Source organism: Halobacillus rhizosphaerae (assembly GCF_046719735.1).
GTDB classification, from domain to species: Bacteria; Bacillota; Bacilli; order Bacillales; family Halobacillaceae; genus Halobacillus_B; species Halobacillus_B rhizosphaerae.
Map to the genome: position 1 here is coordinate 57,672 of NZ_JAUTWQ010000003.1, position 206,183 is coordinate 263,854.

Here is a 206,183-nt window from a genome sequence, read left to right on the forward strand (position 1 = left end):
GATGAAAAGAAATCATGGTTAGTCGTAGATGTAGATAGCCCATTCATGACAATCGGATTTACGTCTTCTGATGTATCTGGAAATAATGGAGATAACCCTAAATTCATTAGTGCCTTATTAGCGTTATATCTAAGAAATAACTTTACATCTTCTGTCCAACCAACTTCATCATATAGATATTCAGTGTATTTACACTCATTTTCATAAAGCTGATAAAGTAACTGGTAAGTCCAAATCTTTATTTCTTCCTGTTCATACTCATTCAATTTAGAAAATCCAACTTTGAATTTATATCCAATATAACTTCCATGTGCGCTCTCATCACGTATAATGAGTTTTATAACTTCTGCAACATTAATAAGTTTTGACTTACCTAAGTAATTTAATGGTGTGTAGAATCCAGAATAAAATAAGAATGATTCTAAAAATACACTTGCTACTTTTTTCTGCAACGGTGTTCCATTTTCATATATTCCTACAATAATTTTCACCTTTTGTTGAAGTGCTTCATGTGTTTCAGCCCAATCGAATATCTCTCGAATTTCTTTATTGGTATTCAATGTGCTAAAAATTGAAGAGTAACTACGTGCATGTTCAGATTCCATAAATGCTATGTTATTGTAGACTGCTACTTCGTGCTTTGTAATTGCATCTGGTTTAAGGGCATCCACACCAACCTCTGATTGAAGAGTGTCTAGCATAGTCAGTCCAACAAATACTCTTTCTACCAATTTCTTTTCTTTGTCTGGAAGATTTGTCCAATCTGATTTATCTTTAGATACTGGCATTCTAGTGGATAGCCAAAACTGTTCTGTAAGTTTTTCATAAGTCAGTTTGTCAATTTTATCTTCAATAGCATTCCAGTTTATTGCTTTATAATTATGTATGTTCATCTATTGCTACCTCTCTTAAATACTGCAACTTTCGCATTCATTTGCACCAATGGTATCTCCGTCATCAGTGTGAGTTCTGATATAGTACACACTTTTGATTCCTTTTTTCCAAGCATAATTTCTAAGAATTGTTAAATCTCTAGTGGTTTTTTTTGTTGGATATTTACTATTTACTTTCCACTCATACATACCTTCTGGAAGTTCTGACCTCATAAACATTGTCATACTTAGACCTTGATCTACATGAATCTGTGCTACAGCATAAGTATCAATTATTTTTCTTTGGTCAATATCATAAGCAGAAACATAGTATGGCAAAGTTTCTTCTGAAAGATAAGGTGCAGGATAATAAACTTTTCCACGCTTACCTTCTGTTCTTTCTTCAATACGGTGAGTTATTGGATGTAGAGAAGCAGTTGCCTCATTTACATAAGAAATTGAACCAGTTGGTGCAGTTGCTAATCTATGTGAGTTATATAACCCATAAGTTTTAACATCATTTTCTAAGTAGTACCAATCTTGTAAAGAAGGAATATAGATATCTTTAAATAAATTTTTAACCTTATCATTGCTAAAAATAAATTCACCTGTTTCATGAGATAAATGGTTATGATATCCTTCAACTTTACTTAGATAATTAGAAAAATATGAACCATCTGCATAACCAGACTTCTCAAAGTCTTTAAATGTTGTGTTTCTCTCTCTAGATATATTGTTACTTTCCACCAGAGTCCAATAGTTGAGTAGCATATAATACACACTGATTGTCTCCAATGCTTCTGGTGAACCATATTCGATCTTACTTTTAGCAAGAAAACCATGTGCATTCATTACACCCAAACCTACAGCGTGGTTTTCATCATTACCATTCTTGACTGTTGGAACTACATCAATTGATGAATTATCTGTCACATATGTCAAAGCTCTTAACATTGTTCTTACCGATTTTCCAAAGTCTTTTGACTCCATCAGATTGACCATGTTTGTTGAGGCTAGATTACAACTTACATCTGTTCCCAATACTTCATAAGATTGATCATTATTGATGATTGAATTTTTATGTGGTTGAAAAATCTCAGTGCAAAGATTACTCATTACTATCACACCATCAATAGGATTATTCTTATTAACAGTGTCAATGTTTATGATGTATGGGTATCCACTTTCATTTTGTAGGTTACTGATTTCTGTCTCTAGTTCACGTGCTTTAATTTTTGTCTTACGAATATTGGGGTTGTTTACCATGTTGTCATATTCTTTTGTAATATCTACATATGAAAAAGGAACACCATAAAACTTCTCAACATCATGAGGACTAAACAAGTACATATTCGCATTGTTTTTTGCTAATTCGTAAAATTTGTCTGGAACAGTCAACCCAAGTGATAGTGTTTTTATTCTAACTTTTTCATCTGCATTTTCCTTTCGGACAGATAAAAAATCTACAATATCTGGATGAAATACATTCAAATATACAACTCCTGCCCCATCCCTTGCTCCACCTTGGTTAGCATAAGAAAAAGCATCTTCAAATAATTTCATTACAGGAATTACACCATCAGCTAATCCATATACTCCTTTAATTGGATCGTTATTGGCACGAATATTTGATAAGTTGATTCCTACCCCTCCACCCAATTTTGATAATTGTAGGGCAGAGTTTATAGTTCTTCCAATTGAGTTCATATCATCTGAGATAGTTAATAAGAAGCAAGAAACCATCTCTCCTGCACGTTTCTTTCCAATATTGAGAAATGTTGGAGTTGCAGGTTGATAACGTTGATTGATAAGTTCGTCTGCTAAATCCATTGCAAATGTAGTGTCTCCACCTGCTAATGCCAATGCATTAAATGCTACTCGATCTTCATAACGTTCAAGTATCCATTCTTTATCATCTGTTTTCATTGCATATTGAGAATAAAACTTATAAGCTCCCATAAAAGAACGAAATCTAAATTTAAAACTATAAATAAATTTAAATAACTGTTTTACAAATTCTCTATCATATTTATCTAAAAAATCTTTTTTTATGTAATTATTTTCAATTAAATAATCTAATTTTTCCTCAAGTGTATGGAAAAACATAGTTTTTGGGTTTACAAATTCTAAAAAGTAAGATTTAACTGCCTCTTTATCTTTATGTAATTGTATTTTCCCATCTTTAGGAATATTAAGCAGATTGTTTAATTTAAAATATGTTTCTTCTTGTCTTTTCCCACTTAGTTTTGGTGATTCCATTCTTCAACTTCCTTTTTAAATTTCACAACATCGTCATTTGTTCCACTAAATTCAAACGTGAAAAGTAGAGGTTTGTCATATTTATTAGATAAATCTTTTGCATTAAAACAATAATCTTTATCAAAGTTTAAACTTCCACTTCCAACAAAACCGATAAGGTGCTTGATATTGTCTTTATATTCTATCAACTCACTGATGATATCAGTGATTTCACTATCATATGTAGGTACTATGATGATAAAATCCTCATTAATTTCTATTAAAGGATTCGAGAAATCTACTTCCAAATTTCTCATTTCAACTGATTTGACAAAATTCCTTACATTCCCGGTAAGAGAAATAAAGGTGATTAACATTATTCACTTAACTCTGCCAATTTATCTGGTTGAAAACCTGTGAATGGCTTTTCACCTTCAACTACTACTACTGGCATTTGACTCAATTTAAGCACTTCTACAACATAGTTAAATGCTTCTTGGTCTTCTTCAACGTTGATAGCTGTAAATTCTACACCTTCACCTTTTAAAACATTTTTAGTCATTTCGCATTGTACACAACCATTTTTTGTGTAAACTGTAACCTTTTTCATCTGTAAACTCTCCTAATTTAAGTTATTATTCATGTCATAAAATATAGAAGACACTATATGTTGTGTCTTCTATCATGACATACTACTAATTATAGCATTATATGTTGCACTTGTCAAAAATCATGCTATCTAATAGTTCTTTTATTATCTAATCTTTCCATGACTTCAAGAATAACATCAAATCCTTCTGGCTCTTCTCTCTTTAACCATTGTCTTAGTTCATTCCATCTTAAAGCATGGTTTTTAAATCTAATTTTATCTAATTCTTTCTTCCAATATTTTGCTATCTTAGTTCCGATTTCATAAATATCTGATCTAGAATTATCTGAAAGGTGAATACTTTCATTCACTTGAATTTTGTGAATCATTTCATGAAGGTCATAATCTACTCTTGGATCAAGTCTATCCATATCTATGATTTCACCCATTAGGATTCCCCCTATTACTTCTTAGCTTCAACTAGTGTGTTCGCACCTTGTATTTCCACCCAACCATGTTTCATACGTGCCTCCATCTCCATCTTCTTAAGAAGTTCTGGTGTAATGGACTGTTGTACTAAGCGGTTCGCTTCTGCTTCTCCACGTGCCTGTTCAATTTGTGCTTTAGCTGTACCTTCTGCTTCAACCTTTTTCTTTTCTGCTTCTAGTTTTGCTTTTTGCACTTGAATACGAATTTTTTCAACGTCTTGTTGTGCATCTACAACTGCTTGGATAGCTTTTTGCGTATTCTTGTCTGGATGTGGAGTACCAAATACTACATTTTCAACTTCAAAACCATGAGGCTTAACATCTGCTTTAAATTTCTTAAAGATTTCTGTACGAATTTCTTCACGTTTCTGGAATACTTCTAGAATTGTATATTTAGATGTGACTTCTAAAGCAGATTCATTCATACGTGCTTTCAACCAAGAATCTTCAATTGCTTTAGGTTTTTGACCTTTAAATTTGTTGTATATGTATGGAAGTTTGTCAACGTTGTTATAATACTCTACTGTCATATTTACTGAAAGAGGTTTACCATCTTTTGTTGCTAGACTCAGTGAATCATAATTGATTGTTTCTGTACTAACTGGATATTCAGTGATTCGCTTCATTGGATTTACAAAGTGTAAGCCTTGACTTAATGTATGATCTTCTACACCATGACTACGACTGTAAACAACACCTGCATGACCTTGATTGATTGTTGCTGTAAAAGAAAACCAACCTACTATCAACATAACGAATATCACAACACCTGCTACTAAACCTGCTACTAATTTACTCAAATTTTTATCCCCTTTTTCTCATTATTTGTTACACCTGTTAGGGTGTAAATTAACTATACTATTATTTGTTACACTTGTAAAGAGTTATTTTCTATTTTTTACTAATATTTTTTCCAACAAAGAATGCTACTGATCCGAATACAAACAGTAAGAACAGTACATATGCCATGTTTCCACCTCATTAGATAGAATTTTACAAATTCAGAAAATTATGCTAATATATTAATTGTAGTTAGGTTGAATAAAAATCATTTTTGTGGTGATCGTCTGTGAGCGAGATAAGTTTCGTCTGTGAGCGAAGGTGATTCAAAATCCGAATATTTATGAATAACACCTCCATCTCTCAACCTAACTTCCACTCCCGATATGAGAGTTACTTACTGTTTAGAGTAGGTAGCTCTCATATTTTTATTTCACCAATTCAGAAAAATCATTATCTTTAAGATATTTCCCTACCCCGGCATTAGCTGTTCGGTAATAGTCCACCTCTGGATAATCTTCACCAACTGTATGATAAGATTTTACATTACTTTCATTTTTAGACTTCATAACTGTAACACCGATAGTGGTCTTACTTGTTTTAGAGTTAATCATAGACGTATTGAAGACAAGTGCTTTATCTATAGAAGAAACAGAGAGTATGTCAATATCATCGTTAATTAAATTCCAATAGATACCTTTCTTATCTGCATAAGCCTTTTTTAGCATAGACCTATTTTGTTTTGTTTCATAAGCAGTAAGATCAATCTTTGCTACCTTTCCATCATCAAATCCTATTATTAGCTGTCCTTTATAATCATTGGTGACAGTCACATAAAGAATCTCTTCATCTTTTAAGCTTAATAGTGAAGGTAAAAACTCTCCTAAAACAGAAGGTTTGTGATCCTCTAGTTCATATGCTTTATATTTATAAACATTCTGTTTATCAGTAAATACAAGTATATCAGAATTATTTGTTGTATCTATTTCATTAATGATTTCATCTCCATCTTTAATTTTGATATTAAAGTTACCTCTGAGAGATGTTAATGGGATTTTCTTTATGTATCCTTCTTTTGTAATAAAGAATCGGACATTATAATCTTCAACCGTTAAACTTTCATCCTCAATCACAGGAACGTCATTTACATTGATAAGACCTGTCTTGCGATCTTCTCCATATTTTTTTTTAACTTCTTTTAATTCATCTATAATATGATTAGCTAAAGTTCTTCTATCAGAAAGTAATCTCTCCAATTTTTCGATTTCACTAGCTAATGTGTCAATTTCATTAATACGATTAAGCAGATATTCTTCATTTAGATTTCTCAATTTGATATCAGCGATAAATTCAGCTTGTTTTTGATCAATACTAAGCTCAGTTACAAGATTGTTTACAACTTCACTATTGACTTTAGTTTCTCTAATTAAACTAATTGTTTTGTCAATATCTAGAATAACTATTTTCAATGCATTCAGAAAATGCATTCTTTCGTATGCCTTAACTAATTCAAACTTTACCCCACGCTTAATGGCATTTGCTCTAAATCCTAGCCACTCATGTATAATCTCTTTAATGCCTAAAACTTTTGGTCTTCCATTTACAACAATATTGAAGTTGCAAGAAAAAGTTGATTCTAATGGTGTAAGTTTAAATAATTTTTCTACTAACTGTTCTTTGTTGGTATTATTCTTAACTGTTATTTCAATTCCTTTTGAGTCAATACCAACAATATTGTCTATGTCAATAATCTCTTTCAATTTTCCTTCTTTAACTAAATCTGAAACCTTATCAATAATAGCTTCAAATGTAGTGCTATAAGGGATTTCTTCAAAGACAATAGAATTATCCAAAATTTGATATGTAGAACGGATAGTGATTGATCCACGACCAGTATTGAATATCTTCTTTAATTCATTTTCTTTGTGAATAATGTTCCCACCAGAAGGAAAATCTGGTGCAATAATAAAATCAGAAACATTTGTGCCTTTTGGATTTCCAATATAAGCAATCGTAAAATCAATCACTTCATTTAAATTGAAAGATGCTATGTTGCTTGCCATCCCATTAGCAATACCACTTTGAGGATTGGTTAAGATTGCAGGGAATGTTACAGGCAACAATCTTGGTTCTTTTTCTGTTCCATCATAATTATCCACCATTTCAACGGTGTCATTGTTAATGTCTTTGAAAAGTTCATTTGAAACAGATGACAGTCTTACCTCAGTGTATCTTGCACTTGCAAACTGCATGTCTCTAGAGTATTGCTTGCCAAAGTTTCCTTCTGAATCAATGTAAGGTAAAAGAAATGATTCTGCATCTTTAGACATTCTAACAAGTGCTTCATAAATTGCCATATCACCATGAGGGTGAAGGAACATTGTTCTTCCTACAACCCCTTGTGATTTCTTTCTACTACCTTTAAGTAAACCCATTTTCATCATGGTATATAAAATACGTCTTTGTGATGGTTTAAACCCATCAATTTCTGGCAAAGCTCTCTCTCTAATAACATAAGCAGTATAGGGCATGTAATTATTAGTTAAAGTATCTATAATGTTTTGCTCAATAATGTTTGACAATTAATGTTTCCTCCTAGCTGACAACATCTTCAATCCAATGATGAAGGTTTTCTTCAATATACTCTTTTCTTCCTGCTAAATTATCACCTAGAAATAATTCAAATGCATCCAATGTTTTATCTACATCAGTTGGCATAACCTTGACTAATTTCCTAGTTTCTGGATTCATCGTTGTATCCCACATCATCTTGGCAGAGTTTTCACCTAGACCTTTTGAACGCTTTATTTCATTGATTGTGTTACCTAATTTGGATACCAACTGATCTTTTTCCCTATCATTATATGCAAGAAATACTTCTTTCTTCTTGGTCGTAATAGTGAATAAAGGAGATTCTGCAATATAAATATAACCTTCTTCAATTAGAGTGGGCATTAATCTATAAATAGCAGTTAAGATTAATGTTCTGATATGAAATCCATCCACATCTGCATCTGTAATGATAATGATTTTCGACCATCGTAATTTATTCAAATCAAATGTATTTAGGTCTTTTGAGTGTTTTGATTTAACTTCAATACCACAACCTAAAAGTTTGATCATATCTATAATAATTTCGTTTTTGAAAATTTTGTCGTAGTCTGCTTTTAAACAGTTAAGGATTTTCCCACGTAATGCGTAAATTGCTTGGAAATTTGCATCTCTACCTTGTTGAGTAGAGCCAAGTGCAGACTTCCCTTCTACAAATATTAATTCTGGCTTAATATTATTTTTAGATTTTTTACAACCAACAAAACCATCTATTCTTGAAGTTAGGTTGTTTACTGTTCCACCAAGTTTTTTCTTAACATCTAAGCGTGTTTTTTCAGCTTTTTCACGACTTCTTTTATTAACCAAAGCCTGTTTAAGAATTAAATCAGCATCATTAGGATTCTCGACAAAGTACACCTCAAGTTGTTCTCTCAACCACTTGGTAATAGATTGCTTCATAAAATCAGAACCAATTTTCTTTTTAGTCTGGTCTGTAAACAAAGAAATGGTCGAATATGTACTAGTCACTACAATTAAACTATCTGAAATATCATCAAAAGAAATTTTCTTTTCGTTTTTGTTGTACAGGCTATTTTCTTTTAAAAACTTATCTATAACGTAGACGAAGGAGTTTTTAATGAAGTCTTCTGGTGTACCTCCATTTTCTAACCAAGAAGAGTTATGGTAGTATCTTTTATAGGATGTTTCACGATTAAAACTAAAGAAAATGTTTGCCTTGATTCTATAATCTTTATCAGATTCATTATCTTTACCTTTTTGTTCAGTAGAAAAAGATACAACATCAGTTAGAACATGTTCTTCATTTGACATTGTTTTAATGAAGTCAGATACTCCATTTTCATAGAAATATTCAGTCCTTAAACCAGTATTCATGTCAAAGAACACAAACTTAAGTCCACCATTTACGATAGCTTGATCTTCTAGCGTAGTAATAATGAAGTCATTATCAATTTCACCCTTACCACGAAAAACTTCTTCACTTGGTTTCCAAGTAATTTCAGTTCCAATCTTTTCCCCAGTGTTATCTTCATCAGAGAATACTTCTTCAACACCTTTATTATATCTTACAGTATAAATTGTATCTTCTTTAAATGAGGTCGCTGTAAAAAAGTCAGAAGTGTAATTAGAACCAGTTGCACCAACTCCATTAGTCCCAAGACTATATTTATAGTCACTACCATCTTCCTCATTATTTTTGTATTTACCACCTGCCCAAAGCAGATCAAACACTTTCTTATAAGCATACTCACCATTAGAATTTTTACCCATAGGTACTCCACGACCAAAATCACGAACAGTAACAGAGCCATCGGTATTCTTGCTAATAAATATTTCACTTCCATAACCTGCATGAAATTCATCAATTGAGTTGCCTAGAATTTCTAAAAATGTGTGGTTGTGACTCTCTAATCCAATAGATGCAGGTTTGGCTCTTACACCACCTAAAATACCAAGTGATTGTATAGAATCATTGCCATAATTACTCACTTATTCACTCCCTTTCTATAAATTATTTTATAATTATTTGTTACATTTGTCAAGGTATAAATAGTTCAGCTTTAACAATTTTTTTAACAGTTTCTTTTAACCACTCATTAACCTCTTCATCTACAGCAAAACTATGATATTTCTCTTTCAAAGGTAAGAAATATGTATCATGATACCAATTCACGTACTTGATAAATTCTTCTTGGGAATATGCACCCTGTTTAAATCCCATCACAAAATCACGATCTTCATTATGATATGTAATAGCAGATTTAAAATCTTTAAAATCATTAGCCTCAAACCTTACAATGAAATCTAGATTTCTAAATGCGTGTTGCGCTTGCTTGGTATCATAACCAAATTTGTCTGCAAGATGTTGAGTTCCTTCTGTTGGTTTATTCAGAAGTTGCATCTTTTGTCGAAATGTACCACCACATGCATCAAATAATTGTTTTAGATTCATTTTTGCAATTTCATCTTTTTCTTGAATCATCTTTCCAATTTCAAGGAAAGAGTGTGTGGTATCAGTCTCAATTTCTTGATCAATTGAGAATAATGGTTCAAGAAAATTGATGTTAGATTTATAAAATAAATGTGGTAACTTACGAATATCATGCACATCTATATCTTCTGTTGTACCTATCGTTTGTTTTGAAAATACTTCTTTATTATATAGATCATCGAATGTTGGGGCTATAAAAACTTTATAATCCCTATCAGATGTTTCATCATTTAAGTTGTAGTTGTGACTACCTACTAAAGCTCTGAATAACACAATTCTATCTTCAATTTTTTGCATGGATTCACCTTACTTCATGCTTAGAAGGTCACTCTTATATTCTTTAGAGTTCACCAATAGCATTGTATATTTTTTCAAGTTATGTCCTGTTTGGAGAGAACATTTTTTAAGATTGTTAATTTCATCTTTTGCAAAATCTCTCTGATCTTTCAAGAACTTCAATTGTTCTTCTGCATGACGAATTTCATCTTCAATGATAGATGCTTTCATTTCTTTTTCTTCTAGCTGTTCTAGGATTTTGAAATCTGCTTCATCTTTTTCAAGAGTTAGTTTCTCAATCTCTTTTAATAATTCTCTTCGAACAGTAGCATTTAGTTCATCTGGATAACCCAAATCAACTTTGTATGTAGTAATAAATGCATCATCTGTTGTATTATTTACAAAAACAATATCATCTTTTATGTAGTAGTTTCTTGTAACATTATCACCAATAGCACCCTTGTAAATGAATTGTGCATATTCAAAGGTAGTGTTGGCATGTTCATGAATTTGATCCTTGTTCTTAGTTATGTATGCATTGATTTCTTTTCTATCTACTTCTAAAACTCGCTCTGCCCATCTCTCTAAAAAGTGTTTTGTGCAATTTTTCATGTTATTATCTCCTTTATGTTTGTTATTGTCTTATAGAATTACAATTAATACAATCAACATGTAGATGAAGTATGAAATCCATATGGTAGGATTCAAATAGGCACGATACTTCCTTTTATAAACCCTTTTTCTAACTTTCATTATGTCTTCTTTGCTCTCTATTTTGTTAGTCTTTTTAATAAATGTTTTCAGTAGAGATATAATCATCAATACTAACAACACAATAGATGGATATAAAAATGGGTCAACCAATACTGCAAAACTTACATAAACTAATTGCCCAATAAATAATGGAATTAATATTAAAGTTTTAAGTGAGTTTATTAACAAATCTGTAGGTGGTTCTGATACATACCCTTGTTCAAAATCCTTAATTTCATGCTCTACAATTTTTATCAGATTTTCTTGTAAAGACTTAATTTTTGTTATTAGAATTACATTAAAAACTAAAAATATTATTGTCCAAAATACCATTTAAATCTCTCCTTGTATGTTTTGAATAATTATCTAATTATTTTTTGCGCTTGTGCATTGCCGGAAATATCGTCACAGTTAATATTTCTTTCTGCTTTAACATCTCCATCAATATCATCACAGTTCACGTTATTACCTGCTGTTACATTGCCATTAATGTCATCACAATTAACATTGTTTTTGGCTTCAACATTTCCAGTGACGTTTCCTTTAATATAGATTGATTCTTCACTCATAATGCTATCTACATTGCAAATCACAGTAATTTCGGTCTTTTTATTATCAAGATCATCAACAGCTACACCATCTACAAATACAGTATCATTTGTTATAGAAATATTGTTACCAATGTATGTCTTATTGTTAATGCTTACCTGTCCTTTGTTTCCGAAAAATTTCAATATGTATTTCTCCTTTGATAAAAGTACACTTTTATTTAATCGAATAGTGAAAAGATTATGTCTAGAATTTCAAGTAACACTTCAATTGGCAACCAAAGAAACTCAAGAAATTTATTACGCTTCTTTTTTCGTTTACTTGCCATTCCAGAATAGACCTTGTGCAAATTGTTTTAAAGATTTTGCGATTTGTGAAGCAGTCTTACTAGTGGTTTTACCAATAGATTTTGCAGTGTTTTTCATTATTTTTCTCCTTTACCAAACAATTTTTTCATAAAGTTTGTTTTTTCTTCTTTTATTGCATCTTGGATTTTTGAATAATCTTCTATTTCTTTCTTGATCTCTTCTTCAAGTTCTTCAATCTCTTTTATCATCTCTGATATCAATTCTTCTTTTGTCTTTTCATCTTTTGTTAAATCTTGTTCCAAATCGCCAAATATGATATCAGTTCGATACTCCATTAGGTTTCTATCAACATCAAAATGTCTATTTGTTATATGCCCTTTAAAACCACATACTGTAATGTTGTCTCCTTCTTCTGGAACATGGTCGTGGTCTTCTTCTTTGATAATTAGCCAATCTGTTAGACACCAATGAAAACAAACTAATTCATTAATTTGATCAACCATGTCAAACTTCTTATACGATTCTAGGTTTTTTAATACATCTGAAAGTTTATCTTTTACTGTTCCGGGGAAATCAAAATCTTTTCTTAAAGAATCTCTAATAAATGATTTAAAATTTTTCAGAGTATATGTATCAACATAAAGCTCTTGATAGTTCTTTCTGCCGTAATAGATACTTTTCATTAGTTTTCACCTTTGATTTCATCATTTAATTGTTTTACCAATTTTCTCGCAACCTCTGGATGACAAGGAAATTCAAATTTGTTACCTCTTGAAATCAGAATGATCATAGCTGAATTTCCTTCACATTCGTAAGAAATCTTTGAATCTGGGAAAAGAGTTAATACTGTTTTTACACCCATTCTGTAACCACCTTTATCTGGATTAATTACAGTATATGATTATTTGTTGTATTTGTCAATGCTTATTTTTCCCCTTCTGAAAATTTGGGCAACCAATGTGGTAATCCATCCTCATCCCATATTGCAGTCCAAGTTCTACGCTCATCGTCTTCTGGTGGTACAAGAATTTTCTTACCTTCGATTACTTCACGTAGTTCCCAACCATGATCTCGAATGGCAAGAAATGCATCTGCAAGTTTACTATTTATAGAAGGTTTACTTTCTGGTACTTTTATAAATGATCCACAATCAAGGCATTTTCGTTTTGGTGGGCTTGATAAATATAATTCATCAGATAGTCTAGAGTGTTTACATTCTTTTGAAATTTCTTCTTTGACGAATATAAACTCCTTTTCATTAAGTACAGAGTGCAACTTCCAACCTCTTTCTTCTAAATTATTAAACATAGAAGTAAGTGTATGGTTGTAACTAAAGTTTAATGGCACAGACGTTTCGCATATAAATTTCCAATCAATATCGACTTTTCTTAATTTCTCTCCTTTTAATAAACCATATTCCAAAGTATTCACTCCTTTATAAAATGAAAGTTTTATACATTGTAAAGATTGATACCCAATTCAAAACTTTCTTCTGCAAATTCACCTTTATTGTAAATCCCTATGTATGTTCCATCTGTGAAAAAAATAAGAATGCATCCATTTTCCTTTTCGGTCACTTTTTTAATAGTCTTTCCAATTAATTCTTTAAAATTATCAATATCCGACTTAGTTTTCATGTTTGTCAACCCATCCCTTCAAAAAATCCTGCAATTAAAAGAATAATAAGTATAGGCAACCAAAACACTGACGTTATAATCCGATCTGACAGTGGTACGTCATGATGATATGGGACAGTGAAATAAACAATTACACCTATAAATATATAGATAGCAATTATTAAACCAATCATGGTCTAATTCCTTCTGCTAAATACATGAGTGTAATACCAATTCCTTCTAAACGAATTTTCATAAATCCAAGTGCTATCCAAACAATTGTTTGTGCAATTCCATTCATTATGTATTTCTTCATATTAATCTCCCTAAGTATGTTTAATTTTAGTTAATTCAATTTCAACCTTGTCAATTCCAACATAAACACCCTTTATAGGTTCACCATAGCCATTCAAAAATTCTGGTGCATTTCTCTCATCATTGTATATGGTAGAAATTTTATAACTTAGAGTATCCTCGCTAATAATTGTTTTTTTAAGTTCTTCTAGGAATGGTGTAATATATTCGATTCTTTCCTCTTCTGTCATTTCATCCCATTGGTTTCTATATGCCATCTTCACATTCATCCTTTTTAAAATATTCTTCGTAGTCTGAAATAGTAGCATTGTTTTGATTGATTTTTAATTCATCATCCCACTCAAATTCTTTTGATTCTTTTAAAGTAGCAATTTCAAACCCAACCCATAATTCATAACCCAAATTTTCCAAAGCATGTTTTATATTTTCAATATCAAGATCATCATTGGCATCTATCAAATAAATTCCTGCTTTATAAACTTTTGCCATTCTCAATCCTCCACTTCTATTCCCCAGAATCCAAAACCATGAGGATCACTTGCATCATATTGGTATTCTGTTGGAATTAGATTTTTGGTAATGCACATGCAGTGTCTACAAGCTTTACCTTCCCAATCAAAACCACTACCATAGTCAGAGTAGATCACCACATCTTCGTCTTTTTCACAGGTGCATTCTCTCCATTCATGGTTTCTCCAATTTTCAGACATTTCCTTATTTGTCTTGTAAAGGGCAGGAATACACACATCAGAAGTTCCATCATACTCATAGTGCATTACAAGATTATCTTTTTTAAATGTTACTGTTCCACTAGCATGACTCATTTAAATACCTCCTGCATAAAAGGATAATTTTATTCATAAAAATTACGATCTATATATCCATAACCAATAAATGTACGTTTGAAGTTATCACCATTTAAGTATTCATCTGCATTACTAAATTCATATAGCCTTTGTCTATTTTTCATGTAGATTGTTTTCTCTATAGAGAAGCCATATGATTGCATGAGTTTGTAGCCAGAATATATTTTATAGGAGTCAATTGGAATCCAGTAACCTTCTTCACTTCTGACTACAATTTTAATACCCTTCTTAGATACTCTTGAGAAATAAAACTCTCCTTCTAAGAAAGTAGCATTTTTATTTAGTACAATATTTTTCTTGGCTTTTAAGATTCTGACTTCGATCATCTATTTCACCCCTTTAGATTCCTCTGTTGACCTTTCATTTCTCTACCACTTTAAAGTAATTGATTTTCGTTTGACTGCCAAACACTAATATGAAAACCATCAACCATATTAAGTTTTTTAGTTCTAATTGTGCCATTTTCAAAATATGAGAAGTCATTCATTTCCTTTACTTTATTAATTGCTTCCTGTCTCGTTTCAGCTACAACTAATTCAGTTTTCGCATTATAATCTCCATATTCTGCACCATTATCTAAGTCTATTCTAAATAGAAACACTAACAAATTCCTCCTTGGTTAAAATAAGAGTTTTATCAATCTTCTTTTAGATTTTCAACAGCTTGATTAATGATTTTATGTATTTCCACAAACTTATCTCTATCTGTTCTACTGTCATCTTTTACCACATGCTTAATGTAAACCATTGCATGTGCATGTACTGTATCAATCTTGGCATTTCTGAAAACTTTATTATAGTTGTTTTCCATTTTGATATCTCCTTTTATTCATCATCTTTACTAGCAATGGCATCCTCAATACAAACCATTAGAATTGCATCATATAAAGGAATGTTACTTGTATCTTTCACTTCCAAATCATAAGAATTTGTTAGTGCAAAATTCTTGCTAACCTTGTAATCAACATTTCCCTTATTGTCCATGAAATTATTTTTCTTCATTACAGAGAAATTAATTTGGTCACTTACTCCGATCTGTTTCTGATTCTTGTCAAAGAAATGAAAGTAGTAACCGATTGAAGTAAATTTAGTGGCAGTCTTTTCACCTATGAATCCTAATGTCTTACCTTTTTTATCTTGAATAACTGCTGACCTGCTCAATCTACCAAATCTTTTGATCTCTTGCTCTTGAATGATTATGTTGCCATCAGTATCTTTCATGGTAAATTTATCACCAAACATTTTAATTAGCTCACCTTCGACTGTGGCAACTTTTTTACCATCCACTTCAATAACATATTCTTTAGATAGAGAAAATGGTTGTTCATTTACAGTGATTGTCTTGGCATTGTTTAAAGTTTCTAGAGACTCTTCTACACTAGGTTTATCCTGTGGTGTTGGAGTAGTGCAACCTGCAAGCAGAAGGACAGACATTAACAATAAAGTAATTATTTGTTTCACTTGTTATACATCTTCCTTTCTTCTTAATTCATGAAACCGTTTTAAGATGAATTGTGGATATTGTGATTCGTCAACAGATTTTTCAAGCAAATCAAACATTTTTCTTTCGTGTTCTAGATGTAGTTCAAGCATTTTGCTTTCACCTTGAAGTCTAATTATTTCCGTTCTCATTTGTCCAAATATACTACCAAGTTCTAACATTGAATCATATTCTAAATTTAATACTTCACCAACATGTGATACTTGTTTCCAGAGTTTATCAAGTTCTTCTTTATTCATTATTCATCATGCCCTTCAACCATATATTCACCACATCTACGGCACTTAGGTACATAAGTCAAAGGCTGTGTGATTAATGGTATATATTTTTTATTACACTCTTCGCAAACATAAGTTTTTGCAATTAGAAAACCACTTCCAAACCACATTTATGTTTCACCTCCATCAGTCAAAATAATCTCTCATAATCCAACCAAGATATGTGTAATAACCAATGAAACCCAAACTACTTGCACCGATAATTCCTCCGACAGTCCAAATTAACCACATAGGAATGAAAATTGTCATTTAATCACCTCACATGTATAAAAGAGAAGTTTTATCAATTCATGTCTTCATTGCAAATCTCACATACACAATAAGAATCCCATTGAGTACCTTCACTTTTTCTTGCAGAAGTACCATCATCAAAAGTGTGAGTGCATTTTTCCAATAACTCATTTAGTTCCATATTTTGCTTCATTTCAAGTAGCTGTGCTTCATGTTTATGATTTAGTTTCATGATCTCAATATCATGTGCTAGTTTACTGTATTTCATTTATTTCACCTCTTCTAAAGGGTACATTGCCATAATTTCACGATAGCCCACTAGTAACATTTGTTCACTTTCTTCATTCCAAAAGGCACTCAAACCACTTGGGTTAAAGTTTTCACATTTACCTACAAACTGACGATTTTTTCCACCGACATACTCTTCATAGAATACCAAGTAATTACCATTGCCAATATAATTAAGATTTTCTCTCATAGTGTTCACCTCAATGTATAAAAAGTTTTATTCATTATTACATCTTTTCTCAATTTCCTCATACTGAATACTTTTAACTAATTCAACAATCATACTAACTATATCTTTTTGTACAGGTGTTTTAGGTAGAATTGTTTCTGCTAATTTTTTAATATTTCGAAGGTCTTCTAATTGTTTTTCGTTCATGTCATCACCTCACATGTATAAAAAAAGTTTTATTCATAATCTCTAAGAAAATCATTCAACCTTGTTTTATATGTATTACTTTCTGAAATAAATTCTGCTAAAATCATATAGGCTTCTTTTTCCTTTTCTTCTTCCCAATCATCAGAATGTACAACTGCAAAACCATTGTCATTATCATAATGATTATATACAACCGACATTGCACTATCTGATTCAAAGTTTCCAAGAGATTTTTGTTTCTCCCATTCATTAAATCTTTCTTTTGATAGATAGCCTTTCCCTAGACACCAAAACATGTAACTAGGAATAGTTAAATTGCTTTCAAAATAATCAAGGAAATCTTCTCCCATTTCCATTTGCCAATTTATTATAACTTTATAGATGTCATCTTTATTCAATTGGTTAAACATCTTTTCACCTCACTATGTATAAAAGGAAAGTTTTATCCGTTGTTGATTTCTTTAATTACTTCTAATGCTTTTTCTGTAATATCAACTTTAATCACAGTACCTTCATCTTCAACTTCAAGAATAACTGCATCCATCTCTGTATAAATTTTAACTTTAGGATTTACTAACATCATTTTACCTCCTTTGTAAAAAGTCGCATTTTAATTTATCTGTTCAATATATCTTCTATTTCCTTCTTAATTTTCAATCTTCTCAATAGGTCATCTGTTTCTTTTTTAAAAGGGTGAGTTATATTTGTAGCCACACATGGTCGTTTGTTAGGGTTCTTTTTAATACGTGCCATTTACTTTTCCAACTTCTTCAATTATTTCATTAACTGTCAAATGGAAAGGCTCTTTCATATTTTTACCTAGAAACATATGATGCCAAGCATCATTAATGTCATTTACTTGCTTTGAGGTTAATTCAGACTTGATTTCTTTCCATAATGTATGTGCTTTTTGTTGAGTATATATGCAACAAGCCTTGCTTCTAAACTGTATTAATTTCTTAATCAGATGCTCTTTCTCCACTTGTTTCACCTCATAAAATATCAATCGCTAGTAATTGTAAAACTGTTATCATCTTCATCAATAGTTATAACGATCTCTCTCACTGGTGCATTTTCACAATCGCTAAACTCTTGCATATCAGTTGCCAGTTCCTTAATTACTTTCATTAACTCATTAACTGTTTTTGCTCCCTGTTGCATACTCATATTTTCCACCTCTAAATTTATTTAGTCCTTGATACATTCACAATTTCCTAGAGAGTACATCATTTTTTTATGGTTATTTGAAAATTTACCATGTGTCCATGAAACTTCATGTTTGCCACAATCTTCGCAATAGGAAATTTTAACTGAACAATTTTCATGGATTTCTTTTGTTTTATATGTGCAACCAGAGACTACATTATTACAATCACCAGTTTTTATCCAACGTAAAAGTGTTCTCTTCAAGCCAATTAAATGACAGGGAATCATAATTTCATCCTCTCTATATTGGTTAAAAGTCGCATTTTATTCATTTAACCATTTCATTTAGTTGCTCTGGTGTAAATTTTCTTCCTGTTCGCTTATAGATTGAAAGACTTCCAAACTTATCAAAACATGCCTGTTCTTCTATCACCTCATAGAAAATATTATTTTCAAATTCCAGTAATAAATTGAAAACTTGTATAACATCATTGTTTAAAAGTCTATATGCTCTTACATGTCCTTTTGGTGGCTCTGAGTTTTCTATCCGTTTTATCATTCTATCGCCTCTTTATAAAATAGAAGTTTTATCAATCAAATACATTTAACCATTCTTGATTTATTTTGTTATTATTTCTATCTCCACTAATGCCACCTTTTTTTCTACCTTCTGAAATTAAGTGTGAATTTTCAGACAGTTTTCTACCTTCTGAAACATAAACTTTTATTTTCATTTTATTTATTTTTGCTGATTGTTGTAACTTATGTACATAGTCTATAATATTGAAATCGTAACCATAACCAGATGTATTTTGATATGGTGGGTCAATATATATGATACTGTTGTTCTCTGGTATTGATAAATCATTAATATCTGTACAAACAGCTTTAATATTGTCCATTTTATCTAAAATCATCTTAACTCTTTCAAGTAAAGTGTTTGGCATAGGCATCATGGGATTTACTGGACTTTTACGGTTACTTGTTTTTGTTGGAGTCCAATAACTCCTAAAGCTTGAAGTACACCACTCGTTCTTATTCTTCAACCAGATGGCTTTTGAACCAAAAGAAGAAGCTTGAAGAATAAGGAATTTATAAACTGTATCAATGTTAGCAGGTTGACTGTAAATATATTTAACGTGTTTTTGAATCTCAGATACATTTTTTGGAATTTCATTTATGTATGTGTTAAAAATATTAATGTCAAAACTTCCATCTGATATACTTTGCCAAAAACTACCCCAAACACTCTTGTCTAGCATTTTAATGTTTTCTGCTTTTATACCTCTATTAATTAATTCAATAGAGACAGACCCACTCCCACAGCATAAATCATAGAATTTAGTATCTTCGTTAATTTCATTTTCTTTATAAAAAATATCAACAATATCTTTTGCTATACGACTTTTTCCACCTTGATACGCACAAGGAATGGTTAATTTATCCTTTTTCGTTTTTGACATTTAATCACCTTTATATAATTATTTATTGCATTTATAAAACTCGCATTTTATTAATCTAATTCTGTTATTCCTTGTTGAATTGATAATCTTAAACTTGCAATATGCTCTAATCTAGTATTGTCGAATTTATCTCTAGAATTTTGAATGTCCGTTTCCATCGACTCTAAGCACTCTAATATATCAATTAAAATTTCTCTGGTTGTCAATTTCTTATTTAAGTTTTTTTGCAATTGTGCTTCTGTAAAGAATCCTCCACAATCTAAGCATTTTCTTTTAGGTGGTTCTGATAGGTATATACAATCTTGAAGATTGGTATGCTTGCATGAATTTTTTTCATTCATATTTTTCACCTCTGTATAAAATGGAAATTTTCTTCAAAGTAATTTTACTAATTTTTGTAGGTCATCTTTGGCTATTCTTACATAATTATGATTAATAGTTATGTAAACATGATTTTCTCCAATATCGAACTCTATACCTTCTACAGCTTCTTCTTGACTGCTTACTTCTTTATCAATTACAACTTTCATTTAATTCGATCTCCTTCACAATGTCTTCAAGCTCTTCTTCACCATGAATATCTCTTACCATTTCCAAATAATGAGACATAGGGTATTCATCTTCTAAATCCTGAAATCTATATTCGAAATCTCTGGTTGCTTCTTTTATTGCTTCGGCAATAAAAAATTTCCTCAATTTTCTCTTAGACATATTTACCAAAATGAAATTATCTACAATAGTAGACCAAACTGAATATTTGCCATTTGTTTGTTTAACAATTCTTCTACCCATGCCTAAACCTCCTGTATGTATCGTAATTTTATTATATAATAATTTGTTGCATTTGTAAAGTGCAACAATAATTTATTCTTTATTATTTTCTTTCTTGGATTTCTCATATAATTCTTCAATCATTTGATCAAACATTTCTTCTGCAAACTTGCCACCCTGCATACCTGTTCCTTCGCAATCTGGGCAAGGATATCCAGTATCATTAATATGCGCTCTTTCTGTTCCACTGCCGTTACACCATTTACAATTAGCAAATAATTTCTCTTGCTCTGCTGTTAATTTCATTTTTGACATTTTAAATCCTCCTTGTGTAAAAGAAACATTTTATTCATTAATCTTAATTCCCAATACCTTGCTTATCTGAATAAACATTGCATGTAATTCATTTGTATTAAGACTATTAGTTGCACAAACACCTTGTCTTTTCTTGAAATCTTCTATAACTGTCAAATGAAAGTCAACTCCATTATCAGTTGCTAATTCCATTTTTTGATGAGATTCTTCTGTTTCTTTCATTAAAGAGAAGATAGTTTTTAATTCATTCATTTTCTAACCTCCTAAATATGTATAAAACAAAGATTTTATTTATTTCTAATTAGTTTTTCATACTCATAGTATTCATAAATTTTTCCACTGTAGGTACTTATGAGTTTTTCATAATCTTCCTTTAGTGCTGTAAATCCATTGTAAACATAGCATCTCTTCAAATCTTCCATGTCATTTGCTGTAGCAGGTATCAGATTTTGATGACCAATAATTTTTCTAGCGTTCTCATTTAAACCAGACCACCATTGACCATTACATTTAACGACTTCTCCGTTTTCTAGAGGGATTTCAAATTCTCTTCCTGCAAATGCTTTCCATTTACCAATCGGTTTTTCATAATATAAACAATCAAAGAATACACCTGTTTGATCTTTCCCTATAATCACATCATCAAATTTGCTGTATGTAAGTTTAATCTTATCTTTCATAACTAAAGCAACTCGACCATTGAATTTTACTAAAGCTAAAAGCTCCTGCATTTTAGAATCATCCTCACTCATATTCTTCTGGGTTTTCATAATAATCATCGACTGAATTTTTAAATCCGTTCATTACATCTTCTTCTGTATCTTCACTATCATAGTGACCAGAAAGCATTTCCCAATCAGTTTCGATCTCTGTGACAGTATAAAAAATCATATCCCATCCACCCAAACACTCTTCACGCTTTACTTCAATTTCAAAACCTCTATAGATTGTTTTCATAATAAAAAACCCTACCTAATGATTCTAGATAATCTTCAAATTCACAAACATACATTGTTTTACATTCGTAATCTTCAATTTCACAAAAGTAAGCATAATCACCTTCAATTTCACAAAAGTAAGCATAATCACCTTTATAGTCCATATCTGGTGATACTCCGATAATTTTCAGAGTATCACCATTAGAATAATCATGAAACTTATCACCGATCTTGAATTTTGGCTCAACAGTATATTTTGACATTCTATTCACCTTCGATCTTTGTAGTAAATGTGATTTTCTTATGTTCTTTTATGAGTTTTTCATACTCACTTTCTTGATAATTTTCTTTCTTTGATATTTTTAGAAATTCCTTAACTCTCTCGATAATCAATTTCTCAACCTCTTTGCTATCCAATTTCTTGAGTACATCTACACATCTCTTTTGAAATACACTATTGGAATAACATTCACCAAAAGTATTTACCAAATCTAAAGACCAACAGGTTTTGTAAAATAAAGATTTCTCAGTTTTAAATTTAATATCATAATACAGAAGGTCATACCAATCTGAATGTTTTAGAGTTGCTTTGATCTTAATTTCCATCATTATTCACCTTTTAACAGTGATTCAATTTCGTCAATTTCAAGCTCAACCTTTTTGCCATCAGATAATAATTCAGAAAGTTTTGTTTCCATTGCTTTCATTTTTTTAATTTCATCTTTCTTATAAAGAATGTCTAATTTTGAAGTGATATCAGTGATCCATTCATCAAGTTTGTAGCCACTGTATTCAACTTCATTTTCCATTTTTAAGAATTTTGAAGATAGAAAATATGTATGTAGTTTAATAAGTAAATGTTGTAGTTTTTCTTTATCTAAAGCATTTAAATTGAATCTTACTCCATCTAGTTCTAAGCTACAGTTTGTCACTGGTGAAAATCGTGTTAGTATACCAATATTCTTTTTCTTTTCTGCAATTTGCTTCTTTAATAATAAAATTCTTTCATCATTATTAGCCATTATTTTTACCATCCTTATATAATTTTCCATTTTCTAAATAAACATTTTTATACGTTGGTTTATAAGCATTGAACAAATCTTCTAGAGTTCCTTGATAAGTTTCATCTCTGCTACCCCAACGGCTATTGTCTTTAATTCTTTTGGTGACAGTATACAGACCATCATTATTTCTACTTTCCCTAAAGTCAATGGAATCTTTTTGTTGATCATAACAGCAAATCCGCCAATTGTTCTCAAGACCTGCTCTAATCTCTTCTAATGTATAAGGAAGGTATTTATCTTTACTATGGTCAATTGGGGAATAGCTTGAGTTACATTCCATTTTATCGAAGAGTTCTGCATAATTTTCTACACATTCCTCTGAAACAACAGAGATTAGTTTTCTTGTAACTGCTTTCATGATTCTGAATCCGCTATAACAATTGTCAGTGTAGAAGTAGAATGATTTACCTTTTTTCTTTTCTGCTTTCTCATGTCTCCAACTATAATTATATTCATCAAACTTACCCATGAATATTAATTCTTCATTATCTTTAGTTAAATATGTAGCACCTATTTTTAAATCTTTAGCTTTGATAAACTCATTGGCATGAACAATAGCATTATATTCAGTCATAGCTTTATAGTCTGGTGAATCAACTGGCACTAAAACTAAATCTGTACCATCCCAAGCATAGACAAAATCACCTTCAAGACCTTTACCTTTAATTGAGTTAGTATTTTCTAGTATGTATAAGAGATTTGGTACACTAATTTCAAACTCGAATCCTCTTGGATCATAGACACGTACATAAGTTTGTCGGTGATTCCAACCAGTATCATACCCACCTGCTTTTTTATTTAAGACAAATCCAGAAGTAGGTTCATTGTCAAAGATTTCATTATCAATTTTGCTATCTCTCCAACCATTCCAAGAAGCTTCTTTGCGTAATTTTCCTTTTTCATCGAAATAAATTATATAAGCAAGCTTTCCAGTGTATGTATCATTGCGATTAACAAATCCAACATTAATCTGTTTGGGCATAAAAATATTAGTTTTCATAATCAAACTCCTTAAAATCAAAGTGAGTTTCTTCTAATTTAAATATTTTACCTTTATATTCAAGTACAGTAGCTACAAAAACATCAACAAATTCTACAACTTTATATCCATCTTCAAAACTAATATTAAATTGATTCTCAACACCATATGGATAGATTGATGAATGTAAGCCTTCAAATTCAAATGGGCATCTAGCTTCCACTTTTAGCATAAACTCTGCTTCACTGTATTTATTTCTATCATCTTCACTATCATGTAAATATTCACACAAAACATTCATTTTCTTATATGTTCCATCTTTTACATGTCGGTAAGTAAGCAATGTTTTTACTGTTGGAATAACCATGATTTCATTCACCTCTCATGACAATTTTGAACTTTTCTTTTAGTGTTAATGAATCATCAATTAAATATGGAATTGGTTGAATCATTGTCTTGGCATATTCTGAATCCTTTTCATCTTCAAGTAATTGATTGAAAAACTCTGTAGTCATCTTAACTACTTTTACACGTTTCCCCTGCTTTGCTTCTGCCGTCAAAATTAAAGAGTATAAACTGTCTAATTGATTAAATTTTTCCATTGTTAATCTCTCCTTTATTTTAAATCAATATTGTATCCTTCTTTTACAGTTCCTTGAGGAACATAGATATATTTCTTAGTACCAGTAAAAAACATAAATTTAAGAAAATTATTTTCAAATCCCTCTTCAATCTCTTCAATTCTAGGTTTTGAATTATCATCTATGTATCTAACCACATAGCTACTTGCATTAATTGAATCAATTTTATAACCACCATCTTTTTTAATCGCATAGTTATATTGAAGTTCTCCATCTATATAACCACTACCTAAGAAGAACTCACCATGAACCCCTTGACCATCTTGTAATGCCACTATATTAATAGTTGATGAAACTTTGTGATAACGTTCTCCATTTTCAAAAATATGATTGAGGAATATCATTGCAGGAAAGAGTACAAGCAAAAATCCTAGAATGCAACCTGCAAACATTCCTACTCCTATAAACTTTTCGCCAAGACTATGTTCTGTTATTAAAGAGACTATAAATACTACAGTCAACGTTAATACCAGTGCAATGAAAACATAAATAATCGAACCCATTTTAATCTCCTTTTTATAAAAGTGTAATTTTATTCGCTATCATTAAGAATTATTTCTCCATCTTCTCCGATAAATGCTCTACCATAATCCCAAGACAGCAACTTTGCATTACCATGACCGCCTCTAACAGTCACAATTTCTCTACCTTCATATGTAGCATAATGATCTTTTTTTAAACAAATTCTTGCAGGTTCTTTTGCTTCAAATTTTTCAAATTCTTTATCTAAGTCAGTGACTTTTCCATCTATTTCATCTTGAGTGACCACAATTTTATGACCATCTATATCAAATATGTATCTGTCATTAATTTTAATGTAATCTTTTTCTTTTGATTGTTTTGAGATTATTTTATTATTTAAATACTTACAAATTAAAAGAAACATTGCCCAACTTACAACAATACCAAACATAAGTATAAGTAAAGCCATAGATATCATATCACTCTTTATCATTTGATTCACCATTTTCATTACCACTAATTTCAAATGATAATGTTGCAGGAAAAATCAAACAAAGCAATGGAAATAGACTTCCTGTTGTGATTATTGCGACACTAATAGCTATAGAAGTAGCTATCCAAGTAATTGCATAAGCAGTTGTAGCTTTCATAAATAGTTCATCCTTTCATAAAACATTGCTTTTATCCAAAATTATTTCAGCACTTCAAGCATATATGCTACGAATTTTATAATTAAATGAATTACAAAACACACTAATACGACAACAAATATGCATCCTAAAACAGAAAACAATAAAGCAAACCCGAATGCAACCCCTTCCATTAGAGAAAATACTAAAAACAAAGCTAAAGAGAAGAATACTATCAAGAATAACCATTGTTTCCAATTTAAATCTTCCATGTTAATCACCTCTGTATAAAATATATTTTTTATCAATCTTCTTTTATAACTTCAATCTCATATCCCTTAATAGATACTTCCTCTATCTCCACACATCTATCTGGTATATTAAATCCACCATTTCCAATTTGATTTAATGCATCTCCAAATAACTCTGTGGCTTCTTCTTTACTTGAAGCAGGGATAAATTGAGTAAAAGTTGATGGCTCTAATCTATTTTCCGTTGGGTGAGTTATATTCCATACATGACAGATGAATAATTTTAATTTCATGTCATTACCTCCAATGGTTTATCAATCTTCTCCGAAACTACGAGTTTTATATGTTACTTTAAAACTCTCTATTTTAGAAGTTGCAACATATAATCCTGCAATTCCGAAAAAATTATTCTTCTTCATGGTTTCGCAAAGAAAATCTTCAAATTCTTTTTTATTCAAATCACTTTTGTATTCATCTTTGTAAGTATTATCACTTGTAGCTATTTGTAGTTTATATGTTTTCATGTTATCGCTCCTTTCAATCTTGGAAATATCGCCTTACATCTTCTTTTAGTGAATATAGCCTTGCGATCTTGCTATCCACCAAGTCATTCCATTCTTGAAATTCTCTTTGACACACTTCACCTTCATTTTGTACGATACCTCTTAGATGTTGAATATCTGTTCCAAGCTGTACAATTTCATCAAACAATTCTCTTCTGCTTTTATGCTGTCTAGGCATTTGTTAATCCTCCTTTCTAATTGGATTAATAATAAATTCTAAGTAATCAATATTGATCCATGTTAATATTTTTTCATATCTCTCCAAAGAGAAATTGAGGTTATCACTAGCATACCAATCATCAAGTTCATGTTTCCATTTACTGCTATTACAAGATTTACATGCAGGAACATTGTTAGATAGATCATTTTCTCCATCATGAATTACATGCTCCTTGTGTAGAGATTGATTGTAAATCTTGACTGAATCATTTTGAGAAATTCCACAATAAGCACATTTGTACTTAAAATATTTTAAACAATTCTCCCATTCAACATCTGTAATCTCATGTTTTTTGTTCTCAGTGCGTTTTTTTCGATATTCTTTAATTTTGTCTTTATTCTTCATCTGCCACGCTTTGTATTGCCCATTTTTTCTGTATTCTTTTCCATATGTATAAAAATGTTGTCTTCCCTTTTCAGACACATTATACTTATGAAGTGATTCTTTTCTCTTGTTGGGATTATCTTTTTGCCATTTAGCACTCTTATATTTTGTACAATTCTTACAGTAAGGAAAGTAATAAATATATTCACCTTTTTTAACGGACTTGGCTTTCTTTTTATAAAATTCACTATAGCTTTTAACTTTATTGCATATATTACATTTTTTCATTGCCTCAATCTTTCATCTACTTCTCTAAATCTAGGAATTTCTTCATCGTTTTCCACTCTAACTAATTCATGAAATACCTCTGTTGGTCTAACCCAAACCATTCCATTTTCAACACTCATATAGATTGTCACTTCTTCTAAAGATGGTTCATACCAACCTTCGAATAAAACACGATACAATCCACCTTTATAATGTTTGTAAAGCATTAGTTACTATCTCCCTTTTTCTTCGCAATTGACAAATTTAAGTCCTTTACAAAATAATTACCATCATAAGAAACATTTACTATATTTTCCTTTTTTACTGCACGATATGTCTGACTTGCAACTTCCAGTTCAATACGCTGATTATCCTTTTCTACAATTATGTAATAATCAAAATCGTCATAACATCTAATACAGTCAATCTTTTTCTTGATTTTATCTTTAATTACAGCATTTTCGATTGTGCTAGTTGATTCACAGCCAGTAAAAAATAATATGGATGAGAGACAAATCAATAGTAGTAGTCTCATTTTAACCTCCTAAACAGCATAATTAATTTTTGCTTTTGGCAATTTTAAAGCCCATCTATATAGTTTAAGATTAATCTGTACCAGTTCTTCAAATCCTTCTATGCCAGTTAAATTTCTATTAAAATTATCTATATAAAATGTAGTTTCAGATCGAAAGTGAAATCCTTCTGGGCAGGACTTAGGTGGAACTTCAAAGTATAGATATGTACCAATCATTCCTTGGTTTAAGTGACCACTGCAACAATATTTAGTCGTATATCCTTTCTTATTCAATTCAATAATTGTTGGAAGGATTAATTCGTCAACTTCAACTACACTTCCATTACATTTAGGAGAAGGACAATAAGATACTACATAACCTTGGTTTATAACTTGTAGCTGATATTCTTCAAATTCTCCATAACATTTAGTACACATGTGATGCATTGGCATTCATCCTTTATATGTGATTATTTATTGCACTTATAGTTCCCGGCTAAATTCATCCTGCAAAAGACTACTAAGATCAAAGTTTGATACCAGATTACCTTCAATAGTCTCAATTACAACATTCTCTGAATCATTCAACATGTGTGTCACGAAGTTAGCACTAATAAAATCTCCAAATGTTAGTTCATGACGGTCTTTCTTTTTGTAATAAATTCCACCAGATACCTCTTTAAAATAAGCATTTGACATTGCTAATACCTTTAAATTCATTGTGTGAGTTTCGTATGTATATAACATTTTATTTCTCCTTTTGGGTTTACCCCGGTTATTAATTTTATATTATCATTATTTGTTGTATCTGTCAATAAGACTTTTTTGTAGGATTATGTTAAAATTATAATTATTATTTTGTATTAGGAGTGATCATATTGTCGTTTAATGAGAGAGAAGCCCTACAAACAATGTTATCGTTTGCCAATGACCAGATGAAAGAAGCTAAAGAAATGTATTTTGAAGTGCTTACTAAAATTAGAGAAGTAGATGAGCGTGATTTATATAATGAAGATGACAATTCCAGTAATGAAGATTTAAAAGAACTGAAAGATGAAAATAAGAAGTTAAGGCAAGAAATTGAAAAGTTAAAGAAGGATAAACCAAAGAATAAGGTTCAATATGATATGAATGAAGTAGCTGATCATGTGCGAACCTTCATTGAAACACATGATGAAGATGATGTATCCTCTAAAGAAATTAGAGATTATTTAGCAGAACTTGATTTTACTTGGGCTAATTTTAGCATTGCAATGGGACAAATTATGAATCATGATAAAGGAATTGTAAAAGCAGGAAGAGGACTTTATGCTGTCAAAGGTGAATCAGAAGGGTAATAATACCCTTCTCTAACCTTTATGGAATTTGTACAATGTAAGTTCACTTTCTTCAAAGGCTATTAAGAGTAGTTCTTCGACTATTTTCCAATCAGCCCCACCCCTGTAACATCCCACCATATAAGGCATAGCAACTGTTAGTTCATGTTTTCTAGCCATTTGACTAACGGTTTTAAAACATTTGAAAAGACTTTCAGTGCAAGTGTAGATTCCACCATCATAACCATAGTTGTTTTGTCCAAACATATTAGCAACCCACTTTTTGTGACCAACATTTACACCTAGAACTCTTCCCAATAGATTTTTTGTATCACCATTATTCAAAGTGACTTCTTCAACCGCATCTCTATATGATGTATAGGCATCTGGGTAATTATTTTTGATTTGCAAAGCTACTCCACTACCCATTTTACCTTGACAATTGACTTGATGGGCAATAATATTTTCTTTTGCTTTTAAAAGATCACCATAGACAATTTTTATCATTAGTGAAGTAATCCATCGTTTTCAATATCATGGAGAAGTTCATTTAAAATTGACTTAAGAAGAATATCAATATCTTCAAATGTAGGGTCGTGTCCATTTAGTAAATCGCTCTGATACTCATTCATAACATTTATAGTTAATACAGTAGAAAGTTTGTTCAATTCTTCTGGTGTTAGACTTGATGTTGTACCACCTGCTTTTAATGTTTCTGCAATACCTGCCACTGCATACAATTTCATTAATAAATCTTTTCTTTTTTTATCCATTATTTCATCCTCCTATTTCATCCATAGCTTTATTTGCTAACTGATCTGCTAACTCATTTCCACTTTCCCCAGAATGTCCTTTTACTTTCGACCACTCTACACTTTCTTGATTGTCAGAAAGTAGGAGTAATCTTTGCCAAAGTGATTCATTCTCAACAGGTTTACCATCAGATTTCTTCCAGTTTTTCTTAACCCACTTCTCAACCCATGAAGTCATTCCATTACACACATAAGCACTATCTACACGCATTTCAATTGGGATGTTTTTTGTTTTAATGGCTTCTAATGCTTTGATACAAGCTGTGAGTTCCATTCGATTATTCGTGGTGTTTTGCTCTCCACCAAATAATTCTTTTGTTTTGCCTTTATATTCTAAGACAGCACCCCAACCACCAATATTTTCTGCATGTTGATTCCCACGACAACCACCATCACAATATATAATTATTTTTTGCAATTGTCCAAAACCGCAGTTCCAGTTGATTTCTTTGTAATTGAAGTAACTTGTATGCCAAGTTGATTAATTCTCAAATATTGAACTTTGTCTTTTAGAAATTCTATAACTTCATGAAGTTGTTCTCTATGACAAAATGCATATCTTGCACTTACGTTACCATCTACTACATTCCCAAAGAATACTACATGATCTGGTTCAACATGGTAGTTTTTACGCTTGTAATCTCTTAAATGATTATTTAATTCTATTCTCAAATTTTCTATAGTCATTTTATTATTTTCTCCTTTTTAGTAAAATCTAAAATTACCTCTTTAAAGCATATTTCAAGCACCCTAAAATTTGTATAAAATGAATATTTTATTAAAAGACTTTCTCTTTAATCCTAACTTCACCACATTTGCGACACTTTCTCTTGGTTTGTTGAATCCTATAATTACCAACCTCTGTATTTCTTAGAGACTTAAATATATCCCATTTATGAAAACAATTATTTTTGTCAAACATCTTTATCTAGAACCTTTTTTGTCTCTTTATTAGAAAGCACCTTTGTCTCTTTTGGCAAATTCTTGGTGTTCTTTCGTTTCTTCAAAGCTCTGAATTTATCTACGAATTTTTCATAACTCTTTTCATCTACCATTTTCCAACATACAGAAACAAACTTCCAAGTCACATTCGTCAAGACAAACACTACAACTACTGCAACAGCAAAGCCAATAACATTACCAACTACTCCCATGAAACCAAGCAAAATATCTGTAATCATTATTTACCTCCTAATATGTTTTCTATATAAGAAAAGGTGAGAATGTTTTCCCACCTGTATTTTAAATCAAAGCATAATCTTGAAGAACAACCTGTGGAATAACAACCTTTTTCTTTGTTTTAAAATTAAACCACTGATTGAGTTTTAATTCTCCAACTGCTTCTAAGTCATCAAAAGGTGCTAGATCAGAAGCATATTCTTCATCAACTCTAAACCTAATTAATTCTAAGTTATTAAATGTAGTTATTTTAACTGTCTCTCTGGTTTCTCCTAAAACTGCCGTATCATTTACTCGTATTCCAGTTACTTTAACTATAATTTTAGGGAATCCACTACCACAAACAAGATTAAATTGTTGAATTGCTTTCATATATTCATTTATTTCTGAAACATCTAACTCTAAATCATAAAGGGCAAACGGTTCTTTCTCGGTCAGTGTAGGCATTAGACGATCAATGTAAGTTTTAAGATTTTCAATATGTTCTTCTGCAAGAACAAATCCACCTGCTCCTTTATGACCGATAACTTCAATATCATTTTCAAATCCTTTAAGAAAGTCTAAGAAGTTGAAATTGTTGTAGCTTCTAAAACTACCACTCAAATAGCCTTTATGTAATCGACCTACGATAGCAGGTCTTCTATAATTATCTGTAAGCTGTTGTGCAACTAAGCCATTAAATCCTTTGGATGACTTATCATCCATAACAATAAGCACTTTTTCATCTTCATTGATGGCATTTGAATATTGCTCAAAGATTTCCTTCTGTCTTGCTTTTCTGGTTTTATTTAACTTATCCATTTTCAATCGTAATTTTTTACAGATTTTATCATCATCTTCAAGAAGGATATCTATTGCTAATTTAATTTCTCCCATTCTCGCAACTCCATTTATTAGAGGTGCAATGGTAAATCCAATAGCAGAACAATCAACATTATAAAGATCAACTTTACCGCCTTTTAGTATCCTTACAAGACCTGTATTCGTTATGTTTCTTAAACCATGCATGATGAGATAACGGTTTTCAAGTACATCTACTCTCATCATATCTGCATACATCCCAACTGCAACTAAATCAATAAATTGCCAAACATCTACTTCGTCTAAAGTATCCTCTATGACTTGTAATACTTTGAATACAACTCCTGCACCAGAAAGAAATTTATTAGGATATAAACAATCTTCCTGCTGTGGATTAACCATAATACAATAAGGATTTTCTTTTTCAATAGCATGGTGGTCTAGAATGACAATATCTGTTCCTGCTTTGATAATCTTCTTACAGGTTTCGGGATCATTTGTAGAAGAGTCTATTAAGATTAAAAGGTCTGCATCTTCAATTTTTTCTCTATTGCTAATACTTCTATTCAATCTTTCCTCTTCAATGTCTTCTGTGATCAATATTTGTTCTGTAATTCCATGACCGTCATTTCTTTCACCATAAATAAAGTCAACATTTTCAGTATAGTTAAAAAGATACCTCATCATTATTGTACTTGATGTAAGACCATCAGCATCACAGTCGTATGAAATCACAATATTTTCTTTGTTCATGATTGCTTTAATAATTCGATTACTTGCTTCTTCGATATTTTTTAATAAGTAGGGGTCATGAAGTTCTTCTGATGTAGGTTTAAGAAATCTTTCTGTATTCTCAACCCCTCTTATCTTAGCTATCTGATCTACAGGAGAATCACTACTATTTGGCTTCTCTTTCGCCTTCCTCTGAATCCATTTCATATCCTAAACTTGCTCCCTCTGATTCAAGGTGGAAATCTTCATTGGAAATTTGCATATTCAACTCGCCCATTTCTTGATATCCTTTAACAGCATCCATCATGGTTTCCATCCTTTTAAGACTATCAAAATACTGGTCAAAACTAACTTCAACAATATCATTTTCTAATTTTTGGTCAGAAGAATATTCTCTTACAAATTCCATAATCTCTGTCATTTTTTCAATAGAATAACCCTTTTCAAGTAGTTGATTTGTTAGATTTTGGTGATGACCACTGACTCTTAAAAATAACCCCGAAGCTGTTAGTTGATTGGCAACCTGTGCAAAATTTTCCATTTTCTCATTTCCCCTTTAAATAATTATTTGTTGTTCTTGTAATAATAAGATATGGAAACATTCTCTTATTGTTTGGGCATTAGTAGAAAATGGTTTCAAGCCCAAACTTTTCTTTTTTGTTTCTGTAATGTAATCTTACTATTATTTGTTGTGCTTGTCAATGCTTTTCCAAACAAAAACACGAATAAGTGTTCGTTATTTTTCGACATTAAATTCGATTTCTTCTATTGCTTCAAGCATTTGTTTCCACACATCAAATCCTTTATCAATAGGAGAGTCTTTATGATTGAGTAAATCATTTCGGTCAATCATTTTATACACCTTTCTGTTTGTAAACAACTGTCCAGATTCATCTATTTCTTTTTCCTTTAATCCTTTGTCGTAGCAGAGAATTATTTCAATATCTAAACCAAGTTGTTTTATTGTATGGACTTGCTCTTCCGATATTTTAGATGCACCTATGGCAAGAGTATTATAGACACCTAGATCAAACATTTTCATACAGGATTTTTCACCTTCGAATATAAATACCTTTTTCTCCATTAGAATATAAGGAAGTGCGAAGTGAAAATTAAACCATTCATAACCATTATTACAACGGTGAAGATAAATGTATTTCTTTTCTAAATCATCTTTGTCATGCATGATCCTTCCTTTAACACCTACTAATTTTCCAAAACGATTGCGAATAGGTACGGTTATTCGCTTAGTATCTAAGTCAAATCCAATACCGTACATTATTTGTGTTTCTCTGGATATACCCTCTTTCACCCAATCATCAAATGGGAGTGGTTGATCCCAATAGAAATACTCATTTAATACTGTCTCTGGGAGAATAGGGTTAGGTTTAATTTCTTTTCTTCTTTTTTTGTTATTGGTAAATTGTCTTAGGCAAGCTGTATAATCTTTAACTGCCATAGTACCTTTTTTACCTTTTAAATATTGAGTCCATCCAAACAATTCACAAATGAAAGTCTTGGCTTTTTGTAGATTTTGTTGAAGTTCTGCACCCCTATGATCAAAATGAATATAATTTACCAGATTAAAAATATCACCCTCAAAATCTGCTCTATTTCTAATACTGCAAGACATAAATTCATTCATCTTTACTTGAACTGCTCTTTTATTGGTGCTGTAAAACCTTTCTGGCAACTGTGCTGTAATTAAATGACCACCCTGTTCAGACTTCACATAATCACAGGAGATAGCTTCGAGAAGGTCTTCTACTTTGTCTTCATTTACTAATTTTTCTTTTATTTTCTTTAAATCAGACAACCTCAACCTCTCCTTATGTGATTATATGTTGCACTTTTATTATCTATTACCTTTGTCATTTGCTACAAAACACCATCCAATTTCCTTGAAATGGTTATTATTAAATGAAGGTTCAATAACTAGGACAGCTTGACCATTATCATTTGTTTGACCAAAACGATTTTTTGGAGTGAACCATAGGTAATATGTTTTACCCCACTCAAGATAAAACTCTTCTCTTCTATATTCACCATCTTCACCTTTGACATTTCTCCAACATTTCAAAGGTTTTGCTTTAGCACTATCACTGTAGTATTCAGATGACCATACAGGTCTAAACATATACATGATACTTGCTTCGTTTTTGGATGCTTTACCTTCACCAATAGCTTCAAAGTCAAGATATTTATTACGGATAGCACTATCTGCTAACTGGAATGTAACAACAGTTCTTAGATTCATTCCACCTGCATTTTTACGTGTGAGTCTATAAATTACTTTCATATCTTCTACAAAAGTTTCCCAACGTTTTTCATACTGAGAATTGTCTGACACTTTATGAGTGTCAATTAAAAGATTTGTGTATCCTCTGTTTGCCCAAAACCGTACAATTTTTTCTAAATCTTTCATCACGTATTTTTCCATGAATATGATCTTAATTAAGGCTTCATTTCCTTCTGTTAGCTCATGCATACGATTGAAAGCTTTAGTAATTTTATCCTTATCAACATCAGACAATTTTCCATTTTTTAATTTCTTCCGATCAAGACCAGTATGAAATTCATGCCACAAGATACTAAGTACGATTTTTTCACGAAATGCCTGTGCATCTTCCTCATTCAAGATAACAATAGCTTTTTCATTGTTTACTACACAACTCATTACAAATTTTTCAGAAGTAATAGATGATTTACCAGTACCACCAAATCCACCTATCATTGTCACATGTCCTCTTGGAGTACCTTGAGAAATGCTTTGAAGTAATCGACTATTATAGTAAGGTAGCATATCTGCTGATTCTTCTATGAGTTTTCTAATATATTCTTGAGGGTCTATGTATAGGTTTTCAGCTTCATACCTATTAATGTTATCTAATCCAATTTTGTTTGCTTTATCTGTCCAATAAGAGGCAAGGAGTTCCCTTGGCATCTCTTTCCAGTTATACCTTCCCTTTTTAAGGAATACTTTATCACCAAATAATGCATACAGTTGTCTGATAGTATAATTCCTTTTAATGCTTTCATAATAGTGTTCAATGTTTTCACTGTTGTATTTAACAATTTCTACGGCATCTTCAATTGTCGTTAATCCACCATATTTATTAAATTCATCTTCTATATTGAAATCCTTCACAGATTTCATTACTGAAATATCATCAAACTTCTTGATATTCTCATCTTGGTACAGTCTTCTACCTAATTCAAAGTAGAAGCCCCAAACTTCATGAATAAATTCATCTTGAGATATTGTATCTGAATATTCTGTATAATGATTAAAAGGGTCAGACCAACAAAGTCCAACGAAATAAGCTTCATTAACCTCTGCTTTGGTTCTTATTTCTTTTACTTCTTTCTCAACTAACTCTTGAGTTGTATCTTGCGCCATCTATGTACCACCTTATCTTACTTAGTCATCTAGGAAATCAGAGAGTTCAACTTTATCCTTCCTCTGCTTTTTATAGCTAGATTCATAATCTTCTTCCACTTGGACTATTTTAGGTTGTTTCTTGATTCTCATTTCCTGCTCTTCACGATCTTTGATTCTCTGGTCTACTACATATAATTTATCTAAAATAATTCTAAGTGCATATTTAAAAGCAGAAGTGAAAGATTCGAAGCCCTTTTCTCCATTCCAATATCTAATTGTGTCTGCACAAAATTCAAAGGTTTCTTGAATAACAGGATAAGGATACCCTTCTTTATAGCGTTTTCCTGTCTTTTGTCCACTTAATGCAGGTTCTCCATTTCTTATCTTTTGTAAGAAAGGATATGCCTGTTCTGGTAATGGATCAACACCATAAATTTTTTGAATACATATTCGAAGGTCATCTAATTGCTTTTCTTCTACAGCTTGAAATTCTTTTTGTTTTAGTCTCTCTTGGTAACATAATTTATGATAATACTTCTTCAAAGGTCTTTTCTTACCAACCAATTCAAATTCCATATCTTCTACCAAAGTGTCATCTAGACCACACATTTGACACTTTCTTGTTCTCTTACCTATTTTAATCACCCCTTATGAGATTATTTTATCATTATTTGTTGTATAAGTCAATAAAAAGATAAGACCTCTCATTGGAGAAGTCTTAATTAAATACCCAAGGTCTAACAATTTTATCAATCACTTCAATTGATTTGTTAGTTTTGATTTTATGAAATTCTACATCTGGGTAATCATTCAATAATTCTTCAAATAACTCAGTGTATGCATTTTGTTGCCATATAGATTCTTTGACACTTTCTTCTGCTTTACCGAATGGTACTTTATCACGAACCAATCTTTCTTTTAAAACTTCTGGATCAGCCTTTAAGTGAAAGATTTTAACCTCATTATTTGTTGCAAATAGATGTTCATTTAATTGATTATAAATATCTGTGAAATCATAATTCTTATATTTCTTTGAGAAAATCTGCTCTGAAAAATAAAATCTGTCAAGAATAATATTGGAATCATGATCCTCCATAAACTTAAGGAAATCCAACCAAGAATAATAGTATTCTCTTACTTTTCTGAGTCCTAATTCACCATCATCATGAAAACCAGTAGGATTAATTAAAGTTGTATGTGGAATCATTTGTCTGAATCGGTGTGTTAGGGTAGATTTTCCAGTACCTCTAGCACCTTCAAATATAGCGATATTTGCCAATTTATTTTCCTTCTCTCAATACAGTAACAGTTGCTTGGAAACTGATATTCTTTTGACTTGAATCGTCTGTTAGGATATCAATATGGTTTCCTATGATAGCACCACCAGTATCTAAAGCAATGGCATTAAACGTTCCATTTGGAGTCTGTACTTTCACAAGTGAATAAAGAGGTATTACACTAGGATCAACTGCTATAATTCTCATACCGTTGTAATACATAGTGTTTCTAACATCTACACCTGTTGCTGTAATACCAGAACAGCCAGAATCACATAATGCAATATAATGCGTTGCAAATACATTTAATGTTCTACCAGAAGTTTTATTACTACTACTCTTTATGGGTTTCTTGACGCTCTGAGTAGAAATTGTGCTATGGTTACTTGTTTTCTTTATTGCTTTTTGTTTATCTTCTTTTTTTGCAACTACCTTTGTTGCCTTATGTACTTGTGGTGCTTTATGTACTTGTTTTTCTGCTTGTGCTTTTGCTTCTTCTTGTTTCTTTTTTAGTGCTATTTTTGCATTTTTAGCTTTCTCAGCCTTTTCTGCTTTTAATTGTTCATAGTTTTTTTTTAATGTGCTATTGATTTCTTCTAGAGAATTAATCTTCTTTGCTTGGGCTTTCTTCTCTGCTTTGAGTTCTTTAATCATTTTGTCTTTAGTTAAGATTGATTTCTCATTTTCTTTTACTACTGATTTTAACTTTTCGGTTTCTTTAGATTTAACTTTCAAATCACTTGACAACTTATTAATTGTATTTTCTTTGTCTTGCAAGACTGTTTCTTTAGTCTTGACTTCCTGCATCAACTCTGAATTTACCTTCTTAACTTGTAGTCCTGCACCGATTGAAAGCCCTAAAGCTATAACCAATAAGACTACTGCTGTGGTTAGCCATCTTACCTTACCCACCATATCACTCCTGTTTATGAGAAAGTTTGGTAGTCACTTGATCTACCAAACTTTCTATTGATTTTATTAAACGTTCTTTACAATATCTAAAACTTGTTTCAAAAGCTCTGAATCATCACAAAGTTTATAATCTGGATTACCTAACAACTCTTTAAATTTAGGAACAAGTGTTTTCTTAGTTGATCTTTCAAAACCATCAATGATTTCACTAATTTTTTCTTTTAACTTTTCTGGTGAATTATTGGCTTTTTCAATTGCTCTGTCAGCTTTTTCCTCAGTCTTTTGTTCCTCTTCTTGCACTGCAACCTCAACTGCTTTCTCGTCATTATCATATAGGCTTAAAACAGCCTCTTTAAAAGCATCAAGGAACTTCTTAGGTTCATTGTCAATTGTTGCAGGAAAATTACGGAAACGAGTTCCACATAAGATATTTCCGTCACTTCTAAATCGCAATACACGACTTTCTACTGGTTTTCCATCTTTACCTTTTTCAACTAATAGATCACCATAGATAATCATATCTGCCTCACGCTCAATAATATTAGATGTTTTACCTAATACATTGAATGTAGTGTAATCATATTCAAAACCGTCTTTATTCTTAACTTTTTGAGATTTTTCATGTCCAATAATAAACACTCCAAAACCTGCTTTTTTAAGACGATCAATTTCACTATAGATAAATTCTGCTACCATGTTATATCCCTTACCCCAAGGAATATCTGTAATGTCTGCATAACGTGTTTCTGGTTGATCTTGAAAGTTTGCTTTTCTGATTGTATGTGCAATTGCATAACGCTCTAGGGCAGTTATTGTATCAATAATAATGAATCGGAAAGGGATATCTTTTTTGTTTTCGATAAGCTCATCAACAACTTCCATAAACCCTTTCTGCTCTTTATCAGTTTCATCCTCTGCATACTCAAATCCTGTTACTGGAATAGCATAAACACCATTCATTGTCTTGTAACCAATCTCAGTGGCAAGCAGAAGTGTACTGTCTAGAGTGCCGTAAAATTCTTTCGCTAAATCTATTGCAAATGTTGTTTTACCAAACTTTGATTTTGCCAACATGGAAATGAAATAACCTTCAAGACTAGCTGTTGGTTTGTTTGGTTTAAGATTTTTTAAAAAACTCATTTTATAAAATTTTCCCCTTTTTCACATTTAAATGTGATGGGGAGTTTCCATCTATGTAACTCCTATGTTTGTTGTGTTTTATGTTATTATTTTATAACCACATGTTTCAGTTTTATTTTTCTTTAATAAATCGGACAAGTACCCTTTATTTCTACCTAGAAATTCACTAGCTTTCGCCATACTTCTAAACCTATATTCTTTACCAGAAACAATCTCAACAAGTTTAATTGTTATAGCTGTTTTGATTAATTTATTGTCAAATGCATGATTATTGTTCTCAGTATGGTTGCACCATTCTAAGTTATCTAAATTATTATTCAATCTATTTCCGTCAATATGATTGACGTATTCTTTCCCTTCGATTAAAGGAAGGAAACTGAATGCAACTAATCTGTGAACTAAAAATGTTTTCTCTTCTTTATTCTTCCAGAGACATACACGACAACAATTGTCTTTACTTACTTTTTGTCTTAATATTCTTTGTTTCCAAACTCTTTTACCATGTCTGATTGAGTATGTAGTTTTATTATTGGAAGTACGCACTAAACCAGTATTGCTGACTTCATATATTCCTTCATACCCAACCACAGGTTTCCATACTATGTAATTATTCATTGCACTTATTTAGAAAGGAAGATCATCCGTATCTGAAATATCAATTGGCTCATCTGATGAAGAACTTACGTCATCTTTCCAAGGGTTTTCAGTTTTTTTCTGTTTTCCACCTAGTCCTTCAACTAAGTTATCAACTACAAAATCTGCTTCACGATAAACTTTTTCATCTAGTGAATCTACCCCATTAATGGATAGTTGATTAACATATGTCTTAGAATTTTCTGCATGACTAGGTTTGCTACGACCACCCAGACTGCCAAGAATATCTGCTTTCTTATTATCTTCGTTTTCTACTTTCTTAATAATGACTCGATTTAAGTTGTCACCGAAAGTTTTTACTACATCTCCAAATTTCAAGGTCTTTTTGAAGTTTTCAGCGAATTGCTTCATTTCTTCATCGACTCCACCTTCACCATTGTTGAAGTCAATTACAAATTGTGCATCTTGGAATTTCTTATTAAAGTCAATCACACGACCAGTAATGTAAAGCTTTTTATCTGTCTTGTTAAGCTCTGAGTCAACGTAAACAAATTGTTGTTCGAAGTAAGTGATTTCTTCAAAATCCTCTGCATCAAAATCAAGCTCTTTAGCAAGGTGAACTTTCTCAATGTTGAAGTTTTTAGTCTTAACTTTTTGACCATCTTTTTCATAAGAACCATAACTAATAGTTCCCTCAACGGTTACAAAATCACCATTATTAAGATTGTCATAAACCATTTTTGCAGTTACAAATTTAGGAACACCTTTGCTGACCAATTTATTTTTGTCATCATAGTGTAGACCTACTCTTGATTGCATAACTACATATCCTTCTTCACGATACTGCTCTTGATTTTCTTCCCAATCTTCAAAAGTTTTTCTTGTTCCTTTGTAATTTTCATCTTCTTCTTTTAATTTGCTATTCCACATAAAAACATCTTTTGGTTCATAGGCAAACATTTGTACAGTGATTTCGTTTGTCTCAGAAGTTTTTACACCAAATCGTAGTTTACGATATGTTCTCCCTACATGTTCGCCTTTTGTTTGAGTGTCTTGATCATAAGCATTGTCTTTGTCTATACGAGTAACTTTACCTACTGCTTTAAATGTACCTTTAGTTTCTTTTAACTGCATTTTTTCTCTTGCCATAATACTAATTAGAATCTCCTTTGATATGTAATTATTTATTGCATTTATGGGAAGGAAAAGAAAATCTTTTCCTCATCAACATAATTTCATTTTAACATAATTTGTTGCGCTTGTCAAATACTTATAGTACATATTGCATAATGTTTTTTGAAGGTTTGCTGTGGAATTTACTGTAAAGGTTTTCTAGTGTAACATTGCCTTTATCAATCGCCCCAGAGATAAAAGCAATGTCTTGTGCTGTGAATTTTTGAAAAAATGTTGATTCAAATGCAGAAAGGATGTTCTCATTGCACAGATGTAGAAAATCTACCAAAGTCGTGCTTGAGTGTTCAATTCTATGATCTCTATAGTCTAGAAGATCATCCAATACATAGTGATTTCTTCCATAGAACCCTATGTAAAAGGAATCACACTCTTTCTCTGTTTTCAACAACACCTGTGCCAATGATTTTGGTAAATCAAGTGACTTGATGAAATTATCCACCTTGTTTTTTGTAATCGCCACCATTTAGTAACCCTCTTCCCCATTTAAGTTCAAGCTTTTAAACTTGATTGTAACATTAAACCCTATATTTAATGTTACAAGCAAATTCAAAGGATGAATATGTAAGTTGCCATTTTGGGTATCCATTTTAGCCAATGTTTTAAAAAAAAATTATTTATTTTTGTCGGTGAGTTTAGCTAAATTAATCACCAATTTATCCCAACCTATTCCTTTGTGTCTAAGATTAATTAAAAATATTTCCTGTGTTCGTATATCTCGATAACCAGAATGGAAAGGTGCTTCCCATTCAAGAGGACTTGAGATTGAAAATTCATTACTATCCATATCCCATTGAACAACTTTCATTTCCACCAGTTTGTCTAATTCTGTTCTTACTTTTGCTCTTCCTACTCCACATAGTTCAAAATCTTGCAATTTTGGGAAAACTGCATATTCTTTCCCAAAACTGTATGAATAATTCAATATTAGAAGTATGATGTTTTGTTGCCTTTTAGTAAAATTTCTTTTGGTTAAATCTGATCTTATCATGTATTCTTTGGCTTTGAACTTATCACTAGTTTTGTTTAAATATGGTTGTATGGTTTTTACATAGGCTAAAGTTCCTATTTCGTATGCTTTATCTCCTAGTATTTCAACTAGATTCTTAATGTTAAGCACTCCTTCAATCTTTTAAGAATTGCTCACTAAAGTTATTATAATGGATGAGCGTAAACCTGTCTACATAAATTTTGGAAAAAATTGAAGTTTTTTGGGAAGGGGTAAATCCTATGCAGTTATCCACCCCTTCAATGTTATTTCTGATATTTTCTCTTCCATTCTTCGTTCAATTTTTCCTTCTTTTTAACATCTACATCTACTATTTCAAAGAGATCATACATTGACTTATTGAGACTGTCAGCCAACACCCAAGCATAAATCAGTTTCCAACTAATACGGTTATACATTAGATTCATGAAACTTTTGTATGCCATGTCGATACCGTAATTCTCAACTAGTTTGTTGTGGAGAAGGGTGTAATCAAGTCCCTTCTTTTCCATAATTTCATCTAGTTTTTTTCTATCTAAAACAACACTTTTTTCATGTAAGGCATGAGTCCTCAATTAAATCACCCCTCCTTTTTTGGATAAGTTGCTCTTACTTTTTCGACTGTTAAGAAGCTTTTTAGGTTGTGATGAGATTTGACATTGAATCTGTCTGCTATAATTTTGATATCATCCAAAACAAGTTGTTCATTATCTAGAAGATCGTGTGCTTGGTGAACCATCCCACTACGTTGAATATACTTAGCTGACAGGTCATTAATCCCTAGACTTTCTGAAATGCTGTGAATCCTTCTATATATTACATACTTGTCAACAGGTGTATTTCCTTCTTTATTTTTGTTTCTTGTAATAGATGCTCTAATAACGTAATCATTATCAACTAAATCTGTAAAAGGTCTTATATTTTCTATTTCAGTAAGATTAGCTTCGCCATTTTTCTTTGCATAAGTGGATTGTTTTATTGCACCTTCTAAGAGGTCTAGTGTTCTTTGCTCTACATTAATGTAACGTTCTGTATATTTTATAGGTACTTCATATTCATCTGCTTTCAATGAATTAGTGAGCTTTAAACGTTTATTATCCCAATCAATATCTGTTTTTTTCAAATTTCTAATTTCAGATAATTTCTTTCCACCAACTCCTTCAAACAAGAGTCTGATTATTACATTGTCTTGATAATTCTCACATGCATCCTCATATCTCCTTAGTTGCTTGTCGGTGAAATAAATTTCATCATTTATTACATACTTAGCAAAATCATTTGGTTTTAAACTTTCCAAAAGATTCACTTTAATGAGCTTCTTTTTTACACTCCAATGAAGGTAGGCAGAAATTATACGACCATAGCTTTCAATAGTATTCCTATTTTTCGATTGAAAACTTCTTAACACCTCTTCTAATTCAGAAAAAGTAAATTTATTTAAGTCTTTGTTCTTTTCTTCCTCAAGAGGTGAAGTTACATATAATATTCTAAGATAACTTCTAGCAGTTTCGTCTGAAATAATACCTCTCTGAATGAGATCATCTATAAATGTTTGTTTATCTCTTTCATTAAATAGATGATTATTTTTGTCATCTGTAGTTGCCGTTACCATTTTATTCACTCCTGTAGTTAATATTATTTTTATTATATCCACTAGTTATATGTTTTATGCATATAATTGACCTCTTCTGTAATAATATATCATTATTTGGTGTGTTGGTCAACCTTTATTCGACAAATAGTACAAGGATATAATTGTATAAAATGTGGATTTTATACGTGTTTGGAGTGAGCAGATAAAGTCGAATCACCCTTTTGAAACTTACTTCACCACTCTAAATTAAGTCAAGTAACTCCAACCTGTACATTCTTCCCTCCTTTGTCTACTAGATACTTCGATATTATCATTATATGTGGTTACTGTCAATCCTCTAAATAGAAAATATCTTCGACATTTACTTCAAAATATCTTGCAATCATATGTTCTACTTCAACAGAAGGGTTTGATACTTCTCTGCTTATTTTCTTAATAGTATCCCAACCTACACCACAGTAACTAGCTAATTCCTCCATCACCATTCTTTTAGTTACTTTCATCTTCTGTTCTTGAGTTTTTTTACCAATTGCATGAGCTAAGTAAGCATTTAAATTATTTCTCATTCTCATTTTTATCATCTCCTTATAATTTTAAGGGGCTTATAAAGCCCCTAGATTGCTTTAAAGTTGCATTTATCTTGCAGTTTTAGTTTTAAGCTCTTAAGCTCTTCTGTTCTTATTATCCACGTTTTTTTATCTGGATCATATTCTCTTTTTTCTTTGTCAATTGTTTTAATTGCTTCGACTACCTGTTTATCATATTTGAAGGATAAAGCAGTAAATTGTTCATTTGGATTACAATTAATTACAATTTTATTTGTGGATGGATTTTTAAGAAATGGATGGTCTTTAGCATACTGTAACGCATTCTCAACATCTCCACCTACGTCTTTGAGATCATTAAGGATTTTAAGCAAGATTTCATTCTTTACAACCCAACTTTTTGCATCTTGATCAAAATATCTAAGATGATTTGGTCTAGTTTTTATTGTATGGATAAACATTTCATTGTAACGAAATGCTATTAGAGTATCTTCTTCTCTAACTTCGATTGAAATTCCTTCTGCAAAATTAGAATTTTCCACAAATTGTTCAAAGTGTTTTTTAGTATTAACCATCTTTTCTTTGTCTGCTCCTAGTTGTGTTTTACAATACTTTTCCAGACGTTTTGCAAGATCGACTATCTGAGCATTGGATAGACCATAGTAATAGGTACTACATGCTCCGAAATCAGCTTTGTTGTATCCTTTTCCATCATGTGTAACTGGTGCGCCCCTACCCAACAGTAACTCATTAAAATTAATTAATTCTTCTTTAGAGTAGTGTTTCATGATTTAGCCTCCTTAAATATATTATACTCTACTTCGAGGGAATTTAATACCCTTAATAAGATATTTTAATTCCCTTTATGTATTAAATTCCGAAAACCTTCATTTTTTTACTATAGATACCTCTGTCTAATGTGCTATGTAGATCATTTGCATCGTTCATCCAAGTAGTTATAATTTTATTTTCGGTGAGACTGTAGCAAACCTTTATCCAATACTTCCTGTTTACATTTGGTTTTGATTCTAAAACAACTCTTTCTTCCAGAACATCAGTATAACGATTTCTAATGATTCTGTATTCTACAATTCTTGAGTTATGTATAATGGATACTAAATCTTTTTTAGTGGCATCAATTTTCTTTTCTTTAATTCTATCGAAAGTGTGGGTTGATACTCTCCAATGTTTGACACTTTTTAAACGGTCATAAATTCCAAAAATCTCTTTTGGTTGCATTTGGGATAAATGCTTTCTTTGACCTTCAAACCTAACCATCTCTTTTTCATTTTTCTGAGCTAACATTTGATCATCCCCTTTATGTTATTATTTATTGCACTTGTTATAAGCAATTTCTTTTGATAAATCTATCTCTTTAACGACAAGGTGGACAGCTTTCCAAAAATCAATATCTAACTTTTCTTGCAAATATTCAGCTTTAAGGGTATGGGGTCTATCTAATTTACAAGTGCTTACATTGAGTTGGTTCTTTTGCACATATAAGACTACGATTATACCCTTATATTCAATTTCCAATGAATAGGGATGCTTTCCTTGGGATCGTACTCCATTATCTATAACAGCTTCTATAATTGCTTTAGACATTCCACGCTTTGCCATGCGTTTCAGAATATGTTTAGAAAAGTATAGTTTCTTATTAAGCATTAACTATTCTTTGCCCTTTGTCTAATAAATTTCCACCACATTTGCACGAATATATTCCTCTTTTGCTTAATCTCTTGTAACGTTTATATTCATGGCTACAATCAGAACATTGGTAAATTTGCATTTTAGAAGCAATTTTAAAATTATTTATCGTATTCTGACTAATAATATCCAATCTCTTTAATTCCTGTTCGAATATTGGATGACCGTCTGAACAATGTACTTTACCCATCATGCAGAATGCGTAGTGAACTAATTCATGTTTCAATACACTAAGCACTATTTCTTGACGATTATACTCTACAAATAATTTATTCATTTCAATCTTAACTGGTGTTTGTTTTCCGTTTACTTCTTTATGACGAAAACAACCTTTGGTGGATTTTAGTCTGCCATTTAAAACTATTGGTACAATCAATTCTAAATCATACTCTTTTTTAAGGAACTCTTTAGCAACAATCTCCATTTGGTAAACATTTAACATAAATTTCATCCTCCATATTGAATTATATGATTAACTGTTGTACTTATTCTGAGAAGTCATAATATCTTCTAGAAATCTCTTCAAATGCTTTTCTGTCACCTCTTGAAATAGCATCATTGATTAATTGGTCTGGTACAAGTTTAAGCATATGATCTAGTAATTTTTCCAATTCTACATGGTCATTGTTTTCCCGATTGAATACATATGGTTTTTCTTCTAAGAGAGTAGGAAGTTTCAACATATTATCTGTGAATACATAGCGTTCAGACACTTCTAACTTGTAACCACCTGCAACGATACCAGTAACTTTTGTTTTTTGTCCTTTGAATGCTCTCATATTGTGCTGAAAAATTTCAGAATAAGTTCCTTCTTCATTGCGATACATTTGACCTGTGATTAAATCTGTTCTAACTTCTACTTCTTGCCCAACGTTGTATTTCATGTTTATCAATCTCCTTTTATGTTTTATTAATATTTATTTTACAATTATCTGTTGTACTTGTCAATATGTAAAAAGGGGTTTAACCCTTTTTATTTTAAGTCAAAATTTGCTTCAACAGGTTCTTTAATTGTCGAATAATCCTTGTCGTAAAGATTGTCAGTTACAATCCTAAATGATTTAATCTCATCTGGTTTAGATGTAAAAGGAACAGAGACAGCAAGATCATTTTTCTTCGATTTAGAGTAAAATTCGCCACTGCCACTATGATTAATTAAGTCAGCCATTGAAACATCAATCTGTTCACCTGTGCTAAGAATAATGGTGTAGATAGGATAATTAATCATGAAATTTTTGTCTGATTTGTTTTCCAATTCAAATCTTATGGTAAACATATGCATTGGTGTTCCTTCTTGATAGTTGGCATATTGTTTATACCACTCTGCCATACTCTGAGTTGGGTTTTGCAATTCAACCACTTCTGCTTTTTTAATGGTGTACATCAATGGGTTCAAGTCCACAGTTTTATTTACTTCTGATTCTTTAAGAAGTTTAACGTTTTGAAAGTCTGGAAATTCACTTTCTAAATCAATCATCTTCTGTGATTTTTCTGGTTCTTTCTTTTCTGGGGCAGTTGTTGCTTCTACTGAATCTGAATTAACATCCTCTTGTTTAGCAGGTTCAGATGGAGAATCAGATGGTGCTTTAGCTTGAGTGTCAGTCACATTGTCACTACACCCAAACAACCCGGCAGACAGGATCACAAGCAGGAAAATTATCATTAACTTTTTCACTTTCAACATCTCCTTTGTGTTGTTATGTTATAATTTATTATACTTGTAAGTTAAAAAGAATATCATGGTATAAATTACCCTTTTTAACGAACAGGTATGTAAAAATAAAAGGGATAAAATTCCTATTTTATTAAATTAACAAGGATAACCTTCAAACAATTGTGAATCATCATTGTTTCGTGTATGAAAATATTCTTCAAAATAATCACATTCTTCATTACTACATTTATAAATATCACCTAGTTTTTTAAATCCACTATCCTCATAACCTTTTTCATATGCAGAATAGTTTCCTGTATAATACCAATCTTCATATGCTAATTCTGATTCGCAACAAGGACACTCCATTTAAATCTCTCCTTCATTGTCTAAGACGATTTTATATCCATCAACCTCATCAATCTCTCGTACAATAAACTTGCCAACCCATCCACCAGATTTTATAGCTGTCATTCTCAATCTTTTCATTGCAGATTCTTTATCTTTTTCAGCTACATGGAATGTTAATAATTTATTATCAATTGTGCATTTACAATAAAACAGCTTCATTTTTCTTCAACCTTTACTTTGCCATTTATTAGATAGCCATGCTGTTTAGTCCATTCTAATTTTTGCCATCCTTGTTGATTATAAAACTCTTTCTTCTTTGGTAATGGTTTATCAGATTTTGCCCAACCATCTTCAATGTGATTATGTTTTTCATTTCCCTCATCCGTTACTACAGACCAAACAGTAATCATAGGATTTTTCACTTGTTTTTGTTTCACTCCTTGTATAAAATTCAGTTTTTATCCATGTGCATTTTATCTATAATAGCTGTTAGTTCTGGGAATAATTCACAATATTCATTTACAGTTAATTCATCTCGCAATTGCTTTTCTGTTCTTTGATGAATTTGTATGTCTATATGTTCAATACCACTAACATCTTTCATTTCACCCAAGTGTTTTGATTTAAAAACAATAGCTTCATGTTTTGATCTACAAACCTCTCTATAATGATCTTCCCAATCATCACCATAGTGTGAATAATAAACTACATAAAATTCCATTTCATGTCTCAATAATGTTACGTTTGTAGCAAGCTCACCTCTGCCACGATCAATTAATTCAAATTCAACTTTATTACCACTACTCAATTTAACATGTTTACCACCGTTAATTTCAGAAAAGTGCAGGAATACATCATCTTCACCTTCAAGCTCAATAAATCCGTATCCTTTTTCTTGCTCATACCATTTAATCTTTCCGATCATCTTAAACCACCTCAAATTCTGTGCCACAATCTATACAATTTACAAGCATTCCATCTGTAACTGTTCTGGCTTGAAATTTTTCATCATAAATTGCATCTGTGAGATTAATGTATGTCTCATGTACACTACTATGGTATATATTTTTAACCGTATAAGTATTAGAATTTCCACATTCACATGTTATTGTTATAGAAACCTCTGTCATATTTATCACTCCTTAACTTTTGTTTTGGTAAACTAATTCATCATCAATTAGAACTGAAATTTCAATACCATTTCCATTATATTCATTATAGGTTCTCTCTACATCAATTTCTATATCCCCAGATTCAAAAAGCTCTTTCAATGCTTTTTTCAATTCTTCCACAATATCACTTCCTTCATAAAATTGAGTTTTTATCCATTTTCTACTTCTTCCTGCATTGCATCTAATCTTGCATTTAGATTGTTTACATCGGCAATATCCATACCAAACACCATAGGATATTGACAGGTATATTTTTCTGTTAGAGTACCAACAGTCAATTGAAAATCTCTATCACCTAAGTATTTGACACTCCATTTGATTCCATTTAGTTCACCATATTGGTCTTCAAACATGTTGTTCCTCCTTGTATAAAAGTAATATTTTAACCAGAATATTTGTTTTCAGTAATTGGATAGTGGTAAATCTCAATGTCTGAATCAATGAAGCCTCTTCTCCTAGCTCCAAGCAATGTTTGATACATATTCTCCCTACCTACATTGTTATCGGTGTGAATGTATATCTTATTAGCTCTCAAGCCATGCTCACACATATGTTTAACTAGATCGTAGCCCGTAGGTAACAGAACGCCTTTCCATTCACCTAAATCGTGATCTAGAGACAGAATATTAACATCATAATTTTCTAAGTACCAGACAGCTTCTTTCATGGTTCTAGCCACCCTAAAACCTGTGGGCTTATCTCTTAGGTCATCCACGTAAAGATTAATCGTTCTCATACTTTGCCTTTAATTCTGCTAATCGTTCTAGCTCTCTTTTTCTAAGGTCTTCTTCATAACGCTTCTTTCTTTCTTCTTTCTTTACACGTTCTGCTTCATCACGATCTGTAATATCTTTGCTGATCTTATTACAGTATTCTTCATCTGTCATAAGAATCTCTTCAAATGTCAAATTTATAATGCAAGGGTCGTTCCATCTATCTTCACCTTCAAATGATATGCTATTGCTCCCTACTTCTGAATATTCAAAATAAGCTCTGACAAGTGAATCGTCTAATTTATCATCCAACATAACCCTATGTTTAATTAATTGACTTGCTCTCTCCCAAATTGAGTCATACAATTTCTCGAATTTTTCAAGGTCTTGTTTATTAAACTCCATTCGATCACTCCTTAATCTTTCATTGTTCTGAATGTATTTAATTTACCATTTTCACAAAAACAATCATCACCGTTATCATTCTTACCTGTTCCTTCACAGAATGGGCATGTTGTATCACTTCTTAGAATTTTATCATTTGATATCTTAGATGCTGTATTTATTAATTCCTGTTTCTTTTGTTCCATTTGCTCTTCTGTTCCGTTGAATGTCATTTCCCATATAGCATGTGCTGAAAATTCATCTGGTGAAAGATCACCTAATTCCACATCGTAACCTAGCCATTCTCGCCAAGGTATAAAGTCTAATCCCCATCTTCCATTATTTGAATCTAAACCGAACACATTATGATACTCTTCATCATCAAACCCTTTAACTAATTCTACACAGATTCTCATACCGTCTGGATTGTTTTCTGGTTCATATGATAGTAATTTAAAATAGATGTTTTTAAATGCTGTAATCGCTTCGGGATGTTCTTCATAATCTTTTGTCAATGTTTCTGCAATGTTTACCCATTTACAATTTTGAAGTAGTTCCTTAAATATCATTCGATCACTCCTTGGATAAATTTATTATTTTATCAATCTAAGTATTTAGCCTTTGCTTCTCTGTCAAGGTCTTTGAATGTCTTATCAGATACATTAAACAATTGGTTAATTTTCCAATTTGTTAAAACATAGGAGAATACACCAGTTCCCAATCCTATACCATGCCATGTAGGTCTTTGAATAACGTAATCTAAATCATTTGTTTCAATGTTGGAAGGGAAATCAGTAATAAAGAATTGTTCACCTTTAGAACCTAGAGTATCATGATCTTCTTTTAGTTCCAGAATCGTGTGCCACATTTGCATATCATTCATTTAAATCATCCCCTTTTAAATCAGACACATAGACTAGAGTATTACCCCTGCACTTCGGACAACAAGTGTAACCATTTTCAACACTTCCACCATCTCGCTTAACAACCTTATTCAAATCTTTTATTTTCAAATTGTCGATTCTATCAGTAGAGTAACCACAGTCAAAATTTGCACATTCATAATTACTTTTCATATTTATCATCTCCCTTGATGGAAATTATTTGTTATACCAAACAACTTCAACTTTCCCATGCTCTTTCTCGAATGCAAGAAACTCTTCTTCAAAGTCTTCAACATCAGATGGACTAAATGGTTTATCAGATACAATTTTGCCATTTACAATAATTTCCGTTGCGTGACCATCATAGTCAATTAAGCCACCAGAATTACAGGCATCAATAAATTCTGTCACACTCATTACATCTCCATAACCTTTTTCATAGTCGTAATCTTTGTCACTTGAGAGGTTAATAACAAAGTTCTCATCATATCTATTTAGTCTTACATAGTTCTTTTGATTCTCTCTAAATTTCATACCTTCAATTAAATTCTCTCTACTAAATTGTGTGGACACTAAATCAGTACCAAGAAGATTGCGAATCCAACAAAGCTCACTTAAATCCATTTTGATATAAGCAACATTCATACCTGTTTCATGTACGACTTCAATTGCCTTCTGTATTTGTTGAAATAGTGAATGGGTTACTACAGGTTTTAAAAATTCAATTTCTTTTCCTTCAAAATTAATTCTAGGTTCTCTATCCATGTTATCATCTCCTGTATAAAACTAGACTTTTATCAATGCTCTGCAATTCCTTCTATTCTACCAGTACCTACACATGTGATATTTTCAGACCTACATTTAGGGCAACAAACAATATCTTCATGTTTATCTGCACTAAATATTAATTCACAGTTACACTCATATATATCAACTAAAATTTCTGGCATCTTCAAATCATTCCTATCTTTTAATATCAAACTCGCCCGATTCAATTAATACAGAAAGTTCATGAGACATACTTACATTGCCAAGGCACACTCCTTGAATAAGATAATTCCCTGCTCTGTCATATTTGCTATTGTGTTCTGTATGCCTATCTTGAAGCCATTTAATTAACTTCTCTTTGTCAATCATACGATCACCACCTGTATAAAATTAAGATTTTAACTCATCAAAGACGTTTCTATTTCCTCTTCTATAGTCAGCTAAAGGGTCTGTAATCTCATCCTTCCATACAAATGTTTCTTCAATTTCAGAATCTTCATTTTCAAGGTGTTCATATCCGTATTCCCTCACTTCTACTTTATACATTGTTTTTTCTGGTAATCCTTTAGTCCAACCAGTTTCATATAATTGATCAAGAAGTTTAACAAAATTATCCTGCCAATAAAGATGCATTGATTGTAAAACCGATCTTGGAATGACTAGATATTGTGCATAGGAGAGTCCAAAGAATTGATGGATGTTTTTTCTTGGTTGTTTTAGCTCTTCGATATGTTTCTCAAGCTGACTACAACGCAATGATACAGCCATCATTACATGTTTATTTGGATGCCCCTCATGCTCTCCAAACTCCTTTAATTCAGCAAGTTCCTGTTCATATTCTTTAATTGCTATTTCAGTATACTTGTTCATTTTACATTCTCCTTTTCTGTTGCATATTGTTTTAATGCTCTTGAATAATTAAAGTAAGCAAACATTGCAATACCTTTAGCTACTGCTAAATCAGTTAAATCTGTTGCAGAGTAACCAACAAAATTATTTTTATATTTTTCACTACCACTAGTGTAAGGGAATTTAGTGTAAACGGTGTAAAGACCATCTTCGTACTCTTCAACAATAAATTCTGTACCATCTTTGGCTTGGTTTTCTTGGATCATTTTTGATTCCATTACAATCATCCTCTCAGATTTTGTTGGAAGGAAGGACTGCTAAACCCTTCCTTCCATATTCTTCATACCAGTGTATTCATCATATCATTAACAATTGCACCTGTCTAGATGTTTGTTTCTTAATCTGTAACCTAATTTTACCATAGAATAATTCGCTTTGCAAGCGATTTATTTACCTTTTAATCATTTCTTTTATTTGTCTTAATTGGTCTAGGGATAAGTTGGTACTGTTTCTATTTCTACCGATAGAACCAAAGTAAATCCTTAAATCAGAAAGGAGTTCTTCATACTCTTCATCATCTTCCAACTCTTGAAGAGAGAAGTAACCCTGCCAATCATTTGAATACTCTGTTACATCTCTAAGATCATCAATTGCAAATTTATCCCTCCACAATTCCTCTACCTCAAAGTATTTTCTACCTACCTTAGAGACAGTTACTTCTTTCACTTCCTTAGTACGTCTAGCCATATTTCCAGTAGGTTGTAAGTATAGTTTCATTCCGACTTTTAAACGTTCTTTGTTTGTCATTGGTCATCATCCTCATCATCAAGAAAATCATCTAACTCAATTTCCAGTTCATTAATATTTCCATAGTATACATTTCCTTGTACAACTTGTTCATGTATTTCCCATTCAAGATCGACAAAATCAATATTCGCATCTTCTTTGTATTCTGGGTTTAAGCTAATTTTTCCACCTTCTAAAATTTTTTCTTTTGCATCTTCCATGCTTTCTGCCCTCATTCCAATCATTAGTTTCATGACAACAGGTGCTTCAATATAATAGGTCTTCATTTTAAAGTCATCCTCTCAATTCTTTAATTTCAGTATCAATTAATAAGTATCTTCCATTCATACCATTTGGAGAGATTTTTGTAAGATTTTCTTTCTCTACAATCTTCTTCATTTCTTCTTTAGAAACACCTAGCAACCTTCCTGCTTCTGTAACAGTAATCGTAGGCATTAAAACATCTCCCACTCAGCATAACATGCTTCTTCACACAACTCATCTGCTTTATTTTCATCCAGAGCATACCCATACAATACCCAACCATTTGCCATTTTCTCATAGGCTTCTTCTTCATAAACCCAAATCGCTACTTCTTCATTGTAAATGATGTACATTTTCATTGGTCATCATCCTCTTCAATTTTTAAAGTTCCATTCTCATACAATTCTTTCTTATGTTGCCTGTGCTTTTTTATATAATCTCTATGCTTATCTTTGGAATAATACCTTTGATCCTTTCTTCTTTCCGCATACAGCTTCTTGGCATGTTCTTCTCGTTCTGGAAAGAGCTTGAACTGTATTGTTCTTCTGCTTACATTATACTTCTTGGATAAACTGTGAATACTAGCACCATTTTCATAATCGTTCTTGATGCTCTCTACATCTGTTTCAGTTAATTTTACTCTTTTGTCATGAGCCTTGTTATTAATTGGAGTGCTATCATATTTATGTGGCATTGTTAAGCTACTTCCTTTCAAATGTAAGCTAGTATAGAGCCATTTTGAATTAAATTATAGCTTATCTTGTTTTCCTTGTACTCTTGTAATGACTGAACAAATTCATTAGCTCTCTCATGAGCTTCTTTGACGGTTAAATGAGACATATTTTTCTTTCCTACAACTTGGTTAGCACCATATTCCTTATTAAATTCAAGAACCACTGCTTCTAACATGATAATCTTCCTTTCATAAAACGATTCTTTTATTAACTATATTCATCTTACCATCTTTTTATTCGCTTGTAAAGCGAAATGGTTAAAAAATATTAGGGGCATAAAGCCCCTATTTTAAATTAAGTCTGATTTTCCATGTAAACGTTCACGAATTTCTGAAAGAGATTCATCACGTTCAAGCCTACCATTAATGAATACTGTTTCTAATTTGTCTTGTATAACATTAACAGTGTCTTGTTTATATAGACCATCGACTGCTTCTAACTCGCCTTTTTCATTTTCTATAACTACAACACGACCTTTTAAAGACTTCTTAGTTCCATCATCCGTCTTAGGGTCTTTATAGATTAATCGTTCTTCACCATCAACTTTTGCATAAGTTGCTTTCATTGCAAAACCAAGCGTATCTCTTGTATTGTACTGGAATGTAAAGCTACCGATACCAAAGACAATATTCGTGCTTGCAAATCCTTTATGTTCAAGCTGATTGAGAATTTCTTCTGCACGTTCTAGAGTGATTGAATCACCATAGATAGCTCCAATATGGGAATCAAGTAATTTATATCCTTGCTCAGTTGTAGTACCTCCAAAGATATCCCATAATACTTCTATTAATCCTTTTCGTACAATTGGTTCTTCTGCTTCTGGATCACCACAAATTATCTTTACAGGATCACCACTATCGGGTCTAATTACAACTTTGCCATCACGTTTCATAATATCTGATTTTAGTTTAGGAAGATATTCTCCTACAACTTTCCAGAAATCCCATGTGTCAGATACAACTGAAAATAATCCATTTGGATACACATTATTAATTAGATGTGCAAACAGATCAAATTCATTTACTTTACCATAGCTACACATGACTGAATGCTCTGTAGCAGGAATGGAAGTTCCTACAAGTTCTTTTTCGATATTCGCATTATAAAATTCTTCATGATATAAGATAGCAGGAATTGTATCTGTGCCTACAAATGAAAGCAAATGACCTGCACCAGAAGACATTGATGTTTCTAGACTACCCATGCCTCTCATACTAAAATCATGTCCTTGAAAGCCTACACCAGTAGTATCTCCAACAGTTTTTAAAGCATATCCGTTTAATAGTTTGCGATACTGATAGGAAATTGTTGCAGAAGTCATTGGTTGCCATAGTTCATTTGACATAATGGTTTCTAAGTAATTTGTAAGCCAATAAAATCTATCATCACCTGTATTTTCAACAGTAAGCATAGGTACTTTAAATGGCACTAGAGTTCCTTCTTTTACTGCTTTCACATGTACAGGCAGATATCCCAATTTGTGTAGCTCTTCAATGTGAGAAGTATCTGGATTTGCTTCACCTAATGTAAATTGAATTACACGTTTGTATTCTGCAACCACTTCTTCAAGTTTACGATTGAAAAAATTCTCATTAAAGTATTTAATCAAATATTTTTTTACAAAAGATTGGATTCCAAATGCTACCACTTTATCAGCTACCGGGAAGTATTTATTAGATCGTGGAGTCCATGTACTATAAATTCTTTGAGTATTGGCAGGGTATTGTTTTCTATGTGAAACCTTATAAAAATCACATAATAATGTAGCAGGGTAAATGTATTGTGTCATTTAAACCACTCCTTTAATCATTTATTGTAAAAACTGTAAGTTTTTCATCATACTGTTTGTTCAACCAAATACCATTTTTTGTCATAATTGTATTAGTAGTAAAAACACCATCAATGAAGTCTGTTTTAAATATGTCACCATCAAAAATACTATCTTCTGCATGTGCTACTAGTAAGTAGATTTTGTCTGCACCTAACTCTTTAAGTTTCTTAGCACTAAACATAAATGTACCACCATAACTGCTTAAATCATCTACAATAATTACATTGAAGGGGTCATTCGGTACTTTACCCACGACCTCAAGACTCTCAATTTTACCTGTCTTAAAATCACGATGTTTATGTCCGACCAAATGAGGATGATTCATTTTAGAATACCTTTTGCTTGCTCCTGCATCTGGGAAGAACAATACATCTCTATCTTCATTAAATCCAACATCCTCCATGACAACAGGGAGAAGATCAAAATTAATAAATATTGGTGCTGAATTATTTAGAAGGGCAGGGGTAACGTCTGAATGTGGTTCAAAAACTTGCACTAGGTCAAAATATAGGTGATTTATAAAATCTGCTACATATTTAAGTGTGAAAGCTGAACCATCTTCACTTCTATCCATTCTGCTGTAAGGCATATAGAATATTGCTAGAGTAGTAGGTAGATTGAAATTCTGATCTAAATATTTCTTCACAAACATAAGCTTGATTAAATCTGAATCATTACCATATTTAAAATCAACGACATTTATTTCCTCATCACTATGGATGCTACTTTCAACCAAACGTGTTTCACCATTCGGGAAACTTGCAAATTCAACCTCTTTACCATTAACTTTAATCATTTCCATTCCTCCTATTGTATTTGGTCATGGTATTGATCCACATATACCTGCAATTCTTTATCAGTTAAAGTTTCAAAATAAATCTTCTTTAATCCAGTGACTTTTGACAATGAATTAACAATAGCTTTTCTTTCATCAATCTTCTTCCAATTATGTTTGACACTACTTATGTATTTTTTTACTTGTTTCTCAAGCAAGGATATCAACTCCTATATAATTATTTATTGTACTTATGAAGCGTTTAATTCTTTATTTCTCTTTTCCATTTGCTGATCTACATAATCACAAAAAGTGAAATTTGGGTCTGCCATAAAAAATGGATTAGCTCTAAATTCTTCTGCAAATTGTTCAAGCAGAGATTCAGTAAGAATTTCTCTCATTGTCAATCAACTCCTTCTTAATCAGATTATCATTATTTGTTGTATTTGTCAATGGATAAAATGAGGTTTTTATCAAAATATTTGGGTAGGCATTATCCCCTCAAGAGAGGGGTTTTTAAAATTAGTCAACTAATGATTCAACCATTATTCTTGATGACTTACAGATGCTTTCAGTACGATCCTTTATAGTGTCCTTTATATAGTTCTCTCTCCATATTTCAAGACACTTATAGAATGTATACCAGGCATCCATCTGTATAACAGCATGATCTTCCGTAACGGTCTTCGCAAAGATATCTCTTTCACTGGTCATACTACTGTTTATAAAATCTGAGAACTCTTTTGCAACTTCTTCCCCACTTATACGATTTTCATGTTCTTCTTTACTAATCTGATCCATTAGATGAAGAATTTCATCTACAGACATTTTTTCATTACCATCCACTTCTTGAATCACTTCTTTTAATTCCTTAAATGCTTTCCCATATTGTATGAGCAATCCAATCACTCCTTTTTATAACTATATGCATCTTATCATAATTTATTGCACTTGAATATAATAAAAATTAATATTTCCGTAATCTGTTTTCTGCATACTCCACAGCTTTGAAAAAATCTCTTTCTCCATACTTAGGTGGTTCACCATCTGCTTTACACATTTCATTTTCTGCTTGGAGTGCTGATACATCCATCATTATAAAAGATGCTAATAACATTTTGTCTGCTTCTGAATAAGCCATAGTGCATTCATTCCTTCGTAGTTGTAGTAAGTATAGTATGTGTAGGAGATCAGCTTCTATTCAACCTCATCTAAATCTACACCATAAATATCTAGAACCCAATATTTGATAGTTGAGTCATAATTGATTAAACCATTCCAATTAACGACATGGGCAAACACTTCATTTCTAGACATTTTTAGAATATGGTCATCCATTGAAGCATCATCTTCACTCAGTCCAAGTCGCTTTCTTACATTTTCAATGACTTCATCATTAGGATATTTTTTTCTTAATTTCTCAGTTACATCCATTTGATTTTCCTCCTATTGACCGTTTTATTCGCTTAATGCATCAGCTAAATAAATTGCAATTACAATTTGTTCCTTCTGTACAAAATCAAATTCTTTCATTGCTCTAGTCTTTCCTAGTTCATTCTTATCTAAGACTGCTACACCGTAGTCATTTCCTTTTTCATTGAGTTCCTTCTTTTTTAACTGGTATAATTGTAAATTCTCAAATAGAGATTGTTTGCTTAACTTGCTTTTAATATCATCTAAATCCCAATCGCTTAATTCTACTGGCATTATAAACCCTCCTAATAGTGAGTATCAGATATTTTATTTCTTACCCAATCTTTAGCTAGTTCAAGAGTTCTCTTTCTGGCTTGCAATCTGTCATTTTTAGTTATTCGATAATGTCCTTTTTCAATCTTAGTTATAGTGTAACCATGAAGTGTGTATGTTTTATTTTCCATCTTCATTACCTCCTAATGACCAATTAAAACCAACTTTCATGTAATCTAGATGAGGGTAATTTTCTAAAAGAAACCTCATGCATTCCCATTCTGTTCCTTCATGATAGATCGCATTATTCCTAGTATCTATAACAGCATATTTTTTATTGGACACATTTAAATCCTCCCAATGGTTAAAAGATTTTATTTTATCTTTTTTACAAACCTTTCAACATACCAGACTTTTCAAGTTCTTCATCAGCTTTTATGCAAAATTTCAATGCCTGTTCATTGTCTCCATTATGATAAGCTACTCTAGCTTTTTTTATAAATTCCATATAATTCTTCAAATGATCTGTCATGCTCTGCTGTTCATCCTGTTCATACATGCTCATTTCACACCACATTTTTTCTTATTCAAACGTCTAGCAACTTCTCTTTTCCCACGCTTCATACGTTCGTCACAATCATTACAGATTGACTTATTGATCGTCTTGTCTTCACATATATCACATAATCTAACTTTCATTGTAGCCACCCCTTCCTAATGGTTAAAAGAATTATTTTATTCATTATTTTTCTTCATTAATTCTTCTTTTAACAATTATTTCCCCTCTTATTTCTCCTACTAGCTCCCAACTATAATAGCCAATTTTGTTAAGTATTTTTAAAAGCGACCATTCGATTATTCCATCACACTCATATTTTCCTTGATGTACAGTTATTACATCATACTCAAAATCACCCATATTCAACCCTCCTAATGGTTAAAATAACTATTTTATGAATTTAATTCTATTTTATCTGTCCATTTTTTCATTGTTTCAATACTACCAACAAAATTATCTTTACCAAACGTTCTAATTAATCCTTGAATTTGGTTATTTGTTTTAGTGTCTGGTAGATTACCATTTAGAATTTCTTCTTGTACTTCCCTTAAAAGTGTAAGTGCTGTGTCCATCTTTTCGTGTAAATTCATTAAATCATCTCCCTTTGTATAAAATTAACCTTTTAACTTATTGTTCAATGAATCATATTCCAGTTCAAGAACTGATTTTTCTGATTGTATCCTCTTTAATATCTCTAATGCTTCTAATTCTTTTTCAATGGTTGATTTTTGTAATGCTAAGTTCTCTTCTAACTTTCTTCTTGTGATATGATCTTCATTCTCAAATTCATCCATGTAGTCTTTTAGATCATCAAACTTTGTTGTACACGTAACCATCCTAAAACCACGTTCTTCATAATAATCTAGAGCATTATATGGTATGCCAATATTTTTTAATTCATTTGTAACTACGGCATAATTGAAAACAGGAGTTATAATAATTTGATATTTTACATTTTCTTCTCTCAATTTTGCTGTAAATTTATCCATTTCACCTTTATACTTCTGAATCGGTTTAAAATTTTCTCTTTCTGTATATCCATCCTTTTCCCATTTTATAGTGTAATAATCAACTACATATTTATCTTTGTTCAAATGATTCACCTCTAATTTAAATATATGCTTATTTATTGCGCTTATCAATACTTTTTTTAATGCCACTCATCATTAATTCATTTAGAAAATCGTTAATGTCTGGTACTTCAAAAACTATACTTTCACCCTCAATTTCGATAAGATCATCAATCTCCTCCATTTCTTTTGATATGGACTCAAGTTCCTTTTTAATCTTCATGCAGTCAATTTCATTAGGTATTGGTAGTTCACCATCATCAAATGTATCTTTCAAAGTAGTAAGGTTAATACATTCTACATCACCATCACGCAAGAACTTATCAATATAACGATCCATTTGCTCTTTCTTCATTTAAGAAGCACCTCCAAATTTGATTATACCTAATTATAGCACGTATGAGTTCGCTTTACAAGCGATTTATTTAACTGTTTTTATTTTTTCTATAATTTCAACAACTTCATAAATCTGCTTTGGTGTTATACCATCAATCTCAGCTTTTAGGATTAATTTAATCATTTCTTCATCTGCATTGTTTTGTCTGAGATGATATTCTAAAGCTCTTAATTTATCTGATATCAAAAAATCACCCCTCCATCTTAATAAAATTGCCCTGTCTATAAATATATTCACCTTCTGCTAAAACAAACACTCTTCCTTCATCTTCCTCATCTGCCCATTCTTGTTTGACAACTTCCTTTAATGTAGCTAATTCATAGTCATACTCTTGTGGCATTTGTTCTTTTACTTCAAATAAATCCTTGGGTTCATTATCGCTTACAGTATCATAAAAGTATACATAACTTTTCATGATAATCTCAACTCCCTTTTTAATTATTTCATTATTGGAAATGGTTCTACAGTATATACTTCTTCTCCTGCTTTTTCATTCAGTTCATCACATTCTTTCTGAGCTTTCTCTTCATTCTTCCATACACTATGAATTCCCAGAGCATTTTCTTGCATTTCATCTAGATTATCAGTGTGAATAATAAAGATCATTTGATTTGTTGGTTTCATGCCATTATTTCCCTTCTGTTTAAAATCAATCTTTTATTCAACAGGTTTTACAGTTACAGTAACAGGGTCGCAATGTATAACTTCATGCTTACCTTCAAGTCTTTCGTGTTCAATTACCTCTCCTTTTTTAAACTTTTGTGGTTCAATGTTAAAGTTAATAAAGTCGCTCCCATCTTTCCACAGTACAAACATTACCATATCAATCATCTCCTTATTAAAGTTAAAATCAACATTTAATTAAACCCATTTGTGCATGTTTTTTCTGATTGTATTTAATCTCTTTTCAAATCTTGTCTGATTGGTCATTGAAAGCAATTCTTTTCCTTCATTATAGAGAAGTTGTTCTAGGGAGTAAAAATCCTCTTCATTCTGATTCTTAGTTCTGCTTTGATCTTTAATTTCATCTTTTAAGAATCCTAACCCATTGTCTAGAATATGCACTATTGACCTCTTATCAACTGTTCCCCATTTACTCATTTGACTACCTCCGTTTGTATAAAATTAGAATATTATTCAATTGAGACTTGCTTCAAATTCTAATGCATCTTCTTCACTTTGGAATACTCTTGTCTTCAAACCTGCAATCGTAACTCCTACATGTTTAGCATTTTTGATTTGTTCTTCTGTTGGTAGACCTCCATCCATTGTTGCCAAAACTAATCTTGCATCCACTGTTCCAAAGAATGAATAAGTACCGTTTGGATTTTCCAATAAATGTTTACCAAAGTTCATTTCCATCATCTCCTTGTTTTTGATTATACCTTATTATACCATGCTTTGAAATCGCTTGTCAAGCGAATTGTCACCACTATTTGTTAATTATTATAATGTAGTGGTTATAAACCTTTCCTTTATATTCATATGAACTTTGATCTTTCTCATAACGGATAACCCCTTCATCATGTAAATCATTTAAGATTAATTCATTATGACTGTTTACTCTCTTCATTCCATCAAATTCATACTCTCGATAAACCATTGGGTTTTGAGCTTGAAACTGGCGCATGTATCTATGAATAGTAATATGGTGCAACCATCTGATCATTAGTTTTTTAGTGATGGCAGGTTCTTTTCTGATCAGTGACTCAATACAATGCTTGATTTCATTCTTATTCAATAATCGCATGTTCGCCCATTGATTATCTGTTGGTGACATTTTCATCACTCCATTTAGCTATGAATTTTCCAAGAGCTTTCATTGCACGTTCTTCCATTTGTTCAATCTGTTTTTGACTTCTTCCTGCCTCTTCTAATCTTTGAATAAGTTCATCTTGCTCATTGAATCTAATTTGATCTAGCTCCCAATCAGCCCAGAATACCAATTCAGATACTTTCTTTTTGCTCTCATCGAACATAAAGAATGATAAATCGTAGTTAATGAATTTATAACGATTATAAAGTGTAGTAAATTCTTTGTATGCCTTATCAAATGTTTCTATTTCATTCATTCGATCATCTCCTAATTTTGATTATACCTAATTATAGCACGAATAATTTCGCTTGTCAAGCGAAAGTAATTTGTTCTGTTAATTTATTATATGTATAAAGGGGATAATTATTCCCCTTTATTTGATTTCTTTTACAAGAGTTCTAAAATGAAAACATTGAATGTTGTACCCACCTGCACCTATAGTTTCCACTCTTGCTTTTCCCTTTTCTCCTATGATGATCCCATTTAGGTTTCCATCTCGGCTAATGCTTAAATTAGAAGCATCTGTAATTAGTCCGATCTTACCATTAATTCTTCTAATCAAATCAAGCATTTTAAACTTCTTATCATCCTCAAGTAATTTATTAAGCCATGTTAAACGTTTCTCTTCATCATAGATGGTAGCCATACGGAGAACAGTTCCACCTGCAAAATATGTCAGTTTGCCTTTAATGGTTTGATAATCTAATTCATGCTCTTTTAAAATTGCTTCTTGCTCCTTATTGGGGAAGAAATTTTTTCTAACACCTATTTCTTCTTTTAATTTGTCTGCTTTATCTTCAAGGTCTTTTCTCATTTCTAAGTAGTCATTATATCTTTTAATATGCCATTTATAAGCAAGCTCTTTCCAGTTCTCTAGAAAATCTTTAATTACCTGTGGTGCTTGATCCTGTAAGAATTTTTCCTTGTCAATCTCTACATCTAATTTTGACTGCCAATTAGCCAGTGTATCTTCTGCTTTTTTTAGTTTCCCTCTAGCTCCCCTAATATCTTCAAGTTTACCCTTCACTTCTGATATATCCCAATACAAATCAGTTTGACGATGTTCCATTTGTATATTTTCCACTGCATCTATACTAGATAAATCTAATGTAATGCCCTGTTTCGCAACTTTAATATTTTTCTTCTCTAGAGCCTTTTCATGACGTTCAATCGTTTTCTTCTTTTTATTAACCTGCTCTTGTGCTTTCTGTACTTTTTCTTCTAATATCTCGATATTCATGAAATCATCTCCTTTAATGATATTATATTCTTATGAGGGAATTTTATTCCCTTCAATAATTAAATATTATCATTATACATTGCACTTGTCAACAAGAAAACGGAAGAAAATACTCAATTTCTTTCGTTCTCTAAGAGTATTTTCTTCCATTGTCTGTAATGATCCATACATAATCCTTTAGCTTGATGTGGTTTATCACACCATTCTATTCCACATTTTTTAATTACTTTTGGCAAGTAGGGAGAGCCATATTGATAATAGTAACCTGCATGTGTATCACATAATCCTGCTGTTTTAGCAGGTCTATTACAATCAATTCTCAAGCATGTTTTGATATGACTGTACCTTCTTCCTGTACTATCTGTTGTTCCATTTCTTCTCCATCTAGCATAATGCTTTTCACACAATCCTCTGCTTTTTCTAGGTTCATCACATCCGTCAATGAGACAAACACCATTAGTTGAGAATCGTTTATTTTTAGTCGCCCTTTGGATATCTTTACGGTTTTCTCTCTTTTTTAAATTCTTATCAACTTGCAGAGGATTTCCATGTCTAATGTAGCTCTTGTAATGTCTTTCACAGTATCCTAATGCCTCATGCTTATTCTTACAATTAAAGACCTTACATTCTTTATCCTTCATAGATTGTATTGCATTTAGACAAAGGTACAGCACATGCGTTAAAAATGAAATATGGTGTATCTTCAACATCCATGTCATTTAGAGGATCAAAATTCAAATTACACCATTCTGCATCTTCTCGGTCAACACCTGCTAATACCTTATCTCTTTCATCATCAATCTCATAGACAAGAATAGACATTTTTTCCGAAACTGGATATTCTGCAATTGCCACCAAATTAATGCATCTCCTTTGTAATTATAATTAATGAAAGACAAATTTTAACAATAAGTCTTACAGATAATTATATAATAATACGTTCTAATGTCAAGGTATAAATTTACCTAATGAGCATAAGCAATGTATAATGGATATGTAATTATACGTTGCACTTATTGTTACCGTTGGAATTTTGAGTCAAACCTAATCCATAAGTAAGATCAACAGCATAATTGATACATAATTCGAGATTGTGACCATTACTTATCTCCACAGCACTAGTCACAATCTCTTTTGCCATGTGTTTAGGAATACCATACGATTTAATTCTTCTTTCATGTTTTTTCAACAATAGTTCGGTCATATTTCATTCTCCTTTTGGAATCATACGACATAATATGATTATTATATCATTATTATTCCCACTTGTAGGAAGAACGAAACCTTTATTTTCAAATAAATTGAAAATAATTTATTTTTTTACTTCAATTGACATAACCTTCCACTTCCGCATCCTAAATTTAAAGAGTAACAATTGAAATTTCGTTCCTACAAATGTTTCATAACAAATAATTCCTTCTCTTTTTAATTCTAATCTATATTCTCTAATATCTTTCAATGTGTCCATCTTTCCTTTGACTAAGTATGTCATTACACCAACAATTCTTGTCTTTGTAATCTGGCATGTAGTTGTTGACGTAATGTTTTAATTTCATGCTCACTTAAAAACATTTGTGTAGCATTAATTGATGCATCAGTAAGTAATTCAATGTCATAACTAGATACACCCTTGCTTAAACCAACATTTACGATATTCATTATTTGCATTTGAACCATTCTAAAATTCATAGTATCTTGATACATATAAATCATCTCCCTGTTTTATTATATTGTATTGTATGTTTAAAACCCTAGAGAGTGACTATTTTATAATTATTTATTGCATTAATAAGTGGCAAGCAGAATCGTCATGAGGATTGCCATAATTACACCAGAGACTAGGAATATACGTTCAACTTGGTCTAATTCAAAAAATCTCTTCATTATAATTACCTCCTTAGATAATTGCTTTACTTAGATCATATTTGTTTAAGATTTTTTCAGATTCCAATTGGAGATTTCTTAAAAGAGTGTATTTTTCCACTGTTCCTTCAATCCATCCTTTTGCACTACAATATCCACCAATGGAATAGATATCTACACTGTTGATACCATCCTCTTTAATTTTCATCTTTGTATAATCTGTCAATTCAGTGAAAAAACCAACATCAATAACTACTGGTGTACCTGTAGATCGGTCAATCATAACATTATCTGTGTGTAGGTCATAAGGTTGAAAGCCAAGGGTTACAAAATCGTCTAATGCTTCATTGAACATATCTTTAAAAGCAGGATGAATGAAATTTTCAATCTCATCTTTCTTTCGTAACATGTCATATTTTTTTACAGTTAGACCATCTACTTTACTCATAATAAAGCTGTTATCGTTTATTACTGCATAAAGAGTAGGTACATATTTTGAAGATTGAAGTTTCTCCATAATCTCTGCATCTTTTTCTTGGTTAAAAAGGATTTTTATAGCATAATTTTTATAACTATAAACTGAACCACAAGCTCCTTTTCCAAGCAGTTCCAGATTCCAGATTTCATTATTTTCTATTAGTGACACTATGTAATTTAAATCCTCTGAGTCAATAGGGTTTACGATTCTTACATCAGTTTTAGGGGCAGGTTCATTTTTCTTAATCAATTCTCTTTTCACTGCATTTTCTAAATCCATTTTGAATCTCTGAACGTCTAACTTGATTTCATTTGTGTTCCAATTTTTAGGGGTCTGCATTTTAGATTCTCCTTTTAATAATTATTTGTTGTACTAGATAGAAAATCAAAATCCCTATTACGTTTTAATTTCTTGTCCTGCTTTATAAATTAGATTTTACTATTATTTGTTGCACCTGTCAATAGGGGTGGGTCATTTTATTTTTTGGTAACTCATGTAGATTCCAAGCCGTTTTGAGCCAAATTATAATTAGGGGTATAATGATTTCAAATCTAAACTACGTTGTAGATTCCAAAGCGTTTTGAACGCAAGTTATTACAGGGTAGTTGTTTTTCTTATTGTAATCTGCACCAGATTCCAAGCTGTTCTGTAGGCAAGGGATTAAGATTTTCATGTGAATATAATGCATTATGTGATCCATCTGTAGATTTCAGACCGTTTTATGAGCAAGGGATTAATGATAATTAGATTGATTATTTAATTGGTTAAAATCCTTATTTTATACAAATATTTAGGGGTCTAGAACATGCTCAACAGACATAGTTCTAAAAACTGAAACCGTTTTGTGGGCAAGGGATTAATCAGCAATTAATCTTAATCATTGTTAAGTGTAAAACTGTATCATTGTTAGCTCTGACTCATACTAGATATCCATAAATCATGAGTTGCTTTACTGTTAGTTTGCAATCATTATGTAGTGAAGAGTACACTACCAACAAAGGTAGTCGCTCTCCTGTTTTACAAGTTGTTTGTATTCTGAATCATAATATCCATATGCACGACTAGTTGTGTCTGTTATAGGAGGATTGAAGTAAGAGCGATAATTATAGATTTTAGCCATTAATGAGTAATCCATTTCAATTAAAATTTCTTCACCTAGATCACACTTATATTCCCAAGCCTCTAGAAACAATTGCTCTGCTCTCTTATGGTTATTGCGCTCCAATTGCTTATCAACCTTATAAATCAATCGTTTTAGTTGTTTTAAATTATCCATATGAATCAATCTCCTTTTCACTTCTTAACTCATCATATGATTATTCATTGCACTTGATACATGTTTTAAAGAAGTTTTAAATATTTTTTTCTAATAACCTAATCATCACCTTACATACCAACCCAACATCCTTCATCAACATCCTTATCCAACACCAACACCTAATATAGATGAAACTAACCATGCTGATGAAGATTTAGAGTATCAGTAAGGATAAGATTGTTTGCTTCTAATATGCCATACCATCTAAGATAACAGCAGGTAATTAATACTATTAAAAACCTATTTTTGAAACGCTATCTACATAAATCATTTTCTTGCTAACAAATGCTCTCTGGTAATCAAGCCATCCATCATTTACTTTATCGAAAATAGCGTAATGTACCATGTTGAATCCACCTTTAACTAAAAAATTTACAGCTTCATCATAACTATTGAATATGTACTCACTCGAATATCTTTTACCACATTTGTCCTCATACTCAATCCCAAACATAAATCTCATCCCTTCATTGCTATTTAAAAATCTAATCTGATTATATACATGTGAAAGTATCCAATCAGCAATATATGTGATACCATAGATGATTATTTTCGATACTTTATCATCAATGATGTAGAAATAAGATTAGATAATATTAAATAACAATATATCATTAACAGTTGTATTTGTAAAGAGATTTTGTTCGACAAAGAAATTCTAAAACGACACAAAATCCAAACATACTGATCAATATTTTAGCAATAATTGGGGTCGGCTGTTAATACAGTATATGGCAAAACCAAAAAATAATTTTTAGCAATAATTTAGGCTTGCTGTTAATACAGTATATACTTAGCAATAAATGTGAAGTTCTGTTAATAGTATATATTAGCAATAATTAGGGTCGGCTGTTAATAGTATACAGGAATCTCATCAAATCAAAGAATGTGTAATAACTTTATGGGAAACGGATATGGGTTAAGATTTGAATTTTCTCATTCTCAATATATTCTCATTTAAAGTAAAATGTTTTTCATTAATCATATGTTTTGATGAAATGTTTTTTCTTAATTCTCTCAGTTTTACATACATTTGATCAAGTTTCAAAACAGACGTTTCCCCTTATGTTTTCTGGTTTTATCCTCTTTTCAATTATAAAAAAATCCTTGTTTCTTCCTATTATATAAGCGCAAAAATAACAAATAAAAAAATGAAAATATAAGGAAATCAAAGGATAATGAAGCAAATCAGATATAAACATGTAAAAAACATTGTAAACGGCTGTTTTTGATGTTTTCGCTTTACAAGCGACCATGTTACAATAAAAACAGTTAAAGAAAGCGGAAAATAAAAGGAGGATGAAAAATGGATATGAAAAATTATAAAGAGCAAGAATTGAAAAGAAATAAAGAAGCTTTAAAATATTTTAGAAAGTGGGTTAATGGAGAACATGTAACCCCTGCTCAAATTAATAAAATTGAATGGTTAATCGCTGATTTCCAAGTCAAAACAAATAATGATTTATTTTAACTTAAGGGGAATTATTTTCCCCTTAACACATATAATAAATTAAGAAGAAAAAAGGAGGATAAAAAATGAAACATGAATATTATGTAGATTTTGATGAAAATACAAATAGTTATTGTGTATTTAATACAAAGGGTGAACGTGCTTACAGTTCATATGCTAATGAAAATGAAGCGCAAAACGATGCAGATAAAAGAAATAAAGGGGAATGGTAAAAATGATAAAAAACAAAGAAAGCTTTGATCAATTGCAATTTATGGCAGATAATTTGGGAAACTACGCTTGTTATCAAATCAAAACTGAAAAGGATTTCGATAGATTGAAAAAACGCTCTGACATGATTAAAAACGCTGTAAATAATGAACTTGAGTCCGGTTTCTGGTGTGGGAATGAAAAGGTTTTAACTCAATTAAGAGATATTAAAAGAACGTTATCAGATGCAGAGCAAGACGCTATAAATACAATTTATAAAATTAATAAAAATAAAAGTAAAAATAGGTAAAAAGTCACTTCTAAAATGATTTTGAATAGCATATAATGATAATAAGAAAGGGGAATCAAATTCCCCTAATAAAAGGAGAATGATAAAAATGATCACATGGCATTATAATAGATTTGGTCATGTTTCAATTTGGAAAGGTGAAATAGAAAATCCATGCAATAACTTGGAATCAGATATATATTTACAAATTGATACAGATGTTGAAGCGTTTTTTGAACATATAGGAATGAATATAGATGAGGTTTACCCCGATGATTGGGATACATGTTCAGATAGTGGATACTTTGAATAATTAAATAAAAGTCTAAATTTATACAAGAAAGGAAATGATAATATGAATACTTTTAAAATATATAAAAATGGAAATGAAATTGATGAAATACTCATGAGGACTGATAGTGAAATAAAGGCAATTACTTATTGGTTAGACAATAGCAAATTAGCTGATGATTATGAAATGGTTGAAAAAGATGAAAGTGGTTACTATGTGGAAATTAACGGTGTCTTTTACCACATTATAAATATTGGTTAAAATATTGATTTTAACCAAAAAAGGAGAATGATAAAATGCTAAAATTTAACGGTGTAGAATTAACAGATGAAACAATACAAAAAACGAGAAAATGGTTTCATAATAATTGTATGGCATGTATTGAAGAGGTTAAAAGCGGAAAAGTATATGTAAATAATATTAAAAAATATATTGAAATGGAAAAAGAGTCTGCTAGAGACTATATGGAGGGAAAAAACGATTATATTTTCGCATTTGTACAACGTGCTTATTATATTCAAACCGGGGAATGCATTGCATTACTACCAAAATAAATTATTTTAAAGGAGAATGATAAAATGAGTTACCCACAAGCATATTCACCCGAACAGGGTTACAGATATCAAATTTTAGTTAAAACCCCTTATGACAGAGCTTATGAGCATTGTGACTATGCCAAGGATAGGGAAGAGAAAAATTATCTAACTAATGAATATAGGTTAGCTTATGGAGTAGGATATACTTTTAAATCCATTGAATTACCACAAAAATATTGGAATGAAAAATAGGTAAAAAGTCTCTTCTCAAAACATTGAAAAGCTCATATAATAGGAATAAGAAAAGGGAATAAAATTCCCCTAATAAAAGGAGAATGCAAAATGATTGAGATAGGAAACGGAAAAAAATATATAATGCCAGATGGGGAAATCGTATTACCTGTTTTTATGGGTCACCTAGTATTACAATATGGAGATAAGAGTTTAAAAAGCTATTCAATTAATAAATTTAATGAAAATTTGAAAAAAGGAATAATAAAAGAGGTATCTTAAAATTCAATAAAGGAGAATGATAAAATTGAAAAAGCTTACTAAAACACTGTCAATATTGGTATATACTTAATTTATTCACTACTTAGGAGGATGAAAAATGGTTATTAATTATAAAAAATCAACATTAGATAATGATGGGGTTGCAAGCATTTTTGGAGAAGTTGATGGAATAGAATTTCAATACAATGTCCACTTTGGCTTAGGAATCACTAACGTTGCAATGGGGAGTTTAACAGAGTATGAAAGAGTTTCAATTGCAAATGAATTTCAAAATAGTGACATGTTTAAAAAAATTCTTGGTTAACCATGGGGATTACATTTTTAAATAATGGTTGACTTTCAAAAACAACAAATAATTATAAAATAATAAAATTGTAAGTAAAACAGAGTAAATGAAAGTATAAAGCGGTTAAAACCGTAAAAACCGCTTTATATGCCTGATTTTGAGGGTTTCCATTTATAAGAATACATAGTATTATAAAGATAAGGAAAGGGAATAAAATTCCCCAAAATTGAAAGGATGATAAAAATGGATATTTTAAGAGAAGTATTTTTTACCCAAGAATGCCGGGAAAGCTCTTATATTTTTATTAATGATAACGGTGATCAAGTAAAATTTGAAGGGGAAGAGAAAGTAAAAGAATCACTTTTATTTTTAAAAGGGAAAGCTCTTATTCCTACTTCAATTGAAAAAGAAGTAAAGGAAGAGCATAGACAAGAACATAACATTTTTACGGCTAGTAATGGAATAAGTGTTACATTTACAAAAAACTTCTAATAAAAGGGGAATAAAATTCCCCTTTTATTCATAAAATATAATATAAGGAGTGGATGGAATGAAAGTAAAATATCAAGTCAATTTTAAAGATGAGGCAGGTTTTAAAACTGAATATTATTCCTATAGTGAGTTAAACGAAAAATTTAATATTGTTGGTTTCAATAAAAATCAAAGTAATAGAAAGGAACTGCAAGGGGAACCGAAAATACAAGGATTTTTAGGTCCGATGTATAATGGATATGAAAATGATATATTAATTATACGTTATGAAACACAAGAAATTTACAATTCATTATCATATTAACAAATAAAAATAAAAAATAGGAGTGATTATAAATGAATTATCAAAAAAATGTTATTAGAATAAATGGAGAAGATATTGAGTATTTCAAGGTGGATCATGCATCAGACGGCACACCAAGGTATGTAATTCATTTTCTAGCTCTTGATATTGATTTAGATGACTACGGAAAAATTCCCGGTTTAACGAAATATCGTGCAAAATGGTTCGGTGGCGGTTATGTCTTTTCAACATTTCAATTAGAACAAACATTGGAAAATGCATTTAAAACGGTTAAAAAATACTATGGAGAATAATTAAAAATAGTTCTTTTTACCCTTCATAAATACAATAAATAAGCATATAATAAGAGTAACAACAAAGGGAATTAAATTCCCTAATATGGAGGGTAAAAAATGAAAACACTTAAAGAAATGAATAACAAGGAATTAAATGAATTGCTCACTGAATGGAAAGAATTATATTTTTCTACAAAATGCGATAATTTTAGAGAAAATGCAATTGATGTAGAAAATGAACTAATTAGAAGGGAAAAAGAAACAAAAAAAATCGTTATTTCAGTATTCTTTGAAACTGGTTATAAATGGTCTGTAAGCGTAGAAGGTGAGGAAGAAAGCAGAGATACAAACATCAATAAAAATGAAGCTATGGAGCTTGCTAGAGATATCAGACGTAATGAATTTGGATATAAAAACTCAATGATAGTTGAGCAAAAAATGAATAAAAAACAAAAATCAGAAAATATGAAATATCTTCATGAAAATACTGAAACATACGGACTAAAATAATTTAATAAAAAGGGGAATTATTTTCCCCTAAATGCATATAATAAAATAAGAAGAAAAAAGGAGAATGCAAAATGAGTGAAAAATATTATGTAACTATGACAGATAATTTTATGAGTGGGTGGGGAATGGCAGAGGGAAAAATCAATAAACTAGTATTTGAATGTGAATCATTGAAAGAAGCTCGTATTGTTGAAGAAAATGCAAACAATAGGGATGACATGAAATATGTAAAAATTCGCTCAACTTGTCCATATTATAATAGTTCAAAATATTATACACAATTCAAAAATAAAGATGAGTACCCGGCTTGGTATCAAGAAAATTATTTTGCAAATAATTAATAAATAGTTCTTTTTACCCTTCATAAATGCCATTAAATATCATATAATAGAATTAAGGAAAGGGAATTAAATTCCCTAAAAAAATGGAGGAATGTAAAATGGTAGAAGTAAACTTTGAAAATGTAACTAATATGAATGAATGGAGCGAAAACGATTTAGAGAAGGCAAAAAAATATTATCAAGAAACTTTATTAAAAACTTATGATGACAATGAAAGATTATGGTATATTCACAATATTACTAAATGTCAGATGATGTTAGATGAATTAAATAATAATGAACCAGAATGGTTGAAATTATTTAAATAAAAAGGGGAATATTATTCCCCTTACCTTCATATAATAAATTAAGAGAAAAGAAAGGAAATGATAAAAATGCGTACAATTCAAACTAAAATTTATACAATTGATGAATTAAAAAAGGAAAACAAACAAGGTTTTGAAAATGCTTTACAAAATATAAGTGAAAGGAGAGTTCAATCATTCATGGATCACTATTCTAGCGAAATGATGGATACATTAGAAGCTGTGGCGGAAAAATTTTATATGGAAATTATGAACTACAATTATGATTTGTTTTCCACTTCTCATATCACAGTGAATATTGACGATTACATGGAATTAGAAAACAGCGAAAAAAATAACTTGGTGCAATGGTTGAAAGATAATTTACAGAGTGGAAAAGATGGTTCTTGTCCGTTTACTGGTGTATGCTATGATGCAGACTTTTTTGATCAAATTGAACAGCTTTCAAATGGAGATATTAATTATAATAACTTACATGTTTTAATTCCCGATGCCATTGAAAAAACATTAAATAAGATTTTGAAATATGAAGGGGATAACATTTTAAATGATAATGATAATTTTAGATATGCTCAAGAAATGGAATTAGAATTTTTAGAAAGTGGGGAAATATACTAATGGATAAAAAAAATGAAACTGTAAATGTTTTAGGTTACTTTGTTCATAAAGATGATAAGGAATTGAATAGTTATTCGGTAATGGTAATCATAAATGAAAAATGGAGTCATACAAAAGAATTAACAGGTTATTGCCCACAAGAATCACATTTTGGAACAGATAGAGAATATTTAAAGGAATGTAGGAAAATAAGCAAGGATGATTATTTAAAGGCTAGTAAATTGTTTTATACTCCTGCTGAATATCTGCAATAATAATTGTATTATAGAAAGGATAATGTATAGATGGAATTAATTAAAACATTAGATAATGGTGTTAGTATGTATCACAACAATATAAAACAAGACTTTAGGAAAGCTCAGGAAATACTTAATATGTTTGATGAAACAAAGATTATAGATGCTCAAATGATTTATAATAATAGGATAAATAATGAATATGAATATTCATATCAATATGATTATAGTAGAATGAATAATTATTACAATCTTATTGATATGATCAATGAATGTAAACAACACTTAAAGAGGGAACTATTTGAAGAAAGTAAACACTCTTATGCATTGTATCAAGTAAAGGACATAAGCTCAGAGGAAAGACAAGAACAAATAAGGGATATAGAAAGGAGAAGGAAAGAAGGCTGTAAGTGTGCTGTATGTGCTTTTAATAGTCCATCGTTAGAAGAGTGGGAAAGTGGATACATGAAATACAAAGGTAAAAGGGTAACGATTGAAAAGGCATTAAAGAAAGCAGGGTTTAAAAAGGAATTGATTAATCATTACATGAAACAAGAAAAGGAAAGGAAAGAAATGTTTTTAACAATTAGCTCTTCCCCTCAGTTTATCGTAGGTTGTAACTATAACTTAATTGAGGATATCAAGAGAAGTGAATACTTGTTAGATAATAAAGAGTGTTCATTGGAGTTAGCAGGATGCTTACATGATGATAGATTGTATATAGCTATGTTACATGAGAGCTTGGAGGATTTGGATAATATGGATGGTGCTTTGTATGGTTATGCTATGATGAGACATATTACATTGAATGGTAATGATTATATGATAGCTGTATCCTATCATGGTAGTAATACAACTGTATCTATGTTAGATGATTGTATTAAACAGCTTGAGAGTATTAATGTAATGAGTAACGAACATGTAAAAGGTAATGATATGGTAAGACTCAATAGTAATGGATCATATGAGATAGTAGTACATGATGATATAGTAATACATGAGTCTATTGATAGTATAGTATCATATGAATGTATCCTATGTAATGGTGTTGGTGTATATGATGGTTATAGTAATAGAATGAATGATAGTATAAGTGTAGTATGTCCTATGTGTGATGGTAATAAGAAGATAACAGAGAATGTTCACAAAGTAATAGATGAGACTATAAGAGTCAATAAGAAGATAAAGGTATTACCATACTGTAAAGGGTATAATCATTATGGTGACTATATAGAATTAGCTGTGAGTGGTCTATTATAGACTGCTCTTTTATTTGTGCTTTTTTATTTGGATGGAATGTGTGGAATGTGTAGATGGATGGAATGTGTGGTTTGGTTTGGGTATGGAATGAAATGGATAGAATGGAATAGGTATATTTGATTAGGATAAAAAATCGAACGAAGTGAGGTTTTTTGTTTTTTTTGTATAGTCACAACCCTCCGCTTTGTTAAGATATGTAAAGCGTGAAAAGTATTTTCTCATTTCTCATGTATAAAAAAAATGTTTTTTTATGGTCACAGGGATGAAAATAAATTGCACAGGGATGGAAATAATTTACAATGATACAGGGAATAAATTCATGGCAAGTAATATCAATAAAACAGGGTAGCTCTGATGTAAATAGTACATAATGGTTATTATGGGGTCACTTATGACCAAACGGATGTTCCCTTTTCCGCTGAAACCCATAAGCAATACAAACCCCACACTCAGTCCACATTTTCAACAACTACCATTTATTCCCAAAAATAAAACTTTCTTTCACTAAAATCCTCTTAAAATGAAAACAATTTTCACAAAACCCAATTTCCCTCAATTATGTCCACATTTTTTCCACGATAAAGTCCTCTCTATAAACACTCTTTTCTATACTCCAAAAACACCTCTATAGACAGGGGGTATGCTTTCAACAAAAAGAAAAACCCCTTAACAGACAGCATTATACCGTATGTTATATAGGGGGTATCATTTTACCTATTTATCTATGTAACTTAAATGCCCTTTATAGAGCGTATTATATATGGAAATTTAAACTTCTTCTTCCGTACTTAATCTTCCAACAACTGATTCAAGCACTACATCATATCCAGAGAATTTAAGACCTTCAATGAATCCATCAATCTTATCAAGCGCACCAAGAAAAATACAACCACCCATGATAATGTTATCATTCACATCTCTCAGTTCAACACAATCTTCATCTAGGATATTAACCTTCTTCAAATGAACAACCAGACGATCTCCCATTATGATTCAGTATCCTTTTTAGAATCAAACCAAGTGCAATTGAAACCACACTTAACTCTATTGCAAAGACATGTTCCATTAACACCATAAGTACAAGATGTTTTTTCAACCTTTTCTTTCACAGTCAAGCGTACATTATCAAAGCTGTTTACTTTCGTTGGGAAAGTAAATTCAAGTTTTGATCTTCCAAGACTATCATTCTTGTCATTAAGATTCTTACTCAAGACTGAATACTGACTCAAATACAATTCTGAGATATTATAGGTACAAACATAATCATTACCATCCGAATCACGTACAATTGTTTCAGCTTCTAATCTTAATGCACGATTCTTATATTTGCCATTTAACACATCTTCCATCAATGCAATATCAATAAAACTATCTGTAAGTTCTAAATAGTTCTCTTCCATTTCTGGACTACTATAGATATTTACTTTGTAAAGAGAATCAAGATTATGTACCAGTGTAAATCCTTCACCAGTATCTTCTGACAATTTAACATCAAATACAGTATTCCAACCAAACTTCATATTTTCCATTACTCTACTACCTCACTGGTTTGCACAGTTTTGGTTTCAACTTTAACAATAGAAACATTAAACCCTGCTTCTTTTAATTTATCTGCTTGCCTTACTACGAAAGTATCTTCCCATTTACAACATTCTTCATCTGTTTTGAAATGACGATTATCAAAATCACTTGCTAAGTCTTTTGAATCGGTTAGTTCTAAAGTTCTAATTGTACCGCCTCTCATAGACTTGACATATAAATTTCCTACCTTAATTAAAAAACTAACTTTAAATTCTTCTCTATCCACTAGCTTCATAATAATTCTCCTTTTTTGAATCTGTTTGCTAAGAAATCCATTAACATACAAAAACGACTTGCATGTAATACCCCTACAATCTGAATAGCAACATTAACCATTTTCAATTCATCATACTTACTCCATTTAGTTGCCAGAACCACTATATACTTATAATCAATTTTTTCTCGAAGGTACTTAAACAAATTAACAATAGACTCTTCATCTTCAACAGTTTCTCCATCAACCTTTATATTTTTCATATATACAAAGGCATGGATAGTTAAGAGCCTATCCCACATCTTACTATGGTTATGGCTCTCATTTAGTTTATTATTTTTCATATGTAATCAAACCACATTCATCCACATCAAACCCAAGAGTAGCATTATATTGAACTTCTCTTGCAAATTCTTCAAACAAATAAATTCCTAAACCTACTCGGTCAAAGATGATTTGGTCTGGTTGATCTCTTCTAATAGAATCAAGTAAACCAAATAGGTGACTTCTCTGCCTATAATTAACAATTCTTGGAGGTAAGTAAGTACCATTTAAAGTATCTACTCGATGAATGACTACTCTTTCTCTTTCTGCATCAATTATGTATAACATTAAACAACTTCCTTTTATTAGAATATAATCCAATCATTTGCCAAGATATCTTCTTGATAAGGGCTTGCAGGAACAAGTCCTCCATTATCTTTTAGTACAGCTACAATCATTTCATTCATTAATACTGCTTTATCTACTTGCAATTCACCATTGGCACTTACAGCCGTATCCATTAAAATAGCTGTATGCTTTGGAATAAACCAATAACCCTTCCAATGACTACGTTTAATTTTTTTCCCTAATTTTAAAGCTTGCAATGCTGTACTGAAATCTTGACTCTCAATAATGCCGTTTTCGCTCGTAATGTTTTCACTCATAATCCGTACTTCTCCACTCTGTCAGAAAGATAATCCATAAGGATAATGTATTTATTCATATTGTACTTACCCATACGACTAATACCATTTCTGGATTTTTCCATTTGATTGAGGTCTTTCCAATCAACAATATTAGCAACAAACAAAAAATCATTATGGTTTGTTCGGACTAAATTAAAGAAAACATCTATAGATTTTTTTGAATCTCTAGTTTTTTCAACCATATAATCAAAAGTGATATCATCTAAGACTCTTTCCCAGACATTCATTATAATCCATGCTTTCCTTTGTAAAGTTCATACTTATCTTTATCCCATTTTTCTATATATCCATCAGAGATACTATTGTCGATTTCAAATTCCATTTTTTGATAATACATAATATACCCAAATGGATCATCACAATTTGAAGCACCAACAATAATTTGTTCCTCTAGTGCTTTTAATGTTTTTTCATTCATTAATACTACTGTATCTACTTTTACATTATTACGGCTCATTTATTTAGCACCTTTCTTAAAGAGATTCCAGAAGGATAATAATTTTGGAAATTTTACAATCCCGATACATCCATCTTTAAATTTGAAATTTAAAATCCCTAACATTTCCCAAGTTTTATAAACACCATATGTATATGCGCTAACTACTGCAAATAAATAATATCCAATGAGTAGCGATAAAAATTCCAACATTATGTTTCCTTCTTTCCTAGTCTCTCATCCATGTTTTAACTAATTTTGCAATGACATAAATCATAATGCCCCAATAAACAACTGCTGACAAAACTACAAATGTAATCATTTCCCACATTGTAAAACCTACTTATGATTAAAAGCCTTTTTCAGTCTTTGTTCTCTCTCAAGGTTATATAGGATTTCTTTAGCTACTTCTTTTGCAATACTCTTATGTAATTTCTGATCATGTTCTACTGTAGTGTGATTGTAAACTGTAACTGGTAGATCAGATACCATTTCTGAAATGTCAACTTTCATTGGTACTCGTACCCTACGAAGATTCTCAACAACATTGGTTTCAGTGGTTAGTCCTTCAACACTTTCCTTACTCATAATTACAAATTCAAATCCATCTTGTGCTTGATGGACAGAAACAATTTCTACATCTTCTGGCAGATTAAATAATTTGTGAAGCATTTCATTGTTAATAAAAACTTTACCTTTGCTCAACATTTTAAAAATCCTTTCTTTAAAAGGGAGGTGTTATCCTCCCTGTATGTAATCTAAAAATTAAACAATAAAGTCTTTTAGTTTCTCTTGTACTTTTTGATTGGCTTCTTTTTCTTGTTTTACTTTTTCAATACGTTTTTGTGCTACACGAAGAACTTCTTCCTCTTCTGCAACTACTTTATCTAATTGGTCATTTACTTCATTAAGTTGATCACTCATAAAGCTGAATTGAAACAATAGTCCTTTTACTTCTTCTTGCAGAGTTTCAATTTTTCCATCATTATCTAGGTCAGCAACTTTCCAGAAAAGTAATTTTGTAAACAACGCTTTTAGTTTATTCATTTTAATAACACCATCCAATTTTTATTATTTGTTGTATTTGTAGGGAAGTTTAATACTCCCCTAATTAAATCTATATTACCATTATATGTTGCGCTTGTCAACATTAAGAAATTTATTTATCAAATTCAAATTCACCATTATAAACATTTAAAAACTCTTGTAGGAAACTCCTACGTTCCATATTGGCAAATTTACTAATTCCATGATTAATGGCTTCTGCTTGCCCAAGACCTAACATATAATCTTTAGCACGTGAAATACCAGTATAGATTAAATTCGCATTTAATTGATACTTCATGGATTTATCTAATACAAGAATTACAACTCTGAATTGGCTACCTTGTGATTTATGAATGGTCATTGCCCAAGAATGAAGCAAGGTTTGTAACACTTGTTCGAATTTCATCTTAACTTCGATTCCTTCAAAGTTTACAATTATAAATTTTTCTTTTTCATCTATATCAACGATTTTACCAGTATCACCATTATAAACATTGGCAATACCACCTTCTGTTGTATCAATATCATATGTATTAACAGTGTTCATTACTGAATCACCAACTCGAAAAATAATCTGGTTATCACGACCAAATGCTTTTTCTTTCTTATGAGGTGAAGAAGGATTAGCAATTTTTTGTACTTCTTTATTGATTTCTACTGTACCTAACTTACCTTTTTTTGTTGGGGATAGAATAACCACATCATCTTGGTCAAATTTCTTAAGTACATTTTTATAGTTTACATAGATACCATCAGATACATAATCTTGATCTGTTAGCCAAAAGACACAATCTCTTCCAAATTGGATACGACCATCATCTGTATCATTCAAGAATTTCTTACCTTCTCTTACATCAGTTGCTACATTGAGGATTCCACCATCAGCTTGTCGGAAAACCTTTTTCAATTTTGACACTTTAATGTGTTGACTATGAATAATGTCATATAGGAAGTTCCCTACACCAACAGAAGGAAGTTGGAAATCATCTCCAACAAATAAGATTCTTGCATTCGTATTCACTAAAGCCAAGAAGAAGTTTTGAAGAATAAAGATATCACACATAGAACTTTCATCTATGATAATACAATCTTCCCAAATTTCTCCCTTACCTTCTTCATCTGAATCATACACTCCTGCTTTTCTATGTATGGTACTTGCATGTCTACCAGTATACCCCTGCATTACTTTTGATGCCTTACCTGTCGGGGCAAGGAGGGCAGTTCTAAGATTTTTCTTATCAATGAGTTCAAGAAGGATTCTTTGAAGCCAACTTTTTCCCATTCCTCCACCACCAACTAGCATGAGGATATTATTTTCATTCCAATCATAAAAAAACTTACGCTGATTTTCTTCAAGTTCTACTTCGTGTTCTGCACAATATTCCTGTAAGAATGTATCAATTTCCTCATCTTCAAATAGCTTTGTAGACTGTGTTTTAAATTGAGTCATTTTCATGGCTACAAATTCTTCTGCTTTGTAAACACGTTTTGTAGTATATCTGTTATTGTCTCTGATGAGGTCTACAGCTTTACCATCTAGTCTGTCTTCAATTAAACTTTTATTGATGTTTAAAAGGTCAATTGCTTTGTTTAAAAGTTGTTTATAACCTATCCAAGAATGACCATTACTGTTCTCTTCACCAACTATGTACTGGAAACATGAATCTAAACGGTGTGGCGATTCGAGATCATATCCTACAGCTTTTGCAATCTCATCTGCTTTTACAAATCCTACACCTTTAACTTCTGTGAGAATGTATGGATTCTCTTCAATCTTCTGAATAACAATTTGTGGATTTTTGTATTCCTTGACCAGTTTGGAAATCATATTGTACTTGATTCCATATTTAGATAAGAATGCTAATACTTCACTCATATCCACATTTTCCATTACTTTGTCTCTTAATTTTACGAAGGATTTTTCTCCTAGTCCTTTAACTGCCATAAAATCAAATTCATTGTTCTCAATCATAGAAACAATGTCTTGCCCTTCATCATAAACATTGAAAATGTTTTCTACTTGCAAAGGGGTGAGAATTGCTTCTAGAAAAGCCCTCTGATCCTCTATGGAAGTTGGTTTATCTTGACGAATACTTTCTACAACGTAACTACCTTCATATTTAGAATTTTCTTCTTCTTTCAATACGACTACATATTCTTCACCATGATTCAATTTTGGCATAACACCTTTAATGGAGATATTGTCATATCTGTTTAATTTTACACCTTTATTAAGGTCATCATTATGAACTTCTGCCCCATAGATTCCAAAAAAGTTTTCTTCGGAAAAGAATAATGTACGAGTAGGTCTAATCCTAACCTCCATACATAAATCAAACTCCTTTTCAGTATGTAGAACATACTTCTAACTTAAATTTATTATATCATTATATGTTACGTTTGTCAAATAGAACTATGACAACTAAGCAATTTTTATCTTATCATTATTTATTGTACTTGTCAATGCAAATTTAAAGGTATCATAAAAGTGTTTTAAACATATGATGGGATATAGCCTAACATTTAAAAGGGTTTGAAAGGGGTATTAAAATGATGATTTCAAGTGGAGTCATTTCAATTGACGATGGTGGAAGTTCAACTTGCGTAATTACCAGAACTCAACAAGAGTCATTTCCATCTGTAAAAGGTTTATATGGGAAAAGAACACTGACTGAAACAAATGGTAAGTACGATTTTATTGTGGAGTATAAGGGAGAAAAGTACGTTATGGGTACTCTGGCTAAATATGATTGCTTGTATCCTTTACAGATGCATACGGATTCAAAGCAGAATTTATTCTTTGATTTATCCATTCTTGTATCTATTCATCAGTATGGGTATTTAAATAATTATATAGTCACTTCTGTTCCGATAGCTATGCATAATGATGAAGAAAAACAAGGAAGGATCGAAAGACTAATTGGTGAACATGTGATTACTGTTAATGGAAAAACTAAGAAGTTCAATATTATAGATGTAAAGGTTGCACCAGAGACAGCAGTAGCTTTCTGGATTGAGGAAAGAAATGGGAAAAACAGATTTATTGATCTTGGTTCAAGAACAATTGGTTATGCTACAACAGTTCATGAAGAAGGGGTTACAAGATTTATTGATTCCGAAAGTGGAACATTTAAAGGTAAAGGATTAGAAGCATTGGATGATAACTATGATCAAAATTCTTTAGCAGATTATATATGTGGAAGACTACTATCTAAATGGAGTCAAGAAGACGATGTGTATTTACTTGGTGGTGGGGCTTTAGATGATTCATTGGTTTCTAAGATATGTAGGTATTTCCCTAATACAGTAGTCTTGAATAATCCAAAAATGGCAAATGCTTTAGGTATGTATTATTTAGGATGTGTAGTTTATGACATGGAATAGGTCTGAGAACGAAGTCAATGAAATGATTAAACAAATGACTGAGAGAACAAAGGGGAATTATCTCACTCAAGGTGTAAGTTTCAATAAAAATTGCCCTAGACAAATGAATTTATTAAAAAATGCTTTAATGGCTTCTGCATCTTTCAGTGGTTTGGCAAAAGAATTGTTAGCTTTGAGATTTGGTGCGGAAAATACAAATAACCCATCTGTACCCCAAAATTTCAACAAAAAGAATAAGGAGAAAAAAGATTTAGGCAATTTCTTGTAGGTTTTAGGAAACTTTAAAAGGTTATGGGCATATGATTACATTAAGTTAAAAAGTTTAAAAGTCTTTAAAAGAACATTAAAAAGGGAGAAAAATCATGGAAATCATCAATTTTAGCGATTTTTTAAGCAAAAACAATGAAAAAAATGGAAAAATTCAAAAAAAACACGTTATTTTGTTCTCTTTAACCTATATTTTGATTTTAGTGACTACAATAATGATTCTTAGAGAATCAAGCAATCCATTCGAGATCAATGACGCTTTTCTAAATTTATAAAGTGTTCAAGAGGGTGTTCAATTAATAATTTGAACACTGTCAAAGGTCAAAGAGTCATATTTGCCAACAGGTCAGCCAAATCGTTATTTTGCAGACTTTATTAATATAAAGGGGTGTTCGGAAGTGGCACAAACCACATTGACATTTAAGAGGTGTAATGGTGAATTAACCTTAGTGGGAGAAAACATATTAGAGAAGATGAGAAATCATTTACCTCTCTCTACAAGAAGCAAGGTTGATATCCCAATAATTAAAGAAGCAATAAAAAACAAAGGTAAGAAACTTTCATTAGCTCAGTTTTCTTTTATGCCATTACCATTAATAGCTACGGCTACACAATTAGGAGGCTCTGGGGTTTTCTGGGATGCATTTTTGACTTATATCTTCCCTTGGATGTTAGATATTGCAAAAGTATTTTGTGCAGTTAAGATAGCTCAAGCATTTTATCAAGAAAAACGTGGTGGTCGGGATGAGGGAACAGGATTTGGTGCATTGGTAACATATGGAAAATGGTATCTTGTATTCTGGTTAATTCCTTGGGGAGTAGAGTTGATTGATCAGATTGGAAACACCATGTTTAATGACCTCCAAAATAAACCAATGACTTTTCATAGTTAGGTGATAAATTATGAAGGTAAAACTTAATGGAAATGATTTTTTCGAAGTTTCAAGTTCTTTTGGTGCAACAGATAATGTTCATTTAACACCTCATAGTGGCATAGACTTAGTAATGAACACTGGTACTAAGATTTTTAGTCCTACTGATGGAATCATTTCAAAGGTGGTAGATTATGGAAATTCCAACATTGGGAAGGGAGTTATGGTTAAGACCAATGATGGAGAAACGATTATTTTAGGTCATCTTTCCGATAATAGCAAGGTGGAAGTTGGTCAACATGTACAAAAGGGAGATTTTCTAGGACTGTCTGGAAACACTGGTAATTCAACAGGCAGTCACCTACATTTTGGTCTAAAAGATTCAGATGGCAGTTTCATTAGTCCAGATAAATATTTAAACAGTGATGGGATTAATGTAAATCAACTAATTAATGATCATGGAGGGGTGATAACAAAAATCATTGCCAAAAAAGCAGAACATTCAACTGGTGATGGGATGTTTTCAGATATTAGAGGTTTTATGGATTTGATAAATAGGATCGGGAATGAAGGATTTTTTCAAGCGGTTTATGGAAAGTCATTCTTTGAAGTCATTAAAGATTTTATAGCTCAATTACTTATGGACATTTACACTTTCATTATCAGCAATGGAGAAGCATTCTTTATCATACCTGCCATATTGATTATGTTCGCAACATTCATTATAGGAAGAAACAAATATACAAAGTTCATTATTCCACTATGGATGGCTTACTTCTTAAGTGTCGTTTTGAGATTAACAAATTGTTTACCACCACAAACATAAAGGAGAGATTATGATGGATTCAAATTTACTAACACAAGTGGGAATGGTGATTAATACTATCGTTTACATGGGGTATGGAATAACAGGCGGTTATATAATTAAAACAGGTTTCAGATACTTCACAGATTACAAAGAAGCTGTTTCTATAGAGAAAGAGGCTGATTAAACATGGAACTGACATTAAGAAAACCAAAAACAAGCTCTATTAATCTTAAAGAATTTATTCAGATGTATCGAGAGCCAGTAGTTACTTATTGTATTACTCCTAATAATGCCCCAGAGCAGGAGGAAGAATTTGAATTTGCCTCAAGGCGAAGAGGTGCAATAAATAATAACAGAAGGATTAGAAATTTTGATGATGAAGTTTTTGGCAGTGGTGGAACATCTGAAATGTTGCTAAATACAATCAATGGGTTATTTTCAAAATTCTATGCCCCAGAGCGCATTAGACTTAATAAAGATGGTATTAAAGTAAAAATGAATGATGTAGTATCTTACAAAGTTGCAATCATTGATGGAGAAATGAAATTCTACCTCACTGTTCCCCAGAAGTGGGCGAAAAGTTTTACTTCTGCAATAAAGAAAGATTGGGGGCAAGTTGATATTTCGAAAGTTGAAGAAAAAATTATTGACTTCAATCCTACGAAAGCAAAAGCAATGGATATTCATTTAAGGCATCACTATGCTCTGTCACTAAAACATGAAAGAAACATGTCTGATTCACTTTATTCGTCATTGGCTTCACTGAGTTCTACATTGAGTAAAGGCGATAAAGTATTGATCGACTACAATATTGAACCAGTGAATAATAGTTGGAAAGAGAAAGCTGTCAAGAAGGTTAAGCAATTCAAGAATGGAAAAACTCCATCTAGAGAAGATGCAATGTCAGTCAATGGTGTGGTGGGTCGAGTATTTGATATGTTCAATGTGATCTTTGATGAATTTATTGGAATGATTGAAGAGATAATGGGTGCAAGCGAAAAGGAAAAGGAAAAACAAGAACAGTTGTTCGATTTAAAATACAGTGATCACAAAATACATGCTAACTCCAATGGTTATAAAGTTCAGATAAGAGTATTAGGAGAATCTGATGATGATAAAAAGGTAAAATATGCCTTTAGAAATATTGAAAATTCTTTTAATTTATTGAATGGAGATAATAAATTTTCAGTTTCCCATATCAAGACTAAGAGAGGCATAAAATCAATTATCAATGCAGTCGAAGAAAATAAACCTCAATTGACAAAAACTACAGATATCTTGTTTGAAAAAGAAGTTGGTAATTTATTAAGAATGCCAAGCAAGACAACTTTAAAAGAATATCGAAGTGCAATCTTACAAGATACCTTTACACGAATTGAAATTGATAATGATTTCTATAAATCTGAAAATGGTGCTATCCCTTTTGCTACTACATTAGAGAAAGAAGAAAAGCTACTGTATTTTGGTGGGTATTATCGTGAATGGTGGACTCACAAGGGAAGATATGTCTCACATAAACAAGGGCTTGATGATCGTAGTTCAGCCACTATGGTATTTGGTACTCAAGGAAGCGGAAAAACATCATTAGCAGAAAACCAAGCCATGTATACATTTGGGGCGCATTTACCAGATAGGGAGACATGGAAAAAACAATCAAAGTCCGTGGTGCTTTTTGATGTAGCAGATGGTAGTATGATTACTAATATTTTTAATCACATTCCAGAATGGTTAAGAGACAGGGTGATAATCTTAAATCACAGTAATTTTAATAATCCAATTGCCGTAAATAATGCTGACCTTGCAGAGTTTAATACAGAAAAAATGAAAGATGATGATTATGCTTACACACTTGCTGAAATGGAAGCAAAATTAGTGTTAGAAATATTAGAGTCAGATAAAACTATGGCTATGGATAGATGGTTTACTAGCTCACTACAAGCTGTACACTCAGTTGATAAAGATTGGGGTTACATTGAAGCAATGAGAACTCTGATTGATGATAACTTTAGGATTACAGAGGTGATTCCAAATATTGAAAATAAAAGACTAAAACTTGAACTGAACACATATCACAGCCTTGCAAGCCAAGGTAAAGCTGATCGAATTATTGAGACTATTGAAAACAGATTTTCTCAATTAGAACGTGACCAGAAACTTTGGGATTGCATTGCTCAAAAACCATTACGTGATGAAGATGATAAAGTTAAGTTGAATTTCAGACAGATGATGGATGGTGATGAAGATGGGGCATACATGGTTTTAATTTATATTCCTAAATCTGGGGTTTCAGCTATATATAGAAAATTTCTGTTTGCTCATTATTTTACAAAGGTTTGGAATGTTGCTCTTTCACGTGAGTATGGATTTGCAGGACGAGAATATAGACCAGAGACATTAGTTGTTATAGATGAGATTCACCAAATAATAAATATTCCACTGATAGGAAAACTCTTCATTGACCTGTTTAAAGAGCCTAGAAAATATTCTCTACGATTATTTTTAACATTACATGGTTGGTCTTCTTTAGCAGATGCCGGGAGGACTTATGAAAATAAAATCAAACAGTCGATTATGGACAATGGTTGTAACCTAATTATGTTAAAAGGTGGTGGAGATGCTTTCGCTAGTCTGAATGATTTCCTTCAACCAATGACAATGGCAGACTTTAATAACTTAATGAATATGAAGCATTGTGGAATATTTGCAATTAGATGGAATAACAAGAATCATGTCTTTCAAGCGAAGATGATATATCACCTAGAAAAAAATAAAGACTTTCCAAGAGTGGATCAAAAAGATTCTGAATTTCTAACTGCATATATGTCTGAATTTGGAAGAGATAAAGAAGAGGTTAGAGATGATAATTTAGAAAGAAGTTATTCCATGATTGAAGGTTCAATCCAGAGTGGTTTTTCAGAAGAAGTAGGTGAGGAACAGTGGGAAGAACTAAAAAAGGTTGGTTCGAAAGAAATGAAATCCAGAGGGTCACACTAGATTGGGTTAAACAAAATTGTAAGTTCACAAATAGGGAAATGGAACTTTTACAAATCATTTATGACCGAAAACTAGTTAGGCGTGACCATCTGGAAATCATAAGTGAATCTTATCGTAAGGCAGGGAAGAATCGTACAGTTCTTCTTAATAGGGCGATTAAAAAAATGTATACGAAAATGTGCCTAGATAAGATTCATGAAGCACAAGAGTTAGGGAGAGGGAACACACCATGTCTGGTGGCATTAGACAAAGGTGGTTCACTACTACTCGGTGTACCTCATAAACGAAGAATATCACACAAGGTTAGGCACAGCAAGGGTGGAGAGGACTATGTATACAGGAGTCTACCCATAAATTTTAGGCATATTAATGGAGTGAATAAGACCGAAGTCGAGACTATTTTGTTTTGTGACAGTCTCAATTATCAACTAGTACAATGGGTTCATGAGATGAAAATTGTATTTCATTATGCAGGAGAGAAAATCACTCTAATCCCAGATATATTAATGGAATTAGACATTAAAGGGAAAAAATTTTTAGCATTCATTGAATATGATACAGGCTCAGAAAATTATAGGTACAGTTCTCAATTCCCTGTCATACGTGACAAAATAATCAAGTATAAAAAATGCATGTTATCAGACACATTAAAAAAAGATTACAATTACTTTCCCATGTTACTTCTTGTTACGGAAGATGGGAAGAGAATTAATTACTTCAATGAGAAATGTCAAGAAATGGGAATTAAAGGATTTGGAGTTTTTCATGAAAATTATCAAGATTTCTTAAGACACTTATCAACCATCATATAAGTGTCTTAAACTTATTTTAAACATCACTAATACTAAATCATTGGAGAGGTTCTAAAGTAGCCTTAAAATGGCTCTAAATGACTCCTGTGAATACATACACTAAAATAATAAATAATGATATAAAACATTGACTTGTAAGCGTAAATAGTCTATAATTTGGTTATGATGTACTTATGTACAGAAAATGGAGATGATAAAATGGCTAAATTAGAAAACATTGTTCACTTAAATCACAAAGAAAATCATAACCCCTATGCGACAATCCTCACTTTTTTAAACAGAAAAGGTCAAAACAGTAAAAACACAAGAGACACTTATGAAAGACATATTAAAGATTTCTTCATCACTATGAGGAATAAGAATCTTAAAGAATTAGTGGAAGAAGATTTGATCTTTACTAAGAGACAAATTGAAGATTATCAAATTGCTCTCAAGGATAACTACAAAGGTGCAACAGTAAATAATTCGATCTCTGCTTTAAAAGAATGCTATAAAAAACTAAATGATGATGGGTTTCCTGTAGAGTCAACTTGGTTTGATTTAGAACGTTATGATGAGCATGATAGCAGGTCATATGACCCCTTCACACATGAGGAAGTAATTAAGGTAATACAATTGGTCACACCAACTAGAAAAGGGGCTGAGAAGGCACTCCTTGTCCGTTTAGCATATGCAACAGCTTTTCGTCAAAAATCACTGTTAAATTTAAAATGGAAAGACATAGTTGAGAAAAATGGTGTTTGGTATATTAAAACTTTAGGTAAAAGAAATAAGTGGTCACATAAAAAACTGTCTATGGATTTATACAACACACTGATGGAACATAAAACGAAATCTAAAAGTGAAAAAATTATTACGCTAACTAAAAAAACTGTACAGGGAATGATGGATTATATTCGTAGCAACATGGATTTTGGTGATAGAGAAATTGTATTTCACAGTTTCAAGAGTGCATCAATTAATGAAGTTGAAGCTATAACCAATGGTGATGTTAAAGCAATGCAAGCACATGGAGATCACTCAAACTTCTCCACTACCTTCAATAATTATGTAGCAAAAAAACAAATGGAAGAATTAGTTGAGGTTGATATCAATATGAAGATTCCTGTAGAAAAATTTGATGAACTCTCACAAGAAGAATTAGTCTCTTTGATTAAGAGCATGGATAGAAATACTCAAATAAAGTTGCTTTTAAAGTTAGGTGCTATGTAGTACCTAACTTTTCTTTTTATAATTATTTATTGTAGAAATAGGCAACATTAGGCAATCACCTGCATATAATTAATTAAGAAACAAAATAAGAAAGCAAAATCAAAAGGAGAGATTTTATAATGACAACTACAACTTTGGTGAAAAGAAACATTCCGACATTCGACAGTGTGATTTACCTAATTCAGAAAATGAAGGAGTCAAATTTAGAATTAATATCTCCAAACAAAGAACCGAAAAGTAGCTCATTGTTCCACACTGACATTGACGAAATGATTATTTGTGACGAAGGAAATGTTTTGCTGAATATGGATGGAGAGGAAGTAATTCTTCCTGCCCTTGCAAATTTGGAAATTAAAGTAAAAAACAAACAAAAAGCCCCTCAGTAGAGGGGTTTTTTTAGCAGGTTATCTAGACCGAGTAATATATCAATATTATATATACCTTCGGGAAGGTATAGGGGATATTGAATTAAGAAGAGAGTAAATTCATTATAAAAAAATAAAACTAGATACTTTTCTTATATTTAAACAGTTCAAAACACTTGGGTAAAGACTTGTACACCTCACTGCTCACGCAGTCGTTGATTCTATTGTTATTACTCGGTCTGGATAACCTGCTAAAAAATGTACTTAAAAAAGGTGCTTTTACACACCTTTAAAGACATATTCGTTAGCATCCATCTGCACTGGATTCCTTACATTGGGCATTCTCCAATTTTTGTGATTCACTTCAATGAAATTCTTTGTTTCCAACTTTTTAAGATGGCTATAAAATGCATCATTTTTTATTCCCAACTCTTTAGTGATTCTAAGTAGTGGAATATCTTTTGCGTTATTGCCGTATCCCTTACATCTTGATTTAAGATAGGAATACAACATGATATCAATGTTGTCTAAATCTTCATCCTTTATCAGTGTGAGGTATTCACTGACTAAAATCCGATGTGTTTTTTCTATACTATATAATGTTCCATACTCACTATCCTTATATCCAGAGGTGAGGAAAAGGGGTTCTTTAACTGAATAGTTTCTATTCTTCACAATGTTTCGATATGTAGAAAATTGAATATCAGACTCTTCCAACTCTCCAATAAGAGTAAATTCACCAAATTGAATGTTGTTGATTTTTTCATGATATTTTTCGAATCTGATGGGATACTGGCTAGTTGTTAAGGTTAAGCCTAATTCATCCAATACACCATCTTTTTTAATAATACGATCTATGGTTTTAGTTTTTCTGTTGTATCCAAGAAGTTCTTTAATGTCGCTATTCTGGATGTATGTGCCGTTGTTTAAGTCCACAAAGTTAGTGTATTTATACAAAATCCCAATCGTCAATAAATAAACGTAAGCGAACGAAGATTGTTGAATGTTAGTTGAAACAGATTTTGACAAATCAGAAAAAATCTCATTAGGAATGCGGATACTTGCATTCTCATGGAATTTATCTATGTTCTCAAAATGAGTCAGCATCTAAATTCCTCCCTTGTTAGTGTCGGTCTAAATAACCTTCTAAATACAATCATAACAAATAATGATATTAAAGTCAACAATCCTTACGTCTATAAACAAGCAAATGTAACATGAATTTTTGACAAAAGCAACAAATAATGATATAATTTATTTAGATAAGAGGAAGTTATTGCATCCTCTATAATGGAAAGAGGTGAATTTATTGGGTGCTGTAGCAATTGATTTATTTAAAAGCGAAAGAGAATTTAGTCCTCTTACCCTGTCTGATGATAATGTAGTTAAATACTTACTGTTATATCGTAGCAAGATTGATATTTCATATGGTGCGAATACCAATATCAATTTTAACCAAGCAGGAGATATGTATGAATTTAATCAAGAGATCATTGCATTGTATGCTTCATTAGATGTTCTAATTGGAAAGATTGAGATTAAAAATAAAGATAGAGAATTTCTAAACTTGGTACTGAATGGATATTCAATTACAGATATTATAGAGGAATATGATTTTGCACAGAAAACAGCTTATAGAACTTTAAAAAGAATCATAATGAAAATTGTAGAGGCTAATAATCAAGATTGGGTAAAAATGATTAATGAAAACGATTTAAAATTACATAACTAACAAGAAAAATCTAAAACACCGACACAAAATGTCTTATTTGAGGGCTTTCTTAATGAAGGGAATATAAATTATGAAAATTCAACTTCCGAATGGCTCTCAGCTTGATCTAGATGAAAGTATTACATTAGAAGAAAAACTAGAGACTGTTGAGAACCTAACAGAAGAATGGATGCCAGTTATAAAAGATAATTGGTATAGCAATTCGGTTAAATATTTTTTAGATTCACTAGCTAACTATATCGTATGGCATAAAGAGCCAGATGATAAAGGGCTTGAGGATAAAGAAGTAATGTCAAGAAAGAAAATGGAAAAATTAGTAAGATTCAAGAAAACAAGTAAAACGATTAATTTTTCTGATTTATCTACTGAATACAAAGAAGCACTATTTGGTGAAAGAGGTGCTGAATAATGTCTAGGAAATTAACAAGATTAGAGAAAAGTACAAAAATATTATCTAATATTAAAGCTTCAAAATGGTGCATTGTAAATACTGAAAATGAATTTGTTTTCTTAGGTCACAAATTTTTAATTGACGAAGAAGTAAAAGAATACATAGTACATAACAAAGCAGGTAGTGTAGAAGATTACACAAATGAAGCACATATGGAAGAAATACTAGTAGTAGTAGAGGATGAAAGTGGACGCTTGAGTTTCTACAATCAAAACTACGATAAAATTGAGAATAATTTGGTACATGTCAAAAGTTAAAGAAGGTGAAGAGGTTGAAACTATCAGAGTTGAAGCATGAAGTGTGGAATGATGAGCGCACACGTGATCTCAGATTACGAAAAGAAGAAGTTAAAATCTTGGTGGATGTTATTGTAGATCATATTTTTATAGGCTTGCTTAAATATGGAAAGGTTAAATTGCAAAGTTTATTTACTTTAGAAATTCGTAAATCAAAAGGTCGTAAGATACGCAACCCTCAAACCAAAGAACATATGTATACTGATGACTACCATAGAATCGGTATTGTACCTTCTAAAAAAATGAAAAAAGCACTTAAGAACCTAAAATAACCATCCCCAAGGAGAAAAAGTATGAAGTACCTTGCAGATACAAATTTACTATTCGACTTTCCAGAAGTTCTAGATAAATATGATGTTGTAATCCCAACTCATATCAATAGAGAAATTGAACACTTGGAAAGAACAAGAAAATCAGATAGAACACTCCAATGGCAAATCAGAAGACTGAAAAGAAAAATGGATGATGTAGAGTATGAATTTACAAATCTTAAAGATTATAAATTTACACTAGACAATGAGAGTGATCCAGACTATGTGGACAATATTATTCTTCAAGTAGCATTTGATGAAGGATATACCATGATTACAAATGATAGACTTCTAAGACAAAAGTGCAAAGAGTTTGGTATTCCTGTTTTAAAAGTAGAGAAATCAAACTTTGTTGACCATAAAGGTTTTAAAGAAGTTTATATGTTTCAAGAAGAATATAAAGAAGTTGATTTTAAACAAAATGAATTTGCTTTATTGATCAATGAATACATAGTGATTAATAACGAATTAGATGATGAGATTATAGATATTCTCAAATGGGATGGACAAAGAATGATCTCAATTCGTGAAGAAAACAAATTGAGCCTTGGATTTAAAACTCTAGAATTTGGCGAATTTGCCCCTAGAGATGAACAACAGATTATGGTAATTGATAGTATTACAACAAATCAACTTACATGTATTCGTGGTGGTGCAGGAGCAGGTAAATCATTAACTGCACTCAATGTATCATGGAGATTAGTAGAAGAAGAATCTTATAAATTGGTGATCTTCTGTAATCCAACAGAATTAAAGGATTCACAAGAACTTGGATATTACACTGGTGACAGATTTGAAAAACTAATGCAAACAGCAGTAGGGACTATGTTGAAGTCCAAGTTTGGTGATGAAGAACGAATTGCAGAACATATTTATGCAGGTAGGTTGGATATCTTACCATTTGCTGATTTACGTGGTTATGACACTGGTGAAAATAATGTAGTTGTTTGGGTGATTGAAGCACAGAATTTAACTACTGAATTGATGAAGACAGGTCTAGAACGTATTGCAGAAAATACAAAAGTAATTGTTGATGGTGACTACTTTAGTCAATTAGATAAAGAAATTTATAGTGTAGACAATGGCATGAAACGTATGAGTGAAATCTTTAGAGGTGAAGACTTATACGGTGAAATTGAACTTCAAAATGTATGGAGATCAAGAATAGCAGAGATTGCAGGAAGAATGTAAGTGCAATAAATAATTATATAAGGAATGTCGTGAGATACCCTAATTATCTCCTTTGGGAGAAATTGAAAGGAAAGAATAAAATAAAATGTCAAACAGAGAAACAAGGCTTTATCAGCCAAAAGCAGAATTATATTACTATGATGAGAATACTAATACATACAAACCTTTGGTGGATACAGATGGATTAATGAAAGTAAAATTAGAAGGAAGTTCAGCACCCTTACAAATTCAAGAGACAAGTTTAATTATTCGGGAAGTATGGCAAGGCACTACAACCACTAGCAAAAACTTCGCAACAAACATGTATGGATTTTCTATCTCTAATGATGGAACAGCAGACCTCACAATTACTTTACTAACTCATACTATCGTTGTTAAAGCAGGAGAGCAGTTTGATGGTTCTTTTGATGCTTTTAAGAGTTTAACAATTACAGGAGATAGTTCTTATCGTGCATTGGTTAGAGGTGAATAATTATGGCATGGAAAAAACATGACCAAAATTTATCTAATAACCCTCAATACCTAGAACCAAGAATTAATGATCTTGAAGCAAAAAATATTAAAGCAAGCAAAGAAAAATTCAATCTTAGTCATGGCTTAAATGTTGTAACTAGTGACAGAAATACCACTGCAAAGATTGGTTTGCAAGGCAGACATGTAGTAAACTTGATACCTAGTTTTGATAGTCCTTTGTGGGGTTTTTCATCAGCAGAATATGTTATCAATAGTAGTTCAAAAATTACTCTTAATAGCACTCAAAAATGGAGACATGCAAAAGTAGGTGTTAAATTAAAACGCAACTCAAAATATTCAATTAGTGCTGAATTAATTGGTGACAGACCATATATCCATTTGGAGTATTATGATTATAATGATACTTTAATAACCACAAAATATGACCAACAAAATAAAACTTTTACTACTATTGACCAAGATTTTTCATACATAAAAATACTTTTAGGTAATAATGCCATTGGTACATATATTTTTCAAAATATTATATTGGTTGAAGGTAATTTTCCTAAAGAATATGTTCAAGGTGTTAAACCAGTATTAAATCCAGTGATTAAGAATTATGGGAAGAACTTAATAGATAGCTCCTCTGTTTATGCTTATAATCAAACTGGTGGAGTTAGTTTCGATAAAGAAAACAAATCCATTAAATATTCAAGAAATAACGGCAATACTTATTCTGGTGCAGTATTTGAAATAAAAACTATTCCTAATCAAATGTATAGTTTTACTTTTGACGTTGATAATGGTACGAATTTTATTGTTAAGATACTCGACTCTAATAAAAATATCATTTTTTCAACAACTACAAAAAACACGTTTATCGCAAAAACTAGTATAACATATTTATTATTTACAGAAACAACATTCGCTCAAACGACATATACTGTAAGTGATATTATGATGACAATAGGTGGAAGTTCTCAAAGATCAGTTAATTATATAAATTATAACCCATCTCAACAAGTAATCCAATCAGAATTTTATGGTGATGGAAATGTTAATGATGAACTAATTTGGGACAATGAAAATAAACCTGTAAAAGTTAAACGATGGAATAAAGTCAAAATAGATGGAACTTTTGAATTTCGTTTAAGTCAAAATGAAGATTTTGTTGGTTTCAAAAGAATGACCTTAATTCCTACTCAAAGAATCACCAACATGGTTGACCAAAAAGCAATTGCAATTGATGCAAAAGGTAGAGTATTAGAAACTAATAGCTTTTACCCATCTCAAGGTGGTATTTTAAATTTCCAATCTGATTATCAAGCAATAACAGTTTCTAATACAGATACAGGTTGGTCACAGAGTTACACTCCTACATACCAAGAAATGCAAGATTATTTTGCGTTAAATCCAATTGAGATTGTTTATCAATTGGCAGAGCCAGAATATGAGAAAGTTGAAGTATTTGGTGAGTTGGGATTGCACGAAGGTCTGAATCAAGTTGAGGTTAGTGAAGGTTTGATTGTGAGAGAGAAAGTTTCACCATTTTTCTCATCTTCAAGTAATGAATATCAAATTGGTTCTACAAACTCTCCTTTAAAATATAGAGGTGCATCAATTCTAAATATTTATAAAAATAATATTCAAGATCAAAAATGGGCTTTATCCGTTAGTGACAGTGCCTATTGGATATCACATTGCATTGGAAAAATTTCACCAAACAACTATGACACAAAATCAACTTACTATGTTACATATATCGCATTGAGCAACTATACTTCTCAACTACAACAATCTTCATTAGAATACAGTCGTTCATTACGTGATTCTCACAATGATCTGGTAGAAAAAGCAGTAGATCAAAAAGAAGATATAGATGATGTTAAATGGTCAGTATTAGACCTTTATGCACAATTAAAATCATTAAAAGGAGGAAATTAAAATGGGAACAGGTTGGAAAAAGAACGACCCAAACTTAACTAACAATACAAGCTATCTTGATGGTCGAGTCGATAAACTAGAAACATTACAAGAATCTAAAGCTAAAGAAATTGTGGCTTTGACTCATGGATTGAATGTAGTTGACAGTGATAGAAGCACTGTTGGTTCTTGGTCTATGCAAGGAAGACATGTTGTGAATTTAATTCCTCCTTTTACTAGTAGTGCTTGGGAGTTCCATTCAAACGTTACAATTAATAGTAGTCGTAAATTAACACTAAATGCATCTGGTAATGGGCAACATTCGAAAGCACAAATAAGTGCTAGTCCAAATAAAACTTACATTCTTTCAGCTAAAGTTAAAGGCTCCTATGTTGAAATCAAATCTTTAGATAGTTCTGGTGTAACTATTGGCATTGTGAATGCGACCAATAACCCTTTATATACTACACCTGCTAATACAGCAAGTTTAATTATAACTGTTAGTAACTTTAGTAGTGGTGTAGGAGTTTATACTTTCGAAGATTTAGTTCTTGTTGAAGGTTCTCAATCTGCTGAATATGTCCAAGGTATTAAACCTATTGTAAATCCTGTTGTGACTAGTTATGGGAAGAACTTGTTCGATATAACAAATGTTTATAATAATGGTAGCAGTACAACTATTAGCCCTGTAATTCCTACTCTAATTGATGATAGAACTTTAAAATTAGAAAAAAGTGGAGACTCTACATTTCATAGGTGGACTTGCGAACTTCCAAAACTCATATCTGGACAACAATATACTCTTAGTGGAAAGACTAAAATTCTAGCAGGTGGAGATGCATTAAGAGTAAGAGTATTCAATTCTTCAATTAGTTTATACCTACCTATCAGAGAAGATGGTGGTAAATTAACTTTCACAGCACCAAATACTAGTGAACCAGTTTCTTTAATACTATATTTGAATTGGGATACAAAGAATGAATTTGCTTCTGTAGAATTTTCTGATTTTATGTTAATAGTAGGAAATCAAGTACCTACTGATTATACACATTCTACTAATCCTACTTCTAGTTGGATAAAAGAAGAATTTTATGGAAATGGAACAGTCAATGATGAATTGATCTGGGATGAAAACAGTAATGCAAAAAAGATTAAGAAGTGGGATAAAGTAGTCATGGATGGTACTTTTGAGTATCGTAATGTTGCTCATTATACAGGTTTTACTGTTTTAGGTATTGACATCCCTCCTGTGGGTTTGTGGAAAAAAACAGAATATGTAATCTTTAAAGATACTGGATTGCCTTTATTTCAAATGAGTACCACTGTGTCTACAGATACTACAGGTAAAGATCAGACTTACGACAGCATTACGGGGACAAACGACACCCAAGGATACATAAGAGTAACTATTAGTGATGAAGATAGTGCAGGGTATGATTTTAGTACACAACAAGGTAGGAAAGATTATTTTAATGACCACCCGTATATATGGGTTTTTCAACTTGCTACACCAGAAACCATTGATATCGAATCAGAAGGTATTGTTTCTTTGCATGATGGATTTAATCAAGTTGAGGTTGGGGAAGGTACGGTAATTAAAGAGAAAGTTAATTTTTATATTGGTGGTTCTGGAACTAATGCTGATTGGAATTACTCCGATCAAAAATCTTCTTTAGCTAATTATTATGTTTCCAAAGTTATAAAACTCTATAAAGGTGATGAAGATGTGACTGATATAATTGATACCTTTAGAGAGATTGGTATGAGTGCTACTGCAAATGGACAAAGGTTTTATGTTAAAACAGAAAATCTTGATCTTGATGCTACTTATTATGTCACATACATTGCAATAGATTATGAATCTGCCCAAAACAAGAATACCAAAATCACTTATGATCGTAGCTTACGTGATTCTCACAATACACTCATAAACACAGTAACCGACAGTGGACAGCAAATCAGTGTAAATAAATGGTCGATTCTAGAACTTTATGCTGAACTAAAAGCACTGGAAGGAGGAAACTAAATGTGGAATAAAAAAGATAAACACTTAACTACTGACTCAAGCTCTCTAGACCCACGTATAGATGCTTTAGAAGCTCTTGAAGCTAAAGGTACAGAGCAGACAGCAACGCTCTCACATGGTCTTAATGTGGTTTCTAGTGATAGGGCTACACCTGCAAAGTGGGATTTTGAGGGAAGGCATGTAGTGAACTTAGTGCCTAGTTTTGATAGTGGATTATGGCATCTTCATACCAACGCTACCAAATCGTCTTCCAGAAAAGTTGTTATTACTACTCCTAGTGGTGTTGGGAGGGATACAAGTGATATCAAAATTAATGCAAAAGGCAATACCACCTATACGTTTTCTCTAAATGCTACTAATATTGATTATTCAATCCAACAAAACGACAGCTCTGGTTCAGAAATAGGGAGTAGATTGGTTGGTTATATAAGTTCTAAATCTGTTACATTTACTACCGACTCGAATGCTGTTCAACTTTTACTTAGGATAGGCAATAGTGTAAACTCCACTAGTTTAGCCTCATTCGAAGATATAACTCTTGTTGAAGGTTCTACTGCAAAAGAGTATGTCCAAGGTATAAAACCTGTTGTAAACCCTATTGTGAAGAATAGTGGGAAGAATATGATAGATTACAAAAATTTTTTAAATACTTCTGCACCATATAAACAGGAGTCTAATGGGTTCATATCTTTAGACAATTTTGCCAATTCTTCAGCTACTATAGAGGTAGATTTTATAAAACAACAGGAGTACACTATCTCTGCTTTAGGGTATGTGGACTCTTCTAGTGGTAATACAAAAGCCTTAGTTATGAGGTTTATTGATGCTAATGGTAATAGCACAAGCACTAGTGGCTATAATGCTTTAAACTTTAATACTGATACCTCTCCTACCACTCGTACAAGGACTGTTACTGCCCCTGCTGATGCAGTAAAGTTAGCTGTATATGTACTTTCACAGAACACAGGAAAGATATTTATTAAAGATGTAATGTTAGTTGCAGGTGATGCTTCTAATCTTCCACAATCATTCGAGCCACATAACCCTTCTTACCAAGTGATAAAATCGTCATTTTATGGAGATGGGACAGTCAATGACACTGCTTACCAAGATGCGAATGGTCAATGGTGGAAGAATAAAAAGTGGGAACATGTAGTGTTAGATGGTAGCTATGACTATTCAGTAAACCAAGACTACACTGGATATAAAAGAATTAGAACAGCTATTGATAGTAATTCTAAAGATAGTGTTGGTCAACTAGTAGAAGATAATGGAATTGTTTTAAGGCAAACAGGATTAGCTGATACAGTAGGGACATTTAATGTTTATGGTGGGTATGTTTATATTAATCTTGAAGATTCTAAAACTGGTTGGGGAGAAACTTACACCCCTACAGTTCAAGAGATGAAAGATTATTTAAGTAGTCATCCTCTAAATTTATTATATCAGCTAAAAACACCTATCCAAGAACAAATCGAATCAGAAGGTGAACTACAACTTCATGAAGGTTTGAATCAAGTTGAAGTTAGTGAAGGTGTTGTGGTTAAAGAAAAGGCACATCCTTATTATGCTTCAAACTATAATGCCTACTACATAAACCATGATACAATGGTTGAAGATCAAAGTGAAGAAAAGGGTGCAGGAATGCTATCTTCACCTGTCAAAACAATAGTCTCTTTATATGAGAATAATAAACTAAAAAAATTCACTACTTTCTATGCTACTACAAATGTAATGGGAATAAAAATATCAGAAAGTGATTTCGATACTGATGCTACTTATTATGTAACTTACATAGCTATGGATTATGAAACTGCCTATAACAAAAACTCATCCATTGAATATGTAAGAAGTCTTCGAGATTCACATGATGAGTTAGTGGATAGGGTTATAGATCATGGAGAACAGATTTCTATGGATAAATGGGCGATTGTGGAATTATACGCAAAATTAAAAGCCTATAGGGAAGGTGGAAACTAATGAAGAGTATTGAACAAGCAGTACAAGACATGATTGATAATGGTGAAATCACTCAAGAACAATTAGATGAAATGGTTGCCAAGCATAAAGAAGCAAGCACTCTTAATAAGGATGTTTCTGAACTTGGAAAATCATTAATCATTACATATATGAATGACAATAAACTTGGAGATTTAATCTCTATGGCATTTATGAATGTCGATATGGTTGCAAGAATGGTGCAAGCACAAGCCATTCAAGTGCAACAATTATCAGCTAAAATTACAGAGTTAGAAGAAAAATTGGAGGAACTAAATAATGCTTAACCTATTTCGTTACATGCTAGAAAACAATATGACAACCCTTGCCGAGATTTATGAGCCTTACCAAACTAATCTTAGAAATGAATACAGCCAAAAGGTTGTTGATGGTGAGATTACAGAAGCACGATATAAAGAAATCACTGGTGAAGACTACGTTGCACCAGAAGTGCAATAAATAATTATAAAATAAGGGTTCTTAATTGAACCCTTAAAACGAAAAGGAGGTAATATCTATATGGTTAATAGACCCTATATGTTCGGTGAATTATTAAGAGTATTAAAATCCGAAGACCTAGTGGCATATTGCTATGAAGGTGAAAGTAGAGGTTCAATTGCGTTCTTTAATCAAGGTCATATAACTGTTATTACTCCTAATAATTATGTCTTACAGGAACAAAATTTGGATGATGAGTTGATCAGCACTTTTGAATTATGGGGATTCATTCATAATATGGATAACTCAGATATTAGAATTGAAGCAATGAATAGATTATATGATGTATATTTGAATTTTTATCAATATATGCCTTTACTCAGAGAGTTTCCATTTCGATTGGAAAAATAATTTAAATTATGTAGCATATCTGTTTGACAAGAACAACAAATAATGATATTATAAGTACATAAGGTTGAGAGATAAAGAAAACCTTATCGTGACGGCAATCACACAAAAGGCAAAACACATCAATTCTTCTAAAATTGTTGTGTTGATGAAGAAGTTTATTACTTTTTCTTTGGTTACTAGCTTGGAAAGGAAACCTACATTAAATTGTGGGTTTCCCAAAATAAATTTTAATAATGTAACATATTGATTTGACAAGTACAACAAATAATGATAAGATATAAATAGTTAAAAGACACCTACAGCAATAACACATTGTACATATTAGGAAAAATACATTGAGTGTCTTGTTTAAAATTATTTGCCTATAGCTCAGTTGGTAGAGCATCTGACTGTTAATCAGAGTGTCGGGAGTTCAAGTCTCTCTAGGTAAGCTAACCAATAGATTGAGAATGACCAATCTTGCCGATTAGGGCGGTATAAAAATACTAATAGTATATCTAGATTAGAGATTGTCTAATCCGTCATTAAATAATCTTAGAGGTAGAAAAGGTTCTCTACACGCTATCATACATTTACTATACTCTTAATTATAGAGTGACACACTTTAAATGTATCGTAGTTATCAGAGATGAGGGTAATGCCGACCCTCCTAAGATTATGTATAAAAAGATAGTTTTATCAAAATTATTTGGTTCTTAAAGTCTTCTTGAAACAGGGCAGGAAATAGGTTGTAAATCCTTAACCTCAAGGCTAGTCACTTGTTTATTTTAAATAAACGTGGAGGTTATAATTCCTTTAATGCCATAAATCCCTTACTATGATGTGGTGAGTCACACATAAGAAGCTTTTAAGAACCAAATAATTAGGTTCAATTACCTCAACCCCTTAAATGACAAGGGCTTCGCTGTGGAGGCATCTATGCTGATAGATAAAGAAAAGCACTATATAGATGGAAAATAATGTCACAGAAATAAGTAGTGAGATAGGTACACGAATTACACCAGACTTTGATCTGGCTAAGTCATTTTTAGGATAGTGAGACTTTGGGAACTCACCAGTTGTGATAGGCAACAGAAAAACCTATCATTATGTCGCATTGGACAAATTGGAATAAGTCACCTGCCTTTCACGCAGGAGATTAGGGGTTCAAATCCCCTATGCGATATTTAAGGCACGTACAGCAATCACATACAACAAACTACTATTGGGTAAGTAAAGGTTTGTGCCTTGTAAGTTATAAATGCAATAAATAATTACATATTAAGAAGTTGATAACTTGAAACCATTAGTTGATTTACCAAACAGATTGAAACCTATTGAGATTGAAGTAAATGATAGAGGTTGTCATTTAGTAACATCACATAGTAAATCAAAAGACGGTCATGTAAAAATTAGAGTTAATAACAAAAGATTTCTTTTACATAGAATAGCGTATGAACAAAATATTGGAAAAATTCCAGATGGTTTAGTTGTAAGACATAAATGTGATAATGCTAACTGTATAAATCCAAAACATCTAGAACTTGGAACACATGCTGATAATGTAAATGATAGAGTTAAAAGAAACCGATCCGCTAAAGGTTCAAAAAATGGCAGATCAAAATTAACAGAAGATAATGTTAAATACATAAAATCAAATTTAGAATTGAAAAATAGTCATTTAGCAAAATTGTTTAATGTTGACCGAAAAGTTATTTATGACATAAGAAATGGTAATACATGGAAACACATTTCGTGACTTTATCTGGGTAGACGTGGGCTTGGTTCACTACCTGCTTTGGGAGCAGGAGTTCGGGGGTTCAAATCCTCCTGCCCAGACTTGGGGACTTAATCCCCTGCCTTACTGGTGTTCTAGGCTTAAAGACGAAGACCAATTTTGAACCACACGTATCGTGTGACTCATAATTTACAATTCCTTGTACGCTATTTCTAAATTGTTGAGAGTTATAGGAAAATAGCGAAATAAAGAAAACTCTCAATTTTTAGTTACAGATTGTTACAAGGCGATCTGTAACGCTAATAATGTTCGAGTGTTGCGTATATTGGTCTTACCGAGAATGGCAACTAGAACCGAATAGACACATACAGCAAAATTACATACATTACAGATAATTTTGAAAATTAATATTAAGCAAGTTTAATTAGTGTCTAGTTTATAAAGTCCACAATACTCTGTGCGAATATAGTATGGGGTGTGGCATTAAATTAATAACCAGACTCATACAGCAATTTTTAAAAATAGTGGATAAATACAACAAATAATTATTTTTTAGAGTCTAGTTTTGCTTAAAAAGGCACATACAGCTATTTAAACAACTCAAGCGATATTTTGAAAAATACTTCGTGCCTTGATATTAAGCAGATTCTTGCATTTTGAATAGAACATAAATTTAGAATTTGAGAATGTGTTTAATAATACATAGAGTAAAAGGGGAAATAAATAATGTTGAATCATTTAAAAAATGAATTTAATAAGACACAAACTGCTAATGGTGCTTTTGCATATGCCTCTACAAAATCTGATGTTTTAGATTTATTTGCATTAGGTGGAGCTTATCGTAATCGAAAAGATGAAGAAGTTGTTCAATTGTTTTCTAAGGCATTTGCAGAAAATACTTTATTAGCTTTAAAGACATTGTTTTATTTGAGGGATGTAACTCAAGGACAAGGTGAGCGTAGATTTTTCCGTTTAGCTTTGAACCATCTTGCTTTACATAATAAAGAAGCCCTATCTAAAAATCTACATCTAATACCTTCATTTGGTCGTTGGGATGATCTATGGGTTCTTCTTGAAACTAGTCTTAAGAATGAGGTAGTTGAATTAGTAAGACAACAATTACTTTTAGATAGAGTATCAGATAGTCCAAGTTTACTTGGTAAATGGATGCCATCTGAGAATGCTTCAAGTCTCCAAACGAAGAAATATGCAAGAATATTAATTCAAGCATTCAACACTGAACCAAAGAAATACCGTAAATTGCTTTCCAAACTAAGGAAAAAAATCAACATTGTTGAAACAAAACTTACTAGGAAAAATTATAAATCTATCCAGTATGACAAACTTCCTTCTAAAGCAGGTATGATTTATCGTGGTGCTTTCTTTAGAAATGATGAAGTTCGTTATAAAGAGTTTTTGGATAGCCTTTCAAAAGGTGAAAAGACTGTTAATGCAGGTACTTTATATCCTTATGAAATTGTTTCTAAAGCACTTGGAATGCGTTATGGACAAAATAGAGAAGAGGTTCAATTACTTGACGGTATGTGGAACAATCTTCCTAACTTCATTGGAGATAGAAAAGAAAACTCTATTGCAGTTGTTGATGTATCTGGAAGTATGTATGGAACTCCTATGGAAGTTGCAATCTCACTAGGCATTTACTTAGCAGAACGCAATGAAGGACATTTTCATAATCATTTCTTTACTTTTAGTGAAAGACCTTCACTTCAACAAATAAAAGGAACTAATATTGTTGAGAAAGTTTCCAATATGTCACGTGCAGATTGGGGAATGTCAACCAATATTGAATCGGTTTTCAAAAAGATTCTATTGACAGCAGTTAATAACAATGTTCCTGCTGATGAAATGATTGACAGACTATACATAATTTCTGATATGCAATTCAATCAATGTGTTAGTGGTGCAAAAACTCACATCTTTAAAAATCTAGCTGAACAATTTGAACTTAATGGTTACAAATTACCAAAGTTAGTTTTCTGGAATGTGAACGCTTTTATGAGTAATGTACCATTCACAATGGATGAAAATGGAGTGCAATTAGTTTCTGGTTTCTCTCCAAGTATCTTCCAAAACCTACTAGGTAATGAAGAAGTAAATCCATATGAATTAATGTTGGAAGTAGTCAACTCTGAAAGATATAAAGAGATTACAGTTTAATCTGTGATCTCTTATGAGAAAAAGGAGATAACAATATGAAAATGACACGTAGAGAACGAAGAGAAGAAGCACGTAAAAATAAAACAGAATTTGAACCACAGTATAATGGTCGCACACCTAAGTCATATGAAGAGTTTTATGGTAAAGGCTATGAGCGATTCAATACTAAATTTGTAACAATTAAAGAAGTTGAAGAAGTAACTGAATAGTTTCTTGCGAAAGCAAGTGGTCGGGAAGATAGGAATAAGTCAAGGGCATTTGCTCTTGGCTTATTTGAATGATGACAAATATGAGGTGTAAATTTTTAATGAGTGATTTTAATTTAGAAAGATTACAAGGTGAAACTAGATTTAGACATTTAGTTAGGTTATCAGTCGGGAAATTAAGTAAAGAACATTCACTTGATTGGTTAGATTTAGTTGATATGTTTGGTCTAGATTACTCTGCTGAAACCTTAAGAAAAAAATCTTATGGTTGGAAAGATTTTGTAGAGAATGAAGAACTAGAAAGATTAAATGCAGAAGAAGATATTGCTTACAAAGAAACAAATGAAATTCTTTCAAATGGTAGTCATAAGTCAGATAAGCTTATTCGAATGAATGCAGAACAATTAAAAGATGTTGATTACCTGTTGAAAGCACATGGTTTCGACAAAAAAGATTGGCAACTAGTAAATGCAAGAAATAATATTTGGAATGTCTATAGTACAGCAGATAAAATACAAGAATTATATTCAAGTAAGATCACTGTTAAACCTAGAGTTGATGGTTTCGATTTAGATAAATTATTAGAATTAGTGACTACGAAGCGTGATCAGATTATAATAGAAAAAAATGAGACTATTGCTCAAGATAAACTACTTGAAATTTCATTATTTGATATGCATTTTGGTATATCTACGTTGGAAGATTATTGTAATTATCTACTAGAGATTGTACATAGAATTAGATCACGTAAATGGGACACAATTTTAATTGTGGTTGGGCAAGACTTATTACACAATGACAACTTTAGAGGACAAACTGCAAATGGCACAAATATTGAAAAAACTAACATGGAAGTTGCTTTTGATGAAGCATTACAGTTTTACGAAACTATATTTAAAGAATCACTAGAAAATGCTGATAATGTAGAAGCAAAGTATGTAAAGGGTAATCATGATGAATCATTAAGCTATGGTTTATTTAGAGTATTGATGAAGATTTTTCCACAAGCTAAATTTGATTCAAGTCTAAAGCAAAGAAAAGCATTCACTTGGAAAAAGGTCTTTATTGGACTTACTCATGGTGATAAAGGTGTGAATAGAATCACTGAAAACTTCATGTCTGAGTTTGGAAAATTGATTGCAGAAGCAGAAATAAGAGAAGTACATAGTGGTCATTTACATACAGAAATCACAAAAGATAAATTTGGTATTGTTCAGAGAACTTTAGCTACAGCAAACAAGACAGATGAATGGCATGAAGATAATGGATTTGTAGGTGCTAATAAGAGATTTCAACTATTTGAATATTCTCAAGATAGCCTTGATGCAATTTATTATATTCAATTTAAATGATAAACGAGATTGAGCGAATTAAACTCGCTTAATATATAAATTAAAAACGAAGAGGAAGATGATGAAGATGAACAGAAAAGAAGAATTAATGAGTTATATCAATCTACTAACAAAACTTAAAGATAGTGGAATGAAATGTGACAAAGAACTTAATGAAGCAGTAGTGGAATTGCATAACCTAGTTTTAAATAACAATGAAAGTGTTTTTATATTTGTTATTGAAAATACCTATGAAGGTCTTCAAAAAAGCAGAGATACATTCAAAAAAATGCTTGGAAACACAGTTAATATTCACCAGAGTCGTAGTTGCACTAGAAAATGTGAACTTAAAAATAAGCATGTTTCTATAATTATTCAAATGTATGTAGATGACTATAATTATGATTGTAATAGAGGTTTAAGACCAGATTATATTATTAATAATGGTGATAATACATTAATTGAAAAAATGGCATTGAGTATAAAATGATAATTTAATAAAAAAGTAATTTTATACAAAAGTGACACAAATTAACTTAGTTAAGGGTATTCTTAATGAGAGGGATATTTGAGAATTTTATTCAGCATCCAATTTTTATAATTGGGTGCTGTTTTAATTTTCTTAATATAACATAGAAAGGGAGTGTCTACTATGACTAATCCTAGAAGGAGTAGACAAACAAAGACTCCTAAAAAGAAATGTCAAGGAAGTTGTGGCAAAGAAAAATCTGTAAAGTTTTTCTATAAGGTAGATAGCCCAATGTTTCCAGATGGCAGTTTAAACATTTGCAGTGTATGTATACGTGAAGAAGTAGATGTTGATGACATTGAAAGCGTTATTGGTTTTCTAAGACAAATAGACAAACCATTTAGAGAAAAAGAATGGAATAGTGCAGTTGAGTCTGGTAAATATCCTTTAGGTGAATATATACGGAAAATAAACTCACTAAGTCAAAATAAAGATAAAACCTTTGATAATAGTAATGGTATGGATGGTAATAGTAAGACAGTTGATTTACAGTCTGCCAAAGCACCAAACCAATTAGAAAATGTTAAAGGTGAAGTAATCGAATACTCAGATGACCTTGTTGATAAATGGGGAGTAGGATATAAGCAGATTGAATATCTCAAGATGGAAAAATTTTATCAAGATATGCGTTTGACACATGAGATTTATACACCTGTTCATGTGAATAAACTTATGGAATTAGCCTACTTGACTATTGAATTGGAAAGATTGAGAAGAGAAAGAGATATTGCTAATTATACTAAGCTTTCAAAAACAATTGATGACATGGAAAAATCAGCAGGATTTAGACCAGTAGACAGACAAAGCATAGATGATGCTACAGGGATTAAAAGTTTTGCTCAAGTATTTGAAGAAGTTGAGAAAAAAGGATTTAGGAAACCACCTAAAGTTGATTTTGATGAAGATGTAGTAGACTCAATGATTGTCTCACTGCTTAATTATTATAATCGTTTAGTAGGTAAACAAATTTTGTCGGAAATTCCAGATGAAGTAGCATCAGAAATGGATGAATTTTACGAACTTGATGAAACACCTGTTGAACTAAATGATGAAGAATATGAAGATTTAGATTTCAGCATAGAGGAAGAAGAAGATGAGTAAATGGAAATCTTGGGATGAATTAGAAAATGTACAAGGCACAAATGCAGGTAGTAACATTTCAGATTTATTACCAGAATTTGCAGATATGCTTGCCTACTTCCAAGTATATCCAGATAAATTCATTGACTATATTCTTTCAGAGGATAGTACATTTAGACTTTATCCTTTCCAAAGAATTTTTCTAAGAATCATGGCAAGGTATAAAAAAGTTTACATAACAGCAACACGTGGTACATCCAAGTCGTTTTTGAATATTTTAAGTATGTATCTAAAATGTATATTTTTTCCAAATATCAAACTGTCACTTGTTGCACCACAGAAAGACCAAGCAAGTCAAATTGCTCAACAAAATATTGAAGCAATTTGGAACTTTATGCCTTTACTTCAAAAAGAAATAAAACCCAGAGGTGCTACTTTTGCTAAAGACTATACACGTTTGAAATTTTTAAATGGTGCAGTATTAGATATTGTAGTTGCTTCACAAGGATCACGTGGTTTGCGTAGGCATGGGTTATCATTTGAGGAAATATGTCAAATGGAAAAGCATAGAGAAGTCATTGGTGAGGTACTTTTACCACTACTTGCAAACAACAGAAAAAGTGTTGCCCCCGGTGGTAAGGTTTTAAATTATGAATTACATAAGCAGATAATGTATGTAACAACTGCCGCCTCAAGACAATCATATGCTTGGGAGCAATTATACAGTGTAATGTTAGATATGGCTAGAGGAAAGTCAGCCTTTGTCATCGGTAATGATTTTGAGCTACCAGTTCTTTTTGAACAGCTTGATCCAGAATATATCGAAGATGTTAGAAATCAACCTAGTATGTCACCTTTACAATTTGCTAGAGAGTACAACAGTGTATGGACAGGTTCGAGTGAGAACAGTTTGGTACAGTTGCAAGATTTAGAAAAATGTAGAACCTTGAAGAAATCTGAAACAGAAACCACAAAAGGCGATCATTTCTATGTAATTTCTGTTGACGTTGCACGTTCTGAAAGAAAGAAAACTGCAACTACAGCAATTGCTGTCTTCAAACTCATACCAAGAGGTAGTGGAAACTATTTCAAACAGTTAGTAAATATTTATACATACAAAGGTAAAATGCACTTTAAATATCAGAGTAAGCATATTAAAGAGTTAAGAGATAAATATGATGCTTCTATGATTTGCGTAGATGGAAACGGATTAGGAAAAGGTTTGCTTGATCTCATGGTTCTCGAAGATGATACTCATGATTCTTATTCAGTTGTAAATGATGACACATACGATAAATATAAACTTCCTAATTCAAAACCATATATCTTTAATATTAGCTCAAATACAAAAGAAACTAATTCATCTGATATACACAATAATTTTATGAATGTAATTTCAAACCATGAATTAAAACTATTAATTCCAGAATCAGTAATTAAAGAGAAATCAAAAGAAAAAGATTATGAGAAATTAGCAAAAGTTATTGCACCACACGTTGAAACAAGTCTTTTTGTAGAAGAAGTAATGAACCTCTTTTATGAAGAGAGAGGTAAAAAATCTGTTGTTAAACAGGTTTCTAAAAGCATGGAAAAAGATAGATATTCTGCTGTTTCATACGGTCTATATTATATCTATCTTGAAGAACAAAAGAACCAACAAAGAAAAAGACAGACGTTTGATGTTAAAGGGTTCTTTGCAGTTAAGAAAGCGAAAAGCAAATATTGGAGTTAATAGGAGGTGAGAAAATGTCAGAGGAAGTCAATCAAGAGTTAATATTAAGAAAAAATGCAATGTCATTTGATAGAAATAACTTTGGTAGATTAATAATTTCAGATTTATCCAAGTCTAGAAGAGGTCGTGGAGTTCTAAAGAAATATAAGCAGAGTGAAGTTAGAGAAATTATTGAGGGTTACAAACTTGAGCGAAATCAGCGAACCTTACGTGAAATCTCAAATCTCTTATATGCTAAAAGTCCACAGTATCAAAGATTGCTAAAGCACTTTTCAGATATGGCACTGTTTGCTCATGTTATTAATCCTATTCGTGATATTAGAAAAAGTAATAAAAGCAAAGTTGAAAAACAATATATCGAAATTGCAGAACTGATCAAGATGATGAATCTTCCACATGAAATGAAGAAATTACTGAGGATTGCATTTAAAGAAGATGTATTTTATGGATATATACATAGAGAAAAAAGATCATTCTACATACAAAATATTGAAGCTGATATTTGTAAAATCACCTCTGTAGAAGATGGTGTTTACAACTTTAGTATTGATATGTCTTTCTTTTTAGGTAATGAGAAATTGCTTTCAGAATGGGCAACAGAAGTGCAGGTCAAGTTCAGAGAATGGAAAGCAATGAAAGAAAAGAACTCTAAGATTGGACAGTGGGTAGAGTTAAATTCAAGAAATACCATTGTCATTAAAGTAAATGAAGAATTTACAGAAACCTTTCCACCATTTGCAGGTAGTTTTGATGCTATTTATGATATTGAAGCATTTAAACAATTACGGAAAGACAAAGAAGAACTTGGGAATTACATGATTCTATCACAAGAGCTACCAATTAGACAAAACAGCGATAATAATAACGATTTCATGATTGATAAAGATACTATGATGTTTTTTCACAATTTAGCAAGTAACACTGTTCCAGAAAATGTAGGAGTAATTACTTCTCCAATGCCTATTAGCCCTATTAAGTTTGACAAAGATAGAGTTGATAGTGATGGTGTTGCCAAAGCAGAACGTGATTTTTGGGCAGGTAGTGGTACATCTCAACTATTATTTAATGCTGATAAATCTACTTCTCAAGGATTGTTAATGTCAATCCGTACAGATGAAGAGATTGTGTTTGGTGTACTTACTCAGATTGAAAGATGGGTTAATCGCTATCTGAAATCCGAATACCCTAAAGATTTAATGTTTAGTTTGAGTATTCTACATGTTACTCATTTTAATAGAGATGATATGTATAAAATGTACTTAGAATCTGCACAATATGGAGTTCCAGTTAAGAATGAGTTATGTGCAGTTGTTGGAAAAAGTCCAATTGAAACTATGAATAGTGCATATTTAGAAAATGATATTTTGAAACTTCATGAAAAATTCATTCCTTTACAAAGTTCTCACACCATGAATGGTGATGAGATTATAGGTAAACCAAAAGCAGAAGATGGTAGACCTGCAAAGAAAGCAAAAGATGCATCTGATGAAACAAATAGAAACAAGGATAAGCCTAATGCTTAAGTTATCACGACTTTGAAGGAGGTGAAAAGAGTTGAAAAAAATATTAGAATTTCAAGCAAGTATTAGTGATGTAAAAACTATTAGTCCTCTTTTCTCTACTTGTAAAGTTCGTGTTCTTTATACAGGCAAGAATAGAAACTATTCAAGTATATCAAAAGAAGCTGTGCAAAATGCACTTCCTACTATTATCAACATTCCTATTGTTGGTGAGTATTCTGTAGAAGCTAAAGATTATAAAGGTCATGGTGGAGCAATTGATCTTGATTCTTATGACTTTATACATACAACTAAACCTTATGGTGTTGTCCCAGAATCAGCAGAGTATGAATGGGAAGAAGTTAGAGGCTCAGACGGTTCAATTCGTGAATATTTAACTGTTAGTGGTTGTATTCTTTGGACAGGGAGATATGCAGAAGCCAATGATGTTATTAAAAGTGGTAAAGGTCAATCAATGGAAATTGAAGTGACAGATGGTACTTGGAATGATGATGAAGAAACTTACGAGATTAATAATTTTGTATTCTCTGCATTTTGTATTCTTGGTGATGAAGTAGAACCTGCTTTTGAAGATGCAAATATTACAGCGACTTATACCTTAGATAAAAATTCATTTAAACAAGAGTTCTCGCAACTTTTGGGTGAATTACAATCATATCAAAAAAACAAGGAGGAAAACGATATGTTTTTAAAACAATTACTTGAAAAATATAGTTTAACAGTTGAACAACTAAATGAAAAAGGCATCAAATTTGATGAAATTTCAGAAGATCAACTAGAAGCAAAAATCATTGAAGTTTTCGAATTAGAAGTAAAGCCAGAAGTTGTAGAACCAAAAACTGAGCCAGTTTCTACTGAGCCAAAAACTGAACCAGAGGTTGTAAAACCAGAAGCTACTGAACCAGTTTCTACTGAGCCAGAAGTTACTGAACCAACAGTAGAAGATTTGCAAGCTCAAATTGCAACATTAGAAACTGCAAATTCTACACTAACTTCCGAAAAACAAGCATTAACCACTGAGGTTGAAACTCTACGTCAATTTAAACTTGATGTTGAGAAAACAAATCATGAAGCAAAAGTTCAAGATATGTTTACAAAATTCCAACTAACAGAAGAAGATGTTAAAGAGATTGATATTCATTCTTTTACACTTGAACAACTAGAAGATAAATGTTTCTCAATTTTGGGTCGCAAAATGGCTTCAAAGAATTTTTCAAAAGAAAATGATAGTAATATCCGCTTGACAATCACAAGTGGTGAAGACAAAGAAGAACAAAATCAGCGTTATGGGGATTTGTTCGACAAATACAATAAATAATTATTAAATAATTATTAGGAGGAAAATAAAAATGGCAATCGCTCGTAAAGATAAGATGCTTGCAGGTTACAATGGTAACTTGGAATCTGTAATTGTTTATGACAATGCAGGAACTAGCACAGTTAAAATCACAAACGGTTTGTTTGTTGTAGTTGAAGGTTTGATCGCAGGTGAAAGAGAAACTAAGAAAGCTCGTCTAGCTGATGTTGAGGATGTTGCTCTTGACGTTCTTTTCATCCACAGTTCAGAAGTAATGTATGACGAAAGAGATTACAAACTAGCTGACTTCCGCATTGAAGCAGGTAAAGTAGCACGTGCATACCGTCTATATGATGGTGATATTGTTACTCTTACATCTGATCTTTTTGCTGATACAGTTGCAGTTGGTGACGTTCTTTGTGTTAAAGCTGACGGTAAACTTGGTAAAGATGCTACAGCAGTTCAAAGTGCTAAAGTTGTCTTCGAAGTAATCGAAAACAGTGGTAACGAATTAGACCTAACTATGGAAGCTTTCGCTGTACAAGTTACACGTAACTAATACATAAATAATCCCAAGGAGGAATATACAAAATGGACAAAAATATTGTAAAATTAGCTGTTGATTTGGCTAAAGGTAAATCCATTACTAATGGTTCTCAAAACTTCTCAACAGATGAGTCAAATGACACACTTCGTAAAGCATTTGCAGATTTGATGGAATATACTACTGATATGACTGATAAAGAAGCTCGTAAAGTATTCCGTAAGCATAAAACAGAAATTTTCGACTTACTAGAAGTCATTATTGACGAAACTCTTCAAGAAGGGCTTAAAGCTCAATTTGAAGGATTCGCTGAATATCGTAACTTAGCATGGGGAGATGCAAACCTATTCAAAACTCCTGCTAACCAAATTTTCCGTATCGCTCTAGTATCTGATGGAAACTCTAATATCCGTAGACAACGTTTACGTGATGGTCAAGAGTTCTCTATTTCTCTTGATACTTATGCTATTAAAATCGGTGAGGACTTTCATCGTTTCTTAGCAGGTCGTGTAGATTGGGCTGAGATGATGGCAGGTATTGCTGAATCATTCAAGCGTGATCTTACTCAACGTATCTACAAAGCAGTTCTTTCTAGCTATGGTAAATACAACGGTACATATCACTTCTCTGGAAACCTTACAGAAGATGATCTAGTTGAACTTGCTATGCACATTGAAGCACGTACTGGTGAGAAAGTTGCCGTTTACGGTACTAAACTTGCTCTTCGTAGACTTGCCCCTAATGCTATCACAGAAACTATGAAAGACAGACGTAATGAAGTTGGATTCTATGGTGTTATCTCTGGAATCGAATTGCGTGAAATCGAACAGTCTCATGAATATGGTACTGATGAATTTGCTATCGACAACAACATGATTCTTGTTCTTCCACAGAACTCTGATAAAATGGTTAAAGTTGTAAACGAAGGTGATGCAGTTATTCAAGACCAACAAGAAGGTACTACTTCTGACATGATGAAAGAATACTTCATTGCTAACCGTTTCGGTATTGCAGTAATCACAACCAAAGTATTTGGTTTCGTAAAACTTCCTTCTCTATAAGAGAAGTGCAATAAATAATTATATATGGAGAGGTTTATTGCCTCTCCTAATATAAATGAGAAAAAGGAGAAATTAATAATGGCACAATTAAACAAGCGTGAATTAACAAAAATTTTGGTAGAAGAATACGGTTACGAAAAAGAAGACTTGAAAGATAAAGAAGGTAAAGCATATACAAATGCTCAACTTCAACAAATGATTAAGCAAGAAGAAGAAGATGCAAAGCAGTTAGAAATTGACGAACATCGTGTACTATCTAAGAAAACTAAACTCAAAGATGATGACAAGATTGCAGTAATGAGTGGTTTGATGGGTACAGTAGTTTATCGGTCAGATATTAGTCGTAGACAATGGAGATTCACACGATTTGGTCAAGTTGAATCTATTCCATATGGTGAACTAGTAACTATTCAAAACAGGTTTCCTAGTTATTTCAGAGAATGTTGGTTGGTTGTTCTAGATAAAGAAGTTCAAGATGAATTTGGTCTAACAGAACAATACAAAAATATTCTTACACCAGAAAATATCGACTCTGTATTTAAAATGGAAATTGAAGAACTGATTGTGTTTGTTGATAACTTACCAGAAGGTATGAAAAATACTTTCATCAATAAAGCTCAAGAATTGCATTCAAAGAAAGAACTTTATGATGTTCGTGTCATCAACATGATTCAAGATAAATTTCAATTCTCATTAGAAGATAATAGTCCAATTAATGATCTAGCACTAGAAGGAAAACAAAAAGGAAACGTCATTTACGTTAATAAAGCATAGGAAGTGTAGAGAATGTCGGAAGTAACTAAAATTACTGATATTTATGATAGTTTTTTATCAAGGATATCGGATTACAGTTTTCTTTCGGACAATATAACAGAAGAAGAAATCATGGAAGACCTTTTCGGTTATTTTAAATCTGCACGAACTAAATTTTACAAATGTAAGAATAGTTTAAAAACTATTGATGACAATGGTGAAACTGTATTCACAGTAGAACTACATCCATTTGAAGTTGAAGTTTTAGTCTCATTAATGCTAGTGGAATATTTGAAACCGAAAGTTTTAACTGATGAAAATATGAAACAGTCTCTTAGTGATAAAGATTTCAAAATCTATTCACAAGCCAACCAACTTAAGGAAATGAGTCTACTTTATAGAAACTTTGCGAAAGAAGCAAGGAAATTAATTACCGAATACTCTTATATTGATCTAGATAAGGAGAAATGGTAATGGTTGAAGATAAAAAGAAATTAATAGTTTATTTAAACCAAGTAGTCAATAATGTTTTTAAAATTCTTCCATTGTTTGAAGAAGAAAATGTTGGTGTTAAGACTTACATAGAATCTTTGTTGTTTGAGTTATATGGTCTTGAAGAAGTTATAAAGTTAGATCAAAGTTTCGAATATGTTTCATTGCTATCCACACTAGAATCTATTAAAAAAGAAATCTACAAAAAAGATAGTAAGAAGAAAATCATAAAAAGAGAAACTTTCAAGTGTTTAAACTTAATTAAAAATCTGATTGGAAAGCTCGAAAATGAGTGATTTCCTAGACAGATATAATAAAAGAGTAGGTCGTAACGGTAAAAATATTGGAGAATCATACAATAAAAATACCATTACTTTCATAGAATCTACTTTTGCCAACGCACCAACCTTTAGAAAAGTGGGAGTCATTAGTACAGAGTTCCCAGAAATTACTGAGATGGATGCTAGGGTAATAGAAGTAGAAAGATTAGGTACTTTAAGAGAAGTCTTATTTAGACCTAATCAAAATTTAAATGTTGGAACTTATTTGACATTTGATGATGAGATTTGGGTAATATTCGGTAAATATGGCACAGGTGTTTCCTCCAAGGTTCTAGTTTCTAAATGTAATAGAACTCTAAAATGGAAAGATAATAATGACCAAATTAAAGAATATTATTGCGTTGCAAGTGCTACTGATTTAGGATCAAAAGCCAAGCAAAGTAAAGATGAAATCGAATGGAATAAGTATGATGTTAGATTACCTCTTGGACAGTTGTTTATTTTTGTTGAAGCAAATGAAGATACAGAAAGTATTCAGCTTAACAATAGGTTTATTTTTGGTAGGAAGGTTTTTGAAATTACAGGTGTAGATGATGTAACTTCTGTTGATAGAAATGGTTATGGAATTATACAGTTCACTGCCAAAGTTACAACCATTCAAAATGGTGATGATTTTGAAAATCGAATTGCTTTAAATAAGAATTATGAAGAAATCAACAATCAGAGCCAACAAACCCTTATACCAGAAGTTAAAGATGATGATGTTAGTGGAGGGAGAATTTGGTAATGAAGTTAGAAAACCTTTCTAAAAGTATAGTTGATATTATGATTCAATTGGCAAAAAATGAAGGATTGGCAAGATTATTAGTAAATAATGAGAAAAACCCTTTCCTCCAACCTGTCGAAGATAAATCAAATCTAATAGCAAGAGAACATCCAGATTCAAAAATTCATCCATTCCCTTTTGACCCAGATGCCATAACTAGTGATTCATCATTTGTTCGTGTATATCACAATGATGGAGAATTTGATGGTTCAGAGGTTATCTTAGAAACTCAATTACTCATTGATATAGTTGTAGCGAAAAGCTTGTGGCTTATTGATGATGGTGAAAGATCGTTAATAAGACCATATGAAATTATGGGTAGAATCATAGATCAAATTGGAAGTCGTAGCCTCAACACTACAATAAAACTGGATATAAAAGGTTTTAGACACTTAGCAGTCAATACTAAATTTGATGCAATTAGATTGTATTGCGAATATTTATCCATAGAAGCGTGATTAAGATATGAGAGATTATAGAGAATTAAATGAACTTGATCTCAAATTATGTCTTCTAAAAGGTAGTAGTCTTACTGTTGATAATTTAGATATAAAACCATATCTTCTCGGTGAATTAGTTGACTTTGGACATTCTCATTATATGAGAAATATTCAATGGGTATCACTCTCTGTTGATGATTTTATTGAAGCAATAGTGGATGAAGATAGAAAAAGAGCCTTACAAGAAATTCAACACACTTTAAAACCGTTTGATTTTTACACAAAATTAGGTGATGAAGAATTTCAACAAGCATTAATTGAAGCGTTACAAATGATTTTTAGAACACATGATATCAGATTTCTTGATGAGAATATCATAGCAATTGACTTTGAAAAAAGAGGGATATTCTATACAGATGAATATGGCGAAATATCCATAAACAATGATGTATTAGAATCCATGAGTGAAGAAGATATGAAGGTCATTCATCGAGATAATTTCGATAACATTGTTAAAATAATAAAACTCCAAAATTACTTAATACCTCCTTCTGAAAAAGAAGAGGAAGAAACCCTTCCTGCTGATGAAGAGACAAGACTTCTAATGGAACAAATGGAAGGATACAGGAGGAAAGTTGATCAAAAGAAAAAGGCACTACAAGATTCAGATGGTGAAAATGATATTGATATTTTTACCATAATTGATGCTGTTAGTACAAAAGCTAATGCTCTCAACAAATTAAGTATTTGGGACTACACAGTTTATATGCTCTATAGCGAATATGCAAGATTAGAGGTAATAGACAACTACAATTTCAGCATCCAAGCTATGATGGCAGGTGCAGAAAGCGTAGATTTAACTCACTGGTCTAGTAAGTTATAAACTTACTTGATACATATATTTTTTATTTAAAAACGGAGGAATCACATAATGAATAAGCGTTATGGTTTAAAGGAAGTTGCAAACGTAATTTTCTTTGATATTTCAACAGGGAAACCATCCCTATTTTTCGACACACTAAAAGTTTCTAGTATTTCCAACGAGTCCGACAGTGCAGAAGCTAATGGTGGTCAAGGCAACAACCGTCTAATGACTTGGGATTATGGTCGTAAAGCAACTCTTGCTATGCAAGATGCATTACTTTCTGATCAATCTCTTGCAATGCTTGCAGGTACTACAGCTAAAACTACTGGTATCACTGCTACTGGTCGTGACGTACTTACAATTGAAAATGGCTCAGTTACTCTTAAGCAAGAACCAAAAGCAGGTAGACCAGTTACTTTTTACGGCTACTCCAATGGTGTACTTACAGAAGAAGCTACTGCAACAGTTGATGGAACTGATCCACAATTATTTGATGTAGTAGTATCTAATGGTGAAACAGAAGTAATGGCATTTTATGAGTATGATGCACCTGCTGATTCTGTACAGATCACTTTCTCTGGTAAACAATTCCCTGCTACTTATCGTGTAGTTGGTGAAACTGTTGTTAAAGGTGAAGATGGACTTTTCCGCAAAATGCAGTTCGTAATTGCAAAAGCTAAACTACAATCTTCATTCGAATTAGCAATGGATGCAGAAAACGTATCAACATTCGACTTCAACCTAGATATCTTAACTGATACTTCAACAGAAGAGTTCAAGCTTTACGATATCATTCGTCTAGGGTAATAAGTACAATAAATAATCACATAATGGGTAGAGAACATAATATAGGTTCTTTACCCATTCTTTTTTTAATGATAACGCAATAGATAAAATTGACATTTTATCCAAAAAATGATATAATGTCAATAGGTAGAAATGTTTATTTTTTACCACAAATACAATAAATAATGACTTAAAAGGGGTAACAAAGAATGACTGATGTTAAAAAGGATATTAAAAAATTAACTCTTACGGAGCTTAAAAAGCAAAGTAAACAATTAGATGCAACGGAAGAGTTTTTCGTAACTATTGGAGAAAGCGAATATAAACTTACACATGATGTAGTATTTCGTAAAACAAAACAACATGCTCTATTAGAAGATATGTTGAAATTTTTCAATTCAATCGAAGGTCACAATGTTGATTGGCTTGAAATGGCAAGTCCATATACAGCATTGTTAATCATTAAACATTTTACAAGTTTAGAAGTTCCAAATGATGTAGATAAAGCTCTAGATATGCTTACAGTAATGATCGACTTAGATGCAATTACACCAATACTTAATGTTCTTCCAGAAGATGAAACCAATAAGATTTTTGAACTTCTAAAACAGACTGTTGAGAATATCAAGTCTAATGTTGAAGAAGCAGAAAAAGAAGCAATGGAACTTGCAGATCAAATTAGCAATGAAGAACTTAAAGAAATGATTGAGGGCAATGACGGAGAATAATTCACTATTTGCTTTTGATTCAGAACAAGAAGCAAAGAGAGTATTAATGGCAGAAGGTAGACGGTTAAAATACATAGCTCTAAAAATTTGGAGAAGATATTTGTCTAGTTATAAACCAGAAGCATACATAAGAACAAGAAAATCACAAAATGCAATTAAATTAGGTCATGTAAAAAAGGTCGGTTCTGATACTTTAGGTATCGAACTGACCTTTGATGATAATTTACTTTATCACGATTCAGTTATTAGCAAGAGCGAACCCAAAGGTCACTCTATTATGTTAATTAGTGAAGGTTGGAAAGTAAAAAGAGGTAGAGCTAAAGATGTTTACCGCTTTGGCTATTTTGAAGGTATTAATTATATTGAAAGAGTAAAAGAGGCTTTTGAAAGTGGAAAACATAAAGGAATCACTCTTGTAGTTAATTGGCAAGGTGAAGAATTTAGAAAACAACCACAGCAGAAAGGTGTTTTAAAAAAGTAGGTGAAATAAAATGGCATATAAAAAGATTGAAGATGTGACAGATGATTTCTGGGAAAATGAAGTCAATGACTATAATAAAGAACTAATTGAAGAATTTTTATCTCAAGGTCAATTATCCAAACAAACGCTTAAGCAGTATACATCTGCATTAAAGATTTTTGCGAAGTGGGTATATGACTTTGCTAGGAATAAAAATATAACAGATTTAAAGCCACGTGATGCTCTAAAATATCAAAACTGGTTAATCAGTAAAGAACTTAGCTCAAGTGCAATAAAATTTAAAAGATCAGCAGTTTCTAGTTTATGTGGTTATATAGAATTGTATTTTAGTGACGAACATCCAGACTTTAGGAATATATATTCAAAGTCGATTCCTAATGTAGCTAAGACGAGTTCAAAAGAAAAAATACCTTTGACTACTAAAGAAATACAACAAATAATTACATATTTAGAAGAGAAGAAAGAATGGCAGAAACTTGCTTATGTGTATTTTACATATTCCTCTGGTTGCAGAAGAGAAGAATCAAGACAGTTATTAGTAGAAGTTGCTAATTATGAAAAGTTCATTGATAAAAAAGGTAATCAAAAAGAATATTACCTAACTCATTATATAAGAGCTAAAGGTCAAGGAAGAGAAGGAAAACAAAGAAAATTCTCATTTGACCAAAAGGCAATGGATGCAATAAGAAAATGGATAGAATATCGCAAAGAACAAATAGAGAATGATGATTGTCCATTCGTTTTTGCAAGTAAAAAGAAAGACGGTTATAAACAACTTTCTCCAAATACTTTCAATTCATGGTGTTCAGAATTTAGTGAAGTCATTGGTGGGAAAGCAGTGCATCCCCACTTATTTAGAAGCTCAAGAGCAACAAATGCAGTAGTAGAAGATGGTTTAGATATTAAAAAAGTTCAAAAGTTACTAGGTCATAGTTCTTCTCAAACAACAGAAATATATGTTGTGCGTGATGATAGTGATGACTTAGACGATTTATATTAGATTAGGAGTAACAACCTAATCTGCAAAAGATTAGGGTGTTACGAAAGCACCCTCCTTAGATATTAAAAGGGGTGGATATAACAATGGGAGCAACTGGAAGTAACGATTTAAATGCACTGATAAAAGCTAAAGTTATAAAGATAAGAGCAGAACTTGATATAAAAGGTAGTTTGCCACATATCAAGAAGCAAATTGATTTAATTTCTGAAAAACTTGTCAATAAACCTGTAAAACTTAAAGTTCAATTAGACTCTTCTATTAAGAGTATGAATCATCAATTGAGCGCACTACATAATAAATTAAACAACAGTTCAAGTTTTAAACCATTAAAAATTAAAGTACAAATTGATGTAGCAGGTTCAGCTTCACATATTAAAAACCAACTTAAAGATATCCAAAAAACAATGGATGATTTTAACAATAAGTATGGTAAAACATTAAAACAGATTGAAAATAAGAGTAAAGAATTAAATCAAGCTCTAAATGTACCTACTAATGCAGGGGTTCAAAACTTTAATAATATCAAGAAATATGCTTCTCAATTACAAGAAGCAGAGAGAATACTTAAGTCAAAGATGAAGTCCGGGGAAAAGGGACTATTTTCATCTTTCGAAATCAAAGATGCTCAAGGTAATCTAAAAGGCTTTATTGCCACTTTAGAGAAAGCCAATGGAGTTATTGAAAAAGTAAAATATTCTTGGAACAGTGATAAAAACAAATTCCAAGTTGTAGATCGCACAGTTGCAACTACGACTGAGAAAATGGTTCATAGGTCAATGGAGGCTCTTAAAAATCTTGAGAGAGAACTTGGTAAAACAGGGAAAGCATCTCAAAATTTAAGAACAGAGTATGACAAACTTATGAACAGTGGTGCAAACGGCTCATTAGAAATGGGAGCAGTTAAAGCACTTGAACGAAAAATTAAAGATGAACAAACATCTATTCAATTAAATGAAAAAGAAAATGCTCTACTAAGAGAGCAAAAAGCTCTTGTTCAAGATATCGAACGGTATCAATCAAAAATCAAAGGTGGTACTAAAACCTCTGATGATTTAAATGTTATGAACACTAAACTTAGTGGAATTAGCAATGGTTCTTATAGTGATCCTGCTACTAAAAAATTAATTAATGATATCAAGACTGAGTTTGCTCAACTTAAAAAGAGTTATACTGAACAAATTGCTCAAGAAAAAGAACTTAAATCTGCTCAAGAGAAAAGAATTGCTACTCTTAGACAGTTAGATATTATTGAAAAAAGTCACCATGCAACAGAGGGTGCTTTATCGAAAGCAAACATACAAGAAGTTAGAACACTTGCCAATAGTATTAAAACTATGGAGCAATACAATGTAGTTAGAAAACGCATGAAAGATATTGACCATGCAGTTGCAAAACAAAAGGTCGATCAAAACATTTCAAAACAGTTAGATAAACTGAAACATTCTATGATTGAATGGGCTGAAACCACAGGTAAGAGTACATCTGCTGTAATGAAACGTTTTGAACAGTTGAAGAGAAACATGGGTTCAAACCTTGGTCAACTAACTACTGAAACAGATAGATACATAAGGAAAATGAAAGAATTTAAGCAAGTAGCAGACATGAATGCCAAAGCTAATTCTATTGTTAAACAATCTCCTTCTCAGCAAAAAGATTTTGCTCTAGCCATTAAAAATGGTGACATTGCGAAAGTAAAAGAATACATGAAAGCATTGTATGGCGCAGATGTTGCGACTATCAAATTAAAAACTGATAGCAAAGGTGTTACATCTATTCGTACTCAGTTTGCTAGTGCAGGTAAAACTGCAAGGGAATTGACTCATGAAATTTCCAATGTAGACAGTAGACTAAGACATATGGGTACTTCTGAGGTATTCAACAGAAATGCAAACTTAGGTATCTTCGAACAGCTTAGAATTGCTATGGCACGTGTTCCAGTATGGATGACAGCAATGACAGCTTTCTATGGAACAATCAATGTTGTCAAGAAGATGGCTACTGAAATCATTAATCTTGATAAATCATTGACAGAACTACGAAGAGTAGCTAGTGACAATTTATCTATTGATTCGGTATTCAAAGGTGCAGTAAGTTTGTCTCAAGAACTAGGAAACAACGTTAATGATGTTCTAGCATCCGTAAACGAACTTGCAAGGACATTTGGACAGTTTAATGAAAGGCAACTACTTGCCATAACTAGAACTGCAACATTAATGTCAAACGTATCCGATCTGAGCGCACAAGAAGCTACTGAATCTCTAGTTGGTACAATGAATGCATTTAACATTTCAGCAGAAGATTCCATTAGAATCGTTGATGCTTTGAACGAAGTTGACAATAACTATGCTATTTCAACTCAACAATTAGCACAAGGTCTGAAAAGATCATCTGCAACAGCTAAGACATTCGGTGTGACATTAGAAGAATCTGTTGGACATATTACTGCTATCGGTGCGGTAACAATGGAATCTGGAAATATTATTGGTAACTCACTAAAAACTATTTACTCTCGTATCACTACACTTAAGGCTTCTGAATCTATTTTAGCCAGTGTAGGTGTATCCATTAGAAAAATAGGAGAAGATGGAGAATCTGTAGTAAGACCAGTAAGTGATATCATAGAGGATTTATCTCAAAGATGGTGGGACTTATCAGATTCCCAACGTCAAAACATAGCTGTAACCGTAGCAGGTAGATACCAACTATCTAGATTCTTAGCATTGATGAACAACTATCAAATGTCTATGGATGCAACAGAAACAGCTACATATTCTCAAGGTTCTGCAATGAGAGAAAACGCTGAATATCTAAAATCATATGAAGCACGAATTAATACTCTTAAGAATAGTTTCACAGAATTATCTTCTGCTGTAGGTAATGCTGTTTTAAGTAGTGGCATGATGAACATTATTAGACTACTGACTGCATTAGCAGGTGTAGCAATCAAAATTACTGATAATTTCGGTGCATTACCAGTAGTATTTGGTGCGGTATCAGTTCTTCTAGTTAAAATGGGAGTCTTTAATAAGTTACGCAACTCTATTGTAAGAGGCTTGTCTGAGATGCAGAAATCATTTAGCAGAACAAGTGTAAGAGCTACTACAATGGGAACTGCTATGGCACGTTCTACAGCAGTTGCAGGAACAGGATTTTCTATGCTTGGTGCTAAAGCTACAGCAGGAATGGTAAAAGTTAAATCTGCTTTTGTAGCAATGGGTGTAGCAGTTAAAACTTTCAGTGCTACGTTTAAAGCAATGCTTGCTTCAACTGTTATAGGATTAGGCTTCGTAGCTCTAGGTTTTGCAATTGAAAAACTAATGAATCTGTATAACACTAAGAAACAAAAAGAAGAAGAGTTAGTTAAATTAAATAAGAAAATGGTTGATGGATACCGTAAACATACAGATGGAATGGAAAGTCTAGTAAGTGAATATGAAAAACTTTCTAGTAAAACAACATTAACCAAAAATGAACAAAAAGAATATAATCATATTCAAAAAGAACTAGCTGAAACTCTTCCTACTACTGTTAGATACATAGATGCAAATGGCAAAGCTCACATGAAAACAACTGCCGAAATCAAACATGAAATTAAAGCAGTTGCAGAACTTTCAAGAGAGCAAGCAAAATTAGCAAATGCTAAATTCCTTGAGGACATGGAGAAAAAATCTAAAGCTTACATGAAGATTATAGACCATGTTGAAGACCTTAAGAAAGCACAAGAGAGACTAAATAACTCTGATGGCAAGAAGACAATGGAGGCTACTTTCCTTGGTCAAAAAACCTCCAAAATTGATAACACAAAAGCAATACAACAAAACAAAGTAGAAATATTGATGGCAGAAGCAGAGAAAACAGAAGCCATTAAGAAAACTATCAAAGTTATCCAAGGTCAAGCATTAGCTTATTTTGAAGCTCAAGGGAAACTAATAACATTAGGTGACGAACAACAGGCAGTTGTAGAAAAATTCATTCAGTACAATGAAGCTATGTTGCGTGGGGCAGATACACCAGAAAAATTTGAGCAAGCGTACAGAGATTTGTTCACTATCGGTACAGAAGTAGGGGATGTATTTAGTGATGCATACCTAAAAATGACCAAAAATATTGGTGATGATCCTTTAAAACTTCAAGATGTAAAAGATCAACTAAGTGAAGTCGCTAAAGCTCTTCCAGAATCTTTCTTTTCAATTACTGATGAATTTGGTAATGTAACAAAATCAACAGCAGATGTTAAAAAAGGTTTAATGGAAGTCGTAAACGTAAGCAATCGTGTAGCAGAAGGTGATGGGAATTGGAACGGACTTGTTAAAAGACTACAAGATGCAGGATTAACGCTAGAACAATCACAAGGACTATTAAATGGTCTTGCTAGAGAGCATGATAATGCACGACTTAGAGCAGAAGCACAGAAACAGGGTGTGGATGGTCTTACGACTTCAATGGAAGACTTAAATCAAGAGGCTATGCAAACCATTGATTTAACTGCTAGTTTGTTTGGCTATAATGGTGATGACCTTTCTGGTATGAAGTCTCACCTACAAGCAATGCATTTGTTAGTAGATACTATGGGTGAAGCAGGTAAGAAGACAAAAGCTTACAAGGATTCACAAGAAGTATTAACTGATTTCCTAAACATAAGCGCATCCGAATTAGAAAATAATAAAGACAAATATTATGAAATCATTGATGCTTTAACTAAAGTAGACCTATCTACATATAGCACTACTGATTCCTTCGATGATTTTATCCAAAAGAATGAAGATTTAACTCAGTCTCAGAAAAACCTCTTAAAAGAATGGTCTAAAGCTCACCTCACTAAAGATGTAATTACTGGTGCTAATACAGAAATTATTAAATCAAATGAAGAAGTTCAAAACTCTTCTAAAGATACGAAAACTAAAATTGATGATATATTTTCTGAGCCAGAAATTAATGGAGTGACTAAGGCTCTTGATGACACTAAGAAAAAAACAGAAGATGATAGTTGGATTACGAAAGCCAAAAATAAAATCGGAAGTATTTTTAGTGGTATTGGTGATGGAGCAAGTAAAGGAAGTATGGCTACTGCTAAGTACCTTTATGACTTTCTACCACCATCTTTTATCGAAGATGTACAAAAGGCACAGGACAAGATTGGTGAGTTCTTTGACAAACTTAAGAACAAAACTTCTGATGGAGTTGATACTTCTAGTAGTAAGTTAAAAGAGTGGAGTAATAGTCTATCAGATTATATCCAACCAACACTTCAAGGAATTTGGATTGCATTTGATACTTCATTAAATGGTGTGCCAAGTAAATTATTAGATAAATTTACTGAATGGTCGAATATGCTCAAGTTATGGTTTGATAGTTTACCAGAAGTGTCAAAAACTTCTATGGAAAATTGGAAAACTTCACTTATCGACTATTTTAAAAACTTACCAGATAACACTAGACCAAAACTTGAAGAATGGTATACGTCTATTAAATCATTTTTTGCTAATCTTCCAGATCGACTTAAAGAAGATTTCAATAATTTGATCTTCTCTATTGCTTTTTGGTTCGAAAGTGGAAAGCAAAAGATAGTTGAAAAGTTAGCTGAATGGAGTGTAGCCATTACCACTAGTATCGTTGATTGGAAAGATGATACTGCTAACAGTTTAAATGAATGGTGGACTTCAATAGAAGATTGGTTTACTTCAATTCCTTCTAGAATCAATAGTAAACTTAATGAGTGGACTATTGCAGTCATTAATACTTTTATTGGATGGAAAGATAAAACTATTGAGAAATTAGACGATTGGTGGACTTCAATCTCTGATTGGTTTGTTTCAATTCCTTCAAAGATAAAATCCAAACTTAATGATTGGTCTACAGCAATTAATGATTGGTTAGTTGAGCAGAATGAATTAAATAAAGAAGCTTATGGAAAATGGGGAGAAAGCATTCAGGATTTCTTTTCTTCACTTCCTTCAAAAGCAGGGGATAAACTTAATGAATTTTGGGACTCTATAACTCAATGGATTTCTGAAAAAGCTAGTTCATGGAGTGAAAATTTATCTAGTTGGGGTAATGCTATTTCAGATTGGTTTACTTCTCTTCCTTCTAAAATAAATGAAAATCTCTCTTCTTTATGGGATTCAATTTCACAGTGGTTTACGGACACTACTACCCTTTGGGGAGATAATCTTTCTAAATGGTCGGATGCCATAACAAATTGGATAACCAATAAAGCTCAAGATATCTCTGACAGCTTCTCGTCTTGGACAAAAGCTATTGGTGATTGGATTCAAGAAAAACGTCAACTATGGACTGAAAAACTCGATTTATGGAGAGAATCAATCATTGATTGGTTTACAAGTATGCCGGGTAAAATCCAAGAAAGTTTAACTGAATGGACTAACACTATTATTGATTGGTTTACTTCATTACCGGGAAAAGTGAAGGGCAAATTTGATACTTGGGTAGACAACATAAAAACTTGGATTAGTGAGAAGAAAGATTTATGGAGTACATCTTTATCAGATTGGGGAAAATCAATTTCTGATTGGTTTGCTTCTCTTCCGAACAAAACAAGTAAAGGTTTAAGTGATTGGTGGAACTCTATTACAGATTGGTTTAAATCTACTGTAAACAGATGGAAAGACAATCTTGACAACTGGTGGAAAGCTATTGGATCGTGGTTTAATGGACTTGCTGACCATAAAGAAATTAAGGATGCAGGTAAGAAAACTGTTGACAAAGTTAGTGAAGGAATCAAGGAAAAGAAGAAAGATTTCCTTGAGAAACTTGCAGAAGTTCTTCTTGATGCACCAAAATATATCTTTATTGCACTAGGTATCGTAGCACTAGCAGTTGGTCGTGAACTTATCCAAAGAATTGTCAAAGGAGTCACAGAAAAATTACCTAAGTTCCTAGACAAATTATCTGAAATTCATACTTACTTAAAAAATAAGATGGGTGAGATGATAAAAACTGGACTTTCGAAAGGTAAAGAAATTGCTTCAAACATTGCTGATGGTGTACATAATAAACGTAAAGAAATTACAGATAAGTTTGATGACATTAAAACATCTGCTGTCAAGAAACTAAAAGAAGCCAGAGCAGATTTGGTTGATATTGCTAAATCAATTCCAAAGTCTATTGGTGATGGAATCAAGAATAAAATGAAAGACCTTGATTCTGGAATCAGAAGCATTGCAAACAAATTAGCAGGTGGAATTGAAAAAGGTATCAACAATACCGTTATCAAAGGTGTAAATAGTGTTTTAGGATTTATGCATATTGATAAAACAGTTCCGAACATCAAAATTCCTAGATACGCAAATGGTACAAAAGGTCATGTTGGTGGTCATGCCATTGTTGGTGAAGAAGGAAGAGAGCTTGCATACATTCCAAACCAAGGTATCACTGTTGTTGGTGAAAATGGTTCTGAGTTAGTTGACCTTCCTAAAGGGACTTCTGTACTGCCTAACAAACAGTCAGAAGAATTATTGAAGAATTTCTTCCCTGCATATGCAGGTGGAGTTGGTGACTTCTTCTCTAAATTGATGGATAAACCTAAAGATTTAATGAAGAAAGCTTTCTCTAAATTCCCATTAGATTTAGGTATAGATGGAACACTAGCTGATTTAGCTAAAGGTGGAGTAAACTTAGCCAAAGATGGGGCAATTGATTTCATCAAAGATAAGTTGAAAAACTTCTTTAGTTTCTCTACTGCCGGGATCGGTGGAGGTAAAGTAAGTGGTAGTGTAACAGAATGGCTAACAAAAGCTATCGCAATCACAGGTGTTCCTATGAGTTGGTTGCCATTACTACAAACAATGGCAATGCATGAGTCTGGTGGAAACCCTAGAGCCATTAACCTATGGGACTCAAACGCAAAAGCAGGAATACCATCTAAAGGTTTAATGCAGACTATTGACCCAACCTTTAATGCCTATAAGATGAGTGGTTTAGGTGATATCTGGAATCCAATTCACAACGCTGTCGCTTCGATTCGCTACATACTATCTCGTTATGGAAGTATTTTTAATACTCCGGGTGCAAGAAGTATGGCAGGTGGTGGAGCGTATAGAGGATACGCTAATGGTGGTTTCATTGATAAGATGGAATTGGCATGGCATGGTGAAGAGGGAGAAGAAGCAATTATCCCACTAATCGGTAAACGTAGAAAAAGAGGTTTAAACCTGTGGGAACAAACAGGTGAAAAACTTGGCATAAACAAAAGAGCTATTCAAATCTTAAAGAAACTATCTGGATTTGGTTCATCTGGTGGAATGTCATCTGGTGGAATGTCATCATTTGGTGCTTCTAGTGGGGAAAGTTCTTCTGGTGTTAGTGGTGGAGGTGACAGTGGATCATCTGGAATTGTTCAACCTTCTATTTATGAAGGTGGATACAATCTAGATGGAACATATCAATTCCATGCTCTTGCCTCAAAACCAAAACCAGAGCCAAAAGAAGAAGTAGCTGATGCATTTACTTTCAATAAATATGAAAGAAGTGTAAGCAATTATGAAAGTGCTATCAGTAAGTTAGAAACAAAATTAAATGCAATGAAAAACACGAATGAAACTTACAGAAAAACACTTAAAGAAATTGTAGACCTTGAATATAAGCGTTTCTATGCTATGAGAAAAGACTTGCAGGTAACTAAAGACCGTCAAGGATATATCGAACGTGCATTGAAAAAACTTCCTGCCTTAAATAAACAAAATGCGAAACAGAGAGATCGCTACAATGAACTTATGCAGGAATATGATTCTAATATATCAAAAGTAAATTCTTTGAGTAACGAAATTGAATCAGCAATGATTGAAATTCGTAAGAACCAAACAGAAATATTCAATGGATATATTGATGATATGCTTAGAAAATATGATAAGGAAATTGACAAACATACTAGAGAAGTTGATAACAGAGATTATCAATTAGAAGTATTATCATATACTGATCCTAACAACGTTAAAGAAAAACAAAGGATACAGGGTATTAAAGCAGGAGACTTAAACAAAAAGAAATCAGCTTCACAAGATAAAGTCGATGCAATGCAAAAAGAATATGATAAAGCTGTGAAAGAAACTGGTTACTATTCTAGCCGAACAGATAAAGCTAGACAAGAACTTCGTAATGCACAAGAAGAATTGGAAGATATCACTCTTGAAGTCTTAAAGGCAGAAAAGGATATTAAAGATACTAGAGCAGAAGTTGTAGATGAAGGTATTTCTCAGTTGAAAGAATACTACAAAAACATGGAAGATATGGCGGTTAATGCCATTGATGCAGAAAAAGAACACTTACAAAAAGCCCACGATGACAAGATGAAAATGTACGATGAAGAAATCGACAAGATTAATTCAGTGTATGATGAGAAGATTGCCAAAATGGACAAAGAAAGAGATCAAGAAAACTATCAATCAGACCTAGCTGAAAAGAACACAAGGAAGACAGACCTCTTGAATAAAATATCTCTTTTATCCAGAGATAATTCATTAGAAGGTAAGAAAAAACTAGCTGATTTAAGAAAAGAGCTTGAAGATGTGAACAAGGAAATCTCTGATTTCCAAAAAGACCGTCAAGATCAACTATACAGACAGTCTATCGAAGATCAAAAGCAACAGCAAATTGATGCAATCAACTCTCAAAAAGAACAAGAAGATACATCACTACAACAACAATTTGATAGCCTAGATGCAGAAAAAGAAGCAGTTGTTAAACAATATGAAGACCTTTTGAACAATGACAAGTATTGGGCTGACATGAGAAGCAATTATATTGAAGGTAGTTTCGTACAACTGACAGCAGAATTGTATAACATGTCCAACAGTCTTAGACAGATGAATCAAGGGGTATTCGATGGATTGACAGATAGCTTTTCCTCATTCTCTGATGAGGTCAAACAGCAAGTAGCTGAGATTAATGGACTAAACATAGACAATATGATTTATGGTTCACAAACTGCTATGAATGGAATCTATGATATGAACAGGCTTGAAAACCCATATCAATTCCCAGAACGCTCATTAAGTACAATTAATTCCAATGTTCCTAAAAACTCATCTTTCAACACTAGTCAATTATTGAATAGAGTTAAGCAATTTGTTCCTAATGTTACAAAATCTGCTTTCAACACTATTAAGGAAATAATGACAGGAACAAACATGAGTGCTAGTACAAATTATGGTGACATAATTGTAAACGTTGAAAATGGCGATAAAAAGAAAGGTTCAGACATAGCAAAAGAAATTATGAATGCTTTGAAAAAGAAAGGTCAATAAGACCTTTCTTTTCAGCATTTTTTTAAAAGGAGATAAAAGGATGCCAACTATTAAAAATAAACTGTATTTCAATTATGGTGGAATATGGTCACATGTATTTAACCTTATACAAATAACAACTAACACTGGAATGTTTGAAGAAAATTTTGTAGCCTCAAGAGATATTGTAGAAACTAAAACCAAAGGATCAGATGAACCATTATTTCATGGTATAGAAAGTTCACCAAAAGAATTTGAAATGGAAATTGCTTTTGAAAGTGCATTTGATGAAGATAATATTTATCAAATTATAATGTGGTTATTTTCTGATACATATAAGCCTTTATTCTTTGAAGGTAGTGAAGATAGGGTTTTCTATTGTATAGCAGTAGGTGAGCCTTCAATTATTCACAATGGATTAAATCAAGGTTACTTTAAAATAACAATGAGATGTAATTCTTCAAATATTTTCTCTCAAAATATAATTACTCCAAATGAAACTGTAAATGATTCTAAAATAATTACTATTGAAAATGTTGGTCATTTTACAATATTCCCAGAAATATCAATTAAAAAGATTGGAACTGGAACTATTACTATTGAGAGTCTTGATGATTTCGGAAGTATTTTTGAAGTTAGGGATTTAACTAATCAAGAAGATATTTACTTAGACTGCAAAAAGGAAATTATTAAAACAGATATTATAGGTGTTTATAGGTATGACAAGGTTATTGGTGAGTATCCAAGGATACTATGTGGCTCAAATAGATTCAAGGTTACAGGCGAATGTGAAATACAATTCCGCTATAAAAATAAATACAGATTTTAACATATTATTTGACTAATACAATAAATAATGATATAATAATAGGAGTGAGGGAATTGAATGGAGATGTATTATTCTTCAAAAAAACAAACTCTTTTATTTCAAGAATTATTGCAAAATTAACTAAAAGCAATTATACCCATGTTGGCTTAATTGTAGATTGTAATTTGGAGACAAATACAATCACTATTATTGAATCAAATAGGTTTATTGCCACAAAAATTACAGAAGTCGAATTAAATGATAATACTGTAATTTTTACTTTTGATAATAAGACTTCAAGTATAGAGAGTAAGATATTAGAATTTGCTAATAAGAAGATTGGTGTTAAATATGATTATCTTCAAATAGTTGGGTTAATAATATCTTTATTGTTAAAAAAGCAAAGATTTGCTTATTTCAATACAACAAATAGATTTATATGTTCTGAACTAATTGATAGAGCCTATATTTATGCAGGAGTAAAAAGATATAATACTGATAACATTGGATATCTTACCCCAAGTGAATTAATAGATGCTTATAATCTAAAAGAGCATAGGGGGATAGATGTGTAATGTTTGTAGATATAGATTTTAATAAAAGACCCCAACAAGCAAAATTTCAGTTGGCAAAACCGAATAAAGAAATATTCTCTTCAATTAGTGAAAAATTCAATGCAACCTTATCTTTAAAACTAGGTAATATTCATGAATTAAATTTTTCTATACCTCATTTTATTCAAAATGTCGAAGAAGGTCGATTTGAAAAGAACGAGCATGTAGATACCTTAAAAGAAAAAATGTTAATAAAAGTTTCTCTTGGTACATACAGTGATTGGTTTATAGTAGATGAAATTGTAGAAGATGCAGATAACGTTGAAATCTTTAATGTTAAAGCGTTTTCTCTTGGTTATGAGTTAAAACATAAACGAATTAGTGAATATGTTGAAGAGGTAATTTCAGTTAGAGATTTATTTACAAACCTTCTAGCACAATCGGTATGGGAATTAGACTATATTGATCCCTTATTTGAAGAAATGGCAAGGTCATTCGAATCTGGTAGTGACTCAAATATTCTTGACTGCATTATTCAAGGTGCAGAAACATTTGGTGGATTGTTAGTCTGGAATGCAGAAGAAAGAAAAGTCTCTTTAAAAAGTGTTACAAATACTGGTAAATATAGAGGTATGTCAGTATCTTATGGAAGATTTATTCAATCCATTAAAAGAACTAGAACTACTGATGAGATGGTCACAAGACTATGGGTTACTGGTAGTGAAGGGCTTACGATACATAATGTTAATCCAACTGGTCAAGGCTATATTGAAGATTTTAGTTATTTTATGTATCCATTCAAAAGAACTGCTTCTAGAGAAGTTGTACAAAGTTCATACTTTATGTCAGATGATTTGTGCCATGCAATACTGGATCAGCAGATTGCAGTAGAAGATAAATCACCTCAGATTAAAGCATTGCTTGCTGATAAACTTGAAATTGATAATCAATTAATATTGCAAGATTCTAAAATGAATGATTTACAATTAGAATTAGAAACCATAAATGGATTATTGGATTTGGCTAAGTCTACAAATGATACAGAGTTAATCAACCAGAGAACAGAAGAAAGAAATCAAAAAGAAGCAGAAATAACAGCAGAGAGAGTAGAAAATGAATTACTATTATCTCAATCAGATACTCTTCAAAGTCAAATTGAATCACTTCAAGATGAAATTTCTGTCGAAAGTGGTTTTACCGATGAATTACTTAAAGAGTTAAACCTTTACATAATTGAAAAAGAATTAAGTGATGATCGCTACATTGATGAAAAAGAACTGTATGATTTTGCTTTATATAAATTCAGTGAACTAAGAGAACCAAAAGTTGTAATTGATGTATCTTTAGATAATCTTTTAAATGTCATGGAAGAACAATATTATTGGGATAAACTTACTTTAGGAGATTTAATTAAAGTTAAATATCCTCAAATGGATATTGAATATATGGCAAAAATTATCGAAATTAATTATGACTTTGAAGCAAGTGAAGTCAATTTAACAATTGCCAACACTACTGATCTTTTAAGTGATACTGAAAAATTAGTAAAATTACTATACTCAAACTCTAGCGCATCTACTTTAGTTCAAAATAATAAATACAAATGGGAAAAGATTAATGCAGTCCAACAAGAAGTTAATCAAATTATCACTCAAGAATGGGATGCAACCAAGCAAAAAATAACAGCAGGAGTAAACAACAGTGTAGAAGTAGGAAAACGTGGAATAATTATTAGAAACCCAGATTTCCCAGATGAAGTAGTAATTATGCAAAGTGGTGTAGTTGCTTTATCTAAAGATGGTGGAGAAACATGGAAGACTGCAATAAAACCAGATGGTGTAGTTGCAGAACGATTAATTGGTCAAATCATTGCAGGTCAAGAATTATTAATCACTAATGATAGTGGTACATTTACTTTTGATACGAATGGTGTACAAATTGATGCGAGTTCTTTCGTAGTACGATCTGGTAGTGGTCATGGAAACTTACTTGACCTTTGGAATGAATCATCTAATTTTGTAGAAGAATTTAAAGATGACAGTATTATCTCAGCTTATGAGAAACGAACGTTATCACAAGAATGGGATAAAATTAGGTCGCAATTTGATTCATTAGTTATTCGTTTGAATAATTACTTCACAGATCAAGGTGAAAGTATACAGGATGTTATTTTATTTCATAATTACTACACTGCTCTGTTTGATTACTTATTTACTACAAAACAAACTGATGGATTTGCGTTGCTTGATAGTGGTAACTTAACTAGTTCTACTAGGATTGTTAAAGAAACATTTGAAGAAAGTTTTTACAATTATCAAGATCAAGTTTTAAAAGTAGAAGAAGTCCTGTCTGCAAGAGCAAAAGAATTAGCAAATGATGCTTCTGAACTTGCAAAGCAAGCACAGAAAAATATTGATGAAGTTGAGAATGATATTGTTTGGAAAATCGAATTATCATCATCTAAAGGATTTACTTTTAAGAATGGTGTAATTGATACTGTTGTTACTGCAAGAGTTTATCGTGGTGTGGAAGACGTTACTTCTACAATTCCAAATAGCGGTTTTATATGGACAAAAAAGGATAGAAACGGTATTCTAGATCAATCTTGGAATAATGCACACTTAGGAGTAGGTAATATAATTTCTATTACTTCTCAAGATGTTAGTGTAAAAGCAATATTCGAATGTGCTGTTGATATAGATGTATCATAGTTTCTAAGCGAGAAAAGGTGAAAATTAATGGCTATAGTAGCTACTGGTCAGATGACCATTGTTGATCTCAATGATTCAAAGTCATTGGCTCTTTATATAGGTTCTAGTCAACCTAAAAATGTTGTTTTTAATCCTAATAACAATGTATATGTTCCCAATTATTCTTCAACAAGTCAAGTTCTAACACCTCAATTATTTATTGCAGGTTCATCTAGTGATGTATCTGTGGATGCCAAATCTACCCGATGGTATTATCAAACAAATAGTTCTGGTGCTTTAACAGAAATTACAGCAAATGGTGGAGGGTACACATTAGCTTCGTCTGGTGTGAAAACTTTAACCATTTCAAGTAATGTACTTTCTTCAAATTCATCTATGACATATATCTGTGAAATGATATATACAGATGAAGATACTGGTTTTGATATTACAACAAAAGCAGAAATTGAACTAGTTAAATTAACCAATGGTAGTAATGGTAGTGACGGTAGCAACGGTGCAAATGCTATCATGGCAGTTCTCAGTAATGATGCCCAAGTCATTCCTACTGATTCATCTGGAAATAACGGCAACTTTACTGGTGCAGAAACCACTATTAGTGTATTTGTTGGTGCATCAGATAATACATCTTCTTGGTCTGCAAGTGCTACTCCTTCCAGTGGTGTAACAGGTACTTTATCTGGTAAGACATATACAGTTACTAATATGACTGTTGATACTGGATATGTAGATATTACAGTATCAAGAAGTGGATATGCTTCAATTACAAAAAGATTTGCATTAAGTAAATCAAAACAAGGTACAAGTGGTAGTAATGGTTCTTCTCCTACAACTTATTGGTTGATAGCAAGTGTACCTGCAATTGGTAAAGATAAAAGTGGTAACTATGTGCCAAGTAATATTGTAATTTCATCAAAATCTCAAACTGGCACATCAAGTCCAGTTAGTTACTCTGGCAGATTCAAAATTGAAGAAACTACTGATAACTCAAATTATACAACAAAGTATACTTCATCTGCCAATCAATCAAGTTATACTCATACTCCATCTGCCAATATTAAAGCACTTAGGATATCATTATATCTTGCCAATGGAACAACAAATCTTTTGGATCAACAAATTATTCCAATCGTATCTGATGGTACAGATGGAAGTAATGGTACAAACGGAAGTGACGGTCAAGATGCTGTTTTGGCAACAGTTTGGACACCAGATGGCAATACATTGAAAAATGGTTCTGGTACATTATCTGCAACTTGTGAAGTTTTTAAAGGAGCTACTAATGTAAGTGCTTCTTCTTATAAGTGGTATATTCAAGACCCAACGGCAACTACTGCTAGTGGTGGAGATTCAGATGGTGGTAATGGTTGGAGAAAATTGACTAGTACCTATAATGCAGGTGTAACAGGATACACAAGTTCTACAATCACTATACCTGCAAGTGCTATCGCAAGTGTTGAATCATTTAAATGTGTTGCGACTTATAGTGGTAATAAATTTCAAGATATTTGTACAGTTATAGATGTAACAGACCCAATATTGGTAACAATTGTAGGTCTAAGCACTTTTAAAAATGGTCAAGGGAGTTCAGATTTCACAGCTAAACTTTACCAAAATGGCAGTGAAGTTGATTCAACAGGAAGTGGATACACATACTCTTGGTCGATTTATAAGTCAAATGGTACTTTAGATAGCACTTTCAGTAAGACAGGTAAAACAATTTCAGTAAATGCAAGTGATATCAGTGGAAGAGGAAATCTTATTTGTGAGGTTTCAAAATAACTCTGATTGTAACATGTATTTTGACATATGCAACAAATAATGATATAATTATATTAGTGATTAAGGAAAAGAGTCTTGAGTAATAAAAGGCTCTTTTCTCTTGTATAAAAGGAGAATAAACAATGACGAATGTTTTGGGTGTAGGACAATTAACTCTGACAGATTTAAATGATGCAATTGTTTCTGGCACTCCACCTGTAAATCCTACCAATGGTTCGTTATGGGTAGACGAAAGTGAAACTCCAAAATTACTCAAAAAGTGGAATGGTTCTACTTGGGATACAATTGGTGAAATTTTAGATGATGGAACGGCACAAACAATTGAAGATATTCAAGAAACATTAGGAAACATGGCTAATGATAACTTGATCACCTTTGATGAACGTCAAGTTGTTAAAGATAAAGTTACAGAAATTATTGGGTATGTAATGTCTGATGGGACAACAAATCTTCCTGCTAGTTCAACTTTAGACTCTAGTAATAGAGGTGGGTATTATGCAGTTAGAAAGTCTGCATTAAATGCAGGTATTCAGTCAAATGACTCATTGTATGTGAATGTAGCTACTCAATATGACAATTTAAAAAATTACTTAAATGGTCTGTCTCCTAGACCTTGGGATTTATCGACTTCTAATAAAGATAATAATACTAGTGTTACCAAATCAACATTTAGAGATAAGTGGTTACAGTATTATAAATCAGTAGATGAATTAGCTACTGCTACTGCACAAAAACTGAAAGAGAATGTTGATAATATTCAAATTGGCGGTAGAAATCTAGTAAAAAATTCTTCTAAAGAATATCAGACAGTTAGTGTAGGGAATTATAATGTTCAAGCCAATGAAGGAAATTTAGAACTATTATCATACTATAATATTAATGCAGGAGATACTATTACATACCGAGTTTATATTAAAAACGAAGGTGAATATAAAGTAGCTACTAGAACAAGTTATTATCTTGCTTCTGGAACTTATAGTTCAGAAATTGGAAATTATATAGATGCAGGTGAAGAAGGTTTCTCCCAACTTACACTCACTATTCCTACTGATAGAGAGAAAATATGGTTTGGATTTCAGAATGGAAACTCTGGTAATAATACCCCTGTAACAATAAAATATAAAGAACTAAAAGTAGAAAAAGGAAATAAAGCAACTGATTATTCTCCTGCACCAGAAGATATAGAAGAAAGAGTAACATATGTAGAATCAAAGGTAACTGAGGATTCTATTTATGATGCTGTAACTGGACATAGTGGATACATAGCAAGTCAACAAGCAATAACAGAAGCTATTGCAACAGCAAAATCTACTGCTGATACAGCAAAGACTAATGCCCAGACTGCTAATAACTCAATTTCTGATTTGGCAAATGATAATAAATTAACACCAGTAGAAAAGCATACTCTCAAAAAAGAATGGGATATTATTAAGTCTGAGAAAACAGACTTGGAAAACATGGGTAATCTAACAGGGGTAACACTAGAAAAAACTACATATGTAAATGCATATAATGATCTTGATAATTTCATAACACCTCTTTTATCTAATCTTGCAATAACTAGTAGTACAACAGGTACGACTCTAAGATTAAAGTTTAAAACATATTATGATGCTCGTACAGCACTGTTGAATAAAGTTGCCAATTTGACAAATGACAAAATTGATAACTTAAAAATTGGTGCAACAAATCTACTTCCTAACTCATCTGGTGAAATCGTTTCTGATGAAGAAAGCACAACTCCCGATGGATGGGGTACTTTCAATAGCACTACTGGTACTGTTGATGTTGATGCAGGTAGGATAACTGGTAACTCTGTAAGAATTTACGCTACTGCTACAGGTGGAGGATTTTCTACACCAACTGCTTATGGTATTAAACCAAATACAGAATATGTTTTCTCTGGTTGGATGAAATCAGAAGTAGCATGTAATTTAGGTTGGTTATTAAAATTTCAAGATAGTGCAGGAGTCCAATCTAACCCACTAAGTTCAATTTCTGTTCCATGCTTGGCTAATGAGTGGACTTACATAGAACAAAAATTTACCACAAGCTCTGATACTGTCAGTATTTTAAATACCCCTAGACTTATATCTGGTGCTTCACCAACCACTTCTGCACCTATAGCTGTATGGGCAGATGATCTCAAGTTAGAAGAAGGAAATAGAGCTACTAGTTGGTCAGAGAGTCCACTAGATAACGCTTCACAATTTAGCTTTGTTTCAACTAAAGTCTCAGAAGTTTATCAACTTATTGGTGATGGAAAAATAGTAAGCTCTGTTACACAAACAGAAGAATTTGAATCACTAATGAATATGAAAGCTGATTCAGATGATTTAGCAGGATATGCAACAACTGAGGAATTAGAGAACAGAGATACACAAGTTGCAAACAATATCAAGAGTGCTATTTCTTCAATAGATTTATCTCCTTTTGTAAAAGGTGAAGACTTAGAACAAACAGTAAATGCTATTATTGGAAAATTTTCAATGAGTGGTGGAGTCAATCTTCTTAAAAATTCAGTAGGATTCTCTGGGACTGATTTCTGGACAGCAACGGGATATGTAGAAACTGTACAAAGTTTAGAATTAGATTCTGTTGGGGCAAAAAGTGCATTCTTTTTAAAGAACGGAACTATCTCTCAAAAAGTACAAATCAATGAAAAATATCCTTACACTATTTCTGCAATCGTTAAAAAAGGTTCAGCAGGAACAGGATATTTAAAAATATCAGATAGTAATACTACTCAAACTTATACTATTAATGCTAATCAATCATATGACTTTGAGTTAATCCAAATTACTATGAAGCCTGTTAGTAAAGAAATAACAATTGAAATCAATGGTGATACAGCAAGTAATGGAGTTACGTTTACGAGTATCATGTTGAACATTGGTGACGTTGCATTACAATGGTCTACATCAACAGGTGAGTTTTATAATACAAACGTTCAAATGGATATAAATGGAATAAAAGTCATACAAATTGATAATAACATAGCAACAGGTTTTACTGTGATGACCCCAGAGAAATTTGCAGGTTATTTTGATGTGAACCAAGATGGTGTAATTGATGAAACGAAAAACTCACCAGATGAAGTATTCAGAATGGATAGAGATGAGTTTGTAATGAAGAAAATGGTTGCAAAAGAAGAAATGACGATGGGTTCAATAAAAGTAATAAAGATTAATAGTGGTGGTAATAATGGATGGGCTTTCGTTGCTACTGAATAGAGAAAAGGAGATTATGAGTCATGGCTTTAAGTGGAAGTTTTTATACTAATGTAAATAGTCATTGGGGATTGAGATTAAACTGGTCGGCAACTCAATCCATTTCCAATAATCAAAGTACAATAACAGCAAAATTGTACTGGATAGCAGAAGACGGCTATGGTTCTGTTCATTCTAGTGCTACTAAAGATGGATCAGTTACTATTGATGGCTCTTCATCAAGCTTTAGTGGTTCTGGTTTAGCCTCTTTAAATTCAAACCAAACTAAATTAATTAAAACTTACTCTAAGACAGTTACACATGATAGTGATGGTTCAAAATCTGTAAGTTTAAGTGCATACTTTGATGTTGAACTTACTTTAAATGGTACATATTACGGCAGAGTTAGTGTAAGTGGTACAGCTAAATTGAATGATATTCCAAGAAACAGCACCATTGCAAGTAGTGTGAGTTGGGTAGCAGGAGAAAGACTAGATGTTAATATATCAAGAGCATCTTCTTCGTTTAGACATTCAATAAAAGTATATGTAAATGATGTTTTTATTAAAAGAGTAGATGACGTAAATTTAAGTTATAGTATTGGCTTTGACACAGCAGAAACAACAGAGATATTTAATCAATTAAACACATCATCTAGTGTAAGTGCAAAATTAGATGTACTCACATACAATGGATCAGATTATTTAGGATACACCTCAAAGACAGGAAGTGTATCCTCAGCAAATAGCAGTACAACAACACAAAGCGTTGAGTTTAATATTGGAGATTCACTTGCAGGTATCATCAATAAAGAAAATGATGACTTTACACATACTGTTCAATTAATATTTAGTGGTACTACATACACTTTATTTACTAAATCTTCGGTAACAAATTGGAGCTATAATACTTCAAGTATAGCATCATCTTTGTATTCCAAAACACCAAATTCTACATCTATGGTTGGCACTTTGAGGATATACACTTACTACAATAACGAACAAGTAAGGTCATATAGGGATTACTATATGGTAGCAAATGTAACCAATAGTGAACCTACTTTTACAAGTAGTCAATTTAGTTATTCAGACTCTAATTCCACTATAACTGCAATTACAGGAAACAATCAATATATCGTACAGAATTTATCAAATTTTCGTTTTACCTTAAATTCATTAGCTACTGCAAAAAATTCTGCTTCGATAATGATGTATGTAATAACTATCAATGGTGATTCAAGATTTGCTACAGCCACAGGGAATATTGATTTTGGAGCAATTAGTGCTTCTTCAAATTTAATACTATCGGTTAAAGTAATAGATTCACGTGGATTAACTACTACTGCTATGCAGTATGTAAACATTATTCCTTATTCTCCACCAAAAATAGTTGCATCTGCAACTAGATTGAATAATTTCGAACCTACTACTACATTTTCATTAAGTGGTTCTTTTTCTTTACTGAATATCAATGGTGTAAACAAAAATTCTATAACAAATACTCATTACAGATACAAAGAGAGGTCAAGTGGTACTTGGAGTTCTTATGTTTCATTTACAAGGACTACTAGTGGAAATACATACAACACAACCGACCTAACAAGGACTTTAGATAATTTAAAAGCTTACGATATAGAATTTAGAGTTATTGATAAGTTTAACACTGTCACTCTTCAAAAAGTAGTAACAGTAGGTAAGCCACTTTACTTTATGGATACAGTTAAAAATTCAATTGGTGTTAATAAGTTTCCGATAAATAGTAATTCTTTTGAAATAGAAGGTTCTATGATGCTGAATAACACTACTCTAGCAACAAACTCAGATGGATCATTAAAAGTTTCAAACTCAAATGGTTATGTTGAAATTGCACCTAAAAACTCATCCTATGCACACTTTCAAACGGATAGACCTCAATTCTATTTTTATAAGCCTGTAACAGTTAATGGTAACTTAACAGTATTAGGTGACGGAAATGTAAATAACTTATTATTTGGTTCTGGAATGTTAGTATCTGGTACTACCACAACAGGAAGTAATGTTGACCACATTTGGCACGATGATTCTTCAAATACTTGGTACTTTGTTTCTGATGGTAGTCCAAAAAGTGACCCTTTAACAAGTGGTGGAGATTCAAACATCAAAGCTAACTATTATAAAGGTTTTAGATACGTCAATATTGGCTCTGCACATGGATTCAATGAGTTCTATGTCAGAGGTGAGAATGGTTCAAGAAGTGGATGGTATGGCTATGGTTCACCAAATACTACTGACTTTGCAATCAATAACTCATTGGGTGACATTAGATTAACCACAAATGGTGCAGGTGATTTCATATTCCAAAGTACAACAGGAGATGGACATATGACTCTCCAAGGTGCGCCAGATAGGGCAAGGATTAAATGGGTAGGTAGTGGAGTTCAGATTAGGAAACCAGATGATAGCACATATGATACCTTGAGAGCAATTATATCAGATGCATCTGATAGAAGATTGAAAAGCAATATCGAATTAGTTGAAGACTATTTTATTGAAAGAATTAGAAATGCACCTGTTTACATGTATAATCTTGAAAAAGATTTGAGTAAAAAATATCTTGGAATCATGACAGATGAAGCCCCTTGGGAAATTGTTTTAAGTGGTGGGGAAGATGATTATGATGGTATCAATCTTTATGCTATGTGTACATTCCTATGGAAAGCAGTACAGGAATTATCTTATCAGATAGAGCATCTTAATCATAAAATTGCAAGGAAATAAGGAGGAATTATTAATGCAGATAGGATTAACAACCATTGAAATGAAATTGTTGGAACATGGTATAAAGTCATTCTCAACTAAAGATATGAATGATCTAGTTTCTGTAATTGCAAATAAGGAAAGTAAATCATTCATTGAAGTTACATCTGATTATTTATTAGATTATCATAAAAAACTAAAAATTAATTGGCTAACTGAAATGTCTGATGAAACTGTAATGAATGGATTTGAAAGTTCTAATGGTCACATTTATCGTACAGAGGGTGGAGATCAATTTAGAATGTTAGCAACAATGGTCGTAATGATGATAAATCAAAATTTGACTTCTATCAATTGGAAAACGGAAGATGCAGGTTATCTTCCTCTTTCCAAGGAAGAGTTTACTACAGTGTTTCTTGAAGGGTTTCAACATGCTCATTCAACATTGGAGAAATACAATACTCTCAAGTCTAATGTTGAAAATGCTACCACTGATGATGAGATTTTATCAATCACTTGGTAATCAAAAAGGGGAAAAGGGAAAATGGAAGAAAATAAAATTAAACTAGATATGAATTATCTAATGCAAGAGTATTCAGAAACAATTGGTAGTCAAGCAAATGAGATTATCACATTGAAATCTTATATTAAACAGTTGGAATCTCAGTTGAAAGCTATGATAGCAGAAACAGAGATGGAAAATGAAACAAGCGAAGCTACTGTTACACCAAATGAAGAAACAGATATTGAATCAGAATAAATGCAATAAATAATTATATAACCTGCTAGGTGAGATTCTAGCCTAGCAGGAAGTTTTAAATAAGAAAGGGAAAGAAAAAAATGGCAGTATGGGAAGTTAAGTATATTCAGCCAAACAAGTATTCTAGACCACAAATGAAGCTGAATGCAGTCAGAAAAATCGTCATGCACTATACGGCAAATCCGGGTGCAACAGCCAATGGACACTATGAGTATTTTAACAATTTAAGAGGTACATATGCTTCTGCACACTTCTTTGTTGATAAGTACAGAAAACTATTGATTATTCCTTTGAATGAAGTTGCTTATCATGCAAACGATGTTCAACAGTATGTTGGTGGTCAACCTTATCGTGGAGTTTCAGCATTACTACCTAATGCAAACTTCTTATCAATCGGTATTGAAATGTGTATAGAAAAAGATGGCACATTCCATCCAACTACAGTTAAACATGCAGAAGAAGTTGCTTTAGAGCTTTGTAAGAAATATAAATTAGACCCTAAAGAAGATATTGTACGTCACTATGATATTACTCATAAGATTTGCCCTAAACCTTGGGTAGACAGTTACAGTGGATTCTCTAATTTTAAAAACAGACTTTCAAGTGCATCTAAAGAAAAAGCTAAACCAAGAGTGTTTCCTTCAAATGTTATGGGAATGATTACTGTTTTAGAAGATGATTTAAATGTTCGTGACAACGCAAGTTTCGAATCAAAAGTTCTTGCCACAGTTGATAGAGGCGATACATTTAAAGTTTATGATAAAAAGAACGGCTTGTACAACATTGGTGCAGATCATTGGGTTTCAGCAGGAGAAGCATATGTTGAATACCAAGAAAATCCTGCATACAAACCAGAACCTAAAGTTGAACCTAAAAAACCACAAGAGAAAGAAGAAGATGACATGTTAGAAAAAGCAGTTGTTTATAATTCGTTGGCAGATGTAGCTATTGCAGAAACTTTAGCTAAGAAATTGAAAACAGTTACAGTTTCAAGATATGTTGCTGAAAAAGTCCAAGTAGCAAAAGAATTAGTTGTTGTTGGTGGTAAGCAGGACGATTTGAAAGCAGATAAGTTTACTGTCCTTTCTGGAAAAGATCGTTTTGAAACAGTTGCAGAAGTAGACAAATACATGGATAAGCTGTAATTAAGTTAATCCTATGTACTGAGTAAAAGGAGGATAAACTTAAAGGTGTGAATTATGAACATGGTGAAAATACAAACCCTATGTGGTTTGTTAGGAATATCTTTCTCTTTTATCTTTGGTGCATGGACTCCATTATTAGCTGTCCTAGTTGTTATGACTTCATTAGATATAATTACAGGAATCTCAAAAGGTTTCTACAATAAGAAGTTGAGAAGTAGAAAAATGTCACAAGGCATGACGAGAAAAGCTATGATTGGTGTAGTAATCATACTAGCCAACATGCTAGATATTGTATTGTTTGCAGGTGTACCAGTTGCAAAAACTGGTACATTATTTTTCTACATAGCAATGGAAGGTCTATCAATAATTGAAAACCTAGCCCAGATGAATGTTCCACTACCTACATTTATAAAGAAATATCTGTTGGTATTGAAACAAAAGGGAGAAAACCCTAACGAAATAAACAATGAAAAATTAAATATTAAATGAAAGAGGTAATTTAAATGGAAGCGTTACATGCAGAGATTATTAATTTTGTTATTGTAATCCTAACAGCTTGTGCAGGATTCATTACTCAGAAAGTTGTTTCTTATCTAAACCATAAAGGTCTTTTGGTAAAATTGGAAAACAATAAAGAAGTCGTTAAAACGGTAGTTCATTTTGTAGAGCAGACATATTCTCATCTACATGGTCAAGAGAAATTGAATGTTGCTAAGTTGGAACTAATCAAAATGCTTGAACAAAAGAAAATTAAGATTGATGAAAAAGACATTGATCTATTAATTGAAGCTACTGTATCTGAAATGAATAAAGTAATAAAAAAAGAAATCTAATAATGATTTAGCCCTATATATCAAAATATAGGGCTTTCTTTTTTTTGCCAATTATCTTACAATAGTTATTGACACCAGTTAAATACTACTCTAGGGAGAGGGGATATTTATGAATATTAGTGAAGAAAAGGGCTTCTTATTTGAAATGATGAAAGACGTTACAAAAGAAAGAAGAGAATTAACAAGCATTTATTATGGATTAAAGACTCGTCTAGATCAATTAAATGAATTAGAACAGCGTGGCATTGAAGATTTAAGTGTGAAGGGCTATGTGGATGCTTATACTGATTATGAAAGAGTTAATTCAATTCAAAACATCCAGAGAGAAGCAAATAACTTAATTAATAGAATTGAAGAGACTGCTGAAAAAGTAAAGCAGGGACAGACAAATACACAAGAGCCAAAGATACCTAAACATGAAATTGCTGAACAAAGATATCAAGATAACAAAGATAAGCCAACTCCATCTCCTAAGAAAAAGAAAAAGAAAGTGCAGGTGGATTCTAAAAAGCTAAGAGAATTAATCTCTGAAACATTTAGAGAAAATGAGGGTGAAGCCATGAATGCAGGGATGGTTTTTGATATTGTCATGGAGAAATCTGAATATGATAAAGAGGATGTTGGTTTAAAGAATTTTAGAGGCAATATATTCTCTAGAACTGTCAAAGACGATGAGATGATTGAGAAAGAGTCCAGAGGCTATTACATTTATAATCCTAGACCAGAGCCTACAAATTACAATGAATTAGTAGCAGTTAATGATACACAAGAGGAAACTGTTGAATAAAATAACAGTTTTATCCAAATAAAGAAACCCCTTTATTAAGGGGTTTCTTCTATGTCTACTAAATCACCTTTTGGGGCAGAAAATGTCCAATTGACTTCAACTTCATTACCAAAATTAAGGGCTTTCTCTATTTCTTTTAGTTTCTCTTGTTTTATTTTTTCCCTAACATCTTCAACAATGTTTTTTTGAACTTGATCCATAACCCACTTTTCTCCTTTATGTTTTAATGAATTTAATACGTGTATATGATTATCATAACGATCTATAATGGAATAATTATAAGTATTAAACTTATACTCCGTATCGTCAATCTTGAGTATGACTTCTCCTTTTACAAATACACCTAAACGATAAAATTCAAAATCTAATCTGTATGTTCCATTGAATGCAATATCAATCTGTTTAGTATATTCTTTAAAGTATTCTTTTTTCTTCTCATGTTCCTCATTGACTTTGTTAAAATTATCTTTAAGCCATTTCATAATTGCACATCCTTTATGTTATTTCTTTTTGGATTTTTTCTGTTCTTTTGGTTTTCTTAGTTTTTTTATATCAGCCCAAACAGGTTTATTCCATACAATTAATTCTTTTTCAATTAAGTGCGTGATTAATACAGCACAACTATCACTTTCATCCTCATTATCAAACTGTAGATGACTATACTCATTACTTGTTAAAATACAATTAGCTAAATCTTCTTTTGTTGCATCTCCATGAACAATAGCCAATTTAACTGATTTAGGTGGATATAGATATTGTGGTTTAGTCCAAAGTAAGCATTGTAATACACCAGTTGCCTTTGCAATGGCTTGTGTTTCAGCAGGAAATCTTGAAAACATTCTTTCTATTGCTATTTCTTCTGGTGGATACTCAAGCAATAATGGTTTAGCCCAATCTGCTATTTTCTTTAATTTAATTGCATTTTTTTCTAAGCCTTTGTATTGCTTTGTGGCATAAATTTTTTTTGTATTAAAACTTCCTATGTATACAATTTCTTTTTCTTCTATACAGTATATAGTTATGCCGGTACATTTCAGACTTATATCTAATCCCCACAAAAAAGTCTTATTCATTTTCCTCTTCTGCTTTCATCATATTGTAGCAGTAGAAGTGATATATGTTTTGATCCTCAACAAATAATTGATTCTCATATACGTTTTTCACACAACAAGGGCATACACCTATTGTCTGATTTTCTAACCCATTTCTCTCTCTATCGTTGTGATTCAACGTCTTGCAACTCCTTATAATATACAAAATAACTAGGTAGCATTCACTACCTAGTTATTATTATACCATTATTTGTTGTGTTTGTCAATCTCTCTTGTTGCTTAATCGAATGTATTTACATTTCTCTAAGTGGGGTTCAAGAACGTCTTGGTTTTCAATCCATTTACCATTTTCATTCTTCCAACCATATTTCTCTTTTACATCAATGATTTCGATTACGTCACCAACATAAAGCAGGTCATCATCTTCTGTATAGAATTTCTTCTTCTCCACCTTAAGCATAAATTCTTTTCCAGTTGCGATCTGGTATAAGAAAACTTTTGGCTTATATTTCTTATTAACATCAACTACAAGGCAATAGTTAGGATTAACATTCTCAAACTTTGTAATGGCATATCCCAAAGCATCTTTCTCAAAAGCAATCTGTTCAAAGAGATCAACTTTTTCATTAGGTGTACTCATGACTTCATCATAATATTCTCTAAGTAGTGGGAGTCTTTTAGCTTTAGTTTTTTCTACTTGTTTTTTCTCATACTTGATTCCTTTACCTTCTCGAACTGCTGTATAGATTTTTAACAGTTTTTCTTTTTGTCCGAATTTTTTAAAGAAATCTAACTTTATTAGAGTCTCCATATGAGTTTTGTTAATCTTTGAAGTTCTTTCAATGACAGCTATAATGAGATCAAGAAAGTTCTCGAATGTCTCTGTTTGGTTAAGCCTATATAATTCTTCTGCAACATGTTCATTCATATTTTTAATTGAAGCAATACCTTTATAAATTTTATTAGCATCAATATCTGCTGAATAAATTCCTCTAGATTTACCATATTCAATCTGTTCTACTGTAATTCCAAAATAATCTAGTTCCTTCATGATATTAGCTGTTTGCGCTTTGTTACTTTGGTAAATATTCAAGACAACAGAATAGTAAGCTAGTGGATGATTAGCCTTTAAATAAGCACCATATATACTATCTAAAGCAACAGAATAAGCATGTGACGAATTAAATCCATACCCAACCGCATCTTCAATAATCTTCCAAACTTTTAAGGCATTTTCTTCACTACCTGTTTTTTCCACAAAACCCTTAATGAAACGATCATGGATAGGTTCAATGATACCTTCTTTCTTTTTAGCTATAGCTTTTAAAAGACCATAGGTTTCATCTTCTGGGAATCCTGCATAAACTAAGGTAGCCATTATGTTTTCTTGATACAAAATAAAGTTGTCACTTTCTTTTAGAATGGCATCAAACTCTGGAATTTCATAAGAGAAAGGTCTTCTGTTTAAAAAATAAGCTTTCATAGAAGAGAAAGCAGGTCTGATAGCTGAAACCCAACCAGATAGTTCACGAATACTCTTAGGCTTATATTGCATTACCTGTGGTTTTCCACTGTCTGTTCCTGTTTGGTTAAGAGTAGCAGTTAAACCTTTTTCATACAGTTCCCAAACTTTTTCGTCATTCTCAACAAGTTTAGATAGTTCACGTACATCTGGTATAGGTAATCCAACTGCATTGAAGCCCTCTGCAATAATTTTCCATACTGTCACAGTTAGATAATCATTCTTCAAGTATTTCCATGCATCAGAGGTATCAGAATCAATTAATGCACAATAAGTAATTTTTTTCTTGCCGTTATCTTCACTTCCAACTCGAATGACTCCAATTTCTTCTGAAATAGATTCAGATAAAAGAAGATTTGCACATGGATGTGGGGATACAGAATCAATAACACCTATGAATACCTTTGACTCTTCAATAATATCTTTCCATTTTGGGTGCTTTTTATATGCATCTAAATCTTTTCCAACTTCATTAAACTCTGCTTCTGGGATATTATAAGCCCTGCAAAGATTTCGGAATGCCTCTGATTCCTGCATAGTCCCATAAGCTGTCATCCAGTAACAGTTGTCATCTCCAAGATATTTTTTTGTTGCTTGTACAAATGGTTCTGGATTACTGGTGTTGAAGTCGATATCTGGAAGTGATTTGGTTTCTAGAATACGAGATACAGACATAAATCGAGTAGGGTAGAGAGTGATTGGTGCATCTAAACGATCAACTTCTGTAAACCCAAGTAACTTATTCAAGTAATAAGATGGTGCTGACCCACGACCAGTTTTGGTTAATACTCCACCATTCTTAATTGCATCTTTAATGATTGGGTAATTAAGTAAAAAGTAGTCTTCTGTATGAGTCTTATCAATTATATCCATTTCAAACTTTATTGCTTCTAGATAGTCTGAATGTTTCTCTTTTGGAATATTTACCCTATCTTTTTTCCATTCTTTGTTAATGATGCCTTTGAGTTTACTAATCTTTTCTTCATGGTTTAAATCTGGGTATAGAGAGGGCATTTTAATATCTTTGTTCATTTTTATAGTTTCGAAATCATCTGCTACCCAAGTATTTCTTAAAGCATCTTCTACTTGTTTTCGTGAAAACACACCTTGTTTTTCAAATCTTGCAAAGACCTTATCAGTAGTAGGGTAATCCATTATAAACCCATCTTCTTCTGGATAAAAAATGTTCTTACCTTTCAGTAGAAGATCACGCCACTTAGCATCTTCTTCATGAATATAATGAGTATCAGTTGCAAAGATGAAAGGAATATTGTGCTTATTATGCATGTTTAATAACATCTTATTATATTCAACTTGTTTGATGTGAGTATTGTCATGAAGTTCCAGATAGAAATTATCTCCAAAATAGTCCAGACAATCTGTAATAAAACATTCATCATTGTAAAGGTTGTATGGACTAGCAATACATGTAGAAGTAACAACAACATCTTCTGGATTTAGAGAAAACAATAATGACCTATCAATCCTTGGTTTATGGTAAAATCCAGTTAAGTTAGCTTCTGAGATTAATTTTGTCAACTGTTTCTTACCACTGTTTGTTTTAGCCATAATCAGTAGGTGTGCATTTGTCCTATCTTTCTCAAAGCGATTATGTACATAGTAAAATTCTACTCCGAATATCAATTTTAAACCGTATTTTTCAGCAATATCATAGTATTCAAAAACATTACCTGCATAACCATGTTCAACAGTAGAGAGGGTTTTATGTCCCAACTCTACTGCTCTTTTGGCTATATCTTCGATTGAAATTACTGAATCAGGAGTCATGATATTGGAATACTTAGAGTGTTTATGCCAATTTTCATACCTCATCAATTCTTTACCCCTTTAAGATAGCTTCTCTATTCTCTCTTTAACAACTTCTCGAAGCGTTAAATATGCTTCATCACCAAACAATTTATGTAGTCGGGATAGATCATTTAATGTATCTAAACACTCATCAATAGTTTCTAATTTATTGTAATAAATAACGTCTTGTGGTTTAGTTGGTTTCTTAGGGTTTTCACCACGTTTTAATTTTTCTTCATACTCTGCAATGGCTTGAGAGTTCTTCTTAATTTCCGTAAAGAAATTAGCTTCTTCAAGCCAGTTATTTCTATATCTTTCTTTTGTAATGAATTTTAAAATATAATCGTATTCTTTTGTTTCAAGACCAATTGCAATTTCCAATTCTGATTCCATTACTGCTTCTGATTGAGGTGTTCTAACAGTTGGAAATACTTGCATAATGTCATAGTCAAAACTAGAAACTGTTACACCATTTTGGTTATAAGAAAAATCAGCATAGTCAACCACAATAAAATACGCAACTTCATTAGAATTTTTAAGTTTGACAAAATCCCCAATGAAAAATTCCTGCACTTCTTCCATCTCCTTAATATGTAATTATTTGTTGTTCTTATCTAAAGATTTTTGATAACATGCGTAACAGACTGATTTGTATACTTGATCTGCATTCTTATTATCTTCAACTTTAATTCCACTATCGTCTAATATCATTTGACCATCTATGTAGAGGATATGATGAGTAGCATCATCACGACAATAATCACACTGCATTTCTATATTCACAATTCTAAAACCACGCTCAACTGCTCTCTTTGTTGCTTCAAACATAGTTGAGTTATATGAGATCATTAATCCATAAGCATAAATATCAACATCATATGTTAAAGATATTAAGGCTAATTCATCAATTTGATCAACCGTAAAGAACTGCAATTCATCTATCATTAAAACATCTGGGCGGTGCTTCCAAACGTTTTCTGCCATTACACCAACATCTTCTTCACTTATTGTTATAGCAGGTAACTTTTCACCTAAAGCTCTAGAGGTAATAAAATTATCATCATCTCTTGTGTTTTTCTTTGGTTTAAAAGCTAACACTTTTTTATCCTGTCGATTCTCAAACCGATAAGCACTTATAATCAAGTGTGCAGATTTAGAAGCGTTCATTGTACCAATGTTGAGGTCACGAATCTTCAAACTCCTAGCCATTATAAGGTTTTCCAATACCATAGTGTATTCCGAAATAATAAAGAACAGCATATAATTGATCTCTTATTTCTTCTTCGCTAACCATTTGTTGAGGTTGAGTGATTTTTGACTTCTCTAAAATTTCGACATGTGTATTATCATTAATAAATGATTCATGTTCATGCATAGTTAAGTCACGCATTTCTATAACCAACATTGTCCAGTCAACCTTCTTTATTTTAGCTTTTTCCTCTTGTGTAGGTGGTTCAATATTAAAATATTCATAAATTACTGCTTCAACCTGTTCTTCAATTTTAACGAAATCTGGCAATAGATTTTTTAGTGGAGAAGGGCAGTCACACATATAGACTTCAACAAAATCATGCATGAACACTAAGAATTGTTCTCTAGGTGAGTAACCTAAAGCTTCTGCCATAAACACACAATTAATTGAATGTTCTCCTACACTATACGCTCTGCTTGAATGACCAACAAACCTGTTTAATCTTGGTAATGCTCTGAAAATGTCATCAATGTGAATGCTTTCTTTTTTAATATCAAAATAATCAAACTTTCTTCCGCTAAATGTAGCTAAATAACTCAAATAAGTCACCCTCCTTGTGGTGTTAATATTATTATACCATTATTTGTTGTATGTGTAAAGAAAAAAGTGGTATGTTAATACCACTTTAATTTTCTTCTAATGCTTTCTCAGTTGGTACTTCTTCAACTTTTTCTGGTAGTTTAATTCTTTGTTTTTTCTCTGTGATCTCATGTACAAGACCTCTTTTTTTAGCTTCGTAAACAGAGAAGAAGTAATTTAGTTTTTGTCTGCAAATATTTGCCATTTCTTCTTTTGTGAAAATTTCAGCACTTGAAAACATTTGATCATACATGTCACGAATTTGGCTGATTTCAAGAAAGATTTCTGCATGTTCAGTTAGACTCCCCTCTGCATTATAGAGGACTTCATGATACATAAATCGAGTATGTCTGCTAGAAACTCTAACATCACCTGCTAAAAAGATTGCAAGTGCCATAGAAGCTACAATGCCAAGACCATGTGTGATAATTGGTGTATCAGACATTTCCATTGCACCAATGATCGCAAATCCATCTGGTGCGCTACCTCCACCAGAGTTGATGTAGATTTCAATTGGTTCTGGCTCATAATCATCTTTCATTTTTTCATATGCTAATTCCATTTCATAATCGTAATCATTGATTTCAGTAATTCTATCAATTACATATCCTGCAATTTGAGAGTTGATTGGTTGTGCAATGATAATTTTTCTGTCTGGTGAGTGTGTCATTTATTTATCCTCTATTCTTTTCTTTCATATGTAGCGAATGTAAAATTATGTGCATGTTCTTTATCTGCTTTATGCTCTTTTACACTGACTAATTTCCATTGTTTAACATCAATATCTGGAAAGTGTCTTGTGGCATGATTCCCGAATGTATGTACATGAGTGATCATCAATTTATCAGCATCATCAATGGTCTGGAAGTAGATTTCAGAACCTCCAATGATAAAAACTTCTTTATTTTTTGCTAATTCCAATACTGCCTCTATAGAGTCAATTACAGTAGCACCTTCTGCTACAAAATCTTCATCCATAGATAAGACATAATTCTTTCTTTTAGGGAGTGGTTTTGCAGGTAATGATTCCCAAGTCTTTCTACCCATAACTACTGTTTTTCCTGTAGTTACTGCTTTGAAATGTTTCATGTCTTTAGGTAGATTAAATAGTAATTTCTCTCCTGTACCGATTCCATTATTCATATCAGTACAGGCTATCAAAGTAATTGACATTACATTTCTCCTTCTTGTAATTTTTCTAAATCATTTTTCACTTCTTGCATTTCATTCTTTAGATGGTCAAGATCACTGTCTAAATCGTTATAAACACTAACCAGTTTCTCCATATATGGTGAACCATCAAAGTCATCTTGATATTCTTTAATGTGTTCAAATAGCCACTTTAATTCAGTGTGATTTAGCCATAAATTTTCTTTATTAACTACAATGCGTTCTATACTCATTTTAAATTGCAACCTCCATTTTAATACTTCCACAATTTTTATAATTTGCTAGACCGAAATCATCAATTGTAAAATCATAAAAATTCTTTACATTTGGGTTTATCCATAGCAAAGGTGCTTCTAATGATGGGTTGAAGATTTGTTGTTGCAATGGTTCTATATGTCTGTCATATATATGGGCATCCCCAATATTGAATATATACTCGCCAAGTTCATACCCACAAACTTGTGCAATCATTCTTTGAAGGACATTGTATTGGAAGATATTGAACGGATTTCCTAATGCCATATCATTACTACGACAGCGTACTTCTAAAGATAACTTGCCCTGTTTAACATACCATTGTGTTTCATATACACATGGAGTCAAGGACATATCCTCAAGATCGTCTGGATTCCATAAAGTTGTAATATGTCTCCTAGAGGCACGATTATTTTTCAATTCATATAAGAGGTAATCAACTTGATCTATGTATTCATTGGTAAGTGGGTGTACTCTATTTTTCTTAGCAAGCTGATATCCATATGCTTTGCCAATCGTTCCATCTGCTTGTTCCCATTCGTTCCAAATATTAACCCTCATATCACGTAGGTCTTGGACTCTGTTGGATTTCATTTGCCAAATCCACAATAGTTCTTTGATTGCAGTTTTCCATGCCACACGTTTTGTAGTTAATATAGGAACTTCTGTATTATCAAAACGAAACTTTTGAGAGATGATTGATTTTGTATGTGCAGGTGTTCCATCTTTCCAAACTGTTCTTACTTGTTCATCTGTATCCCACATTCCTTGTTGAAGAATGTTAAATATAATTTGGTTGTACTGTAAATCTGCTTGATTCAATTAATAACTCTCCTTAATCTACATGATCCCAATTAATCTTTTGTACATGTTTTCCATCATCACCATAGATATGACTACTGCCACAGTCCATGCAGTAAGTTTCATTTTCATCAACCATATTATTCTTTCTACTATTGCAAGTTGGACATTTATCTAAAGTGAAATTGCCACACATTAATGTAAATTCATTATCAGAAACAGCTTTTTCTTTTACTGCTAATCCGAATTTTTCACAAGCTTTCTTAACTGTACCAACATTAAGTTGTAGCTCATTTGCAATATGACTTCGTGGAATACCATTAGAATCACGCTCTGCTATTACTGTTTTAAATTCATCAGTGAATGTTCTTTTGTATTTACTTTCTTCTTTGTATGTAAGTAGTATTTCTGTAAGTTGCTTATGTGTTATGTTGAAGCTGACTAGGATAGTCGATAGCTCACTACCATCTGCATAAGCATCAATGACTTTCTGCTTTAACAACGATAAATCCTCCTGTTTATTATGTAATTATTTGTTGTATTTATTAGGATGTTTTTTTATGACTTCCACTTTTACGAACTACATTAAAATTATTACTGGATAGAATAGACATTAGTTCTTTTGAATTAACATTACCAGAATGTTTTTTATTAATTTCTGTAATGAGAAGCTGAATAGCTGATGGTTTGTTTGTCTGTTCTAAATCTGGTTCATGCTTAAGAGTATATCGACAAACACCTCTGTCAATATTCTCTACATCAATTCTATATCCAACTTGATACATTTCAGCAATGCGTGACCGATAACCAATAGCGATTTGTACTAGTTCTGTATTCAGTACACCTTTCTCTCCTGCTTGTCGAAGAACCTCTAGAATCTTTTGTTTTTGTGTTGGCTTACGATCCATTGCTTCTTTGTAAATCTCTTTATGGTGTGACATTTTACATTCTCCTTCTTTGTGTTAATTGATATAGGGTAGCCATTATCTGTTTTATGAAGATGACGAAAGGAATATTCTATTGGCTCATAACCGATAGTTTTAAACTGTTCAAAGTTCAAATGCATAATATTTTCCAAACCTTCACGATTCTTTCCTGCAATGAACCATCTGTCATTAAATGTTACACCTTCATTATTTTTATAACTAAAGTCAACAACGTATAACTCCATTTGTGTTCCTCCTGTATAAAATCGGTATTTTATTCAATTATTTACCCCTTTAAAAGTACCTCAATAGAGATGATTCCATTTTGCTGTGATTAGCCAAAAACGGCAACTGTGAGTTAAAACCACCTCCATATATCTATATTATCATTATTTGTTACACTTGTAAAGGTTTTTAGAAAATAATCTTAATTTTTAAAAACAAAGGGTGCAAAAGCACCCTAATCCATTACTAAAGCTAAAATTGTTTCTCCTGTTTCTTTACTTAATCCAACTCGTAGCCTCTGTTGAATTTTTTCAATATGATCTTCATTCAATCCAGTTGTATTCCCATGACTATCATGACTTGCGAAAAATACATCCCCACAAATAATGTCATATGGTTTATCATTATTTAATAGCAACATATTTTGTTCCATTTCATTTATTTTTCCTTCTTCATTAATCCAGAGATCAATTTGTGTATCTGGGATATTCACACATTCAATATATCCACCTACAATTTTCTGCATTGATTCCAGATCGTTTTCAATCTCTTCTATTGTAGGAGATTGTTTTCCTGTCTTGATTTTTATTATTTGTATCTTCATTTTTTTCCTCCTTTAATAGTTATTATGTTCATTTTATAATTATATATTGTATTTGTCAAACGCCTTTTTATTGGTAAATAAATGAATGGATTATATGGTTATTTTTTTCACTAGTATAATAATTCGAAAGGTGATATTATTGATTTACAGAAGAACGAAACACACAAAATTCTTCTGACACAACTAAGGAGTGGTCATCAATGTTAAACCAAAATGAAAATAAATTAGTAGTAATTGAATCTGAAAATATCCTCAATAAAATGAAAGAAGAAATTGCTCAAGAACTTGGAGTACAATTAGGTGCAGATGCAACGGCTAGGCAAAATGGTTCTGTTGGTGGAGAAATGACTAAGCGATTAATCGAACTTGCTAAAAAACAACTTCATTAAGGATAAAATAAAAGAAGCTCTCTAGGGAGCTTCTTTTTGTGTGTTAAGGTTTAGTTAGGGGATAACCATAAGAATTGTAAAAGCTGATTAGATTGTTACATAGGATTGTTTTATGACTTGAAGGCCTTAACAATGACAGCAGGATTCGGGATTTTAACGTTAGTCGATTCTACTGTGTTTATGATATTAATCATTATGATGATGGGGTTCACCATCAGCTGGAAACTTACATTGGCTGCGCTCCTTCCTTTGCCAATTATGGCACTGGTTATGAATCGCTATGGCAAAGTAATTCATAGCAGATTTATGGAAGCGCAAACGGCCTTCGGAGATATGAATAACAATGTTTTAGAATCGATTCGAGGCGTCCGAGTTCTTCGGGCCTTTGTTCAGGAAAGCAATGATGAACAGCGTTTTCAAGCAATGACGACCGATGTGTATGACAAAAATGTTCAAGTGGCGAAGATAGATGCCTTATTTGAACCCACCATTCAGATTCTTGTCGGCCTTGCCTACACCATCGGACTTGGCTATGGTGCTTCTCTTGTTTTTCACAATGTTATAACCTTAGGAGAATTGGTGTCCTTTAATGTTTACTTAGGTATGCTGATCTGGCCAATGTTCGCCGTGGGAGAACTGATCAATGTGATGCAGAGGGGAAATGCCTCGCTCGATCGGGTCAATGAAACATTAAATTATCATCCGGATGTGGTAATGCCTGCTAGACCTAAGCGGTTGGATAAACCAGAAGTGATTTCTTTCAAAGATGTTTCGTTTCAGTATCCTGAAGTAGAAGTGAAAGGGCTTGCCGGCCTGTCTCTCACGATCCGGAGGGGTCAGACAGTTGGAGTGGTTGGGAAAACTGGAGCTGGAAAAACCACATTCTTCCGGCAATTGCTCCGCGAGTATCCTGGCCTTACAGGTTCCCTTCAAGTGAACGGGGTCGATCTGAGTGACTTAGATATGGATATGACTCGTTCCTGGATTGGATACGTCCCTCAAGAGCAGGTGCTTTTCTCAAAAACGATCAGAGAAAATATCCAATTCGGGAAGAAAGATGCTAGTGATGAGGAAATTTATCGTGTATTAAGGCTGGCACATTTTCTTGAAGATATAAAAAGTTTACCCAAAGGACTGGAAACTAAAGTAGGCGAAAGCGGCGTCACTTTATCTGGGGGGCAAAAGCAGAGAGTAGCTATAGCCAGGGCATTCATAATGAATCCTGAAATTCTGCTTCTTGATGATGCTATGTCAGCGGTAGATGGAAAAACGGAAGCAACCATTATAGAGCAGCTTAGAAGGGAAAGAAAGGATAAAACGACTCTCATTGCTGCCCACAGACTGTCTGCCGTTACACACGCTGATCATATCATCGTATTGGATGAAGGCCGTGTGATAGAAGAAGGAACTCATGAAGATCTAATGAAGCAAGCAGGCTGGTACCAAACCCAATATGAAAGACAGCAGCTTGAAGATGGCGAGGTGAGACCATGAAGAAATCCTCAACAGAAAAGAAACTATTCTTGTACGCCTGGAACTTTCGAAAAAGTATAACGGTCGGCCTGATCTGTCTGGTCTTAGCAGTGGCACTCGAGCTGACAGGACCGTTCATCGCCAAAAGATTAATTGATCAACATATCTTGGGAATCGAAAATCAATGGTATCAAGTCGAAAAATCTGACCATTATACCGTTCGCTATAATGGGGAACTTTACAAAAGGGCTGATCGATTAGCTCCGGAGGACCAGGAATCACGGCCTGCTACCATTCTGCAAGTGAATCATAGTTATTATTTCGTAGATCAGGAAATACCGTTAACCGGAAAAAGAACGCTGAACGGCAGTACGTTGACCATCAATGCTCCGGAGAAAAAAGTAGAGGCTCAAGCAGAACGTCTGTCCATGAGCCAGTTGTATCAATTCTTCCAGCCTGAACAGAGATCTATTTACTGGCTGCTGGGAATTTACGTAGGCTTGCTGTTTATTGCAGCCCTGTTTAAGTTCTCTCACACCTTCATTTTGCAAAAGTCCTCCAACCGGATCATTCGCAAAATGCGTGATGACCTTTTTGCTCATCTGCAAAGGCTTCCAATGAAATATTTTGTAGATCAGCCTGCTGGTAAAATTGTTTCACGCGTGACCAATGATACAGAATCAATTCGAGAGCTGTATGTGCGTGTGCTGGCAACTTTTGTAACAAGTTTTTTCTATATGACCGGGATTTACGTTGCTTTGTTTCTTCTTGATAAGAGACTTGCACTCATGTGTTTGCTTTTAGTACCGATTCTGTATGCCTGGATGAAGCTTTATAAACATCTTGGCGGGAAATACAACACGGTCGTTCGTTCTACCGTCAGTGAAATTAATGGAAGTATTAATGAGGCGATTCAAGGAATGCCGATCATACAAGCATTCCGCCAGGAGAAACAAACATCAGATGAATTTGAGCAGTTAAATAATAAGCATTTTACCTATCAAAGAAAGCTGGTAAGACTAAGTGCATTAACGTCATTTAATTTAGTAAATGTACTCAGGAATTTCGCTTTCGTAGGATTTATCTGGTATTTTGGTTCTGCTTCTCTTGGGGCAGAAGGGATTGTCACGGTCGGAGTTTTGTACGCCTTTGTCGATTACTTGAACCGATTGTTCCAGCCGATCACCGATTTTGTTAACCAGCTTCCTCAATTGGAAGTAGCACGTGTGTCAGCAGGTCGTGTGTTTGAAGTGCTTGAAGAAGAAGGAGAGAGAATCCATACTACTCCAATAGACCGATATCGTGGAGAAATTAAATTTGACCACGTATCGTTTGCGTATGAAAAAGATGTTTATGTATTAAAGGATCTTTCTTTTAAGGTTGCAGCTGGACAGACCGCTGCCTTTGTCGGGCACACCGGTTCTGGGAAAAGCTCTATCATGAATTTATTATTTCGGTTCTATGATCCGCAAAAAGGCAAGATAAGCCTTGATGGTACTTCCATTCAGGATTTATCAAGACAGCAAGTTCGCAGCTATATGGGGATTGTACTTCAAGATCCTTTTATTTTCTCAGGAACGATATTGTCGAATGTAACCATGAATGATGAAGATATTTCCCGGGAAATGGCGATAGATGCGTTGAAAGCTGTCGGTGCTGATCGTTTTATCGAGAAACTTCCTGGAAACTATGATGCCCCAGTTAAAGAAAAAGGGGATTCATTATCCATGGGAGAAAGACAGCTGATTGCGTTCGCAAGAGCTCTTGCCTTCGATCCTGCCGTACTGATTTTAGATGAAGCAACGGCAAATATAGATACCGAGACAGAACACTTGATTCAAAAAGCACTCGAAGTTCTGAAAAAAGGCAGAACCACGCTGGTTATTGCCCACCGCTTATCTACGATACAGCAAGCAGATCAAATCTTTGTCTTAAACCATGGTACAATGGTTGAGCAGGGAACACATCAGGAATTGATAGCTGAAGGCGGTCAATATTACCAGATGTACCGCATGCAGCAGGGCGCCTTAAAGGCTAATGCCATGTAGTTCCTAATCTCCATTAGCGTGGAGGAGGGCAAACATGAAGGATCGTAAGGATAAACAAGATATTATAGATGAAGACCTATATGAAGAAATTGATGAAGATGAGCTTTATGAGCTTGTTCAAGAAGAGAAATTTAAAGCACTGGAACGATCACGACAAAGAAGAGAGCAAAACAAAACTAAAAGACCCTTTCCTAAGTGGGCCTTTTGGTTGGTTGCTATTGTGATGGTCTTGAATATCATCGCTGTTCTCCCCAATACATTCTCGATCCCAGCGGTTAATTTTTTAAAGACTTCTGCTCAATTGTCCACAAATAAAAAAATAGAAACCTATCAGAAGTCGATTGTCGTAGTGGAAACGGGAAATAGCAAGGGGACGGGGTTTTCTTTTACCAGGGATGGTCAAATATTAACGAATCATCATGTGATTGAAGGAGAGAAACGAATCTCCGTCGCTTTTCCGGAACGAGGGTTGTTTGAGGCGAAGGTCATCAAGGATTTCCCAGAAGTGGACCTTGCCGTCCTAAAAGCTGAAGGGCAGAATTTCCCTCATTTACAGCTCGCTGATCATACTGCTTTTAATGACGAGGAACATTTCTATTTCATAGGGAATCCGCTAAAGTTTACCGGGATTGCCAACCAGGGTACAATCATTGACTACACCCAGCTGGAAGACTGGAAGGATCCCGTGCTCATGCTGGATGCACCAGTCTATCGAGGGAACTCAGGTAGTCCGGTTATTAATGATCAAGGCAAAGTCATAGCCGTCGTGTTTGCAACTCTTTCGCATGAACAGGAAGGCAGAGTAGGCTTGGCTGTGCCAATTGATTATTACTATGAGAAAATAAAGGAATGAAAAAATCCTGAGCAATTTCTGCTCAGGATTTTTAATTTGTTTCTAATTGATTCCCCGTCACTGGGATGGGATTGAAATTTAGTAACTCAGAAAAATGCAACACATTATAAGTCATCCGTTCGACTTTTTGCTGAATATCTTCTTCAACCATGCGAGGGGCGTCTAGAGGCTCATTGCAAATAGCACTCGCGTGAGGGGGAAGTGTGAAGCCTAACATAGAAAGTCGGTAATGTATGGATTGAGCAGCCAGTCTAGCACCGCCATCTCCGGCATCAGCTACAATAACACCCCCGACTTTATTGTAAAAGAGACCTTGGCCTTTTCTATTCGTCATTTCATGATAGCCTTGCAGTCTTTCTAAAATGAGCGAAGCAATACTGCTTTTATCCCCCATAGCAATGGGTGTAGCGAAGATCAAGATATCTGCATTTAATATTTTTTCAAAAATAAAGGGCCAGTCATCATCGCGGTCTATCGTACTGGATATTCCAAATTTAATATGGAAATCGCGTAAGTGGATGCGGTTTACATCAACCTTCTCCTTCTGCAAGGTTAACGCTGCATGATGGAGAAGCTTATCTGTATCTGTATGTTCATTTCCTTTTTCTAAACTGCAATTCAGTAATACGGCGTTCATCTTATCGATCCTCCTTAAGGATGTCATCACTTTAGATGTATCCTATATTTATATAAAGTAAACTTCTTAATCCTAATGATTACTATTTCCTAGGTAAATAAAACTATTAAACTACTATGCAGACTAGTTATCTGCTAGTTGTACGGAAACAAGAGACATATGTCCTGATTTCTGCAATCATTACTTAATAATATGTAAATCGTGTGTGGTGGAATACTCCGCACATTTACAGTAAAATAGTCATGCTCTCTACAATACCCGTGCATACAACTACCTTTAAAAAGTGAATAAGAAACATTGGTTGATACAATTCTGTAACATAAATGAAACTAATATTTAAAAATACACCCAAAAAATAGACCTGCTAATCGAACGATTCTAATGGCTGGAGGTGATAAAGGTTGATCAGTCGTCTGTTCCAAAAAAATAACACCTCCCTTGACTTGCAAGTAATTGAAGCCAAGCAAGGGGACGAAGATATCCGTAATGAGATCCTCAAACAGTATCAACCTTTTATTGCCAAAAGTGTTTCTGAAGTATGTAAAAGATATATTGACCCTCGTATAGATGATGAATTCAGTATCGGTCTGGCTGCATTTAACGAAGCCATTCAAGCTTATTCTTCTGAAAAAGGGTGTTCATTTCTTTCATTTGCCCGTCTAGTGATCAAAAGAAAGGTGATTGACTACATCCGAAATGAGCAGAAAAAACCTCCAGTTACTTCACTGAATGAAACGTATGAAGATGAAGAACAGATGGAGAACCCTTCAGAGATTGCTGCTGCCAAGGAACGGTTTCAATTAGAAACGGAATCGTGGCACCGCAGAGAGGAAATTAAGGAATTTCAATCTCAGCTGAAGAAATATAATTTAACGTTTGCGGAATTGACCGAAGCTTCCCCCAGGCATAAAGACGCCAGGGAGTCAGCTGTTCACAGCGCGAGGCTTGTCCAAAGCGATGAAAGACTTTTGAATCAAGTGTTGGAAAAAGGGAGACTTCCAATTAAGGAACTTCTACGGAAGGTAAATGTAAGTAAGAAAACACTTGAACGAAATCGAAAGTTTATTATTGCGATGGTCCTAATTCTAGACGGGGACTATAAATATCTCCAAGAGTACTTGAAGGGGGTGGGTGTGTGAGGAAAGGTATTGTCATGGAGCAGGGTCATCATTTTACTATTGTAATGTCGAGTGATGGCGCATTCTATAAATCTCAGCCAATTGAAGCTGAAATTGGAGCGGAAATTGAATTTAAAGCAATGACAGAGGAAAGAAGCGTGAGAAAGCAGGCATGGCTATTCAGTCAACGGAATATGAAAGTTGCAGCTTTAGCAATGGCTCTTTGTGTAGCGCTTTTCCCTCTGTTTCTCTGCTATGGCAGCAATCGTGCCTATGCGTATGTAAATATTGATATCAATCCAAGTGTAGAGCTTAAGCTAAACAATAAAATGGAAGTGCTTGAAATCCATCCGTTAAATAAAGATGCTAAAGGTATAGTCTCACACATGGAACACTGGAAGAGAAAAAAAGCATCAGAAGTTACGCTGGATATGATCTCATTAAGTCAGGAATATGGCTATATGAATAAGAAAAATGAAGTGCTTATTGGAATTAGTTATGTGAAGAATTCTCATACGAAGGATTTTACTAAAGAAATTGAAACGTACTTAGAGAAGAAGTCTTTACCGGTGTCCATTGCGGCTTATGAGGTTCCGGAAGACATAAGAAAGCAAGCAAAACAGAAAAAAGGTTCCGTAAATAAAGAAATGGCACGAACAATCGGTAAGGATAATAAAACTTCGAAAGAGACATCCGTGGCTCAAAATGTTCACATTGGAGATGAGGATAAAGCTATTATTCAATCATTTTATCAGGAAGATCATCCTTCTCCAGCAGCGGAGCCCTCTACGTCCTCCCAGCCAGCGGCAAAGCCTCAGGTCATTTCTGGAAAAGCGGAAGATCAAGAGCAGCCAAGTAACGATAGGTCTACGCCACCTAAGGACAATGTCGAGAAAGACAATTCTCCTGCGGCTAAACAGAAGGGACGCAAAACGTTTCCTTCTAATAAAACGGAGAAGAAGGCAGTTGAAAATCACAACGAAAAACATGGACCGAAACCTTCATCCGAAAATCCTTCAAAATCTAAAGATAAGTCTAAAAAGACGTTTAAACAAGAGAATCATGGGCGGCATTCGCCGGCTCACCATGAGCATGGGAAATCCCATCAGTCAAACAATAGACATCATTCCGCTGATAAAAAGCACAAGCATCCAGGACGGAACAAACATGATAATGATAAAGCAAAGCAAGAGGATAAATATAAAAAAGAGCGTGAACATCATCGCTCCCATTAACTTGTTTTTATAGGTTACTTCAGCACACTCCCTGTATGGGGAGTGTTTTTTTTAGTTCAAATAGTGAAAAGATAGGGAAGTACTCGTGAATAGGGGGAAGTTAAAGGCTAACGAATTTCTTGGATCGAAGAAAGTTATAAAAGAAGATGAAATTGAGGACGTGGATAAAGATCAGGAGAATTCCAGAGACCATTAAATATAAAAGAACAGCTAGTCCAAATTTGGTTGGCTAGCTGCTAGATTGTTTCAGTAGGACCTTCAGAATTTCCCATAAGTCCGTAAAAGAACAGCTGAGTTAATTCCTCTATAAAACGATAATCGGCTTCCTCGGAGTATTGAAAGAGTTCAGGTCTTGACTGCATTGCCTGAGAATACATGTTTAAATAAAAGAGAACGGCTTTAAAAGACAGATCTTTATGAATTACCCCTTCATTCCTTCCCTGTTTTACCAGCTCCATGAACAAAGGGATACTTGTTTGTTCTGAAAAATTCTTAATGAATTCCTGGATTTCAGGTCTGTCAGACATGATGGTTCGCAAAAAATCCGAATTCAAAAGAAGGATATTCTCATTTTTATCACGTAGTAAATCCCGTAGTTTATCTTTAAAACTCTTCTCATTGTCATCCAATACAGCTTGAAATTGAGAAATTTTATCTTCTGTAAACTTTTTAATACTTTCAAATACTAATTCATCTTTTCCGCCAAAATAATTATAAATGGTTACTTGAGAAACTTGGGCTTTACTGGCTATTTCCTGAATACTTACTTTTTGAACTCCATCAGTAGAGAAAAGCTCTAAAGCAGCATCAAGTATATTCATTTTTTTTCGTTCTTTACGACGTTCAAATCCGTTCACAGGCTACACCTCTTCCTTCATCTTACCGTTAGTTATGAAATAAATCAATTCATATATTTCATAATAAAAACTTGAATTTCTACATGAACTTTATAGATCGGAGGGGTGAAACTTTACAGGTTGAACCTCTATTCAGTACGATAAATAATAAGTAAGACAATCTCACAAAGAGAGAGGTATGGAGTTATGTCCAAATTGGATTTATCCCAATTCGAGAAGAAATTGATTGTCCGCAATACACAGGACGGAGATCTGGAACAGCTGTTAGAATTACAGAAAGTCTGTTTTCAAAATATGGAGCCCTGGAAAAGGGAACATCTGGAAAGTCACTTAACCCATTTTCCAGAAGGGCAGTTTGTAGTCGAATATGATAAAGAGATTATTGGCAGCTGCTCGAGCTTAATCGTGAACTTCGATGAATATGATGATAAACATACGTGGGACGATATCACTGACGAAGGGTACATTTCTAATCATGATCCAGAAGGGTATAACCTGTATGGCATAGAGGTCATGGTTCATCCTGAATTCAGAGGGATGAAAATCGGAAGGCGGCTGTACGAAGCAAGAAAAGATTTGGCAAGAGAGTTAAATTTAAAAAGTATTATTATTGGCGGCAGGATCCCCAATTACCATAAATATGAGCAGGAGATGACGCCCAGAGAATATGTAGAGGAAGTCCGTGCCCAAAACATATTTGATCCTGTACTAACTTTCCAAATTATTAATGGTTTTACTGTGATGAGGATCAATCCTGACTACCTGCCAGATGATCAAATGTCTTTAAAATATGCGACATTAATGGAATGGAATAATATTGATTACCGGGCAAGAACAAAACGCCACTTTAAAACGAGTTACCCAGTTCGAATTATGGTGATCCAATACATGATGAAAAAGATCGACAGTTTTGAGGAATTTGTTAAACAGTGTGAGTATTACGTGGACGTTGCGGCAGATTATGGATCGGATTTCGCAGTCTTCCCGGAAATTTTCACCACCCAGCTAATGTCGTTCTTAGAAGAAAAAGTTCCCTCCAAAGCGGTGCGTAGATTATCCGAGTATACAGAAGAATATATTGAAATGTTCACTCATCTAGCGGTAAAATACAACGTTAACATTGTCGGCGGGTCCCACTTTGTGGAGGAAGATGATCATATCTATAACATCTCTTACTTATTTAGAAGAGATGGTACCATAGAGAAACAATATAAGATCCATGTGACACCAAATGAACGCACGTGGTGGGGCATACAGCCAGGAGATGCCGTTAAAGTGTTTGATACTGATTGTGGCAAAATAGCAATCCAAATATGCTATGACATTCAATTTCCGGAGCTGGCCCGCTATGCCGTGGACCAAGGGGCTAATATTATCTTCGTCCCGTTTTGTACAGACGATCGACAAGGGTATTTGCGCGTCCGTTATTGTGCTCAGGCAAGAGCAGTAGAAAACCAGGTATATACTGTAATTGCTGGTACTGTAGGAAACTTAACCCATGTGGAAAATATGGATATTCAATATGCTCAATCCGGCATCTTTACCCCCTCTGACTTTGAATTTGCCAGAGATGGCGTCATAGGGGAATGTAATCCTAATATAGAAACTGTCGTAGTAGGAGATGTAGATCTGGAGATTCTTAGAAGACAGAGAAAGTCAGGTACGGTCCGCCAATTACGCGACCGGCGCCGTGACTTATTTGAATTAAACTATCGAGTAGATACCGAAGTTAAGCCAGAACGAACGTAAGGAGAGAAGAAATTATGCTGAAAGATCAAGTGGCTATTATAACCGGAGCCTCAAGAGGGATAGGTAAGGAAGTAGCAATTCAATTAGCCGAGCAAGGAGTAAAGCTTGCGATACTAGGTAGTTCTGATGAAGTTCATGCAACGAAAGAAGAAATCAACAGCAAAGGGTATTCCGATATCTTATCCTTTACAGCTGATGTAACAAGTGAAAATGAAGTTGACCATGTGGTTCATGCCACAAAGAACGCCTTTGGGCGGATCGATATATTAATTAACAACGCCGGAATAGGAAAGTTCAAACCTGTCGAAGAGGTGACTGTGGAGGAATGGCGTAAGACGTATGAAGTTAATGTTCAAGGTGTTTTTCTAGCTACTAAAGCAGTGCTGCCCCAAATGAAAAAACAAAAATTCGGCACGATTCTGACGGTCGCTTCCGATGTCTCGCGTTATACCATTCCTGAAGGCGGCTCACTCTATACTTCCACTAAATATGCAGTTCAAGGATTTATGGGTTCTGTGGCCCAGGAAGTTCGCAGCTATGGAATTCGAGCAGGAACCGTAAACCCGGGAATGGTGGATACGTATTTTGCGGATAGCAGCCAGGGAGACGCTGAAAAAGAGAAATGGTTGAAGGTACAGGATGTAGCTGAGGCCATCCTTTACATGGCTGGTGCTCCCAAGCATATGATGATTGATGAGTTGCACTTACATCCTATCATCCAGGAATATCCTAGAGTATAGATGGGTTCTGAACGTCAACCGTAAGAATGTGTTCCTCAGAAAACCCGGCCTTGTAATTTTACATAGGGCGGGTTTTCTAATGTTTCATAATAGACTTTTGTCGTGCCCATCCGCGCGCTTCTGCTTTAGGTTTATTTCGCTCATGATATAATAAATTCAAAACGAACGGGCCGGCTGGAAGGAGGTTGACGGATGTCATCTCAATTAGAAACGTTGAAAAATATTGCTGAATTGCTGAATCAATCGACTAGCAGACGAGTATTAAGTGATGTATTGCAAGCCTTTATCTCCATGACCCAGTTTGAAACCGGATGGATCTTTCTTGAACAGGGCGGGGTCGTCAAGCTGGAAGCGGATGTTGGTCTACCGCCTGCACTTAAGCAAAATGATAAGGAATTGATGTGCGGAGAAGACTGTCATTGTGTTTCTCGGTATAAAAATAGACGATTAACACAAGCCACCAACATTATTGCTTGTAAACGAATAGAGAAAGCTCGGGAGCATGGCAGCGGCGAAACGTGTGGAGTTACTCATCATGCTACAGTTCCTCTTCAAACCCCGAACCGGTTATACGGTTTGTTTAATGTAGCTGCAAAAAATCGTGAGAATTATACCGAAGACCTGGAATTACTGGAATCCATCGCATTACAAATGGGAACAGCATTGGAGCGGATTGAGCGGTTTGAGAAAGAAGAAGAAAGAAATACGCTTTTAACTAAGGCACACTTGTTTACGAGAAAAATTCAGGAAGCGAGAGATTCATTTGCTCTACAGGAGATGATTCAGGAAGGCATGGAACAACTATTTCCCTCGTCGAAGGTCAGGATTAATAAGAAGGCGGAATATGATGACAAGCGTCTGCAAGGATGGATTAATCGATTTTCTTTTCTGGACATATCAGCTGATACTCCTTTTTCTATTCAGGAGCGAGAGATTTTTGACTTATTAATGGAATACATAAAAGTGTCATGGAAGCAGCTTCTGTTGAGTGACAAGGAAAAAGACATTGCTCGCAGAGAAGAGCGCGGGCGTTTAGCACAGGATCTGCATGATTCCGTAAACCAACTGCTGTTTTCTATAGTTTTAACTTCTAAAGCGGCAGAGGGAACGGTAGATAAAGATTCTCCTTTGTATGAACAAATGAACTATATTCATGAATTATCTGCTCAGGCGCTCGCAGAAATGCGCTCCCTCATTGCCAAGCAGAAAGGAGAACGTCTAGAATCGGGTGTTTTCGCAGAGCTTTCTCATTATGCTGCTACAATTGGTATTCATTTAAAGGGGCAGTCCTCAGGCACTTTTTCCATCCCTTATGAAGTGGAAGAGGCTTTGCTTAGAATTGGTCAGGAAGCTCTTCACAATGTACATAAACATTCGGGAGTGAAAGAAGTCGAACTGAATCTGGTGAAGCATAAGAATAAAGTGGAGATGACGATTGAAGATCACGGGAGTGGCTTTGATTATAACAATGCCGTTCATACTCCCTCTTTCGGTCTGTCAGGGATGGAACAGCGAACAGCCAGCTATAAGGGTCAGTTTGAAATTCAAAGTGAAAAAGGGAAAGGTACCAAGATTTTTGTGGATATACCATTTGAGGTGAATAAAGATGACGATTAACATTTTAATAGCAGATGATCATGAGGTTGTCCGAAAAGGTCTGATATTTTTCTTTCAAACCCAGAAGGATATCCATGTGGCAGCTGAAGCTGGGGACGGGAAGCAAGTACTGGAAATATTAGAAGACACCGGTCACCAAGTGGATGTGGTACTTCTGGATATTCAAATGCCTGAATTAGACGGGATTGAAACGGCCAAGCAAATCAAATTACAGTTTCCCGCGATTAAAGTTATTATGCTTACCAGCTTTTCTGATTATGATACCGTTATTCCGGCGGTTCAATCAGGAGCTGCAGGCTATCAATTGAAAGATATTGCACCAGATCAGCTAGCCGATGTCATTCGCCGAGTCAACAATGGCGAAACGATGATCGATTCAAAAGCGGCAACACAGCTGATGACTCATGTTACGGGCGCAAGCCAAAAAGATGAAGCAAAACGATTGGATGAATTAACTAAACGAGAAAAAGATGTGCTGAAGGTTGTCATGGAAGGGTTAAGTAATAAAGAAATTGCAAAACGGTTATTCATTACGGAAAAAACAGTTAAAACGCATTTATCTAATATTTTTTCTAAGCTTGAAGTACATGACCGCACTCAGGCTGCTTTGTTTGGAGTGAAATATTTAAAAGAATAAACTGAGGCAGGTACATCGTCCGCCAATTTAAACACGAACAAGGCCTTCACCTTCTGAAATTTAAAAAGACAAAAAATCCGAACGATGCGTATCATCGTCCGGATTTAGTAAAGGCTTATGGACTTCTGTCCCTGCCAATTGCTTATTAAAGATATACTTCATGGGGTGCCGTAGCTTGCGCGTGATCAATATATTGAAGAAGATTTTCATGACACTCTAATAAGCTGCTTTCGTGACCGGGGTAGTAACTGGCATGAAGGAACGCTTCAATTTTCTTCGATAAGAATTGATCGCGTGTTCGTACCATTAGAACGAGTAAGTCATCCCATTGCCCCCAGATCATGAAATGCAGCGCTTTGTCATAATCTCGATAATTCATGGGCCACATCCTTAGTGGTAAAGGATTAAGGTTATTATGTCCTTCGAGCAGATTTTTGAACCAGAAAGTTCATCACAATTATAGATAAAACGACATCTTTTACATATCTTTACCTCAATTGGATATTTTTTTGTTATGATGGTATGGAAATCATTTGAATAACCTTTACGACCCTGGAAGGAGAAGAAGATGATGACCGAGAAACAACTGCTTTTCGTCAATTTAGGCGGGGTCATCACATTTGGATTGTTTTTGCTGCTTAGTTTATTGATTCAAAATGCTGCGTCAACTCAACATGTGATGATTCTGCTTAGCGAAATCATAGGAGGATTAACCTTTGCCGCAGCCATTATTTCCATCGTTTATATGAAGACCCGAAAGAGATGGTTTCCCGTCTCAGTGCTTTCATTTTTAAGCATATGGTTCGTTTATATGATTGGTTACGAAATTGGAATTGATTCTTCCTCCAGCCATTCCTGGATATGGTTCCTGATTTTTTACATAACGGCTGGTGTTAGTATCTATTTTCTTAAAAAGTCTTATCAAATCATGGAAGGGAATTTCAAACTGTTTCCTGCTTTTTTTATGTTTTTTAATTCGATGCTGATTGTTTATATGATATTTCTGACAATTTGGTGGAACCTTCCTTTTCTATAGTCAGTGTCTTTTAACGGCCTTCTTTTTGAAGGCTTTTTTTTATACCTTGCTTACAGAAGCTGCCGCATATTAATGATTCAATAACGCATACTAAAGCTAAGCTGCTAAGGAGGTATGACAACATGAAAGTAAAAGCATTTGCATTGGGTCTAGTAGCTGTAACTTCACTTGCTGCCTGTCAAGCAGAGCAGGGGCAAGGAACAAATGACCACAATAATGGCGTTCAAAATACTACTTTTGAACGTTCAGCAGACGACATGTATGGTCGCGGCAATAATGCCAATCGTTATGATAACGATATGAACATGGTGCACAACACCAATTATGATGTTGCCAAAGAAGCTGCCAATCGTATAGAGAGCAAAGTAGATGGCGTTGATCACGCGTATGTTTTAAAAACCCGTGATAATGCTTATGTGGCAGCCGTATTAAAGAATAAAAATGGTAAATCCGCAGAGTTAACAGATAAGGTGGAGAAACAAATTAAACAAGCAGTGAAATCCGCCGACTCTGATATCAATAATGTGTATGTTTCAACAAATCCGGATTTTGTTGATTTAACAAACAATTATGTAAGTGACGTGAAAAATGGGGAGCCGATTCAAGGGTTCTTTCAGCAATTTGGTCAAATGACAAAGCGTATCTTTCCTAATGCCCAATAAGCGTCTATAATGATTAACCAGATATCCTTACATGGATTTCTGGTCTTTTTTTTGTGTAGGACATTCTGGAAGAAATTTAAGAATTCTTTTGGATGGGCTTGATTATTTCATTAAAAGTTGTATAATCAGATTTAGACAAAATGACTAAAACGTTCAATTGGTCAGGTGGTGGATAAATGACAGTAGATCGAAAACAAGAAATTTTGCAGGCTGCCCGGCATTCATTTGCTACTTTTGGCTATAAAGCAACAACAATGGACCATGTAGCAAAGGCAGCTAATGTCGGAAAAGGAACAATTTATAATTTCTTCAAGAACAAAGAAGAGTTATTTCAGGAAATTATTGGAGAATTATTGAAGGAAATGAAACAGAACGCGGAAACTAACCTTCCGGATAACTGCCGATTTCAAGAGAAAGTCCATCTTGCTCTTTATGGGCTGCTGGAATTCCGAAGAAGTAATCCGCTAATGGTCAAACTCGTTCAAGAGGCCAAAGAAATTGGTACGGGCCCTGTAAAGCAGGCACTTGCTCATGAGGAAGGTGTCATTATTGATTATTTACGTAAGGAAATTAATCAAGCGATAGAACAAGGAGATATTCGTTCCTGTCATCCTGATATGACCGCATTTATGATGTATAAATTATATACGGCATTTACTATTGACTGGGAAGAAAATCACGCCCCGCTTCAAAAAGCAGAAGTTGCCCATTATTTTGATGAATATGTATTTAAAGGATTGTCACCTTCATGATAATCCTTTTCTATTGGAGTCAAATGACTATATGAACAAAATAGTCATATATTATTAGGAGGAAACCAAATGAATGGATTTAAATTATGGCTCTCTGAGCTGAAAAATCTAAAGAACAATAAAAAATTGCTTATCCCATTTATGGCAGTCTTATTGATCCCGCTCATTTACAGCGGTGTCTTTCTCTGGGCATTCTGGAATCCATATGGCAACTTAGATCATCTACCCGTAGCCATTGTGAATTCCGATGAAGGTGCCACTTATAATAAAGAACCTTTGGATGTGGGAGACGAATTTGTCGACCATTTGAAAGATGATGGAGATTTCGAGTACCATGTGGTCTCCAAACAAGAGGGTTATAAGGGGCTAAAGGATAAGAAATATTATATGCTCGTTGAAATTCCTCAAGATTTTTCTTCGCGGGCAACGACCATCCTTGATGAAAAGCCTAAGAAACTGCAGCTTAAGTACGTGGTCAATGAAGGGGAAAATTACGTATCGTCAAGAATTAGTGATTCGGCCTTAGATCAAATGAAGGCGAAGCTCTCCGACGAAATGACTGAAACTTATGCAGATGCGATGTTTGATCAGTTTAATGATTTGAAAACAGGTCTAACTGACGCAAGCACGAAAGCTTCAGATTTAGAAGATGGAGCGAAAAATGTGGATGAAGGAGCCGCTGCTTTAAGAGACAAACTCAAAACGTTCACGAATAAGCAGCTGGAATTGGCTAGCGGATCACAATCCCTCAGAAACGGTGCTGCAGAGGTTGCAAGAGGCTCTCAGAAATTAAATCAGGGTCTTGGATCCCTTAACAATGGATTTGATAAGCTATTGAATGGCGCATCTCAATCAAAGCAGGGGGCGGTGCAATTAAAGCAAGGATTAGGAAAATCGAAACAGGGAGCAGCCCGGCTGGAGGAGAGTTTAAACCAGCTTGTCCAGAATTCAGCTGGTTTAAAACAGGGAACAGCAGCTCTGGGAAATTCACTAAACACCCTTAATAATGCATCCAGTACCATCAATAGTTCTGCTTCAGGTCTTTCTGCGGACATAAGCGAACTGAAAGATGAGTTGGCCCCTGTACTTGCTGAACTTCCTGAAGAAAAGCAACAAGGGATATTAGATCAGCTGAAAAATTTAAGTGAACGATCAAGTCAAATAGAAGGAACTTCCAGCAAGATAAATAAAGGGACGGAACAATTGGGCCAAACAGTTGCTGCTATTCCAGAACAAGTGAATAAACTGACAGGTGTTCAGCAGCAGATCAAGCAGGGGGCATCAGATCTATCAGAGGGACAAGATCATTTATATTCTGGTGCAAACAAGCTGGTAGAAGGACAAAATCAATTAATTAGTGGTATGAAAACCTTTGGTGGAAAGCTAGCAAATGCCAAAAGTGGTGCCGCTGATCTCGCTTCTGGGGCAAAGCAAGTGGATGAAGGAGCTGGGGAGATTTTTAATGGTTCCAACCAATTAGCAGATGGATCTCAAAAGCTTCAGCAGGGAGCTAGTGATTTATCTAATGGGACGAACAAATTAAATTCCGGAACCAACGAATTCCAAAACAATTTGTCAGAGGCGAGTGATCAAGCAAACAGCGTAGTTACTTCAGATCGGACCAAAGAGATGATGGCAAAGCCGGTGAATGTGGATAAGAACAGCGTGAGTAAAGTGCCGAATTACGGTACAGGGTTTACGCCTTACTTTCTTTCGCTTGGGTTGTTTGTAGGAGCGCTTCTGATTACCATCGTCTTCCCCGTCCATGAACCCTTATCTGTTCCGAAAAATGCTATGAGCTGGTTTATGAGTAAATTTGGAGTTTTGGTAGCGGCAGGAGTCATTCAGGCCGTTATCGTGTCTAGTGTCATTTTATTTGGATTGAATTTAGAAGTCAGCAGTGTTCCTTACTTCTATATGTTCAGTATTCTCACGAGCTTAACTTTCATGGCATTAATTCAAATGTTAGTGACGCCCCTTGGGAACCCGGGCCGCTTTATAGGGATTTTAATCCTCATATTGCAATTAACTACAAGTGCAGGTACATTCCCGCTTGAACTTATCCCGGCTCCTTTACAAGTGTTCCATTCCTTCTTGCCAATGACTTATTCCATAGATGGATTCAGGGCAATTATTTCTGAAGGTGCTTTCCATACTATGTGGCAGGATGCGGGAACGCTGGGCTTGTATTTGCTCGGGTTTGCTCTTGTAACAATCGGTTATTTAATGATCAAATTTAGAAAAAAATACTCTAATGAATTAAAACAGACTGCATAAAAAAAGAGTCGAAAGTGGTTCTCCGCTTTCGACTCTTTTTGTGTTCCTCCACAAAAACTGACATTTTTATTTGGATATTTACACATGATAATGGGCTGTCTTCATCAAGTACAATGAGTTTACAGTATATTTTTAATTTACTGAAAAATTATGAGGGGGAAATCACTTGAAGAAAAGCTTATTACTGTTTTTGTTCTGTTCATTTGCTCTTATTTTAGCTGCTTGTACTGATCCTACGGCCTCGGAAGGGAATTCGACTGATACGGAGGACCAAGGAGATACAAATGGGGAAGCCAAAGCCGGCGGAGAGATAACTCTTACAGATCTCTCTGATGCTCAAAGCTTAGATCCTCATGTCGTAACGGATGCGGCATCTATGAGGTATATTGAGAATTTATACAACACATTATTCCGTTATAAGAAAGGTACATATGGAGAAGTTGAAGGAGATTTAGTGAAAGATTATCAAGTCTCCGATGATGGTAAGAAGTATACTTTTACACTACATGATGGGGTGACTTTCCATAATGGAGACCCATTAACGTCAAAAGATGTGAAATATTCGTTTGAAAGAATTAAGAAAAAAGAGGTACGTTCGGCTCAATTTAGTGCTGTGAAATCGATTGAAACTCCGTCGGATAATAAAGTGGTCATTACATTAAGTGAGCCAGTAGCTCCTTTCTTAACTTTTTTGGCCAATCCAATGAATGTAATTGTGGATAAGAAAATCGTCGAAGAAAATGATGGGGACTTATCGAATGCCGATGCAGGAAGCGGACCATTTAAACTAGTTAAGTGGACAAAAGACCAGCAAATGGTTATGGAGAAATTTGATGATTATTTTAAAGAAGGCAAACCCTATTTAGATAAAGTTACGTGGCGTTCGATCCCCGATGAAACAGCTCGGACAACAGCCATTCGTAATGGTGAAATTGATATATTGCTGCAAGTACAGCCGAAAAATATTCCTGCATTGGAGAAGGCACAGAATGTAAACGTGAAATCTGTTACTGGATCTTACTGGGAGTATCTAGGTTTAAATACTGAAAAGGGACCTCTAGCAGATAAGAAAGTAAGACAAGCTATTGCTTGGGCTGTGGACCGGCAAGCCATTAATAAGGTCGTTAAATTTGGAAAAGCAAATGTATTAAAAAGCGGCCCAATTCCTGAGGGCCACTGGGCACATTTAGATGAAGATGTGTATCCTGGTCAAGATCTGAAAAAGGCGAAAAACCTTTTAAAAGAAGCAGGCTATGGAGACGGCCTGGATATTACTCTCAAAGTCGGAACGGATAAACACCAGGTAGATGCCGCACAAGTGATCAAGCAGCAGCTTGAGAAAGTCGGCATTAATGTAAAAGTATTATCACAAGAAAAAAGTGTTTTCTTTGAAGCGCTAGGTAAACACGAATTTGAGATGACTGTGGTCGGCTGGGTAGGATTTGTGGATCCTGATGAGTTTTTGTATAACATCTTTCACACAGACGGCATGTATAACCAGCAGGGCTACTCTAACCCTGAAGTAGATAAATTACTTGAACAGGGACGTAAAGAGCTGGATAAAGAGAAGCGTAAGGAAATCTATGACAAAGCCCAGAAAATTATAGCGGAAGATGCTCCAATGGTATTCCTTTATGCCAATCCGCAGACTTCGGCTATCAGAGAACGGGTCGAAGGTTTTGACGTAAATCCAACGGTTTCAACCATTTCGCTGGAGAATACAAAAGTAAAACAATAACTGCTAAAAAAACATAAAACCGGCCAGGTTTCGGCCGGTTTTATGCTAAGTGTTCTCATAAATGATCTGGAGGTGAGCTAAGTTGATCAATTATATAGGAAAAAGATTATTGATTTCCATTCCTGTTCTCTTTGGTATATCGATCATTGCCTTTTTTATTGTAAGACTTGTTCCTGGAGATACGGTGACTGCTATGCTCGGAACGAATTATAATCAGGAACAAGCGGAAGTCCTTAGAGCAAATTTAGGACTCGATCAGCCGATTATTACCCAGTATTTTATTTGGCTGGGTAACTTGTTTCATGGGGATTTTGGTTATTCTCATTTTACAAGTACTCCAGTATTAAAAGCTATACTGGTTCGACTGCCCATTACCTTTGAATTAACCTTTCTCAGTGTGCTCATTGCTGTCGTACTCGCTATACCTTTGGGGACAATTGCTGCCCTAAAACGTAACAGCGGTTTTGATTATGGATCAAGTCTCTTTGGTATGCTGGGGATTTCTATACCGAATTTTTGGCTGGGTACACTGATGATTTTATTTCTTTCCCTTTATGCTGGGATTTTCCCTTCAGGGGGATTTGTTGGCTTGAAAACAAGTATTCTTGGTAACCTTCAGTCCATGCTTTTACCCGCCATTGCTCTTGGCACAGCGGTCGGAGCTGTGGCTATGAGAATGACGAGGTCCTCCATGCTCGAGGTTACCAGCCAGGAATATATAAAAATGGCTCGGGCAAAGGGAGTCTCGAACCAGCGTCTTATTTGGAGACACGCGATTAAGAATGCATTAATTCCAGTAGTTACGGTGCTAGGTATACAAACGGGCTATTTGTTAGGCGGCTCGGTAGTAGTGGAGCAGATATTCGGACTTCCTGGAGTCGGACAGCTTGCATTACAGGCCATTACTAATCGGGATTATGCACTCTTACAAGGTACGATTCTCTTTATAGCGAGTGCTTTTGTGTTAGTGAATTTAATTGTCGACGTGATTTATGGATTTTTGAACCCGCAAATACGTTATTAAGAAAGGGGTGGAAAAGATATGGGAGATGTTTGGTTTCAATTTAGAAAAAATAAAATTGCGCTTGTTGGTTTTTTTATAACACTTTCTTACATCATTATGGCCATAGGAGCCCCCGTCATTGCACCATTTGATCCGTATCAAATGAGCCCCGACATTATGCTGTCCGGACCAAGTATGGAGCATTGGCTGGGTACGGACCAATTTGGGAGGGACATCCTTAGCAGAATTATCTATGGGACAAGAATTTCTCTGCAAGTTGGGATCATATCCGTAGGGATTTCACTTGTGCTCGGTACGGCTATCGGGGTAGTAGCCGCTTATTATGGTAAATGGGTGGATGGTTTGCTTTCCCGGTTTACCGACGTAATGTTTGCCTTTCCTGACATCTTGTTAGCTTTAGTCATTATGGCGATCCTTGGACCTAGCCTGACAAACTTAATGATTGCAATTGGGATTGTCTATATTCCTATATTTGCACGCATTGCAAGAAGTGCGGTGCTTTCTATTAAGAATTCCCTTTACATTGAAGCGGCAAAATCTATGGGAGTAAGCAATTTGAAAATTATGTGGAAGCATATTATTCCAAATAGTATGGCTCCGATCATTGTTCAAGTGACTTTATCCTTTGCTTTTGCCATATTAGCTGAAGCGGCGCTTAGTTTTCTAGGCCTAGGGGTTTCACCTGATACACCTTCATGGGGCATTATGCTAAGCGAAGGGAAGGATTGGATGGAGTCTGCCTGGTGGATAGCGGTATTCCCGGGAGTCGCCATAACTTTAGCCGTCTTTAGTTTTAACGTTATGGGGGATGGATTGAGGGACGCCCTTGATCCACGATTGAAAAATGAGTCTGCTTAATCTGAACAACAAGGAGGGATTGGATGTCTGAATATCTAATGGAAGTGAAAAATCTGGCTACTCATTTTCGAACTCAAAAGGGGGTAGTGAAAGCTGTAGACGGAGTTGACTTCAAAGTGAAAAAGAGGGAGATTCTTGCCATTGTTGGTGAGTCCGGCTGTGGAAAAAGTGTGACGTCTCAATCGATTATGAGATTGATTGGCAATAAGAAAAATGAGGAGATTTCCGGTGAAGTTCTCTATCATGGTGAAAATCTTTTAAATAAATCTCCGCATGCGATGCGGAATATCCGTGGAAAAGATATATCTATGGTCTTTCAAGATCCAATGACCTCCCTTAATCCAGCCTATAACGTGGGGACTCAAATTGCAGAGATGCCTGCTATCCATGAAAAAGCAGATAAAAAAACCGCCTGGAGACGGGCAGTGGAGATGTTAACGAAAGTTGGCATTCCTTCTCCAAAAGACCGTGCAAATCAGTATCCTCACCAATTTAGCGGAGGGATGAGACAGCGTGGAGTCATTGCAATGTCCCTAGCTTGCGACCCCGACTTAATTATTGCGGATGAGCCTACGACTGCTCTCGATGTGACCATTCAAGCTCAAGTACTTAACTTATTTAGAAAGCTTAGAGATGAGACAGAGGCAGCTATTGTCTTGATTACGCATGATTTAGGGGTCGTGGCGGAACTATGCGATAAGGTTGCTGTGATGTATGCAGGGAAGATTGTTGAGCAAGGGACCGTAGAAGATATCTTCGACCGCCCCAAACATCCCTATACGATTGGACTGCTTAATTCCGTCCCTGTTCCTGGAAATCGAGAGCGATTACAGCCGATTGAAGGTCAGCCGCCTAACTTGCATGAATTACCAGAAGGATGCCGATTCGCAGAGCGCTGCCCATTCGTAATGGATCAATGTTTAAAGCAGCAGCCAGAGCTTGAACCTACTGATTTTGAGGATCACACGGCAGCCTGCTGGATTGAAGATAAGGGGGGATTATATGAGCGATACAAAGGAACTCGTTCGAGTAGAAGGTCTGAAAAAGTACTTTAACTTATCCAATGGAGTTTTTTCAAAGAAATCGGTTGTTAAAGCTGTAGATGATTTAAGCTTCTCTGTGCAAAAAGGAGAGACCCTTGGAATCGTAGGAGAATCAGGGTGCGGGAAATCGACTACAGGAAGGTTATTACTTCGGTTACTTGAAGCAACTGAAGGCGAGATATACTTTGAAGGTAAGAATATTACAACGATGAATAAAAAAGAGCTGAAAAAGAATCGCCGGCATTTTCAAATGATTTTTCAGGACCCTTTTGCTTCTTTAAATCCGAGAATGAAGGTAGAAGAAATTATAGAAGAACCTATGAAAACAGTCGGAATAGAGAAATCTAAACGGAAGCAGCGCATGCTGAAGCTCCTCAATGATGTAGGGATTCCGGAAAGTTATCGTGATCGCTATCCCCATGAATTCTCTGGAGGCCAAAGGCAGCGTATAGGAATAGCGAGGGCACTTGCCTTGGAGCCTAAATTTATAGTAGCGGATGAACCTGTTGCTGCATTAGACGTCTCCATTCAAGCGCAGATCATTAATCTTCTAGTGGACCTTCAAAAAGAATATCAATTTACGTATCTGTTTATCGCCCATGATTTAAGTGTGGTCCAGTATATCAGTGACCGGGTTGGCGTTATGTATTTGGGGCAGATGATGGAGCTTTCGGAAAGTGATGAACTATATGAGAATCCATTGCACCCTTATACACAAGCGCTTTTATCTGCCATTCCTATACCAGATCTACACACGAAAAGAGAACAAATTCAGCTTGAAGGTGAGATTCCAAGTCCGGTTAATCCTCCATCCGGGTGCAGGTTCCATACCCGCTGCCCAATTGCTACAGAGCGTTGCAAAGTGGAAGTGCCAGAGTTTAGAGAAATTAAAAAAGGCCATTATGCGGCTTGTCATGAGGTGTAGAACCAATGAAATTAAACACATATTCTATTATAGCGAGATGTCCAATCACAGGTCACTTCGGCTCTGCTGTTGCTACCTGTTTCCCAGGGGTAGGAGCACACTCTCCGCATATAGAAGCCAACGTTGGGGCAGTAGTTACTCAAGGGTGGGTAAATCCAGCTTTAGGTCAAGCCGGACTGGATAGTTTAAAAGAGGGGAGAACGGCAAATGAAACCTTAAACTATGTGCTGTTGAATGATCCTGGGAAAGAACTTCGCCAAGTGGCTATTGTTGATCAATACGGAAACTGCAGTGCTTATACAGGGGTGGAAAATGACGATTACAAGGGTCATATTTTAGGTGATCAGTGGTCGGTTCAGGGTAATTTACTGACTGGTCCTGAGGTGTTAGAGGAAATGGCTAGCACGTTTGAAAAGACAGAGGGTCCATTAGCTAATCGATTGCTGGAAACATTAACAGCAGCAGATCGAGTCGGTGGAGATGTGAGAGGCAAGCAGTCTGCCGTCGTTAAAGTAGCTGCTGTTGACCACTTCCCATTTGTGGATTTCCGCGTTGATGATCATCCTGAACCAGTGAAGGAACTTAACAGAATCTATCAAAAGAATAAATCTGTTTTAATTGATAGATATTACGAATGGATTGATGCGGTGAAACAAGGGTCTCCCCTCTAACAATTTGCAATTGGTTCTTCTAGGTTTATATTAGGTTCAGAGGTGGTTGTATGAAAGAGACGATTTTAAATAAACTGAGAGAGAGATATAAACAGACCCATATTATTATAGAAGACAGAGTGAAGGATTCTTTAGTGGCCGCTTATCCTGATTATAATCCAGATACCATTCATTCTTGGACCGAACGGAGCAAGGAACTCGAAAATGGTCCTGTCCAGCTCAATGGCAATTGCCGTGCTTACGTTTATAAGGAGTTTATTATCTATTTAGTTGGTCAAGAAAAGTACGCCATGCATGAAGCCTATCAATATTTCGCTGACCAGAAAGAATGGATTCAATTGTTTATGAAATATTCGCAGAGTGAGTCTCGGACCAGATCCTTAGATTTACTTATGAATGTGGCACAAACTATTGCTTCTCAAATGCATGAAGAAGATATTCTGGAGATTATTATTGATACTGTCGTACAAGCCATTCAGGAAGCAGACACGGGCTTTCTGTTTCTATATGACGAGAAGATTGATAAGCTCCTAGTGGAATCTGCGGTCGGATTCAGAGAACAAAGCTACCGTAAGACAAGGTTAAAGGTGGGTGAGGGAGTCAGCGGTAGAGTGTTTCAAGATGGGATGCCTAGAATGATTCACGAAGCAGACGAAATTGCAGCGGCCATGAAGAACATGTCTAAAGAAAACTATAAGCATTACATAAATTCTACGATTTACAAGAAATACCCTAACAGCATGATTTCTGTTCCTTTAAAAATAAACTACGGAACGATTGGTGTATTGACCATTGACAGTTTTAAAAAGGGAGCCCGGTTTACTCAGGAGGACTTAGAGCTGTTAGCCGCCTTATCCGATCATGTAGCGGTTGTTATTACTCATGCAAAACTGTATAAACAGGAGAAGCAGCAAAGAGAGGAACTACAGCGTACCCATTTAGCTTTACGTAAAGAGCACGAAACGATGCAGCGAACGACGGACTTCCACCATCGCCTCACGAATATAGCAGCACGTGGAGGAGGAGCAATGGAAATTGTGGATACGCTAAAACAGATGGTTCGTGCTCCGTTTGCCATTTATGATCCTTTGTTAAAGCCATTTTATATCGATCCGGAAGCGGCAGATAAGCAGCTCCCAGAAAAGTTCCTTCAGCATGAACGTGTGAAAAAAGTAATGAGAACAAATAAGTGGCAGCAAATAGCGCTGAATCAGGGTGAGATCCTTGTGGTCATTCCGATAGTAGGAGCAGAAACAAATTTAGGATTTTTATGCTGCTGGACGAAAACGTCGAATGCATTAGAATCTGACATTGTTTTATTTGAATACGGATCGACCGTTCTTGCGTTAGAGTGGACAAAGCAGGAAGCCATTAAGGAAGCAAGGGATCGGATCAAAGGGGAGTTTCTCGAAGAAGTGCTGTCGGGTAAATACAATCCTTCTATTGAAAACCAAGCCCAGAACTTAGGTCTTAAAACCAATGACTTTTATGCTGTCATTCTTTGTAAAATTGATCAAGAACATCCTGCCATTCGCCAGATGCCGGAAAACATACGAATGCACAAAGAGGAATGGAGAAAAAGACTGGAATTTATACTTAACCAAGAAAGCATTCAAGGTATTGTCCTCTTAAATCCTACGTATGTGTTTGCATTAATGAGTTTTCCGGAAGAAGAGGATAAGCATAGCGCAAGAAATAAAGTTAAGCAGATTGCTGCAAAAATGGAGTCTGGCCAAGCACCTGTTCGAATTGGAATTGGGCGGGTTCACAAGAACTTAGTCCACTTAAATAAATCTTATGAAGATGCAGAAAAGTGCCTGCAAATTCTCGAAAGTCATCCTGAAAAACAAATCATGAGTTTTGTAGAAGTTGGGATTTATCGTTTTTTCCTACAGCATAGCACCGAGGAATTGGAACTTTATTTAACTGACGTCTTGGGGCCGCTTCAAAGGTATGATCGCCAGAAAAACAGAAATTTTATGAAGACACTGTTATATTACGTTAAATATGATAAAGAACTAAACAGGGTAACCAAAGAATTAAGTATCCATCCTAATACCCTCTACTATCGAATGAAAAGAATTCAAGATATCCTTGATGTGAATTTCGAGCACCCCGAAGAATGGTTTAATATACAATTGGCATGCCAAGTATATGATTACTTAAGTAAATTGAATAAGGAGGATTAATCGATGAGAGCTTTTACAAATGTCTATTTAAAACCGATCACTTCTCCGGATATACCAAATGGGATCGTGTGTTTGGAAGGTGGAAAGATACGTTCCTTCGGCTCCATGGAGAAAGCTGATTTATCAAAATGTGAATCTATTATTGATGGAACAGGGATGCTGCTTACTCCCGGGCTTATTGACGCTCATACACACCTTGGGGTAGATGAAGAGGGGATCGGCTGGGAAGGAGCTGATTTTAATGAAACATCGGATCCAATAACCCCGCACGTTAGAGCGATTGATGGAATTAATCCGTTCGATCAAGGATTTCATGATGCTGCCCAATCTGGTATTACCACTGCGCAAATCCTTCCTGGCAGTGCCAATGTCATAGGCGGATTAACGGCAGTACTTAAAATCAAACCTAACCACATTGTAGAAGAAATGGTACTAAGAGAGACCGCAGGATTAAAGGTGGCTTTTGGGGAAAATCCAAAAAAATACCACGGGAATGAAGGAAGGGCCCCAAAAACGAGAATGGGGATTGCGGCACTGATACGTGAACAATTCTTTAAGGCTAAACATGGCCCGGACCTCCCGGAGGATCTAAAACTACAAACGCTCAAGCGGGTATTAAATAAGGAAATTCCGATTCGTGTTCATGCTCATCGAGCTGATGATATTCTGACGGCGCTCCGTATTGCCAAAGAATTCGATATAGAAATTAATATCGAGCATGTGACGGAGGGACATTTAATTGCTCGGCATCTTGCTGATAGTTCGGTAGGTTTTTCAGTAGGTCCAACGTTATCAAGCCGAAGTAAAGTTGAGTTAAACCATCTTTCTTGGCATACATACTCTACACTTCACGACTACGGAATAAAGTTTGCCATGATTACAGACCATCCGGTTTTGCATATTACTCAATTAACAACGGCAGCTCAGCAGGCAGTAAAACATAACCTGGAAGAGTCGGCTGCCTGGAGGAGCCTGACGATTCATCCGGCTGAAATTCTTGGGATCTCCCGCCAAACGGGCAGCATAGAAATAGGGAAGGACGCAGATTTAACATTATGGAGTGAAAATCCTATTACGAGTCATGGCCAAGCCGTTTTAACGATGGTTGAAGGTGAGATTACTTTTAACAATCTTAAATAAATTCAATTTTTAGCAGAAAGTGCGTTCGCATTTTCTGCTTTTTTGATATAATAAAAGAAAAAAATGGAAGTAGGGGTTTGGGTGAATGTTACTTGTATGAGTTGTCAGAAACAGTATGATATTCATCAGCAGGACAGCCAATATTCCAAAATAAAACGCGGTCTTTCTAAGCTATACGTTTGTAAAAATTGCAACACTTCAATCCAACAAAATGCAGGGAAAGTTACTGGGATTTCTGCGGCGGATTTGGACCCTCACCAGGATATTCTAAATAAACGCAGGTCCTAGATAGAGTTCTCTTTTGGGAGGTGCCGAATATGGGGGAACACCCTAAAGTCTTTATTAGCTATAGTCAGGATTCTAAGCTGCATGCTGATCGGGTATTAAGTTTTTCCAATCGCTTAAGAAGTGAAGGGATCGATACAGTTCTTGACCAATATGAGTTATTTCCCAGTGAAGGATGGACAAGGTGGATGGATCGCAATATCGCAAATGCTGACTTTTGTCTCCTCATTTGCACAGAAACGTACTTTAAACGGGTTATGGGAGAAGATAAACCCGGAAAGGGCCATGGAGTGCAATTTGAAGGTCATCTAATTTATCAGCATTTATTTCAAGCTGGAACAAGTTCGTCTAAATTTATTCCTGTGGTCTTTACGGAGGAAGATGTGCAATTCGTTCCTGTACCTATCCGGAGTTTTTCCCATTTTGTAATTACAGATAAAAAGGATTATGAACAATTGTATTGGTTACTCCGAGGGGTAAATCAAACAACCAAACCAAAGCTGGGGAAATTAAGACCACTCCCTGAAAAAGAAAGAAAATCTTTGTTTATCACAGGATTTATTGACGGTGAACTTTGGAACGAGGCGGTTTGGAAAGGAACAGCTTTTACCCACAATACGGTCTTAAAAGAGCCACCCGGATTGGCGCTGCTGTTTGAAAATGAAGAAGCGGCCATCTCTATTTTCAATGGATGGATCCAGCGGCTTGGGGAGTACGATCGATATAATGAGCTCCGAATATCAATTATTGAAGGCGATGTTCCTGCAGAAGGGAAAGGATATACCGTTCACATTTCTGCAAATGTAGAAAACATTTTGAGTAAAGCTGTCGGTAGTGAGGAGGAAAGCAGTCAGGACGTTTTAATGGTAAGAACCCGCTTTAACCGAATGCATCCCTCAAATGGTTCAAAGCACTTAGATTATTTTAAAGAAAGCTATCAAAAGTTTGGGTCCTATCTGTTATTACCTGGAGTCCATCATGAAGGGGAAGTGACCATTCTGCATCATCTAGCCATCCATAAAAAAGAAGTGGAATTTAGAAAGGTGAAGGATATTCAATCACGGAATGATCTGGATGCGGTTATTCTGCCACAGTATAGAGATGAAAAGTAGCCATGCTTCGCCTTAATTCAAAAGAATGGAAGTGAAAAAATGGATCGCAAAGTTAATCATTTGCAGATGATTCAAAGTGTGATTGCCCGGATGGGGCAGAATTCTTTCTTTCTTAAAGGGTGGGCTGTGACCCTGGTTGCTGCTTTATTCGCTTTATCGAATCAGGGGGCAAGAGTTGAATTTCTAATTTTTGCCTGTCTTCCTATTCTCATCTTTTGGATATTAGATGCCTATTATTTAAGGCAGGAAAGATTGTTTATTCTCCTCTACAATTTCGTGCGTCAAAAGGACGAGCAGGAGATTGACTATAATATGAACACCAGCCAGCTGTCGGTGAAACATCCTCCTCTGTTTATGGTGATTTTATCCAGAACAATTCTCCTCTTTTATTTACCGATACTCTTGTTAATAGGTATTGCTATGTTCCTGTTTCCCCTCTAAATACTAGGAATTCAGAAGACTTCGGCCCCTTTCCGTTATGGATCCTTTCATGTTCCTATCACTCCTTTCATATAGTAAAATAAGCGACTTTGAAGGAGGGGCCACCTTGAAACCTGAGGATCAAAAGAAGCTCGAGAATGCCATTAGAGAAATCACCAGCATTGCTAAAGGATTCGGGCTTGATTTCTACCCGATGAGATATGAAGTTTGTCCTGATGATATTATTTATACATTTGGTGCGTATGGAATGCCTACCCGTTTTTCCCATTGGAGCTTCGGAAAACAATATTATAAAATGAAGCTGCAATATGATCTGGGATTGAGTAAGATTTATGAATTAGTCATTAACTCTGATCCGTGTTATGCCTTTTTGCTGAATTCAAACAGCCTTATTCAAAATAAGTTAATTGTTGCCCATGTTCTGGCTCATTGTGACTTCTTTAAAAATAATGCTCGTTTCCAAAATACAAAGCGGGATATGGTAGAAAGTATGGCAGCAACTGCAGAAAGAATTGCCAGTTATGAGCGCATCCATGGTAAAGAAGAAGTTGAATCCTTCCTTGATGCGATTCTGGCCATTCAGGAACATATTGATCCGTCCATTGTGCGTCCAAAGTTATCATGGACAGTTGCTGATGCTTATGAAGAAAGCCAGGATAAAGTTTTACCTACACCTTATGATGACATCTGGAAAATCGGAGAATCCCCAGATGTTCAACCTGTGGAACGGAAAAAACGAAAATTTCCTCCACGTCCGGAAAAAGATCTGCTGTTATTTATTGAGCAGCACAGTCGGGAACTTGAAGATTGGCAACGGGACATATTAACTATGATGCGGGAAGAAATGTTATATTTCTGGCCGCAGTTGGAAACTAAAATCATGAATGAAGGCTGGGCCTCGTACTGGCATGCCCGTATACTTAGGGAAATGGATCTAACGAGTGATGAAGTTATTGATTTTGCCAAATTGAATGCAAGTGTTGTCCAGCCATCGAAAACACAGTTGAACCCCTATTATTTAGGGTTGAAGATTTTTGAAGATATTGAAGAGCGGTATGATCATCCAACGGAGGAAATGCAGCGACACGGAATTAAGCCTGGTTCCGGTCGGGAGAAGATCTTCGAGGTCAGAGAAATCGAATCAGATCAAAGTTTTATTCGCAACTATTTAACAAGAGAATTGGTGAGACGGGAAGATTTATATCTTTTCCAGAAACAGGGGCAAAAATATAAGATTACGGATAAAGATCATGAAGCCGTCCGCGATCAGCTGGTGACTATGAGAGTGAATGGCGGATTCCCTTACCTTACCGTCCAGGACGGAGATTATATGAAGAGTGGAGAGCTCTATTTAAAACACCATTTTGAAGACGTTGAACTCGACCTTGGTTATCTGGAAAAAACTCTGCCTTATGTTTATCAATTGTGGGGAAGACCGGTGCACATGGAAACCATTGTGGAAGACCGCAGTGTAGTTTTTAATTATGGTGGGCAGAAAGTACAAAAGAAATATTTATAAATAACCAGACAGAGAAATAAAGAGTTTATTTACGAGCAAACCACCTGAACCATTGAAAATGAATGGTTCAGGTTTTTTATATTTAGTCATACATAAAAGTGAAAGTGATTGGTTTGCTTCTCTTTTTATACGGCATCAGGTTTCTCATTAACAGGTTATTATCGTTTCAATACGTCCAACTGGGTCATTTTGTGAAGACACGCCAGTTTCCCAGCTGCAGGTTTAAGGGAATTTATTGTGTATTGTTGTTACTCCGTTTTAAGCAGCTTGGCCATATAGTATTCATCTACATAGTGATTGTTGATCAATAGAGAGTCTTTGCGCACGCCTTCGATTGAGAATCCTGCCTTTTTGTAAAGGGCTATTCCCGCTTCATTTTGAACAGCAGCGTTTAATTCTAATCGATGAATGTTTTGTTTTTTCGCCCAATCTTCTACATGCTGGAAAAGTTTTGTACCCAGTCCAAGACCTCTGTGCTCTTTTAGAATCCCTATAACGATGTAAGCACAATGCTTATTTCTTTTGGCCATTCCTCCAATCGCCAGGAGGTAGCCTGCCAGTTTTTGATCTGATTCTTCTGCAAGCAATGTTGAATTTGGTGATTCATTGATCAATTGAATTTTTCTTTTGTGATCCTCGACGGTGGTGGATCGTTCTTCAGGCTCAAAGAGCATATATTGTGAATCCTGTTCCACACTTCGCATCAATTGTGCAAACGGGCTGGCATCTTCTTGAGTAAGTTCGCGGATCATAGAAAAATCCTCCTGTCTAAAAGAATGAATAGGCAATTTCGTTATATTCTACCACAATTCATAAGGATGTTTTGAAACCATAATCTTTCAGCGATCGTCTAATAAAAAAGGAGGCGGAATTTGTGAAGCTTTTGGGAGCGTTGATTACAGCTTGTATGTTTATGCTTGCTGCTTGGTTCTGTTACCAGACAGGTCTTTACAATCTTGCTTTTCCCATTCACCCTGTCTCAACAAGCTCAATCTATATAGAGGATAAACAATTTCAAACCTTCATCGTGGTGATGTTCGGAGCCAGCCTTTCAGCGGGTGTGTTTCTACTATTTCGCATCGCCGAGTATAAACGGAGGAGCGAGTAATTCGCTGAATCCGTTTATGACAAAGGGCTGAAACATTGCAAGTAAGCAGGCATATGATAAAATGGATACAGTTATAGATCGAAGACGAAAGGAGCGGGAAAGTATGAAACATTCATTTCATTCAAAGCAGATTCATGCGAAATTCATTCATGGTCTTTCTCGCTGCCAAGCATAGACAATTTTGTCTATGCTTGTTTTTTTACCGTCTAAGAAGGTTACTAGGATAAAGAAGAATTTACTCCGCCGCTAGTCTTAGGCTGGTCGGGTCTCCCAGGACGCTCGCGCTTTTATTCTATCCAGCGCGAGCGCCCAGCCCCTCGAGGTCCTAAGTCAATCGCCTGCGTGGATGAAGAACTATCCACTCCTCCGCTTGTCTTAGGCTGGTCGAGTCTCCCAGGACGCTCGCACTTTTATTAGATCATTGGAGGGTGATGGTATGAGGTATAACCGGGTGTTGTTAAAAATTAGCGGGGGAGCTTTAAGTGGAGACAGCACGGATAATTTTGATCATACGGCACTTGAACATATTGCGAATGAGATTGTCTCCCTTGTGGATGCAGGCATTGAAGTGGCCTTAGTAGTCGGAGGAGGAAATATTTTCAGAGGACGTACCGCTGAAATATGGGGGATTGATCGTGTTGAAGCAGATAATATCGGTACGATAGGTACTGTGATTAACAGTCTTATGCTCCGAGGTGTGTTAAAGAAAAGGACGAATCATGATGTTCGAGTGATGACCTCTATCCCTGTGAGTTCAGTCGCTGAACCTTACATTCGTTTAAAAGCGATGCATCATTTGAAGAAGAAATATGTCGTCATCCTAGCGGGAGGAAATGGCCAGCCTTTTGTGACAACAGATTATCCCGCTGTCCAGAGAGCCATAGAACTGGAGTGTGATGCCATTTTGGCTGCTAAACAAGGAGTGGATGGCGTCTATTCATCAGACCCTGCCGCCAATAAGAATGCAAAGCTGTATAGGACTTTAAATTATGATGATATTCTTTTGCATAATATTCAGGTGATGGACCAGGCTGCACTGCTTCTAGCACGAGATCACAAGCGTCCGGTTCATATTTTTAACTTTGAGAAACCTGGAATCATGATGGAGCTTTGCCGTGGCCTTGATCGAGGCACCCTTGTTTCAAGTGAGCCTTCCAAATTTCATGAAGGTTTATAGGTATAATTGTTTATATTCAGAACATTTTGTTATTTTCATCTCTTTAGGAGCAAACTTTGATAAACTATTCGATAACTCTTACGAACAATAAAGGAGGCATCATTATGAGTGTGTATCAGAATATATTAACTGAAAAAGAATTTGTAGATAAGGATAACCTTACGTATCCGTTTGAAGAAAGAGGTCTGCAGTTCGGTGATGGGATCTATGAAGTTATCCGTGTTTATAAGGGAAAGTACTATCTAATTGAAGAGCACTTGGATAGACTATTTCGTTCCGCTGCTGCCGTTAAGATTAATGTACCCTATAATAGGGAGGAACTGGCTCATCAACTGGATGAGCTGCTGAAAAGAAATGAGATTGATAAGGATGCAAAGGTGTACTTGCAAATTACTCGTGGGTCTGCTCCAAGAGAACATGCTTTTCCATTAAATACGCCTGCCAATCTATACGCATATGTACAAGACCTGCCCAGGAAAATTAACCTAATGAAAGAAGGAGTTACTGCCATCAGTCAGCCCGATGTTCGGTGGGACTGGTGCTACATTAAGAGCTTAAATCTACTTCCTAATGTAATTGCTAAACAGGAAGCAGAAGAAAAGGGGAGCTTTGAAGCCGTTTTACATAAAGATGGCGAAGTGACTGAATGCAGTTCCTCAAATATTTATTTAGTTAAGGATGGTAGCGTGTACACCCACCCTGCTAAGAAAAATATTCTACATGGCTGCGTGAGAATGCGGGTGGAACATTTTTGCAAAGAGAAATCCATTCCATTTGTGGAGGAAGCTTTCCGTATAGAAGATTTTCAGCATGCGGATGAAGTTTTCTTATCTAGCAGTACAGCCGAGGTTATGCCGATAATTAAAGTAGATAACCAAGTTATTGGAACAGGAAAGCCGGGATCGATCACTAGAGTCCTTCAGCAGAGTTATGAAAGAGATGCTGATATTTCAGAGGCAAGGTCTTTGTTTAAAGCACCATCAGCGTAATCACAAGATAAAAGGGGGAAAGGGCGCATGATTCACTTTATGGGATTATATGACGAAGCGTTTCAGTCCATGAAGCAGGGAGATAAGCTTTATGAGGTTCGTTTACATGATCAAAAAAGAAAGAAACTAAGAAAAGGCGACTTGATTGAATTCACAAGACTGCCGGATAAGAAAGAAACTCTGCTTGTCGACATCCTGAATCTTATCCCTTTTCACACGTTTGACCAGTTGTATCAATCAGTTGCTAAAGAAGATATAGCTAAGGATAACTGTACCCACCAGGAATTATTAAATAGTACGTATGAGATTTATACAAAAGACCAGGAAAAACAGTGGGGTGTTTTGGCGATTCAAGTGGCCATAAGCAAACAATCTTATGCCTTGAGAACCATTCATCCTCAATAGAACAACCGCCTTCCTAATGGCTGGAGGGCGGTATTTTACTTTAGAGAAAAGGCAGCTATGCTATAATGCAAAGGAAAACGTTAGTTATGGAGGGATAAGAATGGCAGAAATTAAGTTGACATTTACCGAAGAACAATACAAGAAATTGGTGGAAACGATTTTCCTTGGAAGCTGGATGTTAAATTCTACTAGGCTTGAGGATTTGGATGAAGAAGCAGAAGAGATTCGCGAGCTGGTTCTTTCCAGGTATAAAGAAGCTAATCTAGAAGATAAAGTGGTTTACCAGGAGGAAATGGAGATTCACGATCTTACCATTGACTATGAATCTGAACTCCTTGATCAATATATAGAAGAATATGACGAGTTCAGCTTCTGGGATAAACTTGTGGAGAAGCTGACTGAAAAAGAAATGGTGCAAACCTTTGGTGCAGATGTAGTCTCCGCACCATTGACTGATGAAATGTTGAAAACCCAGCTTGAGTTAGAAGAAAAGATAGGGCAGGAGTTAGAAGAGAAAGGCATTACGAACCTTCACCTTCCTCTTGATAAAAAATAAGCATGCAGATGAGGATGATTCCTTTAGTTACCGGGAAGTGGACCATAGAAAAGCAATAGGTCTGGCAGCTTTATACGCCCACTGAATGATGGGGCCAAGCAGTAGTGCTACAATTAAAGTACCAAACCCAACCGGAGCACCAAGCAGGAATCCAATCAAGGCCATACCGCTTTCTGCAAAGATTCGCACAGAACTTTTGGATTGTTTCGTTTTCTCATTCATAATCATCATAAAGTGATCAAGCGGTATGCGCGGGAAGGGTGTCCGCAAGTAAACAGCTATACCGGCAGAAGTAGCTAGAAGACCAAGGGTAAAGATTCCCCACTCTGCCCACCAGTGGTCAAAGCTAACATCTTTTAGAAATCCATATAACACGAAGTCCAGTGATCTCCCCCGGATTATAATCGGGATAAGCGATTCAAATTTCGGTCTTTTCTTTTCAATCCAGGCGTTTATTCCTAGCAGGATAACAAAGGCAATAATCATAACATTTCCAACCGTTATGGGCAGATGCTTGGCCACACCTACAGCCACACTGTCCCCAGGACCAACCCCTAGACCGGATTGAATAACAAGAGCGAGGCCGAGGCTAGATACTGTGAGTCCTGCTAGATATATGATGGTTAAATAAACATATTTCATAATAGACTCCTTTGATCACGTCCAAAATATACTTTACTTATCATATAGGTTCCTCCAGGGGAAGTAAAGATATTCAAAGTTTGCAGGTTTCCAGTAAATCAGATAGGGAACGGGTGATATAGACCAGGAAAAAAGGAGGAATAAAGGATGCATTACGCTATTATTACCGGTGATTCAAGAGGGCTTGGAGAAGCGATCGCTAAACAATTCATCGGAAAAAATGTGAATATTGTAGGGATCTCACGCACGCACAATAAGAGTCTCGAAAAGGCAGCTCAAGATAGCAAAGTGGATTATACGCACTTCAGCTGTGATTTAAGTCAGACTGAAAGCGTTGCTAATTGTCTGGATGAAGTAGCCAGTCATGTGTTCCATGAGGAGACCCATTATGTTTATCTGGTTAATAATGCTGGGGTAATAGACCCCATTGATACAGTAGGCAATCTAAATGTGGACGAGCTGCAGAACCATTTACAAATAAACCTTGCTGTGCCGATGCAGTTTTTTAATCGAATTTTAAAGGAAGCTAACGCAGCTGACATTTCAACGATGCTCATTAATATTACATCAGGGGCGGCCGAGAGATCCGTTCATGGCTGGAGTGTTTACAGCAGTGCCAAAGCAGCCATTAATCGTTTTACTGAAACCGCCGCTTTAGAACAAGAACAAGAAGAGAATAATCATATTATATTTGCTTTCAGTCCCGGCGTGGTAGATACGGACATGCAAGGAAGAATCCGGGCAAGCTCAGAAGATGAATTTGCGGACGTGAGCAAGTTTAAACAGCTGAAGGAAGAAGGGAAATTACGCGCCCCAGAAACGGTGGCAGCTGTACTTATGGATTTACTGAATAATCCAAAAACCATTGAAAGCGGAAAAGTATATAAACTCTATGATTTAATCGAGGAGTAATGGTGCGGTGGCTTTTTTATTTTCTAATAGTGATCGTCCATTTGCATCACCTAGTCCCTCGAATTCATAAGTCAAGCGCCTGCGTGATGAAGAGCAATCCACGCAGGCGCTCGTCTTATGCTTGTCAGGACTCCCTCGCCCTTCAAGGTCATAAACGCTCTTCTTCGCTTTTGTACCTTAATGCATGTCGATTTTTAAGGTGGTGTGGTTTTTGCCGGCTTTTAGTTCAGTGCTTCCACCGATTGGAAAAGTGAACTGGGGTGTGGTGTGACCAAAGCTTGCATTGGCGATGACAGGGATATGAGATAATTCTTGCTTCGTTGAAATGATTTCTTTTAAATGGCTGCTCGTAATAGATGATTTGGATTGAAAGCGTCCAATAATAAACCCTTTTACTTTTTCAAAGCCGGGCTGGTGAATAAGTGACTGGAGATCCCGGTCGAAGGTTTCGGGGATGGTCATTTCATCATCTTCTAAAAATAGGATAGACCCCTCGAGAGATGGCATAAATTCTGTACCATGGAGGAGGTTGAGGGTGCATAAATTTCCTCCGATTGATCTCCCCTGAGCTTCTCCTTCTTGAATGACTAAATACCCGCTGTTCGGGTGAAAGTGCCGGTTTTCCTGATCGATAAACCATGGATCATCACTCCAGTCCTCTGCTTGAGGGATCAGGAAAGGATCGCTGGCAAGGAATGCTTTTTTTAAATACTCGATCGTGTAGTCCGCACCCTTTTTCATACCAAATGTGGAAAAGTGAGGACCAGAATAAGTGACGAGTCCAGTTTTATGATAGATTGCATTTGCTAATGCGGTAATGTCTGAATACCCGCATAAAATTTTTGGGTTTTCTGCGATAAGTTCATAATCTAAATACCTTAACAGCTGATTACTGTCAAAGCCGCCAATTGTGGTCAATATTGCTTTAACGTGAGGGTCTTTAAATGCATCGTGCAAATCACTTATCCGGTTATCGATTTTGGAAGAAAGAATGCTCGGTTTATCTTCTATGTATTTACTATAAGAAACCTTCAATCCTAGACTTTCCAGGCGATGAATAGCCAACTCCTGCTGATCCTTTGCAATCATTGTCATACTCTCTGCAGGAGAAACGATTCTCACTTCATCTCCCTCTTTTAGCTTGGCTGGAATCATATGCCTGCCCCTTTCCTTTTCTTAATAATAAACCTTGAAAGTCATGTATGCCATGCCCGATTTCTTCTTTGGAAATAAGGTGAAAGGCTTCTACTGTGAAGACGGAAGAGACAGCTTTTTTTAAAGCATCATTATCATAAAAGGAAAAGTAGCGCTTAGGCTGGTGAAAGTCCTCTTCCCATATACCTTCGTGATTGATTCCTCCATAAACACCTAGATAAAATAAACCTCCAGGCTGCAGGACGCGTCTTATTTCCAGTAGAACATCAGCGAGATCGGATTTAGGCACATGAAGTAAACAGTTTAACGCCCAGCTCGCTTCGAATGAGTCATTCGGGAAATCTAGATCGTCGAAACTCATTACATCTGCAGTCAATCCTTTATTCTGACACAAGTGCACCATTTCCGCACAAAGATCGGTGGAATGAACATCCAAACCGGCATTGTTAAAATACAAACTATCCTTTCCAGGTCCAGCACCAATTTCTAGTAAACGTTGTTTTTTTTCTTTGAATAATGTATGTAAAAAAAATTCTCTTTCCGTTGTTTTCCATTTTTGAGCTGTTTGATTGTCTCTGTGTTTGGCTTGTTTATTATAGGCGCTGGATAATTGATTTTTTACTAATTCAAAATTCATTCCTCTGACCTCCTACTTAAGCTAAGCCTGCTGGGGAAAGACAGATGTTACAGCCCTGTGGACATTCATCTCATATAGGAATTTTTTTCAATTGATTACCCTTTCATCATATATTAAACTTCATTCATTTAGAAGGGGGGTGCTAGTTACTATCGTTTGGCAGCCGTTGGCGATTGTATCCTTGTACCACTTTGGCCTTGAATGTAAGTTTTCTGTTTTCCAGCGTTCTTTAATAAAATTACTTATTACCTAATGGAAAACCCGAACCAATGGATGGTCCGGGTTTTCCTCTGTATGAACTCGCTTTACAGGCATTCTGTTTAATTGGCCAATCTGTTATTTTTCATAAACATATAGAAAGAGGCACCGAAAATCGTAATATATCCGATCAAACTAAATAAATCCGGAACTTGATTAAATAGAAGGATGCTAATCAAGGCAGAATACACCACAGTGGAATAAAAGAAGATAGAAATCTCCCTGGCTGGTGCGAACTTATAAGCAATGGTCAATCCAAATTGTCCGAGGGTAGCAAAGCAGCCAGCCGACAATAAGTAAATCCATTGTTTTAATGACATGGGTTCATAGTAAGCGATCGTAAATGGCAAAAGGGTTATTGTAGTGAAAAAAGAAAAGTAAAAAACAATGGTATAAAATTTCTCCCGGTCTCCAAGCACCCGTAGGAGAGTATAGGCTGCTGCTGCAAACACTGCAGAGAGAACCCCTGATAAATAAGGAATAAAGTCTAATGAAAATTCGGGTTTAATAATAAGTAGTGTACCAAGAAAGGCAATGATAATCGCGACTACTTGATACGTTCTCGTCTTTTCTTTTAAGAAAATAGCAGAAAATATAATTAATAAGAAAGGGCTGAGTTTATTTAGCATATCTGCATCTGACAGGACTAGGTGGTCAATAGCGTAAAAGAATAAGACCATTCCAATCGTACCAAAGGCAGATCTTGTTAACAGCAATCCTTGATTTTCTTTCCGGCCGAACAGTCTCTCTTTATTGTATTTTACAAAGCCAAAGGCAATGATGGCAGAAACCAAATTGCGAAATAATGTTTTTTGGACAGTCGGTACTTCTCCTGACAGCTTTACAAGAGCTGCCATCATTGAAAAGCCAAATGCAGATATTAATAACAAGATAATTCCTTTGTTGCGGTCACTCATGTCGATTTCCTCCGATATAAATAGCTTATGTAAATTCACCTATATCATCCTAATATAAATGCTGAGATAAAGAAAGAGAGGCTGTTTATTTCTTACCGCCTTTCACAGTACATTGGCTTTGAAGCAAGTCTCTCTATGCTGTCCACCCCAATTATGGACAGCAGATAATTATCAAATTACATGATAGTTAAGGTATAATAAGTACTAGGCAAAGAGAGTCATATTCCATGACCTATACCTCTTCGGCATAAGCTGACCGCTACTGTTTTCCACATGCTGATCCGTTATCCCAAGTGATTTATCTTCCTTATCCTCGCCACAATTTTCGCCTTAAAATAGAAGAGAATGTTCGATTCTCCGCTTGTCCTGTACTAAAGTCTATCAACATTAAGAACTCTAACATAACAGGAGTGTGGGCTTATGGAGATTCTTGAGGAAAGTAAAAGAATCTTACTTAGAGAGATCATTCCAGAAGACTGGGAAGAGATGCACGAATATTCTTCCAATGAAGAGACTTGTAAGTTTCAGCCCTGGGGACCTAATACAGAAGAAGATTCCCACTTTTTTATCAACCAGGCGATTAGAGATCGCAAAAAAAGATACCGCAGAAGATTTGTATTTGTAATATACGAAAAGGTGTTAAAACGGATCATAGGGAATATTGAGATGAATATTCGGGATTGGGATGGAGTAGGTGAAATAGGTTTTATCATTCATCAGGGTTACTGGGGAAAGGGGTATGGGTCTGAAGCAGCCCTTCTAATTCTACGGCATAGCTTTGAGAGCTGTAAAATGCACCGAGTCTTTGCAACTTGTGATCCTGCCAATGTCGCTTCAGCTAGAGTATTAGAAAATATCGGTATGGTCAAAGAAGGGATCTTGAGAAAAGATTTACTCATCAAAGGGAATTGGAGAGACTCGGCCATCTACGGTATCTTAGAGGAAGAATGGGGAGAACGGAAAAATATCCTGGAAGAGAAATGGTTATAGTTTAATATGCCGATGTACGTTAAAAGCATTATAATTGAAAAAAAACGAGTGAAATCCAGAATGTAAGTCTGGGTATCACTCGTTTTTATATTGTCAGGGAACCATAGACTGATGTAGGGATATTAACTCCCCACTCATTCCAGGGCTTCTTTTAATGATCAGAAATAGAGGTGCTGTGTTTATGGTGGACGGCTAATCGCTTGACTAACTGAGAGCTGTCTTTATTTAAGCCTGTAATCTTAGTTTCTTTGTCATGTTCGTTGAATTTTAATACTAATTTATCAATCGCGGCTACAGCTGAGTCGTCCCAAACATGGGAATCAGTAAAGTCAAGAACAACATAGTCTGCGTCTACATTGAATTCAATTTGATTCATCAAACTATCAATGGAGGCAAAGAAAATCTGTCCCGTAACCGTGTAAACCATTGTTCTCGTATCCGAATTAAAGGCTTCTTCGATATGGACTTTCGAGATTTTTGCCACGAAGAAGATCGCACTTAATAGTACACCCACCAATACACCGATGGATAGATTATCAGTTGAAACTACAGTAATAACCGTAATAATCATAACAGCTGTATCAGAAATTGGGGTCTTATGAAATCTTGCCAGGGATCCCCAGTCAAATGTACCAATAGAAACCATAAACATAATTCCGACTAATACACCCATTGGAATTTGAACAAGAATGTCGTTGAAGACAATAATTAATAACATTAAGAACACACCTGCAACAAAGGTGGACAAACGACCGCGTCCGCCTGAACTGACGTTAATGACGGATTGTCCAATCATGGCACACCCAGCCATTCCGCCAAAGAATCCAGACACCACATTGGCAATCCCCTGTCCACGTGCTTCTTTGTTTTTATCACTTGGAGTATCTGTCATATCGTCCACGATTTGTGAGGTTAACAGAGACTCTAGAAGCCCAACAAAAGCAATCGCTATTGAAATGGGGAAGATAATTTGTAAGGTTTCAAAATTCAAAGGGATATCAGGCAGTAGGAAAACCGGAAGTGTATTTGCTAATTCTCCCATGTCTCCTACAGTTTTTAATGGAGCTCCTGTAGTAATCGCCACAATAGTCATAATTATGATCGCGATTAAAGGGGCAGGAACGGCTTTTGTAAACCTTGGAAGAATATAAATAATCGCTAATGATCCTGCAACCATTGCATACATCTCCCAGCCTTGTCCATCAAAGTGAGGCAGCTGTGCTGTAAAGATCAAGATCGCTAATGCATTGACGAAACCAATCATCACAGACCGAGGGACAAATTTCATAAACTGTCCAACTCTTAACGCTCCTAAAATAAATTGCAGGATACCCGTTAAAATCGTAGCTGCTAATAAATACTCTAAACCATGCTCTTTCACGAGCGTTCCCATAAGCAGTGCTGTTGCTCCTGTAGCGGCAGAGATCATCGCAGGACGTCCGCCTGTAAAGGAAATGACAACAGCGATACAGAAGGAAGCGTACAATCCTACCATGGGGTCGACTCCAGCTATGATAGAGAAAGCGATTGCCTCAGGTATGAGTGCCATTGCGACAACCATCCCTGAGAGCACATCGTTTTTTACGTTTCCAAACCATTGTTGTTTAATTGTTTGTGTGTTCAAATTCGCACCTCTTTCCAAATATTAAATTGTACTGTCCGTAACAGTACGAATTCCGGCAAGAACGTGAAAGATTATATCATCCATTGGTGGATTTTCATAATCGCATGTAAGCGTATAAATTTTCTTTATGCTCTTATATTCTGTTATTTGCTTAGTCATAGACAGCTAAATCATAACTTAAGTATTTCTTTGCTTAATGTTAGCAATCATTCAATTATGCTTATTAACGTGTTAAAATAATCGAAGGTTTAATGACAGGAGGATTTTATGTATAACAAAATTTTACTAGCTGCAGATGGTTCAGAGCATTCTATTAGAACCGCAGAAAGGGCCGCAGAACTTGCCCGCCTGCAAGAGAATGCCACAATTACGGTCATTTATGTCATTGATGGGGACCGATCTAAGAGCGATGTACTCTCAGGGGGAGATATGGGGATGATTGAACATCGCCGTCATGAACGTCTTCTACCCATTGAAGAGATGCTGGAGAAAGAAGGCGTAAACTTCGATGTAGAATTAAAACGAGGTGAGCCTGGACCAACCATCGTAAAGTATGCAAACGAAAATAAATATGACATTGTAATTATTGGCAGCCGCGGGCTGAATGCTCTTCAGGAAATGGTTCTAGGGAGTGTTAGTCACAAAGTGGCCAAACGTTCTCAGTGCCCGGTAATGATCGTGAAGTAAGTACACTTACCGACCGTTAAAAGGTAAATCAATCATCAGAAAACCCGTACCCCTGTGTATTTTCAGGGGCACGGGTTTTCTGTGTGTTGCTATATTGCTTTGTCTAACAATCTCTGGTGTACTGCATAATTGAAAGTTTCCTCTATTTACAAAATCGAATAATATTTAGCATTGATCATCCGTTTTAAAATGAAGTGACTCACAAGGCATGCGGTCAGTAAGAGCAGAAATAAAATAGCTGCTGTCGTACCTGCTCCACGAATGGCATCGACATTCCATAAGATTAAGATGGAAATTCCGAATACGGCTGCTTGAACAGCCATGGCTGCTAGTCCAATGACTCTGCCTTTAAAAACCTCCCGTTCATCTGTCCAATTCAGCTTCGGGTTGGATAAGTCCAAAATTGTGCCTACGGAGCTTGTAAACCAGCCAATCAGAAGAGAAAGTATGATCCACATGGTCCATATTCCGAGAAGGACGTGAAAGAAAAACAGGGTGGCTAAGCCAATTAGAATCAAAGTAAACACGTTCATGGTAAAAGCACTCATTAACTTACTCAGCATGACCGTTTTGGCTGGGATAGGCAGATAGAGATGGTTGAACCAGCTCTTACCATCCCTGGATACAGATGAAATAGCTGCAGGATTTACTCCAAATATAAAGACAATAAACCCAATCAAAGTAAGAAGCAGCGCTTTGCCATGTCCATTCTGAAGGGTCGATCCGATCGAACTAAACGATCCTGAAGAATCCATCATAAAGATAACAATTAACAAGAATGGAAAAAGCAGAGTTTGGACTACAATTTGTGTAAAGAAAGTGGGCGTCCTGAAAATCACTTTCATTTCCTTTGAATAAGCAGCCATGACCAGCGTCCGGCTTTTGATTTTACTTGTCATCTGGTCCTCATTGATCACCTGCTTTCTTCCGCCTGAAAGGCCTAATACCCCTTTAAAATAAAGTTTCTGTCCTACCGTCATAAAGAGGGCAAGTCCAATAAAGGAAAGAGCAATAAACAACAATAAATATAGTATTCCTGAGTAGGAACTAGTTTCCGTTAAAGCCATCGACCCCCAATAAGCATTAGGGAAAGAAGCCGTTAATAAATCCAACAGCCCATTTTTTTCCTTAATGAAGTCAGCGAGGCCGGAACTCGTTTCAGCAGTACTAATATTTAACCGAATGACGATGTTAAACCCAATAATTAAAAGAAAGGAAAATATTCCTGCAATCACCTTTGTTCGGTCTTTATTTTTGGCAATATTAGCGAATCGCATAAAAAACATTAATAGAATTGCTGAAAAGACAAAAGGGACGACAGGAATTAGCAGCCAAACAATAAGTGCGAATATGTAGTAAACCATTCCAGCGTTGCTGTGCCCCCCATACATAAGTAGGGAAGGCAGTAAGATCACAGCGTTCGTTCCATATAAAGAAAGGAAAGGTACAGCTGATTTTCCCATAATAATCTGGACAGGCTCAAGCGGAAGAGCAATAAAGGATTCTACATCTTCGGCGAAATAGAACGAGCTTAAAATAGTAGTGAAACTTATTAATAAATAAGCGAAGGTCATTAACAAGAATAATAAACCGAGAATAACATTTTCATTTCCTGTTGGTGCAAGCAAGTTATATAAACTGCCAATAATGCCGTTCAAAAGATAGAGGATAAAAAGGACGAAAGGGATGCCGACTAATAAAGCAAACCCTATCCCGACTTTTTCGCTGGTTTTCTTTCCTGCCAGAGAAAACTGCATCTTCACCATAATCTTAATCAGCTTCCAAGTTTTAGCCATTTTCCGTCAGCTCCAGGAACATTTTCTCAAGGTTCTCATTTTCTTTAAATTTCTGTTTCATTTCGCTCATATTTCCATGGAATTGAAGTCGTCCGCGGTTAATAATAGCTACTTCATCACAAATCTGTTCCACTACTTCGAGTACATGAGTCGAAAAGAATACGATTTTCCCTTTATCTGCATGTTCCCTCATCATTTCCTTTAACTTGTAGGCAGATTTAGGATCGAGCCCAGTCAGTGGCTCATCCAGAATCCAAATGTCTGGATCATGCAGCAGTACTCCAGCGACTACAATCTTCTGCTTCATCCCATGAGAGTATGTCTGGATGTGATCATTCAAAGACTCATAGATGCCAAAACTCTTCGTAAGATTTTCAATTTTACTTTGTCTAATTTCTGAGGGTACCTGATACATATCAGCAATAAAGTTTAGATATTCCATTCCCTTTAATCTTAGAAAGATATCCGAGCGGTCTGGAACATAGCCCATGCTTTGTTTAATCTTTAATGTATGTGTTGTCAGATCCATCCCATTAACTGTAATGGACCCAGAGTCCACAGGAAGAATGCCGGTAAGCATTTTAATTGAGGTGGATTTCCCGGCGCCGTTTGGGCCCAAGAAACCAAATATTTTACCATTTGGAATGGAAAGATTTAGATTGCTCACAGCTTGTTTCCCTGAAAAATCTTTAGAAACGTTGTTAAATTCTATCATTGATATCATCCTTTGTTATTCACTATTACTAAATACGAATGAGGATCAAGGATTGTTTCAATTTTCTTGTAAAAATTTGGACATATGTTCTTCGTCTAAGTAACGTTGGGGGAGTTTAATCGCGTGCTTTTCAAAAGCAAACCGATGAAATCCCATTTTTTCGTACAAATATTTGGCGGGTTTGTTCTCACTAACTACGGATAGTTGAAGAATTTCAATGTTAATGGCTCTCGCGAAGTTTATTGCTTCCTGCATAAGCTTTTCACCTGCGCCGGATCTTCTATACGCTGGTGTGACATACATAGCGACGATGGAGGCTTTATGAGCAAACTTTGGATGAGTTTCCTGAACCAATGTTACAACACCTTTAAGATGGTGGTCTTCGAATATTCCGAATGTATGGGATTCATTAGAATCTAATCGATCTTCAAAAGTTTTTATTGGATCAGGACGCTGCTTTTCTTGTTCGTATGTAGTGATAAAGGCATCAGGACTGTTTAATAAGGCCTCGAGCCGTAAATTATAACAATCTTTCGCGTCTTTACGATTTAATTCTCTTGTATACATGGGGCTGCCTCCTTCGATTGTCCTAAGCCTAGCGAAAAACTATGGTAAAGTAAAGGAAGAAGAATTGTTTTAAGAAACGGGTGATAAAATGACAGAAAAAGAAAAAATGCTTGCCGGCGAGCTTTATCGCTCCTGGGATGAAGAACTTGTTCTGGAAAGACTGAGGGCTAGGCAAATGGTTTATTTGTTAAACCAAACGAAAGAAACAGAAGGACATTATCGTGAACAGCTCATTCGTGATTTGTTTGGGACTGCAGGGGAGAAGGTCAGCCTGGAAACGCCGTTCCATTGTGATTATGGATATAATATTCATGTAGGGGAAGATTTCTATGCCAATTTTAATTGTGTCTTTTTAGATGTATGTGAAATTCGTATAGGAAACCGAGCTTTATTAGGACCAAACGTTCAATTATACACAGCGACTCATCCATTGAACAGAGAGCAGAGAGCGAGTGGGTTGGAATCAGGAAAACCAATTCTTATCGGACACGATGTCTGGATAGGGGGAGGGGCGATCATTAACCCAGGTATAACGATCGGCGATAATGTAGTGATTGCCTCTGGAGCCGTTGTAACAAAGGATCTTCCCGATAATGTTTTTGCAGGAGGCAACCCTGCCAGAATTATTCGGGAAGTCGATTAGCCTTCTGGACTGGCGGGAGCAGCTTTTTTTCGTTATTATACTAAGGGGTACCTGCATATAAGTAAATGATATAAGGAAAAGAAAGGATTTTGTTTGATGATAAAACGTAAAAGCAAAAGAGAAATCGAATTAATGCATGAAGCAGGCAAACTGCTTGCGAATGTTCATAAAGAATTGAAAACTTTTATAAAGCCAGGAATAACAACCATGGAAATCGAGAATTTCGTGGAAAGATATTTGTCTGAACGAGGAGCCACTGGTGAACAGAAGGGCTATCAAGGGTATGAATACACGACCTGTGCTTCTATTAATGATGAAATCTGTCATGGCTTTCCCCGCAAAGAAAAATTAGAAAACGGGGATATTGTAACCGTGGATATGGTTGTAAATCTTAATGGAGCTCTGGCGGATTCCGCTTGGACGCATGCGGTGGGTACGGTAAGCGAAGAAGCTCAAAAACTGATGGACGTCACAAAAACTTCCTTATATAAAGGGATTGAACAGGCAATACCTGGCAACAGGATTGGTGACATTGGTCATGCCATTCAGGAGTATGCTGAAGGAGAAGGGTATTCTGTAGTTCGTGACTTTACTGGGCACGGAATTGGAGAATCCATTCATGAAGATCCTTACATTCCTCACTTTGGAGCGGCAGGCAAGGGAGCGCGATTGAAAGAGGGAATGGTCGTCACTATCGAGCCTATGATTAATATTGGCGGCTGGGCTAGTAAAATGGATGAGAATAACTGGACAGCACGCACAGTGGATGGCTCCCTATCCGCACAGTATGAACACACCATTGCCATTACCAAAGAAGGACCCGTTATCTTAACGAAGCAAGAAGATGAATAAGTAGAAAGGTTGAGTCAGTAAATAGCCTTCCTCTAAAGCCCTGGACCATCAATATATTGGTTCGGGGCTTTATTTCTTTGACGTATCTGTCCTCAGGCGTCAATGCTCATAAAGTGGAGCCTATTCCAGACACTATATCAGCTTCCAACTGTGTAAGGCTTTTCAAACTAATTAGTGTTGTTTCGAAGTGACTAAAAGATAGCATAAAAAAAGACTTCCAGTTAAGGAAGTCTTTTTAAAAACAGCTTACTTTTGAACGTTAGCTGCTTGTGGTCCGCGTTGACCATCTTCGATTTCGAAGTTTACTACTTGACCTTCTTCAAGAGATTTGAAACCTTCTTCTTGAATTGCGGAAAAGTGAACGAATACGTCATCTTGACCTTCTACTTCGATGAAACCGAAACCTTTTTCTGCATTAAACCATTTAACTGTACCTTCTACCATGTACGAAAACCTCCAGCGTGGATTCATGATCCACAATGTATTACTATTCTTGCTCTTCAAATTCAATCAAGACGAAATCACTTTGAAGCATCTTCTCTTGCGTGATTCATATCCGAACAACAATAATTAACTTCAGTATAACAGACGCCCAAAGAAAAAGATAGGGGGAGAGGAAAAAGAATTTTTCTGAAGTCATTGAAACCTTACCAAAGGTTGCTGCAGTCATAATGAAACCCACCACATAGGAGACGCATTAATGGGGTGAGTCTGCCCCTGCCCGAGCAAGCGATTGAACTATAATCTTAGGTGGGCCGAGTTTGCTCTATGACTTGCACTTCATTTAATTAACTGCTGAATTCCACAGAACATAAAAAAAGACTCCCTCTAAGGGGAGTCTTTGTGATTTATGCTTTTTGAACGTTAGCCGCTTGTGGTCCGCGTTGTCCATCTTGAACTTCGAAAGTCACTGCTTGACCTTCTTCAAGAGATTTGAAACCTTCTTCTTGAATCGCAGAGAAGTGAACAAATACGTCGTCTTGACCTTCAACCTCGATGAAACCGAAACCTTTTTCTGCATTAAACCATTTAACTGTACCTTCTACCATGTACGAAAACCTCCAGCGTGGATTCATGATCCACAATGTATTACTATTCTTGCTCTTCAAATTCA

General features: G+C 33.9%; 288 protein-coding genes, 3 tRNA genes and 2 pseudogenes (1 of these 293 only partly in view). 113 read left to right on the plus strand and 180 right to left on the minus strand.

Features of this window, described 5'->3' with window-relative positions; genetic code table 11:
- The 59 genes from nrdF to Q7A53_RS05415 form a co-directional block, all read right to left on the minus strand.
- Nucleotides 1-893, minus strand: partial view of a class 1b ribonucleoside-diphosphate reductase subunit beta gene (nrdF, locus tag Q7A53_RS05125; protein WP_411788052.1) — the 5' portion only. The gene continues 64 nt to the left of window position 1, outside the view; only the first 893 of its 957 coding nucleotides appear in the window; the start codon lies at nucleotides 891-893; its stop codon lies beyond the left edge, outside the window.
- Between the two features lie 15 nt (nucleotides 894-908).
- Entirely contained in the window at nucleotides 909-3,131 is a 2,223-nt protein-coding gene (nrdE, locus tag Q7A53_RS05130; RefSeq protein WP_411788053.1) for a class 1b ribonucleoside-diphosphate reductase subunit alpha, read from the minus strand.
- Nucleotides 3,113-3,487: a class Ib ribonucleoside-diphosphate reductase assembly flavoprotein NrdI gene (gene nrdI, locus Q7A53_RS05135; protein ID WP_411788054.1), complete on the minus strand. Its 375-nt coding sequence runs from the start codon at nucleotides 3,485-3,487 to the stop codon at nucleotides 3,113-3,115. Before nrdI ends, nrdE begins: the two co-directional genes overlap by 19 nt.
- Nucleotides 3,487-3,720, minus strand: a complete 234-nt coding sequence (locus Q7A53_RS05140; protein WP_411788055.1) for a glutaredoxin family protein — start codon at nucleotides 3,718-3,720, stop codon at nucleotides 3,487-3,489. Before Q7A53_RS05140 ends, nrdI begins: the two co-directional genes overlap by 1 nt.
- A gap of 125 nt (nucleotides 3,721-3,845) precedes the next feature.
- The gene (locus Q7A53_RS05145) at nucleotides 3,846-4,148 is read right to left on the minus strand and encodes a hypothetical protein (protein WP_411788056.1); all 303 of its coding nucleotides are present in this window, start codon (nucleotides 4,146-4,148) and stop codon (nucleotides 3,846-3,848) included.
- A gap of 14 nt (nucleotides 4,149-4,162) precedes the next feature.
- Nucleotides 4,163-4,987 carry a prohibitin family protein gene (locus Q7A53_RS05150; RefSeq protein ID WP_411788057.1) on the minus strand — a complete coding sequence of 275 codons (825 nt, stop codon included), beginning with the start codon at nucleotides 4,985-4,987 and terminating at the stop codon, nucleotides 4,163-4,165.
- Nucleotides 4,988-5,395: 408 nt separating this feature from the next.
- Complete coding sequence (locus tag Q7A53_RS05155) at nucleotides 5,396-7,549, minus strand: DNA gyrase subunit A (RefSeq protein WP_411788058.1); 2,154 nt, start codon at nucleotides 7,547-7,549, stop codon at nucleotides 5,396-5,398.
- A gap of 13 nt (nucleotides 7,550-7,562) precedes the next feature.
- Complete coding sequence (locus Q7A53_RS05160) at nucleotides 7,563-9,527, minus strand: toprim domain-containing protein (RefSeq protein ID WP_411788059.1); 1,965 nt, start codon at nucleotides 9,525-9,527, stop codon at nucleotides 7,563-7,565.
- A 49-nt stretch (nucleotides 9,528-9,576) separates the two neighbouring features.
- Nucleotides 9,577-10,326 carry a DNA polymerase beta superfamily protein gene (locus tag Q7A53_RS05165; protein ID WP_411788060.1) on the minus strand — a complete coding sequence of 250 codons (750 nt, stop codon included), beginning with the start codon at nucleotides 10,324-10,326 and terminating at the stop codon, nucleotides 9,577-9,579.
- A 9-nt stretch (nucleotides 10,327-10,335) separates the two neighbouring features.
- Complete coding sequence (locus tag Q7A53_RS05170) at nucleotides 10,336-10,917, minus strand: hypothetical protein (RefSeq protein WP_411788061.1); 582 nt, start codon at nucleotides 10,915-10,917, stop codon at nucleotides 10,336-10,338.
- 30 nt (nucleotides 10,918-10,947) lie between these two features.
- The gene (locus Q7A53_RS05175) at nucleotides 10,948-11,391 is read right to left on the minus strand and encodes a hypothetical protein (RefSeq protein WP_411788062.1); all 444 of its coding nucleotides are present in this window, start codon (nucleotides 11,389-11,391) and stop codon (nucleotides 10,948-10,950) included.
- Nucleotides 11,392-11,420: 29 nt separating this feature from the next.
- Nucleotides 11,421-11,792 carry a hypothetical protein gene (locus Q7A53_RS05180; protein WP_411788063.1) on the minus strand — a complete coding sequence of 124 codons (372 nt, stop codon included), beginning with the start codon at nucleotides 11,790-11,792 and terminating at the stop codon, nucleotides 11,421-11,423.
- Nucleotides 11,793-12,031: 239 nt separating this feature from the next.
- A complete protein-coding gene (locus tag Q7A53_RS05185) occupies nucleotides 12,032-12,598 on the minus strand; it encodes a hypothetical protein (RefSeq protein ID WP_411788064.1) in 567 nt (188 codons plus the stop codon).
- The gene (locus Q7A53_RS05190; RefSeq protein ID WP_411788065.1) at nucleotides 12,598-12,777 is read right to left on the minus strand and encodes a hypothetical protein; all 180 of its coding nucleotides are present in this window, start codon (nucleotides 12,775-12,777) and stop codon (nucleotides 12,598-12,600) included. Before Q7A53_RS05190 ends, Q7A53_RS05185 begins: the two co-directional genes overlap by 1 nt.
- A 62-nt stretch (nucleotides 12,778-12,839) precedes the next feature.
- Nucleotides 12,840-13,337 carry a hypothetical protein gene (locus tag Q7A53_RS05195; RefSeq protein ID WP_411788066.1) on the minus strand — a complete coding sequence of 166 codons (498 nt, stop codon included), beginning with the start codon at nucleotides 13,335-13,337 and terminating at the stop codon, nucleotides 12,840-12,842.
- A gap of 29 nt (nucleotides 13,338-13,366) precedes the next feature.
- Complete coding sequence (locus Q7A53_RS05200) at nucleotides 13,367-13,552, minus strand: hypothetical protein (protein ID WP_411788067.1); 186 nt, start codon at nucleotides 13,550-13,552, stop codon at nucleotides 13,367-13,369.
- A gap of 169 nt (nucleotides 13,553-13,721) precedes the next feature.
- Nucleotides 13,722-13,847 (minus strand): hypothetical protein, encoded by a 126-nt coding sequence (locus Q7A53_RS05205; protein ID WP_411788068.1) that lies wholly within the window; start codon nucleotides 13,845-13,847, stop codon nucleotides 13,722-13,724.
- A 10-nt stretch (nucleotides 13,848-13,857) separates the two neighbouring features.
- Entirely contained in the window at nucleotides 13,858-14,103 is a 246-nt protein-coding gene (locus tag Q7A53_RS05210) for a hypothetical protein (RefSeq protein WP_411788069.1), read from the minus strand.
- Nucleotides 14,093-14,335 carry a hypothetical protein gene (locus Q7A53_RS05215; protein ID WP_411788070.1) on the minus strand — a complete coding sequence of 81 codons (243 nt, stop codon included), beginning with the start codon at nucleotides 14,333-14,335 and terminating at the stop codon, nucleotides 14,093-14,095. The genes Q7A53_RS05210 and Q7A53_RS05215 overlap by 11 nt, the downstream gene beginning before the upstream one ends.
- Nucleotides 14,336-14,337: 2 nt before the next feature.
- On the minus strand, nucleotides 14,338-14,670 hold the full coding sequence (locus Q7A53_RS05220) for a hypothetical protein (RefSeq protein ID WP_411788071.1): 333 nt from the start codon (nucleotides 14,668-14,670) through the stop codon (nucleotides 14,338-14,340).
- A gap of 29 nt (nucleotides 14,671-14,699) precedes the next feature.
- Nucleotides 14,700-15,038, minus strand: coding sequence for a hypothetical protein (locus Q7A53_RS05225; RefSeq protein WP_411788072.1), 339 nt, complete (start codon nucleotides 15,036-15,038; stop codon nucleotides 14,700-14,702).
- Nucleotides 15,039-15,088: 50 nt separating this feature from the next.
- Complete coding sequence (locus Q7A53_RS05230) at nucleotides 15,089-15,313, minus strand: hypothetical protein (protein ID WP_411788073.1); 225 nt, start codon at nucleotides 15,311-15,313, stop codon at nucleotides 15,089-15,091.
- 35 nt (nucleotides 15,314-15,348) lie between these two features.
- Nucleotides 15,349-15,522 (minus strand): hypothetical protein, encoded by a 174-nt coding sequence (locus tag Q7A53_RS05235; RefSeq protein WP_411788074.1) that lies wholly within the window; start codon nucleotides 15,520-15,522, stop codon nucleotides 15,349-15,351.
- Nucleotides 15,523-15,536: 14 nt separating this feature from the next.
- A complete protein-coding gene (locus Q7A53_RS05240; RefSeq protein ID WP_411788075.1) occupies nucleotides 15,537-16,172 on the minus strand; it encodes a hypothetical protein in 636 nt (211 codons plus the stop codon).
- Between the two features lie 3 nt (nucleotides 16,173-16,175).
- Nucleotides 16,176-16,451, minus strand: a complete 276-nt coding sequence (locus Q7A53_RS05245) for a hypothetical protein (protein WP_411788076.1) — start codon at nucleotides 16,449-16,451, stop codon at nucleotides 16,176-16,178.
- 322 nt (nucleotides 16,452-16,773) lie between these two features.
- Nucleotides 16,774-16,989, minus strand: a complete 216-nt coding sequence (locus Q7A53_RS05250) for a hypothetical protein (RefSeq protein WP_411788077.1) — start codon at nucleotides 16,987-16,989, stop codon at nucleotides 16,774-16,776.
- Nucleotides 16,990-17,199, minus strand: coding sequence for a hypothetical protein (locus tag Q7A53_RS05255; protein ID WP_411788078.1), 210 nt, complete (start codon nucleotides 17,197-17,199; stop codon nucleotides 16,990-16,992).
- Between the two features lie 27 nt (nucleotides 17,200-17,226).
- On the minus strand, nucleotides 17,227-17,385 hold the full coding sequence (locus tag Q7A53_RS05260; protein WP_411788079.1) for a hypothetical protein: 159 nt from the start codon (nucleotides 17,383-17,385) through the stop codon (nucleotides 17,227-17,229).
- A 29-nt stretch (nucleotides 17,386-17,414) separates the two neighbouring features.
- Nucleotides 17,415-17,795, minus strand: coding sequence for a hypothetical protein (locus tag Q7A53_RS05265; protein WP_411788080.1), 381 nt, complete (start codon nucleotides 17,793-17,795; stop codon nucleotides 17,415-17,417).
- A gap of 32 nt (nucleotides 17,796-17,827) precedes the next feature.
- Nucleotides 17,828-17,965: a hypothetical protein gene (locus Q7A53_RS05270; protein WP_411788081.1), complete on the minus strand. Its 138-nt coding sequence runs from the start codon at nucleotides 17,963-17,965 to the stop codon at nucleotides 17,828-17,830.
- A gap of 159 nt (nucleotides 17,966-18,124) precedes the next feature.
- Nucleotides 18,125-18,367: a hypothetical protein gene (locus Q7A53_RS05275; RefSeq protein ID WP_411788082.1), complete on the minus strand. Its 243-nt coding sequence runs from the start codon at nucleotides 18,365-18,367 to the stop codon at nucleotides 18,125-18,127.
- 20 nt (nucleotides 18,368-18,387) lie between these two features.
- Nucleotides 18,388-18,552: a hypothetical protein gene (locus tag Q7A53_RS05280; RefSeq protein WP_411788083.1), complete on the minus strand. Its 165-nt coding sequence runs from the start codon at nucleotides 18,550-18,552 to the stop codon at nucleotides 18,388-18,390.
- Nucleotides 18,553-18,859: 307 nt separating this feature from the next.
- Nucleotides 18,860-19,090 (minus strand): hypothetical protein, encoded by a 231-nt coding sequence (locus Q7A53_RS05285; protein WP_411788084.1) that lies wholly within the window; start codon nucleotides 19,088-19,090, stop codon nucleotides 18,860-18,862.
- 31 nt (nucleotides 19,091-19,121) lie between these two features.
- Nucleotides 19,122-19,994, minus strand: coding sequence for a DNA adenine methylase (locus Q7A53_RS05290; protein WP_411788085.1), 873 nt, complete (start codon nucleotides 19,992-19,994; stop codon nucleotides 19,122-19,124).
- 50 nt (nucleotides 19,995-20,044) lie between these two features.
- A complete protein-coding gene (locus Q7A53_RS05295) occupies nucleotides 20,045-20,335 on the minus strand; it encodes a hypothetical protein (RefSeq protein ID WP_411788086.1) in 291 nt (96 codons plus the stop codon).
- A 33-nt stretch (nucleotides 20,336-20,368) separates the two neighbouring features.
- A complete protein-coding gene (locus Q7A53_RS05300) occupies nucleotides 20,369-20,524 on the minus strand; it encodes a hypothetical protein (RefSeq protein ID WP_411788087.1) in 156 nt (51 codons plus the stop codon).
- Entirely contained in the window at nucleotides 20,508-20,786 is a 279-nt protein-coding gene (locus Q7A53_RS05305; protein ID WP_411788088.1) for a hypothetical protein, read from the minus strand. Before Q7A53_RS05305 ends, Q7A53_RS05300 begins: the two co-directional genes overlap by 17 nt.
- Nucleotides 20,787-20,858: 72 nt before the next feature.
- Nucleotides 20,859-21,080, minus strand: a complete 222-nt coding sequence (locus tag Q7A53_RS05310) for a hypothetical protein (protein WP_411788089.1) — start codon at nucleotides 21,078-21,080, stop codon at nucleotides 20,859-20,861.
- Nucleotides 21,081-21,110: 30 nt separating this feature from the next.
- Nucleotides 21,111-21,332, minus strand: a complete 222-nt coding sequence (locus Q7A53_RS05315; protein WP_411788090.1) for a hypothetical protein — start codon at nucleotides 21,330-21,332, stop codon at nucleotides 21,111-21,113.
- Nucleotides 21,333-21,367: 35 nt separating this feature from the next.
- Complete coding sequence (locus tag Q7A53_RS05320) at nucleotides 21,368-21,811, minus strand: hypothetical protein (protein WP_411788091.1); 444 nt, start codon at nucleotides 21,809-21,811, stop codon at nucleotides 21,368-21,370.
- Between the two features lie 13 nt (nucleotides 21,812-21,824).
- Nucleotides 21,825-22,037: a hypothetical protein gene (locus Q7A53_RS05325; protein WP_411788092.1), complete on the minus strand. Its 213-nt coding sequence runs from the start codon at nucleotides 22,035-22,037 to the stop codon at nucleotides 21,825-21,827.
- The gene (locus Q7A53_RS05330; RefSeq protein ID WP_411788093.1) at nucleotides 22,021-22,281 is read right to left on the minus strand and encodes a hypothetical protein; all 261 of its coding nucleotides are present in this window, start codon (nucleotides 22,279-22,281) and stop codon (nucleotides 22,021-22,023) included. Before Q7A53_RS05330 ends, Q7A53_RS05325 begins: the two co-directional genes overlap by 17 nt.
- A gap of 1 nt (nucleotide 22,282) precedes the next feature.
- Nucleotides 22,283-22,624 carry a hypothetical protein gene (locus tag Q7A53_RS05335; RefSeq protein WP_411788094.1) on the minus strand — a complete coding sequence of 114 codons (342 nt, stop codon included), beginning with the start codon at nucleotides 22,622-22,624 and terminating at the stop codon, nucleotides 22,283-22,285.
- A gap of 2 nt (nucleotides 22,625-22,626) precedes the next feature.
- Nucleotides 22,627-23,040 carry a hypothetical protein gene (locus Q7A53_RS05340; RefSeq protein WP_411788095.1) on the minus strand — a complete coding sequence of 138 codons (414 nt, stop codon included), beginning with the start codon at nucleotides 23,038-23,040 and terminating at the stop codon, nucleotides 22,627-22,629.
- Entirely contained in the window at nucleotides 23,033-24,082 is a 1,050-nt protein-coding gene (locus Q7A53_RS05345; RefSeq protein ID WP_411788096.1) for a hypothetical protein, read from the minus strand. The genes Q7A53_RS05340 and Q7A53_RS05345 overlap by 8 nt, the downstream gene beginning before the upstream one ends.
- Nucleotides 24,072-24,428 (minus strand): hypothetical protein, encoded by a 357-nt coding sequence (locus Q7A53_RS05350; RefSeq protein WP_411788097.1) that lies wholly within the window; start codon nucleotides 24,426-24,428, stop codon nucleotides 24,072-24,074. The genes Q7A53_RS05345 and Q7A53_RS05350 overlap by 11 nt, the downstream gene beginning before the upstream one ends.
- A 4-nt stretch (nucleotides 24,429-24,432) precedes the next feature.
- The gene (locus tag Q7A53_RS05355) at nucleotides 24,433-24,663 is read right to left on the minus strand and encodes a hypothetical protein (RefSeq protein WP_411788098.1); all 231 of its coding nucleotides are present in this window, start codon (nucleotides 24,661-24,663) and stop codon (nucleotides 24,433-24,435) included.
- A gap of 14 nt (nucleotides 24,664-24,677) precedes the next feature.
- The gene (locus Q7A53_RS05360; protein WP_411788099.1) at nucleotides 24,678-25,205 is read right to left on the minus strand and encodes a hypothetical protein; all 528 of its coding nucleotides are present in this window, start codon (nucleotides 25,203-25,205) and stop codon (nucleotides 24,678-24,680) included.
- 29 nt (nucleotides 25,206-25,234) lie between these two features.
- Nucleotides 25,235-25,669: a hypothetical protein gene (locus Q7A53_RS05365; protein WP_411788100.1), complete on the minus strand. Its 435-nt coding sequence runs from the start codon at nucleotides 25,667-25,669 to the stop codon at nucleotides 25,235-25,237.
- A complete protein-coding gene (locus Q7A53_RS05370) occupies nucleotides 25,644-25,814 on the minus strand; it encodes a hypothetical protein (RefSeq protein ID WP_411788101.1) in 171 nt (56 codons plus the stop codon). Before Q7A53_RS05370 ends, Q7A53_RS05365 begins: the two co-directional genes overlap by 26 nt.
- A 41-nt stretch (nucleotides 25,815-25,855) precedes the next feature.
- Nucleotides 25,856-26,065 carry a hypothetical protein gene (locus tag Q7A53_RS05375; RefSeq protein ID WP_411788102.1) on the minus strand — a complete coding sequence of 70 codons (210 nt, stop codon included), beginning with the start codon at nucleotides 26,063-26,065 and terminating at the stop codon, nucleotides 25,856-25,858.
- Between the two features lie 32 nt (nucleotides 26,066-26,097).
- Complete coding sequence (locus Q7A53_RS05380; RefSeq protein ID WP_411788103.1) at nucleotides 26,098-26,337, minus strand: hypothetical protein; 240 nt, start codon at nucleotides 26,335-26,337, stop codon at nucleotides 26,098-26,100.
- A gap of 21 nt (nucleotides 26,338-26,358) precedes the next feature.
- Nucleotides 26,359-26,568, minus strand: a complete 210-nt coding sequence (locus tag Q7A53_RS05385) for a hypothetical protein (RefSeq protein WP_411788104.1) — start codon at nucleotides 26,566-26,568, stop codon at nucleotides 26,359-26,361.
- 13 nt (nucleotides 26,569-26,581) lie between these two features.
- Complete coding sequence (locus Q7A53_RS05390; protein WP_411788105.1) at nucleotides 26,582-26,785, minus strand: hypothetical protein; 204 nt, start codon at nucleotides 26,783-26,785, stop codon at nucleotides 26,582-26,584.
- A 3-nt stretch (nucleotides 26,786-26,788) separates the two neighbouring features.
- Entirely contained in the window at nucleotides 26,789-27,439 is a 651-nt protein-coding gene (locus tag Q7A53_RS05395) for an HNH endonuclease (RefSeq protein WP_411788106.1), read from the minus strand.
- Nucleotides 27,436-27,645 (minus strand): DUF1653 domain-containing protein, encoded by a 210-nt coding sequence (locus tag Q7A53_RS05400; protein WP_411788107.1) that lies wholly within the window; start codon nucleotides 27,643-27,645, stop codon nucleotides 27,436-27,438. Before Q7A53_RS05400 ends, Q7A53_RS05395 begins: the two co-directional genes overlap by 4 nt.
- Complete coding sequence (locus tag Q7A53_RS05405; protein ID WP_411788108.1) at nucleotides 27,645-27,953, minus strand: hypothetical protein; 309 nt, start codon at nucleotides 27,951-27,953, stop codon at nucleotides 27,645-27,647. The genes Q7A53_RS05400 and Q7A53_RS05405 overlap by 1 nt, the downstream gene beginning before the upstream one ends.
- A 9-nt stretch (nucleotides 27,954-27,962) precedes the next feature.
- A complete protein-coding gene (locus Q7A53_RS05410) occupies nucleotides 27,963-28,379 on the minus strand; it encodes a hypothetical protein (RefSeq protein ID WP_411788109.1) in 417 nt (138 codons plus the stop codon).
- Nucleotides 28,380-28,415: 36 nt separating this feature from the next.
- The gene (locus tag Q7A53_RS05415) at nucleotides 28,416-28,679 is read right to left on the minus strand and encodes a hypothetical protein (RefSeq protein ID WP_411788110.1); all 264 of its coding nucleotides are present in this window, start codon (nucleotides 28,677-28,679) and stop codon (nucleotides 28,416-28,418) included.
- A gap of 131 nt (nucleotides 28,680-28,810) precedes the next feature.
- On the opposite strand from Q7A53_RS05415, the gene Q7A53_RS05420 reads away from it, so the two are divergent.
- Nucleotides 28,811-29,269, plus strand: coding sequence for a Rok-like winged helix domain-containing protein (locus tag Q7A53_RS05420; RefSeq protein ID WP_411788111.1), 459 nt, complete (start codon nucleotides 28,811-28,813; stop codon nucleotides 29,267-29,269).
- Nucleotides 29,270-29,281: 12 nt separating this feature from the next.
- Here the strand turns inward: Q7A53_RS05420 and Q7A53_RS05425 are convergent, their stop codons facing one another.
- The 79 genes and pseudogenes from Q7A53_RS05425 to Q7A53_RS05815 all read right to left on the minus strand — a co-directional run bounded on the left by Q7A53_RS05425 (nucleotide 29,282) and on the right by Q7A53_RS05815 (nucleotide 68,148).
- Nucleotides 29,282-29,755 carry a macro domain-containing protein gene (locus Q7A53_RS05425; protein WP_411788112.1) on the minus strand — a complete coding sequence of 158 codons (474 nt, stop codon included), beginning with the start codon at nucleotides 29,753-29,755 and terminating at the stop codon, nucleotides 29,282-29,284.
- Complete coding sequence (locus Q7A53_RS05430; protein ID WP_411788113.1) at nucleotides 29,755-30,021, minus strand: hypothetical protein; 267 nt, start codon at nucleotides 30,019-30,021, stop codon at nucleotides 29,755-29,757. Before Q7A53_RS05430 ends, Q7A53_RS05425 begins: the two co-directional genes overlap by 1 nt.
- Before the next feature lie 4 nt (nucleotides 30,022-30,025).
- Nucleotides 30,026-30,478, minus strand: a complete 453-nt coding sequence (rnhA, locus tag Q7A53_RS05435) for a ribonuclease HI (RefSeq protein ID WP_411788114.1) — start codon at nucleotides 30,476-30,478, stop codon at nucleotides 30,026-30,028.
- A complete protein-coding gene (locus Q7A53_RS05440) occupies nucleotides 30,466-30,747 on the minus strand; it encodes a hypothetical protein (protein ID WP_411788115.1) in 282 nt (93 codons plus the stop codon). The genes rnhA and Q7A53_RS05440 overlap by 13 nt, the downstream gene beginning before the upstream one ends.
- A gap of 227 nt (nucleotides 30,748-30,974) precedes the next feature.
- Nucleotides 30,975-31,241 (minus strand): hypothetical protein, encoded by a 267-nt coding sequence (locus tag Q7A53_RS05445; protein ID WP_411788116.1) that lies wholly within the window; start codon nucleotides 31,239-31,241, stop codon nucleotides 30,975-30,977.
- Nucleotides 31,242-31,302: 61 nt separating this feature from the next.
- Nucleotides 31,303-32,979, minus strand: a complete 1,677-nt coding sequence (locus tag Q7A53_RS05450) for a single-stranded-DNA-specific exonuclease RecJ (RefSeq protein WP_411788117.1) — start codon at nucleotides 32,977-32,979, stop codon at nucleotides 31,303-31,305.
- Nucleotides 32,939-33,313 (minus strand): hypothetical protein, encoded by a 375-nt coding sequence (locus tag Q7A53_RS05455; protein ID WP_411788118.1) that lies wholly within the window; start codon nucleotides 33,311-33,313, stop codon nucleotides 32,939-32,941. Before Q7A53_RS05455 ends, Q7A53_RS05450 begins: the two co-directional genes overlap by 41 nt.
- A gap of 195 nt (nucleotides 33,314-33,508) precedes the next feature.
- Nucleotides 33,509-34,588, minus strand: a complete 1,080-nt coding sequence (locus tag Q7A53_RS05460; protein WP_411788119.1) for a hypothetical protein — start codon at nucleotides 34,586-34,588, stop codon at nucleotides 33,509-33,511.
- Nucleotides 34,589-34,627: 39 nt separating this feature from the next.
- Nucleotides 34,628-36,172 (minus strand): ATPase domain-containing protein, encoded by a 1,545-nt coding sequence (locus Q7A53_RS05465; RefSeq protein WP_411788120.1) that lies wholly within the window; start codon nucleotides 36,170-36,172, stop codon nucleotides 34,628-34,630.
- A 21-nt stretch (nucleotides 36,173-36,193) separates the two neighbouring features.
- Nucleotides 36,194-36,763, minus strand: a complete 570-nt coding sequence (locus tag Q7A53_RS05470) for a hypothetical protein (RefSeq protein WP_411788121.1) — start codon at nucleotides 36,761-36,763, stop codon at nucleotides 36,194-36,196.
- Nucleotides 36,764-36,872: 109 nt separating this feature from the next.
- Nucleotides 36,873-37,433: a nucleoside/nucleotide kinase family protein gene (locus Q7A53_RS05475; protein WP_411788122.1), complete on the minus strand. Its 561-nt coding sequence runs from the start codon at nucleotides 37,431-37,433 to the stop codon at nucleotides 36,873-36,875.
- A 1-nt stretch (nucleotide 37,434) separates the two neighbouring features.
- A complete protein-coding gene (locus tag Q7A53_RS05480; protein ID WP_411788123.1) occupies nucleotides 37,435-38,343 on the minus strand; it encodes a 3D domain-containing protein in 909 nt (302 codons plus the stop codon).
- Nucleotides 38,344-38,409: 66 nt separating this feature from the next.
- Nucleotides 38,410-39,483 carry an AAA family ATPase gene (locus tag Q7A53_RS05485; protein ID WP_411788124.1) on the minus strand — a complete coding sequence of 358 codons (1,074 nt, stop codon included), beginning with the start codon at nucleotides 39,481-39,483 and terminating at the stop codon, nucleotides 38,410-38,412.
- Nucleotides 39,484-39,561: 78 nt separating this feature from the next.
- Nucleotides 39,562-40,098, minus strand: coding sequence for an NUMOD4 domain-containing protein (locus Q7A53_RS05490; RefSeq protein WP_411788125.1), 537 nt, complete (start codon nucleotides 40,096-40,098; stop codon nucleotides 39,562-39,564).
- 9 nt (nucleotides 40,099-40,107) lie between these two features.
- Nucleotides 40,108-41,226, minus strand: coding sequence for a hypothetical protein (locus tag Q7A53_RS05495; RefSeq protein WP_411788126.1), 1,119 nt, complete (start codon nucleotides 41,224-41,226; stop codon nucleotides 40,108-40,110).
- A gap of 121 nt (nucleotides 41,227-41,347) precedes the next feature.
- Nucleotides 41,348-41,734 (minus strand): hypothetical protein, encoded by a 387-nt coding sequence (locus Q7A53_RS05500; protein WP_411788127.1) that lies wholly within the window; start codon nucleotides 41,732-41,734, stop codon nucleotides 41,348-41,350.
- 147 nt (nucleotides 41,735-41,881) lie between these two features.
- Entirely contained in the window at nucleotides 41,882-42,388 is a 507-nt protein-coding gene (locus tag Q7A53_RS05505; RefSeq protein ID WP_411788128.1) for a replication protein, read from the minus strand.
- Between the two features lie 134 nt (nucleotides 42,389-42,522).
- Complete coding sequence (locus tag Q7A53_RS05510) at nucleotides 42,523-42,831, minus strand: hypothetical protein (protein WP_411788129.1); 309 nt, start codon at nucleotides 42,829-42,831, stop codon at nucleotides 42,523-42,525.
- A 5-nt stretch (nucleotides 42,832-42,836) separates the two neighbouring features.
- Nucleotides 42,837-43,868 carry a phage lytic cycle repressor MrpR family protein gene (locus Q7A53_RS05515; protein WP_411788130.1) on the minus strand — a complete coding sequence of 344 codons (1,032 nt, stop codon included), beginning with the start codon at nucleotides 43,866-43,868 and terminating at the stop codon, nucleotides 42,837-42,839.
- A 311-nt stretch (nucleotides 43,869-44,179) separates the two neighbouring features.
- Complete coding sequence (locus Q7A53_RS05520; protein ID WP_411788131.1) at nucleotides 44,180-44,422, minus strand: helix-turn-helix domain-containing protein; 243 nt, start codon at nucleotides 44,420-44,422, stop codon at nucleotides 44,180-44,182.
- Nucleotides 44,423-44,463: 41 nt separating this feature from the next.
- Nucleotides 44,464-45,183: a hypothetical protein gene (locus Q7A53_RS05525; RefSeq protein ID WP_411788132.1), complete on the minus strand. Its 720-nt coding sequence runs from the start codon at nucleotides 45,181-45,183 to the stop codon at nucleotides 44,464-44,466.
- An 82-nt stretch (nucleotides 45,184-45,265) separates the two neighbouring features.
- Nucleotides 45,266-45,700: a hypothetical protein gene (locus tag Q7A53_RS05530; protein WP_411788133.1), complete on the minus strand. Its 435-nt coding sequence runs from the start codon at nucleotides 45,698-45,700 to the stop codon at nucleotides 45,266-45,268.
- Between the two features lie 21 nt (nucleotides 45,701-45,721).
- Complete coding sequence (locus Q7A53_RS05535; RefSeq protein ID WP_411788134.1) at nucleotides 45,722-46,060, minus strand: DUF4258 domain-containing protein; 339 nt, start codon at nucleotides 46,058-46,060, stop codon at nucleotides 45,722-45,724.
- Nucleotides 46,053-46,544, minus strand: a complete 492-nt coding sequence (locus tag Q7A53_RS05540; protein ID WP_411788135.1) for a SprT-like domain-containing protein — start codon at nucleotides 46,542-46,544, stop codon at nucleotides 46,053-46,055. The genes Q7A53_RS05535 and Q7A53_RS05540 overlap by 8 nt, the downstream gene beginning before the upstream one ends.
- Nucleotides 46,545-46,587: 43 nt before the next feature.
- Nucleotides 46,588-46,986, minus strand: coding sequence for a hypothetical protein (locus tag Q7A53_RS05545; RefSeq protein WP_411788136.1), 399 nt, complete (start codon nucleotides 46,984-46,986; stop codon nucleotides 46,588-46,590).
- 89 nt (nucleotides 46,987-47,075) lie between these two features.
- The gene (locus Q7A53_RS05550) at nucleotides 47,076-47,777 is read right to left on the minus strand and encodes a hypothetical protein (RefSeq protein ID WP_411788137.1); all 702 of its coding nucleotides are present in this window, start codon (nucleotides 47,775-47,777) and stop codon (nucleotides 47,076-47,078) included.
- Nucleotides 47,778-47,912: 135 nt separating this feature from the next.
- The gene (locus Q7A53_RS05555) at nucleotides 47,913-48,125 is read right to left on the minus strand and encodes a hypothetical protein (RefSeq protein WP_411788138.1); all 213 of its coding nucleotides are present in this window, start codon (nucleotides 48,123-48,125) and stop codon (nucleotides 47,913-47,915) included.
- Nucleotides 48,126-48,326, minus strand: a complete 201-nt coding sequence (locus Q7A53_RS05560; protein WP_411788139.1) for a hypothetical protein — start codon at nucleotides 48,324-48,326, stop codon at nucleotides 48,126-48,128. It lies immediately after the preceding gene.
- On the minus strand, nucleotides 48,323-48,529 hold the full coding sequence (locus Q7A53_RS05565; protein ID WP_411788140.1) for a hypothetical protein: 207 nt from the start codon (nucleotides 48,527-48,529) through the stop codon (nucleotides 48,323-48,325). The genes Q7A53_RS05560 and Q7A53_RS05565 overlap by 4 nt, the downstream gene beginning before the upstream one ends.
- A 314-nt stretch (nucleotides 48,530-48,843) precedes the next feature.
- Nucleotides 48,844-49,032 (minus strand): annotated as a pseudogene (locus Q7A53_RS05570) (cold shock domain-containing protein); the annotation flags it as partial.
- Between the two features lies 1 nt (nucleotide 49,033).
- On the minus strand, nucleotides 49,034-49,237 hold the full coding sequence (locus Q7A53_RS05575) for a hypothetical protein (RefSeq protein ID WP_411788141.1): 204 nt from the start codon (nucleotides 49,235-49,237) through the stop codon (nucleotides 49,034-49,036).
- 12 nt (nucleotides 49,238-49,249) lie between these two features.
- Nucleotides 49,250-49,399: a hypothetical protein gene (locus tag Q7A53_RS05580; protein WP_411788142.1), complete on the minus strand. Its 150-nt coding sequence runs from the start codon at nucleotides 49,397-49,399 to the stop codon at nucleotides 49,250-49,252.
- A gap of 29 nt (nucleotides 49,400-49,428) precedes the next feature.
- Nucleotides 49,429-49,632, minus strand: coding sequence for a hypothetical protein (locus Q7A53_RS05585; protein WP_411788143.1), 204 nt, complete (start codon nucleotides 49,630-49,632; stop codon nucleotides 49,429-49,431).
- Between the two features lie 29 nt (nucleotides 49,633-49,661).
- Nucleotides 49,662-49,946, minus strand: coding sequence for a cyclic-phosphate processing receiver domain-containing protein (locus Q7A53_RS05590; protein WP_411788144.1), 285 nt, complete (start codon nucleotides 49,944-49,946; stop codon nucleotides 49,662-49,664).
- 55 nt (nucleotides 49,947-50,001) lie between these two features.
- A complete protein-coding gene (locus tag Q7A53_RS05595) occupies nucleotides 50,002-50,397 on the minus strand; it encodes a hypothetical protein (protein WP_411788145.1) in 396 nt (131 codons plus the stop codon).
- Nucleotides 50,398-50,408: 11 nt separating this feature from the next.
- Entirely contained in the window at nucleotides 50,409-50,945 is a 537-nt protein-coding gene (locus Q7A53_RS05600; RefSeq protein WP_411788146.1) for a DUF6557 family protein, read from the minus strand.
- 32 nt (nucleotides 50,946-50,977) lie between these two features.
- On the minus strand, nucleotides 50,978-51,259 hold the full coding sequence (locus Q7A53_RS05605) for a hypothetical protein (protein WP_411788147.1): 282 nt from the start codon (nucleotides 51,257-51,259) through the stop codon (nucleotides 50,978-50,980).
- Entirely contained in the window at nucleotides 51,252-51,452 is a 201-nt protein-coding gene (locus Q7A53_RS05610) for a hypothetical protein (protein ID WP_411788148.1), read from the minus strand. Before Q7A53_RS05610 ends, Q7A53_RS05605 begins: the two co-directional genes overlap by 8 nt.
- A 24-nt stretch (nucleotides 51,453-51,476) precedes the next feature.
- Nucleotides 51,477-52,025 (minus strand): hypothetical protein, encoded by a 549-nt coding sequence (locus tag Q7A53_RS05615; RefSeq protein ID WP_411788149.1) that lies wholly within the window; start codon nucleotides 52,023-52,025, stop codon nucleotides 51,477-51,479.
- A 198-nt stretch (nucleotides 52,026-52,223) separates the two neighbouring features.
- The gene (locus Q7A53_RS05620) at nucleotides 52,224-52,397 is read right to left on the minus strand and encodes a hypothetical protein (protein WP_411788150.1); all 174 of its coding nucleotides are present in this window, start codon (nucleotides 52,395-52,397) and stop codon (nucleotides 52,224-52,226) included.
- Between the two features lie 21 nt (nucleotides 52,398-52,418).
- Nucleotides 52,419-52,898 carry a hypothetical protein gene (locus Q7A53_RS05625; RefSeq protein ID WP_411788151.1) on the minus strand — a complete coding sequence of 160 codons (480 nt, stop codon included), beginning with the start codon at nucleotides 52,896-52,898 and terminating at the stop codon, nucleotides 52,419-52,421.
- Nucleotides 52,895-53,155: a hypothetical protein gene (locus Q7A53_RS05630; protein ID WP_411788152.1), complete on the minus strand. Its 261-nt coding sequence runs from the start codon at nucleotides 53,153-53,155 to the stop codon at nucleotides 52,895-52,897. Before Q7A53_RS05630 ends, Q7A53_RS05625 begins: the two co-directional genes overlap by 4 nt.
- A gap of 172 nt (nucleotides 53,156-53,327) precedes the next feature.
- Nucleotides 53,328-53,684 (minus strand): beta barrel domain-containing protein, encoded by a 357-nt coding sequence (locus Q7A53_RS05635; RefSeq protein WP_411788153.1) that lies wholly within the window; start codon nucleotides 53,682-53,684, stop codon nucleotides 53,328-53,330.
- Nucleotides 53,681-53,950 (minus strand): hypothetical protein, encoded by a 270-nt coding sequence (locus Q7A53_RS05640; RefSeq protein WP_411788154.1) that lies wholly within the window; start codon nucleotides 53,948-53,950, stop codon nucleotides 53,681-53,683. The genes Q7A53_RS05635 and Q7A53_RS05640 overlap by 4 nt, the downstream gene beginning before the upstream one ends.
- A 7-nt stretch (nucleotides 53,951-53,957) precedes the next feature.
- Complete coding sequence (locus Q7A53_RS05645) at nucleotides 53,958-54,119, minus strand: hypothetical protein (RefSeq protein WP_411788155.1); 162 nt, start codon at nucleotides 54,117-54,119, stop codon at nucleotides 53,958-53,960.
- Nucleotides 54,119-54,286 (minus strand): hypothetical protein, encoded by a 168-nt coding sequence (locus Q7A53_RS05650; protein ID WP_411788156.1) that lies wholly within the window; start codon nucleotides 54,284-54,286, stop codon nucleotides 54,119-54,121. Before Q7A53_RS05650 ends, Q7A53_RS05645 begins: the two co-directional genes overlap by 1 nt.
- The gene (locus Q7A53_RS05655; RefSeq protein ID WP_411788157.1) at nucleotides 54,283-54,621 is read right to left on the minus strand and encodes a hypothetical protein; all 339 of its coding nucleotides are present in this window, start codon (nucleotides 54,619-54,621) and stop codon (nucleotides 54,283-54,285) included. The genes Q7A53_RS05650 and Q7A53_RS05655 overlap by 4 nt, the downstream gene beginning before the upstream one ends.
- Nucleotides 54,622-54,638: 17 nt before the next feature.
- Nucleotides 54,639-54,836: a hypothetical protein gene (locus Q7A53_RS05660; protein ID WP_411788158.1), complete on the minus strand. Its 198-nt coding sequence runs from the start codon at nucleotides 54,834-54,836 to the stop codon at nucleotides 54,639-54,641.
- 114 nt (nucleotides 54,837-54,950) lie between these two features.
- Nucleotides 54,951-56,450 (minus strand): nicotinate phosphoribosyltransferase, encoded by a 1,500-nt coding sequence (locus Q7A53_RS05665; RefSeq protein ID WP_411788159.1) that lies wholly within the window; start codon nucleotides 56,448-56,450, stop codon nucleotides 54,951-54,953.
- Nucleotides 56,451-56,463: 13 nt separating this feature from the next.
- Entirely contained in the window at nucleotides 56,464-57,288 is an 825-nt protein-coding gene (locus tag Q7A53_RS05670; RefSeq protein ID WP_411788160.1) for a ribose-phosphate pyrophosphokinase, read from the minus strand.
- 11 nt (nucleotides 57,289-57,299) lie between these two features.
- Nucleotides 57,300-57,485, minus strand: coding sequence for a hypothetical protein (locus tag Q7A53_RS05675; protein ID WP_411788161.1), 186 nt, complete (start codon nucleotides 57,483-57,485; stop codon nucleotides 57,300-57,302).
- A 33-nt stretch (nucleotides 57,486-57,518) separates the two neighbouring features.
- Entirely contained in the window at nucleotides 57,519-57,668 is a 150-nt protein-coding gene (locus Q7A53_RS05680; protein ID WP_411788162.1) for a hypothetical protein, read from the minus strand.
- 121 nt (nucleotides 57,669-57,789) lie between these two features.
- Nucleotides 57,790-58,167, minus strand: a complete 378-nt coding sequence (locus tag Q7A53_RS05685; protein WP_411788163.1) for a hypothetical protein — start codon at nucleotides 58,165-58,167, stop codon at nucleotides 57,790-57,792.
- 67 nt (nucleotides 58,168-58,234) lie between these two features.
- Nucleotides 58,235-58,408, minus strand: a complete 174-nt coding sequence (locus tag Q7A53_RS05690) for a hypothetical protein (protein WP_411788164.1) — start codon at nucleotides 58,406-58,408, stop codon at nucleotides 58,235-58,237.
- A gap of 56 nt (nucleotides 58,409-58,464) precedes the next feature.
- Nucleotides 58,465-58,701: a hypothetical protein gene (locus tag Q7A53_RS05695; protein ID WP_411788165.1), complete on the minus strand. Its 237-nt coding sequence runs from the start codon at nucleotides 58,699-58,701 to the stop codon at nucleotides 58,465-58,467.
- 24 nt (nucleotides 58,702-58,725) lie between these two features.
- Nucleotides 58,726-58,974, minus strand: a complete 249-nt coding sequence (locus Q7A53_RS05700) for a hypothetical protein (protein WP_411788166.1) — start codon at nucleotides 58,972-58,974, stop codon at nucleotides 58,726-58,728.
- A gap of 11 nt (nucleotides 58,975-58,985) precedes the next feature.
- The gene (locus Q7A53_RS05705; protein ID WP_411788167.1) at nucleotides 58,986-59,144 is read right to left on the minus strand and encodes a hypothetical protein; all 159 of its coding nucleotides are present in this window, start codon (nucleotides 59,142-59,144) and stop codon (nucleotides 58,986-58,988) included.
- The gene (locus Q7A53_RS05710; RefSeq protein WP_411788168.1) at nucleotides 59,134-59,298 is read right to left on the minus strand and encodes a hypothetical protein; all 165 of its coding nucleotides are present in this window, start codon (nucleotides 59,296-59,298) and stop codon (nucleotides 59,134-59,136) included. The genes Q7A53_RS05705 and Q7A53_RS05710 overlap by 11 nt, the downstream gene beginning before the upstream one ends.
- 43 nt (nucleotides 59,299-59,341) lie before the next feature.
- Nucleotides 59,342-59,518 (minus strand): hypothetical protein, encoded by a 177-nt coding sequence (locus Q7A53_RS05715; protein ID WP_411788169.1) that lies wholly within the window; start codon nucleotides 59,516-59,518, stop codon nucleotides 59,342-59,344.
- 177 nt (nucleotides 59,519-59,695) lie between these two features.
- On the minus strand, nucleotides 59,696-59,872 hold the full coding sequence (locus Q7A53_RS05720; RefSeq protein WP_411788170.1) for a hypothetical protein: 177 nt from the start codon (nucleotides 59,870-59,872) through the stop codon (nucleotides 59,696-59,698).
- Between the two features lie 32 nt (nucleotides 59,873-59,904).
- Nucleotides 59,905-60,102, minus strand: a complete 198-nt coding sequence (locus Q7A53_RS05725; protein ID WP_411788171.1) for a hypothetical protein — start codon at nucleotides 60,100-60,102, stop codon at nucleotides 59,905-59,907.
- Nucleotides 60,103-60,126: 24 nt separating this feature from the next.
- Nucleotides 60,127-60,606, minus strand: a complete 480-nt coding sequence (locus Q7A53_RS05730; protein ID WP_411788172.1) for a hypothetical protein — start codon at nucleotides 60,604-60,606, stop codon at nucleotides 60,127-60,129.
- Nucleotides 60,607-60,634: 28 nt separating this feature from the next.
- The gene (locus tag Q7A53_RS05735) at nucleotides 60,635-60,937 is read right to left on the minus strand and encodes a hypothetical protein (protein ID WP_411788173.1); all 303 of its coding nucleotides are present in this window, start codon (nucleotides 60,935-60,937) and stop codon (nucleotides 60,635-60,637) included.
- A gap of 66 nt (nucleotides 60,938-61,003) precedes the next feature.
- A complete protein-coding gene (locus Q7A53_RS05740) occupies nucleotides 61,004-61,165 on the minus strand; it encodes a hypothetical protein (protein WP_411788174.1) in 162 nt (53 codons plus the stop codon).
- Nucleotides 61,166-61,169: 4 nt separating this feature from the next.
- The gene (locus Q7A53_RS05745) at nucleotides 61,170-61,394 is read right to left on the minus strand and encodes a hypothetical protein (RefSeq protein WP_411788175.1); all 225 of its coding nucleotides are present in this window, start codon (nucleotides 61,392-61,394) and stop codon (nucleotides 61,170-61,172) included.
- Between the two features lie 23 nt (nucleotides 61,395-61,417).
- Nucleotides 61,418-61,603 (minus strand): hypothetical protein, encoded by a 186-nt coding sequence (locus tag Q7A53_RS05750; protein WP_411788176.1) that lies wholly within the window; start codon nucleotides 61,601-61,603, stop codon nucleotides 61,418-61,420.
- Nucleotides 61,604-61,636: 33 nt separating this feature from the next.
- A complete protein-coding gene (locus tag Q7A53_RS05755) occupies nucleotides 61,637-61,801 on the minus strand; it encodes a hypothetical protein (RefSeq protein ID WP_411788177.1) in 165 nt (54 codons plus the stop codon).
- 39 nt (nucleotides 61,802-61,840) lie between these two features.
- Nucleotides 61,841-62,080, minus strand: a complete 240-nt coding sequence (locus Q7A53_RS05760; RefSeq protein ID WP_411788178.1) for a hypothetical protein — start codon at nucleotides 62,078-62,080, stop codon at nucleotides 61,841-61,843.
- Nucleotides 62,081-62,116: 36 nt separating this feature from the next.
- On the minus strand, nucleotides 62,117-62,335 hold the full coding sequence (locus Q7A53_RS05765; protein ID WP_411788179.1) for a hypothetical protein: 219 nt from the start codon (nucleotides 62,333-62,335) through the stop codon (nucleotides 62,117-62,119).
- 76 nt (nucleotides 62,336-62,411) lie between these two features.
- On the minus strand, nucleotides 62,412-62,759 hold the full coding sequence (locus tag Q7A53_RS05770; protein WP_411788180.1) for a hypothetical protein: 348 nt from the start codon (nucleotides 62,757-62,759) through the stop codon (nucleotides 62,412-62,414).
- On the minus strand, nucleotides 62,743-63,051 hold the full coding sequence (locus Q7A53_RS05775; protein ID WP_411788181.1) for a hypothetical protein: 309 nt from the start codon (nucleotides 63,049-63,051) through the stop codon (nucleotides 62,743-62,745). Before Q7A53_RS05775 ends, Q7A53_RS05770 begins: the two co-directional genes overlap by 17 nt.
- A 117-nt stretch (nucleotides 63,052-63,168) precedes the next feature.
- Nucleotides 63,169-64,035 (minus strand): hypothetical protein, encoded by an 867-nt coding sequence (locus Q7A53_RS05780; protein WP_411788182.1) that lies wholly within the window; start codon nucleotides 64,033-64,035, stop codon nucleotides 63,169-63,171.
- A 113-nt stretch (nucleotides 64,036-64,148) separates the two neighbouring features.
- Nucleotides 64,149-64,676, minus strand: a complete 528-nt coding sequence (locus tag Q7A53_RS05785) for a hypothetical protein (RefSeq protein WP_411788183.1) — start codon at nucleotides 64,674-64,676, stop codon at nucleotides 64,149-64,151.
- Nucleotides 64,666-64,893: a hypothetical protein gene (locus tag Q7A53_RS05790; RefSeq protein WP_411788184.1), complete on the minus strand. Its 228-nt coding sequence runs from the start codon at nucleotides 64,891-64,893 to the stop codon at nucleotides 64,666-64,668. Before Q7A53_RS05790 ends, Q7A53_RS05785 begins: the two co-directional genes overlap by 11 nt.
- Before the next feature lie 142 nt (nucleotides 64,894-65,035).
- Nucleotides 65,036-65,239, minus strand: coding sequence for a hypothetical protein (locus tag Q7A53_RS05795; protein WP_411788185.1), 204 nt, complete (start codon nucleotides 65,237-65,239; stop codon nucleotides 65,036-65,038).
- 287 nt (nucleotides 65,240-65,526) lie between these two features.
- On the minus strand, nucleotides 65,527-65,739 hold the full coding sequence (locus Q7A53_RS05800; protein ID WP_411788186.1) for a hypothetical protein: 213 nt from the start codon (nucleotides 65,737-65,739) through the stop codon (nucleotides 65,527-65,529).
- A 193-nt stretch (nucleotides 65,740-65,932) separates the two neighbouring features.
- Nucleotides 65,933-66,715 (minus strand): AarF/UbiB family protein, encoded by a 783-nt coding sequence (locus tag Q7A53_RS05805; protein ID WP_411788187.1) that lies wholly within the window; start codon nucleotides 66,713-66,715, stop codon nucleotides 65,933-65,935.
- Between the two features lie 649 nt (nucleotides 66,716-67,364).
- Complete coding sequence (locus Q7A53_RS05810) at nucleotides 67,365-67,652, minus strand: hypothetical protein (protein WP_411788188.1); 288 nt, start codon at nucleotides 67,650-67,652, stop codon at nucleotides 67,365-67,367.
- A gap of 274 nt (nucleotides 67,653-67,926) precedes the next feature.
- Nucleotides 67,927-68,148 (minus strand): hypothetical protein, encoded by a 222-nt coding sequence (locus tag Q7A53_RS05815; protein WP_411788189.1) that lies wholly within the window; start codon nucleotides 68,146-68,148, stop codon nucleotides 67,927-67,929.
- A gap of 852 nt (nucleotides 68,149-69,000) precedes the next feature.
- On the opposite strand from Q7A53_RS05815, the gene Q7A53_RS05820 reads away from it, so the two are divergent.
- The 18 genes from Q7A53_RS05820 (at nucleotide 69,001) to Q7A53_RS05905 (ending at nucleotide 75,611) form a co-directional block, all read left to right on the plus strand.
- On the plus strand, nucleotides 69,001-69,165 hold the full coding sequence (locus Q7A53_RS05820; protein ID WP_411788190.1) for a hypothetical protein: 165 nt from the start codon (nucleotides 69,001-69,003) through the stop codon (nucleotides 69,163-69,165).
- A 65-nt stretch (nucleotides 69,166-69,230) separates the two neighbouring features.
- Nucleotides 69,231-69,377, plus strand: coding sequence for a hypothetical protein (locus tag Q7A53_RS05825; protein ID WP_411788191.1), 147 nt, complete (start codon nucleotides 69,231-69,233; stop codon nucleotides 69,375-69,377).
- Nucleotides 69,378-69,379: 2 nt separating this feature from the next.
- Nucleotides 69,380-69,664: a hypothetical protein gene (locus tag Q7A53_RS05830; protein WP_411788192.1), complete on the plus strand. Its 285-nt coding sequence runs from the start codon at nucleotides 69,380-69,382 to the stop codon at nucleotides 69,662-69,664.
- Nucleotides 69,665-69,752: 88 nt separating this feature from the next.
- Nucleotides 69,753-69,956 (plus strand): hypothetical protein, encoded by a 204-nt coding sequence (locus Q7A53_RS05835; RefSeq protein WP_411788193.1) that lies wholly within the window; start codon nucleotides 69,753-69,755, stop codon nucleotides 69,954-69,956.
- Nucleotides 69,957-69,998: 42 nt separating this feature from the next.
- Complete coding sequence (locus Q7A53_RS05840; protein ID WP_411788194.1) at nucleotides 69,999-70,196, plus strand: hypothetical protein; 198 nt, start codon at nucleotides 69,999-70,001, stop codon at nucleotides 70,194-70,196.
- Between the two features lie 35 nt (nucleotides 70,197-70,231).
- Entirely contained in the window at nucleotides 70,232-70,489 is a 258-nt protein-coding gene (locus Q7A53_RS05845; RefSeq protein ID WP_411788195.1) for a hypothetical protein, read from the plus strand.
- 24 nt (nucleotides 70,490-70,513) lie between these two features.
- The gene (locus tag Q7A53_RS05850) at nucleotides 70,514-70,723 is read left to right on the plus strand and encodes a hypothetical protein (protein ID WP_411788196.1); all 210 of its coding nucleotides are present in this window, start codon (nucleotides 70,514-70,516) and stop codon (nucleotides 70,721-70,723) included.
- Nucleotides 70,724-70,813: 90 nt separating this feature from the next.
- Nucleotides 70,814-70,984, plus strand: a complete 171-nt coding sequence (locus Q7A53_RS05855) for a hypothetical protein (RefSeq protein WP_411788197.1) — start codon at nucleotides 70,814-70,816, stop codon at nucleotides 70,982-70,984.
- A 97-nt stretch (nucleotides 70,985-71,081) separates the two neighbouring features.
- On the plus strand, nucleotides 71,082-71,288 hold the full coding sequence (locus tag Q7A53_RS05860; RefSeq protein WP_411788198.1) for a hypothetical protein: 207 nt from the start codon (nucleotides 71,082-71,084) through the stop codon (nucleotides 71,286-71,288).
- Nucleotides 71,289-71,513: 225 nt separating this feature from the next.
- Complete coding sequence (locus Q7A53_RS05865) at nucleotides 71,514-71,762, plus strand: hypothetical protein (RefSeq protein ID WP_411788199.1); 249 nt, start codon at nucleotides 71,514-71,516, stop codon at nucleotides 71,760-71,762.
- A gap of 58 nt (nucleotides 71,763-71,820) precedes the next feature.
- The gene (locus Q7A53_RS05870; protein ID WP_411788200.1) at nucleotides 71,821-72,066 is read left to right on the plus strand and encodes a hypothetical protein; all 246 of its coding nucleotides are present in this window, start codon (nucleotides 71,821-71,823) and stop codon (nucleotides 72,064-72,066) included.
- A gap of 32 nt (nucleotides 72,067-72,098) precedes the next feature.
- The gene (locus Q7A53_RS05875; RefSeq protein ID WP_411788201.1) at nucleotides 72,099-72,359 is read left to right on the plus strand and encodes a hypothetical protein; all 261 of its coding nucleotides are present in this window, start codon (nucleotides 72,099-72,101) and stop codon (nucleotides 72,357-72,359) included.
- Between the two features lie 99 nt (nucleotides 72,360-72,458).
- Nucleotides 72,459-72,851, plus strand: a complete 393-nt coding sequence (locus Q7A53_RS05880) for a hypothetical protein (RefSeq protein ID WP_411788202.1) — start codon at nucleotides 72,459-72,461, stop codon at nucleotides 72,849-72,851.
- A gap of 71 nt (nucleotides 72,852-72,922) precedes the next feature.
- Complete coding sequence (locus tag Q7A53_RS05885) at nucleotides 72,923-73,192, plus strand: hypothetical protein (RefSeq protein ID WP_411788203.1); 270 nt, start codon at nucleotides 72,923-72,925, stop codon at nucleotides 73,190-73,192.
- Between the two features lie 98 nt (nucleotides 73,193-73,290).
- Nucleotides 73,291-73,500 (plus strand): hypothetical protein, encoded by a 210-nt coding sequence (locus tag Q7A53_RS05890; RefSeq protein WP_411788204.1) that lies wholly within the window; start codon nucleotides 73,291-73,293, stop codon nucleotides 73,498-73,500.
- Between the two features lie 66 nt (nucleotides 73,501-73,566).
- Nucleotides 73,567-74,115: a hypothetical protein gene (locus Q7A53_RS05895; RefSeq protein ID WP_411788205.1), complete on the plus strand. Its 549-nt coding sequence runs from the start codon at nucleotides 73,567-73,569 to the stop codon at nucleotides 74,113-74,115.
- Nucleotides 74,115-74,369, plus strand: a complete 255-nt coding sequence (locus Q7A53_RS05900) for a hypothetical protein (RefSeq protein ID WP_411788206.1) — start codon at nucleotides 74,115-74,117, stop codon at nucleotides 74,367-74,369. The genes Q7A53_RS05895 and Q7A53_RS05900 overlap by 1 nt, the downstream gene beginning before the upstream one ends.
- A gap of 30 nt (nucleotides 74,370-74,399) precedes the next feature.
- Nucleotides 74,400-75,611, plus strand: coding sequence for a hypothetical protein (locus tag Q7A53_RS05905; protein ID WP_411788207.1), 1,212 nt, complete (start codon nucleotides 74,400-74,402; stop codon nucleotides 75,609-75,611).
- Nucleotides 75,612-76,379: 768 nt separating this feature from the next.
- On the opposite strand, the gene Q7A53_RS05910 is transcribed toward Q7A53_RS05905, so the two are convergent.
- From Q7A53_RS05910 to Q7A53_RS05965, 12 genes are all read right to left on the minus strand, one after another.
- Nucleotides 76,380-76,598, minus strand: coding sequence for a hypothetical protein (locus tag Q7A53_RS05910; protein ID WP_411788208.1), 219 nt, complete (start codon nucleotides 76,596-76,598; stop codon nucleotides 76,380-76,382).
- Complete coding sequence (locus Q7A53_RS05915) at nucleotides 76,598-77,140, minus strand: hypothetical protein (RefSeq protein ID WP_411788209.1); 543 nt, start codon at nucleotides 77,138-77,140, stop codon at nucleotides 76,598-76,600. Before Q7A53_RS05915 ends, Q7A53_RS05910 begins: the two co-directional genes overlap by 1 nt.
- Nucleotides 77,140-77,427 (minus strand): hypothetical protein, encoded by a 288-nt coding sequence (locus tag Q7A53_RS05920; protein ID WP_411788210.1) that lies wholly within the window; start codon nucleotides 77,425-77,427, stop codon nucleotides 77,140-77,142. Before Q7A53_RS05920 ends, Q7A53_RS05915 begins: the two co-directional genes overlap by 1 nt.
- A complete protein-coding gene (locus tag Q7A53_RS05925; RefSeq protein ID WP_411788211.1) occupies nucleotides 77,424-77,750 on the minus strand; it encodes a hypothetical protein in 327 nt (108 codons plus the stop codon). Before Q7A53_RS05925 ends, Q7A53_RS05920 begins: the two co-directional genes overlap by 4 nt.
- Nucleotides 77,740-78,018, minus strand: coding sequence for a hypothetical protein (locus Q7A53_RS05930; RefSeq protein ID WP_411788212.1), 279 nt, complete (start codon nucleotides 78,016-78,018; stop codon nucleotides 77,740-77,742). The genes Q7A53_RS05925 and Q7A53_RS05930 overlap by 11 nt, the downstream gene beginning before the upstream one ends.
- Nucleotides 78,019-78,035: 17 nt before the next feature.
- Entirely contained in the window at nucleotides 78,036-78,335 is a 300-nt protein-coding gene (locus Q7A53_RS05935) for a Thoeris anti-defense Tad2 family protein (RefSeq protein ID WP_411788213.1), read from the minus strand.
- On the minus strand, nucleotides 78,332-78,604 hold the full coding sequence (locus Q7A53_RS05940) for a hypothetical protein (protein ID WP_411788214.1): 273 nt from the start codon (nucleotides 78,602-78,604) through the stop codon (nucleotides 78,332-78,334). Before Q7A53_RS05940 ends, Q7A53_RS05935 begins: the two co-directional genes overlap by 4 nt.
- Entirely contained in the window at nucleotides 78,604-78,834 is a 231-nt protein-coding gene (locus Q7A53_RS05945; RefSeq protein WP_411788215.1) for a hypothetical protein, read from the minus strand. The genes Q7A53_RS05940 and Q7A53_RS05945 overlap by 1 nt, the downstream gene beginning before the upstream one ends.
- Nucleotides 78,835-79,026: a hypothetical protein gene (locus Q7A53_RS05950; RefSeq protein WP_411788216.1), complete on the minus strand. Its 192-nt coding sequence runs from the start codon at nucleotides 79,024-79,026 to the stop codon at nucleotides 78,835-78,837. It abuts the gene before it with no gap.
- A 126-nt stretch (nucleotides 79,027-79,152) separates the two neighbouring features.
- The gene (locus tag Q7A53_RS05955; RefSeq protein ID WP_411788217.1) at nucleotides 79,153-79,521 is read right to left on the minus strand and encodes a hypothetical protein; all 369 of its coding nucleotides are present in this window, start codon (nucleotides 79,519-79,521) and stop codon (nucleotides 79,153-79,155) included.
- Nucleotides 79,522-79,578: 57 nt separating this feature from the next.
- Nucleotides 79,579-79,860 carry a hypothetical protein gene (locus tag Q7A53_RS05960; RefSeq protein ID WP_411788218.1) on the minus strand — a complete coding sequence of 94 codons (282 nt, stop codon included), beginning with the start codon at nucleotides 79,858-79,860 and terminating at the stop codon, nucleotides 79,579-79,581.
- A gap of 112 nt (nucleotides 79,861-79,972) precedes the next feature.
- Nucleotides 79,973-82,186 (minus strand): AAA family ATPase, encoded by a 2,214-nt coding sequence (locus Q7A53_RS05965; RefSeq protein WP_411788219.1) that lies wholly within the window; start codon nucleotides 82,184-82,186, stop codon nucleotides 79,973-79,975.
- 224 nt (nucleotides 82,187-82,410) lie between these two features.
- On the opposite strand from Q7A53_RS05965, the gene Q7A53_RS05970 reads away from it, so the two are divergent.
- From Q7A53_RS05970 to Q7A53_RS06015, 10 genes are all read left to right on the plus strand, one after another.
- Nucleotides 82,411-83,244: a ParM/StbA family protein gene (locus tag Q7A53_RS05970; protein WP_411788220.1), complete on the plus strand. Its 834-nt coding sequence runs from the start codon at nucleotides 82,411-82,413 to the stop codon at nucleotides 83,242-83,244.
- Complete coding sequence (locus Q7A53_RS05975; protein WP_411788221.1) at nucleotides 83,231-83,512, plus strand: hypothetical protein; 282 nt, start codon at nucleotides 83,231-83,233, stop codon at nucleotides 83,510-83,512. Before Q7A53_RS05970 ends, Q7A53_RS05975 begins: the two co-directional genes overlap by 14 nt.
- A gap of 94 nt (nucleotides 83,513-83,606) precedes the next feature.
- Nucleotides 83,607-83,786, plus strand: a complete 180-nt coding sequence (locus Q7A53_RS05980) for a hypothetical protein (RefSeq protein WP_411788222.1) — start codon at nucleotides 83,607-83,609, stop codon at nucleotides 83,784-83,786.
- A gap of 123 nt (nucleotides 83,787-83,909) precedes the next feature.
- Entirely contained in the window at nucleotides 83,910-84,404 is a 495-nt protein-coding gene (locus tag Q7A53_RS05985) for a hypothetical protein (RefSeq protein WP_411788223.1), read from the plus strand.
- Between the two features lie 10 nt (nucleotides 84,405-84,414).
- Nucleotides 84,415-85,209, plus strand: coding sequence for a M23 family metallopeptidase (locus Q7A53_RS05990; RefSeq protein WP_411788224.1), 795 nt, complete (start codon nucleotides 84,415-84,417; stop codon nucleotides 85,207-85,209).
- A 13-nt stretch (nucleotides 85,210-85,222) separates the two neighbouring features.
- Nucleotides 85,223-85,375: a hypothetical protein gene (locus Q7A53_RS05995; protein WP_411788225.1), complete on the plus strand. Its 153-nt coding sequence runs from the start codon at nucleotides 85,223-85,225 to the stop codon at nucleotides 85,373-85,375.
- 2 nt (nucleotides 85,376-85,377) lie between these two features.
- Complete coding sequence (locus Q7A53_RS06000; protein WP_411788226.1) at nucleotides 85,378-88,185, plus strand: type IV secretory system conjugative DNA transfer family protein; 2,808 nt, start codon at nucleotides 85,378-85,380, stop codon at nucleotides 88,183-88,185.
- On the plus strand, nucleotides 88,128-88,997 hold the full coding sequence (locus tag Q7A53_RS06005) for a replication-relaxation family protein (protein WP_411788227.1): 870 nt from the start codon (nucleotides 88,128-88,130) through the stop codon (nucleotides 88,995-88,997). Before Q7A53_RS06000 ends, Q7A53_RS06005 begins: the two co-directional genes overlap by 58 nt.
- Nucleotides 88,998-89,195: 198 nt before the next feature.
- A complete protein-coding gene (locus tag Q7A53_RS06010; RefSeq protein ID WP_411788228.1) occupies nucleotides 89,196-90,209 on the plus strand; it encodes a tyrosine-type recombinase/integrase in 1,014 nt (337 codons plus the stop codon).
- 119 nt (nucleotides 90,210-90,328) lie between these two features.
- On the plus strand, nucleotides 90,329-90,595 hold the full coding sequence (locus tag Q7A53_RS06015; protein ID WP_411788229.1) for a hypothetical protein: 267 nt from the start codon (nucleotides 90,329-90,331) through the stop codon (nucleotides 90,593-90,595).
- Between the two features lie 258 nt (nucleotides 90,596-90,853).
- Here Q7A53_RS06015 and Q7A53_RS06020 read toward each other — a convergent pair whose 3' ends face one another.
- Nucleotides 90,854-91,681 (minus strand): hypothetical protein, encoded by an 828-nt coding sequence (locus Q7A53_RS06020; protein WP_411788230.1) that lies wholly within the window; start codon nucleotides 91,679-91,681, stop codon nucleotides 90,854-90,856.
- 202 nt (nucleotides 91,682-91,883) lie between these two features.
- Between Q7A53_RS06020 and Q7A53_RS06025 the strand changes: the two genes are divergently transcribed.
- The 49 genes from Q7A53_RS06025 (at nucleotide 91,884) to Q7A53_RS06265 (ending at nucleotide 147,219) form a co-directional block, all read left to right on the plus strand.
- A complete protein-coding gene (locus Q7A53_RS06025; protein WP_411788231.1) occupies nucleotides 91,884-92,306 on the plus strand; it encodes a hypothetical protein in 423 nt (140 codons plus the stop codon).
- Nucleotides 92,307-92,376: 70 nt separating this feature from the next.
- Entirely contained in the window at nucleotides 92,377-92,715 is a 339-nt protein-coding gene (locus Q7A53_RS06030; protein ID WP_411788232.1) for a hypothetical protein, read from the plus strand.
- Nucleotides 92,715-93,014, plus strand: a complete 300-nt coding sequence (locus tag Q7A53_RS06035) for a hypothetical protein (protein WP_411788233.1) — start codon at nucleotides 92,715-92,717, stop codon at nucleotides 93,012-93,014. Before Q7A53_RS06030 ends, Q7A53_RS06035 begins: the two co-directional genes overlap by 1 nt.
- A gap of 14 nt (nucleotides 93,015-93,028) precedes the next feature.
- Entirely contained in the window at nucleotides 93,029-93,325 is a 297-nt protein-coding gene (locus Q7A53_RS06040; protein ID WP_411788234.1) for an HU family DNA-binding protein, read from the plus strand.
- Nucleotides 93,326-93,346: 21 nt separating this feature from the next.
- Nucleotides 93,347-94,555: a PhoH family protein gene (locus tag Q7A53_RS06045; protein ID WP_411788235.1), complete on the plus strand. Its 1,209-nt coding sequence runs from the start codon at nucleotides 93,347-93,349 to the stop codon at nucleotides 94,553-94,555.
- A gap of 85 nt (nucleotides 94,556-94,640) precedes the next feature.
- On the plus strand, nucleotides 94,641-95,027 hold the full coding sequence (locus Q7A53_RS06050; protein ID WP_411788236.1) for a hypothetical protein: 387 nt from the start codon (nucleotides 94,641-94,643) through the stop codon (nucleotides 95,025-95,027).
- Between the two features lie 2 nt (nucleotides 95,028-95,029).
- Nucleotides 95,030-96,955 (plus strand): hypothetical protein, encoded by a 1,926-nt coding sequence (locus Q7A53_RS06055; RefSeq protein WP_411788237.1) that lies wholly within the window; start codon nucleotides 95,030-95,032, stop codon nucleotides 96,953-96,955.
- Nucleotide 96,956: 1 nt separating this feature from the next.
- Nucleotides 96,957-98,960 carry a hypothetical protein gene (locus Q7A53_RS06060; RefSeq protein WP_411788238.1) on the plus strand — a complete coding sequence of 668 codons (2,004 nt, stop codon included), beginning with the start codon at nucleotides 96,957-96,959 and terminating at the stop codon, nucleotides 98,958-98,960.
- On the plus strand, nucleotides 98,961-100,940 hold the full coding sequence (locus Q7A53_RS06065; RefSeq protein WP_411788239.1) for a hypothetical protein: 1,980 nt from the start codon (nucleotides 98,961-98,963) through the stop codon (nucleotides 100,938-100,940).
- Nucleotides 100,940-101,245, plus strand: coding sequence for a hypothetical protein (locus tag Q7A53_RS06070; protein WP_411788240.1), 306 nt, complete (start codon nucleotides 100,940-100,942; stop codon nucleotides 101,243-101,245). Before Q7A53_RS06065 ends, Q7A53_RS06070 begins: the two co-directional genes overlap by 1 nt.
- Nucleotides 101,238-101,417 carry a hypothetical protein gene (locus Q7A53_RS06075; RefSeq protein WP_411788241.1) on the plus strand — a complete coding sequence of 60 codons (180 nt, stop codon included), beginning with the start codon at nucleotides 101,238-101,240 and terminating at the stop codon, nucleotides 101,415-101,417. Before Q7A53_RS06070 ends, Q7A53_RS06075 begins: the two co-directional genes overlap by 8 nt.
- Nucleotides 101,418-101,477: 60 nt before the next feature.
- Nucleotides 101,478-101,807, plus strand: coding sequence for a hypothetical protein (locus Q7A53_RS06080; RefSeq protein WP_411788242.1), 330 nt, complete (start codon nucleotides 101,478-101,480; stop codon nucleotides 101,805-101,807).
- Nucleotides 101,808-102,165: 358 nt separating this feature from the next.
- A tRNA-Asn gene (locus tag Q7A53_RS06085) sits at nucleotides 102,166-102,238 on the plus strand.
- A 659-nt stretch (nucleotides 102,239-102,897) separates the two neighbouring features.
- Nucleotides 102,898-102,972: transfer RNA gene (locus tag Q7A53_RS06090), tRNA-Glu, on the plus strand.
- Between the two features lie 111 nt (nucleotides 102,973-103,083).
- Nucleotides 103,084-103,545: an HNH endonuclease signature motif containing protein gene (locus tag Q7A53_RS06095; protein WP_411788243.1), complete on the plus strand. Its 462-nt coding sequence runs from the start codon at nucleotides 103,084-103,086 to the stop codon at nucleotides 103,543-103,545.
- A 17-nt stretch (nucleotides 103,546-103,562) separates the two neighbouring features.
- A tRNA-Leu gene (locus tag Q7A53_RS06100) sits at nucleotides 103,563-103,624 on the plus strand.
- A gap of 626 nt (nucleotides 103,625-104,250) precedes the next feature.
- Nucleotides 104,251-105,702 carry a DUF2828 family protein gene (locus Q7A53_RS06105; protein WP_411788244.1) on the plus strand — a complete coding sequence of 484 codons (1,452 nt, stop codon included), beginning with the start codon at nucleotides 104,251-104,253 and terminating at the stop codon, nucleotides 105,700-105,702.
- Nucleotides 105,703-105,737: 35 nt separating this feature from the next.
- Nucleotides 105,738-105,911: a hypothetical protein gene (locus Q7A53_RS06110; RefSeq protein WP_411788245.1), complete on the plus strand. Its 174-nt coding sequence runs from the start codon at nucleotides 105,738-105,740 to the stop codon at nucleotides 105,909-105,911.
- Between the two features lie 98 nt (nucleotides 105,912-106,009).
- On the plus strand, nucleotides 106,010-107,260 hold the full coding sequence (locus tag Q7A53_RS06115) for a hypothetical protein (protein ID WP_411788246.1): 1,251 nt from the start codon (nucleotides 106,010-106,012) through the stop codon (nucleotides 107,258-107,260).
- Between the two features lie 67 nt (nucleotides 107,261-107,327).
- Complete coding sequence (locus Q7A53_RS06120) at nucleotides 107,328-107,729, plus strand: hypothetical protein (RefSeq protein WP_411788247.1); 402 nt, start codon at nucleotides 107,328-107,330, stop codon at nucleotides 107,727-107,729.
- Nucleotides 107,730-107,891: 162 nt separating this feature from the next.
- Nucleotides 107,892-108,869, plus strand: a complete 978-nt coding sequence (locus Q7A53_RS06125; protein ID WP_411788248.1) for a hypothetical protein — start codon at nucleotides 107,892-107,894, stop codon at nucleotides 108,867-108,869.
- Complete coding sequence (locus Q7A53_RS06130) at nucleotides 108,862-110,580, plus strand: DNA-packaging protein (RefSeq protein ID WP_411788249.1); 1,719 nt, start codon at nucleotides 108,862-108,864, stop codon at nucleotides 110,578-110,580. The genes Q7A53_RS06125 and Q7A53_RS06130 overlap by 8 nt, the downstream gene beginning before the upstream one ends.
- 14 nt (nucleotides 110,581-110,594) lie before the next feature.
- Nucleotides 110,595-112,103 (plus strand): hypothetical protein, encoded by a 1,509-nt coding sequence (locus Q7A53_RS06135; RefSeq protein ID WP_411788250.1) that lies wholly within the window; start codon nucleotides 110,595-110,597, stop codon nucleotides 112,101-112,103.
- A 31-nt stretch (nucleotides 112,104-112,134) separates the two neighbouring features.
- Nucleotides 112,135-113,418 (plus strand): hypothetical protein, encoded by a 1,284-nt coding sequence (locus Q7A53_RS06140; protein ID WP_411788251.1) that lies wholly within the window; start codon nucleotides 112,135-112,137, stop codon nucleotides 113,416-113,418.
- 31 nt (nucleotides 113,419-113,449) lie between these two features.
- A complete protein-coding gene (locus Q7A53_RS06145; protein WP_411788252.1) occupies nucleotides 113,450-113,956 on the plus strand; it encodes a hypothetical protein in 507 nt (168 codons plus the stop codon).
- A 32-nt stretch (nucleotides 113,957-113,988) separates the two neighbouring features.
- A complete protein-coding gene (locus Q7A53_RS06150) occupies nucleotides 113,989-115,002 on the plus strand; it encodes a hypothetical protein (RefSeq protein ID WP_411788253.1) in 1,014 nt (337 codons plus the stop codon).
- Between the two features lie 78 nt (nucleotides 115,003-115,080).
- Nucleotides 115,081-115,776 (plus strand): hypothetical protein, encoded by a 696-nt coding sequence (locus Q7A53_RS06155; RefSeq protein ID WP_411788254.1) that lies wholly within the window; start codon nucleotides 115,081-115,083, stop codon nucleotides 115,774-115,776.
- 12 nt (nucleotides 115,777-115,788) lie between these two features.
- Nucleotides 115,789-116,229, plus strand: a complete 441-nt coding sequence (locus tag Q7A53_RS06160; RefSeq protein WP_411788255.1) for a hypothetical protein — start codon at nucleotides 115,789-115,791, stop codon at nucleotides 116,227-116,229.
- Complete coding sequence (locus tag Q7A53_RS06165) at nucleotides 116,229-116,543, plus strand: hypothetical protein (RefSeq protein WP_411788256.1); 315 nt, start codon at nucleotides 116,229-116,231, stop codon at nucleotides 116,541-116,543. The genes Q7A53_RS06160 and Q7A53_RS06165 overlap by 1 nt, the downstream gene beginning before the upstream one ends.
- Complete coding sequence (locus Q7A53_RS06170; RefSeq protein WP_411788257.1) at nucleotides 116,536-117,315, plus strand: hypothetical protein; 780 nt, start codon at nucleotides 116,536-116,538, stop codon at nucleotides 117,313-117,315. Before Q7A53_RS06165 ends, Q7A53_RS06170 begins: the two co-directional genes overlap by 8 nt.
- Entirely contained in the window at nucleotides 117,315-117,812 is a 498-nt protein-coding gene (locus tag Q7A53_RS06175; protein ID WP_411788258.1) for a hypothetical protein, read from the plus strand. Before Q7A53_RS06170 ends, Q7A53_RS06175 begins: the two co-directional genes overlap by 1 nt.
- A gap of 7 nt (nucleotides 117,813-117,819) precedes the next feature.
- Nucleotides 117,820-118,677, plus strand: a complete 858-nt coding sequence (locus tag Q7A53_RS06180; protein ID WP_411788259.1) for a hypothetical protein — start codon at nucleotides 117,820-117,822, stop codon at nucleotides 118,675-118,677.
- A 48-nt stretch (nucleotides 118,678-118,725) separates the two neighbouring features.
- The gene (locus Q7A53_RS06185) at nucleotides 118,726-119,466 is read left to right on the plus strand and encodes a hypothetical protein (protein ID WP_411788260.1); all 741 of its coding nucleotides are present in this window, start codon (nucleotides 118,726-118,728) and stop codon (nucleotides 119,464-119,466) included.
- A 188-nt stretch (nucleotides 119,467-119,654) separates the two neighbouring features.
- Nucleotides 119,655-120,173 carry a hypothetical protein gene (locus tag Q7A53_RS06190; RefSeq protein ID WP_411788261.1) on the plus strand — a complete coding sequence of 173 codons (519 nt, stop codon included), beginning with the start codon at nucleotides 119,655-119,657 and terminating at the stop codon, nucleotides 120,171-120,173.
- On the plus strand, nucleotides 120,160-120,654 hold the full coding sequence (locus Q7A53_RS06195) for a hypothetical protein (RefSeq protein WP_411788262.1): 495 nt from the start codon (nucleotides 120,160-120,162) through the stop codon (nucleotides 120,652-120,654). The genes Q7A53_RS06190 and Q7A53_RS06195 overlap by 14 nt, the downstream gene beginning before the upstream one ends.
- A gap of 10 nt (nucleotides 120,655-120,664) precedes the next feature.
- Nucleotides 120,665-121,654: a tyrosine-type recombinase/integrase gene (locus Q7A53_RS06200; RefSeq protein ID WP_411788263.1), complete on the plus strand. Its 990-nt coding sequence runs from the start codon at nucleotides 120,665-120,667 to the stop codon at nucleotides 121,652-121,654.
- An 83-nt stretch (nucleotides 121,655-121,737) separates the two neighbouring features.
- Nucleotides 121,738-131,916: a phage tail tape measure protein gene (locus tag Q7A53_RS06205; RefSeq protein WP_411788264.1), complete on the plus strand. Its 10,179-nt coding sequence runs from the start codon at nucleotides 121,738-121,740 to the stop codon at nucleotides 131,914-131,916.
- Between the two features lie 40 nt (nucleotides 131,917-131,956).
- Nucleotides 131,957-132,724 (plus strand): hypothetical protein, encoded by a 768-nt coding sequence (locus Q7A53_RS06210; protein WP_411788265.1) that lies wholly within the window; start codon nucleotides 131,957-131,959, stop codon nucleotides 132,722-132,724.
- Nucleotides 132,725-132,777: 53 nt separating this feature from the next.
- A complete protein-coding gene (locus Q7A53_RS06215) occupies nucleotides 132,778-133,278 on the plus strand; it encodes a YiiX/YebB-like N1pC/P60 family cysteine hydrolase (RefSeq protein ID WP_411788266.1) in 501 nt (166 codons plus the stop codon).
- Nucleotides 133,278-135,968: a phage tail spike protein gene (locus Q7A53_RS06220; RefSeq protein ID WP_411788267.1), complete on the plus strand. Its 2,691-nt coding sequence runs from the start codon at nucleotides 133,278-133,280 to the stop codon at nucleotides 135,966-135,968. Before Q7A53_RS06215 ends, Q7A53_RS06220 begins: the two co-directional genes overlap by 1 nt.
- A 27-nt stretch (nucleotides 135,969-135,995) precedes the next feature.
- On the plus strand, nucleotides 135,996-137,750 hold the full coding sequence (locus Q7A53_RS06225) for a hypothetical protein (protein WP_411788268.1): 1,755 nt from the start codon (nucleotides 135,996-135,998) through the stop codon (nucleotides 137,748-137,750).
- A gap of 122 nt (nucleotides 137,751-137,872) precedes the next feature.
- Nucleotides 137,873-140,983: a carbohydrate binding domain-containing protein gene (locus Q7A53_RS06230; RefSeq protein WP_411788269.1), complete on the plus strand. Its 3,111-nt coding sequence runs from the start codon at nucleotides 137,873-137,875 to the stop codon at nucleotides 140,981-140,983.
- Nucleotides 140,984-141,003: 20 nt separating this feature from the next.
- Nucleotides 141,004-143,715 (plus strand): DUF859 family phage minor structural protein, encoded by a 2,712-nt coding sequence (locus Q7A53_RS06235; protein ID WP_411788270.1) that lies wholly within the window; start codon nucleotides 141,004-141,006, stop codon nucleotides 143,713-143,715.
- A 13-nt stretch (nucleotides 143,716-143,728) separates the two neighbouring features.
- Complete coding sequence (locus Q7A53_RS06240) at nucleotides 143,729-144,217, plus strand: DUF4376 domain-containing protein (RefSeq protein WP_411788271.1); 489 nt, start codon at nucleotides 143,729-143,731, stop codon at nucleotides 144,215-144,217.
- A 21-nt stretch (nucleotides 144,218-144,238) separates the two neighbouring features.
- Nucleotides 144,239-144,454, plus strand: coding sequence for a hypothetical protein (locus tag Q7A53_RS06245; RefSeq protein WP_411788272.1), 216 nt, complete (start codon nucleotides 144,239-144,241; stop codon nucleotides 144,452-144,454).
- An 80-nt stretch (nucleotides 144,455-144,534) separates the two neighbouring features.
- On the plus strand, nucleotides 144,535-145,599 hold the full coding sequence (locus Q7A53_RS06250) for an N-acetylmuramoyl-L-alanine amidase (protein ID WP_411788273.1): 1,065 nt from the start codon (nucleotides 144,535-144,537) through the stop codon (nucleotides 145,597-145,599).
- Nucleotides 145,600-145,653: 54 nt separating this feature from the next.
- The gene (locus Q7A53_RS06255; RefSeq protein ID WP_411788274.1) at nucleotides 145,654-146,088 is read left to right on the plus strand and encodes a phage holin family protein; all 435 of its coding nucleotides are present in this window, start codon (nucleotides 145,654-145,656) and stop codon (nucleotides 146,086-146,088) included.
- A 14-nt stretch (nucleotides 146,089-146,102) separates the two neighbouring features.
- Complete coding sequence (locus Q7A53_RS06260; protein WP_411788275.1) at nucleotides 146,103-146,432, plus strand: phage holin; 330 nt, start codon at nucleotides 146,103-146,105, stop codon at nucleotides 146,430-146,432.
- Nucleotides 146,433-146,541: 109 nt separating this feature from the next.
- Complete coding sequence (locus Q7A53_RS06265; RefSeq protein WP_411788276.1) at nucleotides 146,542-147,219, plus strand: hypothetical protein; 678 nt, start codon at nucleotides 146,542-146,544, stop codon at nucleotides 147,217-147,219.
- Between the two features lie 35 nt (nucleotides 147,220-147,254).
- Here Q7A53_RS06265 and Q7A53_RS06270 read toward each other — a convergent pair whose 3' ends face one another.
- The 15 genes from Q7A53_RS06270 to Q7A53_RS06340 form a co-directional block, all read right to left on the minus strand.
- Complete coding sequence (locus Q7A53_RS06270) at nucleotides 147,255-147,701, minus strand: hypothetical protein (protein ID WP_411788277.1); 447 nt, start codon at nucleotides 147,699-147,701, stop codon at nucleotides 147,255-147,257.
- An 18-nt stretch (nucleotides 147,702-147,719) separates the two neighbouring features.
- On the minus strand, nucleotides 147,720-148,292 hold the full coding sequence (locus tag Q7A53_RS06275; protein WP_411788278.1) for a crossover junction endodeoxyribonuclease RuvC: 573 nt from the start codon (nucleotides 148,290-148,292) through the stop codon (nucleotides 147,720-147,722).
- The gene (locus tag Q7A53_RS06280) at nucleotides 148,285-148,449 is read right to left on the minus strand and encodes a hypothetical protein (RefSeq protein WP_411788279.1); all 165 of its coding nucleotides are present in this window, start codon (nucleotides 148,447-148,449) and stop codon (nucleotides 148,285-148,287) included. The genes Q7A53_RS06275 and Q7A53_RS06280 overlap by 8 nt, the downstream gene beginning before the upstream one ends.
- Before the next feature lie 84 nt (nucleotides 148,450-148,533).
- Entirely contained in the window at nucleotides 148,534-151,626 is a 3,093-nt protein-coding gene (locus tag Q7A53_RS06285; protein WP_411788342.1) for a PHP domain-containing protein, read from the minus strand.
- 15 nt (nucleotides 151,627-151,641) lie between these two features.
- A complete protein-coding gene (locus Q7A53_RS06290) occupies nucleotides 151,642-152,175 on the minus strand; it encodes a hypothetical protein (RefSeq protein ID WP_411788280.1) in 534 nt (177 codons plus the stop codon).
- A gap of 24 nt (nucleotides 152,176-152,199) precedes the next feature.
- Complete coding sequence (locus Q7A53_RS06295) at nucleotides 152,200-152,799, minus strand: hypothetical protein (RefSeq protein WP_411788281.1); 600 nt, start codon at nucleotides 152,797-152,799, stop codon at nucleotides 152,200-152,202.
- Between the two features lie 4 nt (nucleotides 152,800-152,803).
- Nucleotides 152,804-153,394, minus strand: coding sequence for a hypothetical protein (locus Q7A53_RS06300; protein WP_411788282.1), 591 nt, complete (start codon nucleotides 153,392-153,394; stop codon nucleotides 152,804-152,806).
- A gap of 85 nt (nucleotides 153,395-153,479) precedes the next feature.
- Nucleotides 153,480-154,103 (minus strand): ATP-dependent Clp protease proteolytic subunit, encoded by a 624-nt coding sequence (locus tag Q7A53_RS06305; protein ID WP_411788283.1) that lies wholly within the window; start codon nucleotides 154,101-154,103, stop codon nucleotides 153,480-153,482.
- An 11-nt stretch (nucleotides 154,104-154,114) separates the two neighbouring features.
- Nucleotides 154,115-154,606 (minus strand): dihydrofolate reductase, encoded by a 492-nt coding sequence (locus tag Q7A53_RS06310; protein ID WP_411788284.1) that lies wholly within the window; start codon nucleotides 154,604-154,606, stop codon nucleotides 154,115-154,117.
- Nucleotides 154,606-154,836, minus strand: coding sequence for a hypothetical protein (locus Q7A53_RS06315; protein ID WP_411788285.1), 231 nt, complete (start codon nucleotides 154,834-154,836; stop codon nucleotides 154,606-154,608). The genes Q7A53_RS06310 and Q7A53_RS06315 overlap by 1 nt, the downstream gene beginning before the upstream one ends.
- A 1-nt stretch (nucleotide 154,837) precedes the next feature.
- Nucleotides 154,838-155,680 (minus strand): thymidylate synthase, encoded by an 843-nt coding sequence (thyA, locus tag Q7A53_RS06320; protein WP_411788286.1) that lies wholly within the window; start codon nucleotides 155,678-155,680, stop codon nucleotides 154,838-154,840.
- 13 nt (nucleotides 155,681-155,693) lie between these two features.
- Nucleotides 155,694-156,161 carry a hypothetical protein gene (locus Q7A53_RS06325; RefSeq protein ID WP_411788287.1) on the minus strand — a complete coding sequence of 156 codons (468 nt, stop codon included), beginning with the start codon at nucleotides 156,159-156,161 and terminating at the stop codon, nucleotides 155,694-155,696.
- A gap of 43 nt (nucleotides 156,162-156,204) precedes the next feature.
- A complete protein-coding gene (locus tag Q7A53_RS06330; RefSeq protein ID WP_411788288.1) occupies nucleotides 156,205-156,600 on the minus strand; it encodes a hypothetical protein in 396 nt (131 codons plus the stop codon).
- Complete coding sequence (locus tag Q7A53_RS06335; protein ID WP_411788289.1) at nucleotides 156,531-156,830, minus strand: hypothetical protein; 300 nt, start codon at nucleotides 156,828-156,830, stop codon at nucleotides 156,531-156,533. Before Q7A53_RS06335 ends, Q7A53_RS06330 begins: the two co-directional genes overlap by 70 nt.
- Before the next feature lie 215 nt (nucleotides 156,831-157,045).
- Nucleotides 157,046-157,414: a DUF3846 domain-containing protein gene (locus tag Q7A53_RS06340; protein WP_411788290.1), complete on the minus strand. Its 369-nt coding sequence runs from the start codon at nucleotides 157,412-157,414 to the stop codon at nucleotides 157,046-157,048.
- Nucleotides 157,415-157,614: 200 nt separating this feature from the next.
- On the opposite strand from Q7A53_RS06340, the gene Q7A53_RS06345 reads away from it, so the two are divergent.
- The 4 genes and pseudogenes from Q7A53_RS06345 (at nucleotide 157,615) to Q7A53_RS06360 (ending at nucleotide 162,177) form a co-directional block, all read left to right on the plus strand.
- Complete coding sequence (locus Q7A53_RS06345; RefSeq protein WP_411788291.1) at nucleotides 157,615-157,803, plus strand: small, acid-soluble spore protein, alpha/beta type; 189 nt, start codon at nucleotides 157,615-157,617, stop codon at nucleotides 157,801-157,803.
- A 114-nt stretch (nucleotides 157,804-157,917) separates the two neighbouring features.
- Nucleotides 157,918-159,297, plus strand: a pseudogene (locus Q7A53_RS06350) (ABC transporter ATP-binding protein); the annotation flags it as partial.
- Complete coding sequence (locus Q7A53_RS06355; RefSeq protein ID WP_411788292.1) at nucleotides 159,294-161,324, plus strand: ABC transporter ATP-binding protein; 2,031 nt, start codon at nucleotides 159,294-159,296, stop codon at nucleotides 161,322-161,324. The pseudogene Q7A53_RS06350 and the gene Q7A53_RS06355, both read left to right, overlap by 4 nt.
- Before the next feature lie 34 nt (nucleotides 161,325-161,358).
- Nucleotides 161,359-162,177: a S1C family serine protease gene (locus Q7A53_RS06360; protein WP_411788293.1), complete on the plus strand. Its 819-nt coding sequence runs from the start codon at nucleotides 161,359-161,361 to the stop codon at nucleotides 162,175-162,177.
- Nucleotides 162,178-162,208: 31 nt separating this feature from the next.
- On the opposite strand, the gene Q7A53_RS06365 is transcribed toward Q7A53_RS06360, so the two are convergent.
- Complete coding sequence (locus tag Q7A53_RS06365; protein WP_411788294.1) at nucleotides 162,209-162,814, minus strand: flavodoxin family protein; 606 nt, start codon at nucleotides 162,812-162,814, stop codon at nucleotides 162,209-162,211.
- 401 nt (nucleotides 162,815-163,215) lie between these two features.
- Between Q7A53_RS06365 and sigI the strand changes: the two genes are divergently transcribed.
- Both sigI and Q7A53_RS06375 read left to right on the plus strand, forming a co-directional pair.
- Nucleotides 163,216-163,953, plus strand: coding sequence for an RNA polymerase sigma-I factor (gene sigI / locus Q7A53_RS06370; RefSeq protein ID WP_411788295.1), 738 nt, complete (start codon nucleotides 163,216-163,218; stop codon nucleotides 163,951-163,953).
- On the plus strand, nucleotides 163,950-165,167 hold the full coding sequence (locus tag Q7A53_RS06375; RefSeq protein ID WP_411788296.1) for an anti-sigma-I factor RsgI family protein: 1,218 nt from the start codon (nucleotides 163,950-163,952) through the stop codon (nucleotides 165,165-165,167). The genes sigI and Q7A53_RS06375 overlap by 4 nt, the downstream gene beginning before the upstream one ends.
- A 236-nt stretch (nucleotides 165,168-165,403) precedes the next feature.
- Here the strand turns inward: Q7A53_RS06375 and Q7A53_RS06380 are convergent, their stop codons facing one another.
- Complete coding sequence (locus tag Q7A53_RS06380) at nucleotides 165,404-166,024, minus strand: TetR/AcrR family transcriptional regulator (protein WP_411788297.1); 621 nt, start codon at nucleotides 166,022-166,024, stop codon at nucleotides 165,404-165,406.
- A gap of 186 nt (nucleotides 166,025-166,210) precedes the next feature.
- Here Q7A53_RS06380 and Q7A53_RS06385 point away from each other — a divergent pair, with 186 nt between their 5' ends.
- The 4 genes from Q7A53_RS06385 to Q7A53_RS06400 all read left to right on the plus strand — a co-directional run bounded on the left by Q7A53_RS06385 (nucleotide 166,211) and on the right by Q7A53_RS06400 (nucleotide 170,767).
- The gene (locus tag Q7A53_RS06385) at nucleotides 166,211-167,773 is read left to right on the plus strand and encodes a GNAT family N-acetyltransferase (RefSeq protein WP_411788298.1); all 1,563 of its coding nucleotides are present in this window, start codon (nucleotides 166,211-166,213) and stop codon (nucleotides 167,771-167,773) included.
- Nucleotides 167,774-167,787: 14 nt separating this feature from the next.
- A complete protein-coding gene (locus Q7A53_RS06390; protein WP_411788299.1) occupies nucleotides 167,788-168,513 on the plus strand; it encodes an SDR family oxidoreductase in 726 nt (241 codons plus the stop codon).
- Between the two features lie 192 nt (nucleotides 168,514-168,705).
- On the plus strand, nucleotides 168,706-170,130 hold the full coding sequence (locus Q7A53_RS06395) for a GAF domain-containing sensor histidine kinase (protein WP_411788300.1): 1,425 nt from the start codon (nucleotides 168,706-168,708) through the stop codon (nucleotides 170,128-170,130).
- The gene (locus tag Q7A53_RS06400; RefSeq protein WP_411788301.1) at nucleotides 170,120-170,767 is read left to right on the plus strand and encodes a response regulator; all 648 of its coding nucleotides are present in this window, start codon (nucleotides 170,120-170,122) and stop codon (nucleotides 170,765-170,767) included. The genes Q7A53_RS06395 and Q7A53_RS06400 overlap by 11 nt, the downstream gene beginning before the upstream one ends.
- Nucleotides 170,768-170,912: 145 nt before the next feature.
- On the opposite strand, the gene Q7A53_RS06405 is transcribed toward Q7A53_RS06400, so the two are convergent.
- Nucleotides 170,913-171,146, minus strand: coding sequence for a YhdB family protein (locus tag Q7A53_RS06405; protein ID WP_411788302.1), 234 nt, complete (start codon nucleotides 171,144-171,146; stop codon nucleotides 170,913-170,915).
- A gap of 192 nt (nucleotides 171,147-171,338) precedes the next feature.
- On the opposite strand from Q7A53_RS06405, the gene Q7A53_RS06410 reads away from it, so the two are divergent.
- From Q7A53_RS06410 to Q7A53_RS06480, 15 genes are all read left to right on the plus strand, one after another.
- Nucleotides 171,339-171,803 (plus strand): hypothetical protein, encoded by a 465-nt coding sequence (locus tag Q7A53_RS06410; RefSeq protein ID WP_411788303.1) that lies wholly within the window; start codon nucleotides 171,339-171,341, stop codon nucleotides 171,801-171,803.
- Nucleotides 171,804-171,925: 122 nt separating this feature from the next.
- A complete protein-coding gene (locus tag Q7A53_RS06415; protein WP_411788304.1) occupies nucleotides 171,926-172,465 on the plus strand; it encodes a YhcN/YlaJ family sporulation lipoprotein in 540 nt (179 codons plus the stop codon).
- A gap of 176 nt (nucleotides 172,466-172,641) precedes the next feature.
- A complete protein-coding gene (locus tag Q7A53_RS06420; protein WP_411788305.1) occupies nucleotides 172,642-173,217 on the plus strand; it encodes a TetR/AcrR family transcriptional regulator in 576 nt (191 codons plus the stop codon).
- A 69-nt stretch (nucleotides 173,218-173,286) separates the two neighbouring features.
- Nucleotides 173,287-175,494 (plus strand): YhgE/Pip family protein, encoded by a 2,208-nt coding sequence (locus Q7A53_RS06425; protein ID WP_411788306.1) that lies wholly within the window; start codon nucleotides 173,287-173,289, stop codon nucleotides 175,492-175,494.
- Between the two features lie 166 nt (nucleotides 175,495-175,660).
- Nucleotides 175,661-177,232 (plus strand): ABC transporter substrate-binding protein, encoded by a 1,572-nt coding sequence (locus Q7A53_RS06430; RefSeq protein WP_411788307.1) that lies wholly within the window; start codon nucleotides 175,661-175,663, stop codon nucleotides 177,230-177,232.
- Between the two features lie 82 nt (nucleotides 177,233-177,314).
- Entirely contained in the window at nucleotides 177,315-178,256 is a 942-nt protein-coding gene (locus Q7A53_RS06435) for an ABC transporter permease (RefSeq protein ID WP_411788308.1), read from the plus strand.
- 18 nt (nucleotides 178,257-178,274) lie between these two features.
- Nucleotides 178,275-179,114, plus strand: a complete 840-nt coding sequence (locus Q7A53_RS06440) for an ABC transporter permease (protein ID WP_411788309.1) — start codon at nucleotides 178,275-178,277, stop codon at nucleotides 179,112-179,114.
- A gap of 23 nt (nucleotides 179,115-179,137) precedes the next feature.
- Nucleotides 179,138-180,169: an ABC transporter ATP-binding protein gene (locus Q7A53_RS06445; protein WP_411788310.1), complete on the plus strand. Its 1,032-nt coding sequence runs from the start codon at nucleotides 179,138-179,140 to the stop codon at nucleotides 180,167-180,169.
- Nucleotides 180,117-181,082: an ABC transporter ATP-binding protein gene (locus Q7A53_RS06450; RefSeq protein ID WP_411788311.1), complete on the plus strand. Its 966-nt coding sequence runs from the start codon at nucleotides 180,117-180,119 to the stop codon at nucleotides 181,080-181,082. The genes Q7A53_RS06445 and Q7A53_RS06450 overlap by 53 nt, the downstream gene beginning before the upstream one ends.
- 5 nt (nucleotides 181,083-181,087) lie before the next feature.
- Nucleotides 181,088-181,753, plus strand: a complete 666-nt coding sequence (locus tag Q7A53_RS06455; RefSeq protein ID WP_411788312.1) for a DUF1028 domain-containing protein — start codon at nucleotides 181,088-181,090, stop codon at nucleotides 181,751-181,753.
- 50 nt (nucleotides 181,754-181,803) lie between these two features.
- Nucleotides 181,804-183,942: a GAF domain-containing protein gene (locus tag Q7A53_RS06460; RefSeq protein ID WP_411788313.1), complete on the plus strand. Its 2,139-nt coding sequence runs from the start codon at nucleotides 181,804-181,806 to the stop codon at nucleotides 183,940-183,942.
- Between the two features lie 3 nt (nucleotides 183,943-183,945).
- Nucleotides 183,946-185,082: an amidohydrolase gene (locus Q7A53_RS06465; RefSeq protein WP_411788314.1), complete on the plus strand. Its 1,137-nt coding sequence runs from the start codon at nucleotides 183,946-183,948 to the stop codon at nucleotides 185,080-185,082.
- Between the two features lie 317 nt (nucleotides 185,083-185,399).
- On the plus strand, nucleotides 185,400-186,479 hold the full coding sequence (locus Q7A53_RS06470) for a toll/interleukin-1 receptor domain-containing protein (protein WP_411788315.1): 1,080 nt from the start codon (nucleotides 185,400-185,402) through the stop codon (nucleotides 186,477-186,479).
- Nucleotides 186,480-186,518: 39 nt separating this feature from the next.
- On the plus strand, nucleotides 186,519-186,920 hold the full coding sequence (locus Q7A53_RS06475; protein ID WP_411788316.1) for a hypothetical protein: 402 nt from the start codon (nucleotides 186,519-186,521) through the stop codon (nucleotides 186,918-186,920).
- Between the two features lie 106 nt (nucleotides 186,921-187,026).
- Complete coding sequence (locus Q7A53_RS06480) at nucleotides 187,027-188,439, plus strand: SpoVR family protein (protein ID WP_411788317.1); 1,413 nt, start codon at nucleotides 187,027-187,029, stop codon at nucleotides 188,437-188,439.
- 248 nt (nucleotides 188,440-188,687) lie between these two features.
- On the opposite strand, the gene Q7A53_RS06485 is transcribed toward Q7A53_RS06480, so the two are convergent.
- Nucleotides 188,688-189,191, minus strand: a complete 504-nt coding sequence (locus tag Q7A53_RS06485) for a GNAT family N-acetyltransferase (protein ID WP_411788318.1) — start codon at nucleotides 189,189-189,191, stop codon at nucleotides 188,688-188,690.
- Nucleotides 189,192-189,313: 122 nt separating this feature from the next.
- Between Q7A53_RS06485 and Q7A53_RS06490 the strand changes: the two genes are divergently transcribed.
- The 5 genes from Q7A53_RS06490 (at nucleotide 189,314) to Q7A53_RS06510 (ending at nucleotide 192,674) form a co-directional block, all read left to right on the plus strand.
- Nucleotides 189,314-189,547 carry a hypothetical protein gene (locus Q7A53_RS06490; RefSeq protein ID WP_411788319.1) on the plus strand — a complete coding sequence of 78 codons (234 nt, stop codon included), beginning with the start codon at nucleotides 189,314-189,316 and terminating at the stop codon, nucleotides 189,545-189,547.
- A gap of 436 nt (nucleotides 189,548-189,983) precedes the next feature.
- Nucleotides 189,984-190,724 carry a UMP kinase gene (pyrH, locus tag Q7A53_RS06495; RefSeq protein ID WP_411788320.1) on the plus strand — a complete coding sequence of 247 codons (741 nt, stop codon included), beginning with the start codon at nucleotides 189,984-189,986 and terminating at the stop codon, nucleotides 190,722-190,724.
- Between the two features lie 104 nt (nucleotides 190,725-190,828).
- A complete protein-coding gene (dat, locus tag Q7A53_RS06500; protein WP_411788321.1) occupies nucleotides 190,829-191,713 on the plus strand; it encodes a D-amino-acid transaminase in 885 nt (294 codons plus the stop codon).
- A 27-nt stretch (nucleotides 191,714-191,740) separates the two neighbouring features.
- A complete protein-coding gene (locus Q7A53_RS06505) occupies nucleotides 191,741-192,118 on the plus strand; it encodes an ASCH domain-containing protein (RefSeq protein WP_411788322.1) in 378 nt (125 codons plus the stop codon).
- Nucleotides 192,119-192,218: 100 nt separating this feature from the next.
- The gene (locus tag Q7A53_RS06510) at nucleotides 192,219-192,674 is read left to right on the plus strand and encodes a hypothetical protein (RefSeq protein WP_411788323.1); all 456 of its coding nucleotides are present in this window, start codon (nucleotides 192,219-192,221) and stop codon (nucleotides 192,672-192,674) included.
- 27 nt (nucleotides 192,675-192,701) lie between these two features.
- Here the strand turns inward: Q7A53_RS06510 and Q7A53_RS06515 are convergent, their stop codons facing one another.
- A complete protein-coding gene (locus tag Q7A53_RS06515; protein WP_411788324.1) occupies nucleotides 192,702-193,316 on the minus strand; it encodes a YczE/YyaS/YitT family protein in 615 nt (204 codons plus the stop codon).
- Nucleotides 193,317-193,463: 147 nt separating this feature from the next.
- Here Q7A53_RS06515 and Q7A53_RS06520 point away from each other — a divergent pair, with 147 nt between their 5' ends.
- Entirely contained in the window at nucleotides 193,464-194,228 is a 765-nt protein-coding gene (locus Q7A53_RS06520) for a (S)-benzoin forming benzil reductase (protein WP_411788325.1), read from the plus strand.
- A gap of 177 nt (nucleotides 194,229-194,405) precedes the next feature.
- On the opposite strand, the gene Q7A53_RS06525 is transcribed toward Q7A53_RS06520, so the two are convergent.
- The 3 genes from Q7A53_RS06525 to Q7A53_RS06535 all read right to left on the minus strand — a co-directional run bounded on the left by Q7A53_RS06525 (nucleotide 194,406) and on the right by Q7A53_RS06535 (nucleotide 197,195).
- The gene (locus Q7A53_RS06525; RefSeq protein ID WP_411788326.1) at nucleotides 194,406-195,383 is read right to left on the minus strand and encodes a S66 family peptidase; all 978 of its coding nucleotides are present in this window, start codon (nucleotides 195,381-195,383) and stop codon (nucleotides 194,406-194,408) included.
- Complete coding sequence (locus tag Q7A53_RS06530; RefSeq protein ID WP_411788327.1) at nucleotides 195,352-196,020, minus strand: class I SAM-dependent methyltransferase; 669 nt, start codon at nucleotides 196,018-196,020, stop codon at nucleotides 195,352-195,354. The genes Q7A53_RS06525 and Q7A53_RS06530 overlap by 32 nt, the downstream gene beginning before the upstream one ends.
- A 320-nt stretch (nucleotides 196,021-196,340) precedes the next feature.
- Complete coding sequence (locus Q7A53_RS06535; RefSeq protein WP_411788343.1) at nucleotides 196,341-197,195, minus strand: DMT family transporter; 855 nt, start codon at nucleotides 197,193-197,195, stop codon at nucleotides 196,341-196,343.
- Between the two features lie 420 nt (nucleotides 197,196-197,615).
- Between Q7A53_RS06535 and Q7A53_RS06540 the strand changes: the two genes are divergently transcribed.
- Nucleotides 197,616-198,185, plus strand: coding sequence for a GNAT family N-acetyltransferase (locus tag Q7A53_RS06540; protein ID WP_411788328.1), 570 nt, complete (start codon nucleotides 197,616-197,618; stop codon nucleotides 198,183-198,185).
- Between the two features lie 151 nt (nucleotides 198,186-198,336).
- On the opposite strand, the gene Q7A53_RS06545 is transcribed toward Q7A53_RS06540, so the two are convergent.
- Entirely contained in the window at nucleotides 198,337-199,809 is a 1,473-nt protein-coding gene (locus Q7A53_RS06545; protein ID WP_411788329.1) for a SulP family inorganic anion transporter, read from the minus strand.
- A gap of 267 nt (nucleotides 199,810-200,076) precedes the next feature.
- Between Q7A53_RS06545 and Q7A53_RS06550 the strand changes: the two genes are divergently transcribed.
- Nucleotides 200,077-200,496, plus strand: a complete 420-nt coding sequence (locus tag Q7A53_RS06550; protein WP_411788330.1) for a universal stress protein — start codon at nucleotides 200,077-200,079, stop codon at nucleotides 200,494-200,496.
- A gap of 146 nt (nucleotides 200,497-200,642) precedes the next feature.
- Here the strand turns inward: Q7A53_RS06550 and Q7A53_RS06555 are convergent, their stop codons facing one another.
- Genes Q7A53_RS06555 through Q7A53_RS06565 form a run of 3 tightly spaced genes read right to left on the minus strand, consistent with a single transcriptional unit; the run spans nucleotide 200,643 to nucleotide 203,574 of the window.
- Nucleotides 200,643-202,292 (minus strand): putative ABC transporter permease subunit, encoded by a 1,650-nt coding sequence (locus tag Q7A53_RS06555; protein WP_411788331.1) that lies wholly within the window; start codon nucleotides 202,290-202,292, stop codon nucleotides 200,643-200,645.
- Nucleotides 202,285-203,007 carry an ABC transporter ATP-binding protein gene (locus Q7A53_RS06560; RefSeq protein ID WP_411788332.1) on the minus strand — a complete coding sequence of 241 codons (723 nt, stop codon included), beginning with the start codon at nucleotides 203,005-203,007 and terminating at the stop codon, nucleotides 202,285-202,287. The genes Q7A53_RS06555 and Q7A53_RS06560 overlap by 8 nt, the downstream gene beginning before the upstream one ends.
- A gap of 57 nt (nucleotides 203,008-203,064) precedes the next feature.
- Nucleotides 203,065-203,574 (minus strand): GNAT family N-acetyltransferase, encoded by a 510-nt coding sequence (locus Q7A53_RS06565; protein ID WP_411788333.1) that lies wholly within the window; start codon nucleotides 203,572-203,574, stop codon nucleotides 203,065-203,067.
- 88 nt (nucleotides 203,575-203,662) lie between these two features.
- On the opposite strand from Q7A53_RS06565, the gene Q7A53_RS06570 reads away from it, so the two are divergent.
- Both Q7A53_RS06570 and map read left to right on the plus strand, forming a co-directional pair.
- On the plus strand, nucleotides 203,663-204,217 hold the full coding sequence (locus tag Q7A53_RS06570) for a sugar O-acetyltransferase (protein ID WP_411788334.1): 555 nt from the start codon (nucleotides 203,663-203,665) through the stop codon (nucleotides 204,215-204,217).
- Nucleotides 204,218-204,313: 96 nt separating this feature from the next.
- Complete coding sequence (gene map / locus Q7A53_RS06575) at nucleotides 204,314-205,069, plus strand: type I methionyl aminopeptidase (protein WP_411788335.1); 756 nt, start codon at nucleotides 204,314-204,316, stop codon at nucleotides 205,067-205,069.
- A 246-nt stretch (nucleotides 205,070-205,315) separates the two neighbouring features.
- On the opposite strand, the gene Q7A53_RS06580 is transcribed toward map, so the two are convergent.
- Both Q7A53_RS06580 and Q7A53_RS06585 read right to left on the minus strand, forming a co-directional pair.
- A complete protein-coding gene (locus Q7A53_RS06580) occupies nucleotides 205,316-205,513 on the minus strand; it encodes a cold-shock protein (protein WP_411788336.1) in 198 nt (65 codons plus the stop codon).
- 404 nt (nucleotides 205,514-205,917) lie between these two features.
- Entirely contained in the window at nucleotides 205,918-206,118 is a 201-nt protein-coding gene (locus Q7A53_RS06585; protein WP_411788344.1) for a cold-shock protein, read from the minus strand.
- Nucleotides 206,119-206,183: the final 65 nt, after the last annotated feature.

What these genes read in the sequence shown, in the direction of transcription:
- nrdE (WP_411788053.1), bottom strand. Translation starts at nt 3,131, where the DNA reads ATGGAATCACCAAAACTAAGTGGGAAAAGACAAGAAGAAACATATTTT.
- nrdI (WP_411788054.1), bottom strand. Translation starts at nt 3,487, where the DNA reads ATGTTAATCACCTTTATTTCTCTTACCGGGAATGTAAGGAATTTTGTC.
- Q7A53_RS05140 (WP_411788055.1), bottom strand. Translation starts at nt 3,720, where the DNA reads ATGAAAAAGGTTACAGTTTACACAAAAAATGGTTGTGTACAATGCGAA.
- Q7A53_RS05145 (WP_411788056.1), bottom strand. Translation starts at nt 4,148, where the DNA reads ATGGGTGAAATCATAGATATGGATAGACTTGATCCAAGAGTAGATTAT.
- Q7A53_RS05165 (WP_411788060.1), bottom strand. Translation starts at nt 10,326, where the DNA reads ATGCAAAAAATTGAAGATAGAATTGTGTTATTCAGAGCTTTAGTAGGT.
- Q7A53_RS05170 (WP_411788061.1), bottom strand. Translation starts at nt 10,917, where the DNA reads ATGAAAAATTGCACAAAACACTTTTTAGAGAGATGGGCAGAGCGAGTT.
- Q7A53_RS05175 (WP_411788062.1), bottom strand. Translation starts at nt 11,391, where the DNA reads ATGGTATTTTGGACAATAATATTTTTAGTTTTTAATGTAATTCTAATA.
- Q7A53_RS05185 (WP_411788064.1), bottom strand. Translation starts at nt 12,598, where the DNA reads ATGAAAAGTATCTATTACGGCAGAAAGAACTATCAAGAGCTTTATGTT.
- Q7A53_RS05190 (WP_411788065.1), bottom strand. Translation starts at nt 12,777, where the DNA reads ATGGGTGTAAAAACAGTATTAACTCTTTTCCCAGATTCAAAGATTTCT.
- Q7A53_RS05200 (WP_411788067.1), bottom strand. Translation starts at nt 13,552, where the DNA reads ATGAAAACTAAGTCGGATATTGATAATTTTAAAGAATTAATTGGAAAG.
- Q7A53_RS05205 (WP_411788068.1), bottom strand. Translation starts at nt 13,847, where the DNA reads ATGAAGAAATACATAATGAATGGAATTGCACAAACAATTGTTTGGATA.
- Q7A53_RS05210 (WP_411788069.1), bottom strand. Translation starts at nt 14,103, where the DNA reads ATGGCATATAGAAACCAATGGGATGAAATGACAGAAGAGGAAAGAATC.
- Q7A53_RS05215 (WP_411788070.1), bottom strand. Translation starts at nt 14,335, where the DNA reads ATGGCAAAAGTTTATAAAGCAGGAATTTATTTGATAGATGCCAATGAT.
- Q7A53_RS05220 (WP_411788071.1), bottom strand. Translation starts at nt 14,670, where the DNA reads ATGAGTCATGCTAGTGGAACAGTAACATTTAAAAAAGATAATCTTGTA.
- Q7A53_RS05225 (WP_411788072.1), bottom strand. Translation starts at nt 15,038, where the DNA reads ATGATCGAAGTCAGAATCTTAAAAGCCAAGAAAAATATTGTACTAAAT.
- Q7A53_RS05235 (WP_411788074.1), bottom strand. Translation starts at nt 15,522, where the DNA reads ATGGAAAACAACTATAATAAAGTTTTCAGAAATGCCAAGATTGATACA.
- Q7A53_RS05245 (WP_411788076.1), bottom strand. Translation starts at nt 16,451, where the DNA reads ATGAATAAAGAAGAACTTGATAAACTCTGGAAACAAGTATCACATGTT.
- Q7A53_RS05250 (WP_411788077.1), bottom strand. Translation starts at nt 16,989, where the DNA reads ATGAAATACAGTAAACTAGCACATGATATTGAGATCATGAAACTAAAT.
- Q7A53_RS05255 (WP_411788078.1), bottom strand. Translation starts at nt 17,199, where the DNA reads ATGAGAGAAAATCTTAATTATATTGGCAATGGTAATTACTTGGTATTC.
- Q7A53_RS05260 (WP_411788079.1), bottom strand. Translation starts at nt 17,385, where the DNA reads ATGAACGAAAAACAATTAGAAGACCTTCGAAATATTAAAAAATTAGCA.
- Q7A53_RS05265 (WP_411788080.1), bottom strand. Translation starts at nt 17,795, where the DNA reads ATGTTTAACCAATTGAATAAAGATGACATCTATAAAGTTATAATAAAT.
- Q7A53_RS05270 (WP_411788081.1), bottom strand. Translation starts at nt 17,965, where the DNA reads ATGTTAGTAAATCCTAAAGTTAAAATTTATACAGAGATGGATGCAGTT.
- Q7A53_RS05280 (WP_411788083.1), bottom strand. Translation starts at nt 18,552, where the DNA reads ATGAGTATGCAACAGGGAGCAAAAACAGTTAATGAGTTAATGAAAGTA.
- Q7A53_RS05285 (WP_411788084.1), bottom strand. Translation starts at nt 19,090, where the DNA reads ATGATAAAACGGATAGAAAACTCAGAGCCACCAAAAGGACATGTAAGA.
- Q7A53_RS05290 (WP_411788085.1), bottom strand. Translation starts at nt 19,994, where the DNA reads ATGTCAAAAACGAAAAAGGATAAATTAACCATTCCTTGTGCGTATCAA.
- Q7A53_RS05295 (WP_411788086.1), bottom strand. Translation starts at nt 20,335, where the DNA reads ATGAATGAAAAAAATTCATGCAAGCATACCAATCTTCAAGATTGTATA.
- Q7A53_RS05300 (WP_411788087.1), bottom strand. Translation starts at nt 20,524, where the DNA reads ATGAAAGTTGTAATTGATAAAGAAGTAAGCAGTCAAGAAGAAGCTGTA.
- Q7A53_RS05305 (WP_411788088.1), bottom strand. Translation starts at nt 20,786, where the DNA reads ATGGGTAGAAGAATTGTTAAACAAACAAATGGCAAATATTCAGTTTGG.
- Q7A53_RS05310 (WP_411788089.1), bottom strand. Translation starts at nt 21,080, where the DNA reads ATGTCAAAAATGAAATTAACAGCAGAGCAAGAGAAATTATTTGCTAAT.
- Q7A53_RS05315 (WP_411788090.1), bottom strand. Translation starts at nt 21,332, where the DNA reads ATGAATGAATTAAAAACTATCTTCTCTTTAATGAAAGAAACAGAAGAA.
- Q7A53_RS05320 (WP_411788091.1), bottom strand. Translation starts at nt 21,811, where the DNA reads ATGCAGGAGCTTTTAGCTTTAGTAAAATTCAATGGTCGAGTTGCTTTA.
- Q7A53_RS05325 (WP_411788092.1), bottom strand. Translation starts at nt 22,037, where the DNA reads ATGAAAACAATCTATAGAGGTTTTGAAATTGAAGTAAAGCGTGAAGAG.
- Q7A53_RS05330 (WP_411788093.1), bottom strand. Translation starts at nt 22,281, where the DNA reads ATGTCAAAATATACTGTTGAGCCAAAATTCAAGATCGGTGATAAGTTT.
- Q7A53_RS05335 (WP_411788094.1), bottom strand. Translation starts at nt 22,624, where the DNA reads ATGGAAATTAAGATCAAAGCAACTCTAAAACATTCAGATTGGTATGAC.
- Q7A53_RS05340 (WP_411788095.1), bottom strand. Translation starts at nt 23,040, where the DNA reads ATGGCTAATAATGATGAAAGAATTTTATTATTAAAGAAGCAAATTGCA.
- Q7A53_RS05345 (WP_411788096.1), bottom strand. Translation starts at nt 24,082, where the DNA reads ATGAAAACTAATATTTTTATGCCCAAACAGATTAATGTTGGATTTGTT.
- Q7A53_RS05350 (WP_411788097.1), bottom strand. Translation starts at nt 24,428, where the DNA reads ATGGTTATTCCAACAGTAAAAACATTGCTTACTTACCGACATGTAAAA.
- Q7A53_RS05355 (WP_411788098.1), bottom strand. Translation starts at nt 24,663, where the DNA reads ATGGAAAAATTTAATCAATTAGACAGTTTATACTCTTTAATTTTGACG.
- Q7A53_RS05360 (WP_411788099.1), bottom strand. Translation starts at nt 25,205, where the DNA reads ATGGGTTCGATTATTTATGTTTTCATTGCACTGGTATTAACGTTGACT.
- Q7A53_RS05365 (WP_411788100.1), bottom strand. Translation starts at nt 25,669, where the DNA reads ATGGTGAATCAAATGATAAAGAGTGATATGATATCTATGGCTTTACTT.
- Q7A53_RS05370 (WP_411788101.1), bottom strand. Translation starts at nt 25,814, where the DNA reads ATGAAAGCTACAACTGCTTATGCAATTACTTGGATAGCTACTTCTATA.
- Q7A53_RS05375 (WP_411788102.1), bottom strand. Translation starts at nt 26,065, where the DNA reads ATGGAAGATTTAAATTGGAAACAATGGTTATTCTTGATAGTATTCTTC.
- Q7A53_RS05380 (WP_411788103.1), bottom strand. Translation starts at nt 26,337, where the DNA reads ATGAAATTAAAATTATTCATCTGTCATGTATGGAATATAACTCACCCA.
- Q7A53_RS05385 (WP_411788104.1), bottom strand. Translation starts at nt 26,568, where the DNA reads ATGAAAACATATAAACTACAAATAGCTACAAGTGATAATACTTACAAA.
- Q7A53_RS05390 (WP_411788105.1), bottom strand. Translation starts at nt 26,785, where the DNA reads ATGCCTAGACAGCATAAAAGCAGAAGAGAATTGTTTGATGAAATTGTA.
- Q7A53_RS05395 (WP_411788106.1), bottom strand. Translation starts at nt 27,439, where the DNA reads ATGAAAAAATGTAATATATGCAATAAAGTTAAAAGCTATAGTGAATTT.
- Q7A53_RS05400 (WP_411788107.1), bottom strand. Translation starts at nt 27,645, where the DNA reads ATGCTTTACAAACATTATAAAGGTGGATTGTATCGTGTTTTATTCGAA.
- Q7A53_RS05405 (WP_411788108.1), bottom strand. Translation starts at nt 27,953, where the DNA reads ATGAGACTACTACTATTGATTTGTCTCTCATCCATATTATTTTTTACT.
- Q7A53_RS05410 (WP_411788109.1), bottom strand. Translation starts at nt 28,379, where the DNA reads ATGCATCACATGTGTACTAAATGTTATGGAGAATTTGAAGAATATCAG.
- Q7A53_RS05415 (WP_411788110.1), bottom strand. Translation starts at nt 28,679, where the DNA reads ATGTTATATACATACGAAACTCACACAATGAATTTAAAGGTATTAGCA.
- Q7A53_RS05425 (WP_411788112.1), bottom strand. Translation starts at nt 29,755, where the DNA reads ATGATAAAAATTGTCTATGGTGATCTTTTAAAAGCAAAAGAAAATATT.
- Q7A53_RS05430 (WP_411788113.1), bottom strand. Translation starts at nt 30,021, where the DNA reads ATGGATAAAAAAAGAAAAGATTTATTAATGAAATTGTATGCAGTGGCA.
- Q7A53_RS05440 (WP_411788115.1), bottom strand. Translation starts at nt 30,747, where the DNA reads ATGACTATAGAAAATTTGAGAATAGAATTAAATAATCATTTAAGAGAT.
- Q7A53_RS05445 (WP_411788116.1), bottom strand. Translation starts at nt 31,241, where the DNA reads ATGATTACAGATATTTTGCTTGGTTTCATGGGAGTAGTTGGTAATGTT.
- Q7A53_RS05450 (WP_411788117.1), bottom strand. Translation starts at nt 32,979, where the DNA reads ATGAAATGGATTCAGAGGAAGGCGAAAGAGAAGCCAAATAGTAGTGAT.
- Q7A53_RS05455 (WP_411788118.1), bottom strand. Translation starts at nt 33,313, where the DNA reads ATGGAAAATTTTGCACAGGTTGCCAATCAACTAACAGCTTCGGGGTTA.
- Q7A53_RS05465 (WP_411788120.1), bottom strand. Translation starts at nt 36,172, where the DNA reads ATGGCGCAAGATACAACTCAAGAGTTAGTTGAGAAAGAAGTAAAAGAA.
- Q7A53_RS05470 (WP_411788121.1), bottom strand. Translation starts at nt 36,763, where the DNA reads ATGTGTGGTCTAGATGACACTTTGGTAGAAGATATGGAATTTGAATTG.
- Q7A53_RS05485 (WP_411788124.1), bottom strand. Translation starts at nt 39,483, where the DNA reads ATGAGTTTTTTAAAAAATCTTAAACCAAACAAACCAACAGCTAGTCTT.
- Q7A53_RS05490 (WP_411788125.1), bottom strand. Translation starts at nt 40,098, where the DNA reads ATGAATAATTACATAGTATGGAAACCTGTGGTTGGGTATGAAGGAATA.
- Q7A53_RS05495 (WP_411788126.1), bottom strand. Translation starts at nt 41,226, where the DNA reads ATGGCAAGAGAAAAAATGCAGTTAAAAGAAACTAAAGGTACATTTAAA.
- Q7A53_RS05500 (WP_411788127.1), bottom strand. Translation starts at nt 41,734, where the DNA reads ATGGTGGCGATTACAAAAAACAAGGTGGATAATTTCATCAAGTCACTT.
- Q7A53_RS05515 (WP_411788130.1), bottom strand. Translation starts at nt 43,868, where the DNA reads ATGGTAACGGCAACTACAGATGACAAAAATAATCATCTATTTAATGAA.
- Q7A53_RS05520 (WP_411788131.1), bottom strand. Translation starts at nt 44,422, where the DNA reads ATGAGAATGAGAAATAATTTAAATGCTTACTTAGCTCATGCAATTGGT.
- Q7A53_RS05525 (WP_411788132.1), bottom strand. Translation starts at nt 45,183, where the DNA reads ATGAAACACTACTCTAAAGAAGAATTAATTAATTTTAATGAGTTACTG.
- Q7A53_RS05530 (WP_411788133.1), bottom strand. Translation starts at nt 45,700, where the DNA reads ATGTTAGCTCAGAAAAATGAAAAAGAGATGGTTAGGTTTGAAGGTCAA.
- Q7A53_RS05535 (WP_411788134.1), bottom strand. Translation starts at nt 46,060, where the DNA reads ATGCTTAATAAGAAACTATACTTTTCTAAACATATTCTGAAACGCATG.
- Q7A53_RS05540 (WP_411788135.1), bottom strand. Translation starts at nt 46,544, where the DNA reads ATGTTAAATGTTTACCAAATGGAGATTGTTGCTAAAGAGTTCCTTAAA.
- Q7A53_RS05545 (WP_411788136.1), bottom strand. Translation starts at nt 46,986, where the DNA reads ATGAAATACAACGTTGGGCAAGAAGTAGAAGTTAGAACAGATTTAATC.
- Q7A53_RS05555 (WP_411788138.1), bottom strand. Translation starts at nt 48,125, where the DNA reads ATGGAGTGTCCTTGTTGCGAATCAGAATTAGCATATGAAGATTGGTAT.
- Q7A53_RS05560 (WP_411788139.1), bottom strand. Translation starts at nt 48,326, where the DNA reads ATGAAGCTGTTTTATTGTAAATGCACAATTGATAATAAATTATTAACA.
- Q7A53_RS05575 (WP_411788141.1), bottom strand. Translation starts at nt 49,237, where the DNA reads ATGACAGAGGTTTCTATAACAATAACATGTGAATGTGGAAATTCTAAT.
- Q7A53_RS05585 (WP_411788143.1), bottom strand. Translation starts at nt 49,632, where the DNA reads ATGTTTGAAGACCAATATGGTGAACTAAATGGAATCAAATGGAGTGTC.
- Q7A53_RS05590 (WP_411788144.1), bottom strand. Translation starts at nt 49,946, where the DNA reads ATGAAAGAAGCTGTCTGGTACTTAGAAAATTATGATGTTAATATTCTG.
- Q7A53_RS05595 (WP_411788145.1), bottom strand. Translation starts at nt 50,397, where the DNA reads ATGGAGTTTAATAAACAAGACCTTGAAAAATTCGAGAAATTGTATGAC.
- Q7A53_RS05600 (WP_411788146.1), bottom strand. Translation starts at nt 50,945, where the DNA reads ATGATATTTAAGGAACTACTTCAAAATTGTAAATGGGTAAACATTGCA.
- Q7A53_RS05605 (WP_411788147.1), bottom strand. Translation starts at nt 51,259, where the DNA reads ATGAATGATATGCAAATGTGGCACACGATTCTGGAACTAAAAGAAGAT.
- Q7A53_RS05610 (WP_411788148.1), bottom strand. Translation starts at nt 51,452, where the DNA reads ATGAAAAGTAATTATGAATGTGCAAATTTTGACTGTGGTTACTCTACT.
- Q7A53_RS05615 (WP_411788149.1), bottom strand. Translation starts at nt 52,025, where the DNA reads ATGGATAGAGAACCTAGAATTAATTTTGAAGGAAAAGAAATTGAATTT.
- Q7A53_RS05620 (WP_411788150.1), bottom strand. Translation starts at nt 52,397, where the DNA reads ATGATTGACAAAGAGAAGTTAATTAAATGGCTTCAAGATAGGCATACA.
- Q7A53_RS05625 (WP_411788151.1), bottom strand. Translation starts at nt 52,898, where the DNA reads ATGAACAAGTATACTGAAATAGCAATTAAAGAATATGAACAGGAACTT.
- Q7A53_RS05630 (WP_411788152.1), bottom strand. Translation starts at nt 53,155, where the DNA reads ATGGAATCAAAAATGATCCAAGAAAACCAAGCCAAAGATGGTACAGAA.
- Q7A53_RS05635 (WP_411788153.1), bottom strand. Translation starts at nt 53,684, where the DNA reads ATGACAAACAAAGAACGTTTAAAAGTCGGAATGAAACTATACTTACAA.
- Q7A53_RS05640 (WP_411788154.1), bottom strand. Translation starts at nt 53,950, where the DNA reads ATGAAGACCTATTATATTGAAGCACCTGTTGTCATGAAACTAATGATT.
- Q7A53_RS05645 (WP_411788155.1), bottom strand. Translation starts at nt 54,119, where the DNA reads ATGCCTACGATTACTGTTACAGAAGCAGGAAGGTTGCTAGGTGTTTCT.
- Q7A53_RS05650 (WP_411788156.1), bottom strand. Translation starts at nt 54,286, where the DNA reads ATGAAAATGTACATCATTTACAATGAAGAAGTAGCGATTTGGGTTTAT.
- Q7A53_RS05655 (WP_411788157.1), bottom strand. Translation starts at nt 54,621, where the DNA reads ATGCCACATAAATATGATAGCACTCCAATTAATAACAAGGCTCATGAC.
- Q7A53_RS05660 (WP_411788158.1), bottom strand. Translation starts at nt 54,836, where the DNA reads ATGTTAGAAGCAGTGGTTCTTGAATTTAATAAGGAATATGGTGCTAAC.
- Q7A53_RS05665 (WP_411788159.1), bottom strand. Translation starts at nt 56,450, where the DNA reads ATGACACAATACATTTACCCTGCTACATTATTATGTGATTTTTATAAG.
- Q7A53_RS05670 (WP_411788160.1), bottom strand. Translation starts at nt 57,288, where the DNA reads ATGATTAAAGTTAATGGTAAAGAGGTTGAATTTGCAAGTTTCCCGAAT.
- Q7A53_RS05680 (WP_411788162.1), bottom strand. Translation starts at nt 57,668, where the DNA reads ATGAGAGAAATTCTTACTGAATCTCTGCTTGAACAATTTGCAGAAGAA.
- Q7A53_RS05690 (WP_411788164.1), bottom strand. Translation starts at nt 58,408, where the DNA reads ATGGCTTATTCAGAAGCAGACAAAATGTTATTAGCATCTTTTATAATG.
- Q7A53_RS05695 (WP_411788165.1), bottom strand. Translation starts at nt 58,701, where the DNA reads ATGGATGTAACTGAGAAATTAAGAAAAAAATATCCTAATGATGAAGTC.
- Q7A53_RS05700 (WP_411788166.1), bottom strand. Translation starts at nt 58,974, where the DNA reads ATGCCAGTAGAATTAAGCGATTGGGATTTAGATGATATTAAAAGCAAG.
- Q7A53_RS05705 (WP_411788167.1), bottom strand. Translation starts at nt 59,144, where the DNA reads ATGGAAAATAAAACATACACACTTCATGGTTACACTATAACTAAGATT.
- Q7A53_RS05715 (WP_411788169.1), bottom strand. Translation starts at nt 59,518, where the DNA reads ATGAGCATGTATGAACAGGATGAACAGCAGAGCATGACAGATCATTTG.
- Q7A53_RS05720 (WP_411788170.1), bottom strand. Translation starts at nt 59,872, where the DNA reads ATGGGTGATTTTGAGTATGATGTAATAACTGTACATCAAGGAAAATAT.
- Q7A53_RS05725 (WP_411788171.1), bottom strand. Translation starts at nt 60,102, where the DNA reads ATGAATTTACACGAAAAGATGGACACAGCACTTACACTTTTAAGGGAA.
- Q7A53_RS05735 (WP_411788173.1), bottom strand. Translation starts at nt 60,937, where the DNA reads ATGAAGAAAGAGCAAATGGATCGTTATATTGATAAGTTCTTGCGTGAT.
- Q7A53_RS05745 (WP_411788175.1), bottom strand. Translation starts at nt 61,394, where the DNA reads ATGAAAAGTTATGTATACTTTTATGATACTGTAAGCGATAATGAACCC.
- Q7A53_RS05750 (WP_411788176.1), bottom strand. Translation starts at nt 61,603, where the DNA reads ATGAAACCAACAAATCAAATGATCTTTATTATTCACACTGATAATCTA.
- Q7A53_RS05755 (WP_411788177.1), bottom strand. Translation starts at nt 61,801, where the DNA reads ATGGTAATGTTTGTACTGTGGAAAGATGGGAGCGACTTTATTAACTTT.
- Q7A53_RS05760 (WP_411788178.1), bottom strand. Translation starts at nt 62,080, where the DNA reads ATGAGTAAATGGGGAACAGTTGATAAGAGGTCAATAGTGCATATTCTA.
- Q7A53_RS05765 (WP_411788179.1), bottom strand. Translation starts at nt 62,335, where the DNA reads ATGAACTTTGGTAAACATTTATTGGAAAATCCAAACGGTACTTATTCA.
- Q7A53_RS05770 (WP_411788180.1), bottom strand. Translation starts at nt 62,759, where the DNA reads ATGTCACCAACAGATAATCAATGGGCGAACATGCGATTATTGAATAAG.
- Q7A53_RS05775 (WP_411788181.1), bottom strand. Translation starts at nt 63,051, where the DNA reads ATGAATGAAATAGAAACATTTGATAAGGCATACAAAGAATTTACTACA.
- Q7A53_RS05780 (WP_411788182.1), bottom strand. Translation starts at nt 64,035, where the DNA reads ATGAATATCGAGATATTAGAAGAAAAAGTACAGAAAGCACAAGAGCAG.
- Q7A53_RS05785 (WP_411788183.1), bottom strand. Translation starts at nt 64,676, where the DNA reads ATGAAGGATAAAGAATGTAAGGTCTTTAATTGTAAGAATAAGCATGAG.
- Q7A53_RS05795 (WP_411788185.1), bottom strand. Translation starts at nt 65,239, where the DNA reads ATGACCGAACTATTGTTGAAAAAACATGAAAGAAGAATTAAATCGTAT.
- Q7A53_RS05800 (WP_411788186.1), bottom strand. Translation starts at nt 65,739, where the DNA reads ATGTATCAAGATACTATGAATTTTAGAATGGTTCAAATGCAAATAATG.
- Q7A53_RS05805 (WP_411788187.1), bottom strand. Translation starts at nt 66,715, where the DNA reads ATGCAGACCCCTAAAAATTGGAACACAAATGAAATCAAGTTAGACGTT.
- Q7A53_RS05810 (WP_411788188.1), bottom strand. Translation starts at nt 67,652, where the DNA reads ATGGATAATTTAAAACAACTAAAACGATTGATTTATAAGGTTGATAAG.
- Q7A53_RS05815 (WP_411788189.1), bottom strand. Translation starts at nt 68,148, where the DNA reads ATGTTTGGGATTGAGTATGAGGACAAATGTGGTAAAAGATATTCGAGT.
- Q7A53_RS05820 (WP_411788190.1), top strand. Translation starts at nt 69,001, where the DNA reads ATGGATATGAAAAATTATAAAGAGCAAGAATTGAAAAGAAATAAAGAA.
- Q7A53_RS05825 (WP_411788191.1), top strand. Translation starts at nt 69,231, where the DNA reads ATGAAACATGAATATTATGTAGATTTTGATGAAAATACAAATAGTTAT.
- Q7A53_RS05830 (WP_411788192.1), top strand. Translation starts at nt 69,380, where the DNA reads ATGATAAAAAACAAAGAAAGCTTTGATCAATTGCAATTTATGGCAGAT.
- Q7A53_RS05835 (WP_411788193.1), top strand. Translation starts at nt 69,753, where the DNA reads ATGATCACATGGCATTATAATAGATTTGGTCATGTTTCAATTTGGAAA.
- Q7A53_RS05840 (WP_411788194.1), top strand. Translation starts at nt 69,999, where the DNA reads ATGAATACTTTTAAAATATATAAAAATGGAAATGAAATTGATGAAATA.
- Q7A53_RS05845 (WP_411788195.1), top strand. Translation starts at nt 70,232, where the DNA reads ATGCTAAAATTTAACGGTGTAGAATTAACAGATGAAACAATACAAAAA.
- Q7A53_RS05850 (WP_411788196.1), top strand. Translation starts at nt 70,514, where the DNA reads ATGAGTTACCCACAAGCATATTCACCCGAACAGGGTTACAGATATCAA.
- Q7A53_RS05855 (WP_411788197.1), top strand. Translation starts at nt 70,814, where the DNA reads ATGATTGAGATAGGAAACGGAAAAAAATATATAATGCCAGATGGGGAA.
- Q7A53_RS05860 (WP_411788198.1), top strand. Translation starts at nt 71,082, where the DNA reads ATGGTTATTAATTATAAAAAATCAACATTAGATAATGATGGGGTTGCA.
- Q7A53_RS05865 (WP_411788199.1), top strand. Translation starts at nt 71,514, where the DNA reads ATGGATATTTTAAGAGAAGTATTTTTTACCCAAGAATGCCGGGAAAGC.
- Q7A53_RS05870 (WP_411788200.1), top strand. Translation starts at nt 71,821, where the DNA reads ATGAAAGTAAAATATCAAGTCAATTTTAAAGATGAGGCAGGTTTTAAA.
- Q7A53_RS05875 (WP_411788201.1), top strand. Translation starts at nt 72,099, where the DNA reads ATGAATTATCAAAAAAATGTTATTAGAATAAATGGAGAAGATATTGAG.
- Q7A53_RS05880 (WP_411788202.1), top strand. Translation starts at nt 72,459, where the DNA reads ATGAAAACACTTAAAGAAATGAATAACAAGGAATTAAATGAATTGCTC.
- Q7A53_RS05885 (WP_411788203.1), top strand. Translation starts at nt 72,923, where the DNA reads ATGAGTGAAAAATATTATGTAACTATGACAGATAATTTTATGAGTGGG.
- Q7A53_RS05890 (WP_411788204.1), top strand. Translation starts at nt 73,291, where the DNA reads ATGGTAGAAGTAAACTTTGAAAATGTAACTAATATGAATGAATGGAGC.
- Q7A53_RS05895 (WP_411788205.1), top strand. Translation starts at nt 73,567, where the DNA reads ATGCGTACAATTCAAACTAAAATTTATACAATTGATGAATTAAAAAAG.
- Q7A53_RS05900 (WP_411788206.1), top strand. Translation starts at nt 74,115, where the DNA reads ATGGATAAAAAAAATGAAACTGTAAATGTTTTAGGTTACTTTGTTCAT.
- Q7A53_RS05905 (WP_411788207.1), top strand. Translation starts at nt 74,400, where the DNA reads ATGGAATTAATTAAAACATTAGATAATGGTGTTAGTATGTATCACAAC.
- Q7A53_RS05910 (WP_411788208.1), bottom strand. Translation starts at nt 76,598, where the DNA reads ATGGGAGATCGTCTGGTTGTTCATTTGAAGAAGGTTAATATCCTAGAT.
- Q7A53_RS05915 (WP_411788209.1), bottom strand. Translation starts at nt 77,140, where the DNA reads ATGGAAAATATGAAGTTTGGTTGGAATACTGTATTTGATGTTAAATTG.
- Q7A53_RS05920 (WP_411788210.1), bottom strand. Translation starts at nt 77,427, where the DNA reads ATGAAGCTAGTGGATAGAGAAGAATTTAAAGTTAGTTTTTTAATTAAG.
- Q7A53_RS05925 (WP_411788211.1), bottom strand. Translation starts at nt 77,750, where the DNA reads ATGAAAAATAATAAACTAAATGAGAGCCATAACCATAGTAAGATGTGG.
- Q7A53_RS05930 (WP_411788212.1), bottom strand. Translation starts at nt 78,018, where the DNA reads ATGTTATACATAATTGATGCAGAAAGAGAAAGAGTAGTCATTCATCGA.
- Q7A53_RS05935 (WP_411788213.1), bottom strand. Translation starts at nt 78,335, where the DNA reads ATGAGTGAAAACATTACGAGCGAAAACGGCATTATTGAGAGTCAAGAT.
- Q7A53_RS05940 (WP_411788214.1), bottom strand. Translation starts at nt 78,604, where the DNA reads ATGAATGTCTGGGAAAGAGTCTTAGATGATATCACTTTTGATTATATG.
- Q7A53_RS05945 (WP_411788215.1), bottom strand. Translation starts at nt 78,834, where the DNA reads ATGAGCCGTAATAATGTAAAAGTAGATACAGTAGTATTAATGAATGAA.
- Q7A53_RS05950 (WP_411788216.1), bottom strand. Translation starts at nt 79,026, where the DNA reads ATGTTGGAATTTTTATCGCTACTCATTGGATATTATTTATTTGCAGTA.
- Q7A53_RS05955 (WP_411788217.1), bottom strand. Translation starts at nt 79,521, where the DNA reads ATGTTGAGCAAAGGTAAAGTTTTTATTAACAATGAAATGCTTCACAAA.
- Q7A53_RS05960 (WP_411788218.1), bottom strand. Translation starts at nt 79,860, where the DNA reads ATGAATAAACTAAAAGCGTTGTTTACAAAATTACTTTTCTGGAAAGTT.
- Q7A53_RS05965 (WP_411788219.1), bottom strand. Translation starts at nt 82,186, where the DNA reads ATGGAGGTTAGGATTAGACCTACTCGTACATTATTCTTTTCCGAAGAA.
- Q7A53_RS05970 (WP_411788220.1), top strand. Translation starts at nt 82,411, where the DNA reads ATGATGATTTCAAGTGGAGTCATTTCAATTGACGATGGTGGAAGTTCA.
- Q7A53_RS05975 (WP_411788221.1), top strand. Translation starts at nt 83,231, where the DNA reads ATGACATGGAATAGGTCTGAGAACGAAGTCAATGAAATGATTAAACAA.
- Q7A53_RS05980 (WP_411788222.1), top strand. Translation starts at nt 83,607, where the DNA reads ATGGAAATCATCAATTTTAGCGATTTTTTAAGCAAAAACAATGAAAAA.
- Q7A53_RS05990 (WP_411788224.1), top strand. Translation starts at nt 84,415, where the DNA reads ATGAAGGTAAAACTTAATGGAAATGATTTTTTCGAAGTTTCAAGTTCT.
- Q7A53_RS05995 (WP_411788225.1), top strand. Translation starts at nt 85,223, where the DNA reads ATGGATTCAAATTTACTAACACAAGTGGGAATGGTGATTAATACTATC.
- Q7A53_RS06000 (WP_411788226.1), top strand. Translation starts at nt 85,378, where the DNA reads ATGGAACTGACATTAAGAAAACCAAAAACAAGCTCTATTAATCTTAAA.
- Q7A53_RS06010 (WP_411788228.1), top strand. Translation starts at nt 89,196, where the DNA reads ATGGCTAAATTAGAAAACATTGTTCACTTAAATCACAAAGAAAATCAT.
- Q7A53_RS06015 (WP_411788229.1), top strand. Translation starts at nt 90,329, where the DNA reads ATGACAACTACAACTTTGGTGAAAAGAAACATTCCGACATTCGACAGT.
- Q7A53_RS06020 (WP_411788230.1), bottom strand. Translation starts at nt 91,681, where the DNA reads ATGCTGACTCATTTTGAGAACATAGATAAATTCCATGAGAATGCAAGT.
- Q7A53_RS06030 (WP_411788232.1), top strand. Translation starts at nt 92,377, where the DNA reads ATGAAAATTCAACTTCCGAATGGCTCTCAGCTTGATCTAGATGAAAGT.
- Q7A53_RS06035 (WP_411788233.1), top strand. Translation starts at nt 92,715, where the DNA reads ATGTCTAGGAAATTAACAAGATTAGAGAAAAGTACAAAAATATTATCT.
- Q7A53_RS06045 (WP_411788235.1), top strand. Translation starts at nt 93,347, where the DNA reads ATGAAGTACCTTGCAGATACAAATTTACTATTCGACTTTCCAGAAGTT.
- Q7A53_RS06050 (WP_411788236.1), top strand. Translation starts at nt 94,641, where the DNA reads ATGTCAAACAGAGAAACAAGGCTTTATCAGCCAAAAGCAGAATTATAT.
- Q7A53_RS06055 (WP_411788237.1), top strand. Translation starts at nt 95,030, where the DNA reads ATGGCATGGAAAAAACATGACCAAAATTTATCTAATAACCCTCAATAC.
- Q7A53_RS06060 (WP_411788238.1), top strand. Translation starts at nt 96,957, where the DNA reads ATGGGAACAGGTTGGAAAAAGAACGACCCAAACTTAACTAACAATACA.
- Q7A53_RS06065 (WP_411788239.1), top strand. Translation starts at nt 98,961, where the DNA reads ATGTGGAATAAAAAAGATAAACACTTAACTACTGACTCAAGCTCTCTA.
- Q7A53_RS06070 (WP_411788240.1), top strand. Translation starts at nt 100,940, where the DNA reads ATGAAGAGTATTGAACAAGCAGTACAAGACATGATTGATAATGGTGAA.
- Q7A53_RS06075 (WP_411788241.1), top strand. Translation starts at nt 101,238, where the DNA reads ATGCTTAACCTATTTCGTTACATGCTAGAAAACAATATGACAACCCTT.
- Q7A53_RS06080 (WP_411788242.1), top strand. Translation starts at nt 101,478, where the DNA reads ATGGTTAATAGACCCTATATGTTCGGTGAATTATTAAGAGTATTAAAA.
- Q7A53_RS06105 (WP_411788244.1), top strand. Translation starts at nt 104,251, where the DNA reads ATGTTGAATCATTTAAAAAATGAATTTAATAAGACACAAACTGCTAAT.
- Q7A53_RS06110 (WP_411788245.1), top strand. Translation starts at nt 105,738, where the DNA reads ATGAAAATGACACGTAGAGAACGAAGAGAAGAAGCACGTAAAAATAAA.
- Q7A53_RS06115 (WP_411788246.1), top strand. Translation starts at nt 106,010, where the DNA reads ATGAGTGATTTTAATTTAGAAAGATTACAAGGTGAAACTAGATTTAGA.
- Q7A53_RS06120 (WP_411788247.1), top strand. Translation starts at nt 107,328, where the DNA reads ATGAACAGAAAAGAAGAATTAATGAGTTATATCAATCTACTAACAAAA.
- Q7A53_RS06125 (WP_411788248.1), top strand. Translation starts at nt 107,892, where the DNA reads ATGACTAATCCTAGAAGGAGTAGACAAACAAAGACTCCTAAAAAGAAA.
- Q7A53_RS06130 (WP_411788249.1), top strand. Translation starts at nt 108,862, where the DNA reads ATGAGTAAATGGAAATCTTGGGATGAATTAGAAAATGTACAAGGCACA.
- Q7A53_RS06135 (WP_411788250.1), top strand. Translation starts at nt 110,595, where the DNA reads ATGTCAGAGGAAGTCAATCAAGAGTTAATATTAAGAAAAAATGCAATG.
- Q7A53_RS06145 (WP_411788252.1), top strand. Translation starts at nt 113,450, where the DNA reads ATGGCAATCGCTCGTAAAGATAAGATGCTTGCAGGTTACAATGGTAAC.
- Q7A53_RS06150 (WP_411788253.1), top strand. Translation starts at nt 113,989, where the DNA reads ATGGACAAAAATATTGTAAAATTAGCTGTTGATTTGGCTAAAGGTAAA.
- Q7A53_RS06155 (WP_411788254.1), top strand. Translation starts at nt 115,081, where the DNA reads ATGGCACAATTAAACAAGCGTGAATTAACAAAAATTTTGGTAGAAGAA.
- Q7A53_RS06160 (WP_411788255.1), top strand. Translation starts at nt 115,789, where the DNA reads ATGTCGGAAGTAACTAAAATTACTGATATTTATGATAGTTTTTTATCA.
- Q7A53_RS06165 (WP_411788256.1), top strand. Translation starts at nt 116,229, where the DNA reads ATGGTTGAAGATAAAAAGAAATTAATAGTTTATTTAAACCAAGTAGTC.
- Q7A53_RS06170 (WP_411788257.1), top strand. Translation starts at nt 116,536, where the DNA reads ATGAGTGATTTCCTAGACAGATATAATAAAAGAGTAGGTCGTAACGGT.
- Q7A53_RS06175 (WP_411788258.1), top strand. Translation starts at nt 117,315, where the DNA reads ATGAAGTTAGAAAACCTTTCTAAAAGTATAGTTGATATTATGATTCAA.
- Q7A53_RS06180 (WP_411788259.1), top strand. Translation starts at nt 117,820, where the DNA reads ATGAGAGATTATAGAGAATTAAATGAACTTGATCTCAAATTATGTCTT.
- Q7A53_RS06185 (WP_411788260.1), top strand. Translation starts at nt 118,726, where the DNA reads ATGAATAAGCGTTATGGTTTAAAGGAAGTTGCAAACGTAATTTTCTTT.
- Q7A53_RS06190 (WP_411788261.1), top strand. Translation starts at nt 119,655, where the DNA reads ATGACTGATGTTAAAAAGGATATTAAAAAATTAACTCTTACGGAGCTT.
- Q7A53_RS06195 (WP_411788262.1), top strand. Translation starts at nt 120,160, where the DNA reads ATGACGGAGAATAATTCACTATTTGCTTTTGATTCAGAACAAGAAGCA.
- Q7A53_RS06200 (WP_411788263.1), top strand. Translation starts at nt 120,665, where the DNA reads ATGGCATATAAAAAGATTGAAGATGTGACAGATGATTTCTGGGAAAAT.
- Q7A53_RS06205 (WP_411788264.1), top strand. Translation starts at nt 121,738, where the DNA reads ATGGGAGCAACTGGAAGTAACGATTTAAATGCACTGATAAAAGCTAAA.
- Q7A53_RS06210 (WP_411788265.1), top strand. Translation starts at nt 131,957, where the DNA reads ATGCCAACTATTAAAAATAAACTGTATTTCAATTATGGTGGAATATGG.
- Q7A53_RS06220 (WP_411788267.1), top strand. Translation starts at nt 133,278, where the DNA reads ATGTTTGTAGATATAGATTTTAATAAAAGACCCCAACAAGCAAAATTT.
- Q7A53_RS06225 (WP_411788268.1), top strand. Translation starts at nt 135,996, where the DNA reads ATGGCTATAGTAGCTACTGGTCAGATGACCATTGTTGATCTCAATGAT.
- Q7A53_RS06230 (WP_411788269.1), top strand. Translation starts at nt 137,873, where the DNA reads ATGACGAATGTTTTGGGTGTAGGACAATTAACTCTGACAGATTTAAAT.
- Q7A53_RS06235 (WP_411788270.1), top strand. Translation starts at nt 141,004, where the DNA reads ATGGCTTTAAGTGGAAGTTTTTATACTAATGTAAATAGTCATTGGGGA.
- Q7A53_RS06240 (WP_411788271.1), top strand. Translation starts at nt 143,729, where the DNA reads ATGCAGATAGGATTAACAACCATTGAAATGAAATTGTTGGAACATGGT.
- Q7A53_RS06245 (WP_411788272.1), top strand. Translation starts at nt 144,239, where the DNA reads ATGGAAGAAAATAAAATTAAACTAGATATGAATTATCTAATGCAAGAG.
- Q7A53_RS06250 (WP_411788273.1), top strand. Translation starts at nt 144,535, where the DNA reads ATGGCAGTATGGGAAGTTAAGTATATTCAGCCAAACAAGTATTCTAGA.
- Q7A53_RS06255 (WP_411788274.1), top strand. Translation starts at nt 145,654, where the DNA reads ATGAACATGGTGAAAATACAAACCCTATGTGGTTTGTTAGGAATATCT.
- Q7A53_RS06260 (WP_411788275.1), top strand. Translation starts at nt 146,103, where the DNA reads ATGGAAGCGTTACATGCAGAGATTATTAATTTTGTTATTGTAATCCTA.
- Q7A53_RS06265 (WP_411788276.1), top strand. Translation starts at nt 146,542, where the DNA reads ATGAATATTAGTGAAGAAAAGGGCTTCTTATTTGAAATGATGAAAGAC.
- Q7A53_RS06270 (WP_411788277.1), bottom strand. Translation starts at nt 147,701, where the DNA reads ATGAAATGGCTTAAAGATAATTTTAACAAAGTCAATGAGGAACATGAG.
- Q7A53_RS06275 (WP_411788278.1), bottom strand. Translation starts at nt 148,292, where the DNA reads ATGAATAAGACTTTTTTGTGGGGATTAGATATAAGTCTGAAATGTACC.
- Q7A53_RS06285 (WP_411788342.1), bottom strand. Translation starts at nt 151,626, where the DNA reads ATGAGGTATGAAAATTGGCATAAACACTCTAAGTATTCCAATATCATG.
- Q7A53_RS06305 (WP_411788283.1), bottom strand. Translation starts at nt 154,103, where the DNA reads ATGACACACTCACCAGACAGAAAAATTATCATTGCACAACCAATCAAC.
- Q7A53_RS06310 (WP_411788284.1), bottom strand. Translation starts at nt 154,606, where the DNA reads ATGTCAATTACTTTGATAGCCTGTACTGATATGAATAATGGAATCGGT.
- Q7A53_RS06315 (WP_411788285.1), bottom strand. Translation starts at nt 154,836, where the DNA reads ATGAGTATAGAACGCATTGTAGTTAATAAAGAAAATTTATGGCTAAAT.
- Q7A53_RS06330 (WP_411788288.1), bottom strand. Translation starts at nt 156,600, where the DNA reads ATGTCACACCATAAAGAGATTTACAAAGAAGCAATGGATCGTAAGCCA.
- Q7A53_RS06335 (WP_411788289.1), bottom strand. Translation starts at nt 156,830, where the DNA reads ATGGAGTTATACGTTGTTGACTTTAGTTATAAAAATAATGAAGGTGTA.
- Q7A53_RS06340 (WP_411788290.1), bottom strand. Translation starts at nt 157,414, where the DNA reads ATGAAGATACAAATAATAAAAATCAAGACAGGAAAACAATCTCCTACA.
- Q7A53_RS06345 (WP_411788291.1), top strand. Translation starts at nt 157,615, where the DNA reads ATGTTAAACCAAAATGAAAATAAATTAGTAGTAATTGAATCTGAAAAT.
- Q7A53_RS06355 (WP_411788292.1), top strand. Translation starts at nt 159,294, where the DNA reads ATGAAGAAATCCTCAACAGAAAAGAAACTATTCTTGTACGCCTGGAAC.
- Q7A53_RS06360 (WP_411788293.1), top strand. Translation starts at nt 161,359, where the DNA reads ATGAAGGATCGTAAGGATAAACAAGATATTATAGATGAAGACCTATAT.
- Q7A53_RS06365 (WP_411788294.1), bottom strand. Translation starts at nt 162,814, where the DNA reads ATGAACGCCGTATTACTGAATTGCAGTTTAGAAAAAGGAAATGAACAT.
- Q7A53_RS06385 (WP_411788298.1), top strand. Translation starts at nt 166,211, where the DNA reads ATGTCCAAATTGGATTTATCCCAATTCGAGAAGAAATTGATTGTCCGC.
- Q7A53_RS06390 (WP_411788299.1), top strand. Translation starts at nt 167,788, where the DNA reads ATGCTGAAAGATCAAGTGGCTATTATAACCGGAGCCTCAAGAGGGATA.
- Q7A53_RS06395 (WP_411788300.1), top strand. Translation starts at nt 168,706, where the DNA reads ATGTCATCTCAATTAGAAACGTTGAAAAATATTGCTGAATTGCTGAAT.
- Q7A53_RS06400 (WP_411788301.1), top strand. Translation starts at nt 170,120, where the DNA reads ATGACGATTAACATTTTAATAGCAGATGATCATGAGGTTGTCCGAAAA.
- Q7A53_RS06405 (WP_411788302.1), bottom strand. Translation starts at nt 171,146, where the DNA reads ATGAATTATCGAGATTATGACAAAGCGCTGCATTTCATGATCTGGGGG.
- Q7A53_RS06410 (WP_411788303.1), top strand. Translation starts at nt 171,339, where the DNA reads ATGACCGAGAAACAACTGCTTTTCGTCAATTTAGGCGGGGTCATCACA.
- Q7A53_RS06415 (WP_411788304.1), top strand. Translation starts at nt 171,926, where the DNA reads ATGAAAGTAAAAGCATTTGCATTGGGTCTAGTAGCTGTAACTTCACTT.
- Q7A53_RS06420 (WP_411788305.1), top strand. Translation starts at nt 172,642, where the DNA reads ATGACAGTAGATCGAAAACAAGAAATTTTGCAGGCTGCCCGGCATTCA.
- Q7A53_RS06425 (WP_411788306.1), top strand. Translation starts at nt 173,287, where the DNA reads ATGAATGGATTTAAATTATGGCTCTCTGAGCTGAAAAATCTAAAGAAC.
- Q7A53_RS06440 (WP_411788309.1), top strand. Translation starts at nt 178,275, where the DNA reads ATGGGAGATGTTTGGTTTCAATTTAGAAAAAATAAAATTGCGCTTGTT.
- Q7A53_RS06445 (WP_411788310.1), top strand. Translation starts at nt 179,138, where the DNA reads ATGTCTGAATATCTAATGGAAGTGAAAAATCTGGCTACTCATTTTCGA.
- Q7A53_RS06450 (WP_411788311.1), top strand. Translation starts at nt 180,117, where the DNA reads ATGAGCGATACAAAGGAACTCGTTCGAGTAGAAGGTCTGAAAAAGTAC.
- Q7A53_RS06455 (WP_411788312.1), top strand. Translation starts at nt 181,088, where the DNA reads ATGAAATTAAACACATATTCTATTATAGCGAGATGTCCAATCACAGGT.
- Q7A53_RS06460 (WP_411788313.1), top strand. Translation starts at nt 181,804, where the DNA reads ATGAAAGAGACGATTTTAAATAAACTGAGAGAGAGATATAAACAGACC.
- Q7A53_RS06465 (WP_411788314.1), top strand. Translation starts at nt 183,946, where the DNA reads ATGAGAGCTTTTACAAATGTCTATTTAAAACCGATCACTTCTCCGGAT.
- Q7A53_RS06470 (WP_411788315.1), top strand. Translation starts at nt 185,400, where the DNA reads ATGGGGGAACACCCTAAAGTCTTTATTAGCTATAGTCAGGATTCTAAG.
- Q7A53_RS06475 (WP_411788316.1), top strand. Translation starts at nt 186,519, where the DNA reads ATGGATCGCAAAGTTAATCATTTGCAGATGATTCAAAGTGTGATTGCC.
- Q7A53_RS06485 (WP_411788318.1), bottom strand. Translation starts at nt 189,191, where the DNA reads ATGATCCGCGAACTTACTCAAGAAGATGCCAGCCCGTTTGCACAATTG.
- pyrH (WP_411788320.1), top strand. Translation starts at nt 189,984, where the DNA reads ATGAGGTATAACCGGGTGTTGTTAAAAATTAGCGGGGGAGCTTTAAGT.
- dat (WP_411788321.1), top strand. Translation starts at nt 190,829, where the DNA reads ATGAGTGTGTATCAGAATATATTAACTGAAAAAGAATTTGTAGATAAG.
- Q7A53_RS06505 (WP_411788322.1), top strand. Translation starts at nt 191,741, where the DNA reads ATGATTCACTTTATGGGATTATATGACGAAGCGTTTCAGTCCATGAAG.
- Q7A53_RS06510 (WP_411788323.1), top strand. Translation starts at nt 192,219, where the DNA reads ATGGCAGAAATTAAGTTGACATTTACCGAAGAACAATACAAGAAATTG.
- Q7A53_RS06515 (WP_411788324.1), bottom strand. Translation starts at nt 193,316, where the DNA reads ATGAAATATGTTTATTTAACCATCATATATCTAGCAGGACTCACAGTA.
- Q7A53_RS06520 (WP_411788325.1), top strand. Translation starts at nt 193,464, where the DNA reads ATGCATTACGCTATTATTACCGGTGATTCAAGAGGGCTTGGAGAAGCG.
- Q7A53_RS06525 (WP_411788326.1), bottom strand. Translation starts at nt 195,383, where the DNA reads ATGATTCCAGCCAAGCTAAAAGAGGGAGATGAAGTGAGAATCGTTTCT.
- Q7A53_RS06530 (WP_411788327.1), bottom strand. Translation starts at nt 196,020, where the DNA reads ATGAATTTTGAATTAGTAAAAAATCAATTATCCAGCGCCTATAATAAA.
- Q7A53_RS06535 (WP_411788343.1), bottom strand. Translation starts at nt 197,195, where the DNA reads ATGAGTGACCGCAACAAAGGAATTATCTTGTTATTAATATCTGCATTT.
- Q7A53_RS06540 (WP_411788328.1), top strand. Translation starts at nt 197,616, where the DNA reads ATGGAGATTCTTGAGGAAAGTAAAAGAATCTTACTTAGAGAGATCATT.
- Q7A53_RS06550 (WP_411788330.1), top strand. Translation starts at nt 200,077, where the DNA reads ATGTATAACAAAATTTTACTAGCTGCAGATGGTTCAGAGCATTCTATT.
- Q7A53_RS06555 (WP_411788331.1), bottom strand. Translation starts at nt 202,292, where the DNA reads ATGGCTAAAACTTGGAAGCTGATTAAGATTATGGTGAAGATGCAGTTT.
- Q7A53_RS06560 (WP_411788332.1), bottom strand. Translation starts at nt 203,007, where the DNA reads ATGATAGAATTTAACAACGTTTCTAAAGATTTTTCAGGGAAACAAGCT.
- Q7A53_RS06565 (WP_411788333.1), bottom strand. Translation starts at nt 203,574, where the DNA reads ATGTATACAAGAGAATTAAATCGTAAAGACGCGAAAGATTGTTATAAT.
- Q7A53_RS06570 (WP_411788334.1), top strand. Translation starts at nt 203,663, where the DNA reads ATGACAGAAAAAGAAAAAATGCTTGCCGGCGAGCTTTATCGCTCCTGG.
- map (WP_411788335.1), top strand. Translation starts at nt 204,314, where the DNA reads ATGATAAAACGTAAAAGCAAAAGAGAAATCGAATTAATGCATGAAGCA.
- Q7A53_RS06580 (WP_411788336.1), bottom strand. Translation starts at nt 205,513, where the DNA reads ATGGTAGAAGGTACAGTTAAATGGTTTAATGCAGAAAAAGGTTTCGGT.
- Q7A53_RS06585 (WP_411788344.1), bottom strand. Translation starts at nt 206,118, where the DNA reads ATGGTAGAAGGTACAGTTAAATGGTTTAATGCAGAAAAAGGTTTCGGT.